227 protein-coding genes and 14 pseudogenes (2 of these 241 only partly in view) are annotated in these 226,460 nt (G+C 59.3%); 133 read left to right on the top strand and 108 right to left on the bottom strand.

Features of this window, described 5'->3' with window-relative positions:
* From SERRSCBI_RS13970 to SERRSCBI_RS24190, 24 genes and pseudogenes are all read right to left on the bottom strand, one after another.
* Positions 1–158 carry the start of a phage capsid scaffolding protein gene (locus tag SERRSCBI_RS13970; protein ID WP_042784821.1) on the bottom strand. The gene continues 730 nt to the left of window position 1, outside the view, so only the first 158 of its 888 coding nucleotides appear in the window; its start codon is at positions 156–158; its stop codon lies off the left edge, out of view.
* 13 nt (positions 159–171) lie between these two features.
* A complete protein-coding gene (locus tag SERRSCBI_RS13975) occupies positions 172–2,298 on the bottom strand; it encodes a portal protein (RefSeq protein ID WP_042784823.1) in 2,127 nt (708 codons plus the stop codon).
* A 2-nt stretch (positions 2,299–2,300) separates the two neighbouring features.
* Complete coding sequence (locus SERRSCBI_RS13980) at positions 2,301–3,761, bottom strand: terminase large subunit domain-containing protein (protein WP_042784824.1); 1,461 nt, start codon at positions 3,759–3,761, stop codon at positions 2,301–2,303.
* Entirely contained in the window at positions 3,712–4,233 is a 522-nt protein-coding gene (locus SERRSCBI_RS13985; protein ID WP_042784825.1) for a hypothetical protein, read from the bottom strand. Before SERRSCBI_RS13985 ends, SERRSCBI_RS13980 begins: the two co-directional genes overlap by 50 nt.
* A gap of 8 nt (positions 4,234–4,241) precedes the next feature.
* Positions 4,242–4,574, bottom strand: a complete 333-nt coding sequence (locus SERRSCBI_RS13990) for a hypothetical protein (RefSeq protein ID WP_042784826.1) — start codon at positions 4,572–4,574, stop codon at positions 4,242–4,244.
* Positions 4,574–4,723, bottom strand: coding sequence for a hypothetical protein (locus tag SERRSCBI_RS24935; protein WP_198036322.1), 150 nt, complete (start codon positions 4,721–4,723; stop codon positions 4,574–4,576). The genes SERRSCBI_RS13990 and SERRSCBI_RS24935 overlap by 1 nt, the downstream gene beginning before the upstream one ends.
* Positions 4,701–5,261, bottom strand: a complete 561-nt coding sequence (locus SERRSCBI_RS24175) for a hypothetical protein (protein WP_071883555.1) — start codon at positions 5,259–5,261, stop codon at positions 4,701–4,703. Before SERRSCBI_RS24175 ends, SERRSCBI_RS24935 begins: the two co-directional genes overlap by 23 nt.
* Before the next feature lies 1 nt (position 5,262).
* Positions 5,263–5,640 (bottom strand): DUF2560 family protein, encoded by a 378-nt coding sequence (locus SERRSCBI_RS25365; RefSeq protein WP_369795870.1) that lies wholly within the window; start codon positions 5,638–5,640, stop codon positions 5,263–5,265.
* Between the two features lie 52 nt (positions 5,641–5,692).
* Positions 5,693–6,139, bottom strand: a complete 447-nt coding sequence (locus SERRSCBI_RS24550; protein WP_042784827.1) for a lysis protein — start codon at positions 6,137–6,139, stop codon at positions 5,693–5,695.
* A complete protein-coding gene (locus SERRSCBI_RS14010; protein WP_042784828.1) occupies positions 6,136–6,570 on the bottom strand; it encodes a lysozyme in 435 nt (144 codons plus the stop codon). The genes SERRSCBI_RS24550 and SERRSCBI_RS14010 overlap by 4 nt, the downstream gene beginning before the upstream one ends.
* Entirely contained in the window at positions 6,554–6,886 is a 333-nt protein-coding gene (locus tag SERRSCBI_RS14015; protein ID WP_042784830.1) for a phage holin, lambda family, read from the bottom strand. The genes SERRSCBI_RS14010 and SERRSCBI_RS14015 overlap by 17 nt, the downstream gene beginning before the upstream one ends.
* Before the next feature lie 786 nt (positions 6,887–7,672).
* A complete protein-coding gene (locus SERRSCBI_RS14025) occupies positions 7,673–8,164 on the bottom strand; it encodes an antiterminator Q family protein (protein WP_042784833.1) in 492 nt (163 codons plus the stop codon).
* A 187-nt stretch (positions 8,165–8,351) separates the two neighbouring features.
* Positions 8,352–8,933, bottom strand: coding sequence for a recombination protein NinG (locus SERRSCBI_RS14030; RefSeq protein ID WP_042784834.1), 582 nt, complete (start codon positions 8,931–8,933; stop codon positions 8,352–8,354).
* Positions 8,926–9,105, bottom strand: a complete 180-nt coding sequence (locus tag SERRSCBI_RS14035; RefSeq protein ID WP_042784835.1) for a hypothetical protein — start codon at positions 9,103–9,105, stop codon at positions 8,926–8,928. The genes SERRSCBI_RS14030 and SERRSCBI_RS14035 overlap by 8 nt, the downstream gene beginning before the upstream one ends.
* A 172-nt stretch (positions 9,106–9,277) precedes the next feature.
* Positions 9,278–9,610 carry a DUF2591 family protein gene (locus SERRSCBI_RS14045; protein WP_042784838.1) on the bottom strand — a complete coding sequence of 111 codons (333 nt, stop codon included), beginning with the start codon at positions 9,608–9,610 and terminating at the stop codon, positions 9,278–9,280.
* On the bottom strand, positions 9,607–9,831 hold the full coding sequence (locus tag SERRSCBI_RS14050) for a hypothetical protein (RefSeq protein WP_042784839.1): 225 nt from the start codon (positions 9,829–9,831) through the stop codon (positions 9,607–9,609). The genes SERRSCBI_RS14045 and SERRSCBI_RS14050 overlap by 4 nt, the downstream gene beginning before the upstream one ends.
* Positions 9,828–9,998, bottom strand: a complete 171-nt coding sequence (locus SERRSCBI_RS24760; protein ID WP_156965105.1) for a NinE family protein — start codon at positions 9,996–9,998, stop codon at positions 9,828–9,830. The genes SERRSCBI_RS14050 and SERRSCBI_RS24760 overlap by 4 nt, the downstream gene beginning before the upstream one ends.
* Positions 9,995–10,432: a recombination protein NinB gene (locus SERRSCBI_RS14055; RefSeq protein ID WP_042784840.1), complete on the bottom strand. Its 438-nt coding sequence runs from the start codon at positions 10,430–10,432 to the stop codon at positions 9,995–9,997. The genes SERRSCBI_RS24760 and SERRSCBI_RS14055 overlap by 4 nt, the downstream gene beginning before the upstream one ends.
* A 190-nt stretch (positions 10,433–10,622) precedes the next feature.
* A complete protein-coding gene (locus SERRSCBI_RS24765; RefSeq protein ID WP_156965106.1) occupies positions 10,623–10,877 on the bottom strand; it encodes a hypothetical protein in 255 nt (84 codons plus the stop codon).
* A 23-nt stretch (positions 10,878–10,900) separates the two neighbouring features.
* Positions 10,901–12,238, bottom strand: a complete 1,338-nt coding sequence (locus SERRSCBI_RS14065) for a replicative DNA helicase (protein WP_042784841.1) — start codon at positions 12,236–12,238, stop codon at positions 10,901–10,903.
* Positions 12,238–13,129: pseudogene (locus tag SERRSCBI_RS24185) on the bottom strand (replication protein). The gene SERRSCBI_RS14065 and the pseudogene SERRSCBI_RS24185 overlap by 1 nt, the downstream one beginning before the upstream one ends.
* Positions 13,116–13,280: a hypothetical protein gene (locus SERRSCBI_RS24940; RefSeq protein WP_165877134.1), complete on the bottom strand. Its 165-nt coding sequence runs from the start codon at positions 13,278–13,280 to the stop codon at positions 13,116–13,118. The pseudogene SERRSCBI_RS24185 and the gene SERRSCBI_RS24940 overlap by 14 nt, the downstream one beginning before the upstream one ends.
* A 34-nt stretch (positions 13,281–13,314) precedes the next feature.
* The gene (locus SERRSCBI_RS14080) at positions 13,315–13,593 is read right to left on the bottom strand and encodes a CII family transcriptional regulator (protein ID WP_004940137.1); all 279 of its coding nucleotides are present in this window, start codon (positions 13,591–13,593) and stop codon (positions 13,315–13,317) included.
* Between the two features lie 109 nt (positions 13,594–13,702).
* Positions 13,703–13,933, bottom strand: a complete 231-nt coding sequence (locus SERRSCBI_RS24190; RefSeq protein ID WP_004940138.1) for a helix-turn-helix domain-containing protein — start codon at positions 13,931–13,933, stop codon at positions 13,703–13,705.
* Positions 13,934–13,972: 39 nt separating this feature from the next.
* On the opposite strand from SERRSCBI_RS24190, the gene SERRSCBI_RS14085 reads away from it, so the two are divergent.
* The 27 genes and pseudogenes from SERRSCBI_RS14085 (at position 13,973) to SERRSCBI_RS14190 (ending at position 25,660) form a co-directional block, all read left to right on the top strand.
* The gene (locus SERRSCBI_RS14085; RefSeq protein WP_084587967.1) at positions 13,973–14,662 is read left to right on the top strand and encodes a LexA family transcriptional regulator; all 690 of its coding nucleotides are present in this window, start codon (positions 13,973–13,975) and stop codon (positions 14,660–14,662) included.
* A 608-nt stretch (positions 14,663–15,270) separates the two neighbouring features.
* On the top strand, positions 15,271–15,519 hold the full coding sequence (locus tag SERRSCBI_RS24195; RefSeq protein WP_071883557.1) for a hypothetical protein: 249 nt from the start codon (positions 15,271–15,273) through the stop codon (positions 15,517–15,519).
* Positions 15,520–15,533: 14 nt separating this feature from the next.
* Positions 15,534–15,809, top strand: coding sequence for a hypothetical protein (locus SERRSCBI_RS24770; protein ID WP_156965107.1), 276 nt, complete (start codon positions 15,534–15,536; stop codon positions 15,807–15,809).
* Positions 15,810–16,039: 230 nt separating this feature from the next.
* On the top strand, positions 16,040–16,225 hold the full coding sequence (locus SERRSCBI_RS25370; protein WP_369795934.1) for a DUF551 domain-containing protein: 186 nt from the start codon (positions 16,040–16,042) through the stop codon (positions 16,223–16,225).
* Between the two features lie 152 nt (positions 16,226–16,377).
* The gene (locus SERRSCBI_RS24775; protein ID WP_020827381.1) at positions 16,378–16,512 is read left to right on the top strand and encodes a protease FtsH-inhibitory lysogeny factor CIII; all 135 of its coding nucleotides are present in this window, start codon (positions 16,378–16,380) and stop codon (positions 16,510–16,512) included.
* Positions 16,513–16,621: 109 nt separating this feature from the next.
* The gene (locus tag SERRSCBI_RS14090) at positions 16,622–16,822 is read left to right on the top strand and encodes a hypothetical protein (RefSeq protein WP_042784842.1); all 201 of its coding nucleotides are present in this window, start codon (positions 16,622–16,624) and stop codon (positions 16,820–16,822) included.
* On the top strand, positions 16,819–16,986 hold the full coding sequence (locus SERRSCBI_RS24780; protein WP_156965109.1) for a hypothetical protein: 168 nt from the start codon (positions 16,819–16,821) through the stop codon (positions 16,984–16,986). Before SERRSCBI_RS14090 ends, SERRSCBI_RS24780 begins: the two co-directional genes overlap by 4 nt.
* A gap of 9 nt (positions 16,987–16,995) precedes the next feature.
* Positions 16,996–17,277 (top strand): annotated as a pseudogene (locus SERRSCBI_RS14095) (ERF family protein); the annotation flags it as partial.
* A 27-nt stretch (positions 17,278–17,304) separates the two neighbouring features.
* Positions 17,305–18,508: pseudogene (locus SERRSCBI_RS14105) on the top strand (IS3 family transposase).
* A 6-nt stretch (positions 18,509–18,514) separates the two neighbouring features.
* A pseudogene (locus SERRSCBI_RS14110) lies at positions 18,515–18,868 on the top strand (ERF family protein); the annotation flags it as partial.
* Entirely contained in the window at positions 18,869–19,327 is a 459-nt protein-coding gene (gene ssb / locus SERRSCBI_RS14115) for a single-stranded DNA-binding protein (protein WP_042784847.1), read from the top strand.
* Between the two features lie 27 nt (positions 19,328–19,354).
* Positions 19,355–19,687: a hypothetical protein gene (locus tag SERRSCBI_RS14120; RefSeq protein ID WP_042784848.1), complete on the top strand. Its 333-nt coding sequence runs from the start codon at positions 19,355–19,357 to the stop codon at positions 19,685–19,687.
* A 184-nt stretch (positions 19,688–19,871) separates the two neighbouring features.
* On the top strand, positions 19,872–20,354 hold the full coding sequence (locus tag SERRSCBI_RS14125; protein WP_042784849.1) for a hypothetical protein: 483 nt from the start codon (positions 19,872–19,874) through the stop codon (positions 20,352–20,354).
* Complete coding sequence (locus SERRSCBI_RS14130) at positions 20,351–20,599, top strand: hypothetical protein (protein WP_042784850.1); 249 nt, start codon at positions 20,351–20,353, stop codon at positions 20,597–20,599. The genes SERRSCBI_RS14125 and SERRSCBI_RS14130 overlap by 4 nt, the downstream gene beginning before the upstream one ends.
* Positions 20,596–20,955 carry a hypothetical protein gene (locus SERRSCBI_RS14135; RefSeq protein WP_049866690.1) on the top strand — a complete coding sequence of 120 codons (360 nt, stop codon included), beginning with the start codon at positions 20,596–20,598 and terminating at the stop codon, positions 20,953–20,955. Before SERRSCBI_RS14130 ends, SERRSCBI_RS14135 begins: the two co-directional genes overlap by 4 nt.
* Positions 20,948–21,151: a hypothetical protein gene (locus SERRSCBI_RS24210; protein WP_042784851.1), complete on the top strand. Its 204-nt coding sequence runs from the start codon at positions 20,948–20,950 to the stop codon at positions 21,149–21,151. Before SERRSCBI_RS14135 ends, SERRSCBI_RS24210 begins: the two co-directional genes overlap by 8 nt.
* Positions 21,148–21,423: a hypothetical protein gene (locus SERRSCBI_RS14145; protein WP_042784852.1), complete on the top strand. Its 276-nt coding sequence runs from the start codon at positions 21,148–21,150 to the stop codon at positions 21,421–21,423. The genes SERRSCBI_RS24210 and SERRSCBI_RS14145 overlap by 4 nt, the downstream gene beginning before the upstream one ends.
* The gene (locus SERRSCBI_RS14150; RefSeq protein WP_042784853.1) at positions 21,413–21,979 is read left to right on the top strand and encodes a hypothetical protein; all 567 of its coding nucleotides are present in this window, start codon (positions 21,413–21,415) and stop codon (positions 21,977–21,979) included. The genes SERRSCBI_RS14145 and SERRSCBI_RS14150 overlap by 11 nt, the downstream gene beginning before the upstream one ends.
* Positions 21,980–22,234, top strand: a complete 255-nt coding sequence (locus SERRSCBI_RS14155; RefSeq protein WP_042784854.1) for a hypothetical protein — start codon at positions 21,980–21,982, stop codon at positions 22,232–22,234.
* Positions 22,235–22,507: 273 nt separating this feature from the next.
* Positions 22,508–22,657, top strand: a pseudogene (locus SERRSCBI_RS25375) (DUF551 domain-containing protein); the annotation flags it as partial.
* A gap of 216 nt (positions 22,658–22,873) precedes the next feature.
* Positions 22,874–23,134, top strand: coding sequence for a hypothetical protein (locus tag SERRSCBI_RS14165; RefSeq protein ID WP_004940162.1), 261 nt, complete (start codon positions 22,874–22,876; stop codon positions 23,132–23,134).
* Positions 23,135–23,143: 9 nt separating this feature from the next.
* Positions 23,144–23,398, top strand: coding sequence for a DNA polymerase III subunit theta (locus SERRSCBI_RS14170; protein ID WP_042784855.1), 255 nt, complete (start codon positions 23,144–23,146; stop codon positions 23,396–23,398).
* 70 nt (positions 23,399–23,468) lie between these two features.
* Positions 23,469–23,690: a hypothetical protein gene (locus SERRSCBI_RS14175; RefSeq protein WP_004940166.1), complete on the top strand. Its 222-nt coding sequence runs from the start codon at positions 23,469–23,471 to the stop codon at positions 23,688–23,690.
* A complete protein-coding gene (locus SERRSCBI_RS14180) occupies positions 23,683–23,892 on the top strand; it encodes a hypothetical protein (protein WP_042784856.1) in 210 nt (69 codons plus the stop codon). Before SERRSCBI_RS14175 ends, SERRSCBI_RS14180 begins: the two co-directional genes overlap by 8 nt.
* On the top strand, positions 23,889–24,080 hold the full coding sequence (locus tag SERRSCBI_RS14185) for a hypothetical protein (protein ID WP_042784857.1): 192 nt from the start codon (positions 23,889–23,891) through the stop codon (positions 24,078–24,080). Before SERRSCBI_RS14180 ends, SERRSCBI_RS14185 begins: the two co-directional genes overlap by 4 nt.
* A 16-nt stretch (positions 24,081–24,096) precedes the next feature.
* On the top strand, positions 24,097–24,345 hold the full coding sequence (locus SERRSCBI_RS24215; protein ID WP_071883560.1) for an excisionase family protein: 249 nt from the start codon (positions 24,097–24,099) through the stop codon (positions 24,343–24,345).
* 31 nt (positions 24,346–24,376) lie between these two features.
* A complete protein-coding gene (locus SERRSCBI_RS14190) occupies positions 24,377–25,660 on the top strand; it encodes a site-specific integrase (RefSeq protein ID WP_042784859.1) in 1,284 nt (427 codons plus the stop codon).
* A 32-nt stretch (positions 25,661–25,692) separates the two neighbouring features.
* Here the strand turns inward: SERRSCBI_RS14190 and fliE are convergent, their stop codons facing one another.
* The gene (fliE, locus tag SERRSCBI_RS14195; protein WP_033643509.1) at positions 25,693–26,007 is read right to left on the bottom strand and encodes a flagellar hook-basal body complex protein FliE; all 315 of its coding nucleotides are present in this window, start codon (positions 26,005–26,007) and stop codon (positions 25,693–25,695) included.
* Positions 26,008–26,322: 315 nt separating this feature from the next.
* Here fliE and fliF point away from each other — a divergent pair, with 315 nt between their 5' ends.
* The 16 genes and pseudogenes from fliF (at position 26,323) to SERRSCBI_RS14275 (ending at position 38,520) form a co-directional block, all read left to right on the top strand.
* The gene (gene fliF / locus SERRSCBI_RS14200; RefSeq protein WP_033650870.1) at positions 26,323–28,017 is read left to right on the top strand and encodes a flagellar basal-body MS-ring/collar protein FliF; all 1,695 of its coding nucleotides are present in this window, start codon (positions 26,323–26,325) and stop codon (positions 28,015–28,017) included.
* Positions 28,014–29,006, top strand: coding sequence for a flagellar motor switch protein FliG (gene fliG, locus SERRSCBI_RS14205; RefSeq protein ID WP_004934775.1), 993 nt, complete (start codon positions 28,014–28,016; stop codon positions 29,004–29,006). The genes fliF and fliG overlap by 4 nt, the downstream gene beginning before the upstream one ends.
* A pseudogene (fliH, locus tag SERRSCBI_RS24220) lies at positions 28,999–29,702 on the top strand (flagellar assembly protein FliH). The gene fliG and the pseudogene fliH overlap by 8 nt, the downstream one beginning before the upstream one ends.
* A complete protein-coding gene (fliI, locus tag SERRSCBI_RS14215) occupies positions 29,702–31,063 on the top strand; it encodes a flagellar protein export ATPase FliI (RefSeq protein WP_004934781.1) in 1,362 nt (453 codons plus the stop codon). The pseudogene fliH and the gene fliI overlap by 1 nt, the downstream one beginning before the upstream one ends.
* Before the next feature lie 20 nt (positions 31,064–31,083).
* On the top strand, positions 31,084–31,530 hold the full coding sequence (gene fliJ, locus SERRSCBI_RS14220; RefSeq protein ID WP_033643513.1) for a flagellar export protein FliJ: 447 nt from the start codon (positions 31,084–31,086) through the stop codon (positions 31,528–31,530).
* Positions 31,527–32,757: pseudogene (locus SERRSCBI_RS23795) on the top strand (flagellar hook-length control protein FliK). Before fliJ ends, SERRSCBI_RS23795 begins: the two are co-directional and overlap by 4 nt.
* 165 nt (positions 32,758–32,922) lie before the next feature.
* Positions 32,923–33,407, top strand: a pseudogene (gene fliL, locus SERRSCBI_RS14235) (flagellar basal body-associated protein FliL).
* 5 nt (positions 33,408–33,412) lie between these two features.
* Positions 33,413–34,417 (top strand): flagellar motor switch protein FliM, encoded by a 1,005-nt coding sequence (gene fliM, locus SERRSCBI_RS14240; RefSeq protein WP_004934798.1) that lies wholly within the window; start codon positions 33,413–33,415, stop codon positions 34,415–34,417.
* The gene (fliN, locus tag SERRSCBI_RS14245) at positions 34,410–34,826 is read left to right on the top strand and encodes a flagellar motor switch protein FliN (protein WP_004934799.1); all 417 of its coding nucleotides are present in this window, start codon (positions 34,410–34,412) and stop codon (positions 34,824–34,826) included. The genes fliM and fliN overlap by 8 nt, the downstream gene beginning before the upstream one ends.
* On the top strand, positions 34,826–35,230 hold the full coding sequence (fliO, locus tag SERRSCBI_RS14250; protein WP_033650868.1) for a flagellar biosynthetic protein FliO: 405 nt from the start codon (positions 34,826–34,828) through the stop codon (positions 35,228–35,230). Before fliN ends, fliO begins: the two co-directional genes overlap by 1 nt.
* Positions 35,227–35,988, top strand: coding sequence for a flagellar type III secretion system pore protein FliP (fliP, locus tag SERRSCBI_RS14255; protein ID WP_033632755.1), 762 nt, complete (start codon positions 35,227–35,229; stop codon positions 35,986–35,988). The genes fliO and fliP overlap by 4 nt, the downstream gene beginning before the upstream one ends.
* Before the next feature lie 21 nt (positions 35,989–36,009).
* The gene (gene fliQ / locus SERRSCBI_RS14260) at positions 36,010–36,279 is read left to right on the top strand and encodes a flagellar biosynthesis protein FliQ (RefSeq protein WP_004934803.1); all 270 of its coding nucleotides are present in this window, start codon (positions 36,010–36,012) and stop codon (positions 36,277–36,279) included.
* A 2-nt stretch (positions 36,280–36,281) separates the two neighbouring features.
* Positions 36,282–37,064 (top strand): flagellar biosynthetic protein FliR, encoded by a 783-nt coding sequence (fliR, locus tag SERRSCBI_RS14265; RefSeq protein ID WP_033632754.1) that lies wholly within the window; start codon positions 36,282–36,284, stop codon positions 37,062–37,064.
* A 355-nt stretch (positions 37,065–37,419) separates the two neighbouring features.
* Entirely contained in the window at positions 37,420–37,554 is a 135-nt protein-coding gene (sra, locus tag SERRSCBI_RS24945) for a stationary-phase-induced ribosome-associated protein (RefSeq protein ID WP_004934807.1), read from the top strand.
* Positions 37,555–37,912: 358 nt separating this feature from the next.
* Complete coding sequence (locus SERRSCBI_RS14270; RefSeq protein WP_038876860.1) at positions 37,913–38,179, top strand: hypothetical protein; 267 nt, start codon at positions 37,913–37,915, stop codon at positions 38,177–38,179.
* A gap of 14 nt (positions 38,180–38,193) precedes the next feature.
* Positions 38,194–38,520: a hypothetical protein gene (locus SERRSCBI_RS14275; RefSeq protein ID WP_042784863.1), complete on the top strand. Its 327-nt coding sequence runs from the start codon at positions 38,194–38,196 to the stop codon at positions 38,518–38,520.
* Between the two features lie 187 nt (positions 38,521–38,707).
* Here SERRSCBI_RS14275 and flgL read toward each other — a convergent pair whose 3' ends face one another.
* The 11 genes from flgL to flgB form a co-directional block, all read right to left on the bottom strand.
* Positions 38,708–39,667 (bottom strand): flagellar hook-associated protein FlgL, encoded by a 960-nt coding sequence (gene flgL, locus SERRSCBI_RS14280; RefSeq protein ID WP_042784866.1) that lies wholly within the window; start codon positions 39,665–39,667, stop codon positions 38,708–38,710.
* A 59-nt stretch (positions 39,668–39,726) separates the two neighbouring features.
* Positions 39,727–41,376 (bottom strand): flagellar hook-associated protein FlgK, encoded by a 1,650-nt coding sequence (flgK, locus tag SERRSCBI_RS14285; protein ID WP_033643519.1) that lies wholly within the window; start codon positions 41,374–41,376, stop codon positions 39,727–39,729.
* Positions 41,377–41,583: 207 nt separating this feature from the next.
* Complete coding sequence (gene flgJ / locus SERRSCBI_RS14290) at positions 41,584–42,528, bottom strand: flagellar assembly peptidoglycan hydrolase FlgJ (protein ID WP_033643520.1); 945 nt, start codon at positions 42,526–42,528, stop codon at positions 41,584–41,586.
* Positions 42,528–43,628, bottom strand: coding sequence for a flagellar basal body P-ring protein FlgI (locus tag SERRSCBI_RS14295; protein WP_004934816.1), 1,101 nt, complete (start codon positions 43,626–43,628; stop codon positions 42,528–42,530). The genes flgJ and SERRSCBI_RS14295 overlap by 1 nt, the downstream gene beginning before the upstream one ends.
* A gap of 10 nt (positions 43,629–43,638) precedes the next feature.
* The gene (gene flgH / locus SERRSCBI_RS14300) at positions 43,639–44,340 is read right to left on the bottom strand and encodes a flagellar basal body L-ring protein FlgH (protein ID WP_004934817.1); all 702 of its coding nucleotides are present in this window, start codon (positions 44,338–44,340) and stop codon (positions 43,639–43,641) included.
* An 83-nt stretch (positions 44,341–44,423) separates the two neighbouring features.
* The gene (flgG, locus tag SERRSCBI_RS14305; protein ID WP_004934819.1) at positions 44,424–45,206 is read right to left on the bottom strand and encodes a flagellar basal-body rod protein FlgG; all 783 of its coding nucleotides are present in this window, start codon (positions 45,204–45,206) and stop codon (positions 44,424–44,426) included.
* 18 nt (positions 45,207–45,224) lie between these two features.
* Complete coding sequence (locus tag SERRSCBI_RS14310; protein WP_033643521.1) at positions 45,225–45,980, bottom strand: flagellar basal body rod protein FlgF; 756 nt, start codon at positions 45,978–45,980, stop codon at positions 45,225–45,227.
* Positions 45,981–45,992: 12 nt separating this feature from the next.
* A complete protein-coding gene (gene flgE / locus SERRSCBI_RS14315; protein ID WP_033643522.1) occupies positions 45,993–47,216 on the bottom strand; it encodes a flagellar hook protein FlgE in 1,224 nt (407 codons plus the stop codon).
* A gap of 54 nt (positions 47,217–47,270) precedes the next feature.
* Positions 47,271–47,948, bottom strand: a complete 678-nt coding sequence (flgD, locus tag SERRSCBI_RS14320) for a flagellar hook assembly protein FlgD (RefSeq protein ID WP_033643523.1) — start codon at positions 47,946–47,948, stop codon at positions 47,271–47,273.
* 12 nt (positions 47,949–47,960) lie between these two features.
* Positions 47,961–48,365, bottom strand: a complete 405-nt coding sequence (flgC, locus tag SERRSCBI_RS14325; RefSeq protein WP_004934826.1) for a flagellar basal body rod protein FlgC — start codon at positions 48,363–48,365, stop codon at positions 47,961–47,963.
* A 5-nt stretch (positions 48,366–48,370) separates the two neighbouring features.
* Positions 48,371–48,784 (bottom strand): flagellar basal body rod protein FlgB, encoded by a 414-nt coding sequence (flgB, locus tag SERRSCBI_RS14330; protein ID WP_033643526.1) that lies wholly within the window; start codon positions 48,782–48,784, stop codon positions 48,371–48,373.
* A 160-nt stretch (positions 48,785–48,944) separates the two neighbouring features.
* On the opposite strand from flgB, the gene flgA reads away from it, so the two are divergent.
* From flgA to SERRSCBI_RS14355, 5 genes are all read left to right on the top strand, one after another.
* Positions 48,945–49,598 (top strand): flagellar basal body P-ring formation chaperone FlgA, encoded by a 654-nt coding sequence (flgA, locus tag SERRSCBI_RS14335; protein WP_033650864.1) that lies wholly within the window; start codon positions 48,945–48,947, stop codon positions 49,596–49,598.
* A gap of 129 nt (positions 49,599–49,727) precedes the next feature.
* Positions 49,728–50,039, top strand: a complete 312-nt coding sequence (gene flgM / locus SERRSCBI_RS14340; protein WP_004934832.1) for a flagellar biosynthesis anti-sigma factor FlgM — start codon at positions 49,728–49,730, stop codon at positions 50,037–50,039.
* 40 nt (positions 50,040–50,079) lie between these two features.
* Positions 50,080–50,514 (top strand): flagella synthesis protein FlgN, encoded by a 435-nt coding sequence (locus tag SERRSCBI_RS14345; protein WP_033650863.1) that lies wholly within the window; start codon positions 50,080–50,082, stop codon positions 50,512–50,514.
* Positions 50,515–50,744: 230 nt separating this feature from the next.
* Entirely contained in the window at positions 50,745–51,119 is a 375-nt protein-coding gene (locus SERRSCBI_RS14350) for a type II toxin-antitoxin system RelE/ParE family toxin (protein ID WP_042784868.1), read from the top strand.
* Complete coding sequence (locus SERRSCBI_RS14355) at positions 51,112–51,414, top strand: DNA-binding transcriptional regulator (RefSeq protein ID WP_015378258.1); 303 nt, start codon at positions 51,112–51,114, stop codon at positions 51,412–51,414. The genes SERRSCBI_RS14350 and SERRSCBI_RS14355 overlap by 8 nt, the downstream gene beginning before the upstream one ends.
* Before the next feature lie 2 nt (positions 51,415–51,416).
* On the opposite strand, the gene SERRSCBI_RS14360 is transcribed toward SERRSCBI_RS14355, so the two are convergent.
* The 16 genes from SERRSCBI_RS14360 to SERRSCBI_RS24785 form a co-directional block, all read right to left on the bottom strand.
* A complete protein-coding gene (locus SERRSCBI_RS14360; RefSeq protein WP_033643530.1) occupies positions 51,417–51,821 on the bottom strand; it encodes a flagellar protein FlhE in 405 nt (134 codons plus the stop codon).
* On the bottom strand, positions 51,821–53,899 hold the full coding sequence (flhA, locus tag SERRSCBI_RS14365; RefSeq protein ID WP_033643531.1) for a flagellar biosynthesis protein FlhA: 2,079 nt from the start codon (positions 53,897–53,899) through the stop codon (positions 51,821–51,823). The genes SERRSCBI_RS14360 and flhA overlap by 1 nt, the downstream gene beginning before the upstream one ends.
* A complete protein-coding gene (gene flhB, locus SERRSCBI_RS14370; protein ID WP_033640021.1) occupies positions 53,892–55,043 on the bottom strand; it encodes a flagellar biosynthesis protein FlhB in 1,152 nt (383 codons plus the stop codon). Before flhB ends, flhA begins: the two co-directional genes overlap by 8 nt.
* A gap of 165 nt (positions 55,044–55,208) precedes the next feature.
* On the bottom strand, positions 55,209–55,853 hold the full coding sequence (cheZ, locus tag SERRSCBI_RS14375) for a protein phosphatase CheZ (RefSeq protein WP_004934858.1): 645 nt from the start codon (positions 55,851–55,853) through the stop codon (positions 55,209–55,211).
* Positions 55,854–55,863: 10 nt separating this feature from the next.
* On the bottom strand, positions 55,864–56,253 hold the full coding sequence (cheY, locus tag SERRSCBI_RS14380) for a chemotaxis response regulator CheY (RefSeq protein WP_004934862.1): 390 nt from the start codon (positions 56,251–56,253) through the stop codon (positions 55,864–55,866).
* A gap of 102 nt (positions 56,254–56,355) precedes the next feature.
* Positions 56,356–57,405 (bottom strand): chemotaxis response regulator protein-glutamate methylesterase, encoded by a 1,050-nt coding sequence (locus SERRSCBI_RS14385; protein WP_042784870.1) that lies wholly within the window; start codon positions 57,403–57,405, stop codon positions 56,356–56,358.
* Positions 57,405–58,277 (bottom strand): protein-glutamate O-methyltransferase CheR, encoded by an 873-nt coding sequence (gene cheR / locus SERRSCBI_RS14390; protein WP_025159837.1) that lies wholly within the window; start codon positions 58,275–58,277, stop codon positions 57,405–57,407. Before cheR ends, SERRSCBI_RS14385 begins: the two co-directional genes overlap by 1 nt.
* Before the next feature lie 37 nt (positions 58,278–58,314).
* The gene (locus tag SERRSCBI_RS14395; protein ID WP_042784871.1) at positions 58,315–59,931 is read right to left on the bottom strand and encodes a methyl-accepting chemotaxis protein; all 1,617 of its coding nucleotides are present in this window, start codon (positions 59,929–59,931) and stop codon (positions 58,315–58,317) included.
* 75 nt (positions 59,932–60,006) lie between these two features.
* Entirely contained in the window at positions 60,007–61,677 is a 1,671-nt protein-coding gene (gene tsr, locus SERRSCBI_RS14400; protein WP_033643534.1) for a methyl-accepting chemotaxis protein, read from the bottom strand.
* 195 nt (positions 61,678–61,872) lie between these two features.
* Entirely contained in the window at positions 61,873–62,373 is a 501-nt protein-coding gene (gene cheW, locus SERRSCBI_RS14405) for a chemotaxis protein CheW (RefSeq protein WP_025303271.1), read from the bottom strand.
* 32 nt (positions 62,374–62,405) lie between these two features.
* Positions 62,406–64,421, bottom strand: coding sequence for a chemotaxis protein CheA (gene cheA / locus SERRSCBI_RS14410; RefSeq protein ID WP_042784873.1), 2,016 nt, complete (start codon positions 64,419–64,421; stop codon positions 62,406–62,408).
* On the bottom strand, positions 64,418–65,482 hold the full coding sequence (motB, locus tag SERRSCBI_RS14415) for a flagellar motor protein MotB (protein WP_033643536.1): 1,065 nt from the start codon (positions 65,480–65,482) through the stop codon (positions 64,418–64,420). Before motB ends, cheA begins: the two co-directional genes overlap by 4 nt.
* Positions 65,479–66,369, bottom strand: a complete 891-nt coding sequence (motA, locus tag SERRSCBI_RS14420) for a flagellar motor stator protein MotA (protein WP_015378266.1) — start codon at positions 66,367–66,369, stop codon at positions 65,479–65,481. Before motA ends, motB begins: the two co-directional genes overlap by 4 nt.
* A gap of 145 nt (positions 66,370–66,514) precedes the next feature.
* A complete protein-coding gene (gene flhC, locus SERRSCBI_RS14425; protein WP_198036324.1) occupies positions 66,515–67,099 on the bottom strand; it encodes a flagellar transcriptional regulator FlhC in 585 nt (194 codons plus the stop codon).
* Complete coding sequence (gene flhD / locus SERRSCBI_RS14430; RefSeq protein WP_033643537.1) at positions 67,099–67,449, bottom strand: flagellar transcriptional regulator FlhD; 351 nt, start codon at positions 67,447–67,449, stop codon at positions 67,099–67,101. The genes flhC and flhD overlap by 1 nt, the downstream gene beginning before the upstream one ends.
* A gap of 819 nt (positions 67,450–68,268) precedes the next feature.
* A complete protein-coding gene (locus SERRSCBI_RS24785) occupies positions 68,269–68,529 on the bottom strand; it encodes a hypothetical protein (protein WP_156965111.1) in 261 nt (86 codons plus the stop codon).
* Positions 68,530–68,808: 279 nt separating this feature from the next.
* Here SERRSCBI_RS24785 and ydgT point away from each other — a divergent pair, with 279 nt between their 5' ends.
* From ydgT to SERRSCBI_RS14445, 3 genes are all read left to right on the top strand, one after another.
* Complete coding sequence (gene ydgT, locus SERRSCBI_RS14435) at positions 68,809–69,024, top strand: transcription modulator YdgT (protein WP_004934895.1); 216 nt, start codon at positions 68,809–68,811, stop codon at positions 69,022–69,024.
* Between the two features lie 197 nt (positions 69,025–69,221).
* Positions 69,222–69,641, top strand: coding sequence for a universal stress protein UspC (uspC, locus tag SERRSCBI_RS14440; RefSeq protein WP_033650858.1), 420 nt, complete (start codon positions 69,222–69,224; stop codon positions 69,639–69,641).
* 85 nt (positions 69,642–69,726) lie between these two features.
* The gene (locus SERRSCBI_RS14445) at positions 69,727–70,758 is read left to right on the top strand and encodes an NADP-dependent oxidoreductase (protein ID WP_042784875.1); all 1,032 of its coding nucleotides are present in this window, start codon (positions 69,727–69,729) and stop codon (positions 70,756–70,758) included.
* Positions 70,759–70,793: 35 nt separating this feature from the next.
* Here SERRSCBI_RS14445 and pcp read toward each other — a convergent pair whose 3' ends face one another.
* Positions 70,794–71,441 carry a pyroglutamyl-peptidase I gene (gene pcp, locus SERRSCBI_RS14450; RefSeq protein WP_042785740.1) on the bottom strand — a complete coding sequence of 216 codons (648 nt, stop codon included), beginning with the start codon at positions 71,439–71,441 and terminating at the stop codon, positions 70,794–70,796.
* Between the two features lie 97 nt (positions 71,442–71,538).
* On the opposite strand from pcp, the gene SERRSCBI_RS14455 reads away from it, so the two are divergent.
* From SERRSCBI_RS14455 to SERRSCBI_RS14605, 32 genes are all read left to right on the top strand, one after another.
* Positions 71,539–72,471: a LysR family transcriptional regulator gene (locus SERRSCBI_RS14455; protein WP_042784876.1), complete on the top strand. Its 933-nt coding sequence runs from the start codon at positions 71,539–71,541 to the stop codon at positions 72,469–72,471.
* Between the two features lie 513 nt (positions 72,472–72,984).
* The gene (locus SERRSCBI_RS14460; protein ID WP_223524880.1) at positions 72,985–75,357 is read left to right on the top strand and encodes a type VI secretion system Vgr family protein; all 2,373 of its coding nucleotides are present in this window, start codon (positions 72,985–72,987) and stop codon (positions 75,355–75,357) included.
* 13 nt (positions 75,358–75,370) lie between these two features.
* Entirely contained in the window at positions 75,371–75,856 is a 486-nt protein-coding gene (locus SERRSCBI_RS14465; protein ID WP_042784878.1) for a hypothetical protein, read from the top strand.
* 197 nt (positions 75,857–76,053) lie between these two features.
* Positions 76,054–78,585: a DUF2169 domain-containing protein gene (locus tag SERRSCBI_RS14470; RefSeq protein WP_042784879.1), complete on the top strand. Its 2,532-nt coding sequence runs from the start codon at positions 76,054–76,056 to the stop codon at positions 78,583–78,585.
* Complete coding sequence (locus SERRSCBI_RS14475) at positions 78,582–79,649, top strand: pentapeptide repeat-containing protein (RefSeq protein ID WP_033650853.1); 1,068 nt, start codon at positions 78,582–78,584, stop codon at positions 79,647–79,649. Before SERRSCBI_RS14470 ends, SERRSCBI_RS14475 begins: the two co-directional genes overlap by 4 nt.
* 30 nt (positions 79,650–79,679) lie before the next feature.
* On the top strand, positions 79,680–80,315 hold the full coding sequence (locus SERRSCBI_RS14480) for a DUF3540 domain-containing protein (RefSeq protein WP_033650852.1): 636 nt from the start codon (positions 79,680–79,682) through the stop codon (positions 80,313–80,315).
* Between the two features lie 17 nt (positions 80,316–80,332).
* On the top strand, positions 80,333–80,725 hold the full coding sequence (locus SERRSCBI_RS14485) for a DUF4150 domain-containing protein (protein ID WP_033643549.1): 393 nt from the start codon (positions 80,333–80,335) through the stop codon (positions 80,723–80,725).
* Positions 80,726–80,773: 48 nt separating this feature from the next.
* Positions 80,774–81,274, top strand: a complete 501-nt coding sequence (gene tagV, locus SERRSCBI_RS14490; protein ID WP_033643550.1) for a type VI secretion system accessory protein TagV — start codon at positions 80,774–80,776, stop codon at positions 81,272–81,274.
* A gap of 29 nt (positions 81,275–81,303) precedes the next feature.
* Positions 81,304–81,834 (top strand): type VI secretion system lipoprotein TssJ, encoded by a 531-nt coding sequence (gene tssJ / locus SERRSCBI_RS14495; protein WP_033643551.1) that lies wholly within the window; start codon positions 81,304–81,306, stop codon positions 81,832–81,834.
* A 40-nt stretch (positions 81,835–81,874) separates the two neighbouring features.
* Positions 81,875–83,221, top strand: coding sequence for a type VI secretion system baseplate subunit TssK (gene tssK / locus SERRSCBI_RS14500; RefSeq protein ID WP_042785741.1), 1,347 nt, complete (start codon positions 81,875–81,877; stop codon positions 83,219–83,221).
* A 21-nt stretch (positions 83,222–83,242) separates the two neighbouring features.
* Entirely contained in the window at positions 83,243–84,445 is a 1,203-nt protein-coding gene (locus SERRSCBI_RS14505) for a DotU family type VI secretion system protein (protein WP_049272050.1), read from the top strand.
* On the top strand, positions 84,445–88,080 hold the full coding sequence (tssM, locus tag SERRSCBI_RS14510; RefSeq protein WP_033643552.1) for a type VI secretion system membrane subunit TssM: 3,636 nt from the start codon (positions 84,445–84,447) through the stop codon (positions 88,078–88,080). The genes SERRSCBI_RS14505 and tssM overlap by 1 nt, the downstream gene beginning before the upstream one ends.
* An 18-nt stretch (positions 88,081–88,098) precedes the next feature.
* Entirely contained in the window at positions 88,099–88,818 is a 720-nt protein-coding gene (tagF, locus tag SERRSCBI_RS14515; RefSeq protein WP_033643553.1) for a type VI secretion system-associated protein TagF, read from the top strand.
* Between the two features lie 23 nt (positions 88,819–88,841).
* Positions 88,842–89,873: a type VI secretion system protein TssA gene (gene tssA, locus SERRSCBI_RS14520; RefSeq protein WP_042784881.1), complete on the top strand. Its 1,032-nt coding sequence runs from the start codon at positions 88,842–88,844 to the stop codon at positions 89,871–89,873.
* A gap of 122 nt (positions 89,874–89,995) precedes the next feature.
* On the top strand, positions 89,996–90,532 hold the full coding sequence (gene tssB / locus SERRSCBI_RS14525; RefSeq protein WP_015378282.1) for a type VI secretion system contractile sheath small subunit: 537 nt from the start codon (positions 89,996–89,998) through the stop codon (positions 90,530–90,532).
* Positions 90,533–90,535: 3 nt separating this feature from the next.
* Entirely contained in the window at positions 90,536–92,041 is a 1,506-nt protein-coding gene (tssC, locus tag SERRSCBI_RS14530; protein WP_004934958.1) for a type VI secretion system contractile sheath large subunit, read from the top strand.
* Between the two features lie 304 nt (positions 92,042–92,345).
* Positions 92,346–92,828, top strand: a complete 483-nt coding sequence (locus tag SERRSCBI_RS14535) for a type VI secretion system tube protein Hcp (RefSeq protein ID WP_004934962.1) — start codon at positions 92,346–92,348, stop codon at positions 92,826–92,828.
* A 67-nt stretch (positions 92,829–92,895) separates the two neighbouring features.
* Complete coding sequence (locus tag SERRSCBI_RS24230) at positions 92,896–93,726, top strand: pesticin C-terminus-like muramidase (protein ID WP_227818391.1); 831 nt, start codon at positions 92,896–92,898, stop codon at positions 93,724–93,726.
* 13 nt (positions 93,727–93,739) lie between these two features.
* A complete protein-coding gene (locus SERRSCBI_RS24235; RefSeq protein ID WP_042784884.1) occupies positions 93,740–94,534 on the top strand; it encodes a lysozyme inhibitor LprI family protein in 795 nt (264 codons plus the stop codon).
* Between the two features lie 16 nt (positions 94,535–94,550).
* Positions 94,551–94,886, top strand: coding sequence for a T6SS amidase immunity protein Tai4 family protein (locus tag SERRSCBI_RS14550; protein ID WP_042784886.1), 336 nt, complete (start codon positions 94,551–94,553; stop codon positions 94,884–94,886).
* 69 nt (positions 94,887–94,955) lie between these two features.
* Complete coding sequence (locus SERRSCBI_RS24240; protein WP_227711491.1) at positions 94,956–95,291, top strand: T6SS amidase immunity protein Tai4 family protein; 336 nt, start codon at positions 94,956–94,958, stop codon at positions 95,289–95,291.
* A gap of 192 nt (positions 95,292–95,483) precedes the next feature.
* A complete protein-coding gene (locus SERRSCBI_RS14555) occupies positions 95,484–95,846 on the top strand; it encodes a hypothetical protein (RefSeq protein ID WP_042784887.1) in 363 nt (120 codons plus the stop codon).
* Between the two features lie 170 nt (positions 95,847–96,016).
* Entirely contained in the window at positions 96,017–97,744 is a 1,728-nt protein-coding gene (gene tagH / locus SERRSCBI_RS14560) for a type VI secretion system-associated FHA domain protein TagH (protein ID WP_042784888.1), read from the top strand.
* The gene (locus SERRSCBI_RS14565; RefSeq protein WP_033643559.1) at positions 97,744–98,517 is read left to right on the top strand and encodes a PP2C family serine/threonine-protein phosphatase; all 774 of its coding nucleotides are present in this window, start codon (positions 97,744–97,746) and stop codon (positions 98,515–98,517) included. The genes tagH and SERRSCBI_RS14565 overlap by 1 nt, the downstream gene beginning before the upstream one ends.
* Positions 98,518–98,546: 29 nt before the next feature.
* On the top strand, positions 98,547–99,533 hold the full coding sequence (locus tag SERRSCBI_RS14570) for a hypothetical protein (protein WP_042784890.1): 987 nt from the start codon (positions 98,547–98,549) through the stop codon (positions 99,531–99,533).
* Positions 99,534–99,548: 15 nt separating this feature from the next.
* Complete coding sequence (locus SERRSCBI_RS14575; protein ID WP_033643561.1) at positions 99,549–100,370, top strand: type VI secretion system accessory protein TagJ; 822 nt, start codon at positions 99,549–99,551, stop codon at positions 100,368–100,370.
* A 100-nt stretch (positions 100,371–100,470) separates the two neighbouring features.
* Positions 100,471–100,947 carry a type VI secretion system baseplate subunit TssE gene (locus SERRSCBI_RS14580; protein WP_228287358.1) on the top strand — a complete coding sequence of 159 codons (477 nt, stop codon included), beginning with the start codon at positions 100,471–100,473 and terminating at the stop codon, positions 100,945–100,947.
* Positions 100,948–100,951: 4 nt separating this feature from the next.
* The gene (gene tssF, locus SERRSCBI_RS14585) at positions 100,952–102,838 is read left to right on the top strand and encodes a type VI secretion system baseplate subunit TssF (protein ID WP_033643563.1); all 1,887 of its coding nucleotides are present in this window, start codon (positions 100,952–100,954) and stop codon (positions 102,836–102,838) included.
* A complete protein-coding gene (gene tssG / locus SERRSCBI_RS14590) occupies positions 102,835–103,905 on the top strand; it encodes a type VI secretion system baseplate subunit TssG (protein WP_021505743.1) in 1,071 nt (356 codons plus the stop codon). The genes tssF and tssG overlap by 4 nt, the downstream gene beginning before the upstream one ends.
* Positions 103,906–103,961: 56 nt before the next feature.
* Positions 103,962–106,616 carry a type VI secretion system ATPase TssH gene (gene tssH, locus SERRSCBI_RS14595; RefSeq protein ID WP_042784892.1) on the top strand — a complete coding sequence of 885 codons (2,655 nt, stop codon included), beginning with the start codon at positions 103,962–103,964 and terminating at the stop codon, positions 106,614–106,616.
* A 49-nt stretch (positions 106,617–106,665) separates the two neighbouring features.
* Positions 106,666–108,111, top strand: a complete 1,446-nt coding sequence (locus SERRSCBI_RS14600; RefSeq protein WP_042784894.1) for a serine/threonine-protein kinase — start codon at positions 106,666–106,668, stop codon at positions 108,109–108,111.
* 142 nt (positions 108,112–108,253) lie between these two features.
* On the top strand, positions 108,254–110,182 hold the full coding sequence (locus SERRSCBI_RS14605; protein ID WP_042784895.1) for a type VI secretion system Vgr family protein: 1,929 nt from the start codon (positions 108,254–108,256) through the stop codon (positions 110,180–110,182).
* 188 nt (positions 110,183–110,370) lie between these two features.
* Here SERRSCBI_RS14605 and sbmC read toward each other — a convergent pair whose 3' ends face one another.
* Together sbmC and kynA are read right to left on the bottom strand one after the other, a co-directional pair.
* Positions 110,371–110,838, bottom strand: coding sequence for a DNA gyrase inhibitor SbmC (gene sbmC / locus SERRSCBI_RS14610; protein WP_042784896.1), 468 nt, complete (start codon positions 110,836–110,838; stop codon positions 110,371–110,373).
* A gap of 23 nt (positions 110,839–110,861) precedes the next feature.
* The gene (kynA, locus tag SERRSCBI_RS14615) at positions 110,862–111,704 is read right to left on the bottom strand and encodes a tryptophan 2,3-dioxygenase (protein ID WP_033643569.1); all 843 of its coding nucleotides are present in this window, start codon (positions 111,702–111,704) and stop codon (positions 110,862–110,864) included.
* A 294-nt stretch (positions 111,705–111,998) separates the two neighbouring features.
* On the opposite strand from kynA, the gene SERRSCBI_RS14620 reads away from it, so the two are divergent.
* The 4 genes and pseudogenes from SERRSCBI_RS14620 to SERRSCBI_RS14640 all read left to right on the top strand — a co-directional run bounded on the left by SERRSCBI_RS14620 (position 111,999) and on the right by SERRSCBI_RS14640 (position 115,790).
* Positions 111,999–113,036 carry a LacI family DNA-binding transcriptional regulator gene (locus tag SERRSCBI_RS14620; RefSeq protein ID WP_042784897.1) on the top strand — a complete coding sequence of 346 codons (1,038 nt, stop codon included), beginning with the start codon at positions 111,999–112,001 and terminating at the stop codon, positions 113,034–113,036.
* A gap of 269 nt (positions 113,037–113,305) precedes the next feature.
* Positions 113,306–114,542: pseudogene (locus SERRSCBI_RS14630) on the top strand (MFS transporter).
* 21 nt (positions 114,543–114,563) lie between these two features.
* Entirely contained in the window at positions 114,564–115,328 is a 765-nt protein-coding gene (locus SERRSCBI_RS14635) for an SDR family NAD(P)-dependent oxidoreductase (RefSeq protein ID WP_042784898.1), read from the top strand.
* A 45-nt stretch (positions 115,329–115,373) separates the two neighbouring features.
* Positions 115,374–115,790 (top strand): RbsD/FucU domain-containing protein, encoded by a 417-nt coding sequence (locus SERRSCBI_RS14640; protein ID WP_033643572.1) that lies wholly within the window; start codon positions 115,374–115,376, stop codon positions 115,788–115,790.
* Positions 115,791–115,842: 52 nt separating this feature from the next.
* Here the strand turns inward: SERRSCBI_RS14640 and SERRSCBI_RS25295 are convergent, their stop codons facing one another.
* Entirely contained in the window at positions 115,843–117,192 is a 1,350-nt protein-coding gene (locus tag SERRSCBI_RS25295; protein ID WP_042784899.1) for a colicin-like pore-forming protein, read from the bottom strand.
* A 305-nt stretch (positions 117,193–117,497) separates the two neighbouring features.
* On the opposite strand from SERRSCBI_RS25295, the gene SERRSCBI_RS14650 reads away from it, so the two are divergent.
* Complete coding sequence (locus SERRSCBI_RS14650) at positions 117,498–118,577, top strand: hypothetical protein (RefSeq protein WP_042784900.1); 1,080 nt, start codon at positions 117,498–117,500, stop codon at positions 118,575–118,577.
* Here the strand turns inward: SERRSCBI_RS14650 and SERRSCBI_RS14655 are convergent, their stop codons facing one another.
* Entirely contained in the window at positions 118,578–119,015 is a 438-nt protein-coding gene (locus tag SERRSCBI_RS14655; protein WP_033643576.1) for a MarR family winged helix-turn-helix transcriptional regulator, read from the bottom strand.
* A 154-nt stretch (positions 119,016–119,169) separates the two neighbouring features.
* Between SERRSCBI_RS14655 and aceE the strand changes: the two genes are divergently transcribed.
* Positions 119,170–121,845, top strand: a complete 2,676-nt coding sequence (gene aceE / locus SERRSCBI_RS14660; RefSeq protein ID WP_042784902.1) for a pyruvate dehydrogenase (acetyl-transferring), homodimeric type — start codon at positions 119,170–119,172, stop codon at positions 121,843–121,845.
* 27 nt (positions 121,846–121,872) lie between these two features.
* Here aceE and umuC read toward each other — a convergent pair whose 3' ends face one another.
* Positions 121,873–123,189: a translesion error-prone DNA polymerase V subunit UmuC gene (gene umuC, locus SERRSCBI_RS14665; protein WP_042784903.1), complete on the bottom strand. Its 1,317-nt coding sequence runs from the start codon at positions 123,187–123,189 to the stop codon at positions 121,873–121,875.
* Between the two features lie 2 nt (positions 123,190–123,191).
* A complete protein-coding gene (umuD, locus tag SERRSCBI_RS14670) occupies positions 123,192–123,626 on the bottom strand; it encodes a translesion error-prone DNA polymerase V autoproteolytic subunit (protein ID WP_084587969.1) in 435 nt (144 codons plus the stop codon).
* Positions 123,627–123,920: 294 nt separating this feature from the next.
* Between umuD and fdhD the strand changes: the two genes are divergently transcribed.
* Genes fdhD through SERRSCBI_RS14685 form a run of 3 tightly spaced genes read left to right on the top strand, consistent with a single transcriptional unit; the run spans position 123,921 to position 126,736 of the window.
* Entirely contained in the window at positions 123,921–124,763 is an 843-nt protein-coding gene (fdhD, locus tag SERRSCBI_RS14675; RefSeq protein WP_042784906.1) for a formate dehydrogenase accessory sulfurtransferase FdhD, read from the top strand.
* A 58-nt stretch (positions 124,764–124,821) separates the two neighbouring features.
* Entirely contained in the window at positions 124,822–125,739 is a 918-nt protein-coding gene (locus SERRSCBI_RS14680) for a bestrophin family protein (RefSeq protein ID WP_033643582.1), read from the top strand.
* Between the two features lie 34 nt (positions 125,740–125,773).
* Positions 125,774–126,736 carry a Dyp-type peroxidase gene (locus SERRSCBI_RS14685; protein ID WP_033643584.1) on the top strand — a complete coding sequence of 321 codons (963 nt, stop codon included), beginning with the start codon at positions 125,774–125,776 and terminating at the stop codon, positions 126,734–126,736.
* A gap of 26 nt (positions 126,737–126,762) precedes the next feature.
* Here SERRSCBI_RS14685 and arsC read toward each other — a convergent pair whose 3' ends face one another.
* The 3 genes from arsC to SERRSCBI_RS14700 form a co-directional block, all read right to left on the bottom strand.
* Positions 126,763–127,194: a glutaredoxin-dependent arsenate reductase gene (gene arsC, locus SERRSCBI_RS14690; protein WP_042784907.1), complete on the bottom strand. Its 432-nt coding sequence runs from the start codon at positions 127,192–127,194 to the stop codon at positions 126,763–126,765.
* Positions 127,195–127,208: 14 nt separating this feature from the next.
* Positions 127,209–128,498 (bottom strand): arsenic transporter, encoded by a 1,290-nt coding sequence (locus SERRSCBI_RS14695; RefSeq protein WP_042784908.1) that lies wholly within the window; start codon positions 128,496–128,498, stop codon positions 127,209–127,211.
* Positions 128,499–128,567: 69 nt separating this feature from the next.
* On the bottom strand, positions 128,568–128,894 hold the full coding sequence (locus tag SERRSCBI_RS14700) for a metalloregulator ArsR/SmtB family transcription factor (protein ID WP_033650826.1): 327 nt from the start codon (positions 128,892–128,894) through the stop codon (positions 128,568–128,570).
* A 150-nt stretch (positions 128,895–129,044) separates the two neighbouring features.
* On the opposite strand from SERRSCBI_RS14700, the gene SERRSCBI_RS14705 reads away from it, so the two are divergent.
* The 4 genes from SERRSCBI_RS14705 to SERRSCBI_RS14720 all read left to right on the top strand — a co-directional run bounded on the left by SERRSCBI_RS14705 (position 129,045) and on the right by SERRSCBI_RS14720 (position 132,015).
* Positions 129,045–130,154 carry a YbdK family carboxylate-amine ligase gene (locus SERRSCBI_RS14705; protein ID WP_042784909.1) on the top strand — a complete coding sequence of 370 codons (1,110 nt, stop codon included), beginning with the start codon at positions 129,045–129,047 and terminating at the stop codon, positions 130,152–130,154.
* Between the two features lie 95 nt (positions 130,155–130,249).
* Positions 130,250–130,429, top strand: a complete 180-nt coding sequence (locus SERRSCBI_RS14710; RefSeq protein WP_004935085.1) for a hypothetical protein — start codon at positions 130,250–130,252, stop codon at positions 130,427–130,429.
* 213 nt (positions 130,430–130,642) lie between these two features.
* Positions 130,643–131,239, top strand: coding sequence for a hypothetical protein (locus tag SERRSCBI_RS14715; RefSeq protein ID WP_033650824.1), 597 nt, complete (start codon positions 130,643–130,645; stop codon positions 131,237–131,239).
* A gap of 2 nt (positions 131,240–131,241) precedes the next feature.
* A complete protein-coding gene (locus SERRSCBI_RS14720; RefSeq protein WP_033650823.1) occupies positions 131,242–132,015 on the top strand; it encodes a DUF3307 domain-containing protein in 774 nt (257 codons plus the stop codon).
* 48 nt (positions 132,016–132,063) lie between these two features.
* Here the strand turns inward: SERRSCBI_RS14720 and mgtA are convergent, their stop codons facing one another.
* A complete protein-coding gene (gene mgtA, locus SERRSCBI_RS14725) occupies positions 132,064–134,763 on the bottom strand; it encodes a magnesium-translocating P-type ATPase (RefSeq protein WP_042784911.1) in 2,700 nt (899 codons plus the stop codon).
* A gap of 243 nt (positions 134,764–135,006) precedes the next feature.
* The gene (locus tag SERRSCBI_RS14730) at positions 135,007–135,705 is read right to left on the bottom strand and encodes an MgtC family protein (RefSeq protein ID WP_025303346.1); all 699 of its coding nucleotides are present in this window, start codon (positions 135,703–135,705) and stop codon (positions 135,007–135,009) included.
* 501 nt (positions 135,706–136,206) lie between these two features.
* Between SERRSCBI_RS14730 and SERRSCBI_RS14735 the strand changes: the two genes are divergently transcribed.
* Positions 136,207–138,387, top strand: a complete 2,181-nt coding sequence (locus tag SERRSCBI_RS14735; RefSeq protein WP_042784912.1) for a glycoside hydrolase — start codon at positions 136,207–136,209, stop codon at positions 138,385–138,387.
* Positions 138,388–138,448: 61 nt separating this feature from the next.
* Complete coding sequence (locus SERRSCBI_RS14740; protein ID WP_042784914.1) at positions 138,449–139,834, top strand: CoA transferase; 1,386 nt, start codon at positions 138,449–138,451, stop codon at positions 139,832–139,834.
* Here the strand turns inward: SERRSCBI_RS14740 and SERRSCBI_RS14745 are convergent.
* The gene (locus SERRSCBI_RS14745; RefSeq protein WP_033650819.1) at positions 139,831–140,706 is read right to left on the bottom strand and encodes a LysR substrate-binding domain-containing protein; all 876 of its coding nucleotides are present in this window, start codon (positions 140,704–140,706) and stop codon (positions 139,831–139,833) included. The genes SERRSCBI_RS14740 and SERRSCBI_RS14745 overlap by 4 nt on opposite strands.
* Before the next feature lie 101 nt (positions 140,707–140,807).
* On the opposite strand from SERRSCBI_RS14745, the gene SERRSCBI_RS14750 reads away from it, so the two are divergent.
* Positions 140,808–142,223: a pyridoxal-dependent decarboxylase gene (locus tag SERRSCBI_RS14750; protein WP_042785742.1), complete on the top strand. Its 1,416-nt coding sequence runs from the start codon at positions 140,808–140,810 to the stop codon at positions 142,221–142,223.
* Positions 142,224–142,235: 12 nt separating this feature from the next.
* Here SERRSCBI_RS14750 and SERRSCBI_RS14755 read toward each other — a convergent pair whose 3' ends face one another.
* A complete protein-coding gene (locus SERRSCBI_RS14755) occupies positions 142,236–142,877 on the bottom strand; it encodes a GNAT family N-acetyltransferase (RefSeq protein ID WP_033643593.1) in 642 nt (213 codons plus the stop codon).
* 794 nt (positions 142,878–143,671) lie between these two features.
* Between SERRSCBI_RS14755 and rcsA the strand changes: the two genes are divergently transcribed.
* Positions 143,672–144,301 (top strand): transcriptional regulator RcsA, encoded by a 630-nt coding sequence (gene rcsA, locus SERRSCBI_RS14760; protein ID WP_019453510.1) that lies wholly within the window; start codon positions 143,672–143,674, stop codon positions 144,299–144,301.
* Positions 144,302–144,517: 216 nt separating this feature from the next.
* On the opposite strand, the gene dsrB is transcribed toward rcsA, so the two are convergent.
* The gene (dsrB, locus tag SERRSCBI_RS14765; protein ID WP_033643594.1) at positions 144,518–144,718 is read right to left on the bottom strand and encodes a protein DsrB; all 201 of its coding nucleotides are present in this window, start codon (positions 144,716–144,718) and stop codon (positions 144,518–144,520) included.
* Between the two features lie 319 nt (positions 144,719–145,037).
* Positions 145,038–145,250, bottom strand: a complete 213-nt coding sequence (gene cspE, locus SERRSCBI_RS14770) for a transcription antiterminator/RNA stability regulator CspE (protein ID WP_004935122.1) — start codon at positions 145,248–145,250, stop codon at positions 145,038–145,040.
* 375 nt (positions 145,251–145,625) lie between these two features.
* On the opposite strand from cspE, the gene SERRSCBI_RS14775 reads away from it, so the two are divergent.
* From SERRSCBI_RS14775 to SERRSCBI_RS14785, 3 genes and pseudogenes are all read left to right on the top strand, one after another.
* Positions 145,626–146,003 (top strand): hypothetical protein, encoded by a 378-nt coding sequence (locus tag SERRSCBI_RS14775; RefSeq protein WP_033643595.1) that lies wholly within the window; start codon positions 145,626–145,628, stop codon positions 146,001–146,003.
* A gap of 510 nt (positions 146,004–146,513) precedes the next feature.
* Positions 146,514–146,711: pseudogene (locus SERRSCBI_RS14780) on the top strand (hypothetical protein); the annotation flags it as partial.
* Positions 146,712–146,878: 167 nt separating this feature from the next.
* On the top strand, positions 146,879–147,886 hold the full coding sequence (locus SERRSCBI_RS14785; protein WP_033643596.1) for an NAD(P)H-quinone oxidoreductase: 1,008 nt from the start codon (positions 146,879–146,881) through the stop codon (positions 147,884–147,886).
* Between the two features lie 43 nt (positions 147,887–147,929).
* Here the strand turns inward: SERRSCBI_RS14785 and SERRSCBI_RS14790 are convergent, their stop codons facing one another.
* Complete coding sequence (locus tag SERRSCBI_RS14790; protein ID WP_042784915.1) at positions 147,930–148,982, bottom strand: SDR family oxidoreductase; 1,053 nt, start codon at positions 148,980–148,982, stop codon at positions 147,930–147,932.
* A gap of 110 nt (positions 148,983–149,092) precedes the next feature.
* Between SERRSCBI_RS14790 and SERRSCBI_RS14795 the strand changes: the two are divergent.
* Positions 149,093–150,030 (top strand): annotated as a pseudogene (locus SERRSCBI_RS14795) (LysR family transcriptional regulator).
* A gap of 3 nt (positions 150,031–150,033) precedes the next feature.
* Here SERRSCBI_RS14795 and SERRSCBI_RS14800 read toward each other — a convergent pair.
* From SERRSCBI_RS14800 to SERRSCBI_RS25265, 3 genes are all read right to left on the bottom strand, one after another.
* Entirely contained in the window at positions 150,034–150,423 is a 390-nt protein-coding gene (locus SERRSCBI_RS14800; protein WP_019453502.1) for a YidB family protein, read from the bottom strand.
* 95 nt (positions 150,424–150,518) lie between these two features.
* On the bottom strand, positions 150,519–150,767 hold the full coding sequence (locus tag SERRSCBI_RS14805) for a GlsB/YeaQ/YmgE family stress response membrane protein (RefSeq protein WP_004935146.1): 249 nt from the start codon (positions 150,765–150,767) through the stop codon (positions 150,519–150,521).
* 11 nt (positions 150,768–150,778) lie between these two features.
* Positions 150,779–150,979: a DUF883 family protein gene (locus SERRSCBI_RS25265; RefSeq protein ID WP_033643599.1), complete on the bottom strand. Its 201-nt coding sequence runs from the start codon at positions 150,977–150,979 to the stop codon at positions 150,779–150,781.
* Positions 150,980–151,607: 628 nt separating this feature from the next.
* Here SERRSCBI_RS25265 and SERRSCBI_RS14815 point away from each other — a divergent pair.
* Positions 151,608–152,527, top strand: a pseudogene (locus SERRSCBI_RS14815) (Kdo(2)-lipid IV(A) acyltransferase).
* Positions 152,528–152,703: 176 nt separating this feature from the next.
* Complete coding sequence (locus tag SERRSCBI_RS14820; protein ID WP_033650813.1) at positions 152,704–153,123, top strand: VOC family protein; 420 nt, start codon at positions 152,704–152,706, stop codon at positions 153,121–153,123.
* 15 nt (positions 153,124–153,138) lie between these two features.
* Here the strand turns inward: SERRSCBI_RS14820 and SERRSCBI_RS14825 are convergent, their stop codons facing one another.
* A complete protein-coding gene (locus SERRSCBI_RS14825) occupies positions 153,139–153,333 on the bottom strand; it encodes a hypothetical protein (RefSeq protein WP_033643602.1) in 195 nt (64 codons plus the stop codon).
* Between the two features lie 160 nt (positions 153,334–153,493).
* Here SERRSCBI_RS14825 and SERRSCBI_RS14830 point away from each other — a divergent pair, with 160 nt between their 5' ends.
* Together SERRSCBI_RS14830 and SERRSCBI_RS14835 are read left to right on the top strand one after the other, a co-directional pair.
* Complete coding sequence (locus SERRSCBI_RS14830; protein WP_042784917.1) at positions 153,494–155,047, top strand: sensor domain-containing diguanylate cyclase; 1,554 nt, start codon at positions 153,494–153,496, stop codon at positions 155,045–155,047.
* A gap of 494 nt (positions 155,048–155,541) precedes the next feature.
* Entirely contained in the window at positions 155,542–156,435 is an 894-nt protein-coding gene (locus tag SERRSCBI_RS14835; protein WP_042784919.1) for a Kdo hydroxylase family protein, read from the top strand.
* A 43-nt stretch (positions 156,436–156,478) separates the two neighbouring features.
* Here the strand turns inward: SERRSCBI_RS14835 and paaZ are convergent, their stop codons facing one another.
* Positions 156,479–158,545: a phenylacetic acid degradation bifunctional protein PaaZ gene (paaZ, locus tag SERRSCBI_RS14840; protein WP_042784920.1), complete on the bottom strand. Its 2,067-nt coding sequence runs from the start codon at positions 158,543–158,545 to the stop codon at positions 156,479–156,481.
* Between the two features lie 317 nt (positions 158,546–158,862).
* Between paaZ and paaA the strand changes: the two genes are divergently transcribed.
* The 13 genes from paaA to paaY all read left to right on the top strand — a co-directional run bounded on the left by paaA (position 158,863) and on the right by paaY (position 170,159).
* Positions 158,863–159,801 (top strand): 1,2-phenylacetyl-CoA epoxidase subunit PaaA, encoded by a 939-nt coding sequence (gene paaA, locus SERRSCBI_RS14845; RefSeq protein ID WP_042784922.1) that lies wholly within the window; start codon positions 158,863–158,865, stop codon positions 159,799–159,801.
* Between the two features lie 21 nt (positions 159,802–159,822).
* On the top strand, positions 159,823–160,110 hold the full coding sequence (gene paaB / locus SERRSCBI_RS14850; protein ID WP_004935173.1) for a 1,2-phenylacetyl-CoA epoxidase subunit PaaB: 288 nt from the start codon (positions 159,823–159,825) through the stop codon (positions 160,108–160,110).
* An 8-nt stretch (positions 160,111–160,118) separates the two neighbouring features.
* Positions 160,119–160,877: a 1,2-phenylacetyl-CoA epoxidase subunit PaaC gene (paaC, locus tag SERRSCBI_RS14855; protein WP_042784923.1), complete on the top strand. Its 759-nt coding sequence runs from the start codon at positions 160,119–160,121 to the stop codon at positions 160,875–160,877.
* 9 nt (positions 160,878–160,886) lie between these two features.
* Positions 160,887–161,384 (top strand): 1,2-phenylacetyl-CoA epoxidase subunit PaaD, encoded by a 498-nt coding sequence (gene paaD / locus SERRSCBI_RS14860; protein ID WP_042784925.1) that lies wholly within the window; start codon positions 160,887–160,889, stop codon positions 161,382–161,384.
* Between the two features lie 13 nt (positions 161,385–161,397).
* A complete protein-coding gene (paaE, locus tag SERRSCBI_RS14865; RefSeq protein ID WP_033643610.1) occupies positions 161,398–162,456 on the top strand; it encodes a 1,2-phenylacetyl-CoA epoxidase subunit PaaE in 1,059 nt (352 codons plus the stop codon).
* 8 nt (positions 162,457–162,464) lie between these two features.
* Positions 162,465–163,238: a 2,3-dehydroadipyl-CoA hydratase PaaF gene (paaF, locus tag SERRSCBI_RS14870; RefSeq protein WP_042784926.1), complete on the top strand. Its 774-nt coding sequence runs from the start codon at positions 162,465–162,467 to the stop codon at positions 163,236–163,238.
* 3 nt (positions 163,239–163,241) lie between these two features.
* On the top strand, positions 163,242–164,033 hold the full coding sequence (paaG, locus tag SERRSCBI_RS14875) for a 2-(1,2-epoxy-1,2-dihydrophenyl)acetyl-CoA isomerase PaaG (protein WP_033643612.1): 792 nt from the start codon (positions 163,242–163,244) through the stop codon (positions 164,031–164,033).
* Positions 164,034–164,035: 2 nt separating this feature from the next.
* Positions 164,036–165,571, top strand: coding sequence for a 3-hydroxyacyl-CoA dehydrogenase (locus tag SERRSCBI_RS14880; RefSeq protein ID WP_232230707.1), 1,536 nt, complete (start codon positions 164,036–164,038; stop codon positions 165,569–165,571).
* Positions 165,568–166,008 (top strand): hydroxyphenylacetyl-CoA thioesterase PaaI, encoded by a 441-nt coding sequence (gene paaI, locus SERRSCBI_RS14885; RefSeq protein ID WP_033650803.1) that lies wholly within the window; start codon positions 165,568–165,570, stop codon positions 166,006–166,008. The genes SERRSCBI_RS14880 and paaI overlap by 4 nt, the downstream gene beginning before the upstream one ends.
* Entirely contained in the window at positions 166,005–167,210 is a 1,206-nt protein-coding gene (pcaF, locus tag SERRSCBI_RS14890) for a 3-oxoadipyl-CoA thiolase (RefSeq protein ID WP_042784927.1), read from the top strand. Before paaI ends, pcaF begins: the two co-directional genes overlap by 4 nt.
* A gap of 15 nt (positions 167,211–167,225) precedes the next feature.
* Positions 167,226–168,533, top strand: a complete 1,308-nt coding sequence (paaK, locus tag SERRSCBI_RS14895; protein WP_016927188.1) for a phenylacetate--CoA ligase PaaK — start codon at positions 167,226–167,228, stop codon at positions 168,531–168,533.
* A gap of 78 nt (positions 168,534–168,611) precedes the next feature.
* On the top strand, positions 168,612–169,550 hold the full coding sequence (gene paaX, locus SERRSCBI_RS14900) for a phenylacetic acid degradation operon negative regulatory protein PaaX (RefSeq protein WP_042784929.1): 939 nt from the start codon (positions 168,612–168,614) through the stop codon (positions 169,548–169,550).
* 12 nt (positions 169,551–169,562) lie between these two features.
* Positions 169,563–170,159, top strand: a complete 597-nt coding sequence (gene paaY / locus SERRSCBI_RS14905; protein ID WP_033643617.1) for a phenylacetic acid degradation protein PaaY — start codon at positions 169,563–169,565, stop codon at positions 170,157–170,159.
* A gap of 36 nt (positions 170,160–170,195) precedes the next feature.
* On the opposite strand, the gene SERRSCBI_RS14910 is transcribed toward paaY, so the two are convergent.
* The 5 genes from SERRSCBI_RS14910 to SERRSCBI_RS14930 form a co-directional block, all read right to left on the bottom strand.
* Positions 170,196–171,593, bottom strand: coding sequence for an amino acid permease (locus tag SERRSCBI_RS14910; RefSeq protein ID WP_042784930.1), 1,398 nt, complete (start codon positions 171,591–171,593; stop codon positions 170,196–170,198).
* A gap of 20 nt (positions 171,594–171,613) precedes the next feature.
* Positions 171,614–172,801: an amino acid aminotransferase gene (locus tag SERRSCBI_RS14915; RefSeq protein ID WP_042784931.1), complete on the bottom strand. Its 1,188-nt coding sequence runs from the start codon at positions 172,799–172,801 to the stop codon at positions 171,614–171,616.
* 58 nt (positions 172,802–172,859) lie between these two features.
* Positions 172,860–173,231 (bottom strand): RidA family protein, encoded by a 372-nt coding sequence (locus tag SERRSCBI_RS14920; protein WP_033643621.1) that lies wholly within the window; start codon positions 173,229–173,231, stop codon positions 172,860–172,862.
* A 1-nt stretch (position 173,232) separates the two neighbouring features.
* Positions 173,233–174,030 (bottom strand): alpha/beta hydrolase, encoded by a 798-nt coding sequence (locus SERRSCBI_RS14925; protein WP_042784932.1) that lies wholly within the window; start codon positions 174,028–174,030, stop codon positions 173,233–173,235.
* Between the two features lie 147 nt (positions 174,031–174,177).
* Positions 174,178–175,089 carry a LysR family transcriptional regulator gene (locus SERRSCBI_RS14930; RefSeq protein ID WP_033643624.1) on the bottom strand — a complete coding sequence of 304 codons (912 nt, stop codon included), beginning with the start codon at positions 175,087–175,089 and terminating at the stop codon, positions 174,178–174,180.
* A 98-nt stretch (positions 175,090–175,187) separates the two neighbouring features.
* Between SERRSCBI_RS14930 and SERRSCBI_RS14935 the strand changes: the two genes are divergently transcribed.
* Together SERRSCBI_RS14935 and SERRSCBI_RS14940 are read left to right on the top strand one after the other, a co-directional pair.
* Positions 175,188–175,805, top strand: coding sequence for a glutathione S-transferase family protein (locus tag SERRSCBI_RS14935; protein WP_042784933.1), 618 nt, complete (start codon positions 175,188–175,190; stop codon positions 175,803–175,805).
* Between the two features lie 4 nt (positions 175,806–175,809).
* On the top strand, positions 175,810–176,724 hold the full coding sequence (locus SERRSCBI_RS14940; RefSeq protein WP_042784934.1) for a pyridoxamine 5'-phosphate oxidase family protein: 915 nt from the start codon (positions 175,810–175,812) through the stop codon (positions 176,722–176,724).
* Positions 176,725–176,761: 37 nt separating this feature from the next.
* Here the strand turns inward: SERRSCBI_RS14940 and SERRSCBI_RS14945 are convergent, their stop codons facing one another.
* Positions 176,762–176,977, bottom strand: coding sequence for a glycogen synthase (locus SERRSCBI_RS14945; RefSeq protein WP_042784935.1), 216 nt, complete (start codon positions 176,975–176,977; stop codon positions 176,762–176,764).
* Positions 176,978–177,188: 211 nt separating this feature from the next.
* Between SERRSCBI_RS14945 and gabD the strand changes: the two genes are divergently transcribed.
* From gabD to SERRSCBI_RS25380, 3 genes and pseudogenes are all read left to right on the top strand, one after another.
* Positions 177,189–178,664: an NADP-dependent succinate-semialdehyde dehydrogenase gene (gene gabD, locus SERRSCBI_RS14950; protein ID WP_042784936.1), complete on the top strand. Its 1,476-nt coding sequence runs from the start codon at positions 177,189–177,191 to the stop codon at positions 178,662–178,664.
* A 99-nt stretch (positions 178,665–178,763) separates the two neighbouring features.
* Positions 178,764–179,177, top strand: coding sequence for a GyrI-like domain-containing protein (locus SERRSCBI_RS14955; RefSeq protein ID WP_042784937.1), 414 nt, complete (start codon positions 178,764–178,766; stop codon positions 179,175–179,177).
* A gap of 22 nt (positions 179,178–179,199) precedes the next feature.
* A pseudogene (locus SERRSCBI_RS25380) lies at positions 179,200–179,569 on the top strand (glyoxalase superfamily protein).
* 6 nt (positions 179,570–179,575) lie between these two features.
* On the opposite strand, the gene SERRSCBI_RS14965 reads toward SERRSCBI_RS25380, so the two are convergent.
* Positions 179,576–179,971: a cupin domain-containing protein gene (locus SERRSCBI_RS14965; protein WP_025303382.1), complete on the bottom strand. Its 396-nt coding sequence runs from the start codon at positions 179,969–179,971 to the stop codon at positions 179,576–179,578.
* A 173-nt stretch (positions 179,972–180,144) separates the two neighbouring features.
* Between SERRSCBI_RS14965 and SERRSCBI_RS14970 the strand changes: the two genes are divergently transcribed.
* The gene (locus tag SERRSCBI_RS14970; RefSeq protein ID WP_042785744.1) at positions 180,145–181,038 is read left to right on the top strand and encodes a LysR family transcriptional regulator; all 894 of its coding nucleotides are present in this window, start codon (positions 180,145–180,147) and stop codon (positions 181,036–181,038) included.
* Here the strand turns inward: SERRSCBI_RS14970 and SERRSCBI_RS14975 are convergent.
* Both SERRSCBI_RS14975 and SERRSCBI_RS14980 read right to left on the bottom strand, forming a co-directional pair.
* Positions 181,035–182,024: an aldo/keto reductase gene (locus SERRSCBI_RS14975; RefSeq protein ID WP_042784938.1), complete on the bottom strand. Its 990-nt coding sequence runs from the start codon at positions 182,022–182,024 to the stop codon at positions 181,035–181,037. The two genes, SERRSCBI_RS14970 and SERRSCBI_RS14975, sit on opposite strands and share 4 nt — an antisense overlap.
* Before the next feature lie 130 nt (positions 182,025–182,154).
* A complete protein-coding gene (locus tag SERRSCBI_RS14980; RefSeq protein WP_042784939.1) occupies positions 182,155–192,171 on the bottom strand; it encodes a non-ribosomal peptide synthetase in 10,017 nt (3,338 codons plus the stop codon).
* A 525-nt stretch (positions 192,172–192,696) separates the two neighbouring features.
* Here SERRSCBI_RS14980 and pqqU point away from each other — a divergent pair.
* The 4 genes from pqqU to SERRSCBI_RS15000 all read left to right on the top strand — a co-directional run bounded on the left by pqqU (position 192,697) and on the right by SERRSCBI_RS15000 (position 197,934).
* Positions 192,697–194,826 (top strand): TonB-dependent receptor PqqU, encoded by a 2,130-nt coding sequence (pqqU, locus tag SERRSCBI_RS14985; protein ID WP_369795873.1) that lies wholly within the window; start codon positions 192,697–192,699, stop codon positions 194,824–194,826.
* A 147-nt stretch (positions 194,827–194,973) separates the two neighbouring features.
* Positions 194,974–197,346, top strand: coding sequence for a glucose/quinate/shikimate family membrane-bound PQQ-dependent dehydrogenase (locus SERRSCBI_RS14990; RefSeq protein ID WP_033650791.1), 2,373 nt, complete (start codon positions 194,974–194,976; stop codon positions 197,344–197,346).
* 226 nt (positions 197,347–197,572) lie between these two features.
* Positions 197,573–197,758 (top strand): hypothetical protein, encoded by a 186-nt coding sequence (locus SERRSCBI_RS24245; protein WP_033643635.1) that lies wholly within the window; start codon positions 197,573–197,575, stop codon positions 197,756–197,758.
* Positions 197,755–197,934 carry a hypothetical protein gene (locus tag SERRSCBI_RS15000; protein WP_015378373.1) on the top strand — a complete coding sequence of 60 codons (180 nt, stop codon included), beginning with the start codon at positions 197,755–197,757 and terminating at the stop codon, positions 197,932–197,934. The genes SERRSCBI_RS24245 and SERRSCBI_RS15000 overlap by 4 nt, the downstream gene beginning before the upstream one ends.
* 46 nt (positions 197,935–197,980) lie before the next feature.
* Here the strand turns inward: SERRSCBI_RS15000 and SERRSCBI_RS15005 are convergent, their stop codons facing one another.
* The 10 genes from SERRSCBI_RS15005 to SERRSCBI_RS15050 all read right to left on the bottom strand — a co-directional run bounded on the left by SERRSCBI_RS15005 (position 197,981) and on the right by SERRSCBI_RS15050 (position 206,340).
* Complete coding sequence (locus SERRSCBI_RS15005) at positions 197,981–198,586, bottom strand: LuxR C-terminal-related transcriptional regulator (RefSeq protein WP_033643636.1); 606 nt, start codon at positions 198,584–198,586, stop codon at positions 197,981–197,983.
* Between the two features lie 112 nt (positions 198,587–198,698).
* Positions 198,699–199,541, bottom strand: a complete 843-nt coding sequence (locus SERRSCBI_RS15010) for a hypothetical protein (protein WP_042784942.1) — start codon at positions 199,539–199,541, stop codon at positions 198,699–198,701.
* A 39-nt stretch (positions 199,542–199,580) separates the two neighbouring features.
* Positions 199,581–200,138 (bottom strand): fimbrial protein, encoded by a 558-nt coding sequence (locus SERRSCBI_RS15015; RefSeq protein WP_049866692.1) that lies wholly within the window; start codon positions 200,136–200,138, stop codon positions 199,581–199,583.
* Positions 200,135–200,626, bottom strand: a complete 492-nt coding sequence (locus SERRSCBI_RS15020) for a fimbrial protein (RefSeq protein ID WP_042784943.1) — start codon at positions 200,624–200,626, stop codon at positions 200,135–200,137. The genes SERRSCBI_RS15015 and SERRSCBI_RS15020 overlap by 4 nt, the downstream gene beginning before the upstream one ends.
* 15 nt (positions 200,627–200,641) lie before the next feature.
* Positions 200,642–201,133: a fimbrial protein gene (locus SERRSCBI_RS15025; RefSeq protein ID WP_071883564.1), complete on the bottom strand. Its 492-nt coding sequence runs from the start codon at positions 201,131–201,133 to the stop codon at positions 200,642–200,644.
* Between the two features lie 9 nt (positions 201,134–201,142).
* On the bottom strand, positions 201,143–201,712 hold the full coding sequence (locus tag SERRSCBI_RS15030) for a fimbrial protein (protein ID WP_042785747.1): 570 nt from the start codon (positions 201,710–201,712) through the stop codon (positions 201,143–201,145).
* A gap of 84 nt (positions 201,713–201,796) precedes the next feature.
* Entirely contained in the window at positions 201,797–202,555 is a 759-nt protein-coding gene (locus tag SERRSCBI_RS15035; protein ID WP_033643639.1) for a fimbria/pilus periplasmic chaperone, read from the bottom strand.
* Between the two features lie 33 nt (positions 202,556–202,588).
* Positions 202,589–205,129, bottom strand: coding sequence for an outer membrane usher protein (locus SERRSCBI_RS15040; RefSeq protein ID WP_042784944.1), 2,541 nt, complete (start codon positions 205,127–205,129; stop codon positions 202,589–202,591).
* Positions 205,130–205,185: 56 nt separating this feature from the next.
* Complete coding sequence (locus SERRSCBI_RS15045) at positions 205,186–205,677, bottom strand: fimbrial protein (RefSeq protein WP_232230709.1); 492 nt, start codon at positions 205,675–205,677, stop codon at positions 205,186–205,188.
* A gap of 138 nt (positions 205,678–205,815) precedes the next feature.
* Entirely contained in the window at positions 205,816–206,340 is a 525-nt protein-coding gene (locus SERRSCBI_RS15050; protein WP_033643642.1) for a fimbrial protein, read from the bottom strand.
* Positions 206,341–206,899: 559 nt separating this feature from the next.
* On the opposite strand from SERRSCBI_RS15050, the gene SERRSCBI_RS24790 reads away from it, so the two are divergent.
* The gene (locus tag SERRSCBI_RS24790) at positions 206,900–207,103 is read left to right on the top strand and encodes a hypothetical protein (protein ID WP_129992881.1); all 204 of its coding nucleotides are present in this window, start codon (positions 206,900–206,902) and stop codon (positions 207,101–207,103) included.
* Positions 207,104–207,114: 11 nt separating this feature from the next.
* Positions 207,115–207,378, top strand: coding sequence for a FaeA/PapI family transcriptional regulator (locus SERRSCBI_RS15055; protein ID WP_042784947.1), 264 nt, complete (start codon positions 207,115–207,117; stop codon positions 207,376–207,378).
* A 58-nt stretch (positions 207,379–207,436) separates the two neighbouring features.
* On the opposite strand, the gene SERRSCBI_RS15060 is transcribed toward SERRSCBI_RS15055, so the two are convergent.
* From SERRSCBI_RS15060 to SERRSCBI_RS15130, 15 genes and pseudogenes are all read right to left on the bottom strand, one after another.
* Positions 207,437–208,870, bottom strand: a complete 1,434-nt coding sequence (locus SERRSCBI_RS15060) for an EmmdR/YeeO family multidrug/toxin efflux MATE transporter (protein WP_033643643.1) — start codon at positions 208,868–208,870, stop codon at positions 207,437–207,439.
* A 114-nt stretch (positions 208,871–208,984) separates the two neighbouring features.
* Positions 208,985–209,383, bottom strand: a complete 399-nt coding sequence (gene gspS / locus SERRSCBI_RS15065; RefSeq protein ID WP_033643644.1) for a type II secretion system pilot lipoprotein GspS — start codon at positions 209,381–209,383, stop codon at positions 208,985–208,987.
* 86 nt (positions 209,384–209,469) lie between these two features.
* Positions 209,470–209,670, bottom strand: a complete 201-nt coding sequence (locus SERRSCBI_RS15070; protein ID WP_015378375.1) for a hypothetical protein — start codon at positions 209,668–209,670, stop codon at positions 209,470–209,472.
* A gap of 115 nt (positions 209,671–209,785) precedes the next feature.
* Entirely contained in the window at positions 209,786–211,921 is a 2,136-nt protein-coding gene (locus SERRSCBI_RS15075) for a peptidase domain-containing ABC transporter (RefSeq protein WP_004935271.1), read from the bottom strand.
* Positions 211,908–213,203 (bottom strand): HlyD family secretion protein, encoded by a 1,296-nt coding sequence (locus tag SERRSCBI_RS15080; RefSeq protein ID WP_004935276.1) that lies wholly within the window; start codon positions 213,201–213,203, stop codon positions 211,908–211,910. Before SERRSCBI_RS15080 ends, SERRSCBI_RS15075 begins: the two co-directional genes overlap by 14 nt.
* 73 nt (positions 213,204–213,276) lie before the next feature.
* Complete coding sequence (locus SERRSCBI_RS15085; protein ID WP_004935280.1) at positions 213,277–213,636, bottom strand: hypothetical protein; 360 nt, start codon at positions 213,634–213,636, stop codon at positions 213,277–213,279.
* A gap of 137 nt (positions 213,637–213,773) precedes the next feature.
* A complete protein-coding gene (locus SERRSCBI_RS15090; RefSeq protein ID WP_042784949.1) occupies positions 213,774–214,715 on the bottom strand; it encodes a fimbrial protein in 942 nt (313 codons plus the stop codon).
* 42 nt (positions 214,716–214,757) lie between these two features.
* Entirely contained in the window at positions 214,758–217,334 is a 2,577-nt protein-coding gene (locus tag SERRSCBI_RS15095; RefSeq protein ID WP_042784951.1) for a fimbria/pilus outer membrane usher protein, read from the bottom strand.
* A 54-nt stretch (positions 217,335–217,388) separates the two neighbouring features.
* Positions 217,389–218,073: pseudogene (locus SERRSCBI_RS15100) on the bottom strand (molecular chaperone).
* Positions 218,074–218,129: 56 nt separating this feature from the next.
* Positions 218,130–218,669 carry a fimbrial protein gene (locus SERRSCBI_RS15105; RefSeq protein WP_004935293.1) on the bottom strand — a complete coding sequence of 180 codons (540 nt, stop codon included), beginning with the start codon at positions 218,667–218,669 and terminating at the stop codon, positions 218,130–218,132.
* 641 nt (positions 218,670–219,310) lie between these two features.
* Positions 219,311–220,819 carry a PhoPQ-activated protein PqaA family protein gene (locus tag SERRSCBI_RS15110; RefSeq protein WP_042784952.1) on the bottom strand — a complete coding sequence of 503 codons (1,509 nt, stop codon included), beginning with the start codon at positions 220,817–220,819 and terminating at the stop codon, positions 219,311–219,313.
* A gap of 69 nt (positions 220,820–220,888) precedes the next feature.
* Positions 220,889–221,287 carry a hypothetical protein gene (locus tag SERRSCBI_RS15115; RefSeq protein ID WP_042784953.1) on the bottom strand — a complete coding sequence of 133 codons (399 nt, stop codon included), beginning with the start codon at positions 221,285–221,287 and terminating at the stop codon, positions 220,889–220,891.
* Between the two features lie 84 nt (positions 221,288–221,371).
* Entirely contained in the window at positions 221,372–221,605 is a 234-nt protein-coding gene (locus SERRSCBI_RS15120; protein WP_004935304.1) for a hypothetical protein, read from the bottom strand.
* A 132-nt stretch (positions 221,606–221,737) separates the two neighbouring features.
* Complete coding sequence (locus tag SERRSCBI_RS15125) at positions 221,738–222,565, bottom strand: Cof-type HAD-IIB family hydrolase (protein ID WP_033643650.1); 828 nt, start codon at positions 222,563–222,565, stop codon at positions 221,738–221,740.
* Between the two features lies 1 nt (position 222,566).
* A protein-coding gene (locus SERRSCBI_RS15130; protein ID WP_042784955.1) for a non-ribosomal peptide synthetase crosses the window boundary here: on the bottom strand, positions 222,567–226,460 show its 3' portion. The gene runs 1,893 nt beyond the window's last position; only the last 3,894 of its 5,787 coding nucleotides appear in the window; its start codon lies off the right edge, out of view; the stop codon is at positions 222,567–222,569.

Below are 226,460 nucleotides of genomic sequence, written 5' to 3' on the forward strand. Positions count from 1 at the left end.
TCGGGCTGTTCACTTTCGGCCTTTTTCTCTTTCTGCTCAGGTTCTTCCTGTGATTTCTCATCAGGATTTTCCTTTGCTTCAGTGACTACTTCTTCGGCTTCTTCCTGTTTTTCAGACAGGTCAATAACCTGACCGTCGATGATCAGTTCGCTTTCCATTGATTACTCCTGGTTAACTCGGCATTGAGTCTGCCGGTGACTGTGGTGATGTGGGGATTTGTTCTTGCTGGGATTTAAGGAGGTCGTTCAGGAGCTGAATTGCATCCATAACCCCTTTCTTGTTGATGTTCTGTGCCTGGGAAAGCTTGTAGACAACGTTAGCCTGACTTTCCTGAGCATCCTGCTGAGCTGTGAACGCCTTAATGACGGTTTCACGTGTCGCGTTATCAGCCTTCTTGTTCTCGGCCTCAGCTGCAACCATTTGAGCCTGAGCCAGAACCATTTCAGGGTTAGGTTGGCTCTGAGCTGCCATCTGCGCCTGCTGGACGATCTGCTGCTCTTCCTGATTTCGCGGCTTAGCAACCCCAGAGGTCAGAAGCTGCTTGCGGTTGAACTCTTTGAAGTCTTCCAGTCCTTCGCCGTCCAGGTTATCCATGATGATTCCTTGGATGGCTGGTCGAAGCGGATCGGTTGGCAACATGGAGTTGAGGACGTTGGTCAGCACAGACACCGTAGCATCGCGTCTTGCCGTATAGCTTGGGCCAACATCAACAGTGACGTCATAGCGGCCAGTTGATAGGTCGTTCAGCGCAACTACTCGGCCGGTCTGCCGGTCAACAACCTGCGCATTCATCAACGCGATGTCGTCAGTTCCGTCTTCGTTAACCACGCGAACTTCACGCTCTGAGCCGTAAACCTCTCGAGCCATAGACAGCCATACTTCACCGGCGCGCTTCAGGCTCTTAGCCATGTTGTCCAGGTAGATGAACGATGCCATGTCGGCGCGGTTCATCAGGTTGTTAACGGTTTCCTGAGCTACGTTGCTCGGCATCTGCTGCATTGCCTGACTGCCGCCGGTCACTTCCTGGATGTCAGCGCTGGTCTGCTGCAATAGCGCTGCCAATGCCTGGTTCATCACTGCTGGCTGCGTATATCCTGCTGGCGTAGCCCCTGCGATGATGTTCCCTGCCTTATCCTTTACCTCGCGCAGAGGAAGGAACGCTGGCCGCTTCTTGTTGCGCGCTTCCCAGTGTTTTTCGAGCCCTCTGATTTGCTCCATGCCGACGATAGGAATCTGCCCTGGGTCTTGAGCTGCGGTGTCGGCCAACATCGAAACCTGAAGATTGTAGAGTCGTTGTGGGTCCATCGCTTTGGCAATGTGACCTTCGACGCGCTCAATATCGTCGATAAACCAACGCTTGCCATATACCGGAATAAGCGGGATATGCTCACCAGGAATGCGGCGAGGCTTCTCAAGGAAGTTCTGTCCATCAACCACTGACACATAGACGCGACGTCGCTTCACGGAACGGCGCGCAACCTCTACGAATCCAGCCTCAGCTAGCTCATCCTCGATATCTTCGATTTGGTCGCTATCGTAGGTGGCGATTTCTCCAGTCAGCGGCTGCTGGTAGCTAATGACATCAACCGATTCCTTGCGCACCTCGTAATACTTGGCGATGTAAACCACTTCTGGCTGAAACCAGTCATAGTTCCATAGCGACGCCGTAGAAATATCGAGGGATGCAGGCGGGGTCTTGCCATATTCCGCCTCGTACTTCTCAGGCGAAAGCGAGTACATGCAGAACGCCCAAAGCGCATCTGACTTGTCGTACTTCTTCGCATCAGGGTCAAACCAAACTGAGCGAGATGGGTCGTATATCGGCTCAATAGCAATGCGCTGGCGATCGTCCATCGGGTCGTATTCATTGACCAGCATCGATGTCAGGCGGAAGCAGCCAAAACCACCGGTAGCTGCATCATCAAATGCGTTGTCACACGCCTCACCGCCATCGGTCTCTTCATAATCTGCTCGAAATAGGCCATTCAACTTGTTGGCCAGCTCTTCGCTTGCCTCGCGATCGCCAGGGCGAAACTTCACCGTGATGCGGTTGTTCCGATACTCGGCAATGATGCGGTTAAGCTCAGTGGCCACTTTGTTGATTTCGAACTTCGGATATTTCTCAAACTGGTCGTCAAGCTTGGTTCCCGCTGCTGTTGCTCCTTCCCATTGACCGCCAGGGACACGAGCGAATCGCGTAGCTTCGATGCACTTTTCGCGCACGTCTTGCTGCGGCGTATAGGCGCGGTCAAACCTGAGCATGACGCGCTCATGTTTTTTCTCTAATGTCTCTGCCATGTTTACCAACCGGAGGATGAGGGAACGTAGACATCCTCTTCAACTGGAGGATTCTTTATGTCTGCATAACGAATTGCATAGCGACGCATCATGTAGGCGTAACGGACAGCATCAAGGATGTCGTCGCGCACCTTCACAATCTTTCCTTTCTCGTCGCGGTGATAGAAGTTGTACTCTTCGAAGAAGTCACGGAGGCCAGAGAATACCCTGAATTTACCTCTGCGCATTAGGTCGTATAGCTCGAATAAGCCAGGCTCTACAGATCTGCTGCCATCTTCCCACTGCGCGTGCTCAGGCAGCATCTGGAATCCAGCTTCTTCATAATATGACTTCTGCTGAAGGCCAGAACCCTTCTCCGTCTGAAGCCCATCTGGAGGCCATGCGGTTGGCACGTTATCAGCCCAAGACTTCACTGCGCTGAACGCCTCTGCTGGAGAAACCTGACGCGCCTTGTATGCCCGGGTGAGGTAGAATGATTCGTTCTCAATATCCCATGCCAACTGGACATGCGCCTGCGGGTGATCCCAACCAAAGTCCATGCCATTGATGACAAGCCAGTGATCTGGGATAGGGAAAGGGTCGCACTTTACAAAATCTTCGCCGAGGTCATAGATTCGCCCATGCCCAAGCATTGGGATACCCTTGGTGCGCATATCCCTTTGATGCGGCGGGTACGACTCAAGCAGGTCTTTCTTCACTTTCTCGCTTAAGTGCGGCGCATCATCCCAGCCAACGTTCATGCAGTGCTGGCCAGATGACGGGTTATCCATGAAGGCAATAACCAAATCAGTACGTCCATTCTCCGGCGTAAACGTCAGAATTCCACGCCCGCCATTACCTTTGTCGCCGGTAGCAGTACGAGTAAGCACCTGCGGATAGATCGTCGCGTCTTTTGGCTCTTCGTCGATATGGAACCAGTCAACGGCATCGCCCATCAGAGCATGCTGGCCTTGTGAGTACGACCAGAACTGAATTTTTGATAGCTGCCCAGACTTGTGCCGTATGTATGCAGAACGAACGGCATTAGGCGTACCCTGCATCGGCTCTGTATCGACAATCAGCTCGCCGGGGATCAAGCCACCATCCCATCCGCTATCAGTACGTCGCCCTAGGATAGGCGTTTGCAGCAGGTCTCGGCATTTTTCACCCGAGTAACCAAGGCACCATATCAGCGGGGCATGATCGAATTTGTGCCCATCCCACCCTTCAGGGTAATCACCCATTGCGTGGATAGCATCAATACCAGTGCCGGTATCGGTCTTGCCAGTACGGTTAGCGGCGATCAGCGCAACCTGGGTGAACTTAGATGTTGCGGCAATGAATTTCTTTTGCCACGGATAACGCGACTTGTAGAAGCGTTTGTAGCGATAAACGTTCTCGCGGCGCTGTTTTTCTTCGATTAACTGGATTAGCTCAATCTTCTGGCTCTTCGTCATTCCGTTCAGCAGAGGCAGCTTGTCCATTCATTAGCTCCCTTATTCGCTTATCAATATCATCGTCTGAACGGTCAGCCATTGTGATCGTCTGGTCATGCTGGATTCTTTCACCGTATTTCTTTGGCATGATCTTCGACAGATACCATTTGCGCGTATCTATGCGCAGCCTTGAACGCTGCACATGCTCGCCATTAAGTTGGTATCCGATCGCGTTGCCTTCCTTATCGAGCTTTTCCATCCAGTCGTTACTGCCATCATCAGCAATATCGAACAGCTCTTCGGCAATAGCCTCTGCGCCTTCCTCCTTCGCTCGCACGTATTGGGCGCGAAACTCAGGGATTCGGCTAATCCATCTCAGCACGGTTTGCTTGCATGGCATCCCATCATCACGACAGACGGAGCGAAGCGATTCGCCCTCCGCCAGTCTTAGGCAGATGCTTTCCGCTAACTCTTCTGTGTAATCTGATGGGCGACCGCCTTTGTTTATTTCATCGCCCATAAATCACCTTATGGCTTGGTGAATGCCTGGGCGTACTCAACCATACGGCCAGGGGTTAACTGGATAACGCTCATGTCACCCAATGGCAGGAAGCCAGCGGTGATCTTCGCGTTGCACTTAATGGTAAATTCAGCACGGTCAGAGCTAACTACGATGTCGTAGTCAGTTGCTGTGGTGCCACCGGCGGCGACAACCTGGAAATACTCTGTCTTGGTAGGAGTGGCATGAACGCCAACCAAACCGCCTTGAGGGAAGCGTGATGCTGCAATATGCGACTTCACCACTGGAATCAGGTTTGCTACCGAACCGGCGGTCGCTGTCTGCATGGATGTGATTGCCATTACTTAGCCCCTTTCTTTGGTTTCTTCTTGCCTTTACCGGCCTTGCTCATAGCAATGGCGATAGCCTGGTCTTGTGGCTTGCCTGCTTTAACTTCGGTAGCGATATTCGCGCTGATGACCTTTTTGCTACGACCTTTGCGCATTGGCATATTCGCTTATCCTTTTTATGTGGTTCAGGAAAACATCTAAAGCGAGGTTATTTTTCATCATATTGCAGATGCCGCAGCATGTGACAATATTCCCAACTTCGTATCCTTTTGAGCTGTCTACTCTGTCAATTCCACAGTATTTGAAGCCGGTTTTTGCCTTACCGTTATAGGTTTGTGGATTTATACTTCCGCAATATGTACAAGCACCAACCGCAGTTTCGTAGAACTGATCTTTCCCAATCTTAAATTCTATTCCTCTGTTTTTTGCTCCATGCCTATAAGAGATAAAAAGACTATTCTTTGCCGCCTCTCCGTCAGGCATGCGCCTAGATTCGATTCGTCTTTTTTCTCCAATATGGCCACACGAAATCGTTGTCCCTGCAGTCAGATTTGCTGTTGAGACAATCTTTTCCACTCCGCATGAGCATACGACTGACCACATAGCTCTTTTCTGGCCTGAAGGCTGAGTATGTGAGTGACTAAATCCAATGACAGTTAGCTCTCCATACTTTTTGCCGACCAAATCAAGCCTTTTCATGTCATGTTCCGGTAAAAAGTCCGAGCGCTTCTTCCGCCATCTTGATGGCCTTGTCTACTCGACCGACGACGCCTGGCTCTGTTTGCACGCGCGTATAGGCATCTTTGAAAAGCTCGTACTTGAGCTTGTTTCCGCCGATGAAGGTAATTGCCTTCTCACCTGCAGCGGTGTCGCTCTGAACCAGTTTGAACACTTCGAGGTTCATTGCCTGCTCTTCGGTCATTTCTGTAATTGCCATGATTGGCTCCAGTTGTTGGTTAAAGCCATTATCGAAGCCCCTCAATGAAGAGCTTCTGTAATCGCGTTGCCCCTCAGATATTCGCAGCATCAGCCACACCTCGCGGAGTTGCCTCGCCACTTCCGTCTTTCTGGCTGCCAAGACGTGATCACCTCCTGCTAGGTAACACAGTCTTATTCCTTGTCGGGGGAATTCATTTCGCTAAGCAAACCTGATTGATGTAATCCTGCAATCCGGCGATCTGCTTGTTGGCTATTTCGATTCGCTCTCTGAGGGTGAAATAATCCCGTTGAGCGGAGTCAGTAAGTCTGGGGCTGGCTGCATCATCCATGCCGGAGGGCTTGGAGGGTTGGCACGAGGCGGAGACGCGCAGCTTGCGAGCACCATTGGCAACATCACGCTGCAAATCAGTAATCTTGCTTTTCGCATCTTCAAGTTCCTGCGTTCTCTGCAGATCGATATCTGCTACTGCTTTCTGTGTTTTGTTCTGCCACTCCAGCTGGCTAGATAGCTGCTGCTTTTCTTTCTGCAGTGCTTCTTTGTCATGTCGCAGCGCTTGGTTGCTAATGGCGAAGTAAGTCAGGAGCCCAAGCACTAATGCGACGATTGCAGCTTGCCAGTGTTTCAGTGGCCAAGTCATGACAGAAACAGCGCACGTTCCCGCTGCCTGCGAGGAAGAAGAATATCCGGGTCGTTTCCTGCTCGTTTCCATGCCAAGAACTGATCTGCAGCGCCAGCATAATCGCCAGCCTTGAGTTTTCTGAGCAGTGTTGAACCGTTGAATGCTGCTGCGCCGATGTTGAACACCAGACTGCAAAGAGCATCGTATTGATTCTGGTTCAGCGTGACATTCGCCGAATTGATAGCTCGCTCAGTCCACTGCAGGTCAAAGCGCAGCAGGTCGGATGATTTCTCTTTCGAGATGGTCATGCCCATTGCAACAGGCTTGCCATCAACCAACCCAGCATGACCGACGCCAATCGTGGGGATCCCACGAGTATCTTTGTAAGCTGAGAGCTTTTCACCCTCTTGGCGCTTCAAGAAGTCGATACCGTTATTGCTGATTTTCATCACTAGCACCTACTCGCTTGCTGATAGCGCTGATGGCAATATTGCGGAGCTTTTCAACACCGATGAAGCCAACCATGCCACCAATGAAAGGAGACATGCTTACCGGCAATCCGAACACGTCCAGAGCACTGGAGATGCAAAGAGAAAGGGCGCCACATAGGACACCCTCAATCCAGCGATTCTTTCGCTCTACACCATCGTAAATTAATCGGCCATAGCAAATTAACCCAGCCATCATTGAGCCAAGAATTTGCGGCCATGCGTTTTTAAGGCCGTTCAGAACGTCGACCCAGAATCCTGCATCGCGTTCATTCATTTGACGATCCTGCATACTCTAGCCCCTACACTCTCCCCGCCGAGCGAGTCAACGAATGCACGGTCGTTATCACAGAGAACGCGGAGAGCGCCAATTTGAGCGCCCCATGCATCCTTCTTCCACAGCTCAACGGTGGAGATAACTTCATCATCGGTCTTTGCGCTTGCGAGGCCATATGAAACGACAGATCGCGGGTACGCGTAGGCCGCCGAGTTAATCCTCGAATTAACCTCTGCAGCGAGATAAGAAAGGAGAATTAAGCCCAGCAACCAAGGAGACGAACTCACGAAACCAGCCCGGACGAGCTCAGGTAATTTGAGCATGGTGGGTTCCTTACATTGCTATGCTGTAGTCAAAGGTTCAGCCCGCAGCCGTAGACGATCAGCTACTAAGAGGATGCCATGGAGTGTGTCGCTGTTGGCTGGGTCTGAAATACAAAAAGCCCCGCACTAAGGCGAGGCTAAAATGTTGTGTGGTGGCCGGTGCTGATCTCCGGCTTTTCTCGCTTTGTGTCTCACGATGGATTTACGCCCCGGAAGCGTATCGAGAATTGGGGATTCACAGGAATCAACTGCACCCATAAACCATTGCGCATCAGCCTGCGCATTCACCACAACGGAAAGAGCACTGAGAGGGTTACGCTGCCTCGAACGCATCTACGCTGCCTGTTCCATCAATGCTCTTACCTGTTGCGATCAAAAAAAGCCGCCGCAGCAACTTAAGAGTCACTAACGGCAGCTTATGTCACTATTATGGGTAAATAGGTAAAGCAAAGTCAAGCATTATCTATGCAACATGCTTAATTTTCTCTACACGTTTGCGATTGTTGAACGCATTTACCATCGGAGCGTAGAGCATATACAAGCTCGCCTTGAGGATTTCAGCCACTTCTTTCCTGCATGTTTCCTCTGACGGCTTGCGCCACCCTTCCCCTAATCGACCTCGGTTAATCTTGCGGGGCTTTGCAGTCGCGTGATAGTAAGATGCAATGGCTCGCTTTGATGAACCATGAGCGTAGTAGCTGAGCAGGATGCCAAAGGCTTTCTTGTCGATAAACATTACGGAATCTACGACCTGAGAAATCAACATTCCATCATCGTCATTGCACATCGGCCTGCTTGGATTCTTGCTTGGCTCTACGCTTTCCATGAACTTGGCGATCATGTTGCTCATGCGTCGCTCGAGTCGGCCGGAGTAAACCCATGCGCCCCACAGCTCAAGCCATCCGTTTACCCACTGGTGCTGATCATCATCCAACTCAAATTTGCTGATGTTCATGATATGCCCTCCGTCTTAACCGTTCCGTGACGGTCTTGTTTTGTGGTGAACAACGTATGCATGCCTCGCCGGTCGATTACCCTAACGACCATGTTTCCACTCGGACGTTGAACCACTCCATGACATCTGCCGGTGAGCGCGCGGAGAAATCTCGCTTCTTCGATTGCTGCAGGTATGCTTGTGAACATCAGGCTGCCTCCTGGAGTTTTTTCAGCCCCCGCAATTTCGCTCTGTAACGCGCTCTAATCGTGTCTAGCTCTTCGCGGGTGTATCGGTGTGGGTTATTGTCGTTTTCAAGCGCCATGACTCGCTCGGCGCCGATTTTCGTGATGAGATTGATTCGGTATTGAGTGATTGCACCGGAGTGATGGACATTGCAGGATGCGCACTGCAGATGGCAGTTATCTTCGTTGAACCTGAGCTGACCGGCCGCCGCTGTCGTTCTGAAGTGACCAGCGTGATATTCCGTTGCCGTTGTACTGCCGCAGCTAATGCAGCCACTTCCCTCATCCCTGGCTCGTATGTAGTCGTTGAAGGCTCGCTGTGTCATTGCTATCCAATGACTCAACGGCTTCGCGTCAGCCTTGCGCTTGTTCCACTCACGGCGTGCAGATGCCTCAGATTGCTTTTGCTTGCGCTCTGATTGCTGCTTTGCGTGTTGGATTGCACAGGATGGACTACAGACGATTTGAAAGGTATTGCGAGGGGTAAACTTGGTTTTGCATTGTCGGCAGGTCTTAGGCTTCGGCGGCTTGATGCCTTTAGCCATCATCATCCTCCGCGTTTCCGATAACCTCATCAGCCTGACGGTCTATCTCGTCGTTGCACTGTTGGCAGATGTAGCATTCATCCTCTGCCAGCGCCGACAAGCAACTGCAGCAGATATCTGTGCCGTACTTCTTCGGCACTTTCATAATTTCCGGGATGGTTATGGAATTCATCGCACGCACCTCATCAGCAGAAACAGAACGGCATTACCCGGCCATGCGAGGCTGAGTAGCAACATCTTTGTGGTTGATAGGGTTGGCTCGTATTTGCAGAAGAACTCGAAGCTGCGGCCAGCGATGAAGCAGTAAGCGCAGGCGGCTATGATTGCTACCGTGATGAGGATTATCATTTTTCGGCATCCTTCATCATGAGGAAGACAATCGCGACGGCTCGCAGCGGGTTTCTGTGCGTAGCGCTCGCTCCCGATTCATGGCTCGCTTGCCATACCGTTTTTCCTGACGGTGACAGGCCGATTTTGTGTTTCTTCATGACATGGAATAGCTCTTCCGAGCGCCGAAGCGGGAAGAATCCAGTGGTCTGTACTGTGTTAAACCAATTCCACGAAAGCTGTGCGCCAGTCTTGTCGATTGGATTGATGACTGCGCTGTATTTTGGCTTTAGGTAATAAGCCAGTCTTACGCTTATTTCTCCGTCACTCATCTTGCTGTAATCAGTCATTTTGCCACCTGCCATTTTTCTTTTGTGGTGTATTGAATCAGACCTTTCTTGCGCAGAGACTGTAACCTTCCATCGATGATGCGGAATGCCTTCCGTCCGCTCAACTCATGCAATCTTTGAGCTTCGTCATAAACACCTCCCCCATCAATTTGCGAAAACGTTCGTGATCCGGTTTTAATTTTTTCAACAATCATGCTATCGAGCTTGCTGTAATCAATCATGGCTTTCTCCTGGCGCGACGACGCAGCCACATGCTATCGGCTAAGGTCGCGGTATAATTGAATGTCTGGGTTAACTCGGGTTTGGTGTGGGGCTTTCTGGTCTTGCGGTGGTCAGTCTTGAATATCAGGTTATCCATTATGATTTGCGTTGGACTTCGCTTTGTCATGCGGCTCTGTCTCCATATCGATTAGCCCACTCGATAGCGAGCCGGGATTCATCGCTGAACTTGACGCCATGCTCAGCACCAAACGCGTTGATTAACTCGATGAGGTCGCGCATTTCGCCGACTGTCATCTTGCTTGTTGATTGCCCTAGAACGACGAATCCGCCGTCTATGCCAGGAACCGTTTCTTGCTTCTTCAGCGCAGCAGTGAAAACACACTTCCAGCTTTCAGAGCCCATCTTTCTGCCATACCAAATGACCTGCTCGGAGATGTCGCGCAGGGTTGCCCAGAGCTTTGCATTCTGGTCTAGGCTTCTGGTTGGCTCTTGGATGGTTACTGCGAGGGGTTTATCTGGATTTAGTGGGAGGCTGTCGATGAAGTTTTTCAGGTTCTGGAGTATCTGTGGGCTTATTAGGTAGAAGACCTGTTTAGCCATTATCTCCCCCGATTCTCTTTGTATAGTGAATCGCAAATCAACTTGTACTCGCGGTCGAAGAAATTAAAGTTCTGATTGTACTTGCTGCCTAATGCACTAATTTTTGTCGTTGCCATCGCGGTTGCTGCATTTACCAATGCAACCTGAAGTTCTACGGGAAGTTCAGGAAATTTTGGTTCGTTACTCATCATCATTCCCCTTTGATTGATAGGCCGATAGAATTGAGTAAACCCTCAACCTGCTTTTGTGAATACGCCGGATAGCTGTGGTCGGCATAAACACATGATGGCCTTGGAAGTTCAACCACGATGTTTGCTCGGCTGGCCTGCCATGCTAGCCATGACGCATGGTATATGGTCTCTTTTTGGCTTTTTGGTTGTGAGTAAAAACACATAGCCATTTTGTTATTCCACCACTGTTCAAACTCTTCGCGTAGATTATCCATGGTTATCTCCTTTGCTTGGCAGGTCAGCGCCAGCCAGATGCTTCTTTGGTTTGTTGTTCGTTCTGCGCATAACGCATCGCAGCTTCTTCCTGGTCAATGTTGACGAAGTGACCATTCTTCCAGCCCATGTAAAATGTCTTAGGCTGGCCGGAGCGATATTTCCCGATGATGATTTCCGCAATGCCTTTCATGTTGCTGTGCTCATCGTATACTTCGTCGCGGTAGGGAAAGATAATCACGTCTGCATCCTGCTCAATTGAGCTTGAGTCCTTTAGGTCTGCCATGCTTGGCCGTTTGTCTGCCCGGTTTTCTGGACCGCGGTTAAGCTGCGCCAAGAGGATTACGGGAACCTTGCTACGCAGACAGAACTGCTTCAGCTTGCGCGTCATTTCCCCGATGGCGATGTCGTTGCGCTCTGCTTTTGGCTTTGTGATAAGCCCGAGATAATCGATAGCGAGGAAGCTTAATCCGCCGTCCATGTTCATCCGCTCTGCGTGGGCAATAGCAGCGTCAACGGTAAAGGCGCCATCAATGACGTAGTTGTTTTCGTTCATCAGTGTGCCGGTTGCGCCGGTGAGCTTCGTGTATTGCTCTTGAATCATGTTCAGCGGATTGCGTAGCGTGCTGATAGATAATCCTGCGCGATCCGCGACATGACGCTCTACCACCTGCATGTCAGACATCTCCATCGACACCAGCAAGCCCTTACCCTTCTGCCGACCAATCGAATTAGCAATGTTGATTGCTAGCTCCGTCTTGCCCATGCCAGGGCGGCCAGCGATGATGATTAAGTCTGTGCGGTCGAATCCGCCATACTCATCATCCAGCGGGTCGATTCCCGTTTTCAGGTACATCCCGGAATCAGCGCCCTGCATTCGCTTTTCAAGCACGTCCATGTAGTCAGGCAGCAAATCACCGATGCGGCGAGGAAGCTTGTCGTTGGTCTCGAATTGCACCTTTGACAGGACGCTAGCCACTTCTGCGGTTCGCTCGTTGATATCATGAGCTCCGACGCTTTGCAGAATTGAGATTGCTTGCTGCAGATCGCTAATGCCTTTACGGATCATCCAGCATTGACGGACGCGTTTTGCCCATGCTCGGATGTTGGCTGCAGACTTACAGCGCGCCGCCACGCTCAGCACCAAATCTTTGCTTGAATCTGAAAGGCTATCTTGAACGGTGAATTGGTCGATTGGTTCGGCCTGATTCAGGAGGGTGACGATTACTTGATACATCTGGCGTAGGTGGAAATTTTCAAAGGCTTCTGCAGGTAACTTCCCGGCGACTTCCCGGCAGTCGATATGGTCGCCCTTGATCATCATTGAGCCGACCAACTGCTCTTCAAACTCGTAGCTTTCCATCAGTCCTCCCGGGAAAGAATTTCGTCAATCTTCTCTTGGCGAAGTGCGGTCTCAATGCCGTATCGCTTGCCTTCTGGATTGTCGCCACAAGCCCACTTCGTTGGCGTGTAGCCATGGGCGAGATAGCCATTCAGGAACGTGTTGATCTCTGTTGGCTGGCTGCCAATCTCCTTGCACTGCTTCAGGTAGGACTGCCAGAGGCGCTTCAATCCACTCTCGACTGTGGTCGATACATTGCGAATTTTTTGGGAGCCCATGCTTATCGGCTTTGCAGTTCCAGGTGTCGCGCAGTCTTTCACGATCGAAAGCTGGCATTGCAGAGCGAGGATTTGTCCCCTTAGCGCGCGGATTGGTGCCCTTCTGCCGTGGGGTTAATTTTTCTTCCAATGACAACCCCACTGCGTGGGTTTGGGGAATGTTTCTTTCTTTCTTTTGAATAGTTTCTTTTGTGTTTAGCTGAGTTGGCGAATGCTTGTTAGCTGACTTGGCTAAACTTTTATTAGCCGACTTGGCTAATGTTTCGCTGCCTTGGCTAATATCGCAATTCCAGTCAGAAACTACCTTATTTATCCCGATTTGCGTTCCGCTGGTTACGATGATGTTCATCATGATCATCTCGTTTTTTGCAGTGCAAACATGGGTGTGATGGATGCCGGTCATGCTGGAAATTTGTGTGTTTGTGATCCGGTCTGTTTTCTTTCCGAATCCATATGTCTTACGGATAATCGCAAACGCAATCTTGAGCTGGCGAGCGGTTAAATTAGCTCTCAGGATGGCTTCTAGCAGCTCGTTAGCTATGCGGGTATACCCATCATCGGTATCAGCCACGCGTTGCTCCATGACCTCTTGATGAGGTTTACGGTAGTCGGATAATTTTCTAACGACGCCCATTCTTCTTCACCCCTGCCAGTGCAATCCGATATTCACCAATGAACCGAGCAGCAAAGCTCCGGTTATTGGCGGCTGCAACAACGATTCCTTCCGGTGAATCAGGATGCCGTCGTTCCTCTTCTGTCTTGTAAATTCGGCGATTTTTTGCCATAATTTCCTCCAGTGGTTTTCTCCAAACATCACTATCACGCCTCGAAAGCTGCAACTTCCGGGGCGTTTTCTTTTGGTGACAGATATCCAGCCAGGCGCTTAGCCAACTCCGCCATTTCTTCGTCTTCCATACCCCACTCCAGAACGGCCAATAACATCGCCATGCGAGGGATAAGAGACTCTTTCCAGCGTGTGATTTGAGATGGGTTAACACCTACTGCAGCTGCAATACTTGTTACGCCTTTCAGCGCTATCTTGTTGAGCAATGAGCTTTCAATGCGACGGGCGTCATTGCGTGTTTTTGCAGTGTCCATACGTAATACTTCCTTTGTTGATAAATGATTAATCGCGACTAAGCTCGGCTTAGTCTTCAAATGCTCCACACTGGCGGAGCTGGTCAGGGATGTTAAAGAGCGGTGGGGCTTATGCAGCTTCTACAGGTCTTGGAAAAAGCTGCGGTAAATCTGGGCGAATCTCGTAGGCCTTAACTTCACCTTTGGTAGCCGTAACGATCGCCGTTACGTTTTCAGGAGAAACTCGCTTTTTGTTATGTAACCAGCACCATACATTCGGCTGACTTACTCCAACGGAGTCTGCGAGTTTTTTCTGACTACCAAGTAATGAGATGGCCTTGTTGATAGCTTCATTGACCATGTTTTATATCCTTGGGTTTACTCACCAAGAATAATAACCATGAGTTTAGAAAAATGCAATACCCAAGGATATTTGACGATGGATAACCGTGGTTATATGTTCGAGCGCATGAACATAGATACCCTTTCAGAACGATTAAAACTGGCAATGGAGGAAGGTGGCTTTACGCAAGCGTCGCTTGCAGAGGCTGCTGGAATCGCTCAGCCTAGTGTTTGGAAAATCGTCACAGGCAAAACTAAAACATCATCCAGAGTTGTTGAGCTGGCCACGGCTTTAGGCGTTCGCCCTGAGTGGCTAGCTAACGGCATTGGACCAATGCGGGATGGCAAGTCTTCGGCAAGTGATGGGCAGGATATCGATCCAACCACCAAGCTTCCTGGTGTGTTTGTTGTCCCATTCTTTGATGGAGAGCAGAAGACAAACAATGTTGCAATAGTTCCTGACAGCATTAAATCGAAAAACTGCCGGGCTTATAGACTTAGCCATGACACTGGATTCCCAGAGATGCCTAAGTCTTCGGTGATCGTGATAGATACCGATGAAAAGCCCGGCAACAACGATTTTGTTTACGCAACTACTGGTAATTCTCAAGCGGTATACCGGTATATGCTGGGAGATAACGACGGATACTTAGTCCCAAGCAACGATAGGCTTCCTGTCATTCCTATCGGAGACAAGGCCAAAATCATTGGCGTCGTTGTATACATATCAAGAACCATTAAACGGTAAATCTCTAACTTCTTCCCATGGCTTCGTGTTTCAAACGGAGCCTGCTCATACCTCCCAGGCTCCAATCTGATGAAAGTCGCACTCATGCGACACCTCACATTAATCATCTGTTATAGATATATTTTTTACATATCACTGTATATATTCACAGTAAATATACTCTATACCTCGCGAAGAAAAGATCAACCTTCCATACAAAACTTTTAGCTAAACGCTAAATCATTACCAAAGTGATTTTATTTTCTCATGGATATCATGATTTTATACCCATTTTGTAATTTATTATACCCAAGGGCATTGACCGCAAATAACCATGGGTATAATATTCATCTCAACAGCAGGACGCTGACCAGCCAAACGGAAGCTTGGCACCGCTCTTTAACAATCATGGGAATTTCTCCTGCCAGTGTAGGAGACCAAAGCTAAGTGGCTTTGGGGTGTGGTGAATGCGCAGGCTGATGCGCGACCGATGTATAAACAGCGCTCATGGCAAGCCGTAACCAACCGGCGCCTCAAGACAGAGTCAGTGGTAGTGCGGGCGCTCTAATCACTATGCCGGAGATCAGCACCGGCCATCACACCACCAAAGCCACTTACTGGAGGTAGTTATGACAACAATCATCGTTAAGCCAGCGAAAGAAAACAGCAAGACACGTCGCTATCGCCAGCGTGGTGAAGTGATGGCAAAGCGCCGCGAAGATGCGGATACAGCGAAGAAGCTAAGCAAAGCCTGGGCGAAGTTAACCCGGGTTGAGTTACCGGCACAGAAGCCTGTTTATAGCGGCTCATGCTGCTTGCCAGAAGTGGCGATGTTCGCAGCTGGTCATCGCAAATCAAACAAAATCACAGCGCGTTAACCGCAGAGGGTTACATGATGGATATTTCAGTTTGGATTTCTCCTTTAAAAACAGACTCTAAAGGTCGTAAGTTTGCTGTATCTCACCGTCATGTAGAAGTTATGCGAAAACCAGAAGGAACCAAAAACGATGCGTGCATTGAATGCACAGAGCGACATACTTATGACAGCTACTACGTATACAAGCTTTGCGAAAACTATCAGCGCGGAAAGATGGTCAATTCATGGCGCTTCGTTAAATGCTACGAACGCAAAGAAGACGCACTTAATCACTTGAACAAAATCAAATAACTTCCAGTAACACAACCCCCGTCTTTGCGAGCGATTGATTCGGCAAAACTACTACAGCAGGTGGTTACATACTGAAAATAGATAAAAACAATTACAGCCGCCTAGCGGCTTTTTTTACGCCTAAAAGTCGAGGTAAGCATGAGCTTCAGAGGAAAGGTTTGGTTTTGGATGTTGGTTTCATGCGCCCTCTTCTGGTGTGGCGTGGTTATTGGATTGATGAGGGTTATGTGATGAGTGAATGGATTAAGTGCAGCGATCAGATGCCGGATTTATGTTCCGATGTAATTGTTAGTGACGGTTGTGATATTGGGGTCATGTGGTTTGGCTCGAATGGATGGGACTCTTGGCATCCGGGCAATTCTGTACCAAATCATGTAACCCACTGGATGCCACTACCTGAACCACCAACTGACTGACCATCACAAAGCTCATATCCGTGTGGGCTTGATGATGTTTAGAGAAGCCTCGACACCCTTTAGGCCGCCATTGTGCGGCCATTTTTTTACCCATCGCTAAGCCAATTTACGAGTTGGTTCAGCAATGAATACCTATCAATCAGGAGTTACCCATGCAGCAACTTGCTTACGCTGGGTGCCCGCTCATGGGCGCTCAATCTGAAACTTTACTCGAAATCATCACCCGCCGGATGCGCTGCATTGGCCGGTGGTTGAAAGACACACTTAATCAAAGGGGCGAGCCATGAACAAACCATTCAACACCGCTCAGTTCACCGCCAGAGCCGCCATAAAGCTTCGCAGTCCTGCATTGTGGGCAATGGCTATGGTTCAGCTTAAACAAGCCTGGAGGTCGAAATGAAGATGACATTCGTATGCACCGAGTATCACGCCAAGGCCGGACAGCGACAAGGTGAGGTTCGCATTGAGGCGGACGGCGTCGCTTTGTTCGGTCATGTCGATGAGAAGCAGATTATGCCTCAGCTCGATATCAAAGCTGTGTTCGAGTGGCTCGCAGAGAATGGATATACGGTCACAGAAAACAAGGCGGTTGCATGATCAGCGTAGTGCTTGATAGCGATGAGAAATCTATCTCTCACATGACGTCAGAACTGGAGAGACAACTCACCGAATCACAGGCGCAGACCGACACTCGCTGGAACGGTTCGGATCGTCAAAGCCCATCCGTTACTTGGGATGAATTCGCAGGAAACTTTACCTAAGGGGTCATCATGATCGCCGTTTATAAGGCCATCGCAGGGGTGGCAAAAGATTTATCAGAAGTAGGGATAGCCAAGGATAGTCAGAACAAGCAGCAAGGGTTTTCATTCAGAGGAATTGATGCCGTTTATAACGCCCTATCTCCGGCGCTCGTAAAAAATGGGCTGGTCATCCTTCCTCGCATCACAGAGCGAACGATAACGGAACGAACCACAAAAACAGGCGGAGTGCTGTTCTATGTGGTTGTTAAGGCTGAGTTCGATTTTGTCGCAACCGAAGATGTAGTGGCACACTGATACTGGCCACCTGATCGGAAGGTGATATTCTCACTTCCCCAACACCACAGGTGAACCAATGGCAAAACATTTCACGGCAGAATTTAAGCTCGAAGCAGCAAAACTGGTTGTCGACCACGGCTATACCTACGTTAAGGCCGCAGAGGCAGTTAATGTCAGCCATTCGGCTATTACCCGCTGGGTTAATAAACTGAAACTCGAGCGTCAGGGGAAAACGCCTGCCGGGCTTCCTCTGACGCCAGAACAGATTGAGCTGCGTGAGGCGAAGAAGAAAATTCAACGCCTTGAAATGGAAAATGAAATCCTAAAAAAGGCTACGGCGCTCTTAATGTCGGACGCACTCAACGGTTCACGGTAGTCGACAGGCTGAGAGCGCGATATCCGGTCGCTGTGTTGTGCCAGACTTTTGAAGTCCATCGCAGCAGCTACAGGCACTGGCAGACTTCGGGCAGTGAGCCCCGATGGTGAGCGAGTAGCTAAGCGCAGCCAGGTCATGGAAGCCTGGAACGCCAGCGGCGGCTCTGCCGGCGCTCGAAGCATCGCGACTATCGTCACCAGGAACTCGGGTGTCAAAATGGGCCGCTGGCTGGCCGGTAAGCTGATGAAAGAGCTGGATATCGCCAGCTGCCAGGTACCGGCCCACAAATACAAACGCGGCGGCAACGAACACGTTGAGATACCAAACTTTCTCGACCGCCAGTTCGCGGTCACCGCGCCGGACCAGGTCTGGTGCGGTGATGTGACCTACATCTGGACGGGTAAATGCTGGGCTTATCTGGCGGTGGTGCTGGACCTGTTCGCCCGTAAACCGGTGGGCTGGGCGATGTCGACGTCGCCGGACTCGGCACTGACGGTCAAAGCGTTGCAGATGGCCTGGGAGCTGCGCGGTCGTCCCGTGGGCGTGATGTTCCACAGTGACCAGGGCAGTCACTATACCAGTCGCCAGTACCGGCAGGCGCTGTGGCGCTGCCAGATAAAGCAGAGCATGAGTCGTCGGGGTAACTGTTGGGATAACGCACCAATGGAGCGGTTCTTCCGGAGCCTGAAGACCGAATGGGTACCGACGAAGGGCTACAACAGCTTCAACGAGGCTCAACGCGCGATAATCTGCTATATCACGGGCTATTACAGCGCTGTGCGGCCTCACTGGTACAACGGCGGCTTGACGCCAAATGAATCGGAGCGACTGTACTACATACAGTCTAATGCAGTGGCCAGTATTAGTTGACCACTACAAGACGGCAGTAAGCACACGGTCGAAACCTATGGCGAAGCTATGGACAGCGGTGACAAGGCAACGAACAAAGCGATGTCTATTGCATACAAATATGCGGCATTCCAGGCGTTCTGTATCCCAACCGAAGAGACGGCCATTGATGCTGACGCTGAGGTTCACAGCGTTGCTTCAGCGACCGCAGACCAGATTTTGGCGGAGTTTACCAACTATGCAGGCTCTGAAAATGATGCCAAAACGCTGCAGTCGAAATATGCGGAAGCTTGGTCTCGCCTAAATGGTCATCCAGATCACCAAGCTAAGTGCAAAGACGTTACCGGAATTCGACTCAAAGAACTGAAACAGGCGGCATAAATGGCTAGCAAAGGCATCAACAAAGCAATCATCATCGGCAACCTTGGTAAAGACCCAGAGGTTCGCTACACGCAAAATGGTGGCGCAATCGCCAACCTGACGATTGCCACCTCTGAATCGTGGCGTGATAAACAATCTGGCGAGCAAAAGGAAAAGACTGAATGGCACCGCGTGGTGCTGTTTGGAAAGCTGGCCGAGGTAGCCGGTGAGTATCTTCGAAAAGGCTCGCAGGTTTATATCGAAGGCAAAATGACAACACGAAAGTGGGAAGATCAGGCTGGAGTTGAGCGATATACGACTGAGATTCACGTCAACGTCGGCGGCGTGATGCAGATGATTGGCAGCAAGCAAGAGTCATCGCAATCCGGAAATCAGCAGTCACCACCTAAGCAGCAAAATAAACCCCAACCGTCGAATGAGCCACCAATGGACTTCGACGACTCAGACATTCCCTTCTAGGCAAATAAAAGCCGCAGGTAACCACTCATGAAAGATCAATACGCGGAAATAGTCGCGGGATGCCTTGCGGCTTTTGACGCCCTAAAGCGCGGAGAAACTCATGAGCGCGCCAACAAAATGATGATCAATACAGCCGCGAAAAACGCGGCTTTTTTATTGCCTGAATGTCGGCCTGCCAGTGAGAAAACGAAGATGGATAAAAACACCAAACCCATATCGGTAGTTCGCATCGTCGGAAGCTGCTGGGAGTTTCCAGATGGCCAGAGAATTCCTGATTTTCTTAAGGCTGACAAAAAGGCCAAATCGCTCGGAATGGTGCTTGAGCGTCGGCAGAAATGGCGCTTTAGCGAAACTGAATAGGAAGCATCATGTTCGGATTATTTCTTCTCATCTGCTCAGCGGGTGCGGATTCGTGCAGCTATGAATCAGCTGGCTATGTCTACCCAGATTACCAGAACTGTACTGCTGACATCGCCGCGCAAAAACTCCCCTCTTCTTACGAATGCCTGCCAGTTGATGCTGTGGTGCGGGCTAAGGATGACCTATGAACGAGCCAAAAATTTATTCCTTCGATAGCTCGCTGCTGCCTGATGCCAACCCTAAAGACGGATTCTGCGTCGATTTAGTTCGTGTTGGTGATTATGCGGCGCTGAAGGCTGAGCGCGATGCGCTGGCTGTGGAGAATGCGGCGCTGAAGTCATCGGTTGACCTTATCGCCTCCGCCTATACCGAAGGTGAGCCTGCAGGGTTTGAAATCGACAGAGCGCGCCATATCGAAACCCCGGCCACTGACGCAGCACTTGCAGCTATCCAGGCGCAGGCCAAGTCTGAAGCTATTGAGCAGATGGCCATTCAATTAGAGCAACTTCCCGATGAAGCGCTTGAATTTCTTAGCGACGTGGCGGAGTTCGAGACTTATCAAGAAGAACGCCATACGTTCGTTTCGATTAGCAACCCGAGAGCGGTAGCAAATGCTGTTATTTCTTTGGTTAAAGAACAGTCCACCGAGCTGCGGGAGGCCAAATGAAAGGCGACCTGTTGAATATGGAGTTTATCAATTCGCCGCCCGGCCCACTTTGGGGTAGCGAGAACGGCAAGGATCGGTGGTGGCCAATACACGATATCGATGTCCAAACCGGGATGTTGCGAATCGATGTATGTGGGTTGCTGGAGGTTAAACACATCCTCGACTTCTATGTGATTCGCGATGATGCACAGACACTACATGCCCCTGATGATTTCTATATCGAGCGTGATGAGGAGGCCAAATGAAAGAGCGCCCAGTGATGCCAGCAAATGAACTGAAGCCACTTTCAGATTGGCTGCTAAGTGGAGAGTACCTGCCAGAGTTTATGCGCGACTTCCATAACCAAAAAGATGTGTTCAAGGCAATGCATCACGTCATCGTAAACGCCGACCAAAACGGCAACGCGCGCGATGGTCATATCTACGTTGTTGATACCTTCCTTTGGTACATGGCTCGCTGCGGTTACACCCTGCAGAGAAGCCGTAAACAGGTCGAATTTCGCAGTATGGAAGATGATATCAGCAAGATGAGAAGTGTTATTCATGAAGCTTTTACAAAAGTGATGTCTGGTGACAGAGCTAGGGAGGTGGAGCGTGGCTAAGAGAACTGATGACAACTTTCAGATTGGCGAAACGTGGCAATCACCTCGCGGAACTCTCTACAAGGTAATGGCCGTTGATGGAAATCAGGCAACGCTGCGCCTTGGTTCGTTTGGTGATGGACGAATCGTTCGTCGCTGGGTTTATCAAAATTACGGATGGAAGCTGTGGGCCGAGGCCCAGGAGAAAGCATTATGAGCAAGCTGACAAAGATTTTCGTTACCAAATACGCGCTAACAGTCGGGCCGCAGGTAGTGATGGCTGAAGTCAAATATGAAGGTGGTTCTGCGTTTTGGTGGGTAGGCGGTTATCACCATAGCGCACACGGAAAAGACTTCTGGCTTACCAAGGAAGAGGCGCTGGCCGACTGCGAGCGTCGCCGCAAAGCCAAGCTGGCATCGATCGACAAGCAAGCCAAAAAGATCCAGGCGATGACATTCACTATCAAGGAGCTGGCAGATGGACAATAAGCTGAGCGAACTGAGCAAGCCGGTGGGATATTTCATCGAGTGGCAAGATGAAGAGACTGGCGAAAAAGAATGGTGCGAATGCAGTAAGCAAAACGGTGAGCCACTCTACTCGCAAGAGTACGTCTCCGCCCTGCTGGCAGAGCTGGAAGACGAGCGCGCCAGTCGGGAGCAGTGGCAGCAGAACTGCACACGAACGGAAGAGCGCATCGCCGAGCTGGAATCCGAGATGAAGGTTTGGGAGTCGGCAGCGACAAAGCATCTGGCACGGGCAGAGGAAGCAGAACAGCGCATAGCAGAGTTGTCCGAGCTGGAAGCTCACAACGAATGCCTAATCAAGAAGAATGCCGACTTGACGCAGCTGAATATCAAACTTGGTGAGCGGCTGGCTACGCCGGTGCGGTTGCTGGGCGAGATGCTACTTCACGATTGGGAACACAGCGTTGAACGGCAGGCGACTTTCCAGCACAGGAAAATAGCGTGGGATGCCAGATTGGCGGAAGACAAGAAGGCAATCCTGGCCGCTGGCTTCACTTTCACCGTAGAGGGGGATGAGTAGATGGCAAAACTGAACAAGAAAGAGCGCGCCTGGCTCGACGAGCTGCAAGAAGTGCTTAACCGCTGCCCATCCGAGCGTCTGGGCTTCTTCACCATCGGCGATAATGACGTTTTTGTGTATGACAAGCGCCTGGATAAGCAGATGGATGAATTACAGGAAAGTGGCAGCAGGGATTTCGGCCAGATCGTTAACGATCTTGATGCGGGTTTCGGGGCGCTGGCATTTCCATCCAGCGTTCACTCTACAGCAGGTTAAGGGGGATGCATGACACTAACGACTGAGCAGTTGAGAGCGCGCGCTAAGTTCTGGCGCGAAAAGGCAGTAGAGGCGAAGTGGGAATCGGTGAGCATCGCTCAGGACATGCTGCTGAACGCCGACGCATTTGACGAGCTGGCGGCTAACCGGGAGGCGCAGCCGGTGATGTGGGTTATGAGCGATGACCTAACGGACGAAAAAATCATATCGACCCCGGCATATCCCAACAGAGTAGAGGCTGAGGAGAGGACGATAGGGGAACTAACTCCGCTCTACACCGCCCCGCCAGCGCCAGCAGTGCCGGATGAGGCGACGGCGGAAAATGTAGAGGAGTTATCCGGTTATGTTTCTACCTACAAAATGACCGATAGTGAGCGAGATATCGCCGCCGAGGTTTGGAACGCCTGCCGCGCCGCAATGCTGGCTCAACCTGTAAGTCAGCGTTACACGTTGCCGGAAGGATTCAAACTCATGCCGCTGGAAATTACCGACGAAATCGCCGAAGCCATCGCCATGGAAGCTCATTGCTGTGGTGGGATTGCCCTATGCATCTATGAAGCTGCGCCGGAGGGTAGGAATTGACTCACAGATAACCATAATTATACTGTATACATGAACAGTATTTTTATGGTGTGAGTTATGACAACGAAAAACGACAGCGGCTATCAGGTCGTTTACCGCGGCGAGACGCTGGAGTATCCCAAAGAAGGCGGATGGGTGTTCTTTCAGCGACTGAAGGAATACGGCGGAGGATACTGGCTAGGACGCACCTATCACGATCGTTTCGTTCTGGAGTATGATCGGCCCACTTCACTACATGACGGCATCAAATTTATCCTCGAGATGCGCGCTGCAGAGCTAAACTTTGCAACGTTCGATGATGACTTTGAGCTGATATAGGATTGGGCGATGTCATACAACATAGCGGATAAATCACCGGAAGAGCGTGAGAAGGTTAACGTGGACTTAGCTGCTTCAGGCGTAGCTTACAAAGAGCGCATGAATATGCCGATTGTGCCTGCGCAAGTTGAAGAAGAGCAGCCAGCGCATCTGCGCGAATACTTCCGTGAGCGACTTCAGCATTATCGTGGCCAGAGCCACAAATTCCCAGGGGCGAATGACCCGCGCTATCAGCAGATGGCAGAGGCCAACGGCAAGAAGTAAATCCAACCAACTGACATGAACCCGCTACGGCGGGTTTTTTGTTGCCTTATCTCCAGGCGGAGTAACCACTATGGACACTATCAGCGTCAGGATTCCCCGCGCCTATTTCACTGACGGGCGCGTTAGCACGGATGCATTGCAGCAGAAACTTCATCAAGCACTGTGGGAGCGTACCGGCGTGATGCCTGCTCCAGTTCGGGTCTTCTTGCATGAAGGGCAAGCAATCATGGCATCCGGCTGTGGCGCTGATGATGTCGAGAGCATTTTAGGATTAGGAGTTAAACATGGCTGACATCATCGACAACGCACAAGAACAAGAAGAGCTGATTATCCTCGCCGCATTATCCAACCGCCCTAAACCGTCAATGGTGTTTACTGGCCGCTGTTATTGGTGTGGAGAGACTATCAACAAAGGTAATTTCTGCCTTGGCGATAGCTGCGCTGAAGACTACGAACGCCGGATAAAAGCAGACAGGCAACGAGGTGTCGCATGAGAACAAAACAAAGCGCCCTACTCATATTTGATGGCCGCATGATCACCATCTATCTCGGCGCGGCTGATGATGAAGAGTATGCCGGTAAGATGGCGATTCTCGAGCAGATCGTTAAGCCAGGCGTGAAGTTGATCGCCGAGCAGTCATCTCACGAATATAACACCCCTGCCAATATCACCATTCAATAATATTTCAGGAATAACCATGAGCGAAGTAATCAATCTGATGCCAAACAAATGGGTGTCTGAATCAGTTCTTATGGCTGTTACCGGACTGAAACATAACACTATAAAAACAGCAAGAGAAACCTCATGGATGGAGGGCAAGGAGTATCGGCACGTCGCACCAGATAGCCAGCCACGCGACAACAGCCCATGCTTCTATAACCGAGAAGAAGTAGATCGCTGGATAGAGAGGCAGCCTCCGGCGACCAAGAGACGTAAATCTGCTTAAATAGACATCCGACAACAGAAAGGAGAATTCTATGGCTGCATATCCAACTGGCGTAGAGAACCACGGAGGGTTCTTGCGCATTTGGTTCATGTATAAAGGCGAGCGAGTTAGGGAGGCGCTTGGGGTTCCTGACACGGCAAAAAATAGGAGGATAGCGGGTGATCTAAGAGCGGCGATTTGTTACGACATAAAGACGGGGCGATTTGACTATGCAGATAGGTTCCCTAACTCGCGTAACCTGGCGAAGTTTGGGATAGAAAGGAATGAAATAACCTTAAATCAGCTTGCTGAAAAGTGGCTATCTATTAAGGAGATGGAATTAGCTACAAGCACAAAGGGTAAGTATGAGTCGAAGATAGCAAATACTCTGCCATTCATCGGTGTCAATAGGCTGGCATCATCAGTCAGGCAAGAAGATATCTTGGTCGCCAGGAAAGAGATGCTTACCGGATTTCAAGCTATTGGGCATGGGCATAAGAGTGCCAAGAGAGGCCGGTCGGCGTCGACAGTTAACGGCTATATCGGTTGCCTTGTATCAATGTTCCGCTTTGCACTTGCCAATGGATATGTTTCTTCTGATCCAACCGCTAACATTTCACCGTTAACAAAGTCGAAGCCGCTACCTGACCCGCTTTCACGCGAAGAATTTCTGCGCATGATGGATGCGATAAATATTCGCCAGACTCGTAACCTTTGGTCAGTAGCTGTATACACTGGTCTTCGCCATGGCGAACTATGCGCGCTCAGTTGGGAGGATATAGATCTTCATGTAGGAAGTATCACCGTTCGCAGAAACCTCATAAAGAATGGTCAGTTCAAGCTTCCTAAGACGGCAGCAGGAACAGATCGCGTTGTTCAACTTGTTCAGCCAGCAATCGACGCTCTACGCGATCAGGCTGAAATAACTCGTCTTGGCAGAGCACATGACATCACCGTTTCCCTTCGCGAATACGGTAAAACGGTCAGCCACAAATGCACGTTTGTTTTTAACCCAAGCATGACAGCAACAAATGGCAGGAGCGGACATCATTATTCAGAAGGTACAATCGGCCAAAGCTGGGACTCTGCATTACGTCGAGCTGGTATCAGGCATAGAAAGGCCTACCAATCACGGCACACTTACGCTTGTTGGTCGCTATCTGCTGGCGCAAACCCAAACTTCATTGCTCAGCAAATGGGGCATGCATCCGCGCAGATGGTTTACCAGGTTTACGGGTCATGGATGGCTGAAAACAACCATGACCAAATCAACCTATTGAACCAGAAATTAACGGAGTTTGCCCCATCAGTGCCCCACGCCGCCATTAACGAGTGACATTCTTCTTTTAAATCAACGAACTTGATCAATCACACCGGCATATTCATGATGTCCTGGTAGGCCGCCACCAGCTTGTTGCGCACCTGGACGCCCAGTTGCAAAGACACCGACGATTTCTGCAGATCGACCATCACATCATTCAGGCTGATGCCCGGCACGCCCAGCTCAAAGTCCTGCGCCTGTTTGCGCGCCGTCTGCTGGGTGTCGCTGATCTTGCCGAGCGCCGCGGTCAGTTCGCTGGCGAAGCTGACGCCCTGCGGCGCCGCATTTTGCCCCATCTTGCCGGCCTGAACCGCCATGGTCTGCATCTGCTGCAGTACCCCTTCAATGCCCTGAATCGCCATCTGGTCCTCAATCCTCTCGTCTCGCCGGGTGACGTTTTCACCCTGTACTTCTCCAATGATGCACACCCTAGCACAGCGTTTTCGGACCTAAAGCGGTTAATTAACTGCAAAAAACCCGGCTTATCGGGCAATCGGAATTGTCTGATAAGGCGAATAATGGCCTGCCCAGAAATGGGAGCGCCGCTATTTAGAAGATATGTGTATCAGGGAGTCTGTTTTGTCACACAACGCTAACCATACCGTTCATCAGCCTGGCAGGGAGCTGCTCAGCGGCCCGTACGGGATCGTGAGCGCCATTGAAGGACGAGACCTAAAATGAGTGCTTCGATAACCGCCGGCGAAAGCCGCGACAACGGCCTGCAGGCCATCTGGAACCGTCTGCGCGCCAACCCGAAAATTCCGTTGCTGGTCGCCGCTTCCGCCGCGATCGCGATCGTCGTCGCACTGCTGTTGTGGGTGAAAAGCCCCGACTACCGCGTGCTGTACAGCAATCTGAACGACCGCGACGGTGGCGCCATCGTCACCCAGCTGACGCAGATGAATATCCCTTATCGCTTCGCCGAGAATGGCGCAGCGCTGCTGATCCCGGCGGAAAAGGTGCATGAAACCCGTTTGCGCCTCGCGCAGCAGGGGCTGCCGAAAGGCGGCGCCGTCGGCTTCGAACTGTTGGATCAGGAAAAATTCGGCATCAGCCAGTTCAGCGAGCAGATTAACTATCAGCGCGCCCTCGAGGGCGAGCTGTCGCGCACTATCGAGTCGCTGGGGCCGGTGCAAAACGCCCGCGTTCACCTGGCGCTGCCTAAACCTTCGCTGTTCGTGCGCGAACAAAAATCCCCTTCCGCCTCGGTAACGCTGACCCTGCAACCCGGCCGTGCGCTGGACGACGGCCAGATCAACGCCATCGTTTATATGGTGTCGAGCAGCGTCGCCGGTCTGCCGCCGGGCAACGTGACCGTGGTCGATCAGGCCGGCCGCCTGCTGACCCAGTCCGACGGCACCGGGCGCGATCTCAATGCTTCGCAGCTGAAATACGCCAACGAAGTCGAAAACGGCTTCCAGCGCCGCATCGAAGCGATCCTCGCCCCGGTGGTCGGCAGCGCCAACGTGCGTGCGCAGGTCACGGCGCAGATCGACTTCGCCACGCGCGAACAAACCGATGAACAGTACCAACCTAACCAACAGCCGGATAAAGCCGCCATCCGCTCACAGCAAACCAGCCTGAGCGAGCAGATCGGCGGGCCGCAGGTCGGCGGTGTGCCGGGCGCACTGTCCAACCAACCGAGCGCTCCGCCTACGGCGCCGATTGAAACCGCCAAGCCGGCGGCGGGCAATAACGCCAACGCCACCGCGCAAAACGCCGCGACCACCCGCAGCGCGGCGGCCAGCGGCGTGCCGCAAAATACCCGTCGCGACGCGACCACCAACTACGAGCTCGATCGCACTATCCGCCATACCCAGCAAAAAGCCGGCACCGTGCAGCGTCTGTCGGTCGCCGTGGTGGTCAACTACCTCGGCGCGGATAAAGACGGCAAACCGCAGCCGATGAGCAAAGAACAGCTGGCGCAGATCGAAGCGCTGGTGCGTGAAGCGATGGGCTACTCCAGTAGCCGTGGCGATACCCTGAACGTGGTCAACACGCCGTTTACCGACGCTCAGGTGACCGGTGGCGAACTGCCGTTCTGGCAAAGCCAGTCGTTTATCGATCGCCTGATCGACGCGGGCCGCTATCTGCTGGTGCTGCTGGTTGCCTGGCTGCTGTGGCGCAAACTGGTGCGGCCGCAGCTGCAACAGCGCCAGGCGGCGCAACAGGCCGCCATCGCCGCCGCCAACGCGCCTGCCGCCAAAGCGGTCGATAGCAGCAAACCGAGCAACGAGGAGCTGGCGCAGCGTCGTAAATCGCAGCAGCGCGTCAGCGCAGAAGTCCAGAGCCAGCGGATCCGCGATCTGGCTGACAAAGACCCGCGCGTGGTCGCTCTGGTAATCCGCCAATGGATGAGTAACGAGATATGAGCCTGACCGGAACCGACAAAAGCGCCATCTTGCTGATGACGCTGGGTGAAGATCGCGCGGCGGAGGTGTTCAAGCACCTCTCCTCGCGCGAAGTACAGCTGCTGAGCGGCACCATGGCCGGCATGAGCCAGGTGTCGCACAAACAGCTCGGCGAAATACTGACCGAGTTTGAAGACGACGCCGAGCAATACGCGGCGCTGAGCGTCAACGCCAGCGACTATCTGCGTTCGGTGCTGGTCAAGGCGCTGGGCGAAGAGCGCGCCGCCAGCCTGTTGGAAGACATTCTCGAATCGCGCGAGACCACCACCGGCATGGAAACGCTCAACTTTATGGAGCCGCAGAGCGCCGCCGACCTGATCCGCGACGAACACCCGCAGATCATCGCCACCATTCTGGTGCACCTCAAACGCGGCCAGGCGGCGGATATTCTGGCCCTGTTCGACGAACGCCTGCGCAACGACGTGATGCTGCGTATCGCCACCTTCGGCGGCGTGCAGCCGGCGGCGTTGGCGGAGCTGACCGAGGTGCTGAACAACCTGCTCGACGGTCAGAACCTCAAACGCAGCAAAATGGGCGGGGTGCGCACCGCCGCCGAGATCATCAACCTGATGAAAACCCAGCAGGAAGAAGCGGTCATCGACGCGATGCGCGAATACGACGGCGAGCTGGCGCAGAAGATCATCGACGAGATGTTCCTGTTCGAAAACCTGGTGGAAGTCGACGATCGCAGCATCCAGCGCCTGCTGCAAGAAGTGGAAGGCGAGTCGCTGCTGATCGCGCTGAAAGGCGCCGAACAGCCGCTGCGCGAGAAGTTCCTCAAGAACATGTCGCAACGCGCCGCCGACATCCTGCGCGACGATCTGGCCAACCGTGGCCCGGTGCGCATGTCGCAGGTGGAGAACGAGCAGAAAGCCATCCTGTTGGTGGTGAGACGCCTGGCGGAAACCGGCGAAATGATCATCGGCGGCGGCGAGGACACCTATGTCTGATCGCATTAACACCCTGCCCTGGCAGCCCTGGTCGCTCAACGATTTGGGCGAACAGAAACCGGCGTTCGAACTGCCGCCGCTGCCGGATCTCGAACACAGCGATCCGTCGCCGGACGCGCAGGCCGAATTGCAACAGCAGTTGGCGACGCTGCGGCTGCAGGCCGAGCAACAGGGCCAGCAATTGGGCTATGCCGACGGCCAGCAAAAAGGCTATGAGGCCGGCTTTCAGTCCGGTCTGGAAGAAGGCCGTCAGCAAGGGCTGCTGGAAGCGCAGCAGCAGCAACAGCCGCTGACCGCCCACTGGCAGCAGTTGGTCACCGAATTCCAGCACACGTTGGACGCGCTCGACAGCGTGATCGCTTCCCGGTTGATGCAGCTGGCGTTGACCGCCGCCAAACAGGTGCTGGGCCAGCCGCCGGTGTGCGACGGCACCGCCCTGCTCGCGCAAATCCAACAGCTGATCCAGCAGGAGCCGATGTTCAACGGCAAACCGCAGCTGCGGGTCCACCCGGACGACTACCCCGCGTCGAGCAGCAACTGGGGGTTACCCTCAGCCTGCACGGCTGGCGCCTGCTGGCGGACGGCGAACTGCACCCGGGCGGCTGCAAGGTCAGCGCCGAAGAAGGCGATCTCGACGCCAGCCTGGCGACGCGCTGGCATGAACTGTGTCGCCTGGCGGCACCGGGAGAAGTCTGATGACCGCGCGTCTCGGCCGCTGGCTGAGCTCTCTGGATACGTTGGAAAAACGTATCGCCCGCGCGCCGACGGTGCGCCGCTACGGCCGCCTGACCCGCGCCACCGGGCTGGTGCTGGAGGCCACCGGGCTGCAGCTGCCGCTCGGGGCGACCTGCCTCATCGAACGGCACGACGCCGGTGAAGTGCAGGAAGTGGAAAGCGAAGTGGTCGGCTTCAACGGCCAGCGGCTGTTCCTGATGCCGCTGGAAGAAGTGGAAGGCATCGTGCCGGGCGCGCGGGTTTACGCCCGCATCGCGCCGGAAGGCCAAAGCGCCGGCAAGCAGTTGCCGCTCGGCCCGGCGCTGCTGGGGCGCGTGCTGGACGGCAGCGCCAAACCGCTCGACGGTCTGCCGTCGCCGGAAACCGGTTACCGCGCGCCGCTGATCACCGCGCCGTTCAACCCGTTGCAGCGCACGCCGATCGAGCAGGTGCTGGACGTGGGAGTGCGCACCATCAACGGTCTGCTGACCGTCGGTCGCGGCCAGCGCATGGGCCTGTTCGCCGGTTCCGGCGTCGGCAAGAGCGTGCTGCTCGGCATGATGGCCCGTTATACCCAGGCGGATGTGATCGTCGTTGGCCTGATCGGCGAGCGTGGCCGCGAGGTCAAAGACTTTATCGAGAACATTCTCGGCGCCGAAGGCCGGGCGCGCTCGGTGGTGATCGCCGCGCCGGCGGACGTGTCGCCGCTGCTGCGCATGCAGGGGGCGGCCTACGCCACCCGCATCGCCGAGGATTTCCGCGATCGCGGGCAGCACGTGTTGCTGATCATGGATTCCCTCACCCGCTACGCCATGGCGCAGCGTGAGATAGCCCTGGCTATCGGCGAACCGCCGGCGACCAAAGGTTATCCGCCTTCGGTCTTCGCCAAGCTGCCTGCGCTGGTGGAACGCGCAGGCAACGGCATCAGCGGCGGCGGTTCCATCACCGCCTTCTACACCGTGTTGACCGAGGGGGACGATCAGCAAGACCCGATCGCCGACTCGGCGCGCGCCATCCTCGATGGCCACGTGGTGCTGTCCCGACGCCTGGCGGAGGCCGGCCACTACCCGGCTATCGACATCGAAGCGTCAATCAGCCGCGCCATGACGTCGCTGATCGACGAGGAGCATTATCGCCGGGTTCGCACCTTCAAACAGATGCTGGCCAGCTATCAGCGCAACCGCGATCTGATCAGCGTCGGCGCCTACGCGGCCGGCAGCGATCCGTTGCTGGACAAAGCGATGACGCTGTACCCGCAGATGGAGGCGTACCTGCAACAGGGCATCTTTGAACGCAGCGGCTATGATGAAGCCTGTCAACAGCTGCAGCAGTTGATTGTTTAACGTCACAGAGGCGCAGAGCGATGAAATCACAGTCACCCCTGATTACCCTGCGCGATCTGGCGCAGGACGCGGTGGAACAAGCCGCGCAACAGCTGGGCCAGGTTCGGCAGGCGCAGCAGGCGGCGGAGCAACAGCTGTCAATGCTGCTCAACTATCAGGACGAATACCGCCAGAAGCTGAATCATACGCTCTGCGACGGCATGGACAGCTCACGCTGGCAAAACTACCAGCAGTTTATCGGCACGCTGGAACAGGCCATCGACCAGCACCGCCAGCAGCTGCTGCAGTGGGGGCAGAAAGTGGATCATGCGGTGAAGCAATGGCAAGACAAACAACAGCGGTTGAACGCTTTCGAGACCCTGCATACCCGCGCCTTAAATGCGGAGCAGCAGCAGGAGAATAAACGGGATCAAAAACTGATGGATGAGTTCGCTCAACGCAGTGCACAAAGGAATATCAACCCATGAATCTGAACGCCCTGCCCGGCCTGGCCTTACCCGGCGATGCCGGCGGCCTGGCCGAACTGACGTCGGCGCTGGATGAGAGTCAACTGTCGACGGCATTCGCCCAGCTGCTCGGCGCGCGTTTCGCGCCCGCCGCCGATGGCAAACAGCCGCCGGTCGCGCTGAGCGCGGACGATGAACGCGCCCCGGCCCTGAGCCGCAACCAGCTCAATCAACTGCTGGCCGCCTTCGGCGAGCGCGGCGGCCTGCTGCAGAACCCGGCAATCTCAGCCGATGCGCTTTCATCTGAACGCCCCGAGGCCGATGCGCCCGTCGCCGGCGATAAACCGGCGCAGCCGCCGATCGCCGCGGCCAAAGAGCTGGATGCCGCGACGCTGCAGGCGCTGTACGCCATGCTGCCGGCCGCGATCGTCGCCCAGACTCAACCGGCCGACGGCCAGCGGCCGCTGCCGGTGGAAAACGCTGACGATGCGACTGCGCTGCAGCCCGGCAACGGCCTGCTGAACATCGCGGCGGCCGGTGATAACACCGCCGCGCGCTCGTCGGCGTCAGCCGCCACGACGGTGACAAACGCTAAAAACCCTGCCCCGGACGGCGATAGCGCCACGGCGGCGCTCCCGCAGCCGACCAGCGGCGAGCGCGCCAGTGCCGCTCAACCGCTGCCGGCGAGCGATACGCAGCAGCCGACGACGCTCAATCACGCCGTCGCCCTGGCCGCCGCCAGCCCCACGCAAAACGGCCGCCCCGGCCGGCGCGCTGGTGACGGCGCCGCCCGCGCCGCAGTTAAACGCGCAGCTGGGCAGCCCGGAATGGCAGCAGGCGTTGAACCAACAGGTGCTGATGTTCCACCGCAACGGCCAGCAAAGCGCCGAGCTGCGCCTGCACCCGCAGGAGCTGGGCGCCTTGCAGATCACGTTGAAACTGGACGATCAGCAGGCACAATTACACATTGCCTCCGCCCACGGTCAGGTGCGCGCGGCGGTGGAAGCGGCGATGCCGCAGCTGCGTCACGCGCTGGCCGAGAGCGGCATCAACCTGGGACAGAGCAGCGTGGGCGGCGAGTCCACCCCGCAATGGCAACAGGCGCAGCAGCAGGCTTCCAATGGCCAGGGGCGTTCCAGCTATGCTGAACACGCTGGCGGCGAGGCTGCGGCCGCCGACGGCGTCAGCGCGCCGGTGGCGTTGCAGCGCATGGCCAGCGCGGTCAACGGCGTCGATATTTTCGCCTGAGCCGCCGCAAACGCCCAAGCTGGCACCCATTTGCGCGTCTATTCAGGCTATTGCACGCCGCGATAGACGCGATAATACCTTTACATGTCATGCGTGCGGCTTTGCCGCGCGCTATGCCCGCCGCCACGCAGGCCGCGGGTGGAACAACAGGAATTAGATTTGGCTATGTCTCAGAACTCCCTTCCGGCAGCACCGAAACGCCCCTTCTGGTCATCCTGCTGGTATTGATCAGCGTCGTCGCCTGTGGCGCCGCGGGCTACAGCTGGTGGCTGCTGCAACAGCATAAAAACGGCGCCGAACCGGCCGCCGTCAAACAGCAACCGCCGGCCGCGCCGGTGTTCATGCCGCTCGACACCTTTACCGTCAACCTGGTGACGCCGGACAACAACCCGGATCGCGTGCTGTATATTGGCCTCACGCTGCGCCTGCCGGACGAAAGTACCCGCCGTCAGCTGAACGATTTTCTGCCGGAGGTGCGCAGCCGCTTGCTGATGCTGCTTTCCCGTCAGGAAGCGAGTCAGTTGGCCAATGAACAAGGGAAGCAACAGCTGGTGGCGCAGATAAAGGACGTGCTCAGCCCGCCGCTGGTTAAGGGACAACCGAAGCAGGTGGTCAGCGACGTGCTGTTCACCGCCTTCATACTGCGGTAATCACTATGGGCGATAGCATTCTTTCACAGGCAGAGATCGACGCCTTGCTCAACGGCGACAGCGCGGGTGATGAACCCGAAGCGGTGGTCGGCAAAGAGAGCGAGGTCAAGCCTTACGATCCGAACACCCAGCGCCGCGTGGTGCGCGAGCGACTGCACGCGCTGGAAATCATCAACGAACGTTTTGCCCGGCAGTTCCGCATGGGGTTGTTCAACCTGCTGCGCCGCAGCCCGGACATTACCGTCGGCCCGATCAAAATCCAGCCGTATCACGAGTTCGCCCGCAACCTGCCGGTGCCGACCAACCTGAACCTGGTGCATCTGAATCCGCTGCGCGGCACTGCCCTGTTCGTGTTCGCGCCGAGCCTGGTGTTCATCGCCGTCGATAACCTGTTCGGCGGCGACGGCCGCTTCCCGACCAAGGTCGAAGGCCGCGAGTTCACCCCGACCGAACAGCGGGTGATCAAGCGCATGCTGCGCCTGGCGCTGGACGCCTACGGCGACGCCTGGAGCGCCATCTACAAGATCGACGTGGAGTACGTGCGCGCCGAAATGCAGGTGAAGTTCACCAACATCACCACCTCGCCGAACGACATCGTGGTCACCACGCCGTTCCAGGTGGAGATCGGCGCGCTGACCGGCGAGTTCAACATCTGCATTCCATTCGCGATGATCGAACCGCTGCGCGAACTGTTGACCAACCCGCCGCTGGAAAATTCGCGGCAGGAAGACAGCCACTGGCGCGAAACGCTGGTGAAGCAGGTGCAGCACTCCGAACTGGAGCTGATCGCCAACTTCGTCGATATCCCGATGCGGCTGTCGAAAGTCCTGAAGCTGCAACCGGGCGATGTATTACCGATAGACAAGCCGGAACGCCTGATCGCCCATGTGGACGGCGTACCGGTTCTGACCAGCCAATACGGCACGTTAAACGGGCAATACGCCCTGCGTGTTGAACATTTGATTAACCCTATTTTGAATGCTCTGAGTGAGGAACAGCCCAATGAGTGATCCTAAGCAACCGTCTGGCGAAGGAAAGGAATCCGTAGACGATCTGTGGGCTGATGCGTTTAACGAGCAGCAGTCTTCAGAGAAATCCGGCGCGAGCACCGAAGGGGTGTTCAAGTCGCTGGAAGCTCAGGATGCGCTCGGCAGCCTGCAGGATATCGACCTGATCCTGGATATTCCGGTCAAGCTGACCGTGGAACTGGGGCGCACCAAGATGACCATTAAAGAGCTGCTGCGCCTGTCGCAAGGCTCGGTGGTGGCGCTGGACGGCCTGGCCGGCGAACCGCTGGATATCCTGATCAACGGTTACCTGATCGCGCAAGGTGAAGTGGTGGTGGTGGCCGACAAGTTCGGCGTGCGCATCACCGACATCATCACCCCATCCGAACGCATGCGTCGACTGAGCCGCTGATGACCGCCGCGGCGCCCGTTACCGTCCAAAGCACCCAACCGCCCGCCGCGCCGGCCCTGCCGGCCGGTTCGGTGTTGATGCAGGTCAGCAGCGCACTCGGCGGCATTCTGCTGCTGATCCTGCTGGCCGGTTGGCTGTTCCGTCGGCTGGGTTTCGCCCCGCAGGCGCGCAACAACAAACTGCTTAACCTGCGCGCCAGTTGCCAGGTCGGGCAGCGCGAGCGCGTGGTGGTGGTGGAAGTCGATGACACCTTGTTGGTATTGGGCGTCACCGCCCAGCAGATCACCCCGCTGCACACCCTGCCCGCTCCGCCGAAAGACGCAGGCGAGGCCGACGCGGCGACACCGGCGGACTTCCGCCAACTGATGCAAAAAGTTCTGAAACGCCCGGAAAAATCGGCATGACCTCGACTCTTCATACCCTCGTCCGCCGCCCGGCGGTTTGGCTCCCTGCCGCCCTGCTGTTCATCAGCCCGGCGGCTTTCGCGCAACTGCCGGGGCTGATCAGCCAGCCGCTGGCCAACGGCGGCCAGAGCTGGTCGCTGCCGGTGCAGACGCTGGTGCTGTTGACCTCGCTGACCTTCCTGCCGGCCATGCTGCTGATGATGACCAGCTTCACCCGCATCATCATCGTGCTCGGCCTGCTGCGCAACGCGCTGGGCACGCCGTCGGCGCCGCCGAACCAGGTGATGCTGGGGCTGGCGCTGTTCCTGACCTTCTTCATCATGTCGCCGGTGTTCGACAAGGTTTATCAGGATGCCTATCTGCCGTTCAGCCAGGACAAAATCGGGCTGGAAGTCGCGCTGGATAAAGGCGCGCAGCCGCTGCGCGAATTCATGCTGCGGCAAACGCGCGAAACCGATCTCGCGCTGTACGCCAGACTGGCCAATCAGCCGCCGCTGGCCGGCCCGGAAGCGGTGCCGATGCGCATCCTGCTGCCCGCCTACGTCACCAGCGAACTGAAAACCGCCTTCCAGATCGGCTTTACGGTGTTCATTCCGTTCCTGATTATCGATCTGGTGGTCGCCAGCGTGCTGATGGCGCTGGGGATGATGATGGTGCCGCCCGCCACCATCTCGCTGCCGTTCAAGCTGATGCTGTTCGTGCTGGTCGATGGCTGGCAGCTGCTGCTCGGCTCGCTGGCGCAGAGCTTCTATTCGTAACCCCTGACCGGAGAAAGCGAGATGACACCTGAATCGGTTATGGCGCTCGGCACCGAGGCGATGAAAGTCGCGCTGGCGCTGGCCGCCCCGCTGCTGCTGGCGGCGCTGATCAGCGGCCTGGTCGTCAGCCTGCTGCAGGCCGCCACCCAGATCAACGAAATGACGCTGTCGTTCATCCCTAAAATTCTGGCGGTGGTGGCCACCATCATCATCGCCGGTCCCTGGATGTTGAATCTGTTGCTGGACTACATGCGCACCCTGTTCAGCAACCTGCCTACCCTGATCGGCTGACCGTGCTCACCTTCGACAGCGCCCAGCTCACCGTCTGGCTCAGCCACTACTTTTGGCCGCTGCTGCGCATTCTGGCGCTGATAAGCACCGCGCCGATATTCAGCGAAAAGCAAATCAGCAAAAAGGTCAAAATCGGCCTTGGCGGGCTGATCGTCATCCTGATTGCGCCGACGCTGCCCGCCAGCAATATTCCCATCTTCTCCGCCGCCGGCCTGTGGCTGGCGATTCAGCAGATTCTGATCGGCGTGGCGCTCGGATTGACCATGCAGTTCGCCTTCGCGGCGGTGCGCCTGGCGGGGGAAGTGATCGGCATGCAGATGGGACTGTCGTTCGCCACTTTCTTCGATCCCAGCGGCGGCCCGAACATGCCGGTGCTGGCGCGCCTGCTCAACCTGCTGGCGATGTTGCTGTTCCTCAGCTTTGACGGCCATCTGTGGCTGATTTCGCTGCTGGCGGACAGCTTCCATACCCTGCCGATCCAAACGCAGCCGCTGAACGGCAACGGCTTCCTGGTGTTGACTCAGGTCGGCTCGCTGATCTTCATCAACGGCATGATGCTGGCATTGCCGCTGATCTGCCTGCTGTTGACGCTCAACATGGCGCTCGGCCTGCTCAACCGCATGACGCCGCAGCTGTCGGTCTTCGTGATCGGTTTCCCGGTCACCATGACCTTCGGCATCATGACGCTGGGCATGATGATGCCGATGTTGGCGCCGTTCTGTGAGCACCTGTTCGGTGAAATCTTCGATCGACTGGCGGCGGTGATCGGCGGCATGACCTTCTGAGCCCCTGCGGCCCCTTCCTTTCCCCCTCTTCCGCCTGAGACAAAATGGCAATAAAAACGCTTTCTTGGGACAAAAGCCTGAGAAACGTCTTTTATCCGGATTAAGGTCCAAATGTCTCCGGCGGCTTGAATAAATAAAACCCCGACCTAAAATAGACCCGGTAGAAAAAATATCGCCCGCACCCCGTCAGTCGCCCGCGGCGATAATATAAACTTATTGGTTAGAGAAAAATAAAATAACGCAGCCGCGCAGAGTTAAATGCGCGGCAGATAACTTACCCCCTGAATAAATGCGTCCGGCAGCCTGCCGGCTGCAGGGCGCAGCATCGACCTTTGCTAACTACAGGAGCGAGATCATGATTAAAGCGAAAAGCAACCGCAAAGCACGCCGGTTATTCGGTATGGCCCACTGGAAAAGCAACAAATTTAAAGTTGCCATCAGCGAAACGGCCGCCGGTGAAAAATGGAAAGTGGTGAAGAAAAAGAAATAATCCCGTACGGTTTTTAGCAAAACATTCCGGGTTGCGCCCGTATCCGGCCTCTGCTGCGCCATTCGACGCAGCACCGGGACGGCAACCCGGCTCCTGCCGTAACCGGCATTAATCACCCGTCGGCAAGCCATGTCGACATCCTGTACATTTCATTGTCAGGAATGAAATAATGCAGCGCGTCGCCCTCGCTGACACGCTAAATTTAAAGATAATGCATTAATAATTTGCTTTACTCACATCTCTTATTTATTCACTGACAAGAAAAATCGATTTCCCACCTTATTCCCCCAGCGTTATATTGGAAGAAACCTTGCAGACAGCACACTGCAAGTCTCGCCCAAATATAATCGGTGTAAATATGAAGATAAAATTCCAGCTGAGTGATTTATTCATCAGCGGCATCGCCCTTTTGATCATGAGCACTATTTTAAATACGCTGGGCTTTTCCTGGGGGTTATTTGTTCTTCCGCCTGGCGTCGATAGTTTCGTCATCATCCCGTTTACTTTATTTGGCTCATTGAAGTTGGCCGAGTGCCTCTATACGCCAATACGGTGGCTGTTCAATGAGAGCCGCAAGCCTCAAATCGAAAACAACAACCCTAAAAATAACGCCAAGTCGCGTTAACAGGAGATCGACCTATGTTGAGAGAACTGGCCAGCGAAGAAATGCAACGGATGGGCGGCGCCGGCGACGGCAATAACGGCGGCGACCGAGATCGCGACTATGGCCGAAGCTCCTACGGCGCGCAGGCGAACGGCTTCCAGCCTAATTGGGCGGCTAAAGGCTATGGGCTATTTCAGGATCCTTGTACCGGCTCGGTGGTTACCGGTGCCATTGCCATGGCCGGCGCCTTGGCCAGCCGTAACGGCAGTGCGATTGGCACTACGGCGGCCTCAGCCTTCGTCAACATAGGCAGTCAATGCACTAAAGGGTCCGGCAACGATCGCGGCGTGCCTTTCCGCTAAGGCTTAAGGTGAATGGGGAACACGCAGACAAAAAAAGGCGCGTCACTCAGTCAGTAGTGGGAGAACGAGCGACGCGCCAAACGAGTGCGCCCGGTTTCAAGAAGCCTCCCTCCCCGCGGGGCGGAGAAGGCGTTTTCTAAGCGCACTAAAGGGAAACCCGTCGCGGTCAGGCAACGGGGTATTGCTCTTAACGATTCATCTGGAACAACGACATGCCCTGCATATCGCTGAAGGTTTTGTACGACGCCTGCAGCGCCGCCTGCTGCATGAAGTAGGACGAGATAGACTCGGCCAGGTCGGCATCCGTCAGCGCGCTCATCTGGATCTGATTGGTCATGTCACGCTCTTTACCGATGCTGTCCAACTGGTCCATCTCCTGCAGCTGGCTGCCCAGCTCGGCGCGCACGCTCAGCACGTTGTTGTAGGAGTTGTCCAGACCTCGGTTGGCTTTCGCCAGCGCATCGTTCACCTGCTGCTTGGTGGCCTCGTCGGTGCCCTGCAGCGGGGTTTTCAGCGCGTTCAGAGCAATATCGATGCTCTCGAATACGTTGCTGACCGGCGCGCTGCCGTCCGGCTCGGGCTTCGGATTGCTGGTCAATGACATGAACACCGCGTTGCCGGTATGGCCGATGGTCATGGTGCGGTTAGCGTCCACTTTCTGCTCAACCGTCTTGTCGCCGCCCTGGTAACTGACGGTGCCGCCGTTGTCGACGAACGGCGCCTTGTCGTTCACATACCCGCCGAACATATAGCGGCCATTGCCGTCGGTGCTGTTGGCCTGGTTCAGCAGCTGATCTTTCAACCCCTGCAGCTGGGTGGCCAGCGACTGGCGATCGTTATCGCTTTCGGTGCCGCCGGCGTTGACGATCAACGCCTTCATGTCCGCGATGGTGGAGGTCGCGCCGGCCAATACCGTTTCTTCCATCGACACGTTCTGACGGGCGAAGGTGCGCGCCAGCGTGTATTGACTGTTTTCCGCCTGCGACTGCGACAGCATCACCGCGCGCGACGCCGCCAGCGGATCGTCGGACGGGTTGATCACTCGCTTGCCGGAGGAAAGCTGCTCGGCGGCCTTCATGAACAGCGACTGGTTGCCCGTGATGCCGTTCATGTTTTGTTGGTACATCATGCCGGTACTCATGCGCATGCTGTGGGTTCCTTACTCTGAGCGACCGGCGCCGTTATCGGCGCCGATTAACAATGAAATCAACGAATGTTCAGCAGCGCGTCGAACAGCGAGCTGGCGGTCTGAATCACCTGCGCGTTAGCCATGTAGTACTGCTGGAAACGCAGCAGTTCACCGTACTCTTCGTCAAGGTTGACGCCGGACATCGACTGCTGTTGCGCGCCCAGCTGGGTGACGATTTTGGCCTGCGACGTGGCGATGGCCTTGGCGGCGGCGGTCTGGTTGCCGACGCCGCTGACGATGCCGGCGTAAGCGCCGCTCAGGGTCGCTTTGCCGTCCACCAGGTTTTTGGTTTGCAGATCCAGCAGTTTCTTGGCGTTCTCGTTATCGCCGCGGCCGCTGTCGTCTTTACCGGCGGCGGCGATCTTGGACGAATCGGTGATGGCCACTTTCAGGTTGCCCGCCACGTCGCTGACCGGTTTCACGGTGAAACTGTCTTTGGCCTGCGCATTGCCGTCGATGCTCACTTCCAACCCGTCGAAGTTCAGCGTCGGTTTACCGTCGGCGCTGGTGCCCGGCGTCGCGTTGACTTTCACGTTGTCCGGCAGGCGGCTGACCTGCCAGTTGCTGCCGTCGAACTCGACGCGATAATCGTTGGCCTTCACCTTGCCGGTATCGGTGTAAGAGACCGACAGCGACGCGTCGCCGGTGTTGCGGGTGTTATCCACCACCCGGCCGCCGCTGAAGCTGAAGAAGTCGCCGCCCGCGTCACCGTTCAGATCGAAGCCGGCGCGATGCTGTTGGTTAAAGCTGTCCGCCATCGCCAGCGCCAACTGGCCCAGCTGATTGCGCACGCCGTCCAGCGTTTCGCTGCGGAATTTCAGCACGCCGCTCAACGTGCCGCTGGTGATCTGGCCTTCCGGCACTTCGCTGGCGCCGTTGCCGCGGTTATAGCCGATGGTCAGACGGGAAGGATCGCTGCTGGAAGGCACGGCTTCCACCTGATACGTATTGCTGCCCTGCACCAGGGTTAAACCGTTGGCGAAGGAAACGGTATAGGCGTCGCCGTCCTGTTGCGTGACCTGTACGCCCACCAGCTGGTTCAATTCGGTGACCAGCTGATCGCGCTGATCCAGCAACGCATTCGGTTCGCCGCCGGCGCTGCCGCGCAAACGGGTGATCTCGTCGTTCAGCTTGGCGATCTGTTGGCCGTAGCTGTTGATCTGCTGCGCCGTATCGCTGATCTGCTGATTGACGCCGTTGTCCATGTCGCGCAGGAATTTGTCGGTGTTGTTGAACTGGTTCACCAGGCCGTTGGCCTTGCCCAGCACCGTCTGGCGCGCGGCGTCGTCACCGGCGTTGCTCACCAGGTTCTGCAGGTTGGTAAAGAAATCCTGCATGTTGGTCGACAGCGGGTTGGTCTTGCTCGCCAACAGGTTGTCGATCTGCGAAATCTTCTCGTAATAGGCGTTTTGCGCCCCGAACGCGCTTTGCGCGCCGCGCAGCTGGTTGGTGATGAACTGGTTGTACTCGCGGTTAACGCTGGTGACGGTCACGCCGTTGCCGATAAAGCCGCTCATGGTGGCCATGCCGCCGTTCTGCGCCAGAATCGCGGTCTGACGGTTGTAGCCCGCCACGTTGTAGTTGGAGATGTTGTTGCTGACGGTACTGAGCGCCACCTGAGCCGCATTCAGCCCGCTCATCGCGGTATTGATTAAGCTATTGGACATCGGAATTCCTTATGCTGCGGCGCCGGTGGCCCACAGGGTTCTTAATTGAGCTGCTGAGCCTGTTCGCTCAGCCTGTTTCGGTTATCGGCAAAAATGAGAAGAACTTGAGGAAAAAAAGCGGCAATGCGGTCAGCATCCAGCGATGCCTCCATTGCCGCCTACCCCCTAAATAATTGGCGCCGCAGCGGCGTCAAGAATGACGGGGATTTAGAACAAATCTTTCAGATCGTGGGTGTAAGCTTTCACCGCCTGTTCCCCCGCGCTCTTCATCTGCTGAATCACGCTGACCAACTTGCTGGCGTACTGCGGATCGGTGGCGTACCCGGCGCGCTGCAGCGCATGCGCCGCCTGCTCCGGGCTGCGCGCGGCGGCCACGTCGGCGTAGCGCGGGTTGTTGGTCAGCAGTTTGACGTAATCGGCGATCGCTTCGACGTACGACCCGTAAACGCGGAACTTCGCCTTCACCTTCTTCGCCGCGCCCTGTTCGAACTCGGTGGTGGTGATCTCCGTCACCGGCCCGCTCCAGCTGCCGCCGGCCTTGATGCCGAACAGGTTGTAGCTCGGCGTGCCGTCTGAGGTTGGGATCTCGCGCTGCCCCCAGCCGGATTCCAGCGCCGCCTGCGCGACGATCAGCTGATGCGGAATGCCGCTCTGCTGGCTGGCGACCTTCGCCGGTATCGACAGACGAGCGACGAAGTTGCCGTTGTTGAGCGACAGCGGCGCGGCGGCCGGCGGGGCTTTCGGCATCGCCCGGCGCACCATCTGCTCCAGCGCCTGGTTCGGCAGCGTTTGCAGCACCTCGTTGTCCAGCGCCATCGGCGACATGCCCGCGGTTTCGCTCGGCACCGCGTTGGCGTTGCTCATCTGCTTGACCATCATGTCGGCCAGCCCCAGCCCTTTTTGCGACATCTGCTGGGCGATTTGCTGATCGTACATCGAGGTATAGAGCCGCGTTTGATCGCTGCTCAACACCCCGTCCTGCGGCAAGGCGGAACGCATGCTTTTCAGCATCATCTGCACGAACATGCCTTCCACCTGCTGGGCCACCTGCTTGAGGTTGCCCTGCGGGTCGGCCGCCGCGTCGCGCTTCAGGCCGTTCAGCGCCTGGGCGTCATAGGCCGCGCCCGACATCGCCATCAGATCGCCCGCCATCAGATGATTTCCAGCTTGGCGCGCAGGCAGCCGGCGCTCTGCATCGCCTGCAGGATCGACATCAGATCGATCGGCGTGGCGCCCAGCGCGTTCAGCGCGCGAATGACGTTGTTCAGGTTGGCGCTGGCGTTCACCTTCTGCAGCGACCCGCCCTGCTGTTGCACCGAAATCTGGGTGTTTGGCGTCACCACCGTTTGGCCGCCGCCGAACGGCGTCGTCGGTTGGCTGACGGTGTTCTGCCGATCGACCACCACCGACAGGTTGCCCTGGGCGACGGCGCAGGAATCGAGGATCACATCGCGGTTCATCACCACCGACCCGGTGCGCGAGTTGATGATCACTTTGGCGTCCATCGCGCCGACGTTGACGGTGATGTTTTGAATCTCCGCCAGGAAGCGCACCTGAGAGCTGTTGCCCTGCGGCACCAGCACCTGGATCGTACGGGCGTCGAGCGGCGTCGCGGTGCCGCCGCCGCGTTGGCGGTTGATGGCGTCGCTGATCTGCTGCGCCAGCGTGAAGTCTTCGTCGTTCAGCTGCAGGTTGAGTACGCCGCCGCTGCCGAAGGTGGTCGGCAGTTCGCGCTCGATGGTGGCGCCGTTGCTGATGCGCCCGCCCGCCAGCTGGTTGACCTGCACGCTGCTGCCGCCGGCCGCCGCGCCCGCGCCGCCGACCAGCACGTTGCCCTGCGCCAGCGCATAGACCTGGTTATCCACGCCTTTCAGCGGCGTCATCAGCAAGGTGCCGCCGCGCAGGCTCTTGGCGTTGCCCATTGATGAGACCACCACGTCGATATTCTGCCCGGCGCGCGAGAACGGCGGCAGTTTGGCGGTCACCATCACCGCCGCCACGTTTTTCAGCTGCATGTTGGTGCCCGGCGGCACGGTGATGCCCAGCTGCGACAGCATGTTGCTCAGGCTTTGAGTGGTGAACGGCGTCTGCATGGTCTGGTCGCCGGAGCCGTCCAGCCCCACCACCAGGCCGTAGCCGATCAGGGCGTTGTCTCGCACGCCCTGCACCGTCACCAGATCGCGGATGCGCTCCGCCGCCGCCGGCAAGCACACCAGCCCGACGCACAGCGCGATAAACCATTTTTTCAGCATCAGTCAATCCTTAGAACGGTGAAACATTTAAGAAGAAGCGCTGCAGCCAGCCCATGGTCTGCGCTTCGTTGATATAGCCATTGCCGACGTATTCGATCCGCGCGTCCGCCACCTGCGTCGAGGTGACCGAGTTGTTGCCGCTGATGGTGCGCGGGTTGACGACGCCGGAGAAACGAATGAATTCGGTGCCCTGGTTGATGGCGATCTGCTTTTCCCCCACCACGTGCAGGTTGCCGTTGGCCAGCACCTGGTTGACCGTCACCGTAATGGTGCCGTTGAAGGTGTTGTTGGCGTTGGCGCCGCCCTTGCCGCCGAAGGTGCTGTCGCCGGAAATGTCCATATCGGCGCGCGCATTGCCCAACAGGCCGTCAAGGTAACGCGGCGAGGTGGCGACGCCGAACTTGCTGGCGCCGTTGCGGCTGGCATTGGCGGAGGAGCTCTTGCTGGCGCTGACGTTTTCCTGCAGCACGATGGTCAGGGTGTCGCCGACGTTGCGCGGACGGCGGTCTTCGAACAGCGGCTGATAGCCGTAGTTCATCGGCTGCACCGTCTGGAAGATCGAGCCGTTCGGCATCGGCGCGCTGGCCGGCGCGGGCTGCGCCGTGGTCGCACCGTCCACCAGCGGTTTATGCGGAATATAAGCGCAGCCGCTCAGCGTCAGCATCACCATTCCCGCCAGCCAGCGTTGTCCCTGCCGCGGCAGGATTGCCATCGAATATGTGGTTACCACGGGTATCGCCTTTGTTTCACGAAAGAGAATGACGGGCGCGGCAAGCCGGGCCCGTCAATGACAGATTACAGTTGCGTCAGCTTTTGCAGCATCTGATCGGAAGTCGATACCGCTTTGCTGTTGATCTCGTAAGCGCGCTGAGTCTGGATCATGTTGACCAGCTCTTCCGCCACGTTAACGTTGGAGGTCTCCACGTAGCCCTGATACAGCAGACCGGCGCCGTTCAGCCCCGGCGTGCTCTCGTTCGGCGCGCCCGAGCTTTCGGTTTCCTGATACAGGTTCTCGCCCACGCTCTCCAGACCGCTGTCGTTGACAAAGGTCGTCAGCGTCAGTTGACCCACCTGCTGGGCGGCGGTTTGCCCCTGCTGGGTGACGCTGACGATGCCGTCGCGGCCGACGGTGATGGACAGCGCGTTAGCCGGAATGGTGATCGCCGGCTGCACCTGGAAACCGCTGGAAGTGACCAACTGGCCGTTCTGATCGATCTGGAACGAGCCGTCGCGCGTGTAGGCCTGGGTGCCGTCCGGCAACATCACCTGGAAGAACCCCTGCCCCTTGATGGCGACGTCTTTGCTGTTATTGGTCTGCGACAGGTTGCCCTGGCTGTGCAGCCGCTCGGTCGCCACCGGACGCACGCCGGTGCCGATCTGCAGACCGGAAGGCAGCGTGGTCTGCTCGGAGGACTGCGCCCCCGGCTGACGCATGGTCTGGTACAGCAGATCTTCAAATACCGCACGCTGGCGTTTGAAGCCGTTGGTGCTGACGTTCGCCAGGTTGTTGGCGATCACGTCCATGTTGGTCTGCTGCGCGTCCAGACCGGTTTTGGCAATCCATAAGGATGGAATCATCGGTTATTTCCTTGCTGCTTAGCTCACTGAGAGCAGTGAGTTGGCACGCTGTTCGTTTTCATCCACGCTGTGGATGACCTTCATTTGCATTTCAAAACGGCGGGCGTTGGCGATCATGTCGACCATGGTCTCCATCGGCTTGACGTTGCTGCCTTCCAGCACCCCGGGCATCACCCGCACCTGCGGATCGTTTTGCAACTGATTGCCGCGCAGCTGTTGGGTTTCCGGCGTCAGGCGGAACAGCCCGTCGTCACCGCGCATCACTTCGCGCGCGTCGGCTTTCACCAGCTTCAGGCGGCCGATCTGCGCGATGGTGTTCGGCGGATCGCCGGCGTTCAGCGCCGAAATGGTGCCGTCGGCGGCGATGGTGATCTCCGCCGAGGGCGGCACCTCGATCGGCCCCCCGTCGCCCATCACCGGCAGCCCCTGCACCGTCAACTGCCCGGTGGAGGAGATCTGGATGTTGCCGTTGCGGGTATAGGCTTCACCGCCGCCCGGCAGGCTCACCGCCAGGAAACCGTCCTGCTGCAGCGCCACATCCAGCGGGCGCGCCGTATAGTTCAGCGCCCCCTGGCTCATGTCGGCGCCCGGCGTCGACGCGGCCACCAATGTGCGCGTCGCCAGGCTCGGCCCGTCAACCGGCACCGCGCGCAGCGCGGCGAGCTGGGCGCGAAAGCCCGGCGTCGACGCGTTGGCCAGGTTGTTGGCGGTAATGGACTGCTGCTCCAGCGTTTGGCGAGCCGCGCCCATCGCGGTATAAATCGCGTGATCCATAACTCGACCCTATTAGCGCAGGCTAACCAACGTCTGCAGAATGGAGTCCTGCGTCTTGATGGTCTGGGCGTTGGACTGATAGTTACGCTGTGCGACGATCATGTTCACCAGCTCCTGGCTCAGATCGACGTTGGAAGACTCCAGCGCGCCGCTGGTCAGCTTGCCTAAGCCGCCGCCGCCCGCAAGACCGACGCGCGGCTGACCGGACGCGCCGGTTTCCTGCCAAACGTTATCACCCTGCGACGCCAGCCCTTCCGGGTTGGAGAAGTTAGCCATGACGATCTGGCCCAACAGCTGGGTCTGCTGGTTGGAATAGACGCCCACGATGGTGCCGTCGTTGTTGATCTGATAGCCCGTGTATTCACCGGCGGCATAACCGTCCTGCGATACCTTGCTCACCGAGTCGCTGCTCACGTTCTGCTGCATGCTGCCGGCGAAGCTCAGGGTGAAGTTTTGCGCCGGCGCGCCGTCTTTGGCGGTCATCGGGATCACCATGCTGAACTCGCCCGGCGCGCCGTTGGTGCTGGTGGTTTTCACCAGGGTACCGCTGGTGCTGAACTCCATGGTGCCGGCGTTCACTGGCGCTGCGCTGCCGTCCTGGGTGTAGACCTGCCATTTATTGTCTTCGGTCTTCACGAAGTAAGCGTTGATGTTGTGCGCGTTACCCAGCGAGTCGTAGGCGGTGATGGTATTGGTATAGTTGTAGCTGTCCTGTTTGGTCGGATCGAAGGTCTTGTTTTCCGGCACCTTATGGGTCGACATCAGGTTGGCGACCATCTGGCCGGAAGTGGACGCTTTCGCGTTCATCATGCCTTCAGGAATGCTCAGCGGCACCGGGTTGGCGCCCTGCTGAATGGTCGGCGGGGAGCCGGCCGCCGGATAGCCGGTCAGCTGCAGACCCTGCATGTTGGTCAGATTGCGGTTCTCGTCCAGCTTGAACTGGCCGTTGCGGGTATAGAAGATGCCGCCGTCTTTATCCTGCATGCGGAAAAAGCCGTTGCCGTTGATGGCCACATCCAATGAACGGCTGGTGCCGGTGGTGGTGCCGCCCTTGAAGTTCTGGGTGATGCCGGACACTTTGACGCCCAGACCGACCTGTGAACCGGCGAACATGTCGGCAAAGGAGACGCTGCCGGATTTGAAGCCCGCCGTCGCGGAGTTGGCGATGTTGTTACCGATCACGTCCAGGTTGGTTGCTGCCGCGTTCAAGCCGCTGACTGCCTGAGAAAAAGCCATGTTATTCTCCGAATAGTGGTCAGGCTATCGTCCGATTGAGCCTGATGCTTAGGGTTATAAGATCTGTCGCACGTCTTCCAGGGTGGCGTTGCCCGCCAGGCCGAGATCCAGCTTGGCGCCGTTGCCGTCGCGGATCACGCCGTTCACCAGGCCGAAGTGCAGGCTGCGCGCCACCAACTGCTCGCCGTTGCCTTTGGCGTTAATCGCCACTTTGTAGGCGCCGTCGGGCGCGGTGGAGCCGTCATCCAGCGAACCGTCCCAGGTGAAGGCATGCACGCCGGCGGTCAGACCGCCGATTTCGATGGTGCGCACCACCTGCCCGCTGGCGTTGGTGATGGTGGCGGTTACCTGATCGGCGGCGCGCTCCAGTTCCACGCCGAACGGCGTGGTGCTGACTTTGCCGTCCTTGCTGCCGACCAGAATGTTGCTGCCCGGCACCATCACGCCGTGGCCGATCAGCGCGGTGGCCTGCAGCGACTGATTGCTGTTGATCTGACCGGAGATCGACCCCAGCGTGGTGTTGAGTTTTTCGATGCCCTGAACGGTGTTGATCTGCGCCAGCTGCGAGGTCAGTTCGTTGTTCTGCATCGGATTGGTCGGGTCCTGGTTTTTCAACTGCGCCACCAGCAGCGTCAGGAAGCTGTTGTGCAGATCCTGGCTGTTGGTATTTTTGCTGTTGTTACCGATGACGGTATTGTCCAACGACTCGTTCGTGGTTGGGGCGATAGCCATGGGAACCTCCGGTTACTGACCCAGCGTCAGGGTTTTCATCATCATCGACTTGGTGGTGTTGAGCACCTCGACGTTGGCCTGATAGCTGCGGGAAGCGGAGATGGTGTTGACCATTTCCCCCACTACGTCGACGTTCGGCATGCGCACATACCCCTTGGCGTCCGCCAGCGGGTTGCCCGGCTGATACACCAGACGCTCGGGCGCCGGATCGTCCACCACCTGGGCAACGCGCACGCCGCCGGTCGGCTGTCCCGGCGCCGCTGCGACCTGGAACACCACCTGCTTGGCGCGGTAAGGTTCGCCGTCCGGGCCGGTCACACTGTCGGCGTTGGCCATGTTGCTGGCGCTGACGTTCATGCGCTGGGATTGCGCCGATAACGCCGAGCCGGAGATATCAAAAATATTCAGTAAAGACATGCGCCTTATCCTTGTTGCAGTACGGACATCATCCCTTTGATCTGACCGTTGAGCAGCGTCAGGTCGGTCTGATATTTCAGGCTGTTATCGGCAAAGTTGGTGCGTTCGCGATCCATGTCCACCGTGTTGCCGTCCATCGACGGCTGATCCGGCACCCGGAACAGCAGATCGAGCTGCGGCGGCTGCAGGGTCTGCGCCGGGATATGGCGCGCCGCCGTCAGGTTGAGCGCCATGCCGTTGCCGCTGACGCGCCCCTGCTCCATCACTTTGTTCAATTGGCTGGCGAAATCGATATCCCGCGCCTGATAACCCGGTGTGTCTGCGTTGGCGATGTTGGCGGCCAGAATTTCCTGCCGCTGGGCGCGCAAGTTCAGCGCCTCTTGGCCAAAGCGCAGAGCCGCGTCCAGTTTGTCGAGCATGCTCCCTCCGCGAGGTTAGAATTTGGAGTCGACAGCATAAACGCCCCCCGCGCTACCCTATCGCGGGAATAAACGCAAAATGGGGCGCTATTTATCTGCTTAGCCTGCGCGCGCTGCGGGTACACTTACGCGTATCCCGATGAAGCTTGAGAAGATGACGATGAAAGGTAAAATGCTGCTGCTTATCGGCCTGCTGTGCAGTCTGAACGCGCGTGCCGACGATCTGGCGACGCAAATCGAAAGCTTCATCCAAGGCAAGTTCAGCGGCGAACCGGTGCAGGTAAAAGTGCGGGTGCGCACGCCGCCGAACCAATGGCCCGCTTGCGAACTGCCGCAGCTGTCGCTGCCGCCCAACGCGCGGATCGGCGGCAACGTCAGCATTTCGGCGCGCTGTGGCCAAGAGCGGCGTTTTATCCAGACGCAGGTGCAGGTGTTCGGCCGCTATCTCGTTTCGGCGCGCGGCATCACCGCCGGCAGCCGGTTGACGGCGGCGGACCTGACGTTGAAAGAAGGTCGGCTCGATACCCTGCCGCCGCGCGCGCTGACCGAAGCGGGCAAAGCATTAGGCGCCGTCAGCCTGCGCAACATCAGCCCCGGCCAGCCGCTGACCCTCGCCATGCTGCGCCGGGCCTGGATTATCAAGGCCGGGCAACCGGTGCAGGTCAATGCACAGGGCGAAGGATTCAGCATTAGCGGCGCGGGCAAGGCGATGAACAACGCCGCCGCCGAAGACAGCGTGCGCGTGCGCATGGCGTCCGGGCAAATCGTCAGCGGCGTGGTCGGGGACGACGGCGCGATTCGCATTACGTTATAAAAAAGTAAAGGTTCCGCAAACCTTGCCGATAAGACAAATCAAGCAGCATTTTATTGGCCATCAGGGCCGCAACACTTTCATTGCAGCGTCGTCGCCCGAGTGCGGTCACGGCGTAAACGGAGATGGACCATGAGTATCGATCGCACCCAGCGGTTACAGCCGGTTTCCACTGTGCAACCGCGTGAAACCCCGGCCGACAACCCGCTCCAGCCGCGTAAGGCCGCCGTGGCCGAAACCGCCGTCAGCGGTACGCAGGTCAAACTGAGCGAGGCGCAGGCGCGCCTGATGCAGCCGGGCACCCAGGATATCGATATGGGCCGGGTCGAGGCCATCAAGCAGGCGATCCGCAACGGTGAACTGAAGATGGACGCCGGCAAAATCGCCGACGCACTGCTGCAAGACGCGCAGAGCGATGTTCAATGGATCGCCGGACGCGACTGACAACGCGGCGGCGGGTAGCGGTAAAGGATAAGTCATCACTATGGAAAAGCTGGCACAACTGCTGGACAAACTGTTGGAAACGCTGCAGGCGCTCAATGGCGTGCTGGAAGAAGAGCACGATCTGTTATGCTCCGGCCAGCTGCCGGGCGTGGCCTTGCAGCGCGTAACCGATGCCAAAAGCCAACTGCTGGCGACGGTCGCCTACCTCGAGCAACAGCGCCTGGGGCAGGAAAAAACCTGCGGGCAACGCGCGCCCTATGCCAGCCACGCCCCCCTGGCCGACCGTTGGCAGCGCGTTCAATTGCTAAGCCAAACGCTGCGCGAAAAGAACCAGCACAACGGCCTGCTGCTCAATCAGCAGATCGACCATAACGCTCAGGCGCTGGCCATCCTCAGCAAAAACAACAAATCGCTGTATGGCCCGGACGGCCAGTCGCACGCCGGCAGCCTGCTCGGCAGAAAAATCGGCGTCTGACCTGACTCATTTCGCCCGGTGAGCCTATCACCGGGCATGCGTTAACCGGCTTCTGTGCATCCCGTCGCATTTTCTCCCTATCACTCTTTGAATTCACTTAAGACTTTGCGCCAGGCTGCGCATGGCGTGAATTTAGCTGTTTCTTTCCCTTTGGCCGCTTGTCACCCTGTGGTTATTTTTAAACCACTTGAAATATACCCTTGACGGGTATAGATTCGCAGGGAGAGCGAATGGCCGACATTTATCTCACCAAAACCTTTCAGGGTTTTGCCGCACGCGAGCGCATCAGTGATGCCACGATAGTGAAAGCGGCGCGAGAGATGCAACATCAGCTGTACGACGCCAATCTTGGCGGTTGCGTATACAAAAAGCGCATCGCTCGGGCTGGTGCGGGCAAACGTGGCGGCTATCGGGTACTGATCGTTTTTCGCGATGAAGACCGCCTGTTTTTTATGCGCGGCTTTGCCAAAAGCGAGAGAGAAAACATCAGTACGGATGAGTTACAGGGATTGAAACATCTGGCTGCGCTGTATCTGGATTATTCGCCATTCAGACTCTACCAGCTGGTCAACAACAGGGAGTTACGGAGGCTAAGCGATGAGTAAAATTCTTGCCGAGATCCACCAGGAAGTTCAGGGCCTGCACCGCGCCGGTTTCGTCGACGACGTGACCATGCGCACTTTCGACATGCTGTGCCTGAGGCCGGTGAAGCAGTTCGGGCCGGCCGAGATCCGCGCGTTGCGCGAACGGGAAAACGTCAGTCAGCCGGTGTTTGCGCTGTATCTCAACGTCAGCAAAAAGGCGGTGCAGAAATGGGAGCGCGGCGAAGCACAGCCGAACTCCGCCGCGATGAAACTGCTGACGCTGGTGGAACGCAACGGCCTGCAAATTCTGGCCTGATCTTACTGATAATTGACGATCACCTGATTGCCAATCACTCGCAGCGGCGGATTCAGCCCGCCTTGCGACTGCACGTAATAGACAAAACGCAATTCCGCATTGGCCGGCTCGCCCTGCAGACCGATGCTGCTGCCGCTGCCGCCGCCGAGCGGAATGCAGCGGTTTACCGTGCAAAGCTGGGCCTGCAGCCCCACGGGCTCCGGCCCCAGCAAACGGTAGCGCCAGCTGACGCTGGTGATGCGCGCATTGGCATCCGGCAGCGCGTTCGGCGGCCGCAAACCGGCGGATTCATCGCGCATCCCGCCCTGTTCCAGCGTGACCCCCGCCCCTTCAGCCACCCAGGAGCCGGACACCGCGCCGGCGGCTAGCGGCGCCAGCAAACACAACAAGGACAGACAGCGTTTCATCAGGCGGCTCCAATGGTCGAGGTCATGCGAATCTGGCGATCGTCGTTGATCTCCAGGTTGGACAGCACCACGAGCTGCGGCAGGCTGCGACGCAGGAAGCGCGCCAGTAAAGGACGCAGCGCATGGTTAACCAACAGCACCGGTGGCGCGCTGAGCATCTCTTGCCGTTGCAGCGCCTGACGCGCCTGCTCCAGCAGACGGTCAGCCAGCCCCGGCTCCAGACCGCCGCCGCCCTGCAACGCCTGCAGCAACAGGCGCTCCAGCTGGGTATCCAAGCCGATAACCTGAATCTCGCCGTTGCCCGGGAACCACTGCTGCGTGATCGCCCGGCCCAGCGCCACCCGCACCACGGTGGTCAATTCGTAAGGATCGCTCTGCGCCGGGGCATGTTCCGCCAGCGTTTCGACGATGGTGCGCATATCGCGGATGGACACGCGCTCGGCCAGCAGATTTTGCAGCACCTTGTGCAGCGTCGTCAGTGACACCACGCCCGGCACGAAGTCTTCGGTCAGCTTCGGCATCTCCTGCGACACGCGATCCAACAGCTGTTGGGTCTCCTGGCGGCCGAACAGCTCGCTGGCGAACTGGCCAATCAGATGATTGAGGTGCGTCGCCACCACGGTGCTGGCTTCCACCACGGTAAAGCCCTGGATTTGCGCCTGTTCGCGCAAGGCGCTGTCTATCCACACCGCTTCCAGCCCGAAGGCGGGATCGACGGTTTTGTCTCCCGCCAGCTCGCCCACGGCATTGCCGGGGTTGATCGCCAGCCAGCGGCCCGGCTGCGCTTCACCGCTGCCGATCTCGACGCCTTTCATCAGGATGCGATAGCTGGCTGGCGGCAGTTCCAGGTTGTCGCGAATGTGCACCACCGGCGGCAGATAACCCATGTCCTGGGCGAATTTCTTGCGGATCCCGCGGATACGCCCAAGCAGCTCGCCGTTCTGTTGAAAATCGACCATCGGAATCAACCGGTAGCCCACTTCCATCCCCAGCGGATCTTCCAACTGCACGTCGGCCCAGCTGGCCTCGGCGGCCTGCGGATTCTCCGGCATCACCGGATCTTCCACCGTTTTCGGCGCCTGTTGTTCACGGCCGCGCAGCCACCAGGCGAGGCCCAGCAGAGCCGCGGTAAACAGCAGGAACACCAGGTTCGGCATGCCCGGCACCAGGCCCAGCAGGCCCAGCACCCCGGCACTCAGCAGCATCACGCGCGGATTGTTGAACAGCTGGCCCACCATCTGCTCGCCGACATCCTGATCGGTCGCGACGCGAGTGACGATGACACCGGCGGCGGTGGAGATCACCAATGCCGGGATCTGCGCCACCAGGCCGTCACCGATGGTCAGCAGCGTATAGCTTTCCGCCGCCGCCCCCAGTTCCATGCCGTGTTGCACCACGCCGACCAGCAGGCCGCCGACCACGTTCAGCACCATGATCATCAGGCCGGCGATGGCGTCGCCGCGCACGAATTTACTGGCGCCGTCCATCGAGCCGTAAAAATCGGCCTCCTGGGTCACTTCGGCGCGGCGTTTCTTCGCTTCGTCTTCACCAATCAATCCGGCGTTCAAATCGGCGTCGATCGCCATTTGTTTGCCCGGCATGCCGTCCAGCACGAAGCGCGCGCCCACTTCGGCGATACGCCCTGCACCTTTGGTAATTACCATAAAGTTGATCAGCACCAGGATGATGAACACCACGATGCCGATGGCGAAGTTGCCGCCCACCAGGAAGTGGCCGAAGGCTTCCACCACTCGCCCGGCGGCGGCGGAACCGGTGTGGCCTTCCAGCAAGATGATGCGCGTCGAGGCGACGTTGAGCGACAAACGCAGCAATGTGGAGAACAGCAGGATGGTCGGGAAAGCGGCGAACTCGAGCGTACGCTGGGTGAACATCGCCACCAGCAGCACCATGATCGACAGCGCGATGTTGAAGGTAAACAGCAGGTCGAGGATAAACGCCGGCAGCGGCAACACCATCATCGACAAAATCAGCAGGATCAGCACCGGGCCGGCCAGCACCTGCCACTGCGTATCTTTAAAATTGCCCGGCAAACGAAGCAGGGAGGCCAAATTAGCCATCAGAGTCACTCTCTCTCGCAAAATCCAGTGCTTCCGGCACCGGTAAACGTTCAGGTTTTTTCGGGATCAGGCCGCCCTCGCGCCGCCAGCGGCGCAGTTGGTACACCCAGGCCAGCACTTCGGCGACCGCGGCATACAGGGTGGCCGGAATGTGTTGTCCAATCTCGCTGTGCCGATACAGCGCGCGCGCCAGCGGCGGCGCCTCCAGCATCGGAATGCGGTGCTCCGCGCCGAGCTCGCGAATGCGCAAGGCGATTTCGCCGGCCCCCTTGGCCAGCACCTTCGGCGCACTCATTTTCTTGTCGTTGTACTGCAACGCGACGGCGTAGTGCGTCGGGTTGGTGACGATCACGTCCGCCTTAGGCACATCGGCCATCATGCGGCGCCGGGCGATCGCCCGCTGCTGCTGGCGAATGCGCCCCTTGACGTGCGGGTCCCCTTCCTGGTCTTTGAATTCGTCGCGAATATCCTGCTTGGTCATCTTCAGCTTTTTGAAGTGGCTCCACAGCTGATAGAACACGTCGAACGCCACCATCGGCGTCAGCCCCAGCACCACCAGAAAACCGCAGAACAGGATCATCTGCAGCGCATTGCCCAGCGCATCGAGCGGCTGCTGGGTCATCAGATGCAGCATCGCCGCCCAGTTGTGCCACAGATAAAGACCGGTGACCCAGCCGACCAACGTCGCTTTCAGGATCCCTTTCAGCAGCTCGGCCAACACCTGGCTGGAAAAGATGCGTTTCAACCCGGACAGGGGGTTTAGCCGCTTCATATCGAACTTGATCGACTTGCCGCTGAACAAGATGCCCCCCAACAGCATTGGCGCGGCGAGCGCTACCAGCACCAGCCCCGCCATGATCGGCAGCAGCGCCAGCACCGCCTGACGCAGCAACATGCCCAGTTGGCGAAGCATCTGCTTGTCGTTACTGACCATGCCGTGGTCAAAGTTCAGCCCTTGCGTGAGCATCGCCGCCAGCTGTTGCGCCATGTTGCTGCCGGACATCAGGATGATCGCCAGGCCCGAGAGCAGCATCAGTACCGAGGTCAGCTCGCGGGAGCGCGGGATCTGGCCGTCTTCACGCGCCTTCTCCAGCCTGTGGGGCGTGGGGGCCTCGCTTTTTTCCAGATCGCTGTCTTCAGCCACGAAACGCCGTTCCTGTGTCGGGAGGGTAAAGAATGGCGGTCAGCATGCCAAAAAATTGGCGATGTCATTGGCGGAACAACGGGGAAAAAGGCGGGTTATTTAGGGGATGAGACGAAAACTGCGTGGCTTGTTGTCGGGGCGCGCCGTCGCGCGCCCCGAAAGGCTTCAGAAACCGAGGCTGTCGAGCAGATCGTCGACCTGCGCCTGGTTGGCGATCACGCCGACGCCGTTCTGGTCGAGCTGCGGGCCGTTCAGCAGGCTGTCGTTCGGCCGTTTTTCCTTCACCGGCTGTTCCGGCATGTTTTCCATCAGCACCATCAGCAGCTGCTTTTCGATCTCCTGCACCACGTCCATCATGCGCTTGATCACCTGACCGGTCAGATCCTGGAAGTCCTGCGCCATCATGATTTCCAGCAGCTGAGCGTTGGTGAAGGCCGTATGGCCCGGCACCTGATCCAGATACTGACGCGTGTCGTTGACCAGAGAACGCGCGTCGTCCAGTTCGATGGGATTGGCGAACCACTCGTCCCAGCGCCCTTTCAACGCGTTGGCGCCGGACTCCAGCTCCGCCTGGCGCGGTTGCGCCGCCTCCACGCAGTTCAACGCCCGTTCCGCCGCCTGCGCCGTCATGGTTACGACATAGTCAAGACGGTCGCGCGCATCCGGGATCGCCTCTGCCGCTTGGGCAATCGCCTGATCGAGCCCCAGTTCGCGCATGCTGTCGCGCAGCATTCGGGTCAGTTGGCCGATGCGGGAGATGATCTCTCCCGCGGTCGCTGCATCGCTGGCAGGCATTGGAATGTCTCTCATCGCCCTCTCCTTACATGCCCAATTTTTCAAAAATCTTGTTGAGCTTTTCTTCCAGCGTCGCCGCCGTAAAAGGTTTCACTACATAACCGCTGGCGCCGGCCTGCGCCGCCGCGATGATATTTTCTTTCTTGGCTTCCGCCGTCACCATCAGCACCGGCATCGCGGCCAGCGCGCTATCGGCGCGGATGGTCTGTAACAGTTCGAGCCCGTCCATGTTCGGCATGTTCCAGTCGGACACCACGAAGTCGAAACCGCCGGCGCGCAGCTTGTTCAGCGCATCCGCGCCGTCTTCAGCTTCTTCGACGTTGTTGAAGCCCAGCTCTTTCAGCAAATTTCTGACGATGCGGCGCATGGTGGAGAAGTCGTCCACAACCAGAAATCTGAGGTTCTTGTCTGCCATTGTTACTCCTGAAATAGTTAACCGTTTAATGATGCAAAACCGCAGGCCGCCGCGCGGCGACCGTAGGTCATATCGCCGCCGGGCAAACCCTGCGGACTGAAATCAAATGCGCAATGCCTGGCCGCCGGAAATCTGCGCCAGCATGCGCTGGCTCATCCTGTCCAACTCGACCACTTCGCTGACGCCGCCGCCGGCGATCGCCTCGCGCGGCATGCCGAACACCACACAGCTCGCCTCGTTCTGCGCCAGGGTATAGGCCCCGGCGCGGTGCATCTCCATCATCCCCGCCGCCCCGTCGTTCCCCATGCCGGTGAGGATCACCCCCACCGCATTGCGGCCGGCATATTGCGCTACCGAGCGGAACAGCACGTCGACCGACGGACGATGGCGGTTGACCGCCGGGCCGTCATGCAGCTTCACCTGATAGTTGGCGCCGCTGCGCGCCAGCTCCAGGTGGCGATCCCCCGGGGCGATGTAAGCGTGGCCCGGCAGTACGCGCTCGCCGTCCTCCGCTTCTTTCACCGTGATCTGGCACAGCTTGTTCAGCCGTTCGGCGAACGAACGGGTGAACCCCGGCGGCATGTGCTGGGTGATCAGCAGCGCCGGACTGGTGGCCGGCAGCGGCTGCAACACCTGGCGGATCGCTTCGGTGCCGCCGGTGGAAGCGCCGATGGCGATCAATTTTTCACTGCTCAGCAGCGGCGCATGGCTGAGGATCGCCGGCGCCGGGCTGCTGGAACGCTGCGGCAGGCGCGCTCTGGCGGCGGTGCGGATCTTCTCGGCGATCAGTTCGCTGTAGGCCAACATGCCCTCGCGAATGCCGAGCTGCGGTTTGGTGACGAAATCCACCGCGCCCAGCTCCAGCGCTCGCAGCGTGATCTCCGAGCCTTTACCGGTCAGCGACGAAACCATCACTACCGGCATCGGCCGCAGGCGCATCAGCTTCTCGAGGAAATCCAGCCCGTCCATGCGTGGCATCTCGACGTCCAGCGTCAGCACCTGAGGATTAAATTTTTTGATCAGATCGCGCGCCACCAGCGGATCCGGAGCGGTCGCCACCATTTCCATGTCGGGGTGGCCGTTCACGATTTCCGTCATCAGCTGACGCATCAGTGCCGAATCGTCTACGCATAACACTCTGATTTTACTCATTACCTCTCCTTGGTCAGCCCATACACGGTCTGCCCACGCAAGTAGAAATCCCGGCTGATCTGGCTGAAGTTCTCGGAGTGGCCGGCGAACATCAGCCCCCCCGGCTTAAGCAAGGGAACGAAGCGGCGCAGGATGCGCTCCTGCGTCGCCTTATCGAAATAGATCATGACGTTGCGGCAAAAAATGGCGTCAAATTGCCCCGGCAGCGCCCATTCCGGCGCCAGCAGGTTCAACGGCTGGAAGTTCACCCGCGCCGCCAGTTCCGGCCGCACGCGCACCAGCCCCTGATGCGGCCCGGTACCACGCAAAAAATAGCGCTGCATTTGGGTCGGCGTCAGGGTGCGCAGATCTTCCTGGCGGTAAACGCCCGCTTCCGCTTTTTCCAACACCTGCGTGTCGATGTCGCTGGCCCAGACCTGGCAACTGCCGGCCCGCTGCCCCAGGGCATCGCTCAGCGTGATGGCGATCGAATACGGCTCTTCGCCGGTCGAGGCCGCAGTGCTCCAGACGCTGTAGCCGTTCGGCCGCGAACGCGCATGCTCCGCCAGGATCGGGAAGTGATGCGCCTCGCGGAAAAATGCCGTCAGGTTGGTGGTCAATGCGTTGATGAACGCCTGCCACTCCGCGCTGTTCGGATCGCTTTCCAACAGCGCCAAATAGTCGCCGAAATCGTGCAATCCCAGCAGCCGCAACCGGCGCACCAGGCGGTTGTAAACCATCTCGCGCTTATGCTCCGCCAGCACGATGCCGGCGCGTTGATAAATCAACTGGCTGATACGGCGAAAATGCACGTCCGACAGCGGCAGGCGCTGCACCATTTGCGTCAACATCGACGCAGTATCCCGGTTAGAAGTAGACGGCGCCTGTTTCATGCCGCCTCACCGGAGAAAAACGTGCTGTTTATGCGGTTTAACAATCTTGGGCTTCCTTTACCACGGGTGAAACTGCGTTGTTGCTGTTACCTGGCGCGACGACGTTATCGTCCGCCAGACGGAATACCGCGACCGCGTCGGCCAGGGTAATGGCCTGCTCTTCCAGCGCGGTGGCGGCAGAAGCGGATTCTTCCACTAGCGCGGCGTTCTGCTGGGTAACCTGGTCCATCTGGGTCACCGCCTGCGTCACCTGTTCGATGCCGCGGCTTTGTTCATCCGAAGCCGACGCGATCTCGCCCATGATGTCGGTCACGCGAGTCACCGAACGCACAATGTCCTGCATGGTGGCGCCGGAGTTTTCCACCAGCACCGAGCCGTGTTTGACGCGGCTGACCGATTCGTCGATCAGCACCTTGATCTCTTTCGCCGCCTGCGCGCTGCGGCTCGCCAGGTTGCGCACTTCACCGGCCACCACGGCGAAACCCCGCCCCTGTTCGCCGGCGCGCGCCGCTTCCACCGCCGCATTGAGCGCCAGAATGTTGGTCTGGAAGGCGATGCCGTCGATCACGCTGGTGATGGCGCCGATTTTCTGCGAACTGTTGGCGATATCGTGCATGGTGGTGACCACGTCACCGGCCAGTTCGCCGCCCTTGGCCGCGGTGGCCGAGGCATCACGCGCCAGCTGAGACGCCTGCCGCGCATTGTCGGCGTTCTGTTTCACCGTCGCGGTCAGCTGTTCCATGCTGGCGGCGGTTTCTTCCAGCGACGCGGCCTGCTGCTCGGTGCGGGAAGAGAGATCGTTGTTGCCTTCGGCGATCTCCTGCAGGCCGATCAGAATCGACTCCGCCCCGTCGCGCACCGCGCCGACGGTGCCGATCAGCGACTGCTGCATGCGTTGCAGGCTGGCGAACAGCATGCTGATTTCATTACGGCCGTACACCTGAATCGGCGTCGCCAGATCGCCGGCGGCGATGCGTTCAAAGTGGCTGCGGATTTGGTTCAGCGGCTGTATCAGCATGGTGCGCAACCACCACATGGCGCTGCCGGTCACCACGATCAGCATCAATACCGCCCCCGCCAGCATCAGGCCCGCCAGCGTGAAGGAGAACTGATTAGCGTCTCTGGCCTCGCTGATGTCACCGTTCACCAACTGCAGGTACTGCACGAAGTCGGCCTCGAACAGGTCCTGGGTTTTCTGCGTCGGCTGATCCATAAACGCCTGCAGCTCGCCCTTTTCCAGGAAGCCGATCAGCTCGCGCAGCGCGCCGCGCAGCCGCTCGTAGCTGGCCTTGGTGGTGGCCGTCTGCTGGTTCTGCTGTTCACTGCTGCGTTCAACCGCCATAAACTGATTGAAATAGAGATCGGCCTTCTGCAGCGAACTGCGGGCGTTGCTCATCAGCTCGTTCACCTGCTCCTGCGGCAGTTTCAGCGCCGCGCGGGTGCCGGCGCGGTTCAGCGTATTGCGCGCCTGCAACAGCGACACCCAGCTCAGGCTGAGCGAATCGCGCTGCTGGCTGCCGAGGGTGATGATGTCGAGGTTGTGGTTATCGGAGCGAAACGCGGAATACGACAGGCCGCTGCTGGCCAACTGCAGAACGCAGAAGGTCATCAACAACAGGAATAAGCTGGTAGAGATACGGATTCGGTTAAACACTTGAACCTCCTTGCAGCCGGCCGGCGACCGGCCTACGTAGGGAAAAGGGCCTCTGCGAGAGAGGCCCGATACCGGTCAGAACGTTTCCCAGTTATCCTGCAGATCGCTGGCGTTCATTTTCTTATGATTGATTACCGGTGTTACCGTCGCCTTGCTGGTGACAGGCGCTTTAAATTCTTCCTGGCCTTCCTGCCTCAGACGGAATACCGCTACCGACTGGGTCAGCATGCTGGCCTGTTCTTCCAGCGCCGCCGCCGCCGAGGCGGATTCTTCCACCAACGAGGCGTTCTGCTGGGTGACGCGGTCCATTTCCGCCACCGCCTGGCCAACCTGATCGATGCCGCGACTCTGCTCGTCCGACGCCGAGGCGATTTCGCCCATGATGTCGGTCACGCGGGTAACGGCGTTGACGATGTCGCCCATGGTTTCCCCGGCGCTCTCGACCAGCACGGAACCCATATCGACGCGGCTGACCGAATCTTCGATCAGGCCTTTGATCTCTTTCGCCGCCTGTGCGCTGCGCTGCGCCAGGTTACGCACTTCACCGGCCACCACCGCGAAGCCACGGCCCTGTTCGCCGGCGCGCGCCGCTTCCACCGCGGCGTTCAGCGCCAGGATGTTGGTCTGGAAGGCAATGCCGTCGATCACGCCGGTGATATCGGCGATCTTCTGCGAGCTGCCGGCGATGTCATGCATGGTCTGCACCACGTTAGCCACGACCTTGCCGCCTTTCTGCGCGGTTTCAGAGGCGCTCAGCGCCAGTTGCGAAGCCTGACGCGCGTTTTCGGCGTTCTGTTTCACCGTCGCGGTCAGCTGTTCCATGCTGGCGGCGGTCTCTTCCAGCGATGCGGCCTGCTGCTCGGTGCGGGAAGAGAGATCGTTGTTACCCGCGGCGATTTCGGACGCGCCGCTGTAGATGGCGTCTGCGCCCTGGCGCACGCCGCTGACGGTTTCAATCAGTTCGCCTTGCATGTGTTTCAGGCTGGCCGCCAGCACGCCCATTTCGTTGCGGCTGTTGACGACGATCTGCTGAGTCAGGTCGCCGGCGGCGATCTGTTTGATGTGCTCGATCATGCGGTTCAGCGGGCGTACCAGGATGTGATGGATACCAGTCCAGACCAGTACGATCACCGCCAGCACCACCACCAGGATCACGATCAGCGTCCAGATGGCCGAGTTGTAGGAGCTGTTGCTGCCGTCGACCGCGATTTGGTACAGCTTGCCGTTTTGCTCCAGGTAAACGTTGTAGCTCTGCTCAAAGTTATCCTGGTAACTCTGCGTAGGTTGATCGAAGAACGCGTTGATTTTGCCTTCGCCCAGCAGTTGGATCAGCTCGGAGAGCGCGCCGTACAGCACATCGTACTGATGCTTGAGGCGTTCCGCCGCCTGAGGATCCTGACGCGGGTCCTGAGGGATTTTCTCGTACGCGGCGTAGTGTCTTTCCGCTTCGCCCAGCTCTTCCTTCGCCTTGGCCAGCAGTTCATCAATGGTGGCGCCGCTGCCGATCTTGTTGGTATCCATCATGTAGCGAATACCGGCACGGTTCAGGGAGTTGCGCGCCTGCAGCAGGTCAACGCGGCTTTCGCTCAGCTGCAGCTGCTGCTGACGAATAGTTTGCAGGACGGTAAAGTTTTCCTTATCGCTTTTCAGCGAGGAGAAAAAGAGTCCGCCCGAAATCAACTGCAAGGCGCCAAACAGCACCAACACCAGCAACAGGCTGGTGACCACCTTCATACGATTTAACATGATTTCCCTTGTTGAAGCCCGCGCAGACAGGCTCTGATGACGTTGAATGTGAGAGTTATCGGCGCAGCGCGGCAAAACTTTATGCGGGAAAGTAACTATTTTTAGTGGGGGTTCCGGGCGCGGCGGGCGGCATCGCGACAGGTCAGGGAACGTGAAGGTTGAAGGGGGCAGCGCCCTGCCCCCTTGAGTCTTGGATCAGACGCTTTTCGCCACGCTGTCGACCAGCGACATCTCTTCGCTGCTCAGCAGCTTTTCGATATCCACCAGGATCAACATGCGCTCGCCCAGCGAACCGAGGCCGGTGAGGTATTCGGTCGCCAGGGTCACCGCGAACTCCGGCGCCGGACGGATCTGCTCGGCGGTCAATGACAGCACGTCGGAGACGCCGTCAACCACGATGCCCACCACGCGCTGGCCAAAGTTCAACACGATCACCACGGTGTTCTCATCATAGGAAACACTCTGCTGGGAGAATTTCACCCGCAGATCGATGATGGGAACAATCACGCCGCGCAGGTTGGTGACGCCCTTGATGAACGCCGGGGTGTTGGCGATGCGGGTCACCTGATCGTAGCCGCGAATTTCCTGCACCTTGAGGATGTCGATGCCGTACTCCTCGTTGCCCAGGGTAAAAATCAGAAACTCTTGCCCTACCGTTTCGCCAGCCAATTTGCTGACGGCTGCCAATCCTGCCATATCATTCACCTTTTAAATCAATAAACTCATTATTATGCGGCGGCGTCCGTCAGACGCTTTTCACGGTTCAAGGTTTGCAACGCCGAGACATCGACGATCAAGGCCACGCTGCCGTCGCCCAAAATGGTCGCGGCGGAAATGCCCGGCACTTTGCGGTAGTTGCTTTCCAGATTCTTCACCACCACCTGATGCTGGCCAATCAGCTGATCCACCAGCAACGCATAGCGGCGGCCGGCGCTTTGCAGGATGACGACGATGCCCTGGGTGGCGTCGGTTTTGGCGCCTTCCACTTCGAATACCCGATACAGTTCCACCAGCGGCAGGTATTCGCCGCGCACCTGCAGCACGCGTTCGCCGCCGGCCAGCGGGTGCAAGTCTTCCGCCTGCGGCTGCAGCGATTCCATCACCGCGTTCAGCGGCAGAATAAAGACTTCGTCGTTCACTTTGACCGACATGCCGTCGAGGATCGCCAGCGTCAACGGCAGCAGGATGCGGATGGTGGTGCCTTTACCGGCCTGCGAACGGATCTCGACGTGGCCGCCCATCTCCTGAATATTTCTTTTCACCACGTCCATGCCGACGCCGCGGCCGGAAACGTCGGTCACCTGCTCGGCGGTGGAGAAGCCCGGCGCGAAGATCAGCATGCCGACCTCTTCATCGCTCATGCTGTCGCTCACCGCCAGCCCTTGCGAAGCGGCCTTGGCGAGAATTTTTTCGCGGTTCAGACCGGCGCCGTCGTCGATGACCTCAATACAGATGTTGCCACCCTGGTGTTCGGCCGACAGCACCAGATTGCCCACCGCCGATTTACCGGCGGCGATGCGGGTGGCCGGCTCTTCGATACCGTGATCGAGGCTGTTGCGCACCAGGTGCGTCAACGGGTCGATAATCCGTTCGATCAGGCTCTTGTCCAGTTCGGTCGAGCTGCCCTGCAGCGTCAGCTCCACCTGTTTGTTCAGCTTGCCGGCCAGATCGCGCACCAGACGCGGGTAGCGGCTGAAGACGTATTCCATCGGCATCATGCGGATCGACATCACCGACTCCTGAAGATCGCGTGCGTTACGCTCCAGCTGGCTCATGCTGTTCAGCAGATCGCCGTGGTTCACCGGATCCAGCGTGCCGGAACGTTGCGCCAGCATCGACTGGGTGATCACCAGCTCGCCCACCAGGTTGATCAGTTGGTCCACCTTTTCCACCGCTACGCGAATGCTGGTGGATTCGCTCGCCTTGGCGCGCGCTTTTGGCGCTTCCGCCGCTGCGGCGGCCGGTTTGGCGGCAGGCGACACGGCGCTGGCGACCGGCGCCGGTTCCGGCACGGCGACCGCTTCCGGTAAGCTCGCTTCCACGGTGGCCGGTTCGCTCTGCGTCGGCGTCGAGAAGCTGATTTGTTCCGGTTCCAGCACGAAGCACAGCACGGCGCTGATGTCGTCTTCGCTGGCGGAGGTGAGCAACGTCACGTCCAGACTGTGTTCCGTCTGATGCGGGTCTTTAACCTCGCCGAGGTTGCCCAACTCTTCCAACATCAGGGGGATTTCACTGGCTTTCAGCCCGTTCAGGCTGATGCGCATGCCGCCTTCAATCGCCGCCGGCGCGGCCGATGGCTGAGCGACCGGCTGCTGAACGGCGGGTTGAGCCGCAGGCGCCTCCTGCTGCTGTTGCGCTTCCAACGCCAGCTGACGCAGCGCCTGGCAAATGTATTCAAAGCTTTCAGCGTCAGGCTGTTGCGAGGTTTTATAGGCGTCCAGTTGCTCCTGCATAATGTCTTTGGTTTCCAGAAACAGGTTGATAATCTCGGTGCTCAGGCTCATTTCCTGGCGTCTTGCACCGTCCAGCAGGTTCTCCAGCAGGTGGGTGGTTTCCTGCAGCACCGAAAAACCAAAGGTCGCCGCGCCGCCCTTGATCGAATGCGCCGCGCGGAAGATGGCGTTCAACGGCTCGATATCGGGGGCCAGCGGATCCAGCTCCAGCAGGTGTTGCTCCATGTCGGCCAGCAACTCGTCCGCCTCATCAAAGAAGGTCTGATAAAAATCGCTAATGTCCATGCTCACGGGGTCACCTCTGGCTGTGAGTCGCGGTTAGTCGGTGCGGGTGCGGCCGCCGGTGGTTCCGGCGCCTGGTCGGCCGGGGCTATCGCCGGGGACGCCTGCGGGGGAGCGTTCGGCGTTGGCGCCGCGGGTTCCGGGGCTGTCGTCGAGGATTCCGGCGTTTGGCTGGCCGGCGCGGTCGCCGACGGCGCCAGCTGCTTCAGGCTGTCCGGCTGGGCAATATCCAGCGCGTTGCTTTCGGCATTTTCGTGCTCGATGCCCTCTTGCGTTTGCTTGTTCAACACCAGTACGGTGATGCGGCGGTTAATCGCATCATCGGCGCCATGCTGTTTCAGGCTCATGGTGGCCGCCATGCCTACCACCCGCAGCACTTTGCCTTCCGCCAGGCCGCCGGCGATCAGCTCGCGACGCGACGCGTTGGCGCGATCGGCCGACAGTTCCCAGTTGCTGTAGCCGCGTTCGCCGGTGGCGTAAGGGATGTCATCGGTGTGGCCGGACAGGCTGATTTTGTTCGGCAAGTCGTTAAGGATCGGCGCTATCGCCCGCAGAATATCGCGCATGTAGCTCTCGACCTGCGCGCTGCCGGTTTTGAACATCGGCCGGTTCTGGCTATCGATAATCTGGATGCGCAGCCCTTCGTCCATCATGTTGATCAACAGATGTGGACGCAGCGCCTTCAGGCGCGGATCGGACTCAATCAACTCATCCAGCTTTTCGCGCAGCTTGTTCAGGCGCAGCTCTTCGGCGCGCGAGTCCGGCGAATCGACCTGTTTTTTCACCAGGCCATGCTGTTGCGTTGGATCGTCGCCGCCGCCTGGAATGGGGCTGCTTTCGGAACTGCTCTTGTCGCCGCTGGTCAGGGCAACCTTGAGCGGCGTGCGGAAGTATTCGGCGATTTGCGTCAGCTCCTGCGGGCTGGCGATCGCCAGCAGCCACATCACCAGGAAGAACGCCATCATCGCCGTCATAAAGTCGGCATAAGCGATCTTCCAGGAGCCGCCGTGATGGGCGGCATGATGCGACTTGCGCTTTCTGACCAAAACGACCGGATGATTCTGTTTCATGCTTCTTCTTCTTCCGTCGCCTGCTGCGCCGGCGCTTTCACGCGGCGCACGTGTTCTTCCAGCTCAACGAAAGAAGGACGTTCGGTGGTATACAGCGTTTTACGGCCGAACTCGACCGCGATCTGCGGCGCGTAACCGTTCAGGCTCGACAACAGCGTGACTTTGATGCACTGCATCATCTTGACGTTTTCGGCGCTCTTCTGACGCAGCAACGTCGCCAGCGGCGAGATGAAGCCGTAGGCCAACAAAATGCCGAGGAAAGTACCGACCATGGCGTTAGCGATCAGCGCGCCCAGTTCAGCGGCCGGACGGTCAGCCGAAGCCAGGGCGTGCACCACCCCCATCACCGCCGCGACGATGCCGAACGCCGGCAAGGAGTCGCCCACCATCGCCAGACTGCCGGCGGGCACTTCGCTTTCCTGCTCGTAGGTTTCGATCTCTTCGTCCATCAGCGCTTCGATCTCGAACGCATTCATATTGCCGCTCACCATCAGTCGTAAATAGTCGGTAATGAACTCCACCAGGGTGTTATCGGCAAGGATGCGCGGATAATTAGAGAAAATTTCACTTTCTTGCGGATTATCGATATCGAACTCGAGCGACAGCATGCCCTGCTGACGCGATTTGGCCAGCAGACGGAACAGCAACGCCATCAGATCCATATACAGATCTTTGTTGTATTTGGAACGGCGCATCAGGCGCGGCAGGGCGCGCAGCGTCGCTTTGATCGCCTTGCCGTTGTTGCCGACGATGAAAGCGCCGACCCCCGCCCCGCCGATAATCAGAAACTCCGCCGGCTGATATAACGCACCGAGATGACCGCCCACGATCAGGTAGCCGCCAAACACCGCACCCAATACCACGAGATAACCCAAAATAACTAGCACACGCATTCCTTAAATTAACAATGTGGATGGAAGGTGGGGCAAACGCGCCCTGGCGTGACAGACCAGGCTGCATGTCTGGGGGCGGCATGCCGCCCCTGCGTATCACACGTCGGTATTCATTGCCGAGAGCCGGCAACGTGGCGGCTCAAATGGCGCGTTTGACCTGCTCGTCCAGCAGTTGAGGAATAATATCGGCCAGTTGCGGCGAAAGTTTACGTCTTTTTACGGCGCGGGATGGGGGTTGGCATAAACTGCAGATGAAACCGTTCAGCGGCTGGTGCGCGTGGGTGATAAATGCGCCGCCGCAGCAGCCGCAGGCGGAGAGCTGCAACATGCCGCTGTCGACGAAGCGCACCAGCGTCCAGGCGCGGGTCAACGCCAGCAACGGCGCCTCGCCGGCCTGCTGCGGGCACTGCTCCAGGTAGAGGCGATAGGCTTTGATCACCGCTTCCACCCCGCTGCACTGTCCGCTTTTCATCAGAAACAGGTAGGCGTTATAAAACATCGAGGAATGAATATTCTGTTCCCAGGTCATAAACCAGTCGGTTGAGAACGGCAACATTCCTTTTGGCGGCGGGCTGCCACGCAACTCCTTGTAAAGTTTAATCAAGCGCCCGCGGCTGAGCTGGGTTTCACTCTCCAGCATCTGCAAACGGGCCCCCAGCGAAATCAGCTCCATGGCGAGCTGAATGTCCTTGGCTTCTTGAACAATGCTTTTCTCAACCATCATCAGGCTCTTTTCTTCGTCGGGCTAGCGTCTTTACTCGATAGCTCTTGCAGTAAATGGCTTGATAGCAAAATGCCGGTATGGATTTGTTGCAGATCGTCGACGCGCGACTCTTTGGTCAGGCGTTCGATGGTCTGGTGATCGTTAAAGCGGAAGTGGCAAACCAGCTGGTTGGTCTCGGCCAGTTTGACCATTTGCGGCAAAGTCAGCTGCGCCAACGCATCGGCCATGGTCTCATCAATACCAAGGCGGAACATCGCGGACGCTTTTTCATCGTTGATCAAACGCTGTGCTAAAAGTAAATATGACAAATTGATGTCATAAATATGCTTAAGTAATTCAGACGTACCCATATTCCCCATCCCGACAGACTATGTTTAAAAACATACGCTGGGTGATAAATTTTATCGCCCGTGACCTGGGTTGTTTCCCAAAGTTGGCAAATTAATCTCTCAAAAACGACTGCTATAATTTTCGCCAATCGCTAAATTCGACCACTGTTCAGTATTTGCTACGAGCGTAAACCAACGTGTATGGATGTACAGCATTCTGCTTCGATAGTGTTTAGTCACCATGAAACTATTTTTACAAATTTAATAAGATTATTCCTAAAGCAGCGCAACTCTACCCCCGAACCATTAGCACACACAATGTAAGTGAGAGGCAATTTTAAATACAATGTGACATAGATCACAAAAATAAAAAATAAATTAAGCCAAATACCCCTAAATTCGCACATTTTATGACCCGCATTTTGCTCACAAAATCGCCTTAGGTAAAAAAACGTCTTAAAAACAATGTTTATCAGCCAAAAAATTATCTTTTTTAGATCAATTCGAACAAAACCATCACCAAACCAAAATAACAGAACAAAAATCTGCATATAGGCAACAATCTTAGTATAAATAACCATTTGAGCCGCTAAAAAATATCCGAGGTGAAAAATAACCAATGTAAACTATAAGGTTATTAGCTATCGGATTTGACTTAAACCCTCCGCAGAGGGTTGTTCTAATTTTCAACATCAGGTGATTATGGCTTATCAATGATTCGCTGGCGTAGTGAACAAGCCAATAGACGTAACGATATGTTTCCGTATTAGCGCGGCGCAAGAATGGTTTTTTAACGTTAAATTACCCCAAAACGACATATCGGCAGCACATCCTAAAGCTTTAGCGTTTTTTTATTTTCTTTTTTGCCGGCGCATTAATTACCACGCCGTTCCAGACGTTATTAAAATTCCCGCGCCCCATCGTTTCATTGCAATAAAATAAAACGCAGTTTTGTTTTACTTGCCATAATCGCGCAGGCCAAACAGGCGCAGTTTCAATGCCGACAGCGGCAACATACATCGCCTCGTGCTGCGACCGCCCTCCGGACAGGTGAAAAAAACGCCGCCAAAGGAGAGCGAGCACGGCTTCGCGCGCTTGCACGCAGCGGAAACGTCGACGCTTAAGCTCCTCGTTCGTGACGCATCGCCCTGAGACTTTCCCTATTTCTTCATTTATCAGCAGGATGAGATTGCTGATGCCGCACTTGCATATTATGATTTATCCCAGCGCCGCCACGGGCGGCGTCACATTATTACCCAGTGCAATTTATTCACTTGAAATGATTTTTGTCAGGTCGTACATCGCTGCCTCGACGGCGTCGCCGTGAGCCGCTATGTGTTATTCACCCGGCTTTAACTATTAACAGGCTATATTTTAATCATGACCGATACGCTCGAATATCTGCTGACATTCCGTAAATGCTCCTCTTTGGACAGCCTGGAGAAGGTGTACGACAAACTGAACTATTCCATTGAAAACGATACAGAAATGAGCAATATGTACCGCGCTGCCGACCACCGTCGCGCCGAGCTGGTTGCCGGTAAATTGTTCGATCTGGGCAAGGTGCCGAAAACGCTGTGGGCGCAGGTGCTTTAATTCAGTGAAATTACGTGCGGCAACGGTTTTATCTTTTATTGCTATATAACCGGAGCAAACTCAGCTTTTATTGCCGCGCGTGATGCGAAACACATTTATTCCCCCCGCCAGGTTCTACCCTTTATCCGAGCGCAGCATTTCATCCAAGGCCCCGACGCGGCAGCCTGAAACACGACGGATGCAACAAGGAGTGGAATATGGGGTATCAAAACGTTCTGGTTACCGTCGCCGTCGCGCCTGACAGCCATCGCCTGGTGGAAAAGGCCGTCTCTATCGTCCGCCCCTACGGCGGCAACATCACCCTGTTAAGCACCCTCGCCAATCCGGAAATGTACAATAATTTCGCCGGGCCGATGCTGGCCGATTTGCGCACGCTGATGGAAGAGGAAACCCGGCTGTTTATGGAGGAACTGCGCCAACGCGCCGGCTACCCGATCGCCGATACCCTTATCGTGCATGGCGAGCTTGGCGACAGCCTGGAATTCGCCAGCCGCCGTCAGCCGTTCGACCTGCTGCTCTGCGGCAATCACCGCGACAGCATGATGAACAAAGTCTCCTGTTCCGCCGCCCGCTTCATCAACATCAGCCATATCGACGTGCTGATCGTTCCGCTCTGAGGCTAAGCACATTCGGTAACGTTGCCTTGGCGCCCCTGGACTAGGCTTAACGAACCTTGTTTGTCGCAACACAAAGGAGCTTTCGATGTCCCCTTCTCAACAGAACCGCCGCTTTCTGCTGGCCTCGCGCCCGCACGGCGAACCGACGGCGGCGAATTTCTGCCTCGACACGGTCGCCGTGCCACAACCCGAGGCCGGCCAGCTGCTGCTGCGTACCGTATATCTGTCGTTAGATCCTTATATGCGCGGACGCATGAGCGATGCTACCTCCTACGCGCCGCCGGTGGAGATCGGTCAGGTCATGGTGGGCGGAACGGTCTCTCGCGTGGCGGCCTCACAGCATCCCGATTTCAACGTCGGCGATTGGGTGTTGGGCTATGACGGTTGGCAGGATTACGCGCTGTCCGACGGCAGCGGCCTGCGCAATCTCGGCCCACACTTGCCGCACCCTTCCCGCTTGCTCGGCGTGCTGGGCATGCCCGGTTTTACCGCTTACATGGGGTTGCTCGACATCGGCCAACCGCAGGCGGGTGAAACGCTGGTGGTCGCCGCCGCCAGCGGCGCGGTCGGTTCAGTGGTCGGCCAAATCGGCAAACTGAAAGGCTGCCGCGTCGTCGGCGTTGCCGGCGGTGCGGACAAATGCCGCTATGTGGTGGAAGAGTTGGGTTTCGACGCCTGTATCGATCACCGCGCCCCCGACTTTGCCGAACAGCTGGCCGCCGCCTGTCCGCAGGGCATCGACATCTATTATGAGAACGTCGGCGGCGCCGTATTCGACGCCGTGTTGCCGCTGTTGAACGCCAAAGCGCGCATTCCGGTCTGCGGCATCATCGCCCATTACAATGCCACCGGGTTACCCGCCGGGCCGGACCGCTTACCGTTGCTGGAAGGGCTGATCTTGCGTAAACGTATCCGTATGCAGGGCTTTATCATCTTCGACGATTACGGTTCACGCTTTGATGAATTCCTGCAACAGATGAGCAGTTGGGTCGAGCAAGGAAAGATCAAGTTCCGCGAGGACATCGTCGATGGGCTGGAGCAGGCGCCGCAGGCCTTTATCGGCCTGCTGCAGGGCAAAAACTTCGGCAAACTGGTGATCCGCGTCGCTGACGAATAACGCGCATCAGGGCGTGGCGCGCCACGCCCTGCTTGTCAATGCACGGCACCGTCGCCGAATTGCACATCCTCCTCTACCGTGAGCGTCACCTGCACGAGAGTGCGCACCGCTTCCACCATCGTCGCCAGCGCCATACTCGGCTTGCCCGGATGCACCGCCGCCAGTTCATGGCTGTACGGAATGTGCACGAATCCGCCCCTGGCCCGCGAATGCTGAGTCTCCAGATAGTGACGCAGACCATAAAAAATATGGTTGCAGTTATAGGTGCCCGCCGTGTAAGAAACGCCCGCCGGGATCCCCTGCCGGCGCAGTTGCTGCACCGCGGCCTTGACGGGCAGCGTACTGAAATAGCCCACCGGCCCGCCGGCAACCACCGGCACGTCAATCGGCTGTTTACCGGCATTGTCGGGAATGCGGGCATCGATCAAATTGATGGCTACCCGTTCCAGGGATATTTCGGCTCGGCCGCCGGCCAGCCCCAGACAGATCACCGCCCGCGGCTGCAATGCCTCAATCGCCGCGATCAGCTGCTGGTTGGCCACGCCCAATACGCACGGCAACTCGAGCACCGCGATCTCCGCGCCGGCGATACGCTCTCCGGCCAATGCCTGCGCGACCTGCCAGGAAGGGTTCACCGCGTCACCGTCGAACGGCTCAATGCCGGTGATTAACACTTTGTTCATCATTTCCCCTGATTGAAGGCTAAATACGTGTGCTACCAGCCTAGGGAACGCTGTAAGATTCTGGAAATGGATTATCTGTATATAGAGTATTCATAAAATGAATTTAGCCAACGTCGATCTCAATTTACTGGTGGTGTTTGAAGCGCTGTATCAGACTCGTAACGTCACCGCCGCAGGCCGGCGTCTTAACCGCGCGCAACCTTCCGTCAGCAATGCATTGGCGCGACTGCGCATTCTGCTCAACGATCCGCTGTTTGTCCGCAGCGGCGGCGGCATGGCGCCCACGCCGCGCGCCCACCAGCTTATGCCGCAGATACAGCGGGTGCTTGAGCAAATCCATCTGGCGTTGGCCCCACCGGCCCGTTTCGATCCGGCCACCGCCGGGCAGCGGCGTTTTACGCTGGCCGCCGGCGACTATGCGGATATCTTGCTGCTGCCCGCCATCATCAGCCGTTTGCGCCAGGCGGCACCCGGCATCGATATTCGCGTTTCGCGTCTGGATCGCCGCAATATTTACCGTCAGTTGGATAGCGGGGAGGTGGATGTCGCGCTGGGAGGGCATCTTTCCGGGGCAGATAGTCACTATGTGCGCACGTTGTTTGAAGAGCATCTGGTCTGTATCGCCAGCCGTTCACACCCGCAATTGGCGGATGGCCGCTGGGATCTGGCCCGCTACCTCAGCTTGCCGCACGGGCTGTACGCGCCGGCTGACGACGGCTCCGCCAGAGGCTTGGTCGACCGCCGCCTGGCGGAAATCGGCGGCCAGCGGCGCGTCGCCGTGACCTTTTCACACATTGTCGCCCTGCCGGCGGTGGTCGCCGACAGCGATCTGATCGCCACCCTGGCCGCCAGCGTGGCCCGGCGTTTTTCCGATCCGCAACGCGTACGCATTCTCCCGCTGCCTGAGGAGTTGGCCATCGCGCCTTTCCCCATTGAGCTGATCGCCGGCCGACAGGCGCAACGCGACCCGGCCTTAATCTGGCTCTGTGACCTGATAAGCCGACTTTCCCTCGATCCCCTTCCGCGCTAACCGCATCAATTGCTGCTTTATCAACCATTCAGACTCACCGTCGGAGGCCCGTACCGCGGGCTTTTCACGCCGGCCAAATAGGAATCATCCGAATTAACATTCGGTGAATTTATATATTTGATCATCTTTAACTAACGAATGGTAAGGATAAAAAATACTCAGTGACTTTTTTCACGGAAAAAAAGAGTTGTTTTATAAACACGTTGACTTAAGTGTTACAGATTTATTATTTGGTATTACCATTTTCCCAATAATTTGGGATAAAAAAAGATCTGGTCGTATCTATATGTTTTAGATAATAAAAAACCAGATCGTGAGCGAGTTAACGAATTGAGCATTGATCCACAAGGCTATTTTGCAAATGCAGAGCTCTATTGTAGACTGCACAAATCGTGCCTTTGTGTAAACTTTGTTAAATCTTTCGTCAGCCCCTGTCTCAATTCGTGACAGATACGCCATCGGGATCGCGCGTCAAATCTCGTGCGGTAGCTATGCCTAAACCGGGGATATAGTATGGATCGCCTTATCATTGCGCACACGCCTTTGCCCGCCCATCAGCTGTTGTTCAGAAGCCTTTCCGGTGAGGAAAGACTGGCCGGGCTGTTCGAGTTCGACGTCGAGCTGCTCAGCCCTGACAATCGCCTCGATCTGAAATCGCTGCTGGGACAAAAAATCACGCTGGAGCTGCGGGGCAACCCGATGGCCCCGCGTTATCTCAACGGCAATATCACGCGTATGACCCTCTCCGGACGAGAAGCCGGCGGCAACCGCTACTATATCTACCGCGCCGTGCTGCGCCCCACGCTGTGGTACCTGACGCAAAACCGCGATTTTCGCATCTATCAGGAAAAGACCGTTCCCGACATCCTGACCCAGGTGCTGGGGCAGTATCAGGTGAAGATCGATAACCGTCTGAGTTACGACTACCGCATCTGGGGGTACTGCGTGCAGTACCAGGAGAGCGATTTCGATTTCATCAGTCGTCTGATGGAACATGAAGGCATCTATTACTATTTCACGCACCAGCAGGACGGCCATACGCTGGTGCTGGCCGACGCGCCGGCGGCGCATCAGGAACTCGCCGGCTATGCCAGCATCCCCTATCAGCTCGCGGAAGGCGGTCTGGTGGAAAACAAGGACAGCATCAACAGCTGGAGCGTCTCGGACGCCATCACGCCCAGCCTGTATAGCCTGGATGACTACGATTTTCGTAAACCGCGCGCACGGTTGCTGGAGGCCCGGCAGAATCCCGCCTCGTTCGCACAGGACAAAGCCGAGGTGTTCGACTGGCCCGGGCGTTATACCGATCACGCCCACGGCCAGTTTTATGTCAAGGTGCGCCAACAGGAGTTCGAAGCGCAGCATGAGCAGATGAGCGGGGAAGGCAGTTCGCAGGGCATTGCGCCCGGCTACCGTTTTCAGCTGATCCAGGCGCCGCGCATGGAAGACAACCGCGCCTATCTGGTGGTCAGCGCGCGTTACTTCATGCAGGAAAACAGCTACGCCAGCAACGATAACGACGTTGGCGAGCAACATACCGAATTTCAGGTGGTGCCGGCGGACATCAACTGGCGCCCGGCGCGCACCACACCCTGGCCGAAAACCCATGGCCCGCAAACCGCCGAAGTGGTTGGCCCGGAAGGCGAAAGCATCTGGACCGATAAATATGGCCGGGTGAAACTCAAGTTCCGTTGGGATCGCCACGGCAGCGGCAATGAAACCAGCTCCTGCTGGGTGCGCGTCTCCAGCGCCTGGGCCGGCTGGAAATACGGCGGGATCCAAATCCCGCGCGTGGGTGAGGAAGTGGTGGTCGACTTTATCAACGGCGATCCGGATCGCCCCATCATCACCGGCCGCGTTTACAACGAAGACAGCATGCCGCCCTGGGATCTGCCCGGCGACGCCACCAAAATGGGCTTTATGAGCCGCAGCAAAGGCGGCGGCGTCGACAACGCCAGCTTCCTGTTCCTGGAAGACTCGCCCGGCAACGAATCTTTCGACATGCACGCCGAACGCAACATGAACATGACGGTGGAAAACGACAAGAACGTCAATATTGACGGCAGTCGTTTCACCCGCATCGGCAAGACCCAAGACCATCAGGTTATCGGCAATGCAACTTTCCTTTTTGGATCAATGCGTAACACCACCGTGACAGGACCTGAAACCGCCACTTTTAACAGTGGGCAACAGGTGGGGATCAAAGCCGGGCGTAAATTCACCATTCACGACGGCGGCGATAACGTCAACATCACCGGCGATCAAACCATTCTGCTGAAGGGCAATCGACACCATACGATTGAAAACAAGCAGACCCAACTGATTAAGCAAGGCCAAGACACCACCATCGAGCAATATGGCCAGTCCACGAAAATCGAAACCGGCGATAAGAAGCTGGAGATTACCAGCGGAAACCAGAGCACCAAATTGGCGGGCGGCAACAAGAGCCTCGATATCACCGGCAACCTGACCTCCACCGTCAGCGGCGAAGAAACGCGCTCTCAGAATAAATTAACCGTCACCACCGCCACAGACTACGTGCAGAAAGCATCGAAGATTAAGATCGCCACTGTCGATGGCGAAGGCCCCAGTGGATCGGATATTTACATCCACGGCAACAAGGTGACGGTAAAAAGCGACAGCGAGCACATTATCATCCGCCCCAAGAACATGACCTGGACCAAGTGGTTGGATGTCGGCATCAAGACTGGCGCGGCATTCTCCATTACCGGCGGGCTGACCGTCGATGTTAAAACCGCAGCAGTAGTGAAGTTCGAACCTCAGTTCATCTTGTATAAGAAAGGTCCGGAAGCCGATTTCAACGATCTGAAAATGACTTATTGTTCCATTAGGCTCGCGATTGCGATCCTGACATCTATTTCATAAGGAAAGCGTCACGATGGGTTCGTTTATTGACTTTGCGACACAGGACAGTCTCTGGGGTAAAATCGTCTTTACCCTGTTCGGCATTTTGGTGGGTGGCGTGCTGATCGCCGCGATTTGCAAAAATATTTTGCCGGCAAATAAACCTCTGTCTTTCCCTGCACGTCTGCTCATCTTTGTCGTGCTGATGCTAGCGCTCCTTAAATACAACCAGTACGTGATGTCGGCGGTGAATTACCCTGCAGAGTTGATCGGTTTCCTAATCCTTCCCGGTTTCCTGATGGTGTACTTGGGCGTCACCACTCCCGGCGGCGCGCTGTCCCTGATGGGAGAGCTTGGATGCTTCGCTTTGCTCGCCGCGTTGCTGGTGTTGGCATCCGCCGCAGTAGGTTTCTTCGCCCCCTATCACCTGGAGAGCGCGCTGCAATTTGCAGCCAAGGCAATCGCTGCCGCGCTGTCCGTAGCGACAGTCCTGCTGGTTCGCAAAGGGCTATCTATATAACTATTTATAATCACTTGCATTTTTATCTTACTCGTCGTTTTTATTTGGGGAGCGTTACCTTCCCCTGAATCCAACCGCGGGTGAATATTTTCATCTGATGTGACTTTGCCTGATATCCAATAAAGCGAAAAACGGGATTGTTTTTGTGCGGCGCAACATGTTGCCCGCAGGTATCTACCGGAAGCCTTGCACACACAATGAAAGTCGTAAAACCTTTGCGTCTGAGCACGCTTCATCGCCCCTACCGTTGGCAGGGGGAAAATTATCTGGGCGTTTCCGTTTTGGCGTTAGCCGACATGGGGGCGTCCCCACGTCTGCGCCCCGAGCCTGAACTATGGCAACTCGCCAGCGAAGAGCTGACCTTGAGCGGCGGCGTGCTCGATCTCGCCTTTCCTAAAGCCTGTGCAGAATTTCTTGCCACCGGCTACGCCTATACCCATCATCAAGCTGATAAAACCGCTTGTGCGGTTAAAATCCAGTTGGATACGCTGGAGAAAACGCTGGTGGTCTTCGGCGATCGTCACTGGATCAATGATCGCCCCTCATCCCCACTCCCCTTTGATGAAATGCGTCTGGATTGGAGCCGCGCTTTCGGCGGCCCGCAATGGGTTGAAAACCCGCACGGCCTTGGCGCTAACCCAGAAACACTTCCACGGGGTTCTCGCTGTCCCCTCCCCAATATCGAACCGCTGCACAATCGACTGAGCTCGCCGCGCCAGACTGCGCTCCCCGTCAGCTTTGACGCGTTGGACATCAATTGGCCACGCCGTTTCAGCCGCATCGGCAAAAAATACGACGCCAACTGGCTGCAAAATGAGTTCCCAGGGCTGGCCAGCGATACTGATTGGCGCCTGTTTAATATGGCGGATCACGATCAGCAATGGCCGCAGCGTGATGCACTTCCGAGCGGCGCCACCTATCGTATTTGGAACATGCATCCGCAGATCCCCTGCCAACAAGGACAGCTACCAACGTGGATAGCCCGCTGCTTTATCAACCGGCTGCGACACGGCGAACCCGAGATCGAAGAAATCGCCATGCGGCACACGACAGTCTGGTTCTTTCCGCATCGCCAACAGATGTTGTTGATTTATCACGGCAGCGTACGTATTGACGAAGACGACGCCGCTGACGTTTTGCACCTTATGCCGGCGTTAGAACTGTCCGGTGCCGCTCGCTCAGCCAATCATTATCGCAAGGTATTGCGCCAACGCAGCGATACCGAGAAAGGCGGTTTATTCGCCTTTCGCGAAAAAGAGCTGGTGCCTGAATCGGCCATCGGCCCCTGGTTGGATACGAAGCAAACGACAGAAGAAAGCCCGGCGGTGCGCAACCTCACTCGTTATCAGCAGCACCTGCAACAACACTATCGCGATCGCCGACTCTCGGAAGGTCAGGACATCGATGAAGCACTTCCCCCGACGGAACGCCCCGCATTGGATGAGTTGCCCGACTATGTCGAGCGTCTTGAACAGGAGGCTGAGCAAAGACAACAGGCTCTGTATGACGAACTGCGGGCCCAGGGGGTTGATCCGCAAAGCGTCGTCGAGGCGCCGCCGTCAAGCAGCGGGCATGAAAATTTCCAGCAGATGCGGGATCTGCTCTACCAACATAGCGATCCCGCCGATCGTCGCCGCCTGGAAGAACAGGAACAAGCGCTGTATCAGGCCTACCTGATGACCGCACAATCACAAGGCCCTGCGCTGCGGCTGAGTGGCGACTTAGCGACGATCATACGTAACCGCGCGATGGCCACCCAACGCGGCGATAAAAACTTTAGCGGTATCGATCTGACCGGCGCCGATCTTTCCGGTTTGGATCTCACCGGTGCAGACTTCAGCCGTTGTCTGCTGGAAAACGCCAATTTCAGCGGTTGCCGTCTCGACCATGCTAATTTTGAACAAGCGATGTTGGCGCGTGCAGACTTCACCGGCGCCCGCCTGCAAGGGGCTAACCTGAATCACGCCTCCCTGGCGTTGGCTCACTGTGAGAACGCTGACTTTTCTCATGCAACCCTGGTGGAAACCAATATTCAGGAAACGCTGTTCAAAAACTGCAATTTCACGGGAAGCAGACTGGAGCAGTTGGCGGGATACCGCACTTTTATGACGCAATGCAATTTCTCCCAGGCCACGCTCTGCGTCATCACGATGATGGCTTTGACATTGAGCCAGCTGAAATTTCATCAAGCCAAGCTGGAGAAAGTGACGTTCATTCGCTGCCAACTCGAAGGGTTCGACTTCAGTCATGCTCGGCTTGATACCTGTTCGTTGGTCGAAACCCGTGCGGAAGGCTGCTCATTTCAGGGGGCCAGACTGCAAACATGCTCTTTTGTCGCACAGAGCGCGATGCCCAGAGCGAACTTCAGCGAAGCGACGCTCAAGCAATGCAATTTGCGTCAGTTACCGCTGCATCAGGCCTGTTTTCGTCTTGCACGGATTGATAACAGCGACTTCTCCGGGGCCCAGCTCACTGCCGCCAACCTGCAGAAAGCGAACGGCAATGGCAGCTTGTTCATCCGCTGCGACTTCAGCAACGCCGATCTGACTAACGCCAGTTTTGTCAGTGCAGTGATGCAAAAAAGCCTGTTCAGCGGCGCCGATTTACGCGGCGCTAATTTGTTCCGCGCCGACCTGTCGCAATCGCGGATTGACGGCTCAACAAAAATTGATGGTGCTTATACCCGACAAACAAAAACGCTGCCTCGCACCGTTCAGGAGAAATTATGACGCTTGAAGCAGAAAGCGTTCGGCAGCAAATAGAGCGCGGTGAACCTCTGCAGGAATGTGACATCAGCCATTTGGATCTGCGCGGTTGGGACCTGTCCGGCGTAATTTTTTCACGAGTCAATCTGCAAGGTATAGATTTCAGCGGATGCAATCTGCAGGAGACCACCTTCAGTGAATGCTGTCTGGATCGGTGCTGTTTCGCCCGGCAAACCTTGCATCAGACCACCTTCAATCAGTGCGCCCTGGCGGGGGCCGACTTCACAGAGTGCCGGCTGGAACAAAGCATTTTCAATGAATGTCGGCTTAACGATGCCAGTTTCAAGCAGGCCGTGCTCGACCAAACGCAATTTATGCGCTGCCCACTCGAATGCGGTGATTTTGGCGCGTCAATCCAGGATCGCGTGACCTTTTACGAAACGGCATTACAGCAGGTTAACCTGGCTCAAAGTCAGTTGTCACTTGTCACCTTCTTTCGTCTTGACCTTCGTAGTACTGATTTAAAAGGCTGTTCGTTCGACCGCGTCACGTTTTTCGAATGCGACCATCGCGGCAAAAGTTACGCCGGGCAGCGCCTGATCGCCTGCCAGTTTACCGATAACCAATTGGACGACGTCGACTTCAGCCAGGCGACGCTGCGCCAAAGCAACTTCAAGGGCGCTTCGCTGCGGCGCGCCAACCTGACGGGCGTGCAGGCGCAGCAGTCGCTGTGGCTGGAGGCCAACCTGACTCAGGCGCAGTGCCGCAGCGGGCAATTCGATCAGGCGATTTTCAGCGAAGCGACGCTGGACGCCGCCAACTTCAACCAGGCGCGTCTGTATCAGGGCGTGTTCCAGCACAGTCGCGCGGCGCGCTGTGATTTCAGCGACAGCGACCTGACCTACGCCGATTTTTGTTATGCCGACATCGGCGCCGCCGATTTCCGGCGTGCGCGCTTCATGCGTACCCGCATGCACCGCGCCCACCAGCAGCAAACGCGCTGGGGCGACCGCAGCGGCATTCTCGAGCGCGACGAAGAGCTGTACGCCGCCGAAATCTGGAGCGCACAGCGCCAGAGCCGCATTTGAACGTATTGACCACTTCACGAGGGGATCACCATGAGCGTTGTCAACACTACTCGCGCCGTCAACATCGCGCCGCCCCAGCAGGCCGCCGGCCAGGTCGTCAACCTGTTGCCGGACGGCAGCCTGGTGGTGGAATGTGAAGGCCGCGGCTGGCATTGCCGCCGTGCGGCCAGCTGCCTGCTGACGCCGGCCCTCGGCGATAGCGTGCTGGTCGCCGGTTGCGGCCACCAGCTGTGGGCGATCGCCGTCCTCGAGCGCGCGGAACCGCAAAACGCGGCGCGGCTGAGCGTCGAAGGCGATCTGCACATTGAAACGCTGCACGGCTCGCTGTCGCTGCACGGCGCGCAGGCGCTGAACCTGAGCGGCGACGCCATGACCCTGCAAGCGAACAGCGGCGACTGCCACGTCGACAAGATGAAATACAGCGGCGAAGAGCTCTCGGCTTTCGTCAGCATCAGCCGCCTGGTCGGCAAACGCTGCGAGTCACTGTGGCATTCGGTCAGCCAGATCAGCCACTCGCTGTTTCGCAAAGTGCGCCAGACCGAGCACGTGCGCGCCGGGCAGCTGGATTATCAGGCGGAAGATTACGCCCGTATTCATGCTCGCAACACGCTGATTACCTCGAAAGACATCACCAAGCTGGATTCGGAACAGATCCACGTCGGATAACCTTGCGGAGGCCTTTTATGTTTGCCAACAGCCAAATGATCGGCGTGGACCTGGCGTTTCCCGACGTCTGTCTGACGCCAAGCCCGGCGCCGGTGCCCATTCCCTACCCGGATATCGCCCTGGCGCCGACCGCCATCCCGAACGCGTTCAACATTCTGTTCGTCGGCACCCCGGCGCACAACATGGCGACGGTGACGCCACTGACCAACGGCGACAACCCCGGCGTGGCCACCGGCGTCGCTTCCGGCACGGTGATGGGGCCGTCCCGCCACCTGACCGGCGCCTTTACCGTGCTGCTCAAAGGCACCCCGGCCACCCGGCTGACCAGCCTCAGCCTGCAGAACTCCACCAACGCGCTCGGCATGCGCATCGTGCCGAGCCAATTAAAAGTGTTGCTGCTTGCGCCCTGATGACGGCGCTTTATTACACAGCCATTCAATCAAGAAAAAGAGGACATTGTGAAAACACGGATTACCCTGACGTTGTTGACCGCCCTGACGCTTGCCGGTTGCTCCACCCCACCGCCACCGCCGCCGGCGCTCAATAACGACGCCATCGTCAGCAGTGAAGTCAACGGCGTCACGCTAAAGCACCGCGCCGCGGTGAGCGCGCCGAAACAGTTCAAACCGATCGGTGAGGAGTACCGCAGCCTGTACGCCGCCAGCATCATGAGCAGCCCGAATTATACCGGCACCGCCGTCGGCAGCCTGGACAACGCCGCCGCGTTCTACGCGCTGGGCGAAGTGGAAAACAACTGGCTGGCGATCTCCGCCATCCGCGGCGGCGATCTGGTGGGGTATATCCAGGCCAACGCCGGCGTGCCGGAAGCGCGCTACAAAGCGACGCTGCGCAAAGATCTGCCGCGCCGCGCGCGCGCCGCCAAGCAGGACTGCGTTAAAGTCGGCGGCGACAGCAAGGCGTGCAAAAACGCCGGCTCAGCCACCTGGATCCTCCAGTAGTCAGCACGCCTGCGGGCGACGAGATTCCCATGACGACGACCCCTATCGCTTCCCGCTGGTGCGGGATGCTGTTTCTGCTGCTGGGCGCGCTGGCGCTCGGCGGCTGCATGTCTTCCGCGAAAAGCGTGCCGGCGCGTTACAGCCTGGTCTTCGACGCTGACCGCCAGGTCAACGCCGCCGCCGGCGCGCAACCGGCGCCGATCAAAATTCGCGTGCTGCTGCTGCGCTCGGATGCGGAATTCATGGAAGCCGACTTTTTCAGTCTGCAAAACGACGCCAAAAGCGTGCTCGGCAACAGTCTGCTGGACAGCGATCAGTTCTTCCTGACGCCGGGCCAGACCGGCAAAAAGCTCGGTGGGCAAAGCACATTGGACGCACGTTACATCGGCGTGATCGCCGAATATCAAAATCTGGACGGCAAGACCTGGCGCATTTCACTGCCGCTGCCGGAACCCACCGAAACCAATTTCTACAAGGTATGGCAATTCTCGCCGGATGAGCTGGAAGCGCATATCGTCGCGGGCGTGAGTGGCCTGCGCCCCGTAAAAAAGGTCGACTGACCTACCGCTGCGCTGAAGCGAAGTAACTATAGGTGTGATGATGAAAGATGCTCATAAGGTTGTCTGGACTGAGGGGATGTTTTTGCGCCCTCACCATTTCCAGCAGGCGGAAAACTATCTCGAAGGCTATATGCGCAACTGGGGCCAGGCCCACAGCGGCTGTTTCTGGGGCTTTCTCACCCTGGATCTGGACCAAACGCTGCTGCGCCAGGGCAAGATCGCGCTCAACGCCGCCAGCGGCATCATGCCCGACGGCACGCCGTTTCGCTTCTCCGGCGCCCAGCAGGCGCCCGCGCCGCTGGCCATCGCCGACAACAAGACCGGTGAAAACGTGGTGCTGGCTCTGCCGACCTATCGCGCGGGGCGTGAAGACGTGATCTTTCAGGAAAGCCCGGAAGCGCTGGCGCGCTATCTGGCTTACGAGACCGAAGTCGACGATCTCAACGCCGTCTCGGTGGGCAGCGCGGCCTTGCAATTCGGTCGCCTGCGCCTGCGGCTGATGCTGGAGAGCGAGCTGAACGCCGAATGGACGGCGCTCAGCGTCACCCGCGTGCTGGAAAAGCGCAGCGACAACAGCCTGCGTCTCGATACGGCGCAAATCCCGCCGATGCTGAACTGTCAGGGCAACCCGGTACTGAAGACCTTCATCAACGATCTGCAGGGGCTGCTGCAACAGCGCAGCCAGCAGATGAGTCAACGCCTGCTGCAACCGGGCCGCGGCGGCAGTTCCGAAATGGTCGATTTCATGCTGCTGCAGCTGATCAACCGCCATCTCGGTCAGGTGAGCCATGCCTACCACCTCGACCATCTGCACCCGGAGCGCCTGTTCGCCGATTGGCTGCAGTTCGCCACCGAACTCGCCAGCTTCTCGGCGCAGCGCACCCCGGAAGGCCGCCTGCCGGTGTATGACCACGACAACCTGGCGCTGTGCTTCGGCAAGCTGATGCTGTTGCTGCGTCAGGGCCTGTCGGTGGTGCTGGAGGACAACGCCATTCAGCTGACGCTGGTCGAGCGCTCCCACGGCCTGAACGTCGCCACCGTGCAAGACGCCAAAATGATGCGCGACTTCGGCTTCGTGCTGGCGGTGCGCGCCGACGTGGCCGCCGAGGTGTTGCTGACCCACTTCCCGGCGCAGATGAAGATCGCCCCGGTCACGCGCATCCGCGATCTGGTGCAGCTGCAGCTGCCGGGCATCGGTCTGCGCACCATGCCCGTCGCGCCGCGTCAGATCCCTTATCACGCCGGCTACACCTATTTCGAGCTGGAAAAAGGCGGCGACCTGTGGAAACAGATGGAAAAATCCAGCGCCTTCGCCCTGCACCTGGCCGGCGAATTTCCGGGGCTGGACATGGAATTTTGGGCGATTCGCAGCCATACGGACCGGTAACCTATGACTCAGGAAAATAGCATGGCGCCGGCGGCCAACCCGCTGGTGGACGCCGCCAACCCGCTGCTGAACGCCATTTCGCAGATCCGCCAATCGGCCACGCACGCCAACCCGGCGCAGCTGCGCCAACAGCTGATCGACGAAATGCGCCGCTTCGAGATCCGCGGCCAACGCGCCAACCTGCCGTACGAAGTGATCATCGGCGCGCGTTATTGTCTGTGCACCGCGCTGGATGAAGCGGCGGCGCTGACCCCGTGGGGCAGCAACAGCGTGTGGTCCGGCAGCGGGCTGCTGGTGACCTTCCATAACGAAACCTGGGGCGGCGAGAAGTTCTTCCAGCTGCTGGCCAAGCTGTCGCAGAGCCCGCGCGAGCACATCAATCTGCTGGAGCTGATCAATTATTGCCTGCTGCTGGGCTTTGAAGGCCGCTACCGGGTGATGGAAAACGGCCGCTCGCAGTTGGAAACCATGAAGCAGCGCCTGCTGCAGCTGATTCGGTCGGTGCGCGGCGGCTACGCCCCGCCCCTGTCGCCTCATGCGCTGGATCTGCCGGTACAACAGAAACTGTGGCGTCCGCTGGTGCCGCTGTGGGCCTGCGTGGCGCTGACCGGCTTCCTGGCTTCGCTGCTGTTTATCGCCCTCAACTGGCGGCTGGGCGACAACACCAGCCCGGTGCTGGCGGCGATTTACCAAACCAACCTGCCGCAGGTCGCGATCGGTAATCCGGCGCCGGCCGCGCCGCCGACGCTGAGCCTGAAAAGTTTCCTGCGCAAAGAGATCGCCGAAGGATTGGTGGTGGTGCGCGACGAAGCGCAGCAAAGCGTGGTGATCCTCAAAGGCGACGGGCTGTTCGACTCCGCCGCCACCACGGTGCGTGCCAACTATATTCCGGTCATCGACCGCATCGCCGCCGCCATGAACGGCGTCAGCGGCAAAATCCTGGTCACCGGCTACAGCGACAACGTGCCGATCCGCAGCGCCCGCTTCGCCTCCAACTGGGAGCTGTCGCTGGCGCGCGCCGAAGCGGTCAGCGCCCGCTTGCAAAAACACCTCGCCAACCCGCAGCGGGTCAAGGCCGAGGGGCGCGGCGAGAGCAACCCCGTCGCGCCGAACGATAACAAAGTGAACCGCGCGTTGAACCGCCGGGTAGAAATTACGCTGTTGGTCGCCCCGGAAAACACCCAGGCGGAAATCAACGGCTTGCCGCAAGGAACCGGAAAGTAATGCTCAGTACGTTATTCTCCATCATCACCAGCCGCCTGCTGTGGGGCTTTGTCGGCATCACCGCGCTGGCGTTCATCATCTGGACGATCGGCCCGCTGGTCGCCATCGGTGACTATCGCCCGCTGGAGCCGGAACTCAACCGCCAGATCGCCATCGGCGCTATCTACCTGATTTGGTTCCTGTGCCGCCTGATCCCGCGCCTCTACAGCGCCTGGTTCAACAGCCGCCTGCTGAGCAATCTGCGCGCCGCCGAAGCGGTGCCGGCGGAAGACGGCAAGCCCGAGATCAAACCAGACGATCCGCTGGCCCAGCGTTTCGACGAAGCGGCGCAGCTGTTGAAAAAGGCGCGCTTCGCCCCGGGCCAGGGCGACGGCAAACATCGCTGGATGACCCGCTTCAGCCGCCAATATCTGTATCAGCTGCCGTGGTATGTGATCATCGGCGCGCCCGGCGCCGGTAAAACTACCGCGCTGGTCAACTCCGGCCTGCATTTTCCGCTGGCGGATCGCTTCGGCAAGTCCGCGCTGCGCGGCGTGGGCGGCACCCGCAACTGCGACTGGTGGTTTACCAACGACGCGGTGCTGCTCGACACCGCCGGCCGCTACACCACCCAGGAAAGCCAGCGCGAAGAAGACGCCGGCGAATGGCAAAGCTTCGTCGCGCTGCTGAAAAAATATCGCACCCGCCAGCCGATCAACGGCGTGATGGTCACCATCAGCGTCGCCGATCTGCTGAGCGACAGCGCGGAAGCGCGCGCCGCGCAGGCTAGCGCGCTGCGCAAACGCCTGATAGAACTGCACGAACAGCTGGGCATTCACTTCCCGGTCTATGTGCTGGTGACCAAAACCGACCTGCTCAACGGCTTTATGGCCTATTTCGGCAGCTTCGACAAAGCGCAGCGCGACCAGATCTGGGGATTCACCTTCCCTTACGAGCGCTCGCGGCAGCCGGACTTCAACCTGAACGCCGCCTTCGAACAACAATACGCCCTGCTGCAACAACGGCTGGATGCGGCGCTGCCGGATACGCTGCTGATGGAGCACGACGCGCGCCAACGCGCCGAAAGCTACCTGTTCCCGCAGGAGTTCGCCGCGCTGCGCCCGCTGCTCGGCCAATATCTGGAACAGGTGTTCGCCACCTCCAGTTTTGAAACCCGCTTTACCCCGCGCGGCATCTACTTCACCAGCGGCACTCAGGAAGGCCTGCCGTTTGACCGGGTGATGGGCGAACTGAACCGCTACCTGCAGCTGCCGCCGGCCAATTCAGGGGCGCAGGCCAACGCGGCCTGGGACAGCGTGGGCCAGGAAACGCCGATCCCGGCAGCCAAAGGCCAGAGCTTCTTCCTGAAAGAGACGCTGGAATCGGTGGTCTTCCAGGAGTCCGGGCTGGCGGGCAGCAACCGCTGGTGGGAATACCGCAACCGCGCCCTGCACTGGGCGGGGTACATCGCGCTGGCGGTGATCCTGGCGGTGCTGGCGATGTTGTGGTTCACCAGCTACGGCAACAACAAGGCCTATCTGGCGGAAGTGGCCGCCAAGGTGCCCGGCGTCGAGCGCCAGGGGCAAAGCCTGACCCAGTTGGGCAACGGCGATATGTTCTCGCTGCTGCCGTTCCTCAACAGCCTGCTGCATCTGCCGGACAGCCAGAACTTTTCGCTGGACGATCCGCCGTTCACCTATCGCATGGGATTGTTCCGCGGCGATCAGGTCGGCGACGCCGGCAATGCCCTGTACCAAAAAGCGCTGAAAGAACTGCTGCTGCCGCAGGTGGCGCAACAGATCGCCGCCACGCTGCGCAACGATAACCACGGCGACGCGGACTTCAGCTATGAAGCGCTGAAGGCCTACCAGATGCTGTATCTGCCGAAGCAGTACGACGGCAAATTCCTGCGCGCCTGGGTGATGCTCAACCTGCAGCGCAACCTGCCGCAGGGCAGCACCCAAAAACAGCTGCAGCAGATCGAATGGCACCTGAGCCAACTGCTGGATACGCAGATCCAGGCCTCGCCTTACGCCAAAGACGAGCCGTTGGTGGCGCAGGCGCAGGCCGCGCTCAATCGGGCGCCGCTGTCGCAACGCGTCTACGGCCGCCTTAAGCGTCTGCTGCTGAAACAGACCGACATCAAGCCGGTCAGCCTGGTCGATTTGGCCGGTCCGCAGACCGAACTGGCGTTCAGCCGCAAAAGCGGCAAACCGGTGACCGACGGCGTGCCGGGCCTGTTCACCTCACAGGGGTATTGGAAAGCGTTCAACGACAACATCGATCCGGTGACCGATACCCTGCGCAAGGAAGACGTCTGGGTGTTGAACAGCCAGACGCCGGAGCAGAAAAGCGCCGATCTGACCAAGACCATCCGCCAGCTGTACATGCAGGACTTTATCAGCGCCTGGGATGAGCTGCTGGGCGATATCCAACTGGCCAACATCGGCAACCTGACCCAACGCATCAGCAGCGCGCGCCTGCTGTCCGGCAATCCGTCGCCGATGCGCAATCTGCTGGTTAACGTCAGCAAAAACGTCACCCTGCGCGACGAGAAAAGCGACGCCGATTCCCGCTCGCTGCTGGCCAAAACCGAAGACAAGCTGAATCAAAACGCCAACCGCACGCTGGAGGCGCTGTTCACCAACCGGCCGGCCAACGCCGACGGCGACGTGTCGGCCCAGCCGGAACAGCTGGTGATGGCGCACTTCGCGCCGCTGCTTGAGCTGGCGCAAAGCCAGGGCGAAGGCAATAAGGCGATCCCTTTCGACAGCGTGCTGAAACAGGTCGATGAGCTGTACAGCTACCTGACGGCGGTGCAAGGCGCGGCCAACAGCGGCATGTCGGCGCCGCCGAGCGACATCATCCCGCGCCTGCAGGCCGAATCCGGCCGCTTGCCGGTGCCGTTCAAACAAATGCTGCTGTCGCTGGCGATCGGCGCCAGCAGCGACACCCAGCGCAAAGAGATGGAGAACGTGAAAAAGCGCATCAGCTTCGAGGTCGGCAGCTTCTGCCGCCAGGCGATCGCCGGGCGTTATCCGTTGGTGGCCCGGGCGCGCCAGGAAGTGACGCCGGACGATTTGGCGCGCATGTTCGCGCCGAACAGCGGGCTGATGGACAGCTTCTTCCGCGACAACCTGCAGGGCAAGGTCGATACCACCCGCGCCAACTGGCGTTTCACGCCCGGCGTGGACGGCAAGACGCTGCCCGGCGGCGAAGGCATCCTGCGGTCGTTCCAGCAGGCGCAGCGCATCCGCGACGCCTTTTTCGCCAACGGTACGGCGACGCCCTCTTACCGCGTGACCGTGCGGCCGGTGCGGATGGATAACGACATCCTCAACCTGACGCTGGATATCGACGGGCAGCTGTTCAAATACAGCCACGGCCCGCAGGTGCCGCTGGTGGTCAGCTGGCCGGGCACCCGCAATACCAACCAGGTGCATCTGCAGCTGGCGCTGGCCAACGGCACCACCGCCAGTCTGGTGACCAGCGGGCCGTGGGCGCTGAACCGCCTGGTGGATATGGCGCAGTCTTCGGGCACCGGCGGCCTCGGCCGTCAGGCGACGTTCAATCTCGACGGCCACCGCGTCACGTTGGAGTTCACGCCCAACAGCATTCGCAATCCGTTCCAACTGCCGGCCTTCTCGTGCCCGTAGCCCCGAAAGGACATGACCATGAGCACTGATTCAAGCGCCCCGACGAGCATCGGCTGGTACGGCAAACTTCCTTCCGCCGGTGACTTCCTGCAACGCCGTTTGCCTGACCCGGTGGTCAACAACTGGGCCCACTGGTTCCATAACGGGCTGGTGAATTTGCAGCGCGATGCGCAGGGGCCAAACGATCACCCGTTCAGCAACGCGCCGGTGTGGAACTTCGTGATCCCCGCCACGCTCGGCAGCCAGTACGTGCAGATGGGCTGCCTGTTGCCGGCGCGCGACCGCGTCGGGCGGCGTTACCCCATCTGCGCGCTGCGCCTGTTCAGCCAACAGGATTGGCGCCCGCAACAGCTGAACATGGCGGCGAGCTGGTACCAACAGCTCGGCCATACCCTGCTGAACGGCGTGCGCAACGGCTTCTCCGCCGAACAGATCGACCGCACGCTGCAGGCGATCCCGGCGTTGCCCAGCCCGCCGGCGGAAGCGGACTCCGAGATCTTGTCGATTATCGGTTTCCAGCATCCGGACGTACCGGGCCTCGGCTGGCAGCAGGCCGCCGACTGTTTCGATCCGGCGCAGTACACCAGCTTTTGGTGGACCAATCAGGCCGACGGGCACCCGCTCTACACCCACGTGCACAGCGGCAACCTCACCGTGCAGCTGTTTTCATTGCTGTTCGAACCCAACGGCTGGGCGCGCCCCGGCCGCGGCGGCCAGTACCCGCAAATGTTTGATTAACATCGCTCGTTGAAGGAAATCTTATGGCTATCGACACCGATACCCTGCTGGCCCCGGTTGACGCGGACACGCCCTGCGGCGACAACCTGGAATACGACGCCGACTTTCTGGCCATGGCGCGCGCCGCCACCGGCAAAGCCGAACAGCAATTCGGCAGCACCATCATTCCGGAAGAGGCGCCGGATTGGGTGCAGGTCGAGCGTCTCGCAAGCTCGCTGCTGGCGCGCACCAAAGACCTGCGCGTCATGCTGTATCTCACCCGCGCCTGGACCCAACTGCGCGGATTGCCGGGCTATGCCGACGGGCTGACGCTGATCCACCAGGCGATACTCCGCTACTGGGATGCCCTGCAGCCGCCGCTGGAGTTCGACGGTGAGGCCGACCCGCTGTTTCGCATCAACGCGCTGGCCGACCTTGGCGACAAGGCCGCGCTGGCCGCCAGCGTGCGCGCCGCGCCGCTGCTGAAAAGCGCCGCCGGTGAAATCTCGCTGCGCGATGCCGGCGCCCTGCTCGACGGCAGCAAGCAAGAGTGCCCCAACTTTCCCGGCGGCCGCGCACGGCTGCAGGATGAGCTGGCGCAACAGGATCGCCCCGAAGGCGCGCTGGTGATGCATATCGCCAACACCCTGGCCGCCATTCGCAGCGAAGTCACCCGCCATCTGGGTGAAAGCGCGCTGCCGGAAATGAGTGCGCTGACCAAGGTCTTTTCGCTGGTGGCGCTTGCCGGCCAGAGCGAGGCCCCGGCCGCCACCGAAGCGGACGCCACACAGGAAAGCGCCGCTGAGCAGCCACCGGCCGCCGTGCAGAGCGCCTCTGCCCCACTCAACTGGCGCAGCGCGCAGATCCAGTCGCGCGACGACGCCCAGCTGATGCTGGACAAGGTGAAAAACTATTTTCGTCTTCATGAGCCAAGCCACCCGGCGCCGCTGATGATCGATCGGGTACAGCGACTGATTACGCTGGACTTTATGCAAATCGTCCGCGATTTGGCGCCCGATGGGCTTAACCAACTGGAGACCATTCTCGGTCGCCCCGACAACGAGGAGAACAGCTAGCCGCCGACTTTTGTTCTCTTGACGACACCCGATACCGTCTGCCCCTGCGCAGACCCGAATCAGAACCTGACTCTCCCAGCCGGACGAGGCGCGTTCCCAATCGCCATTAGATGGAGTAAATCATGTCAAACTCGAAATCCCGCAGCGGGCAGAAATTCATCGCCCGCAACCGCGCGCCGCGCGTACAGATTGAATACGATGTCGAAATTTATGGCGCAGAGCGCAAAATCCAGCTGCCGTTCGTGATGGGCGTGATGGCGGATCTGGTGGGGAAAGCGGTCGATCCGCAAGCCAGCGTGGAGGAGCGCAAGTTCATGGAAATCGACGTCGACAACTTCGACGAGCGCATGAAATCGCTGAAGCCGCGCGTCGCTTATCAGGTTGACAATACCCTGACCGGCGAAGGCAAGCTGAACATCGATCTGACCTTCGAAAGCATGGAAGACTTCTCCCCCGCCGCTATCGCCCGCAAGGTCGACGCGCTGGACAATCTGCTGGACGCCCGCACCCAGCTTTCCAACCTGCTGTCCTACATGGACGGTAAAAACGGCGCCGAGGAGCTGATCTCCAAGATCCTGCAAAACCCGGCGCTGCTGAAATCCCTGACCGACGCGCCGAAGCCGGCGGTTAACGATGACAACAACGAGCGTGAGGATTAATCGATGAGCAACTCGCCTCAGCAACAAAATGCGTTGCAAACCACCGAGACTTTTTCCAGCGATGAGTTCAGCGCGCTGTTGAACAAAGAGTTCCGGCCGAAGACCGATCAGGCCAAAGAAGCGGTCGAGAACGCGGTGAAAACTCTGGCGCAGCAGGCGCTGGAAAATACCGTCACCGTTTCTTCCGACGCCTACCGCACCATCCAGGCGCTGATCGCGGAAATCGACGAAAAGCTGTCGCAGCAGATCAACCAGATCATTCACCACGACGATTTCCAGAAGCTGGAAGGCGCGTGGCACGGCCTGCACTACCTGGTCAACAACTCTGAAACCGACGAGATGCTGAAGATCCGTTTCATGAGCATTTCCAAGCAGGAGCTGGGCCGCACGCTGAAGCGTTATAAAGGCGTGGGCTGGGATCAGAGCCCGATCTTCAAGAAAATCTACGAAGAAGAGTATGGCCAGTTCGGCGGCGAGCCCTTCGGCTGCCTGGTGGGCGACTACTACTTCGATCACAGCCCGCAGGACGTGGAGCTGCTGGGTGAAATGGCCAAGATCGGCGCCGCCTCACACTGCCCGTTCATCGCCGGCACCGCGCCAAGCGTGATGCAAATGGAGTCCTGGCAGGAGCTCTCCAACCCGCGCGATCTGACCAAGATTTTCCAGAACACCGAATACGCCGCCTGGCGCAGCCTGCGCGAATCGGAAGACGCGCGCTACCTGGGCCTGGTGATGCCGCGCTTCCTGGCGCGCCTGCCGTATGGCATCCGCACCAATCCGGTGGACGAGTTTGACTTCGAAGAAGATACCGACGGCGCGACCCACGGCAACTACACCTGGACCAACGCCGCCTACGCCATGGCCGCCAACATCAACCGTTCGTTCAAAGAGTTCGGTTGGTGCACCGCCATTCGCGGGGTGGAATCCGGCGGCGCGGTGGAGAACCTGCCGTGCCATACCTTCCCGAGCGACGACGGCGGCGTGGACATGAAGTGCCCGACCGAGATCGCCATCAGCGATCGTCGCGAAGCCGAGCTGGCCAAAAACGGCTTTATGCCGCTGGTGCACCGCAAAAACTCCGACTTCGCCGCCTTTATCGGCGCGCAGTCGCTGCAGAAGCCGGCGGAATACTACGACGCCGACGCCTCCGCCAACGCCCAGCTTTCCGCGCGCCTGCCATACCTGTTCGCCTGCTGCCGCTTCGCGCACTATCTGAAGTGCATCGTGCGCGACAAAATTGGCTCCTTCCGCGAGCGCGACGATATGGAGCGCTGGCTGAATGACTGGATCATGAACTACGTGGACGGCGATCCGGCCAACTCATCGCAGGAAACCAAGTCGCGCAAACCGCTGGCCGCGGCGGAAGTGCAGGTGGAAGAGATCGAAGACAACCCGGGCTACTACAGCGCCAAGTTCTTCCTGCGCCCGCACTACCAGCTGGAAGGCCTGACCGTCTCCCTGCGCCTGGTGTCGAAGCTGCCTTCGCTGAAGCAAAACGACGCGTCCTGATGGGCTGGAGTCAGGCCGCGATCGCGCGGCCTGGCTGATGTATCAACCTCATCGTCAGCCTATCGCAGAAAACCCGGATCGCATGTGGAACCAAGATAACGCGAAATAATTAAGCATTGAGCCATTAGCACTTAATAGTGGCTCGGTAACCCGTACCGATAGTTTTCGGTATTTAAGAAGGTGCATGGCACAAGGATATAAATTGGTAATGCATTACCACACTTGCAATTCCTGCTGCTATTACCTGAGTTTTTCAACGTAACGTTAATACTACTGTTAACCCTTAATAAAGAGTGAAGAAACTATGGCTATTGATATGTTCCTGAAAGTTGAAGGTGCCAGCGGCGAATCCAAAGATTCGAATCACAAAGGCTGGACCGACATTACTTCTTTCTCCTGGGGCGCTTCTCAACCGGGCAATATGGGCGTTGGCGGCGGCGGTGGCGCCGGCAAAGTGTGCTTCAACGATCTGCACGTCAACGCGCTGATCGACAAGTCAACCCCGGCCTTGCTGAAACACTGCTCAAGCGGCAAACACCTGACCAAGATTGAGCTGTCGGTTTGCAAGGCGGGCGGCACCCAGGTTGAATACGCAAAAATCACCCTGGAAGACGTGCTGGTCACCGCCGTGCAGTACACCGGTGCAGGCGGCGAAGACACCGTGGGCGTCACCTACTCCTTCCAGGCGGCGAAAGTGAAACAGCAGTACTGGGAGCAGAGCGACAAAGGCGGCAAAGGCGCCGAAAGCAGCGCAGGTTGGAACATCAAGGAAAACCGCGAAGCTTAATTGTTATACAACCTCCCCGTTATGGGGAGGTTGGTTTGGCAAGCGATGTATTTTAGATAAGGAAATCATGATGAAAGCGATTAGAAAAGGTGACAGAGGAAATCACGTAAAATCATTGCAAGAATTGCTTAATAAACAGGGGGCTATTCTTAACTCTGATGGCATATTCGGCCTAAAGACTGAATTAGCAGTAAAAAAAGTGCAACGTAAAAAAGGTCTGCATGTTGACGGCATCGCTGGTCGAAAAACATTCTTAGCCCTGGGTTCACACGTCGAAACTCGAGCACCACAACCTCCTATCGGTGGTAGTGCAGGTCGTCAAGGTCCCGGAGCTATGGGCATTTCACAAAGCGGTTTAAGGTTTATCTTTAATATTGAAGCATGGCGCGGAGTAAGTAACCACCTACATTGGCCTGGCGGTGCAAGCGGGGTCACTCTGGGGCCGGGTTATGATATGAAAGCTCGCTCTATAGAATCAATAAAAAATACCATGATCGCGATTGGATTAGACAGCGCAACTGCAGATAAAATCAGTGCAGCCGCCGGGCTACATCATCAGCAAGCTAAAGACTTCGCGAAAGAAAATCACAATTTAGTGGTTTTAACCGACACACAGGAAACGGAACTACTTAAATTTATAGTACCTGCCTATGAAAGAGCTGTTAGGAATAAAATTCTTGTTCCACTCACACAACAAGAGTTTGATGCGTTAGTCTCCTTTGCTTATAATCCAGGTGGTCGACTCAACAACGTCGCAGCATTCATTAATCAGAGCAAAATATCTGATGCAATGACAGAAATAAAACGTGCCATTACCTCAGGTGGAAAAGTGATGAAAGGGCTGATAAACAGAAGAAATTACGAAGTCGAGCTCTATTTAAATGGAAACTATCGCTAAGGAATTCGCCACAATGAAATTATCTGCATTTTTAATTAGTAGCGTATTTTTCTCACTTACTGCATGTGCAGCAGAAAAAAACGTTAATGCCCCAACATCATCAACTATTGATGGCTTATGGCAAGTGACTCAGGTCAACATAGACAATGAGACTACCCGCACGCTTAGCTATCAACTTAACGACCCTCGATTACTAGGAAGAGTAATCAATATTTCCACTAAATCAATAGAAAACAATCTGCCGGAAAAAGACGTCTGCACAGCGCCAACCTTAAGTATTGAGAGAAGCACGCTAAATCAATTCATCGGTAAGTCGATGGGCGGAGATAAAAGCATCTCGGCTAAAAACTATGCATTGAAAGAAAACGGCCAAGCAGAAGTCTCTCTTTTCAAGATCGCTTGTCACTCCGGATCATTCGGCCCATCCGATAATGGTGCAGGCTCCAGCTTTGCCGCTCTCAATCCAAAAAAAATGCTGGTTAATTGGTACGATGGTTCGCTACTGCAATTAGAACGGTTACCGAAAGATCCTAAACCTGCAGCGTCTTTCGACTGTGCCAAATCTACAAGCGTTGTTGAAAAAACTATCTGCTCAGACTTCAATTTATCCGCCTATGACAAAAGCGTTTCCCAAGCTTGGCTGTTGGCAAAAAAGCAGGCGACCGATGTAGGGGATAAAAAACTGGCGGCTTCTTTAAACAGCACGCAAAGATCTTGGTTACTGCAAAGGGATAAATGCCGAGATGACAAAGATTGCCTGGCCGATACGATGCAAAAACGAATCGATGCACTTACGTCACACGATTAAAACTGCGTTCCTACTCATGTTGGCGGTATTGAATACTGAAGCTTCCGCCAACGAAAAGTACTCCTCTGCCGAGTACCTCAAAAACTACGCGCTTAGCGTTTGTATCGCCAAGGGGTACTCAGCAAAAGAAGTCAAAAACGATGCCGCCGCCGCTGCTCGGGGTTATATGGAGTTCGGCGATTATTCTCTGGAGGCGCATACCGCCGTCAGGGCGCTGGCAAAAGAATTTCTGGCAAAGCCCTATGACAGTATGTCAGGGGAGCCGATGACGATGGCAAAGTGCATCGATCTTGTACATAGCCAAGCGTTGCAAGCCATCATCAAGAAGAACCAAGGGAAAGACGACAACTGATATCGGAGTTGCTCAAACGACGGCTCATATCAAAGGTTATCTCGGATGAGAAGATACACGTACTTTTTAATGTCTCTGCTGCTCGGAAGCCATGTAGCCCTTGCTGAAAACTCACTCAATATTTTATCGCAAGAGGCACTATATAAAAATTGGTTAGTCAGCCGCTGCATTGGGAAGTCCACTGACTCAGAAAAAACCAAGCAAGACGCCTTCCGTTCCGCTTCCGCCTATTTAGAATTGAGTAAACTGCCGATGGATGCATTCGAACAAGGCGAAAAGCTGGCTGAACAGTACGCCAATAAAAATAGCCAAGGCTCAGTTAAAGGAAGTTATCATATTTTAGATTGCCTTTCACTGCAGAACGCCAGTGAAGCTGAAGCCATTTTTAAACGTTACTCAAAGTAATAGCCGCAGTGATAGAATTCATTTTTTTGCAGCCATCAGCCTCAAATTAATTACATTTTTATCACTTATAATTTATTACTTGAAAATATACCAGCACCATTAATCATCAGTCATTGGAAAAATATCCCTTGACTTTCTATTACTCAGTACAAACCATATGGAATTTTAGAGCATTGGGATAAGGAAAAAACAGTGATCGATGACGTCACGCTTTCCACCTACTCTTACTCATTTGTGTTTTTATACTTTTTCCTGTCAGTCTTAGTATTTGTCGGGCTTTATCACCTAAAACAAAAAACCAACAATAGAAAATCCTATTCCCTTTTTGTGATAGCTACCACAGTAAATTTATTTGCAAGCATCATCCAAGGTTTAGTATTTAACTATGGTTCTGAGATACTGGATCCAATTCTCAATATAAAATTTCAAGACTATGATGAGGTGTGGTACGCCAGTATTATATTCGCCCTTACTTACCTGTCTCAATTACCAACTAACCTCTATTACAAAAGAAAGACTAAGAATAATGCGAATAATAGCAAAGACATCACCTGACATATACAGCCTCACGTCACTAAATTGAAGCTTGCGAACATATAATGCGTTAGCCAAAGAATTTAGTCACTCACATTCAAAGCTCTCTCTTAGGAAAGAAATCAAGTCAAACTCATCCAGTTATCGAGTTTCACTGTCTGGCCATAAGATCTAATCAGCAGGAATGCCTTATGCGATTTTCCATTGTAAAAAATAAAAGCGGCCAGGTTCCGCCGCAAAGCAGTTGCGATTTTCTGCCGCCGGGCGGCACCATCGGCCGCAGCGTGGACAACAACCTGGTGCTGCCGGACGAAGAGCGCGCCATTTCCCGTCTGCAGGCGATCGTGCACATTTCCTCTGACGGCGAATGCCGCATCACCAATCGCGGCAACGTCACCCGCGTGCTGCTGAACGATATTCCGCTGGAACGAGGCCGCCAGGTTGAACTGCAGGATGGCGACGTACTCGGCATCGACGATTACCAGATTGAAGTCAGCGCACTGCAACAGCACGCCGCGCCGCAGGCTCAACCGGTGGCCAAGGCCGTTGCCGCTGCTGCGGCCTCTGCAGCCGCCGCCAAAGAAAAATCCGCCGCGCCGATCCCCAACGAAATCTGGGACAGCCTGGTGGAAGAATTTACGCCGAACGCGCCGGCCGCCGTCACACCGCCGCCGATCGCCAATCCGGACAATCATCCGCTGCTGGATACCCCCGCTCGCGAGCTGAACCCGGCCGATCCGCTGGCGCAGCTGGCGGGCGATGTCGATCTGCGCCAATTGCAGCAACAGCAAACCGATCCGGCCGCCCTATTCAACACCGACTCCACTTTTGAGCGTGAGCATATCCTGGCCGACACCACCCCCAGCGCGCTGCTGGCGGAGCAGGCTGCGCCACCGCGCCCGGCTCCCCCCGTCCAGAATGCGCAGCAACCGGAACAAGAGCTGGATCCGCTGGCGCTGTTCGGCGGTTCATCCGCGCCCGCTTCGCCAGAGACGTTAAACAGCAACGACCCGCTGGGGCTGTTGATGGGCGGCGCCGTGCCGCTGGCTCAGCCGGAGGAACCGGCACAACCGCCGTCCCCACCACCGGCGCCGATCGCCGCACAACCGCAAGCGCCGCGCCCTCAACCGACGCCGCCGCCGGTGCAGAGACCCGAGCCGCAGCCCCAACCCGCACCGCAGTTCAGCCAGCAGGAACCGCCTGCGCAACCTCCGCGCCCGCGCCAGGGCAACCGCTTGGGCATCGATCCGGTCGCCTACCAGTCCGCCCAGCGGCAGCACGCCGCCGCGCCGAATGGCGACACCTTGGAGGGGCCGCTGCTGACGGCGCTGTTGCAAGGCATCGGTCTCGACGATCTGCAGCCGCAGCCGCATTTCGACGAACAACAGATCCGCCAGGCCGGCCGCCTGCTGAGCCTGTTCTCGCAAGGCACCGTCGCCCTGCTCTCATCCCGCTCGATCCTCAAGCGCGGCGTGAAGGCCGAGATGACCATGATCCTCGACGAGGCCAACAACCCGTTCAAACTGCTGCCTTCGGGGAAAACAGTGCTGATGCAGATGTTCGGCAGCCAGATGCCGGGCTTTATGCCGCCGGAACAGGCGGTGCGCGACGCGCTGATCGATCTGCAGGCGCACCAGCTGGGGATGATCGCCGGCATTCGCGCCATCATCGCCGCCATGCTGCAGTCCTTCAACCCGGAGCGCCTCGAAGAGGAAGCACGCAAGGAAGGCGTGGCGCCGCGTCTGTCGCTGCCCGCCAACCGCAAGGCCGCGCTGTGGGACTACTTTGTGAAGAACTATCAGCAAACCTCCGGCGAAATCGAGGACGATTTCCACACCCTGTTCGGCGAAGCCTTCCTGCACGCCTATGACGTTGAAGTGAATCAATACAAAGACTCACAGACCAAACCGGACGCGTAATGAATATCACCATAGCCTCTACCTCCAACCAGGGCGGCCGCGCCTCCAACCAGGATCAGACCGGCGAGGTGCTCGGCAACCGCGCCGCCTGCTTCGTGGTGTGCGACGGCATCGCCGGCTTTCCGGGCGGCGATATCGCCGCCAAACTGGCGCGCGACACCATTTTGCAAAACTTCGACGGCGAAAAGCACCTGAACGCCCAGAGCATTCGTCAGCACATTACGCGCGCCAATGCCGCCATCCACCAGCAGCAGCGGCAGTCGGACGAATACAGCAAGATGGGCACCACGCTGGTCAGTCTGTTTATCGATCGCGATTACCAGCTGGCCTACTGGGCGCACGCCGGCGACAGCCGCCTGTACCTGTTCCGCCGCGGCTACCTGCATGCCGTCACCACCGACCACAGCCTGATCCAACAGATGCAGGACGCCGGTTATCAGACCAACGGCATCAACAGCAACCTGCTGTATTTCGCGCTGGGGCTCAACGAAGAGCGCGACGCCACCTACAGCGACGTGCTGCAGCTGGAAGACGGCGACGTTTTCCTGCTGTGCACCGACGGCTTCTGGCACAGCTTCAGCCAGGCCGAACTGGAACAGTCGCTGCACATGGTCAACTCCCCCAGCGAGTGGATCGCCCTGATGCAGCAGGCATGGAAGAAAAACAATAACAGCGATAACTACAGCGCTATCGCCGTCTGGATTGGCTCACCGCAGGAAACCACCCTGCTGCATTCGCTGGCGGATGCGGAACGGTTTCTCATCCGCGACTGAGTCGGCGCACATTCACAGCAAGGTTCACTATGAAATACTGGATGCCGGGGCTCGTCGCCCTGATGGCGGTACCGACCGCGCAGGCGATGAACTATCGCCTGGTTTACTCCCCCAGCCAGAAGCTGGAAGTGTTTATCGATGACGTCAAGAACAGCAATCCGGAAAGCTGGTGCGGCAAAAGCATCCCGCTGCGCATCGTCTCGGCGCAAGGCAAAGATCCGGCCGTGTTGAACGACTTTCTGCCCCGCGTCGGCAGTCTGCTGGAAAAGCAGTGCCCAAAAGCCGGTCATCTGCCCTGGACGCTGACCGACAAGCGCGGTGAGAAGCTGGCGACCGGCGAAGCCGCCAAAGCGCGCGGCTGGAAACCGGTGGTCAAACAAGAGACCGCCGAGCAGCCGCAAACCCCGCCGCCGCCGACCATTCCTGCGGCAGTGGCCGTCACCTCTGCGCAGGCGGACACCGCGCCGCCACAGCGTTTCAGCCTGCCGCAGGGCTGCCACTTCCGCACCTTCTGGGGTGACGAAGCCACCGGCGGCGCGCTGTTCATTCCCGCCGGCGACGCGCTGCGCTGCGGCGAGGACGGCTGGCTGCAAGGCAGCGGCGCGGTCACGCTGCAACACGGCGGGCAAACCCTCTCGCCGACGCTGTGGTTCCTGCAAGGTTACCCGCTGGCGAAGATCAACGGCGGCGATCGCGCGCTGACCGTCGTCAGCGCCAACGCCCAACGGCTCATTTTAGGCGGCAACCCGCAGGCGCCGGGCAGCTTCCTGCTGCTGACCTTCGAACCGCAGTTGCACGCCTGGGCGTTCAACGGTGAAGCGATCGTTGAAATGCCGCGTGTCGACGCCGCCGACGAGACCAAGATCACACAGCGCGTGCAGCAGGCGCAAACCGCCTGGCAGCCGCTGCTGAGCGCCTCCGCCACGCTGACCTTCAAGCTGGTGGAACAGTTGGCCGCAGACCGGGTCGATCCCGCCAGCGGCAGCTACCTGTCGGTTAACGGCGCCACTCACTGATTATAAGGAAAGCCTGTGAAATCATTAGCAAGCATGCTGCAAGGCCAGTCGATCGCCGCGGCCATCACCGCCGTCGAGAACGATATCAAGGCAAAACCGGCGGATGCCGACCTGCGCGCCGCGCTGGTGCAACTGCTGTGTCTGAGCGGCAACTGGACGCGCGCCAACGCGCAGTTGAAATCCTGGCAGGCGCTGAAACCGATCGCCCAACCAACCACCTTGCTGCTGATGCAGTCGGTCAACGCCGAGCTGCAACGCCAGGCAGTATTCGCCGGCACGGCCGCGCCGACGCTGCTGCGGCAGGCGCATCCCTGGCTAAAACTGATGGTGCAGGCGCTGCATCAGGATGCGCAAGGGGCGGCCGAGCAGGCCCAGACGCTGCGCGATGAGGCGCTGGAGGCCGCCCCGGCCGGCGCCGGGCGGTTAATGTTGGCCGAAGGCGACCAAGAGCGGCAGCTGAGTTTCGACTGGCTGACCGACGGTGACGGCCGCCTCGGGCCGGTGTGCGAGCTGGCGCTCAACGGCGTTTACTACTGGGTGCCGTTTGCCGACATCGCCGCGATCCAGTTCCAGGCGCCACAGAGCGCCATCGATCTGGTGTGGAGCCATGCGCTGGTGCGCCTGACCGATGGCCGCGAACAGGTATGCCAACTGCCCGCCCGTTACCCGCTGCCCGAAGGCAGCGACGACGCGCTGCTGCTCGGCAAACGCACCGAATGGCAACCGCTGGGCGACGGCGCCCACTATGCGGGGCTGGGCCTGAAGACCTGGCTCAGCGAAAGCGACGAATTCCCGCTGCACAGCCTGCGGCAGTTGAGCTTCGACGCGAGCGCCTGACCATGAACGACAAGCGCCCCCCCACTATGACGGCGGCGATCTGCGCCGCCAGGGCTATCGCTCTCGTCAGGACAGCGAACGCCTGACTTCACGCGACAAAATGCAGCCGGTGCTGCTCGATATGCTGACCGACGACGAACCGCAGAAAAAGCAGGAGGCGCAGGTGCGCAACCTGGTGTCGCACAGCGAGCTGCGCCGCCGGGTATTGCGCGATTTGCAGTGGCTGTTCAACTGCGTCAACAGCGAATCCAATCTGGATCTCGGCGATTTTCCGCAGGTGCGGCGTTCCACCCTGAATTACGGCATCGCCTCGCTGGCGGGCAAGCGCATGTCGGACATCGAATGGCTGGACATTCAGCGCGCGCTGACCGATTCCATCCTCCATTTCGAGCCGCGCATTCTGCCCGACGGGTTGCAGGTGCGCTGCATTTCGGACACCGGCTCGCTGGATCTGCACAACGTGCTGTCGATCGAAATCAAGGGCCGCCTGTGGTGCGTGCCCTATCCGCTGGAGTTTCTGTTCCGTACCGACGTGGATCTGGAAAACGGCCACTTCGATCTGAAAGACATAGGGTAAGGCGATGGACAGTAAACTGTTAGATTATTACAACCGCGAGCTGGCCTATCTGCGTGAGATGGGCGCCGAGTTCGCCGAACAGTATCCGAAGGTCGCGGGCCGTCTCGGCATGCGCGGCATCGACGTGGCGGACCCTTATATCGAGCGTCTGATGGAGGGCTTCGCCTTCCTCACCTCGCGCGTGCAGCTGAAAATGGACGCCGAGTTCCCGCGCTTTTCTCAGCGCTTGCTGGAGATCATCTACCCCAACTACCTGTCGCCGACGCCGTCGATGGCGATCGCCGAGCTGCAGCCGGACAGCAGTAAAGGCGATATCAGCAACGGCTTCGTGGTGCCGCGCGGCACCATGATGGACAGCCAGACGCTGAAGAAAAGCGGCATTACCTGCAGTTACACCACGGCGCATGACGTCACGCTGCAGCCGGTGCGCATCGCCGGCGTCGAGCTGGGCGGCATTCCGGCCGATATTCCGCTGGCCTCGCTGGGGCTGCAGCACAGCGGCTGCGTCAGCGCGCTGCGCATTCGGCTCGAGTGCTACGAAAGCGTGACGCTCAACAACCTGCAGCTGGACCAATTGATGTTTTACCTGGCCGGGCCGGACATGCAGGCGCAGCAGCTGCTGGAGTTGCTGATGCAGCACAGCGTCGGGCTTGTCTGCCAAACGGTGGAGGCTCAGCCGCAGCGGCGGGCGCTGGCGTTGGACGGGCTGCGACAGGAAGGCTTTGCCGCCGATCAGGCGCTGCTGCCCAACGATCTGCGCAACTTCGAAGGCTACCGGCTGCTGCAAGAATATTTCGCCTTCCCGGCGCGCTTCCAGTTCTTCAGCGTCAACGGCCTGCGCCCGCTGTTGCAAAGCGTGCGCGAAGGGAAAAAGGCGCTGCGCCAGTTCGAAATCGTGGTGCTGCTCGATAGGCACGACGCCGCGCTGGAACGAGTGGTCGACGTTGCCCATTTGGCGCTGCACTGCACGCCGGTGATCAACCTGTTTCCGAAAGTGGCCGAACGCATCGCGATCAACGAAAAGAACCACGAATACCATCTGGTGGTCGACAATATCCGGCCGCTGGATTACGAAGTGTTTTCGGTGCAGCGGCTCGGCGGCAGCGCCAGCGAAAAACGCTACGAGCAAGAGTTTCGGCCGTTTTACAGCACCCTGAGCGCGGACGATGGCAACTATGGCGCCTACTTCTCGCTGCGGCGCGAACAGCGCACGCTGTCGGAGCACGCCCGCCGCTACGGCACCCGCACCGGCTATGCCGGTTCGGAAGTGTTCGTATCGCTGGTGGACGAACGGCAGTCGCCGTGGCACAGCGATCTGAAATACCTCACCGCCGACGTGCTGTGCACCAGCCGCGACCTGCCGTTGATGCTGTTGCAGCAGGATCAGGGCAATTTCGTGATGCCCGATTCAATCCCGATCAAGCAGGTCTCGCTGCGCAAAGGCCCTACACCGCCTCGTCCGGCGCTGGCCGAAGGGATGATCACCTGGCGGTTGATCAGTCAGCTGCAGCTGAATTACCTCAGCATGATGGACGGCGATCCGGAACAGGGCGCCGCCAGCCTGCGCCAGCTGCTGGGGCTGTACGGCAACCTGAGCGAGCCGGCGATCGCCAAACAGATCCAGGGCGTGCGCCACTGCAACCTGCGGCCGGTCTATCGGCGAGTGCCTGAACCCGGCCCCATCGTGTTCGCGCGCGGTATCGCCATCGATCTGACGGTCGATGAGCAGGCGTTCTCCGGCAACAGTCCTTACCTGCTCGGCAGCGTGCTGGAGCGCCTGTTCTCGCGCCTGGTGGCGATGAACACCTTCACCGAGATGACGCTCTCCAGCCAGCAGCGCGGCGAGATCGCCCACTGGCAGGCGCGCATGGGCAAAAGGACGCTGATATGAGCGCGGAGATGATCGCCACCGAACTGGCGCCGCCGCAGATCAACGCGCTGTATCGCCTGCCGGACGACTTCTGGCCGCGGCTGCGCAGCGCACCTTACAAGCACGATCTGTTTCAACTGCTGCGGCGCATCGACGCCCAGGGCGGCCAGCCCTACCTGCTGGGGCGCGCGCCGCTGCCGCGCCACGAGATGCTGCGCCTGGGCCAGGAACCTTCGCTGTCGTTCGCGCCCTCCACGCTGGCGCAGGTGACGCCGCGCGCCAACAGCCCGCTGCACGACGTTTCGATCTTCAGCTTCGGCCTGTTCGGCCCCAACGGACCGCTGCCGCTGCACCTGACCGAATACGTGCGCGAACGGGTGTACCACCATCAGGACACCACCCTGCTGGCGTTCACCAATCTGTTCCATCACCGGCTGACGCTGCTGTTTTACCGCGCCTGGGCCGACGCGCAGCCGACGGTGTCGCTGGATCGCCCGGACAACCGGCGCTTCGACGAGTACCTGTCGAGCCTGATCGGCATCGGCCAGCCGGCGCAGCAAGAGCGCGACAGCATCAACGCCCACGCTAAACATTTTATGGCCGGTCATCTGATTCGCCACAGCCGCGATCCGGAAGGCCTGAGCAAAATTTTGCAGCAGTATTTCAAGGTGCCGGTGCGCATCGTCGAAAACGTGCCGCACTGGCTGCGGGTGGAGCCGCGCGAGCAGGCGCGGCTCAAGGCCGGACGCGGCGCGCCGCGGCTCGGCGAGTCGGCCTTTCTCGGCATCGCGGTGCGGGATATCCAGCACAAATTCCGCATCGAGCTGGGGCCGATGCCGCAGCAGGACTATGACCGCTTTCTGCCCGGCGCCGATCTGTGCCGGCAACTGCGCGACTGGGTGCGCCAATACCTGGGCATCGAGTTCGTCTGGGAAGTGCGCCTGATCCTGGCGAAGGAACAGGCGCACGGCATCCAGCTCGGCGGCGCGCAGCGATTGGGCCTGAGCAGTTGGCTGGCCGACCATCGGCGACAGCGCGATCTCGACGATCTGATCTTCAGCCCTGAACCGCTGGAAAACCCGTTCTGACCCTATTTCGGCCGACGCCCGGCGGCGTCAGGCCACTCTGAGACCTGAGGAAAACCATGTCTGAAATCAGCCGCTCGGTATTATTCGGCAAACTGGATAGCCTGTTATTCACCTCTCTGGAAAGTGCGACGGCGTTTTGCAAGCTGCGCGGTAACCCCTACGTCGAATTGGCGCACTGGCTGCATCAGCTGATGCAATCGCCGGACGGCGATCTGCAGCAGATCGTTCGCCACTTCGCGCTGGACGAGGCGCAGCTGGCGCGCGACATCGTCGAGGCGCTCGATCGCCTGCCGCGCGGCGCCAGCGCCATCTCCGATCTGTCCGAGCACATCGACAGCGCGGTAGAACGCGCCTGGGTCTATGGCTCATTGAAGTTCGGCGCAGCGCGCATCCGCGGCGGCCACCTGCTGCTCGGCATTCTGAAAACCTACAGCCTGCGCCACCTGCTGAAGGCCATTTCCCCGCAGTTCGAGCGCATCAACGCCGATCTGCTGATGGAACAGTTCGCCGCCATTACCGCTCACTCGGCGGAAAACGCCCAGGATGCGGCGGCGCAAAGCGGCGCCGAGCCCCTGCCCGGCGCGGCGCGCAGCGGTGAAAGCGTGCTGGCGCAGTATGCCCAGGATCTGACTGCCAGAGCGCGCAACGGCGAGATCGACCCGGTGGCCGGCCGCGATGAAGAGATCCGGCAAATCGTCGATATTCTGATGCGCCGCCGCCAGAACAACCCGCTGCTGACCGGCGAGGCCGGCGTCGGCAAAACCGCCGTGGTGGAAGGCCTGGCGCTGCGCATCGTGGCCGGCGACGTGCCGCCGCAGCTGCGCGACGTGAAGCTGTGCCTGCTGGACATCGGCATGCTGCAGGCCGGCGCCGGCGTCAAGGGCGAGTTTGAAAAACGGCTGCAGGCGGTGATCGACGAAGTGCAATCCAGCCCGACGCCGATCATCCTGTTTATCGACGAAATTCACACCCTGATCGGCGCCGGCGGCGCCCAGGGCACCGGCGACGCCGCCAACCTGCTGAAACCGGCATTGGCGCGCGGCCAACTGCGCACCATCGGCGCCACCACCTGGTCGGAATACAAGAAATACATCGAGAAGGATCCCGCGCTCACCCGCCGTTTCCAGGTGGTGCAGGTGCACGAACCGAGCGAAGACAAAGCGCTGCTGATGCTGCGCAGCACCGTCAGCCCGCTGGAGCAACACCACCGCGTGCTGCTGCTGGATGAAGCGGTGGACGCCGCGGTGCGGCTGTCCCATCGCTATATTCCGGCCCGCCAGTTGCCGGACAAGGCGGTGGCGCTGCTGGATACCGCCTGCGCGCGCGTGGCGGTCAGCCAACATGCCGAGCCCGCCCAGGTCGAAGACTGCCGCCACCGCATCGATGCGCTGCAGATAGAGTTGGATATCGCCCGTCGCGAGACCAAGGTCGGCATCGGCGATCCCCTGCGCCCGCAGGAGATTGAAGCCCAATTGACCGCGCTGCGCCAGGAACTCGAACAGTTGACCGAGCGTTGGCAGCAGGAGCTGGCGCTGATCCAGCAGATCATCACGCTGCGCGCCCAACTGCACGCCCAAGAAGAGGCGAGCACCGACGAAGAGACGCAAACGCGCCCTGATGCCGACGCGCTGCGCGCCCAATTGGGCGAACTGCAGCAGCAGCTGAGCGCGCTGCAGGGCGAAGCGCCGCTGATCTTCGCCGCCGTCGACGCCAACATCGTGGCGGCGGTGGTGGCCGACTGGACCGGCATCCCGCTGGGCCGCATGGTGAAAAACGAGATTGAAGCGGTGCTGCAGCTCTCCGACACCCTGAATCAGCGCGTCATCGGCCAACGCCATGCGCTGGATCTGATCGCCCGCCGGGTGCGCACCTCACGAGCGCGGCTGGACGATCCGAACAAACCGGTCGGGGTATTCCTGCTGGCCGGGCCCTCCGGCGTCGGCAAAACCGAAACCGCGCTGGCGCTGGCGGAAACCCTGTACGGCGGCGAGCAGAACGTCATCACCATCAACATGAGCGAATTCCAGGAGTCGCACACCGTTTCGACGCTGAAAGGCGCGCCGCCCGGCTATGTCGGCTACGGCGAGGGCGGCGTGTTGACCGAGGCGGTTCGCCGCCGTCCTTACAGCGTGGTGCTGTTGGACGAGATCGAAAAGGCGCATCCGGACGTACATGAAATCTTCTTCCAGGTGTTCGACAAGGGCTGGATGGAGGACGGCGAAGGCCGTCATATCGATTTCCGCAACACCATCATCATCCTGACCTCCAACGTCGGCACCGATCTGATCGCCGGGTTGTGCAGCGATCCGGAGCTGCTGCCGGAGCCGGAGGCGCTGAGCGGCGCGCTGCGCCAACCGCTGCTGTCGGTGTTCCCGGCCGCCTTGCTCGGCCGCCTGCTGGTGGTGCCGTATTACCCGCTGACCGACGCCACGCTGGGCAACATCGTGCGCCTGCAATTGGGCCGCATTCAGCGTCGCCTGGCGGAGAATCACGACATCGTCTGCACCTTCGACGACGCGGTCATCGAGCAGATCGTCAGCCGCTGCACCGAGGTGGAGTCCGGCGGCCGCATGGTCGACGCCATCCTGACCAACACCCTGCTGCCGCAGATCAGCCACACCCTGCTGACCGGCAGCGCCAACGACCAGCGCTATCGCCAGCTGCATATCGCGCTGCAGAACAACGAATTCATTTGTCAATTTCAGGCATAACGCCGCGGCCGCCGAGACGGCGGCCCTTTGAACACAGAGAGTCATCACTATGTCGGGAACCGGGATAACCAAACCGAATTCGAACAGCCTGCCGAGCGGCTATCGATTCAATGAATTCGAGATCCAGGAAGCGATCGGCGAAGGCGGCTTCGGCATCGTCTACCGCGCCTACGATCACCAACTGGAACGCACCATCGCCATCAAGGAGTACATGCCAACCTCGCTGGCGAAACGCAACGACGATCTCAGCATCGGGCTGCGCGGCGAACGCTTCGGCAAAACTTTCCAGGCCGGGCTGAACAGCTTTATTCAGGAGGCGCGTCTGCTGGCGCGCTTCTCGCATCCCGGTCTGCTGCACGTGTTGCGCTTCTGGGAAGAGAACGGCACCGCCTATATGGGCACCCAGTTTTACAGCGGCACCACGCTGAAAAACCTGCAGGCGCAGCAGCCGGAGAAAATCGACGAGGCGTGGATCCGTCGGCTGCTGCCGCCGCTGTTCAGCGCCATCAACACCATCCATCAGGAAGGCTATCTGCACCGCGACATTTCGCTGGATAACATCCAGATCCAGGAGAGCCAGCTGCCGGTGCTGCTGGACTTCGGGTCGGCACGCAAAGAGATCGGCAACCTGTCGGACGAAACGGAGATCATGCTCAAACCGGGCTTCGCGCCGATCGAGCAGTACACCGAGAACAGCGACGGCGAACAAGGGCCGTGGACCGATATCTACGCGCTCGGCGCCGTGCTGCACACGCTGATCGTCGGTTCGCCGCCGCCGGTCAGCGTGGTGCGCAGCATCGAAGACAGCTACCAGCCGCTGACCGAGCGCCGCCCCGCTGGCTACTCGCCGGAGCTGCTGCGCACCGTCGATCGCGCGCTGGCGCTGAAGCCGGAAGACCGCCCGCAGACCATCGACGAAATGGCCGAGCTGTTGCATCTGCCGATCGCCGATGAAAACGAAATCATCAGCACCCCGGCCGCCGCGCCGGAGAACTTGCTGGTCGCCGCTAACCCGGCCGCCGCTGCGGCCGCAGCCGGCACCGTTACCGCGCGCGGCACCCAATTCTCGCGCCCGATGATGGCCGGCGCCGGCGTCGCCGCGCTGCTGGTGATCGGCGCGATCGCCTGGCTGAGCGGCGGCAAGGACGATGCCCAGGCCGTCGCTCAAAACAGCGAGACGTCACCGGCGCAGAAAACCCTGACGCAGCAGCCGAGCGCGCCGCAAACCGCGCAGCCTGCGGCGGCGGAACCTGAAAAAGCGGCGCCGCCGGCGCAACCGGTGGCGTTGGTGTACTTCAAACTGCAACCGGGTGAGCAGGTCAGCCTCGACGGCAAGCCGCAGCAGGTGACGCCGGGCGAAAACGGCTTCGCCAGCCTGAACCTGGCGCCGGGCCGCTATCAGCTGGAGATCCGTCACAACGATCGGCTCCGCCGCCAGCAGCTCAGCATCGACACCGCCGGCACCTGGCTGGTCAACCCGGCCACTGCCGGCTAATCCCGTTCTGAAACTCCGCCTCGGCGGGGTTTCCCCTATTTCATGAGACTGACGAGCAACTGCCCCCCTCATTGGCCGCGCGGCAAGGCCGCTGCAACGCCGGAGTATGCAGGGCATGACGTCAATCACAGAGGACGTTCTCATGTTGGATCGCATTATTGCGCACACGCCGCTGGGCCAGGAGCAACTGCTGTTTCGCTCGCTGGACGGTATCGAAGCGCTTTCCACTCCTTTCGACTTCTCTATTGAATTGCTGAGCACCGACGCGCGCCTCGATCGTAAAGCGCTGCTCGGCCAACCGCTGACGCTGGAAATTCCGACCCAGGGCTTTCTCAGCGCCCCGCGTTACCTGAACGGTAAGATCACCGCCATCGCCGTCAGCAGCGAAGAGATCGGCGGCACGCGCTACGCGGTGTACAACCTGCACGTGCAGCCGGATCTGTGGCCGATGACCAAAGACCGCAATTTCCGCATCTTCCAGGAACAGACGGTGCCGCAGATCGTCAAGACCCTGCTGGCGGAGCACAACGTGCAGTTGGAAGATCAGCTGACCGGCGACTATCGTCTGTGGGGCTACTGCGTGCAGTACAACGAAAGCAGCTTCAACTTCATCAGCCGCCTGATGGAGCAGGAGGGCATCTATTACTATTTCAAACACGAAATGGGCAAACACACGCTGGTGCTCGGGGACGCCCCCCACCATCACCAGCCCTATCCCGGCTATGAGATGATCCCCTACCACCTGACGCCGTCGGGCGGCAGCACCAGCGAGGAAGGCATCAGCCAGTGGACGTTGTCCGATCGCGTCACGCCGGGCATCTACAGCCTGGACGACTACGATTTCCGCAAACCGAACGCCTGGCTGTTCCAGGCGCGGCAAAACCCGGTCTCGCCGACGCCGGGGCAAATCGACGTTTACGACTGGCCGGGCCGCTATACCGAGCATCAGCAGGGGGAGTTCTACGCCCGCGTGCGCCAGGAAGCCTGGCAGGCCGAACATCAGCAGATCCGAGGCACCGCCACCGCCATGGGCATTGCCCCCGGCAGTACCTTCACGCTGTATAACGCCCCGCATGCCGACGACAATCGCGAATATCTGACGCTGCAGGCCAGCTACCATCTGAAAGAGAATCGCTACGCCAGCGGCGACGATCAGAGCAGCGAACACCGCATCGACTTCATCGTCCTGCCGGCGGACGTGCCCTGGCACCCGCCGCAGCAGGCCACCTGGCCGAAAACCCACGGACCGCAGACCGCCCGGGTGGTCGGCCCGGCCGGCGAATCGATTTGGACCGACAAATACGGCCGTATCAAGGTGAAGTTCCACTGGGATCGCTTCGGGCCGAAAGACGACGGCAGCTCCTGCTGGGTGCGCGTCTCCAGCGCCTGGGCCGGCCAAGGCTACGGCGGCGTGCAGATCCCGCGCGTGAACGACGAAGTGGTGGTGGACTTTATCAACGGCGATCCGGATCGGCCGATCGTCACCGGGCGCGTCTATAACGAAGCCAGCATGCCGCCGTGGGCGCTGCCGGCCGCCGCCACCCAGATGGGCTTTATGAGCCGCACCAAGGACGGCACCGCCGACAACGCCAACGCCCTGCGTTTCGAAGACAAGGCCGGCGCCGAACAGGTGTGGATCCAGGCGGAGCGCAACATGGACACCCAGGTGAAAAACGATGAAAGCCACACCATCGCTAACGACCACACGCATCTGGTGGGCGGTAACCAGATCAAACGGGTGGTGCTCAATCAGGCGACCGGCGTCAAAGGTGAATCCTCCGCGCTGACCGGCAAAACGCGCAGCGACGCCGTGGTCAATGCCTTTACCCTCGGCTCCGGCGAATCGCTGCGGCTCGAGTGCGGCGAAAGCGTGATCGAACTGCTGGCGGACGGCCAAATCAACATCACCGGCACCAGTTTCAATATCACGGTGAAAGAGGATGGCGCGATCAACACCGGCGGCCAGCTGGATCTCAACCAGCCTGGCGGCGCCGCACGCACCGCCGCACCGGGCGGTGGCCATCAGGCGGCAATCCAGAGCGCCGTCGATCAGCTGTTCCCTAAAGAGTAGGTAATTGGTACGCCGGGAAAGCCGGTTAACGCCGCCCCTCGGGCGGCAGTACCGGCAAAAACGCCGTCCGCTGTCCCCCCTTTTGGCAAGGAGATGAATAGGCTGGCGGCAAAATCACTGACGTTAAGCCAACACAACGGGCTGAATCTGTACCGCCCATCGATTCAGCCTTCTTTATCATTTCCCCTTCACCACTTTTTCACCGTCTGGTAAATATCGAGGTCGAAATAGCCGTCGGCTTCGCAGTCGTTGAGATAGTGTTCATAGCTCACCCCCTCAACCGGCTGATAGCCGCTGGCCGGCAGCAGCTTCTGATAGAACTCGCCCCATACCCGCTCGAAGTCGCCATCGCTGATGCGCACGTGGTAAACCGCGTACTGCCCGGCGGGCAGCGTCTGCACGGTCACGCCCTCGCTGCCCGTCGGCAGCGCGAAATCGTCCGCCACGCTCATCACCACGTCGGCGCGCAGCTTTTCCGGCGCCACTTCTGCCGGATCGTCCCAGTACAACACCAGCCATTTGCCGAACGGCACATCGTGGCGCTGCCGCCATGCCAGCAGTTGCTGCGAGCCCTGCGGGATGGTCTGTGGATACGGCCCCACCACTCTTACCCCCACCACCTTCTCCGCCGCTTTATCGATAATCCTCACGCTCATCGCCCTTATCCTCTCTCTTTATCTCAGGCGCCGATTTCGGTACGCACGTCCAGCAGTTCGGGGAAAAAGGTCAGGTCCAACGCCTTTTTCAGGAAGCTGACGCCGCTGGAACCGCCGGTGCCCGACTTAAAGCCGATGATCCGCTCCACCGTTTTCATATGGCGGAAACGCCACAGATGGAAACTCTCTTCGATATCCACCAACTTCTCCGCCATTTCATACGCTTCCCAATAGGTCTGCGGGTTGTCGTAGATCACTTTGAACGCCGGCAGCAGATCCGGGTTGCGCTGATAGGGCTGCGTCCAGTCGCGCTTGAGGCACTCCTGCGGGATCGGCAAACCGTGGCGCGCCAGGTACAGCAAGTATTCGTCGTACAGGCTCGGCGCTTCGAGGATCGCCTTCAGCGCCGCGTGTTTTTCCGCATCGCTGCTGAACACCGCCAGCATGGCGGCGTTCTTGTTGCCGAGCAGAAACTCGATCGACCGGTATTGATGCGACTGGAAGCCCGAGGAACTGCCCAACACATCGCGAAACTCAACGTATTCCGACGGCGTCAGCGTTTCCAGCACCGCCCACTGTTCGAACAGCAGCCGCTGGATCTGTTTGACGCGCGCGAGAATTTTAAAACAGTGGCTGAGTTTGTCCTGCTGCACCAGCCGCAGCGCCGCCTGTAGCTCGTGCAGCATCAGCTTCATCCACAGTTCGGAGGTTTGGTGCTGTATCACGAACAGCATTTCGTCATGATGCGGCGGGTTGGAGAGCGGGTGCTGGCAGTCCAGCAGTTGGTCCAGGCACAGGTAGTCGCCATAGCTCATGCGTTTGGAAAAATCGGTGACAATCGCGCTTTCTAATTCCCGTTTGTTCATCTGTGATCTCCGTTGCGCCCAGCACCCCATCGGCCTGGAACGTGCCGCAAAGAGAAAACAATAGTACAGAACCCGCCGCCCCGAAGGGCGATAAACGAGAGATGCTTCGCAGATCTCACTCATCCGCGTCACCCCATGGCCGCCGCCCTTTGCTGTTTAGTAAACAACCAGCCCTGCGCCTGACGACTCTCACAAATGCGCGATCCCGTGCGGGTTTAGCCCCGGTTGCGGCTTGCCTGCGCCCGCCTTCCCTTATAGATTGCAGGCTAACGGCAGGCAGCAAGGGATCGGCAAATGGCAAATATTCGTGATGTCGCGCGGTTGGCCGGCGTGTCCATCAGCAGCGTGTCGAACCTGCTGAATAATCGCAGCCACCAGATGAGCGCACAGACCCGTCAGCGCATCGAACAGGCGATGGACACCCTGGGCTATCGTCCGGCGCGCACCGCAGTGAACCTCGCGCCACAGGCGAAGATCATCGGCCTGCTGCTGCCGTCGATCGTTAACCCGAGTTTTTCGGCGCTGGCGCACGCCGTCGACAGCGCGGCGCGCGCTCACCGCTACCGCGTCTTGCTCGGCAACGCCTACCGGCAGGAACAGGAGGAAGCCGCGTTTATCGACGATATGTTTCTGCATGGCGTGCGCGGCATCATCGTGGCGGCGAGCGACATCCGCCAGACCCATTTTGTCCGGGCGGCCGAGCGGGGCATGAAGATCGTCAGCTATGACAGCCCGTTCGCCGAACCGATGGCCGCCGACAGCCGGTTGTTCGACAGCGTGTCGATGGACAATCTCGCCGCCGGGCGTCTGGCCGCGCAGCACCTGCTCGAACGCGGCTGCCGACATATCGTGTTCGCCACCGAAGCGGCGCTGACCGTGGGGCGCAGCCACAAGATCGACGGTTTTCTGAGTGCGCTGGGGCACAACTTGAGCGAACGCCAACGGGTGATCGAAGGCAAAGCCACCAGCGCCTACGGCGACACGGAGATGTTCGAATTGGGGCTGACGCTGGCATCCCGCATCCTCGCGCTGACGCCGCGCCCGGACGGCATCGTGGCGATTAACGATGCGCTGGGCATCGGGCTGATGGTGGGGCTGCGCGCCGCCGGCATCCAGGTGCCAGCAGAGATTTCGGTGGTCGGCATCGACAATATCGCGCTTGCCGGCCTGGCCGAACCGGGGTTGACGTCGATCGGCCCGCCGCTGGCCGAGATGGCGCAGCTGATGGTCGAACGCCTGATCGACCGCATCAACAATGATTCGCAACCGCCCGGCGAGTTTCTCTTCCCGCCGACGGTCATCAGCCGGCGTTCCGTCAAAACCGCCGGTTAATACGGTAAAAACGGCTTACCCAGACGATACGCAGCCGGCATCGTCCGGATCGGCGCAGCCAAAATCAGAAAAAACAGCGTCGTCGCAATAAATAAACGGCGCGACGCTTTATGCACGCAACGTCGTTATTCAGCACGCCGCTCATGACTTTGGGCCGGGCCGCTATTATTCCGATTAACCACATGGGAAAAACCATGATGAAAAAAACAATGCCAAAGGATATTGAACGCAGTGCCATCAGGAAATTGACGCTGCATATTGTCCCCCTCATGATCTTGTTGTATTTCCTGGCCTTTCTCGACCGCAACAATATGGCCTACGCCGCCAAAGCGTTGGAAGATAATCTGGGATTGACCGCCTCGGCTTTCGGCTTCGCTTCCGGAATTTTCTTTATCGGCTATTTCCTGTTTGAAATACCCAGCAACGCCGGCACCATTAAATTCGGCCCGCGCATCTGGTTCGCCAGAATATTAATTTCCTGGGGCATCTTCGCAACCCTGCTCGGTTTTGTGCGCACGCCGCTGGAGCTGTATATTTGCCGTTTTATGCTGGGCGTGTGCGAGGCCGGTTTCTTTCCCTCGGTGGTGTATTATTTCACGGTCTTCTTCCCGGAAAAATACCGCACCAAAATTCTCGGCATGTTCATCATCGTCCAGCCGCTGTCCAACGCGGTCGGCTCGCCGATTTCCGGCTTTATTCTCAATATTCAGCATGACTGGTTCGGCTTCGCCCCCTGGCAGCTGCTGTTCATCCTCGAAGGGCTGCCGCCGATCGTCATCGGCCTGCTGATCCCCTTCCTGATCAAGAACTCGCCCAAGGACGTCGGTTATCTGAACGTGGAGGAAAAAGCCTGGCTGATGAGCAACGCCGGCCGCTCCAAATCCGGCTCAAAAATCACGCTGGGCGACTTCCTCAAGGGCATTAAAAACAGAAAGTACCTGCTCTACGCGCTGCTCAACTTCGGCATGGTATGCGGCATTTACGGCTTCGGCACCTGGCTGCCGTCGATCATCAGCGCCATTTCCGGCAGCGATATCTTTCGCGTCAGCCTGCTGGCGCTCATTCCCTACGGCCTGGCCGCGCTGCTGGTGTATCCGTGGAGCCTGTGGGCCAGCAAAACCAAAAAAGCTCGGCGTGTTCGCCGGCCTCAGCATGGTGATCGCCGCCATCGGCCTGATGGGCGCGGTGACATTTTTTAAATACGACCCGTTCGTCGCGCTGTCATTCCTGTGCATCGCCGCCATCGGCATCTATACCGCCGTGCCGCCGTTCTTATCCATGCCCGCCAATATCTCCACCGGCGCGGCCGCGGCCGCCGGGCTGGCGGTAGTGAGCTGCATCGGCAATATCGGCGGTTTCGTCGCCCCCTATGCGGTGGGCGTGCTGAACGATCTGACCGGCAGCAGCGCGCCGGGGCTGTTTTTCCTGGCCTCGTGCCTGCTGGCGACCGGTTTGATCTGCATTTTCTACTGCGCCAAACAGCGTGAAGGCGTCATCAATTCTTAACGAACCAATAAGGAGTCAATCATGGGCGATCTTGCGGGCAAAAAGGTCTTTATCACCGGGGCGGAACAGGGCATCGGCCGCGCCACCGCAGAGCGGCTGATCAAGGCCGGGTGCGACATCTATTTTCACTACCACAGCGACGAAAGCGGCCCCAAGGCGCTGGTGGCGCTGGCCCATTCACTCGGACAAAAGGCCGCCTACGGCTACGCCGATCTCATCGACACCGACGAAACGCTGCGCTGCGTCTCGGCCGGCGCCGAGTTTCTCGGCGGCATCGATATTCTGATCAATAACGTCGGCGGCATCGTCGGGCGCAAATGGCTGGGCGAGATCGATCGCGCCTTCTGGCAAACCGTGATCGACGTAAACATGACCACCATGCTGAACGTGACCCAGAGCGCGCTGCCGCACCTGAAGGCGGCGCCGAACGGCGCCAGCATCATCAACCTGGCCTCGCTGGCAGGCCGCGCCGGCGGGCACGCCGGCTCGCTGGTCTATTCCGCCACCAAGGGCGCGGTGCTCACCTGGACGCGCTCGCTGGCGGCGGAGCTGGGCGAGCACGGCATCCGGGTGAACGCGGTGGCGCCCGGCCTGATCCTCGGCACCCGCTTTCATAATCGCCACACCACCCAGGCATCGGCGGAGGAAACTGTTCGCGCCATCCCGCTGGGCCGCGCAGGCACGCCGGACGACGTGGCCCGCGCCATCGCTTTCCTGGCGGCGGAATACGACGGCTTCATCTCCGGCGCCACTCTCGACATCAACGGCGGCATCTTCCGCATGTAGTTCAGCTGCGGGCGGCACGGCCGCCCCCTATTCAGGAATCGCTTTATGATCAAATCCGCCATCACTCACCCGCCGCTGCTCGCCGCGCTGGCGCAATGCGGGCATAAAACCCAGGTGCTGATCGCCGACGGCAATTACGCCTGCGTGACGCACGCGCCGAAAGACGCCACCGTGGTCTATCTGAACCTGGCGCCCGGCACGCTCGCCGCCCCGCCAATCCTGGAAAAACTGCTGGCCTGCATCAACGTGGAAAGCGCGGCGCTGATGGCCTGCCCGCCGGACTTCACCAACACTATCGAAGCCGAATACCGGCAACTGCTGCCAGAACATTGCCCGATCGAGCACCTGCCGCGCGAGGCGTTTTACGCCGCGGTCAAATCGGATCGGACGCTGCTGGTGATCGCCTCCGGCGAACGGCGCCGCTTCGCCAATCTGCTGCTGACGGTGGCGCCGGTGGTGTGAAAGAGGTAGGGGGTGTGAAGGATAAAATGAGGGGGCCAGCCCCCTCATGCCGTTACAGGTCAGCGACCCACTTCTCCAGTTCCCCCGCACGTTCCGCATCGATATAGCTGGTGGCCCAGCCAAACAGGTAAGCGAAGGCGAAAATGCCCACCGTCGACGACACCAGCGTCGGCGCGAAAAACGCGGCGATAGCGGAGAGCGTATACCCTGCGCCGATCGACAACCCGAGCGCTTCGAGCTGGTTGCGGAACGCTTTCCAGTTGCCGGTTGAGAAACCTTCAATCGCGGCGTTTACCAGATCCGCGCCCTTGATCGCCCAGTCCACCCCGGTGAAGACCTTGCCCAATACCCGCGCATTGCGGGCATACTGTTCCGCATCGATCATTTTCAGCCAGGCGACAATCGCCGCTTTGTCCTGCGCCTTGAGCTTTTTGTTCAAGCCCTTCGTCAATTGCTCGTAGGTTTTCTCCGCATCTTGCACGTTGCGGATATATTTTCCTTGAATTCCCGCCTCCAAATCCTTGGCGAGTTTGGCGTATTTCGCGCCGATCTTTTCCGCGATATCTTTATTGATACCTGCGGCCAGGCTGACGCCATCCTTGATGGCTTTTAATTCCGCATTTTGATATTCGACGAATTCCTTAACGATCGTTTTTACCGAGCCGGGTGATTTTACCGGCTTGCCGTTGGCATATTTCACCTCCATGGCATTCAGGTTATCCCCTCTCACCACGGCGATAAACGCGGGCCGGTTCTTATTGGCCTTATAGTAGAGGCTGTAGGTCGCCACTCCGTCTTGCTTTTCCACCTTCAAATGATGAAAACCGTAGTAACTCCCGGTGGTGCGGGTCGTCGAGAATTCGCCGGTTTTGCCGTTGCCATGCCAGCCGCTGACGGGCCGATCGCGATGCGAGTCTGTCACGAAACTGCCTAACGAAGAGGCGCCGATCTGCCCGGCATTCAGGCCATTGTTGCCGCCTTTGCCAGGGGGTGAGGATTTGCGCGCATGGCCGGTTTCGATATCCCCGATCGCCACTGTCACCCCCTTGGCGTTGACCCCCATCACCAGCCCCCCCAGGCCAATGTGCTTCGCCTGCTCGGCCGTCAAACCGGTGGCGGAAAGGCTCAGCGTGCCGGATGGGCTGACGCTTTCAATATGCAATTTCGCATCCGGGTTAATTCTGCGCGCCGCCTTAATCACCGCCTCCAGCTTCATGCGCAGCGCCGGATCGTTTTGGATCGCCGCTATCTGTTGCTGTTCCGGGCTGTTGCCAACGCCGGCGCCGCCGCGATCGCGATCGCCGGAATGGCCTTTATCGCCGCCCCCCGGCTCAGGGCCCGTACCGCGTTCAGAACTCCAGTTAGTCCCATCTCCTTTACCACCATAATTAAATCCAGGCATATGCTTTCATCCTTATTTCGTTTTATTTTTAAGATGCCGATATTCTCGTTTAACGCGGATTGACACGCGCATTATCCCTATCGGCAAACCGTTTTTAGCTGCCCGTCATTTATAAAAAACCGCAGAAATAAGGACAACGGATGGCGGCTGTCTGGTCGGTGAAACAAATAGGATCGCGTCTGCATAACCTGAATATATCGCCGCGGGTCACGCCTGGATGGCTGCGACCTGTTCAGAAGTCATTGGCACACGCTATGAATTGCAATTACAATCATCGTAATTGCAACTTAAAGGGAATGCTCCGCATGTCGCTTCAACGTATAACAATGCCTGCCGCCTCCGCCAGGACCAGAACCCTGGCCGAAGCTTGTATCCGCAAGATGGCCTCCGTCAGCCAGAACGCCGGCGCGGCGCTTCCCTCTTCCACCGCCTGGACGGCGGAAGCCTTGAGCGAACTAAACGCCAGTGGCAACATCTGGCTCATCGACGGCAGAAGGCGCGCCGAACCGCCGAGCTCCCGCTACGCCACCGCCTGGCCGCTCTGGTTTGGCCATCAATCAGAACGTTATGAGAAACCGTTGTTTTACGTCGTCAACACCCCTTCGGTGGACATGCTCCGCGGGCTTGAGCCGGAAACCAATCGCAAGGGGATTTTCATCAGCGATGCGGATACCGGCAGTACCGACTTGCCGAAAGGCGTGCAGGCCTGGTTCCCGCTCCAGCTCACCGCCATGCCGGACTGGCTGCCTTTCGATCCGGCCAATGCCCGGGAAACCGGCGCGATACTCCATCACGCCCTGCACGCGCTCTATCTGGAGGGAACGAGAAAGATGGTGTATCTCGCGACCAACGCAGACAATGACGCCCCCGCTTCCGGTGAGCCGTTTGTCGCAGAGCAGGCGTTCAAGGGGATGTATCGTGTCGCGACGGCGGCGGACTCGCCGTTGCAGGTTCGCCTGTGCGGCGCAGGCAGAGCGCTCGCCCGCGTTCAGCAGGCGGCTGAGGTGTTGAAAAATTGGGGCATCGCGGCCGAAATCTGGAGCTGCCCCAGCTACACGCGGTTGGCGCAGGATGCCGAACTCGCCGACATGCAGCGCCAGGACAGCGGCGGCGAATGCCATCTGAAAACGTGTCTGGGCGCCGGGAATGCCCCCGTCGTCGCCGTCACCGACTATTCGCATCTGCTCGCCAATCAGCTCAAGCGGTTCATTCCCGCACGCTTTGCCGCGGTGGGTTCGGATTCTCGCACCCGGGGCGAAATTCACTATCCACAGGCGGAATGGATTGCGCTATGCGCCCTCAAACTGCTGGCCGACGAGCAGAAAATTCCCTCGACGCTGATCGCCGATGCGCTGCGCGTTCTGCACATCACGCCCGATGCCTGATCACGCTCTGGCCAGCTGCATCGCGTTGTCCAACGCGTCGGAGAAGCGTGCGATCTCTTCTTCGCTGAACTGATTGAGAAAGTGGGTTTTGACCACCGCGCGGTAGATCTCCCACATTTTTTTCCGCAGGGCCTTGCCTTCCTCGGTGATGGTGGCGAAGGAGGCCCGACGGTCGTCATCCGAACGAAAACGCGTGACCAGCCGCTCTTTTTCCAGGCGATCCATCAGGCGGGTCAGGTTATAACGCTCAATCACCAACACGTCCGCCAGTTCATGCATGCGGCGCGTGCCGTTTTCCCCGCTTTCCAATCCCCATAACACGTCATACCAGGCGTACGCCGGCAGCCCCGCCTCCGACAATTGCGTTTCTATCTTTTTGATGATTGCCCGGTGCGCGCGCACGAAGGAGAACCACAGGTCGGGTTGTTTATCTGTCATGTCAGTTTTCTCGTCAAAAGCGGTGAGTTGCAATTGCAATTGTAAAGGGATAGAGTGGCTTTCGCCATTATTGCATTTACAACTCTTGCATATGCAATTCAATAAATTCCTGTATCGCTCAGCGCCTTATCAGGTAAGTACATTTGGAGCTTTTATGAACCAACCCGCGGTAAAAGCAGATCTTGACCCACAAGAGACGGCTGAATGGCTTGAGGCATTTGAAGGCGTCGCCGACATCGACGGCCGTGAACGCGCGCATTTTTTGTTGGAAAGAATGGCCGAAGCCGATCAGCGAAAACACGGCGATTTCTTCAGCATGGTCACCACGCCGTACGTGAATACGATCCCGGTCTATAAGCAGCCGACGTATCCCGGCGATCTGGCCGCGGAAGCGCGCATCAATGCGTTTATTCGCTGGAACGCCATGGCGATGGTGCTGCGCGCCGGCAAACATTCCAACGTCGGTGGACACATCGCCACCTACCAGTCGGCCGCGGTGCTTTACGACGTGGGATTCACGCACTTTTTCCGCGGACGCACCGATGAGTTTGCCGGTGACATGGTGTATATCCAGGGTCACTCCGCCCCCGGCATTTACGGCCGCGCCTATCTCGAAGGACGCATCGACGAGGAGCAGCTCGACAACTTTCGCCGCGAATCCGCGCGCCGCGGCCTTTCTTCCTATCCGCACCCCAGGCTGATGCCGGATTTCTGGCAATATCCCACCGTTTCGATGGGGCTGGGGCCGCTGACCGCCGCCTATCAGGCACGCTATATGCGTTATCTGGAATACCGCGGGTTGAAACCGCATCAGGGGAGAAAGGTGTGGGCGTTTCTCGGCGACGGCGAGATGGATCAACCGGAATCGCTGGCGGCAATTGCGCTGGGCGGGCGAGAAAAGCTCGATAACCTGATCTTCGTCGTGAACTGCAATCTGCAGCGGCTGGATGGTCCCGTGCGCGGCAACGGCAAGATCATTCAGGAACTGGAAGGCACCTTCAAAGCCGCCGGCTGGCAGGTGATCAAGGTGATCTGGGGCAGCGGCTGGGACAAACTCCTGCAAAAAGATCGCTCCGGGCTGCTGATGCAGCGCATGATGGAGTGCGTCGACGGCGATTACCAGACCTTCAAGTCGCAAAGCGGCGCCTATGTGCGGGAGCATTTCTTCGGCAAGTACCCGGAGTTGCTCGCGCTGGTCGCCGATCTGAGCGACGATGAGATCTGGGCGCTGCACCGCGGCGGCCACGATCCGCAAAAGGTGTACGCCGCCTACCATCAGGCGATGCATACCCCGGGCAGGCCGACGGTGGTATTGGCCAAAACGGTCAAAGGGTTCGGCATGGGAGAAGCCGGTGAAGGGCAGAACATCAACCATCAGCTGAAAAAAATGAGCCAGGATGCGGTGAAAGCCTTCCGCGATCGTTTGGGGCTGACGCTCCCCGATGCGCAGCTGGAAGCGATCCCTTATCTGAAGCCCGAGCCCGACAGCGCGGCGGCGAAGTACATCACCGCAACGCGCACCGCGCTGGGCGGCTACATCCCCGCCCGCTTCGGCCAATCCGCCCCGCTGGCGATACCGGCGTTATCGCGCTTCGACAGTCTCCTTAAGGGCAGCGGCGAGCGCAACATGTCAACCACCATGGCCTTCGTCAATATCCTCGGCGCGCTGCTCAAAGACCCCAACATCGGCAAACTGATCGTGCCCATCGTGCCGGACGAGTCGCGCACGTTCGGCATGGAAGGCCTGTTCCGCCAGATTGGCATCCATTCCTGGCTCGGCCAGCTGTATACCCCGCAGGATGCAGGGCAGCTCAGCTACTATAAAGAGGCCAAATACGGCCAGATTTTGCAGGAAGGCATCAACGAATCCGGCGCGATATCGACCTGGATCGCCGCCGGCACCGCCTACAGCAACCACGATGTCGCGACGATCCCGTTCTATATCTTCTACTCCATGTTCGGGCTGCAGCGGGTGGGCGATCTCGCCTGGGCGGCGGCCGACGCGCGCACCAAGGGTTTCCTGCTCGGCGCCACCTCCGGCAGAACCACCCTGATGGGCGAAGGCTTGCAGCATGACGACGGCCACAGCCACGTGCTGTCTTCCGTGATCCCCAGCTGCGTCTCCTACGATCCGACCTATGCCTATGAACTCGCGGTGATTGTTCAGAGCGGCATGCGCAGGATGTTCGTTGAGCAAGAGGATATTTACTACTACATCACCTTGCTCAATGAGGGATACCCGCAGCCGCCGATGCCGGCGGGCGTAGAGGACGGGATTATCCAGGGGGCGTATTTGCTCAAACAGAGCGCAGCGACAACCCAAGAGAGCCCGCGTGCTCAGTTGGTCGCCAGCGGCGCCATCATGCGCGAGGCGCTGGCGGCGGCGGAGCTGTTGGCCGTGGACTTTGGCGTCGCCAGCGATATCTGGAGCGCCACCAGCCTGAGCGAGCTGCGCCGCAACGGCATGGCGGCCGAACGCTGGAACCTGCTGCATCCGGAAGATCCGCCGAAAGTCCCTTATATACAAAGCCTGCTGGCGGCGCATCCCGGCCCGGTGGTGGTAGCGACGGACTATATGAAGATCGTCGGCGATCAGATCAAACCGTTCTTGCCCGACCGCACCTTTATCGCCTTGGGCACCGACGGCTTTGGCCGCTCGGACACCCGCGAGGCGCTGCGTGAGTTCTTCGAGGTCAACCGCCATTTCATCGCGCTCGCCGCGTTGAAACTGCTGGCAGACGAAGGCCGTATCGCCCGCAGCGAGGTCAACCGCGCCATGGCGCTGTACGGCATCGCCCCCGATAAGCCGGATCCGGCTGCGGTGAAGTAACACTCAGCCTACCCACGCCGCCGGTTGTCACCCGCGGCGTTTTTCTTCCTTCGATTCGGCAGCGCGCGGCGCCCGCTCCCCCAGCCGCACCACGGGAATGTCCGCCAGCCGGGTGGTGTAGGCCGGCGACAGCATGTCGCGCTTCATTTGCCACGGTTTGACGATCCCCTGCCCGGCGAACCATACGCGCCCGCGCCCTTCCTGATTCAGGCGATCGAGGGTCGCCATCAGGCGCTCGCTGTTGCGGCGCGGCGGGCAGTCGTCGAACAGATCGATCTGCGCCATGGCGGCGGCGCTGAAATCTCCCAGCACCACGCCGCCCTTCAGGTAACGTCGCCCCTCCTGCCAGATGCTTTCCAGCGCACGTACCGCCATGGCGATGATGTCGCGGCTGTCGTTACTCGGGGTTTGCAGCCGGGCGGTGCCCATATTGCTGTAATACCCTTCGCCCGCCGAATGCGGGCTGGTTTTGATAAACACCGACACGTTGCGGCAATAGCGCTTTTCCTGTCGCAGCTTTTCGGCGGCGCGTTCGGCATAGCTGCAGATCGCCTCGCGCATGTGCGGGTAGTGCGTCAACCGCTGGCCGAACGAGCGGGAACAGATGATCTGCTCTTTCGCCGCCGCCTCATCCTCCCATTGCAGGCATGACTCGCCGCGCAGCTCACGTATCGTGCGCTCCAGCACCACGCTGAAGGTTTTACGCGCCAGCCGGGTATCGCAGTCCGCCAGCTGCAGCGCGGTGTGAATGCCCATCGCCTGCAGCTGGCGCGTCAGGCGGCGGCCCACGCCCCACACTTCTTCCACCGGGAGCAACGCCAGCAGTTTGCGCTGGCGCGCCGGATCGGATAAATCCACCACGCCGCCGGTGCCGCGCCATTTCTTGGCCGCGAAGTTGGCCAGCTTGGCCAGCGTTTTGCTCGGCGCAATGCCAACCCCGACCGTCAAATGCAGCTCGCGCCGGATGCGATCGCGCACCCGCTGGCCGAACGGTTCCAGCGCCTCGCAGCGCGCCACGCCGTCCAGCCGCAGAAAGGCTTCGTCCAGTGAATAGATCTCCACCGCCGGCGCCATCTCCTCCAGCGTGTCCATCACCCGGCGGGACATATCGGCGTACAGCGCGTAGTTGGAGGAGAACACCGCGACGTTGCGACGGCGCATCTCCTCTTTGATCTTGAAATAAGGCGCGCCCATCGGCACGCCCAGCGCCTTCGCCTCGGCGCTGCGGGCGATCACGCAGCCGTCGTTGTTGGACAACACAATCACCGGCCGCCCCCGCAGGTCGGGCCGAAAGATGGTCTCGCAGGAAGCGTAGAAGCTGTTGACGTCTACCAGGGCAAACATGGTTACAGCGCCGCGTAGACGATAAAGGTCACCACGCCGAAAATCTCCAGCTGCGCTTCGTCGTCGAACACGATGGGCGCATAGGCGGGATTCATCGGCAACAGCTGCACGTCGGGGTGGCGCTGCAGCTTTTTGACGGTGAATTCGCCGTCCACCGCAGCGATCACGATATTGCCATGCTCCGGCGTCAGGGCGCTGTCGACAATCAGCAGATCGCCGTCCCGAATATTGCCGTCGATCATCGATTCGCCGCTGGCGCGCACGAAATAGGTGGCGTTGGGGTGCCGCACCAGCAGTTTGCCGATATCCAGCCGGCTCTCGACATAGTCCTGCGCCGGGGAGGGAAAACCGCAGGCCACGCGATCGGCAAACAGCGGTAACGTTAGGGGCTCACCTGGTGAAAAAGCATACAACCTTAAAGTACTCAGCATAATCATAACCAAACTGTATATTTATACAGTAAGGCATAAACAAAACGCGAACGCGTACAACCCCTATCCCCCTGCGGATCGCGCTTTGCCGCGTAATATAATAATTTTCTGAGCGATTTTTTTTTACGCCTGCTAACGGTTTCACGCTGCCTTGCACACACGTTATCCACTAAAACTGTGGATAACCTGCAGGGCGTGATTCCCTACGCGAGCGGGATCAGAATCCTGTATAATGTCCACACCTGCTCAATAAGCATTCATCCCCGTCGGCGCCTCGTCACCGGCGGTCACGAGAACGTTATGAACAAGCACCTACTCCTCGCAGAAACCGACGACATCGAACAGGCCTGCCTGTCTCGCCATGCGGTCTGGCAGCGCACCGATCTGGCTCAGGCGCAGCAGGATTGGCTGGCGGAAGAAGTGCCGGTCGCCCTGGTGTACAACGGCATTTCCCACGTGGTGATGATGGCGACGCCAAAAGATCTGGCGGCCTTCGCCATCGGTTTTTCGCTGTCCGAAGGCATCATCGCCTCCCCCGACGATATCTACGACATCCGTCAACAACCGGCCTGCAACGGCATTGAAGTGCATGTAGAGCTCTCGAGCCGCCGCTTTATGCAGCTGAAAGAGAAGCGCCGCAGCCTGGCCGGCCGCACCGGCTGCGGCGTCTGCGGGGTCGAGCAGCTGCAGGAGGTTGCTCAGCCCATCGCACCGCTGCCCTTCACCCAACGTTTCGATTTGGCCCAGCTCGACCGGGCGTTGGCTCAACTGCAGGAAGTGCAAACGGTGGGAAAACTGACCGGCTGCACCCATGCGGCGGCCTGGATCCAGCCGGACGGCGCGCTCAGCGGCGGATGTGAAGACGTCGGCCGCCATGTGGCGCTCGACAAACTGCTGGGTTACCGCAGCCAACAGGCCTGGTCGCAAGGGGCGGCGCTGGTCTCGAGCCGCGCCAGCTATGAAATGGTGCAAAAGTCCGCCATGTGCGGCGTCGAGATCCTGTTCGCCGTCTCCGCCGCCACCCGTCTGGCGGTGGAAGTGGCCGAGCGCAGCAACCTGACGCTGGTGGGCTTCAGCAAACCGGGGCGCGCCACCGTCTATACGCACCCGCAACGGCTCTGGCAATCGACAACGGCGGCATAGCGCCGCCGGATAAGAATCGACTATTCTCAATAGCAGGACACCAGGAAGCACCCACGTTATGATAATTCGCCCGCACCAGAACTGGTTTTTTCGCCTGTTCGCCTGGCACGGTTCCGTGCTGTCAAAAATTACCTTTCGCCTGTCGCTGAACGTGCTGATGTCGATAGTGGCGGTGATCAGCTACCAATGGTACGAACAGCTCGGCGTGCATTTGACCATCGCGCCGTTCAGCCTGTTGGGCATCGCCATCGCCATTTTTCTTGGCTTTCGCAATAACGCCGGCTACAGCCGCTTTGTCGAAGCGCGCAACCTGTGGGGCTCGCTGCTGATTACCGAACGCACCCTGCTGCGCCAGATCAAAAGCCTGCTGCCGGACGAACCGGCGGTGCAGCAAAAGGTCGCCAAGCTGCTGATCGCCTTTAGCTGGAGCCTGAAGCATCAGCTGCGCGGCACCGACCCCACCGCCGATCTGTACCACAATCTCACCGGCAACGAGCTGGCCGAGGTGATCGCCAGCCCGATGCCGACCAACCGCATCCTGCTGATGCTGGGCCAGGAAATCGGCAAATTGCGCCGTCAGGGCCTGCTGAGCGACATCACCTTCGGGCTGATCGACGATAAGCTGAGCGAACTGTCTCACACCCTCGGCGGCTGCGAACGGCTCGCCAGCACCCCGGTGCCGTTCGCCTATACCCTGATCCTGCAGCGCACCGTTTACCTGTTCTGCAGCCTGTTGCCTTTTGCCCTGGTGACCGATCTGCATTACATGACACCGTTTGTTTCGGTGTTCATTTCCTATACCTTCTTATCCTGGGACTCACTGGCCGAAGAGCTGGAGGATCCGTTCGGCGTGTCGGCCAACCATCTGCCGTTAAACGCCATTTGCAACACCATCGAGCGCAACCTGCTGGAAATGAACGACCAAAGCCCGCTGCCACCGCCGATGAAACCCGACGAGCACTTTAATTTGATCTGATCTATTTCACCCGAACACACTGGAGCCGAATGCAATGAATGCAAATAACACCCCGCCGCAAGCCGTATTCACGCCGGTCACGCGCCATGCCATTTTCATCGTCGCCACCCTGTCGCCCGTTCCTGCCCATCTGGCGGCGGTGCGCGCCTGGTGCGGCGATATCGCCGCCGTGGTACGTTCGGTCGGCAAACGCGCGCCGGCGGGCAATCTCACCTGCGTCTGCGGCTTCGGCTCCGAGGCCTGGGATACGCTGTTCGGCGCGCCGCGCCCTCGCCAGCTGCATCCGTTCAGCCCGATCGGCAGCGGGGAGCGCGTTGCGGTCGCCACGCCTGGCGACATCCTGCTGCACATCCGCGCCGATGAAATGGATCTGTGTTTTGAACTGGCCTCTCAGTTGACCGCCAAGCTCGGCGACGCCGTGACGGTGATCGAGGAGGTGCACGGCTTCCGTTATTTCGATCAGCGCGCCATGATCGGCTTCGTCGACGGTACGGAGAACCCGGAGGGGCACGAAGCCTTCGACTACACGGTGATCGGCGACGAAGACGCGGCGTTCAGCGGCGGCAGCTATGTGCTGGTGCAGAAATACCTGCACGACATGCAGGGTTGGAATTCGCTCAGCGTGGAAACGCAGGAGAAGATCATCGGCCGCCATAAACAGTCCAACATCGAGCTGGATGAAGCGGTCAAACCGTCGTCGTCGCACAGTTCGTTGACCACCATCACCGACGAGCAAGGCAACGAGGTGAAAATTCTGCGCGACAACATGCCGTTCGGCCGCCCCGGCCTGCGCGAGTTCGGCACCTACTTTATCGGCTATGCGCGCTCCCCGCAGCCGATCGAGCAGATGCTGGAAAACATGTTTATCGGCCGCCCGGCCGGCAACTACGATCGGCTGCTCGATTTTAGCCACGCGGTGACCGGCACCCTGTTCTTCGTGCCTTCCGCCCCGCTGCTGGAAGCGCTGGCCGATCGCAGCGGCGCCGAACTGCACTGATTGGATGAAATGCGGGGCCGCAGCGATTAGCCGTTGGTTATCCTGTGGCCCTGCGCATCAATCACCGGCTCCCCGTCCTCTTTGCTGAAGGCGCCGCGCTGCGGATCCGGCAGAATCTCCAACACCACCTCCGACGGACGGCACAAACGCGTGCCGAGCGGGGTCACCACAATGGGGCGGTTGATCAGGATCGGCTGTTGCAGCATGAAATCGATCAGTTGATCATCGCGCCAGCCGGCGTCGTCCAGCTTCAGCTCGGCGTAAGGCTCGATGTTTTTGCGCAGCAACGCGCGCGGCGTCATGCCCATTTCGGCCAGCAACGCAATCAATCGTTCGCGGCTTGGCGGCGTTTCCAGATACAAAACCACCTCTGGCTCAACGCCGCTGTTGCGGATCAACGCCAACGTATTGCGCGACGTGCCGCAGGCCGGGTTATGGTAAATCTTGATGTCGCTCATGACGGTTTCTCCGGTCAGGGCAAAACGGACAAACGCAATGCCAGCGCGGCCAGGGTGACAAACAAAATCGGTAACGTCATCACCAGCCCCACGCGGAAATAATAGCCCCAGGTAATGACGATGTTCTTTTGTGCCAACACATGCAGCCACAGTAACGTCGCCAGGCTGCCAATCGGGGTAATTTTGGGGCCGAGATCGCTGCCGATAACGTTAGCGTAAATCATCGCCTGTTTGATGACGCCTTCCGCACTGCTGCCGTCGATAGACAACGCCCCCACCAATACCGTCGGCATGTTATTCATGATGGAAGAGAGAAATGCGCTCAGGAAACCGGTGCCAAACGTCGCCGCCCACAGCCCCTGCCGTGCCAACGCGTCCAGCACACCGGAAAGCCAATCGGTCAAACCGGCGTTGCGCAACCCGTAGATCACCAGATACATGCCCAGTGAGAAAATGACGATCTGCCAGGGCGCCCCGCGCAACACTTTACCGGTATCGATCGCTCGCCCGCGTTTCGCCACCGCCAGCAAAACCAGGGCGCCGCAAGCGGCGACCAAACTGACGGGCACGCCGAGCGGCTCCAGGGCGAAAAAACCCATCAACAACAGCGCCAATACGGCCCAGCCGGTCCGAAACGTCGTGCGATCGCGGATCGCTTCCCGTGGCACCGGTAAACGCGTCAATGCGTAGCGCTGCGGAATATCCTTGCGGAAGAACAGATGCAACATCACCAGCGTCGCCGCGACGGCGGCAAGGTTGACCGGCACCATCACCGCCGCATACTCCGTAAAGCCCAGCCGGAAGAAATCCGCTGAAACGATATTTACCAGGTTGGACACCACCAGCGGCAGGCTGGCAGTATCGGCGATAAAGCCCGCCGCCATGACGAAAGCCAGCACGGCAGCAGGACGAAAACCGAGCGCCGACAGCATGGCGATCACGATCGGCGTCAGAATCAACGCGGCGCCGTCGTTCGCGAACAACGCTGCCACTACAGCCCCTAGCAGCAACATGTAGGTAAACAGCCATCGACCTTTGCCGTTGCCCCAACGTGCGACATGCAAGGCGGTCCAGGTGAAGAAGCCGCTTTCATCCAGCAGCAGGCTAATGATGATGACGGCGATGAAGGTCGCGGTCGCATTCCAGACTATCTGCCACACCACGGGAATATCACCGACGTGCACCACGCCGCTCACTAATGCCAATCCCGCCCCGATCGACGCACTCCAACCGATGCCCAGCCCTTTCGGTTGCCAAATCACCAAAATCAACGTCAGAATAAAGATTGTCCCTGCCACTATCATCGCCGCCTCGCTGCTTCTTCAAGTTTACATATATGTTTTTTCGGATATGTTAAGGCAAATTTTTTATCGTTACGGGCAACCTTTCGCCGCGCGTTGCGCCAATTCCATCATCTGTTCTGATCGGCACTGATAAGCCTGCTCAATAATAGCCGCCGCCCAGGCCGGCATATGCGGCGACAGGCGATAATGTATCCACTTGCCATCGCGCCGATCGAGCAACAGCCCGCTTTCACGCAGCATCGCCAGATGTCTTGATATTTTTGGCTGCGGTAGCGCCAGTGCGCCCGACAGCTCGCACACGCACAGCTCGCCGGCGTGGCGCAGCACCAGCACCAGCGTCAGACGCGTCTCATCCGACAAGTTTTTAAACAGCTTCAGCGGCGTCAATGACGTCATGTCGCACTCCCGTTAACCTTTATCTGCTCCACAAATCGCTCGTGAAAATATCACCTTCATATTCGAAAAAGCAAATATAAAACGCAAGGCGTTATCCCCAGCCCAACAACTTATACTTATCTTACGCTGTTTTTATGGGAAGGAGGCGCCATGCCGCTCACATTCAAACCGTCGGAAAGACTCTCCATCGGCACCGAAATAGAGCTGCAGCTGGTCGATGACGAGCACTACGATCTTACGGATCGGGCTGACCGGGTGGTCAGCGCGGTCGGCGACCGCCGACGCGTCAAACATGAGCTCACCAAGTCGATGGTGGAACTGAACAGCTCGGTGCACCGCGATCTCGATGCGCTGCACGCCGAGCTGCGCGCCCTGACCGATACCGTCCGGCGTAGCGCACGGCGCCTGGGCTGTGACGTCTGCGGCGGCGGCCGCCACCTGAGCAACGACTGGCGCAAGCAGGTCATCAGCGACAACGCGCGCTACAGGCAGCTGGCCAGCCGTTTTGGCTATCTCTCCAAGCTGGCCTGCGTATTCGGCCAACACATCCACCTCGGCGTCAACGACGGAGACGAGGCGATGTACCTGTGCCATGCGCTGACGCCCTATTTTCCGCAGCTGATCGCGCTCAGCGCTTCGTCACCGCTGTACCAGGGCGTCGATACGCGCTTTGCCAGCTCCCGTTTCAGCGCACAGAATTCTTTCCCCAATTACGGGTGCCTGGAACACATCTACAGCTGGCGCGAATTCAACGCCTACTATGACCGGCTGCATGCCGCCGGCGTCATCGACAGCGTCAAGGATATTTACTGGGATGCGCGGCCGAAACCGGAGCTGGGCACGGTAGAGATCCGCATCTGCGATACGCCGCTGCGCCTCGCGCACGCCACGCTGCTGGTCGGCTACTGCCGTATGCTGGCCGATTTTCTGTTGCAACACCGCACGCCGATCGCGCCGGAGTACGATGCCTTCACCAACTACAACAAGATCAACGCCTATCGCAGCGGTTTCGCCGCCGAATACGTCGATCCCGCCACGCTGCGCCGCTGCAGCCTGACCGCACATATCCTGCACACCCTCGACTCGCTGAGCGGCTTCGCCGAGCGGCAGGAGGATCGGGCCGTGCTGCAGGCGGTCGAGCGCCATGTGCGCCGGGGCATCAGCGATGCGGAGCATATCCGCCAGATGTTGCACAACGGCCTGCCGCAAACCCAGGTCATCAAACGCCTGTGCGATGAGCTGTTGCAACCGGCAAGTTAAGTTTCGGCTATCGATTCCATACGCCAAAGCGGCTGTTCATTATGTGCTCTTTCGCTACAATCGTGAGCACTGACATTCACCGTATCGAGGACACTATGTACAATTTCTCCCGCTATCAGGCAAAAGAACTGGCGCTGGCTTACATGAGCGGCAAAAAGCACGATCTGTCGCCGCAGGAGTTTTTGCAGCAGCTGAAAAGCAGCGAAAGATCGTTTGAGCACCTGCTGAAACACGGCAGTGAAATGCCGCGTGACGTGCTGGTCAAAAGCTTCTGAACGGCCGGTCGCCGGCCTCTTTCCGTCTACGCCGCCGGTGGCGGGCCTGACAGGTCCGCGCATTCCCGGACGTCTCTCTCCCTTTCTCTTCGCCCCCGACGTTTCGCCTCCACCGACCAACACCCGGAAAATTCGCCTTTAGAGACGAATTATTGACATATTCGTATTCAGGTGCGAATTTATAGTCATCCCCCATCCACAACGGATCACGCCATGCCGACGCCAATCAGCGTAATCAGCGGCGATCTGGTCGATTCTCGCCGGTCAGACACCGTCAACTACCTCAACGGGCTGCACAGCCTGCTCGATAGGCTGCAGCACGACGGGCGGCTGCGCCAGGTGGAAATCTTTCGCGGCGATGCCTTCCAGGCGCAGGCCGCGCCGGAGGACGGGCTGTTGCTGGCGGTGTATGTTCGCACTGCGCTGCGGGCGATGGGCGCCGCGCACTGGGATGCGCGCATCGCCGTCGGGCTGGGTAGCCAACGGCCCGACGCCGCCGGTTACGGTAGCGCCTTTATCAACTCCGGCAGCGCGCTGGACGCCATGACGAAAAATTGCCGCCTGGCTCTGAAAACCGACAACGATCGGACAAACGCCATTGTCAGCGATCTGCTGCCGATGTTAGATCATGTCATTGGCCGCTTGTCGCAGACCGAAGCGCGCATCGTCCAGGCGAGAATGTTCGCCGACAGCGGCGCGGCCGTAGCCGAGCAGCTGCAAAAAGCCGCTTCCACGGTCTCCGCCACGCTCAAACGCGCGGCCTATGAGGAGATCATGCGGTTTATTCACGCCATTAACAGGATCGTCTGACTATGGATCTGACCTATGCGCCTTTACTGGCCTGGCTGTTGATCGTCCATCTGCTGGCGGATTTTCCGCTGCAGCCGCTGAGTTGGGTGGAAGATAAAATCCAACATCGCGCGCGTTCGCGTTTTCTGCTGTTGCACGCGTTGCTGCATGGGGTGCTGGCCGCCTGGGTGGTGGCCGGTTTCGGCCTGCTGCACGGCGGACTGTCTTCACTGCAGGTGCTGGTCAGCCTGCTGGTTATCGCCGTCAGCCACTACCTGATCGATTTGCTGAAAGTCACCGCCATGATCCGCCTGAGCCCGGCCCGCAGCTTTCTGCTCGATCAGGGATTGCATCTGGCGGTGATCGCCTTGCTGTGGCTGGGGCTGACGCCGAATGCCGGTGAACTGCTCGCGGCGTTGGGACGGCAACTGGGGAGTTGGCAAACCGGCCTGGTGCTGGTGGCCTACAGCCTGATTTATCTGCCGATGAGCCTGCTGATTGGGCAACTGCTGGCGCGCTGGACGCCGCAAATGCCGCCTTCGGCCAAGGCCGACAACGATTCGCTGCTGCGCGCGGGCAAACAGATTGGCTATCTGGAAAGAACGCTGATCCTGACCTTTGTGCTGCTGGGGCAAATTCCGGCGATCGGTTTTTTGCTGGCGGCCAAATCTATCTTCCGTTTCGGCGATCTGCGCCAAAGTGACGATAAGATGCGTACCGAGTATGTGCTGCTCGGCACGCTGTTTTCCTTCACGCTGACCATCATGCTCGGCCTGCTGGTCAACAAACTGCTGTAGCGGTGCGGGGGCGAAGAATTTCGCCCCCGAAGTGAACGCCGAGGCGGCTTAGAGCCACTCGCCGAAGCGGCGGATATAGAAACGCTTCATCAACTGTGCGACCACGCAGTAGCTGACCAGCGTAGCGGCCAACCACGGGAAGTATTCCCACGGCAGCGGCTGCAAGCCAACCAGGGCGCCGAGCGGCGAGAACGGAATGTAGATGCCGAGCGCCATCACCAACCCGGTGGTCAGCAAGACCGGCAACGCCGCCGTGCTCTGAATGAACGGGATCTTCTGGGTGCGCAACATATGCACCACCAGCGTTTGCGACAGCAGCCCCTCAATGAACCAGCCGGACTGGAACAGCGCCTGGTGTTCCACGCTGTTGGCGGCGAACACGTACCACATCAGCGCATACGTCGTGATATCGAAGATTGACGAGGTCGGCCCAATCCACAGCATAAAGCGCCCGATGTTTTTGGAGTCCCACTTGCGCGGTTTGCGCAGAAACTCTTTGTCCATCTTGTCCCACGGCAGCGACAGCTGAGAAATGTCGTACATCAGGTTCTGAATCAACAGGTGGATCGCCAGCATCGGCAGGAACGGGATGAAGGCGCTGGCCACCAGCACCGAGAACACGTTGCCGAAGTTGGAGCTGGCGGTCATGTTCAGGTACTTGATGATATTGCCGAAAGTCTCGCGCCCTTTGATTACCCCCTCTTCCAGCACCATCAGGTTCTTTTCCAACAGGATGATGTCCGCCGACTCCTTGGCGATATCGGTACCGGTGTCGACCGAGATGCCGACGTCGGCGTCGCGCAGCGCCGGCGCATCGTTGATGCCGTCGCCGAGGAAGCCGACGGTATGGCCGTTGGCCTGCAGCATTTTCAGCACCCGCGATTTTTGCAACGGCGTCAGCTTGGTGAAGACCGTGCGCTGTTCCACTTCGCGCGCCAGTTCTTCGTCATCCATCTGTTCAATCCGCAGCCCGGAGAGCGGCTCGCCCGGCTCCAGCCCGACGTCGCGGCAAATCTTGCAGGTGATCACCGGATTGTCGCCGGTCAGCACCTTCACCGTCACGCCATTTTCCTGCAGCGCGGCGATCGCCTGCTGAGCGCTCTCCTTCGGCGGATCGAGGAAGGTCAGCAGCCCTTGCACCACCATATCGCGTTCGTCGGCCACGCTCAGCGCTTCGGCCGGGCGCTGCGCATCCAGCTCGCGCGTCGCCAGCACCAGCACGCGGAAACCGTCTTCGTTATATTCTCGGGCCAGCGCCTGCAACGCCGCACGGCGCGCGTCGTCCAGCACCAGCGTCTGATCGCCTTCACGCACGTGGGTGGCGATCTCCAGCATCTCCTCCACCGCGCCCTTACAGATCAGCTGCTGGCGGCCATTCTCATCCGCCACCACGATCGACAAACGGCGGCGCACGAAATCGAACGGCAGCTCATCCACCTTGCTGAAACGCCCCAGGGCTTCAATCCCCGGTTTGCCGCGGCCAAAGCGGATCACCGCCTGATCCATCAGGTTCTTCATGCCGCTCTGATGGAAGCTGTTCAACCAGGCCAGGTGCAACACCTCGTTATCTCTGGCGCCGTTGACGTCGATGTGGTGCTCGAGAATGATGCGGTCCTGGGTCAGCGTGCCGGTCTTGTCGGTGCAAAGCACGTCCATGGCGCCAAAGTTCTGAATGGCGTTCAGACGCTTCACCACCACCTTGCGACGCGACATGGCGATCGCCCCTTTCGCCAGGTTGGAGCTGACGATCATCGGCAGCATTTCCGGCGTCAGGCCGACCGCCACCGCCAGCGCGAACAGCGCCGCTTCGCTCCAGTCGCCTTTGGTGAAGCCGTTGATCAGCAACACCACCGGCACCATCACCAGCATGAAGCGAATCAACAGCCAGCTGACGCTGTTCACCCCGCGATCGAACGCAGTCTGCGCCCGTGTCCCGACGATCGACTTGGCCAACGAGCCGAAGTAGGTGCGCCCGCCGGTCGCCACCACCACCGCCGTAGCGGTACCGCTGGCGACGTTGGTGCCCATCAGACAGATGTTGGAGAGCTCAAGCAGCGCGTTCTCGCTGGACACTTCCCCTTCGCTCGACTTCTGCGCCACGTTGCCCATCGCATCGTATTTCTCGATAGGGATCGCCTCGCCGGTCAAAATCGCCTGGCTGATGAACAGATCGCGCGAGGCGATAAGACGCACGTCGGCCGGCACCATGTCACCGGCGGAGAGCTGGATGATATCACCCGGCACCAGTTCGCGGATCGGCACTTCCAGCGTCAGCGGATGCGCGCTGTAGCTGCTGCGGCGCAGCACCGTGGCGGTAGTGCGCACCATCGATTTCAGCGCTTCCGCCGCTTTGTTGGTGCGGTATTCCTGCCAGAAACGCAGCAGCCCGCTCAGCGTGACCATGGTCAGAATGATAATGACGCCGGTGAGTTCAGTTTCTTCACCGCTCTGGAACGGCAGCCAATAATCGGTAAAGAAACTGATCGCAGCCAGCACCATCAGCACGAAGATAAACGGGTTGTTGAAGGCCTTGATCAGCTGGATCAGGGCATGCGGCGCCTTGTCATGGGCGACCTGGTTGGCGCCGAACTGCTCCAGCCGCTCATCGGCGTCGTCCTGGGTCAAGCCGTTGCGGTTGCACTTCAGGTTCGCCAGCGTTTGAGCGATGCTGTTGGTGGCCTCTTGCGCAATGGCGTAGGTCACCGCGTCTTTATCACGGCGACGTGTTCTTTCATTAATCTGAGTCATAACGCTATTCTCTTATTTTAGTTCTGCGCACAGCGAAGCCCCGCCCGATAAACAGGTGACTATGCGCAGCTTGGAATTTTTTATTAGCGTGACTAAATGGCGGAATTACCCTGTCAGCCACGCTGGAATCATTTCCCTTCCGGGGTCATCGTCCATAACGCCTCCTTAATGTTCAGCGTTATTCAAGGCGTGCATGAATAAACCTGAACATATAATCAAGTTAATCAATATTTATATCATTAATCAGACCGGTAATTCGGACGCGACGCGCCAGCGAACGGCGCTCACGCTTTTTTCCAGACTGACGCGGCAGACAATGCCTTCGATTTCTTTTTGCGCGGCTGGCGTAGCGGTAATTTCCGCGCACACTTCCAATTGTCCCGGGCTCGAAATATCGGCGCTGCGCAAGGATTGCAGCCGCAAGGCGACGCCGTTCAGCGCCTGCAGGATCAGGGTGCGCACCAGAATTTCGTCCTGCTCGCCGCAGGTCACCTGAATGCGATAGCACAGTTCCAGATCGGTCGCCTGCTGATGCGGCTGCAGATTGATGCGCTGCGCGGCTTCGCGCAGCAGGATATTGGCGCACAGGATCACCAGCGTAGCGACCACCGCATCCCAATGCTGGCCCAGGCCGCACAGTACGCCGATCCCCGCCGAACACCACAGCGTGGCGGCGGTGTTGAGGCCGCGAATATTAAGCCCTTCACGCATGATCACGCCGGCGCCGAGGAAGCCGATACCGGAGACGATCTGCGCCGCCACGCGGCCGGCGCTGGCCGGATCGGTGGACATGGAGCTGAGAATAAAGACCGCCGCGCCGGTCGCCACCAGCGCATTGGTGCGCAGGCCGGCCATGCGTTGGCGCCACTGGCGTTCGGCGCCAATGACCGCGCCCAGGCACATCGCCAGCAATAAATTCAAAACGAAAGGAGTCATAGCCATGACTGTCCCCTTAATTAACCGCAGGAGATAAAATCATGTGCTGTTTAGCACACGCGAAATCGCGCTGAAAATAAATCAGCGAATCAGCGTGCTGTGCCTGGAGGGAAAAGGCTGTGGCTGCAGAATACCATAATAACGTCCAACTCAATTCACCTGAAACCGTCAGGCATCAGGAAACGTTTCTTATTCGGGTATGCACAGCTCAGAAATAACTGGAGAGGGGTGCTGCCCGCCGATAACGGCAAGCAACAAATCAGAAGAGAATTGGTCAGCTTGCCTTATTTGTTTTATTACAACTACAACTGTCCAATTGGGTTTCTCCACTGAAATTTTGGCTGAGTATAGTGACGTCGGGTAATGAAGTAAAGGCTAATTTATTAAACGAAAAATAAACTGGAATACGGCGTTTATATTTCGATGTCACAAATAGAAGATGGCGACATTGGGCGACAGTGCGCTTATCGGTAAACTGCCCTCTTTCATCTTCCAAGGACGCCCCTGATGAAACAACGGTTTTCCCCGCTCGCGCTGGCGCTGCTCATCAGTTTTCCCGCCGATGCCTTACTGCTGCAGCAAGGCGACGTGCAATTTGAACTCGACCCTGCCACGCTGCATATCGCCGCAGGCCCGGTGCCGATCAATCTGGCGCAGCCTGCGCAGCAGGTAACGGATCTTACCGCAACGCCACGACGCGCCAGCTGGCGATGGCCGCAACGCGCAATCAACGTCAGCGCCCGTCTGGAAGGCGGCGATCTGCGCCTGAGCTTCAGCAGCGATCGGCCGCAAACCCTGAACTGGTATCATATGCCGCAGGGGGAAACGCTGCTGTTGCCGATCGGCGAAGGCAGCCGCATCCCGCTGGATAACGCGGTCTGGCGTCATTACCTGACGACGGAAATGACGCCGCTGGATACCAACTGGGATCTGAAACTGCCGCTGTGGAGCCTGCAACACCAGGGTAAGGTCTACAGCTGGCTGATGTTGACGCCGTTCAGTAACCAGATAGCCTTCGCCACCGCGCAGGAAAAGCTGGCGATGCGCGCCAGCCACCAATTCAATCGCTTCAATCAACAACAGGCATTCGAGGTGCTGCTGCACGTCGGCGACGCCCCGCTGTCCGGCGCCCGCCGTTACCGCGACTATCTGCAACAAAACGGCCGGTTCAGCAGCCTGCGCGAGAAGATCAAGCAGGCGCCCGAAGGCGAAAAGCTGATCGGCGCTACCCATATCTATCTGTGGGGCGACCAATTGCTGGCGGCGGAAGATGTCAAGGATTGGCCGGGATTACTGCACTACTTCGCCTCTCCCGCCGCCGAAGCGCTGCGGCAGAAGATGGACGCCGAGAGCAGAAGCTTGCTGCTGCGGCTGGCGGGAAAAACGCCGGAGGGCTGGCAACAACAGCCCCTGATCGACGGCATCAACCGGGCGTTGACGGCGCAGTTCGCGCTTGGCGCGACGCCGGATGACGCCGACTTTCTGCAGGCGCAACAGCGCCAGGCCGCCGCAGTGCGGGCGCTGGCGCAACGGGAGCTGGGACGCTGGTTAACCCCAGCGGACGGTTGGGGGCAAGGGTTGGCCAAACCGTTGATCGACGCGCTGCGCCAGGCCGGTTTGCCGCGCCTGTGGTTGGGCACCGATAACTGGACCGCCGCCTTCCTGCACCCGCAAGCGGTAGCCGCCGCCAAAGCGGCCGGTTATCTGATCGCCAGCTACGACTCCTACGATACCGCCATCGCGCGCGGCGTCAACGACAGCTGGCTCACTGCGCAGTTGCCGACGACGCTGCGGGAATCCTGCGCCATCGTGCGCGCAGACGGCAGCAGGAAACCCGGCTTCGGTAAACAGGGTTATTACCTCAATCCAGGCTGTGTCCTGCCCTATTCTCAACAGCGCATGCGCGAACTGGTGCAATTGGCCGGGTTGAACAGCCTGTTTCTCGATGTGGACGGCACCGGCATGGTGTCCGACGACTATCAGCCCGACCACCCAACCGGCGCGGCGCAGATGGCCGAAGCCCGCAACGCCCGGCTCGCCTGGTTCAGCGCCACCCTTAAGTTACCGCTGGGCTCAGAGGATGGCAACGCAGTGACCGCGCGCAGCCTGATGTTCGCCCACGGCATGGAAACCTGGGGATTCGGCTGGGGAGATAAACAGATGAATCAGGATAAATCCTCGCCCTATTATCTCGGCGCTTGGTGGCCCAACGCCCAACCGGCGTTTTTCTTCCGCCCCGCCAAAGTGAAACAGCCCTACCGTACCGTCGAATTCGATCCGCGTTACCGCCTGCCGCTGTATCAGGCCGTTTTCCACGATGCTATCGTCAGCAGCCACCACTGGAATTACGACAATCTGAAGTTCAGCGACGTTCAGCCCCCCCGCAGCCTGCTCAGCCAGCTGTACAACACCGCGCCGATGTTCCACCTGAGCCGCACCACTCTGGCGGCGCGCTTACCGGCGATAAAACGCGCCGATGCCGCCTTCCGGCCGCTGCATCAGGCCTTGTGGGATAAAGCGTTAACCGACTTCCGCTGGCTCGATCGGGACGGCTGGGTGCAACAGACGACGTTCAGCGACGGATCGACCCTGACCGCCAATTTCAGCGCGCAACCTTTCGGCGGCGTGGCGCCCCACAGCGTACGCGCCAAACTGGCCGACGGCCGCACTCTCGACGTCGCACCTTAGCAAGGCCGCCGACAGTGGGCTACGCTAGGCTATATTTCCGTTTACCCACAAGGAACGGCCGATGACTCCCCTGATCCACACTCTGCTCGACGAGATTTGGCAAAGCCTCGGGCAATGCCCTGCCCCCGCCGATCGCCTCACCGTAAGCGGCACCGGCGCATTGCCTTCGGCTTTTCCCGTGACCGAATTGGCCACCGCCGCCTGGAGCGCTGCAGGTTTAGCCTGCGCCGAGCTGCTGCGGCGCGAGGGCGCCGCCGCGCAGCAGGTTTGGGTCGATCAACGCCTGGCCTCGCTTTGGTTCGGCTGGACGCTGCGCCCGCTGGGTTGGACGCTGCCCGCCGCCTGGGACGCGCTGGCCGGCGACTACGCCACGGCGGACGGCTGGATACGCCTGCATACCAATGCGCCACACCATCGGCGAGCGGTGGAACAGGTGCTGGGCCCGGCATCGAAGAAAGGCGCGCTGGCGGAACGTGTGCTGGCCTGGAAAAAAAGCGAGCTGGAGGAAGCGGTGATCGCGGCCGGCGGCTGCGCAGCCCAAATGCGTTCGGCGGCCGCGTGGCGACAACATATTCAGGGTAAAAGCGTGGCGCTCGAACCGCTGATCCACACCGCATTGCAGCCGGAAGCGCCATCGCCCGGCTGGACGCTGCCCGTCGCCCGGCCGCTGCACGGCGTGCGGGTACTGGACCTGACGCGCATTCTTGCCGGGCCGATCGCCACGCGTTTTCTCGCCGGCTTGGGCGCCGACGTGCTGCGTATCGACCCTTACGGGTGGGATGAGCCCGGGGTCGAACACGAAGTGATGTTGGGCAAGCGCAGCGCGCGCCTCAATCTGACCAATGCGCGCGATCGCCATACGTTTGAGCACCTGCTGAGAAACGCCGACGTGATCGTGCACGGCTACCGCGCCGGCGCGCTGGAGAAACTGGGCTATGGCGCGGAGGAAAGGCACGCGCTGGCGCCGGGCCTGATCGACGTCTGCCTGAATGCCTACGGCTGGAGCGGGCCGTGGCGCACCCGGCGCGGTTTCGACAGTCTGGTGCAGATGAGCTGCGGGCTGGCGGAGGCGGGCATGGTTTGGCGCAGCGCCAGTTTGCCGGTGCCGCTGCCGGTACAGGCGCTGGATCACGCCACCGGCTATTTGATGGCGGCGGCGGTGCTGACCGGTATGACGCAGCGCCTGTACCGCGGCACCGGCTATCGCGCGCGCTTGTCGCTGGCGCGGACGGCGCAGCTGCTGCTGGCGCATCCCTACCCGACGCATTATCGGCCGGAACCGCTGACACCGGCCGGAAGCGCCGACGAGAACCCTGAAACGGAACTGACTTACTGGGGGGCCGCGCAACGCCTGCGCGCGCCGTTGAGTCTGCAGGGCACGGCGCTGCAATGGGCGCTGCCGGCGACCACGCTCGGCACCTCGCAACCGGAATGGCTACGCCGCTAAATCGCCGCCAACTGCTGCTGAAGCCACTGCAGCAAGCGGGTGACCGCCGGCGTCAACCCGGCGGTCTGCGGCCATGCCAGATAAACGTCGTCATCGCTCAGGCGACAGGGCGCGGCCAAGGCCACCAGCCTCCCCGCGTCGAGGGCATCCTGCACCAGCAGCTTTTTCGCCAACGCGATGCCAAACCCTTGCTCCGCTGCGCGAATCAATAATCCGGCATCGTTGAACAACGCCTGTTGCCGCCCGCATAACGGGCGCCCCTGCGCGTTGAACCAGTCGCGCCAGGGACTGACGTCGTGCTCGAGCAACGGAATATCGCCACCGTTCTCGAAAGCCGCCCCCCATTCTCGCGCCATATCCGGCGAAGCGACAGGCAACACGTCCCCCGAGGCGATGCGCTGCGCCTGCAGCCCCGCCCATTGACCGCTGCCGATGCGGATCGCCGCATCGAACCCCCGCTGCGACAGATCCTGCAGCGCCAGCGACGCATCGATATCCAGCGCAATATCGGCACAGGCCTCATGAAAAGCCGACAGACGCGGCAGCAGCCAGTAATGGGCAAAAGACGGCAACACGCTGATGCGCAGCGTCTGGCTTGCCGCCGCTCGCCGGGCGCGGGCGACGCCCTGCTGCAGCGCCTGCAGCGCCGGCTCTACCGCCGCCAGCAACTCTCGCCCGGCGGCATTCAGGCGCACGCCGCGCCCGCGCCGTTCAAACAGCGGATAGCCGACCGCCTGCTCCAGCAGCTGAATTTGCTGGCTGACCGCGCCGTGCGTCAAATGCACCTGTTGCGCCGCAGCGCGCAAATTTTCCAACCTGGCGGCGATAGCAAAGGTCGGCAAGACATGCAAGGGAATGCGTTCACTCATTATTGGTTAACCAGGCTATCCAAAAAGGTTATTTTTTATCGATTTTGACCGGCAGGCAAATGTTCTATGTTTACCCCATCATCCCTGACGCTTTCGGAGCCGCCATGCACCCACGTTTACAACAGGACCTCGCACAGTTTCCGCAGATCCTCGATCACACCCGCCAACTGGCGGAAGATTTCCTGGCTGGGCTGCAGCAACGCTCGGTCTGCCCACCGCTCGAGCATCAGCAGCTGCAACCGGGCGACGATCGGCTCGACGAAAACGGCGAAGGCGCCCTGGCGGCGCTGGAGCGCTTTTGGCAACGTTATCAGGCCGGCATTTCCGCCAGCGCCGGCCCGCGTTATTTCGGCTTCGTCACCGGCGGCGGCACCCCGGCGGCGGTCGCAGCGGACTGGCTGGTTAGCGTGACAGACCAAAATAGCCTGCTCAGCCATGATACCATCGCAGCCACGATCGAGCTGGCGGCCGTGACGCAATTGAAATCCCTGCTGGGCCTGCCGGAAACGTTCAGCGGCAGCCTGGTCAGCGGCGCGACCATGGCTAATTTCACCGGGCTGGCCATTGGTCGGCAGTGGCTGGGGCAACAGCGCGGCGTGGATATCGCCCAACAAGGCCTGACGGCGCTGGGCCCGATCCGGGTTCTGGGAGCCAATCCGCATTCCAGCAGCGTGAAGGCGCTCAGCATGCTCGGTATCGGCCGCGAGGCGTTGACGATCGTCGCCAGCCTGCCGGAGTCTGAAGCCATGGATATGGCGGCGCTGGAGCGGCAGCTGGCCGCCGGCGCTGGCCAGCCAACGTTGGTACTGGCCAGTGCCGGCACGGTCAATACCGTCGCTTTCGACGATCTGCCGCAACTGCTGGCGCTGCGAGAGCGTTATCCATTTTGGCTGCATGTCGATGCGGCATTCGGCGGCGTGGCGGCCTGCTCGCCGCTCTACGCCCCAAGGCTCGAGGGCTGGCAGCATGCCGATTCCATCACCGTCGATGCGCACAAATGGCTGAACGTGCCTTATGACAGCGCGATCCAATTTACCCGCCATCTGGATCTGCAGATGCAGGTATTTCAGAACCATTCGGCCTACCTGGAAGCACCGACGCTGCGGCCAGACAACTATCTGCATCTGACGCCGGAAAATTCGCGCCGCTTCCGCGCCCTGCCGCTTTGGCTGACGCTGAAAGCCTATGGCCGCAGCGGCATACGAGATATCGTCGAGCGCAATGTCGAACTGGCGCAGGCGCTGGGAGCGGCGTTAGCGGCCGAGGACGGTTTTCATCTGTTGGCGCCCGTGAATATGAACGTGGTGTGCTTTGCCCTCAGTCATCCACAGGGCGACAGCGAAGCGGCGCGCGATCGCTTTCTCGAACGCCTTAGCCGGCATGGGGTGGCGCGTTGCACCCCTACGCGTTATAACGGCCAGCCGGGGATCCGCGCCGCGCTGGTCAACTGGATGACGGAGGAACAGGACATTCGCCTGACGCTGGACTCGCTGCGCCATTGCCTGGCGGAGACGGCCTAAACGCCTGGCGCGTCACCCGGGCTGGAAGGCCTGCAAACGCCGTTCTTGCCGCCCGTCGTCGCCGATGTTATCCGGTGACAGCCAGGCGGCAAACGCCGAGCGCAACGCCGGCCATTCTCCATCGATGATCGACAGCCAGTCGGTGTCGCGCGTGCGTCCTTTGACGACGACCGCCTGACGGAACGTGCCCTCATAGCGAAAGCCAAAACGCTCGGCGGCCTGACGCGAAGGCAGATTGAGGCTATCGCATTTCCATTCGCAGCGCCGGTAACCCAGATCGTCAAACAAATGGCGCAGCATCAGGAAAATGGCCTCGCTGCCGAGCGCACTGCGCTTCATCAGCGGGGACCAGTTGATGGTGCCCAGTTCAGCCGCACCGTTGGCGGGATCGATGCGCAAAAAAGCGCAGGTTCCTACCGCGCGCCCGTTCGCCTGATCGATCACCACCATCGTGCGCCTGTCGGCGCTGGACGCCAGGGCCTGCAGGTAATGCTGAAAATCCTCGCGCGTCTGCGGCCGCGCCCAAAACAGATAGGTCCAGTCGCGGTCGTCCTCGGCGGTTTGATAAGCCTGATAAAGCTCGTCGCCCCAGCGTTCGAGGTTCAGCGGTTCCAGGCGGCAAAACCGCCCTGACAGTAACGCTTGCCCGGGCATGCCTGCCGGCTGCCAATGAGGGAGGGCATCGCCTATCGGCTGCCCATATTGATTTTGTCTCACCGCGACATCCTGTTTTTGAAAGGTGCAAGAGCAAATTAAAACCGGCGCGGGTCAGAAACAACTCCGACCTGCCGCCGCCCCTGCCGACCGGCTGGCAAGACGATAGTTTAGAAAAATCACTCAATCACCGATAAACATTCACACAAATAATTTCATATGAAATAAATATCCACATAACCTATTGTAAAATGGTGATTTATGGCAACAATTAAGCTACACATTCCAGCAATAATGTTAACTTTTGTTTGTTGTTATGATAAAAACAGAAGCGCTTATCATTAGCGAAAGGTGCCAAGACAATCATAAGACAATGATTTTTATGATTAAAAACAGAAGAACTCAGGAGTGAGTGCTTTTTGAGCACTTAAAAAGCACGCTAAAAGACTTCAAAAAAAAGACACATGAATTTTTTTTAAGACTTTTCCTAGCAAACTAAAATTTTGTTTCGTGACATGATGAACAGATTATCAGCAGACAATGCCGGCAGGCGCGGGCGCCAAGCGCGAATCAGGCCCATCATGCCGACGCCGGGCGAGTAGCGGATCGCTCTGACTTAAGCCAAACTTATAGATTCATGCGATTAATAAGTTTAGTATGAAAATATCATTGAGTGCCGTCGTGTTTATTGATAGAACACTCGCTACACTGAATTATTGTTCCATTTTGCCTTTCGGCTTTTTAGGCTTTTTCTCATATTACCGCAGTAAAACGGATTTAAGTGGGGGTGCGATATGCCAACGATTATCATGGATTCATGTAGCTATACCAGATTGGGGTTAACCGACTATCTGACTTCGCATGGCGTGAAGAAGCGCCATATTAATGCCATCGAGGACATTGACAGCCTGCATGAAAAATGCAGTAAGTTGAATCCTAGCCTGGTGTTTATTAACGAGGACTGCTTCATCCATGAAGCAAACGCCACGGAGCGAATAAAACGGGTGATTTCACTGCACCCGGATACGTTATTCTTCATCTTCATGGCTATTACCAATGTACATTTCGACGATTATTTATATGTTCGCAAGAACGTCATCATATCGTCAAAATCCATCAAACCAGAGACTATGAATCAGCTACTTAGTCATTATCTCGAGAAAAAATCCCTACGGGTGGAGAAATCTTCTCTGGATCAAACGCCGGTGACGCTGAGCCAAACTGAATCGAACATGTTACGCATGTGGATGTCAGGGCAAGGCACCATCCAGATATCAGACCAGATGCAAATAAAGGCCAAAACGGTCTCTTCCCACAAGGGAAACATCAAGCGGAAAATAAAAACGCACAACAAGCAGATCATTTACCACGTTGTCCGTTTGACCGACACATTGACTAGTGGAATATTCGTCAATAGCCGCTGAACCGTAGAGAACGCCCCCACTTTGTTTACCCATCGTTAATTTCCGGTGATAACGTAATCCGGTTCTCAAACGCTGGGATAACCAAAAGAATACCTGCTGCGTTATCCCCCGCTGGCGCAACGGGTATTTTTATGTCGTCGATAAAAAAATTCTTACCGTATTGAAATAATCTCAAAATAGACAGTTTCGTTAGCAAATTAATGAGATTGTTCGAAGTTACTGCCCGGGCGCGCCGCAAGGCTCCACAAAAGTGCCGTCACGGCTGTCGATTTCATTAAAAAACCACACGCCCGCCGGGTAGTCCTCAAGAGACACCAGATACATGGTACCTTCGTTGAAGACCTCTACGGCCAGAATGACGCCTTCGCGCCGTGGGCCACCATCTGTTTTTACCGTCACTCGATCGTTAACCTGCATACCCTTCCCCATTCTTTGCGATTGGCATCAGTGTATTACAAAACCCCGGGTGAAGGACACCGCCCCAGCCCTGCCGGTCTCTGCTATCAGCGTAGCAGCCGCCTGGATTTTCACTTTCTTAACGGTTTGACCGCAGAATCTTAAGCCGGCCTCGCGTAACCTGTCTTCAGGCGTTTCCCCCCAGAGAAGCGCTTGCAAATGAAGAAGTAACAAGGAACTTTTGCCCGCAGACTTGCGGGCTTTTTTTTATGCGCCGTCAAATTGCAGGCATAAAAAAACCCGCCTCGGCGGGTTTTATTCAATCAGCGGTAGACGCCAATTAGATAGCGGTAACGTTAGCCGCAGATGGACCTTTCGCACCGTTCTCGATAGAGAACTGTACGTTCTGGCCTTCAGCCAGGGTCTTGAAGCCTTGATCCTGGATAGCAGAGAAGTGTACGAATACGTCTTTGCTGCCGTCTGCTGGGGTGATGAAACCAAAACCTTTAGCTTCGTTGAACCACTTCACTTGACCTTTGATCATGTTGGACATGTCTAATTTCCTTCAATAATAATGTTAGCCGCCATGGGCGAGATAGCCGGTCATCAGTTACTTATGGAGGCACTGGAAAGGAAATTCGTCAGAGAAGGGCTATCCGGGATAACGCTTTAAATTTGAACTACTTTACTCAAAATGTCGTGCATAAATAGGTCTGTACCACAGGCCGACATCATTAACTCACGAGCGAGCGGCAATAGCAACCTTTTTCGCCGTGCAGGGGCGTTAATCTCGGCTAAACGCACAGGATTTGACCCCGTCTGCCTACGGGATCGCCAGCTGAATCCCCATTACGCCGCAGGCAAATGATAGTAATTCTCGTTTTACTGTTTTATAGTTGCCCGGCGTAATCATCCAGGGAGATCCACCATGCCGAGATGGCTCACATTACCGGCCGCCAGCGCCGCCGCCCTGCTGGCCTTTGCCGCTTACAGCGCCCCGCTTGGCGCGCTGGAGCTGAATTATCAAGCCCCCGATCCCAGCGTCGCCCCCGCGCCCAAGCCGCCGACGTCGCCTGGGCCCGCGCCCAAGGCCGAGAAACCGCCGATCACCTGGGCAGAGGCGCGAGATAAAAACGGTTTTCGCGTCGACATCGAGTGCGATCATCCGGGCTGCAGCAAGCCGCGCACCAAACCTTATCCCGCGTATGACGGCCCGGTGAAGAAAACCGATCGCCGCCGCCAATCCGATCCTTATTCCACCAACCAGGATCCCGATTACAACATTCAGTTAGGCTATGAGTGGTAATGACGCTTTCGGAGAATACCTATACCTCACGCAATCACGGCCGCTTAGAATGGCGTCAGTTCACCACTCCTCCTGGTGTTGAACATGACAAGCTGTGTTGCAAATCTTTATGCGCCTCCCTATAGGCGCTTTTTTTTTTGCCCTTCTCGCATCACGCCTTCCCGATTACAGATTGGTCTCATTGCCCTGCAAAGTGATGAATGTCACAAATACGCCTCCTTGCCATTCTTATTCGGAGGTGATGTTCATGGCCACAGGATCTCTTGCCCTCCTGGCCGTCTTGGCCGGCATTGCGGGCTATGCGCTCTATAAACACTTCAAATCTCAGAAGAAAAGCGCATTCGTTCGCCCGCACGATCGGTAATCGACAACGCATTTTCACCGCAAAGGCGCGGCACGCCGCACGCCGCGCCTGCGGTTATCGTCATCCTTTCATCACAAAACTGTCACAATATGGCCATATGATGATTAGCGATTATCCGTTCTGGCTTAACACCAAGGATTTCGCCCATGACCATAATTAAAGCTGCAAACCACCAGGAAGCAGAAAAGCTCATCCGCGCCGGCACAGCCAAGAAAATCGAACTGGCTTACGACATCGGCAGCGACGATTTCTTCCAGCTTGCCAGCCTGTGGTGCGATAAAGGCGCCAAGATCTCCAAAGGAAAAGAACACTTTATCGTTTCATTGAAAGGGTTCCGCATCCCCCTAACGATTGATGCCCAGCCGCCCATCGCGGCGGCGTCTCCTCCTCTTCCTCGCAAAACCGCTCTATTCGACCACGCGCACCTCATTCGATTTCGCTAAGCTAACAGCAGACTTTATTGTGGACGCGCCACCTGATAACCGCGTCCGCCACGATGAGGAGAGTAACCATGTCAACGAATGCACCGCTGCCCGACACGATGAAAGCGATTGAGATCAGCCAACCCGGCGCCCCCGAGGTTCTGGTCGTCGCCGAACGTCCGGTGCCGGTTCCGCAAGCGGGCCAACTTCTGGTGAAAATCGCCGCCGCCGGCGTTAACCGCCCCGACGTGCTGCAACGTCAGGGGAACTATGCGCCACCGCCCGGCGCCTCGGATATTCCCGGCCTCGAAATTGCCGGCGAAGTGGTGGCCATCGGTGAAGGCGTGACCCGCTTCGCGATCGGCGATCGGGTTTGCGCCCTCATCGCCGGCGGTGGCTATGCGCAATACTGCGCCGTGCATGAAAGCAATGCGCTGCCGGTTCCGGCGGGCCTGAGCCTGACCGAGGCCGCCGCGCTGCCGGAAACCTTCTTTACCGTCTGGGTCAACGTGTTCCAGCGCGGTCACCTCAAAGCCGGCGAGACCGTGTTGATCCACGGCGGCACCTCGGGTATCGGCACGGTCGCCACCATGCTGGCGAAAGCCTTCTGCGCCCAGGTGATCACCACCGTCGGTTCAGAAGAGAAGCGTCAGGCGAGCCTGGCGCTGGGCGCCGACGTGGCGATTAATTACCGCAACGAAGACTTTGTCGCCCGCACCAAAGACGCCACTAACGGCAAAGGCGCCGACGTGATCGTCGATCTGATCGCCGGCGACTATGTGGCCAAGAACTATCAGGCCGCAGCGATGGAAGGCCGTATCGTGCAAATCGGCACGCAAAACGGCGTGGTAAAAGAGCTCAACCTGATGCCGCTGCTCTTGAAACGCTTGACCCATACCGGTTCGACGCTGCGTTCGCGCAGCGTCGCGGACAAAGCGCAGATTGCCGCCGAGCTGCACGAGAAAGTTTGGCCGCTGCTGGAGCGCGGCGTGCTGAAACCGCAAATCTTTAAAACCTTCCCGCTTGAAGAGGCGGCCGCTGCGCATGCGCTGATGGAATCCAGCGAGCACATCGGCAAAATCATGCTGACGTTCTGAGACCTTTCCCCGCAGCGGGGCTGCGGGGACATTTATGCCGCATTCAGGGAATGATGCGGCGACGACGGAATGCATCGAACAGCGAGAAAAACATGGCTTCGGTTTCGACAAACTGATGGAAACCGAAACGCCGCTCCTTGCTGCCGTCCGCGAACATGTCGTAGTCCCAGGAAAAGACGAAATCGGCGAAACGCCAGCCGGCCACCGCCCGGTAATCGGGCTCGGTCAAGGAGTGCCGTTGCGCCAGCTCACGCCACAGCGGCGCTTTGTCCACCATCATGTTTTCCAGCGTCATCGGCAACGGCGGCGCACATTCCAGCCCGAAGTACGCGGCGATTTTCGGCCACATTTCGCTCCAGCGAAACAGATCGCCGTTGTTGATGTTAAACGCCTGATTGGCTGCCGCAGGTTCGGTCGCCGCCCAGAGCGTGGCGCGCGCCAGCAGTCCGGCGTCGGTCATTTCCAACAGGCTGTGGTAAGCGCCCGGCTTCCCGGGAAAGCGCAGCGGCAGCCCGAGCGCTTTACTGATCGAGGCGTAAACCGCGATGCTTAACGCCAGATTCATCGGGTTGCCGAGCGAGAAGCCCCCCACGACGCTCGGGCGAATGGCGCTCCAACGCCAGCGCTTGCCTGTTTGGCGCTGCTCCAGATACTGCTGCTGCGCCGCGTTAAACTCCGGCGGCATATGCCCGGTATCGCTTTCACGCGCCGGCGTTTTAAACGGCCCCAAATGCGCGCCATAAACTTTATAGCCCTGCATCAGGCTGATATGTTCCAACGCCGGCGCAATCGGCTCCAGCCCTTCGACAACGTGTTGCAACATTTGCAGGTTCGGCGCCACCAGCCCCGCCCAATCCGGAGCATCTTGATAGGCGGCATAGAAAACGTGGCTAATCGCGCTCAGCGGCCGCAGCGCGTCCCGCGTCGCCACCGCATCCAGCAGGTCAACCTGCAGGTGGCGCACCCCAGGCGCCGATTCGCCGCCCCGGCGCGAGACGCCCACCACTTGCCAACCTTGGTCAATCAGCTCCTCAATCAATCGGCGCCCAATCACGCCATTGGCGCCGATCACCAGCGCCTGTCGCTTTGCGTTCATTTTGTCACCCCTCGGATTATCGATACCCTGAGTGTTATTGATTAGCGATGCTTGCGGTAGATGAGGGTTTCCACTAACACTAATAAGAAATATCTATAGGCAAAATCGACATGGATAAGCTGAACGCAATGAAAACCTTTATGCGGGTGGCGGAGCTGGGCAGCCTGTCTGCCGCCGCGCGCGATCTGCGTTTGACGCAGCCGGCGGTCAGTCAGCAAATCGCCGGTCTGGAACAGCAGTTGGGGGCGCAGCTGCTGTTTCGCAGCACGCGTGCGGTCACCCTGACGGAGGCCGGCAATGATTACTATCAGCGCCTCAAACCGATTATGGCGGCGGTCGACGAAGCGGAAGAGGCGTTGCACGGCCAGCACCACCAGCTGCAGGGCAATTTGCGCCTGCATGCGCCGACCGGATTCGGACAACGGCATATCACCCCTTTGGCCATCGCGTTCCAAAAACGTCATCCGGATCTCACCATCGAGCTGCTGCTGGACGATCGCCGCGCCGACGTCATCGGCGAAGGCATAGACGTGGCGCTGCGCTTCGGCGAATTGCATGCGCCCGGCATGGTGGCGAAACGGTTGGGTGAGCTGCAACGCCTGCTGGTCGCGTCGCCGGCCTATCTGGCCAGGCATGGCGCCCCTCGTTCGCCGGCGGATCTGGTGAAACATGCGCACATTCGCTACAGCGGCCTAAACGATGGCGATACGCTCACCCTGCTCGGCCCCACGGCGCCGAGATGGTCGCGCTGCGGCCCACGTTTCGCGCCAACAATACCTTATCGCTGCTGGCGGCCATCGAGGCCGGGGCCGGGGCCGGCATCGGTGGCGCTCAGCGGCCGCTGATCGGCGAACAGCTGGCGACGGGCGCGCTGGTTCCCGTCTTGCCGGAATACCGCTACCCGCCCATGGCGCTGCATGCGGTCTATCCCGCTTTACGTTTTATTCCGCAGAAAGTGCGCGCCTGGGTGGCGCATTTGCAACAGGCGTTGACGGCGATCGAGGGAATTAGCGGAGTGAATGCCCCCGGCCAGACGCCGGGAGCATAATCATTATTTGAACAGTTTGCCGACCATGTCGCCCAGTTCATTGCTGTCTTGCTGCACTTCACCGTTTGGCGAAGCGGCATCCGCTACCGTCGGCAAGAACTGTGCAATGGTGCTGGACGCCTGGGCCGGATCGACGCCCAGCTTTTCAGCCAGTTGATTGATCGCATCGCTGCCCAACGCCTGCTGCACATGATCGCCGGTAATCGGCTGGTTTTCGCCGTTACCGAGCCAGGAACCGACGATATCGCCGAACTGCCCCTGGCGGAACTTGTCTAAAATGGCCTGCAGGCCGCCTTGTTGCTCGACCCACTGCATAATGGCGATGTAGTCGATGCCTTTGCCGTTGGCGCCGCCGCCCAGAATGTTACCCAATACGCTATCGAACAGACCCATGATATTCCCCTTTCAGCCGCTGCGGCCCGCGCCGCACAGCCGGATTGATTTCACGAAAAAGGGCCGCCGCGGCGACCCTGTTGAGCAACGGCTGCTTAGCCTTTGATCTTCCTGTAGACAAAAAGCACCACCAGGGCACCGATGACCGCCACCACGAAGCTGCCCAGGTTAAAACCGTCAACGCGTCCCATACCGAAGAAGGTGCTGATATAGCCGCCGACGACGGCGCCCACGATCCCCAGTATAACGGTAACAATAAAGCCGCCGCCGTCTTTGCCCGGCATAATCCATTTAGCCAGGATACCGGCGATTAAACCAAAAATGATCCAGGAAATGATGCCCATTTTTACTCTCCCTATTGCCTTTTGCCTAACAGAAATCCTATTACCAGGCCCACGACGGCGCCGGCGCCTACCCCTGCCCAAGGGTTATCCTTGATGCAGGCACATGATTGCTCGAGCGCTGCCTTTACGCCGCTGCGCACTTCGCAGGCGGTGGTTTTAACGTAGTCGCTCGGTTGCTCAACACCGCTTAGATCGTCATTTTCATATGACATGTCAAATCCTTACAGACCCGCCCTCTGAGAACTTCGTCACCTGTTTCACGTCCGGCGCCGCCCGTTCCGCGATCTTGCTCTGGACACTCTGCCCACAGCCGTTCAAGACGGGGCGTACGGCGACAAACGCACAACATCACACTATGACTATAGTAAAAAATCAGCGGTTTACCCATTTCCGTCCGTCTGAATTTCACCGCTTCAAAAGCGATCGCATTTCATCCCATTGTCATCTGGGCAGGCTAAACTTTAAACACAGCCTCCTGGAGGAAACGCCGATGTTCAATGCCCCTTTTGTCCTGATCCTCGCGCTGCTGTATGCGCTGGCTGCCGTTTGGGACGGTTCCGCCGCGTTACTGTTTCTCTAAGGTTACATAGCGGTTGTCACTTTTGCGATGCGCTGAATTGTGTCCTTATTTTTCAATGTCGCCAGCCGGTTGAAATAGCGGTGAATATCCGCCCTTCCCTCGGTAAAAATCTCATTTCGTTCCGTTTTCCGTCTGCGCTTAAATAAAGCGTAAAAAAAAGCATGAATGGAAAACCCGGTCTCACAAAAAATGCTCTATCATTTCGCACATAACAATTTGGGTTAAGGTCCCATTGCGAAATTAAAGGAAGAACAGAAAAAATGATTTCAAACCAACGCTTTGAGCGCGAATTCTTGCGCCCTCGTTATTGGTTGCTATGGATAGGGCTGGGAATACTCTATCTATTGGTGTTATTGCCCTACCCGCTCATTTATCGGCTTGGACACGGCCTTGGCAGAATCGCCATGCCCCTGATGAAACGCCGGGTAAAAATAGCGCGCCGTAATTTAGAACTCTGTTTCCCTGAGATGCCCGCCGCCGAACGAGAGGCGCTGATTGTCAAAAATTTTGAGTCCGTCGGCATGGGCCTGTTCGAAGTCGGCATGGCCTGGTTCTGGCCTGACTGGCGCATCGCCCGTTGGTTTAAGGTGAGCGGCATGGAAAACATGCAGTTGGCGCGTCAGGACGGGAAAGGCGTGCTGCTGATCGGCCTGCATTTCCTCACTCTGGAGCTGGGCGCGCGCATCTTCGGCATGCAAAACCCCGGCATCGGCGTACACCGCCCGCACAATAACAAGCTGATGGAATGGGTGCAGACCTGGGGCCGGCTGCGCTCGAATAAATTCATGATCGATCGTAAAGATATCAAAGGCATGATCCGCAACCTGAAGCAGGGTGAAATCCTGTGGTACGCGCCGGACCACGATTACGGCCCGCAAAGCAGCGTGTTCGCACCGTTCTTCGCCGTGGAAAACGCCGCCACGACGACCGGCACCTATATCCTGGCGCGTATGGGGCGGCCGTCGATCGTGCCATTCGTGCCGCGCCGCCTGCCGAATGCCCGCGGCTACGAGCTGATCGTGCAGCCGCCGCTGACGGACTTCCCGCTGGACGATGAAACGCGCGCGGCGGCCATGATGAACCGCGTGGTGGAAGAACAGGTGCTGCTGGCGCCCGATCAATACATGTGGTTGCACCGCCGCTTTAAAACCCGCCCCCCGGCGAACCTTCGCTGTATTAATCGCCTTCGTGCCTTCGCCCGCCCTGCCGGCGGCGAAGGCGCTCACCTCGCACGAGCATTCTACGTCAGGGGGACTACACTAATAAGTCACCGACGGCAATTATTGCCGCCAGCAATCATTTCTTCCCGCCCGAGGGCCGGTCGTTGCTTGTCGGGCCACAACCGAGGTCAATGTCATGCTGGTACAACCCTATTTGTTCTTCAGCGGTAACTGTGAGCAAGCGATTAACTTCTATGTACTGCAGTTGAATGCCAAAATTGAAATGGTCATGCGCTTTAAAGACATGCCCGAAGAAGCCCGCCAAGGCGGGCCGCAGGACGTCAATCCTGAAGCGATCATGCATGCGCGTCTGCTGATTGGCGACGGCGTGCTGATGGCCTCCGACGGCTGTCCGCAGGATGACAGCGGCGGCGCTTCCCATAAAGGCTTCTCACTGTCGCTGAACCCCAGCGACGCGGAACAAGGACGCAAACTGTTCGATAATCTGGCGCAGGGCGGCCAGGTGACGATGCCTTATCAAGCCACCTTCTGGGCCAAAGGCTTCGGCATGCTGACCGACAAATTCGGCGTCAACTGGATGATCAACGTCGAATAACCCCGCATGGCGCCGCTAGCTGTAGCGGTGCCAGTCATACGCCGCTTTGGCGAACAGCGCGAACAACACCGTCAACAGCGCCAGCCCCAACCGCCAGTAAGGCGACCGTCGCCGCCGCCAGGCGAAGAACATCATCACCGCCAGCGCCCCCAGCGTGAGGGGGTAATACACCGCCAGCGTCAGTAAAGCGATAATGATGTAATCCGACATGGCTCTTTTACTCCTTCGCGTTCACACCGCCGCAAATGCGGGGTGCGAGGTGCCTTTCTCCCTATCGCCACGTTAAGGGCTAGAGGTCTGGCGCATTTATGCATAAAATATAAGATTGCTCTTAACTCAAATTGAATAGTAATCAAACAACAAGGGTGACATGACTCAGCAGCAACCCATACAGGATGCCGTGCCGCCGCGCAGCGTTAAAAGCTCCCCATTATTATTTCAGGCCGGCGTGTTTGTCATCATCGTTGCCGCCACGCTGATCCTCTTTAACAGCTGGCAAATCTGGAACGCGCACCAGCGGGATCTGCGCAGCGCCGAGCATGAATCCGCCAACCTCACCCGTTCACTGGCGCAGCATGCCGACGATACCTTCATGCAGGTAGACGGCAATCTGCTCGATCTGACCGAACGTCTCCAGAACGACGGACTGGGGCCCTCGCAATTGACCCGGCTGCAACGGGTGATGCAAACCCAGGTCGGCAACCTGCCGCAGCTGCACGGGATGTTTATCTACGATGCGAGCGGCCGCTGGCTGGCGACCTCCTCGGGCAAATTCATCAAGAACGCCAACAACGCCGATCGCGATTACTTCAAATATCACCAAAACCGCGATGGCGGCGGTCTGTACATCGGCGAGGTGATCCGCAGCCGCACCACCGGCGATCTGATCATCCCCGTTTCGCGGCGCTTCAACAACCCGGACGGCAGCTTTGGCGGCGTGGTGCTGGCGACGCTGTACGTCGATTATTTTCGCCAGTTTTACGACAGTTTCGCCCTCAACACCGACGCCTCGCTAAATCTGCTGCTGGCGGACGGCACCATCCTCTACCGCCGCCCTTACTCGGCGGCCTCGATCGGTAAAAATATCGCCAAGGGCGTGTTGTTCAGCGAAATATTGCCGCATTCGGAATTCGGTAACGCCACCATCACCTCCCTGTACGACAAAGTGGAGCGCATCTACGGCTATTCGCGGGTCAACCGCTTTCCGCTGGTGATCGCCGCAGGGCTGTCGAAACGCGACGCGCTGGCGGACTGGCGCACCGACGCCGGCCTGTTCGCCGCCGGCGGCCTCTCTCTGCTGATGATCCTGCTGGCGATGGGCGCGGTGCTGCTGCGGCAAATCAAGCACAGCATGCAAACCGAAGCCGAGCTGATGCGTACCCGCGATCAGCTGACCAGCATCAACCAGATGCTGGAAGAACTGGCGCTGCTGGACAGCCTGACCGGCCTGGCCAACCGCCGCCAGTTTGATATCGCGCTGAAGAACGAGCTGGCGCGCGCCTCGCGCAACTACCGCAGCGTGGCGCTGCTGATGCTGGATATCGACTACTTCAAGCAGTACAACGACAGCTACGGCCACGTCGCCGGCGACCAGTGCCTGCAGCAGATCGGCCAGACGCTGAAAGGGTTGGCGTGCCGCAGCAACGATATTCTGGCGCGCTACGGCGGTGAAGAGATGGGGATTATCCTGCCGGATACCGACGTGCAGGGCGCGCTGATTTTCGCCGAACGCGTCATCCAGGCGGTGCGCGATCTGAAGATCCCGCATCAGGGCAACCCGCACGGCATCGTCACCATCAGCATCGGCATCTGCGCCAAAGTGCCGCATATGTATAACGATACGCCGATCAGCTTTATCAATGAGGCGGACAGCGCGCTGTATCAGGCCAAGAAAAAAGGCAAAAACTGCATTTACGGCGCTTAATCACTCATCGGGCCACCAAAATTGGGCGGCCCGATTTATTCCCACGACAAAAATGAAATAATTTCCCGCCGAAACATTATTTCCCCAATTTGCCCCGCTCTCGGAATGAAATAACGCCAATAAATAAGCAGCATATTTATTTCCATTACAATTCAATAAGATAAAAAATGCGCTATTCAGCGAACAATTCGTGCCATTTTTGATTATTCGTGCCCACGCCGAACCTCGTTTAGCCTCCGTTTACTTTTCATTGGCATTGCCGGTGATACCCTTAGCAGGACTATTCTATATATCAGGAAGCCATCGCACGCTTCGGCGCACTGCGCCCTGCTGATACATCCATAATAGAACCCATAAATTTCACGTTGCATTTGGGCGACCGACGCAAAGACTTTTGGCGTCGCTCCAGCCAGCCACGGCGCAAGCCAGTGCAGCCAACCACGCGGCAACCTGAAAGGCGGGAATAAAGCGATATAGATTTGCGAGGAGATCTCATGCCTACTGGCGATATTATGCGTGAACAGGCCGTCCTGACGCTGCCGTTGCGACAATGGGCGGCAGCGGAAGCATCCAGCGCGGTCAGCGAACTGGAACAGGGCAAGGTGCTGTTTCTGCCCGAACTGGCCTTCACCCTGTCTGAGCAGGAAATGCCGCTGCTGGATCCGGCGCTGGTCGATCCGAAGCGCAAAAACATCAGCTATCAACCGCTGTCCGGCAAGCTGACCGGCGTCGCCGTCGCGGAGCGCCGGCAGCAGGTTCAGCAACTGCTGGAACGTTATTACCAATCTTGCCGCCAGCTGATCGCCGGGCTGTTGCCCGAGTATCGGGAGGCGCTGCACCATCCGACCGGCAGCCTGCGTTTGCATCCGGTTTCGGCCTGGCGCGCAAGCAGCTCCTGGCGCAAAGACGACAGCCGGCTGCACGTCGATGCTTTCCCGTCGCGCCCGAACTACGGTGAACGTATTCTGCGCATTTTCACCAACATCAATCCGCACGGTGAACATCGCCAATGGCGCGTCGGCGAACCGTTCCCTGAGCTGGCGCAACGCTTTATGCCGCATCTGGCGCGCTACTCCGCCTTCAGCAGCTGGCTGCAGCACCGGGTACGCATCACCAAAACCCGCCGCAGCCATTATGACCACCTGATGCTGCAGTTGCATGACGCCATGAAGGCCGATGGCGATTATCAACAACAGGGGCCGCAGCTGGCGCTGGCGTTTCCGCCGGGCAGCAGCTGGATTTGCTTCTCGGATCAAACGCCGCACGCCGCGATGGGCGGCCAGTTTATGCTGGAACAGACCTTCTTGCTGCCGGTGAACAAGATGCAGGATCCGCAGCGCTCGCCGCTGAAAGTGCTGGAACAGCTGCGCGGTCAGCCGCTGATCTGAATAGATTGCCGCCGCCGGCAGCTCCGGCGGCGGCAAGCGCGCATCACGCCTCGAAGTCCCCCTGTTGGCGCGCCACCAACGTCAGGATACTGTACAGCGCCACCGGCTGCTGTTCCTGATTCAATACTTGCACATCCCACACCACCACGCCGTGCGGCCGATCTTCGGCGGTTTTCTGCGGCTTGCGGATCTTCTTCTTGCAGGTCAACCGCACCTGAATGGTGTCGCCGATCTTCACCGGTTCGATAAAGCGCAGATTCTCCATGCCGTAGTTGGCGATCACCGGCCCGACGGCGGCATCGACAAACAGCCCGGCCGCGGCGGACACCACAAAGTAACCGTGCGCCACCCGCTCGCCGAACAGCGAATCGGCGGCGCCGATCTTGTCCATGTGCGCGTAGAAATGATCGCCGCTCAGGCAGGCGAAGTTGACGATATCCGCTTCGGTCACGGTACGGCGCGCGGTCAACAGGCTGTCGCCCAGCTGCAGCTGCTCGAAGTATTTCCGGAACGGATGTACCGGGTGCTCGGCGACCGGCGCGCCGCGCACCCATTCGCCGCCGATGGCCGCCAGCATTGCCGGGCTGCCCTGGATCGCCGTGCGCTGCATATAGTGCTTCACCGCACGCAATCCGCCCAGCTCTTCACCGCCGCCGGCGCGCCCCGGGCCGCCATGCACCAGCATCGGCAGCGGCGAACCGTGGCCGGTAGATTCTGTCGCCGCCTGTTCATCCAGAATCAACATGCGGCCGTGGGCGCACGCCGTCGCGCGAATGAAGCGCTTGGCCAATGCCGGATCGGCGGTCACCAGCGAGCCCGCCAGGCTGCCCTGCCCCAGCAACGCCAACGCGATCGCCTGCTCGGTATCCGCATACGGCATCAGCGTCGCCACCGGGCCGAAGGCCTCAGTGCCGTGCACCGCCTGATGGGTGAACGGATCGGCGCAATACAGCAAGGTCGGCGGATAAAACGCCCCGCCGCGCGCGCCGTCGCCCAGGATTTCCAGCTTATCCAGCGCCGCGCCGCACAGCGGCTCGCAGCCGTTGCGCAGCAGAAACTCCACCTTGCTTTGCACATCATCACGCTGCTCGTGGCTGACCAACGCCCCCATGCGCACCTGCTCCAGCTGCGGGTCGCCCACCGTCACCCCAGCCAGGCGCTGCAACAAGGCCTGACGCACCGCAACCACCTGCGCCGCCGGCACGATGATGCGGCGGATCGCCGTGCATTTCTGCCCCGCCTTGGCGGTCATTTCACGGCACACCTCTTTGATAAACAGCGCAAACTCCGGCATCTCCGGCGTTACGTCTTCCGCCAGCACGCAGCAGTTGAGCGAATCCGCCTCCATGGTGAAGGCGATCGATTTCTCCAACAGCCGCGGGTGCGCGCGCAGCCGCTGCCCGGTCTGCGCCGAACCGGTGAACGTCACCGCATCCTGATAATCCAGGTGCGCAAACATGTCGCCGACGCCACCGCATACCAACTGCAGCGCCCCTTCCGGCACCAGCCCGCTGTCGACGATCAGCCTGACCATCGCCTGCGTCAGCTGCGCGGTGGCGGTGGCCGGCTTGATGATGGCCGGCATGCCCGCCAGCCAGGTCGGCGCCAGTTTTTCCAGCATGCCCCAGCAAGGGAAGTTGAAGGCGTTGATATGCAGCGCCACGCCCGGGCGCGAGGTCAATACGTGGCGAGCGGCGAACTGCGCCTGTTTCGACAACGGGATCAGCTCATCCTCCGGCCACAGGGTATCATCCGGCAGATCGCGGCCGGCCATGCCGGCATAGGCGAACAGCGTGGCGATGCCGCCTTCGATATCGACCCAGCCGTCGCTGCGCGTCGCCCCGGTTTGATAGGAAATCTGATACAGCGCCTCTTTGTGCGCCAGCAGGTGTTTCGCCACCGCTTTCAGCATCTGGGCGCGCTGCTGGAACGTCATTTGCGCCAGCGCCGGCCCCCCGTGGCGGCGGGCATAGCTCAGGCTCGCCGCTAACGGCAGGCCGTCGGAGCAGACCTGGTACAGCGCCTCGCCGGTCACGGCGTGGCGGATCTCGCGGCTCTCTCCCTGCCCATACACCCAGGCGCCAGAAAGATAACTGTGTAACTGCTGCATGTGCCCTCCAAAATTCATAAATTTTCACCCTACAGCTTAATTACGTATCACATAAATGCCAGTTTACGCCAAACTCAATTTTAACAAAAAGAGAACAAGAAGCGCGTTCAAGCCGCTTTCCCTGTCGTTAACACAGAGTTGTTGACTTTATTTATCAAGTAAAATCAACAGTATAATCAATTCACTTGTGAGTGCGCTCGCAAAACCACATGAATCTCGTTTGATCTTTTTGTTATCAGTTTGTAGCCTTATGGTTAGTTAAAGTGATTCACATTTTTATATTCAATGTGAAAAATACGAATCACCAAGAGGCAAGCATGACAACTGAAGCACAGTATCAGCAGCATTTCGACGCCAAGATCGCGGCGGATATCGCTATCGAAGCCAAAGACTGGATGCCGGACGCTTACCGTCAGAACCTGATTCGGCAGATTGGCCAACACGCCCATTCGGAAGTCATCGGCATGCTGCCGGAAGCCAACTGGTTGACGCGCGCCCCCACGCTGCGCCGCAAAGCGGTGCTGCTGGCCAAAGTGCAGGATGAGGCCGGCCACGGCCTGTACCTCTACAGCGCCGCCGAAACCCTCGGCTGTTCGCGCCAGGACATCTACCAAAAGATGCTCGACGGCAAAATGAAGTACTCCTCGATCTTCAATTACCCCACGCTCAACTGGGCGGATATCGGCGTGATCGGCTGGCTGGTCGACGGCGCCGCCATCGTCAACCAGGTGGCGCTGTGCCGCGCGTCCTTCGGCCCCTACGCGCGGGCGATGGTGAAAATCTGCAAAGAGGAAAGCTTCCACCAGCGCCAGGGCTACGAGGCGGTGATGGCGATGGCCCACGGCAGCGATGCGCAGCGCGCGATGTTGCAGGACGCCATCGATCGCTTCTGGTGGCCGGTGCTGATGATGTTCGGCCCGAGCGACGCCGACTCCCCTCACAGCGCCCAGAGCATGGCCTGGAAAATCAAACGCCACAGCAACGATGAACTGCGGCAAAAGTTCGTCGACAACACCGTGCCGCAACTTGAGGCGCTGGGCATGACGGCGCCGGACCCGAGTCTTACCTGGGACGAGGCCGCCGGCCACTATCGCTTCGGCGAGATCGACTGGAGCGAACTGCATGAAGTGATCAAAGGACGCGGCCAATGCAACCACGAACGCCTGCAGGCCAAACGCCGCGCCTGGGAAGACGGCGCCTGGGTACGCGACGGCGCCATGGCCCACGCCGCGAAAAACGCCGCTTCCGCCGCATAGCCAACATAAGGAACCGAGATCATGAGCCACGTTGAATGGCCGCTGTATGAAGTGTTTATCCGCAGCAAACAAGGGTTGGCGCATCGCCACGTCGGCAGCCTGCACGCCGCAGACGACCAAATGGCGCTGGAAAACGCCCGCGACGCCTACACGCGCCGCAACGAAGGCTGCTCGATCTGGGTGGTGCAATCGCGCCATCTGATCGCCTCGCAGCCGGAAGATCGCGGCGCGTTCTTCGATCCGTCCGAAGACAAGATCTACCGTCATCCGACGTTTTACACCATTCCCGACGGCATCAAGAACATGTAGAGGCGACCATGACGGTTAACGATCCGCGCATCAGCTATTTGCTCCGCCAGGGCGACACGCCTTTGATCCTCGCCCAGCGCCTGTGCGCCTGGTGCGGCCACGCGCCCGAGCTGGAAATCGATCTGGCGTTGGCCAACATCGGTCTCGATCTGCTCGGCCAGGCGCGCCACTTCCTGGGCTACGCCGCCGAACTGGCCGGCCCGCCCTGCAGCGAAGACAGCCTGGCCTTCGGCCGTGACGAGCGCCAGTTCCATAACCTGCTGCTGGCGGAACAGCCGAACGGCGGTTTCAACGACACGTTGGTGCGCCAGTTCCTGCTCGACGCCTACCACGTGCAGCTGCACCAGGCGCTAAGCCGCAGCCGCGATGCGCAGATCGCCGCCATCGCCGCCAAATCGTTGAAGGAAGCCGATTACCACCTGCGTTTCAGCCGCGGCTGGATGATCCGCCTCGGTGACGGTAACGATATCAGCCACCGCAAGATCCAACTGTCGCTGGATAACCTGTGGCGTTTCACCGCCGAACTGTTCCATGCCGACGCGCTGGAGCTGACGTTGGCAGAACAAGGCATCGCCGTCGATCCGCGCGAGCTGCAGGCCCCCTGGCAGGCGCTGGTGGTGGAGACGCTGCGCCAGGCGACCTTGACGCTGCCTGCCGAGCAGGCGTTCCGTCAGGGCGGCAAGCAAGGTCAGCACAGTGAACACCTCGGCCCGCTGCTGGCGGAGATGCAGTTCCTGCAGCGCGCCTATCCAAACAGTCAGTGGTAGGAGGCCGCGATGAACGTCACTCGTTTGCAACCCGCCGAAATCCCGCAGATTTGGCACTGCCTGCAGCAGATCAGCGATCCCGAACTGCCGGTGCTGTCGATCACCGATTTGGGCATGGTGCGCGACGTGGTGCGCGACGACAGCGGCTGGCGCGTGACCTTCACCCCAACCTATTCCGGCTGCCCGGCCACCGAATTTTTGCTCAACGCCATCGAGCAGCGGCTGACGGCCGCCGGATTCAGCCCGGTGCGGGTGGACATTCGCCTCAGCCCGGCCTGGACCACCGACTGGATGAACGCCGACGCCCGCGAGCGGCTGCGGCAATACGGCGTAGCGCCCCCGCAGGGCCACACCTGCGATCGGCCGCACGCCCACGGCCCGGTCGCCTGCCCGCGCTGCGGCAGCACCCACAGCGAGAAGATCAGCGAGTTCGGCTCCACCGCCTGTAAAGCGCTGTACCGCTGCTGCGACTGCCGGGAACCGTTCGACTACTTCAAATGCATATAGGAGCGCTGACACCATGACGGTCTTTCATCGCCTGAACGTCGCCGCCATCGAGCGCGAAACGCCGGACGCCGTAGCCATCACCCTGCGGGTGCCCGAAGAGCTGCAAAACCAATACCGCTACACCCCCGGCCAGCACCTGACGCTCAAAGCGCGGGTCAACGGCGAAGAGCTGCGGCGTTGCTATTCCATCTGCAGTTCACCGCAGGAAGGCCTGCTGCAGATCGGCGTAAAAGCGATTGATCAGGGCCGTTTCTCCGGCTTCGTCAACCGTATGCTGAAAGTCGGCGATGCGCTGGAAGTGATGGTGCCGCAGGGGCGCTTCGGCTATCAGCCGCAGGCGGAACGCCGCGGCAATTACCTGGCGATCGCCGCCGGCTCCGGCATCACGCCGATGCTGTCGATCATCAAAGCGACGCTGCAGCTCGAACCGGGCAGCAGTTTTACCCTGATCTACGGCAACCGCAACAGCCGTTCGATGATGTTCAAAGAAGCGCTGTCGGATCTGAAAAACCGCTACCCGCAGCGTTTTCAGCCGCTGTACCTGTTCAGCCAGGAGAGCCTCGACAGCCCGCTGCTCAGCGGCCGCATCGATCGTGAACGCCTGACGGCGATCGGCGGCGCGCTGCTGGATTTCCGCGACTATGACCACGCCTTCATCTGCGGGCCGGAATCGATGATGGACGACGCGCAGACCGTGCTGGAACAGGCCGGCGTCCCGGCCAACCATATCCACAGCGAACGTTTCAACACTAGCGGCCTGGTCGCCCGACCGCGCCACAGCGGCGATCGCAACGCCGCCAGGGTGACAATCCTGCTCGACGGCCGCCGGTTGGATATCGAGCTCGGCGAACAGGACGACAGCATTCTCGACGCTGCGCTGCGCCAGGGCGCCGACCTGCCCTACGCCTGCAAAGGCGGCGTATGCGCCACCTGCAAATGCCGTCTGAAGGCCGGCCAGGTGGAGATGGGCGTCAACTACAGCCTGGAGCCGGATCAGTTGGCGGCGGGCTATGTATTGAGCTGCCAGTCGTGGCCGAAAGGCGACGGCGTGGTATTGGACTTCGACGTCTAGGAGCCGCGATGGATACCCCCTTTATTTTGCGCCAGCAGCAGCACCGCGTGGTCACGCTGACGCTGCACCGCCCGGAGGTGCGCAATGCCCTGAGCACCCCTTGCCTGGAACAGCTGGTGTTTCTGCTGGAGCAGGCCGATGCCGACAGCGGCGTGGGTGCCGTGGTGATCGCCGGCGCGGCGCGTTTCTTCGCCGCCGGGGCCGATCTGCACGAGCTGCAACGGCAGGATCTGCCGGCCGCGCTGGCGGATCGCCGTCCGCAGCTGTGGCAGCGGCTGTCGCAGTTCAGCAAGCCGCTGCTGGCGGCGGTGAACGGCTATGCCCTGGGCGCCGGCTGCGAGTTGGCGCTGGCCTGCGACATCGTTATCGGCGGCGAAAGCGCCCGCTTCGGCCTGCCGGAGATCACCCTCGGCCTGATGCCGGGGGCCGGAGGCACCCAGCGCCTGATCCGCTGCGTCGGCAAGTCGCGCGCCAGCCAGATGGTGCTGACCGGCGAAGCCATCGACGCCCGCACCGCGCTGCAGGCTGGCCTTATCAGCGAAGTGTGCGTCGATGCCCTGACGCTGGAGCGCACGCAGCAGATTGCCGATCGCATCAGCCGTCAGGCGCCGCTGGCGCTGCGCGCCGCCAAGCAGGCGCTGAAACAGGCCGAGGAAACCGGCCTTAGCCAAGGGCTGGCGATGGAGCGTCAGCAGTTCGTCACCCTGGCCGCCACCGACGATCGCCGCGAAGGCATCGCCGCCTTTTTCGAAAAACGTACGCCAAACTATCAGGGGCGCTGATTTATGGATAACGCATTGATTCTCAGTCATCTCGACGCCGGCGTGTTGACGCTGACCCTCAACCGGCCGGACCGGCTCAACAGCTTTAACGACGAAATGCATCGCCAACTGAGCGAAGCGCTGACGCAAGCCGAACGCGACGACAACGTGCGCTGCCTGCTGATCGCCGGCGCCGGCCGCGGTTTCTGCGCCGGGCAGGATCTCAACGATCGCAACGTCAGCGCCGATCAACAGGCGCCGGACCTCGGCCTGTCGGTCGAACGTTTCTACAACCCCCTGATCCGCCGCCTGACCGCCCTGCCCAAACCGGTGGTGTGCGCGGTCAACGGCGTGGCGGCCGGCGCCGGCGCCGCGCTGGCTCTGGCGTGCGACATCGTCATCGCCGCCGACAATGCCGGCTTTATTCAGTCATTCTGCCGCCTGGGGCTGGTGCCGGATTCCGGCGGCAGCTGGTTCCTGCCGCGGCTGGCCGGCCACGCCCGCGCGATGGGCATGGCCATGCTGGGCGACAAAATCAGCGCCCAACAGGCGCTGGAGTGGGGCATGATCTGGCAGGTGGTGCCGGCGGATGAATTGGCCGACCGCACGCAAACGCTGGCGCGCCATCTGGCCACCCAGCCGACTTACGGTCTGGGGCTAATCAAGAAAGCCATCTACAGTTCGGCCACCAACAGCCTCGATCAACAACTCGATCTGGAGCGCGATCTGCAGCGATTGGGCGGCCGCAGCGACGACTACCGCGAAGGCGTCAGCGCGTTCTTCGCCAAACGCACGCCAAACTTCAGCGGGAAATAGCCATGAACGCGTCCCTTCTTAACGGCCAGGTGGCGGTGATCGGCGCCGGCACCATGGGCATCGGCATTGCGCAGGTGGCCGCCGCCGCCGGTCACCCGGTGCGTCTGTTCGATATCGCCCCCGCCGCCGCCCAGCGCGCGATCGACGAACTCGCTCGCCGCCTGCGGCAGCGGGTCGACGGCGGCAAGGCCGACGCAAACACCACCGAGGCGCTGCTGGCGCGTCTCGAACGCGCCGATTCGCTCGAGCAACTGGCCGACAGCGCGCTGGTGATTGAAGCGGTGGCGGAAAATCTGGCGATCAAGCAGAGCCTGTTCCGCGATCTGGAAGCGGTCTGCTCGCCCACGGCGCTGTTCGCCAGCAATACTTCCTCGCTGTCGATCACCGCCATCGCCGGCGCCTTGCAACACCCGCAGCGCATGGCCGGGCTGCACTTCTTCAACCCGGCACCGCTGATGAAGCTGGTGGAGATCGTCAGCGGTCTGGAGACCGGGGCCGAGACCCTCGCCGCGCTGCAAGCCCTGGCGCAGCGCTGGGGTAAGCAGAGCGTCGTGTGCCGCTCGACGCCGGGATTCATCGTCAACCGCGTGGCGCGGCCGTTCTACGCCGAAACCCTGCGCGCGCTGGAAGAACGGGTGGCCGACGCCACCACCCTGGATGCGGTAATGCGCGACGCCGGCGGTTTCGCCATGGGCCCGCTGCAGTTGACCGATCTGATCGGCCAGGACGTCAATTACGCCGTGACCGACTCGGTGTATCAGGCCTTCTACCAGGATCCGCGCTTCACCCCCTCGCTGGTGCAGCAGGAGCTGGTGGCCGCCGGGCGCCTCGGCCGCAAATCCGGCCGCGGCTTCTACCGCTACGACGCGCAACGCCCCACCGCAGAGATGATCGCCTTTGCGCCACCGGCGCAGGCCGCGCTGCCGCAGCGCGTTACGCTGCACGGCGACTGGTCTTCGCTGGCCGATTTGGCGCAGCTGTTAAGCGAAAATGCGGGGGCGATCAAACAACCTGGCCAGACCAGCCCGCACGTCACGATCGACGACGTTACACTGATGTTAACCAATGGTAAAACCGCCGGCCAACTGGCCGACGAACGTGGAACGCCCGTGGTGCTGTTCGATCTCTGTGCCGACTATGCGCATGCCTCCGCCATCGCCATCAGCTGCGCGGCGCAAAACGGCGCGCAACACAATGCCAAAGCGATCCGTCTGCTGCAGTCCCTCGGCAAACGCGTCATCCCGTTGCCGGATTACCCCGGGCCTGCTGACGATGCGCACCCTGGCCATGCTGGCCAACGAAGCGCTCGACGTGGTGAACAAAAGGCGTCGCCGGGCGCCGAGGATACCGATCTGGCGATGCTGCGCGGGGTCAATTATCCGCGCGGCACGCTCGCCTGGGGCGCCGCGCTCGGCTGGCGCCACATCCTGACGACGCTGGAAAACCTGCAACGCTATTACGGCGAGGCACGCTATCGCCCGATGCCGCTGCTGCGCCGCTACGCTTCCCCCGCCGCTTTCCCAGGAGCCGAACAATGAACGCCAATACGCCGCGCGCGCTGGCTCAGCGCTGCGCCGAACAGATGTTCCAGCAAGATACCTGCGCTCAGGCGATGGGGATGCACATCGATGCCGTCGACGTCGGGTACGCGCAGGTCAGCATGACCGTCGGCCCGCAGATGCTCAATGGCCACCAGACTTGCCATGGCGGCCAGCTGTTCAGCCTGGCGGATACCGCCTTCGCCTACGCCTGCAACAGCCAGGGGCTGGCGGCGGTGGCTTCCGGCTGCAGCATCGACTTCGTCCGCCCGGCGCTGGCCGGCGATCGCCTCACCGCCAGCGCGCAGATGCGCCATCAGGGCAAAGCCACCGGGCTGTATGACGTCGAAATCGTCAATCAACAGGGCAAAACCGTCGCCTGGTTTCGCGGCCGCGCGCACCGCCTCGGCCACAGCATTTTAGGAGATCGGGCATGAATCAGGCATTTATCTGCGACGGCGTGCGCACCCCGATCGGCCGCTATGGCGGCGCGCTGGCCCAGGTGAGGGCCGACGATCTCGCCGCCCTGCCGCTGCGCGTGCTGCTGGAGCGCCATCCCCAGGTGGACTGGGCACAGCTGGACGACGTGATCCTCGGCTGCGCCAACCAGGCCGGGGAAGACAACCGCAACCTGGCGCGCATGGCGCTGCTGCTGGCCGGGCTGCCGGTCGGCGTTTCCGGCACCACGGTGAACCGCCTGTGCGGTTCGGGTCTGGACGCGCTGGCGATGGCGGCGCGCAGCATCAAAGCCGGCGACGCCGGGCTGATGCTGGCCGGCGGCGCGGAATCGATGACCCGAGCGCCGCTGGTGATGGGCAAGGCCGACAGCGCCTTCAGCCGCCAGACGCAGCTGTACGACACCACCCTCGGCTGGCGCTTCGTCAACCCGCGCATGCAGGCCGAGTTCGGCACCGATTCGATGCCGGAGACCGCCGAAAACGTCGCGGCGCAGTTCAACATCAGCCGCGCCGATCAGGACGCCTTTGCGCTGCGCAGCCAGCAGCGCGCCGCCCGGGCGCAGGCGCTGGGATACCTGGCGCAGGAGATAGCGCCGGTCAGCCTCACCGGTAAAAAAGGCGCAGTCACCCTGTTCAGCCAGGATGAACACCCGCGCGCCGACACCACCTTCGATCAGCTGCAGGCGCTGAAAACCCCGTTCCGTCAGCCCGGCAGCGTCACCGCCGGCAACGCCTCGGGGCTGAACGACGGCGCGGCCGCGCTGATCGTCGCCTCCGAAGCGATGGCGGCGCGCCAGGGCCTGACGCCGCGCGCGCGCATCCTTGCCACCGCCACCTGCGGCGTGGAGCCGCGGCTGATGGGCATCGGCCCGCTGCCGGCCACCCGCAAGGTGCTGGAGATCGCCGGGCTGAGCCTGGCGCAGATGGACGTCATCGAACTGAACGAAGCGTTCGCCGCCCAGGCGTTGGCGGTGATGCGCCAGCTTGGCCTGCCGGACGATGCCCCGCAGGTCAACCCCAACGGCGGCGCGATCGCTCTGGGGCACCCGCTGGGCATGAGCGGCGCGCGCCTGGCGCTGGCCGCCCTGTTTGAACTGGAACGGCGAGCCGGCCGCTACGCTCTGTGCACCATGTGCATCGGCGTGGGCCAAGGCATCGCCATGATCATTGAGCGTGTCTGACCCCTGAGGCTAACCATGACAATAAATCCACAGCCCCTCGAAACGATCGAATTCGCCTCGCGTGATGAGATTGAAGCGTTGCAGTTGGCGCGTTTGAAGTGGACGCTGCACCACGCCTACGACAATGTGCCGATGTACAAGCGCAAGTTCGATCAGGCGGGCGTACACCCGGACGATCTTAAGCAGCTGAGCGATCTGGCGCGCTTCCCCTACACCACCAAGCAGGATCTGCGCGACAACTACCCGTTCGACACCTTCGCGGTGCCGATGGAACAGGTGGTGCGCATCCACGCCTCCTCGGGCACCACCGGCCGCCCGACGGTGGTGGGCTACACCCAGCGCGACATCGATAACTGGGCCGATATCGTCGCCCGCTGCCTGCGCGCTGGCGGCGCCACCGCCAAAGACAAGGTGCACGTCGCCTACGGTTACGGCCTGTTTACCGGCGGCCTGGGGGCGCACTACGGCGCGGAGCGGCTCGGCGCCACGGTGATCCCGATGTCCGGCGGCCAGACGGAACGCCAGGCGCAGCTGATCCTCGATTTCAAACCCGACATCATCATGGTGACGCCGTCCTACTGCCTGACGCTGATCGATGAACTGGAGCGCAAAATGGGCGGCGACGCGCGCGGCTGCTCGCTGCGGCTCGGCGTGTTCGGCGCCGAACCCTGGACCGAAGCCCTGCGCCACGAAATCGAAACCCGCATGGGCATCAAGGCGCTGGATATTTACGGCCTGTCGGAGGTGATGGGGCCGGGCGTGGCGATGGAATGTCTGGAAAGCGGCGGCGGCCCCACCATTTGGGAAGACCACTTCCTGCCGGAGATCATCTGCCCGGAGACCGGCATCGCCCTGCCGGACGGCGAGCACGGCGAACTGGTGTTCACCACCCTGACCAAAGAGGCGCTGCCGGTGATCCGCTACCGCACCCGCGATCTCACCCGGCTGCTGCCGGGCGACGCGCGCCAGATGCGCCGCATGGGCAAGATCACCGGCCGCTCCGACGACATGCTGATCATCCGCGGCGTCAACGTCTTCCCGTCGCAGGTGGAAGAACAGATCATGCAGTTCGAGCAGCTGTCGCCGCACTATCAACTGCAGGTCAGCCGCAGCGGGCATCTGGACACGCTGGCGGTGCGCGTCGAGCTGAAAGAATCGGCGCTCAGCCTCAGCCATCAGCAGCGTTGCGATATCTGCCACCAGCTGCGCCACCACATCAAATCGATCGTGGGCGTCAGCACCGACGTCAGCATCGCCAACTGCGGCGATATTCCGCGCTCGGAAGGCAAGGCGCAGCGCGTGGTCGATCTGCGGCCGCGCTGAGACGCACGGCGTCACGGATGACGCCGCCCCAAATTATGGTAATGTTGTGGCTCATCGAAGGCTAACCCATGGAAAAATATGGAACATAAACTGGATGAGTTCATTCGCCATGCCGTCGACGCGCAGCCGATCAGCGGCACGTCGCTGATCATTTCGCTGTACGGCGACGCGCTCAGCCACCGCGGCGGCGAAGTGTGGCTCGGCAGCCTGAGCGCGCTGCTGGAGGCCTTCGGTTTCGGCGATCGCTTCGTGCGCACCTCGGTGTTCCGCCTGCAGAAAGAGGGGTGGCTGGCGGTGGAGAAAATCGGCCGCCGCAGCTTCTACCGCGTGACCGAGCAGGGAATGCGCCAGTTCCGCCACGCCGAATCGAAGATCTATCTGCGCGAGCAGCCCGCCTGGGACGGCAAATGGGAGCTGTTGCTGCTGGAATGCGCCGAAAAAAACGCGCGCGCGCGGCTGAAAAAAGAGCTGGGCTGGCTCGGGTTCGGGCAGATCGCCAACAACCTGATGGCCGCCCCCACCCATGCGCAAACCGACGTGACGGCGCTGCTCGGCGAATTGAACGCCAGCGAGCAGGTGATCTACTTCCGCGCCGATTACCCCTACAACCGCTCCGAGCAAACGCTGCAGAAACTGGTGGCCGACTGCTGGTCATTGAGCGAGGTGGCGGCCGGTTATCATGAGTTTATCGTCTCTTTCCGGCCGCTGATGGCGCTGCTGCGCGAAGTCGACCCGGCGGCGCTGACGCCGCTGCGCTGTTTCCAGATTAAGCTATTATTGATTCACTTCTTCCGTCGCGTGGTGTTGAAAGATCCGCTGCTGCCGGACGCGCTGCTGCCCGCCCAGTGGGAGGGCCAGATCGCCCGCAATCTGTGCATCAATCTCTATCAGCAGGTCGATCGCGCCGCGACGGACTACGTCAGCGCGCTGGCGGAGACCACCATCGGCGCCCTGCCCGCGCCGGCCGCCGGCTACTATCGGCGCTTCGGCGGCCTACCGCGCGACCCTACATATTAAGGAACTCACGCTATGCCTGTGTATCAGATTGACGGCCTGACGCCGGTCGTTGACCCCAGCAGTTACGTGCACCCGACGGCGGTGCTGATTGGCGACGTGATCGTCGGCAAACACGTGTATATCGGCCCGAACGCCAGCCTGCGCGGCGATTTTGGCCGCCTGGTGATCTGCGACGGCGCCAACATTCAGGACAACTGCGTGATGCACGGCTTCCCGCAGCAGGACACGGTGGTGGAAGAAGACGGCCATATCGGCCACGGCGCCATCCTGCACGGCTGCCGCATTCGCCGCAACGCGATGGTGGGCATGAACGCGGTGGTGATGGACGGTGCGGAGATCGGCGAGAACACCATCGTCGGCGCGATGGCGTTCGTCAAAGCCGCGGCGGTGATCGAAGCCAACAAGCTGGTGGTCGGCAGCCCGGCGCGCGTGCTGCGCGATCTGACCGAACAGGAGCTGGCCTGGAAGATCGCCGGCACCCGCGAGTATCAGGATTTGGTGCAGCGCTGCAAATCCTCGCTGCACGAAGTGGCGCCGCTGACCGAAATCGAACCGGGCCGCCGGCGCCTGAGCTTCGGCGACCACCTGATCCCGAAAAGCCAGCTTTAGTCTCAGGGGCTGAAGGCGCGCCTCAGTCCCCTCTCATTACTCCACTTCCGGCGCCTTGAACGGCGACGGCGTAGCCGCGCGGCGGCTCTGGAAGTGATAAGCCGCCACCAGCAGCAAAGTGAACGGAATACCGAACCACAGCGTCATGCGGAAGAATTCGGTAAACGCCGTCGAGATCATCAACGCCGCCATCAGCCCGGCGCCGAGCAAGGTGGTATAGGGAAAGCCCCACATGCGAAATTTCAGGTGGGTCTGCCGATGCCGGCGGCGGAAGAACAGGTGGGTGACGAAAATCATCAGCCAGGTAAAGCAGGCGCCATACACCGAGATAGACATCATGGCGGCGAACGAGGTTTCCGGCGCCACCAGGCTCAGCACGATAGACACCACGATACCGATGCACGACATCGCCAGCGCATTGACCGGAATACCGCGCCGGCTGACGCGCCCCAACGCCGCCGGCGCCTGCCCGGCGCGCGACAGCGAGAACATCATGCGAGTGGTGATATACAGCTGGCTGTTCATTGCCGACAGCGCCGCTACCAGCACGATAAAGTTGAAAATACCGGCGGCGGCGGGCAGATGGATCACGTTCATCGCCATCAGGAACGGGCTTTCGCCGGTGCCGGACTGGCGCCAGGGCACGATGGCCAGCATCAGGGCGATCGACAGCATGTAGAAGATGAACAGCCGCACGATGGTGCCCTTGAACGCCGCCTTCACCGCAATCACCGGATTCTTCGCCTCGCCGGCGGCCACCGCGATCATTTCAATGCTCAGGTAGCTGAAGATGGACACGATCACCGCGAACCACATGCCCTTGACGCCAAACGGCATAAAGCCGCCGGCGGTCAGGTTGCGCAGGCCGTAGGCCGGGTTGCCCGAGAACGCCAGAATGCCGATGCCGATCAGAATAAACGCCACGATCGCCGTCACTTTGACGGTGGACAGCGCGTATTCCACCTGGCCGAACGATTTCACGCCGATCACGTTAACAACGATCACCGCCGCCGAGAACAGCAGCACCCACGGCCAGGTCGGCGTCGCCGGGAACCAGAACTGCATGTACATGCCGATGGCGGTGACTTCGGTGCCCACCGCCAGCACCACGCAAGACCAGTAAGAGTAACGCACCAGAAAACCGAACAGCGGGCCGAGATAGAATTCGGCGTAGTCGCCGAACGAGCCGGGCGTCGGGTGTTCGGAGGTCATTTCCGCCAGGCTGCCCATCAGCAGCAGCGCAATGACGCCACCGATCAGGTAGCTCAGCAATACCGACGGCCCCGCCATCTGAATGGCGTAGGCGCTGCCGAGAAACAGCCCGGTGCCGATGGCGCCGCCGATCGCCAGCATCGACATCTGCCCGGCGGTAAGATGCTTGTTCAACCCGCCCTGGCGGCGGGCGATATGCTCAAAATCATTCATCTGTGGCATGGCTGTGCTCCCGGGCGGAGTTAGGCGGTACGGGTGACGTCGAGGATCGCGGCGGTCACATAGTCGATGTTGCCGGGGTTAAGCCCCGGCAGACACATGCGGCCGGGCGAGACCAGATAGATGGCGTAGCGCTGCCGCAGGGTCTGCAGCTGAGCTTCGTTCAGGCCGGTATAGCTGAACATGCCGCGCTGCTCGCGAATGCGCCGGTGCTCCAGCGAAGAGCCGCCCTGCGCCAGCCCGGCGGCCAGCTGTTCACGCATTTGCTTGATGCGTGAGCGCATTTCCGCCAGCTCATCGCGCCAAAGCTCGCCGAGTTCGGCGTCGCCAAGCAGGGTTTCCACGATCTGGCTGCCGTGCGTCGGCGGGCAGGAGTAGCTGCGACGGATCAGCGTTTTTAACGCCCCTTTGACGTTGGCGGCATTTTCCGCGTCGGCGCAGCGCACCGACAGCGCGCCCAGACGCTGGCCGTACAGCGCGACGTTTTTGGAAAACGAATTGCAGACCAAAAACGGCAGATCGGTTTTCAGCGCTTCGCGCAATGCAAAGCAGTCTTCCTCCAGCCCGTCGCCGAAGCCCTGATAGGCGATGTCGAACAGCGGCAGCAGGCTGCGTCGTTGCAGCACGGCGAGCGTGGCGCGCCACTGCTCCGCCGTCAGATCGGTGCCGGTTGGGTTGTGGCAACAAGGGTGCAGCAAGACCACGCTGCCCGGCGGCAGGCTGTCCAGCGCGTCGAGCATGGCGGCGAAACGCAGGCCGCCCGCCGCTTCATCAAAGTAGGGATAGGTATTCACCCGCAGCCCGGCGCCTTCGAAAATCGCCCAATGATTGGCCCAGGTAGGATCGGACACCCAGATTTCACCGCGCGCCAGAAAGTGGCGCAAAAAATCCGCCGCCAGCTTCAACGCGCCGGAGCCGCCGACGGTCTGCACCGTGGCGATCTCGGCCGCCTGTTGCTCACCGAACAGCAGCGCCTGCACCTGGCGGGCGAACTGCGGCGAACCTTCGATCGGCGGATAACCGTGCGGGCGGCGCAGCGCCAGCAACCGCTGCTCGGCCGCCTCAACCGCGCGCATCAGCGGAATATTCCCCTGCCGATCGTAATACAGCCCAATGCCTAAATTCACTTTTTGTGGATTGGGATCCTGCAAATAGGCTTCCATCAGCGACATAATAGGATCGGCGGCGGAAGGTGCAATCTGTTTAAACATGACGCATCCTTAACTCGTTATTGAATTAATATGAAGACAGGCTTAAGGAGAAATTAAATCAGGCGATGGCGCTGACGGTAATTTCTATTTTCATTCCGGGCACCACCAATTTCTCGACGATAACCGTGGAGCGATTGGGATAAGGATAATTAAAGTATTTCCGGTAAATATCATCGAGCCATTTAACGTCGTTAACGTCGGTAAGATACACGATCACCTGCAGCACCTTATCGCTGTGGCTGCCCGCCGCCTTCAGCGTCTGCGCCAGGTTATCGAAGGTCAGCGCAATCTGTCGCTCCGGCGCGCCGGTGTCGATGCTGCCGTCCGCCCGCACCGGGCCGTGGGCGGTAAACAGCATGCCGCCGCCCCGGGTGGCCCAGGAAAAAGGCTGGCCGATATCCGGCAGCCCGGTCTCTACAATCTCGCGCATGTCAGTGGTTCCCGTGGTGGTCAAGTTGGCGAAGCAGCGCGCCGTCGGCGGCGAACAACGCATCCAGGATGGTGAAATGGTTGGCGCCTGGCACCGCGACCAGTTCAGCCGGCAGCCCGCGTTGGCGCAGCGCCGCATGATAGTGTTGCGACTGACCTCTCAGTTCCGGCAGCTCCAATGCGCCGTAATACAGCGTAAGCGGCTTGCCGCGCGTCGGCAGGCGGCGCGCCGGGCTGAGCGTTTCAATTTGCCGCGTGGTCAACTGCAGCGCCCGATTGACATAGCTTTGTTGCAGCGGCGCCAGCTCGAACAGGCCGCTGATGGGAAAGACGGCATCCACCAACGCATGCTGCTGCCAGAGCGCCGCCAACTGCCCGCCGGCGGAATGGCCGCACAGATAAACCGGATGGGCGTAGTGCGGCGGCAGGCGGCGCTGAATGGCATCCAGTGCCATTCCGATCTGTCGGCATATTTCGTCGAGATCCACCGCCGGTGCGAGCGCATATTCCACCAACACCACGTCAAAACCCAACGCCAGCGGCCCGGCGGCGATAAAGGCGAAATCCGCCTTATCGCAAAATTGCCAATAGCCGCCGTGAATAAAAATTAACGTCCCCTGATGCTGCTTTGCAGAATAGAGCCAATCAAATTTTTCACGTTCCCCGTTGCCATAAGCAATATTATTTTCATGGCGCGTCTGTTTATAAACAGCCGCGCTGCGGGTTTGAAATGAAGTCAAAATAGCCGCTTCATTATCCACCGTGGCGCCGTTGTCATAACTCCCCGCAAGTGGTTTCATATATTAAACTTCGTTTATTATTTAAGATGTGAATTAACTATTAGCACCGACAAAATTATTGTCAAGACGGGCGCATCAGCAATGCGCGCCCGGTAAAATAAAACCTGATGAATAATGAAAAAGTTTAACCCATGAAACTTTTTGCGTTTATTTCCCCCGCCCGTCCAGCTGAATTTGCGGCAAGGCGCTGAGCCGTTCAAATGCATAATCCCAAAAGGCGCGCACCTTCAGCGGCATGTGCTGCGCCTGCTGCGCCACCAGCTGTACCGGCATCGGCAACGGCTCATGATCCGTCAACAGCCGCACCAGCGTGCCGGCGGCCAAATCGTCCGCCACCTGATACGAGAGCAACCGGGCGACGCCCTTGCCGGCGCGCACCGCCAGCAGTTGCGCTTCCACGTCGTTGAGCAACAGCCGGGGCGTCAATCGCACGCGCTCGCCGTTTTCCTGCGGGCCGAAGCGCCATTCGCGCAGCGACGGCCGCTGGGTGCCGACGATGGTGGCGTGCTCCGCCAGCTGCGCCGGCGATCGCGGTTCACCGCAGCGCGCCAGGTAATCCGGGCTGGCGACCGTCACCCGGCTGACCTGCCCCAGGCGCCGCGCCACGCGGGAAGAGTCCTGGAGATGACCGATGCGCACCGCGATATCCAACCCTTCGTCAATCAGATCGAGATTGCGATCGTTCAATACCATTTCGATCTGCATCTGCGGGTAATCATCGAGAAATGCCATCACCACCGGCGCCACGTACCGGCGGCCGAACTGCACCGGCGAGGTAACGCGCAGCAAGCCGCTCAGCTGCGCTTCGGCGGTATCCTGTACCACCGCCTGATAATCCTGCAGCAGCCGTTGCGCGCGCTCCAACAGCCGCGCGCCCGCTTCGGTGGGCGCCAGCCGCCGGGTCGTGCGCTCCACCAATCGGGTGCCGAAACGCTGTTCCAGCGCGGCGATGGCCCGGGTGATCGCCGGCGCCGAACGCCGCAGTTTGCGCCCGGCCGCCGCCAGGCTGCCTTGCTGCACCACCGCCACGAAAATCGCCAACTCGTCTAACCGATCCATAGATTCTTCCGAAAAGTGAAATTATCAATTTCCACATTGCCTGATTTCGCTCGTTCAACGCAAGAGTATGCTGACAAAAAGCACTGAGGAGAAACGCCATGTCCACCATCACACTCTACGGCACCCCGCTTTCCGGCCACGTTCATCGCGTGGCGTTGCTGCTGCGCATGCTGGCGCTGCCCTATGCATGGGTCGAAGCCTCGGCGGACGTACGGCAGAGCGCAGCCTTCCGCCGGCTCAACCCGTTCGGCCAGATCCCGGTCTTGCAGGATGGCGATCTGACGCTGGCCGACAGCAACGCCATTCTGGTCTATCTGGTGAAGCGCTATGCGCCGGGCAGCCACTGGCTGCCGGAACAGCCGGCCGCGGCGGCGCGAGTGCAGACCTGGCTTTCCAAAGCCGCCGGTGAAGTCCGGTACGGCCCGGCGGCCTGCCGACTGATCGCCCAATTCGCCGTGCCGGAGGACTATCAGGCGGCGCGGGCGGTCAGCGATCGTTTCCTGCCGCAGATGGAACAGCATCTGAGCGAGCGGGACTACCTGGCCACCGAACACCCCACCATCGCCGATCTGGCCTGCCACAGCTACGTGGCGGTCGCGGCTGAAGGCGGCATTTCGCTGTCGCCTTACCCTGCGATACGTCGCTGGGCGGCGCGCATCGCTGTACTGCCCGGCTACTTTGCCATGCCGGCCCTGCCGGAACCGGCGGGGAGCTGACGCCATGATCCCGCAACTGTTCCATCCCGATGAGCTGCGCGCACAGACGCTGGCCGGGTTTGGCGGCGTAGGCGGCGGCATCTACCCCGCGATGCCGGATCAGCACCGCGCGTTTTTCGCCGCGCTGCCCTACCTGTTTGTCGCCACGCTGGATGAACAAGGCTGGCCCATCGCCACCCTGTTCACCGGCCCGCCCGGATTTTTACGCACGCCGGACGACACGCATTTACGCATCAGCGCGCCGCGCCGCAGCGACGATCCCGCCCAGGCGCTGTTGCTGCCGGGCAAACCGGTCGGTGCGCTGGGGCTGGATTTCAGCAACCGGCGGCGCAACCGCGCCAACGGCGCCATCGGCCGCACCGACAAAAACCGGGTGGAAATTCTCGTTCAGCAAAGCTTCGGCAACTGCCCGCAGTACATTCAGCGCCGCGAACTCTACCCGGTGGACAGCCGGCCGCAGCCGGTTGAGCATTTGGCCGTGCTGGATGCGGCGGCGCAGGCGCTGATCCGCGCCGCGGACACCTGCTTCGTCGCCAGCTGCGCACACCTGGCACTGGCGCAGGGCGGCGTGGATATTTCCCATCGAGGCGGCCGCCCCGGCTTTATCCATCTGGAAGGCGACACGCTGTGGATGCCGGACTTTCGCGGCAACCGCTACATGAACACGTTGGGCAATCTGCTGGCCGAACCGCGGGCGGCGCTGCTGTTCATCGATTTCGATCGCGGCGACGTGCTGCATCTGCAGGGGGAAACGCAAATCCTCTGGCAGGCTGACGGCCATCCCTGCGTCGAAGGGGCGGAACGCTATTGGCGATTTGACGTGCGCCGCGCCTGGCGTTTTGCGGCGGCGCTGCCGTGGCGAGGGCGCAATCTGGAGTATTCGCCTGCGACGCTGGCGACCGGGGTGTGGCACCGCTGAAATGAAAAGCCCCGCGGCGGCGGGGCTGGATCGGAAATTACAGGCTGTGTTCGGCCGCCGATGCGGCCTGATAAAGCTGACGAAAATAATTCAACCGCGCAAAGAACAGGCGGCTTTGCTGCTCCGACATATTGCCGGCCACCTGCCCGGCGTCAATCTGCCGCCCTTGCCATTCCATCAGGGCGATGCTCGACGCCAAAAAATCCATTTCGCTGCCGTAGGCCGCGAAATGTCTGTCTACTGATTTCATCATTCGCACACTCCTTTTAATCACATCGAAAAGGGTCATATGCCTGCTCTTTCAGTATCGACCCGACGGCGGATATTTTTTGTACAGAAGATGCGCAGTGAGAAAACGGCCATCTTGTCGTCGCGTTGGCAAACGGCGGCGGCAAAGTTTGCTAGGGTAAAGGGTAGCCGTATGGAATAGACCACTCCGTTGAACTCAGCAAAGGAAGAGACTCATGAGCATCAGTATCCGCGCCACCCTCAAGGATCCCACGCTGTTCCGCGAGGCCAATTACATCGACGGGCAATGGTTGCCGGCCCAGGAAGGCCGCACGATCGCCATTCATAACCCCGCCAACGGCGAGCGGATCGGCCACGTGCCGGCCTTCGGCGCCGAAGAAACCGCTCGCGCCATCGCCGCCGCCAAAAAAGCGCTGCCCGCCTGGCGCGCGCTGACCGCCAAAGAGCGCGCCGGCAAGCTGCGGCGGCTGTTTGAGCTGATGATGGAAAATCAGGAAGATCTGGCGCGCATCATGACGGCGGAACAGGGCAAACCGTTGGCCGAAAGCCGCGGTGAAATCGCCTATGCCGCCTCCTTTATCGAATGGTTCGCCGAGGAAGGCAAGCGGGTGTATGGCGACACCATTCCACAGCCGCAGGCCGGTCGCCGCATCATCGTGCAAAAAGAGCCGATCGGCGTGTTCGCCGCCATCACCCCGTGGAACTTCCCGGCGGCGATGATCACCCGTAAAGCCGGCCCCGGCTGGGCCGCCGGCTGCACCGGGGTGATCCGCCCCGCCAGCCAAACGCCGTTCTCGGCGCTGGCGATCGCCGTGCTGGCGGAGCGCGCCGGGTTGCCCGCCGGGGTGTGCAACGTGATAACAGGCCCCAGCAAAGGCATCGGCGGCGAACTCACCGCCAACCCGGACGTGCGCAAACTCTCCTTCACCGGCAGCACCGAAGTGGGGGCGCAGCTGCTGTCCCAGTGTGCGCCCACCATCAAGAAAACCAGCATGGAGCTGGGCGGCAACGCGCCGTTTATCGTGTTTGACGACGCCGATCTGGATGCCGCCGTGGCCGGCGCGGTCGCCTCGAAATACCGCAACGCCGGCCAGACCTGCGTCTGCACCAACCGTTTTCTGGTGCAAGACGGCGTATACGATGCCTTCGCCGCCAAACTGAAAGCCGCCGTCGCCAAGCTGAAAGTCGGCAACGGCCTGGATGACGGCGTCACCATAGGCCCGTTGATTAACCCGGATGCGGTGGAGAAAGTGCGCGAGCATATCGCCGACGCCGTCGAGCACGGCGCTTCGGTGCTGCTGGGCGGCAAGCCTGACGCGCTGGGCGGCAATTTCTTCAGCCCGACCATCCTGACCGACGTGCCGCGCACGGCGAAAATCTTCCGCGAGGAGACGTTCGGCCCGGTGGCGCCCCTGATCCGCTTCAGCCAGGAAGCCGACGCCGTCGAACTGGCCAACGACACGCCGTTCGGCCTGGCCGCTTACTTCTACAGCCGCGACATCGGCCGGGTGATGCGCGTGGCCGAAGCGCTGGAGTACGGTATTGTCGGCATCAACGCAGGGCTGATCTCCACCGAAGTGGCGCCGTTCGGCGGCATGAAACACTCCGGTTTGGGCCGTGAAGGCTCAAAATACGGCATCGAAGACTATCTCGAAATCAAATACCTGTGCCTCGGCGGTTTGGATGCCTGATGTGAGGGGCACCCGCGCCTGCGGGGGCCCTGTCTGGCGGTTTTGGGCAGCCTTTGCTACCTTTAGGCCTCTTTTCAGCGGTTAAAAGGAATTGCCTCTATGCAGCCCTTCACGGTACACCTGCCCGGTTTTTACGTCGCCGGCCAGACAATCAGAACCACCAATCAGGACGAAACCCAGCCCGAGACGGCTAAAATCCCGGCGCTGTGGTCAGACTTTTTCGCCACCTCGCCCGCCATGCCGGTTTACGGGGTCTACTCCAACTACGCCTCCGATGCCAGCGGGCCGTTTGATGTCACCGCCGGCAGTGAGGCACAGAGCGGTTTGCACATCCAACCTGGCCGCTATCTGGTGTTCCAGGCCCGAGGCACCATGCCGGCGGCGGTCATCGAAGGCTGGCAAACCATCTGGGGCTACTTCGAGCAACACCCGGAAATCGAACGTCGCTTCCTGACCGACTTCGAAGCCTATACCGGCCCCGACGCGGTCGATATCCATATCGGCTGCCGCTAACGCGACAGTGAGGTCAACAATGATGACGCTCTCCCCCGCCATTCCGATTTTGCGTATCTTTTCAGTCGACAAGGCCAAAGAGTTTTATCTGGATTTTCTCGGTTTCACGCTGGCGTGGGAGCACCGTTTCAGCGAAGACCTGCCGCTGTACATGCAGGTGACCCGCGCCGGGCTGACGCTGCACCTGAGCGAACACTACGGCGACAGCACGCCCGGTGCCGCCATTTTTCATCCCGGTGCACGATATCGACGCGCTGCACCGGGAGCTCACGGCCAAAAACTACCGCTATGCCCGGCCGGGGCTGGAGGTTGTCGACTGGGGCAAAGAGCTCAACCTCACCGATCCGTTCGGCAACCGGCTGCGGTTTTGCGAACAGAGCCCCTCGGCCTGATCGGCGTTATGGCCGATATTCCGCCTCGCTGACCGGCTCCAGCCAGGTCACCGGGCTGCCGTCCACCGCTTCGGCGATGGCGATATGGGTCATGGCGGTGTCCGGTGTCGCACCGTGCCAGTGTTTGACGTCGGCCGGTATCCAAACGATATCGCCGGGGTGCATCTCCTGCGTCTTCTCGCCCCACATCTGGATCCACCCGCGCCCCTGAGTGACGATCAGCGTCTGGCCGAGCGGATGCGTATGCCATGCCGTGCGGGCGCCGGGTTCGAAGGTGACGGTCGCGCCGCCCACCCTAGCCGGCGCATCACCGGCGAACGGCGCGTCGATGCGTACCTGCCCGGTAAAGTAATCCGCCGAACCGCGCTGTGATGGGATAGAACCGCTGCGTTGTATTTTCATCTGTCGTGTCCTCCGCGCCGGATCTCACAGCCGGCGCTGATAATCATGAGTGAGTGATGTCAAGATAGCGCCATGCTTTTCCGGCGACTAGCGGGTAGAATGCGCAAGGAGCTATGAGCTCAATTCATAAATCTACGCGCGACAGTGCGCTCACCCTCCTCTTCGGTGCCGATATGTTGAAAGAAAACTTTAACGATCTGATCGCTTTCCTGATGGTGGCCAGGGAGCGCAGCTTCACCAAAGCGGCGGCACAGCTTGGGGTTTCCCAATCGGCGCTCAGCCACGCTATTCGCGGCCTGGAAGAACGCCTGGCGCTGCGTTTGCTCACGCGCACCACTCGCAGCGTCGCCCCCACCGAGGCCGGTGAGCGGTTGCTCAACAGCATTGGTCCACGCTTTGCGGAGATAGAAAACGAGCTGAACGCGCTGGGTGAAATGCGCGATCGGCCCGCCGGCAACATCCGCATCACCGCCGGCGAACACGCGGTGGATGCGGTGCTATGGCCGGTGCTGCGCACTTTTCTCGTCGATTACCCGGATATCAACGTGGAAATCACCGTCGACAACAGCCTGACCGACATCGTCGCCGGGCGATTCGACGCCGGCATTCGGCTGGGGGAACAGGTAGCGAAGGACATGGTCGCGGTGCGCATCGGGCCGGATATGCGCATGGTGCCCGTCGCCTCCCCTGACTATTTCGCCCGTTACGGCCTCCCCGCTACGCCGCAAGCGCTGCAAAACCATCGCTGCATCAACATGCGCCTGCCCACCCTCGGCGGGCTGTACGCCTGGGAATTTGCCCGCGATGGCCGGGAGATCAAAGTGCGGGTGGAGGGGCAACTGACCTTCAACAGCCTGCGCCAGCGAATCGACGCCGCGCAGCTCGGCCTCGGAATCGCCTTTGTGCCGGAAGATACCGTCGCCGAGCCGCTGGCCGACGGGCGGTTGCAGATGGCGCTGGACGACTGGTGTCCGCCGTTTCCCGGTTATTACCTCTATTATCCAAGCCGCAGGCAACACACCACCGCCTTTGCGCTGCTGATTGAGGCGCTGCGGCGCGGGGCTTAACGCCCGACGTTTTTCTGCAGATGCGCCGGGTAGCGATCGCCAATCACGTCGATAGCGGAGAGCGCACGCTCAATCTCACCCAGTTCGTCCGCCGCCAACGTGACCGCCGCCGCCGCGAGGTTTTCTTCCAGCCGGTGACGCTTGGTGGTTCCCGGGATCGGCACGATCCACGGCTGCTGCGCCAGCAGCCAGGCCAGAGCGATCTGCGCCGGCGTCACGGCCTTGCGCTGCGCTATCTGCCCCAGCACATCCACCAGCGCCTGGTTGGCCCGGCGCGCTTCGGCGCTGAAGCGCGGCACCACGTTGCGAAAATCGCCGCTGTCAAAGGTGGTGTCCTCGGTAATGGCGCCGGTGAGAAAGCCCTTGCCGAGCGGGCTGAACGGCACCAGACCGATGCCCAGCTCTGCCAGCGTCGGCAAGATTTCACGCTCCGGCTCGCGCCACCACAGCGAATATTCGCTTTGCAGCGTCGTGACCGGCTGCACCGCGTGAGCTCGCCGAATGGTTTGCGCGCCGGCTTCCGACAGGCCGAAATACTTTACTTTCCCTTCGCGAATCAGTTGCTGCACCGTACCGGCCACCTCCTCGATAGGCACCTCGGGATCGACGCGGTGCTGATACAGCAAATCGATCGTCTCTATCCGCAGGCGCTTCAACGAGCCTTCCACCGCCTGGCGAATATGCTCCGGACGGCTGTTCAACACCTGTTGCCCCGCCGGCTGCGGCAGATCGAAACCGAACTTGGTGGCGATGACGACCCGATCGCGCACCGGCGCCAGCGCTTCGCCCAACAATTCCTCGTTCGTGAACGGACCATAAATCTCGGCGGTATCGAAGAGCGTCACGCCCTCGTCAACCGCGGCGCGGATCAGTTCGATCGCCTGCCGTTTGTCGGTGGCCGGGCCGTAGCCAAAACTCAGCCCCATGCAGCCCAACCCCAACGCAGATACTTCCAGCCCTTCGCACCCCAACTTGCGTGTTTGCATCTTCACTCTCCCACTGATTGATACCGGCCCCGCCTGACGCGGAGCCGTTCCGGTGTGATGACTGTAAAACGCGACTACCGCCATGACTATGGGGCGAAATACGCTTGGGCTTATGAGCCTGGCTCATGAATCAGATCCCTTCATTGAGTACGTTGCCGATCGCCTCCTCACACTGCAAGATATTATGGTGGTGACAAGCCAGCGGGATAATCTTGAGCTGCGCGCAAACCGCGCCCAGCCCATTATCTTCCAGCGCCAGCAGCGGCGCCGTGACCGCTTCCGGCAACTGCGGGTTACCCTCCATCGCCTTGAACAGCGTCACTTTCGTGGTCTGCAATCGGCGGCTCAGCCTTCCCTCTGACAGCCGCCGCTCCGCCTGCCCGGCGGCCATGGCGCGTGTCGCCGCCTCCCCCTCGATGCCCAGCGCAGGCAGCAGTTGCTCCAGCGGCAGCTCCGCCGTGGTCTGCCGATAGAAGCTGTCCAGCAGATACAGCCGCACGTTACGGCAGCCGCGCGCCTCCAGGCGAGCGGCGATCTCCAGCGCGATGATGCCCCCCAGCGACCACCCGAGAATGCGCACCGGCCCGGCGTCTTGCAGCAGGCCGGCGGCAATCATGTCGTTCAAATACCGTTCGGCCAGCTCGCCGAGCGAGTCGATGGTCGGTTGATGGTAAAGATTATGGTTATCGACGCCATAGCAATTGAGTCGCCCTTGCAACGGCTGAGCGAAAGCATGAAACGCCTCCGCGCCCACCAGCGCCGGGTGGATCATCCACACAGTGGGCACGCCGTCTGTCCGGCGGTTAAGCGGCATGACCAAACGGCGCTCGTTGGCGGCCAGCAGATTTTTCAGGGTGCGGCTTTGCAACAGCTGCACCACCGGCACCGGCGCGGCCATCAGCGCCCCCATGCCGACGCACAGGGAGATCGCCTTGATCGAGGTGCCGCCCAGCAGGAAGAAATCGTCCGTCATGCCGACCTGCTCGCACTGCAGCGCCTCCTGCCACAATGCGCACAACTGCCGCTCCAGCGCGTTCGCGGGAGCGACATAGGCCTGCGGCTCATTCGCCGCCGGCGCCGGCAACGCCTTGCGATCCAGCTTGCCGCTGGAGTTGTACGGCAACGCTTCCAGCCGCACCAGCGCCGCAGGCAGCATGTATAGCGGCAATTGCCCGCTCATAAAGGCCAGCAGCGCCGACTCCTCCAGCGGCGCCTCACTGACGTAATACAGCGCCAGACGCTGCCGATGCGCCTCTGACAGCACCACGGCGCAGCAGGATTTGATCGCGCCGAACGCCAGCGCACATTGCTCGACCTCCCCCAGCTCGACGCGGTAGCCATTGATTTTCACCTGAAAATCCATACGGCCGAGGAACTCCAGATTGCCGTCCGGCAAATAGCGCCCGGCATCGCCGGTGCGATAAAGCCGCTCCCCCAGTTCCGGATGGTAGATGAATTTTTCCTCGGTCAGCGACGGATTGCGGTAATAGCCGCGCGCCACGCCGGCCCCACCGATGTACTGCTCCCCCGGTAAGCAGGGCGGCAACACGCGCAGATGGCGATCCAGCACATAGAAACGCTGATGGGCCATCGCCCGGCCATAAGGCACGCTGGGCGCCAGGATCGGCGTTTCCGGAATGTCGTACAAAATCGACCAAATGGAGCTTTCGGTCGCGCCCCCGGCGCTGACGACCCGGCACCCTGGCCGCCATTGGCGAATGCGCGCCGGCAGTGAACGCGAGATCACCTCGCCCACCAGCACCACATTGCGCAAATGCGGCCACTGCGCCTGCGACGCGTCGGACTCCAACTGCTCCACCAGTAGCGTCATCACCGAAGGCGCGGAATTCCAGAAGGTCACCCCCTGAGTCATCAACAACCGATGCCACGCCTCCGTCTGATAGCGTTCGGTTTCGGACGGCATCACGATGGCGCCGCCCACCGACAGCAGGCCGAAAATATCGAACACCGAAATGTCGAAGCTCAGCGCGCTGAGCGCCAACCCGCGATCGTCCGCGCCGAGTTCCAGCTGGTGCAAGGTATCGATGATGCTGTTCACCGCGCCGCGATGTTCTATCGCCACCCCTTTCGGCGTGCCGGTAGAACCGGAGGTGAAAATTACATAGGCCAGCGCGGAAGGCGCCGGCAAGACCGGCTCACCCGGCGCCGCCGGCGGTAACGCGTTGACCGCACCTTGCGGATCGATCGTCAACAGTCTGGCGTTACCGTGGGCCGCCCACGCCCGGCTGCTGAGGATAATCCGGGTCTGCGACTGCGCGACGATATCCAGGCGGCGGCGTTCCGGCCAGGCGCCGTCCAGCGGCAAATAGGCCTTGCCGGCCATCAGGATCGCCAGCACCGCAATGATTTGCGCCCGCCCTTTGTCCACCATCACCGCGATGGTGTCGGCGCGCATATCCGCATGCTCGCGCAGCTGCAACGACAGCGCCAACGCACGCCGATACAGCTCACCGTAGTTCAGCTCACCCCATTCATCGACGATCGCCACCCGCTGCGGATCGCGCTCGGCCTGACGGATAAAATCATGATGGATGGCGCGTTCGAAATCGTAGGCCGGCGGACAGGATTGACGGAAGGCGCGCTGCCGCGCCGTTTCACTCGCCGATACCAGCGCCAACTGACTGACGCGCTGCTCCCCGTGATTGACGATCTGCGTGAGGATCGTCAGATAATACTCACCCAACAGCGCCAGCGTGGCCGGTGCAAACAGGGCGGTGGCATAGTTGAAGATCGCCCTGCCGCCTTGCGGCGCCGACTGTATGCTCAGCGTCAAATCGAATTTGGCCGCCTGATAGTGTGTCAACAGATCCTGCGGCGCCAGCCAGGCTGGCGCTTCACCCGCCTCTTCCAGCGCGAACAGCGTCTGAAACAGCGGATGGCGCGACAGATCGCGCGGCACCTGCAGTAGCTCAATCAACTGATCCAACGGTAAATTCTGATGCCGCTGCGCCTGCAGCACGCCATCAAAGACCCGATGCACATAATCGTTCAGCGACGCCGCATCGTCTATTTGCGAGCGCAACGGCAGCGTATTGACGAAGAATCCGATCGCCGAGCGGATCTCCGCCACCGGCCGGTTAGCGACCGGCGTGCCGACCAGAATGTCTTGCTGGCCGCTGAAGTAACCGAGCAGCAGATTAAAGGCCGCAAGATACAGCGCAAACGGCGTGACGCCTTGCCGCCGGGCGAACTGCGCCGCCTGCATCGTCAGGGCCTCCGGCAGCGCGATGACGTGATTGGCGCCGCGATGATCGAAGCGCGCCGGCCGCACGAAATCGAGCGGCATCTCCAGCGCCTGCCACCCATCCAGCGCTTGTCGCCAATACGCTTTCGCCTCATCCGCCAACGCGGAGTCCAGCCAGCGCCGCTGCCAGACGGCATAGTCGCCATATTGCAACGGCAACGCCGCCAGCTCAGCCTCCCGCCCTTGCCGCTGCGCCTGATACAGCGCATCCAACTCCTGCAGCAGCACCGGCTGCGACCAGCCGTCAAACGCCAGGTGGTGCACCAGGATCAGGCTGTAAGTCACCCGCCCGCCATCAGGCTGCACCACCTGGTAAACGCTCGCTCTGATCGGCAACTCCGCCTCCAAGGCAAACGGCCGATCGATATCCTGCCGCAGTCTGTCCGGCCAGCGCGCCGCCTCCAGCGCCACGCGCTCCAGCGAAAGCGTTTGTTCACAGGCCCGGGCGACGGCAATTTGGGACGGCTTCTGGGCAATCAGGCTGTGCAACACCTGATGCCGGGCGACGACCGCCTGCAGACTGCGCTCGTAAGCCGTCAGACAGACCTCCTCGCCGAGACGGAACAGCATCGGCACATGATAAAGATTGCCGCCGCCGTTCAGGTTCTCGATAAACCACAGCTGCAGCTGTGAGGCGGAGAGCGGATACTCGCGTTGCCGCAGCGGCGGGATCGACATCGGCGCGGCGCCCTCCCCCTGCCGCAGCAACGCACGGCACAATGAACGGATCGTCGGGAACCGGCCCAGCTCGCTCAACGTCACCTCGCTCCCCAACCGCTGACCGATCTGGTAACAGGCCTGGATCGCCAGAAGGGAATTGCCGCCCAGCGAGAAAAAATTGTCCTCCACGCCGATATCCTGCCGCTGCAACAGATCGCGCCACACCGCCAGGCAAGCGTTCTCCCGCTCGTTCTGCGCCGCGACAAACTCGCGCGCCGTCCTTTTCGGCGGCGGCAACGCCTGTCGGGCTATCTTGCCGTTTTCGGTCAGCGGCAGCTGTGCCAGCTGCATCAGCGCCTGCGGCACCATGTAAGGAGGCAGTTGGCTGCTCAAATGCTGCGCCAAATCCTGCGGGGCGATCGCCTCATCGGCAACGAAGTAAGCGGCCAGACAGGGCTGAGGGTCGGTGACGAGCACGCAACAACAGGCGGTCACCCCCGGATAGGCAAGCGCGGCATGCTCTATTTCACCCAGCTCGATGCGGTAGCCGTTCAGCTTGACCTGCTGATCGAGACGCCCCAGGAACTCCACATTGCCGTCCTCGAGCCACCGGCCCGCGTCGCCGGTGCGATACACCCGCTCCTGCAGCTCCTCATGCCAGAAGAAACTCTCGGCGGTGCGTTGCGGATCGCCGTAATACCCGCGCGCCAACCCTTCACCGGCCAGATAGATCTCCCCGCGCACGCCCGGCGCCGCGGGCCGTCGTCCGGCATCCAGAATGTAGCAACGCTGGTGCGGCAACGGTTTACCGTAAGGGATGCTGACCGAGCGAATTTTCTCGCCTCGCGGCACCTCATACAGCATGGTGAAGATCGCCGCCTCCGTAGCGCCGCCGGCGCTGCAGAAGCGGACGTGCGGCGCCCAGGCCAGGCAGCGTTCCGGCAGCGAGGTGGCGATCCAGTCGCCCCCCACCATCACCGCCCGCAGCGCCGGCGCAGGCCCGGCCGCCAGCCCCGTGCCGTTTACATAGTCCAGCAACAGCTCCATCAGGGCCGGTGCGCTCAACCATTGCGTCACTCGATGTGTCATCATCAGCTGATACCAGGCTTGCGGATTGACCCGATCTCGCTCGGCCGGCATCACAACCGCGCCGCCCGCGCTCAACGGGCTGAAAATATCGAAGATCGCCAGATCGAAGCTCAACGCGCTCAGCGCCAGGCTGCGATCCCGCTCGTTGAACCCGAAATACCGCCGAACGCCTTCCAGCATGTTCACCGCGCTGCGATGTTCGATCGCCACGCCCTTGGGCGTGCCGGTCGAGCCCGAAGTGAAAATGATATAGGCCAGGCTGTCAGGACTGGCCTCCACCGCCGGCAGACGCCTCTCCGGCAGCGGCAACTGCGCCGCCAGCCCGCCGGCATTCAGTTCGACCAGGTTGATTTCGTCGCAGGCCCAGGGCACATCGCTGAGCAACGTATTGATGCCGGCCTGCGCCATCACCTTCAGCCGCCGCTGCGGCGGCCATGTCGCCTCCATCGGCAAAAACGCCTTGCCGCACATCAGCGCCGCCAACAGGGCGATCGGCTGCCGGCGCCCCTTGTCGGCGACGACGGCGATGGCGTCGCCGGTCATCTTGCCCTGCACACGCAGTTGAGTGGCCAGCGTTAACGCCGCCTCGTGCAGTTCGCCGTACGTCATTTCCCCCTGCGCGTCGATCACCGCGACGGCCTGCGGATTGCGCTGCGCATGCCGCACGAAATCCTGTTGCAGGCAGCGTTCAAACGCATAGCTAAAGGCCGGCGCCGCAGGCAGCGCCGGGCTCTGCGGCTGCAGACGAATATTTTCCAGCGGCCAGTCATCGTGGCGCGCCATCTGTTGCAATAGGGCGAGATAGTAGCCGGCCAACCGATCCATCGACGCTTTGCTGAACAGCGCCGACGCGAAGTTGAAGCGCGCGCGCATCTGCTCCCCCTGCGGCGTCAGCGTGAGCGTCAGATCGAACTTGGCAGTGCGCTCATCCGCGCTCAGATCGACCACCGACAGCCAGTCCGGACGCGCCGGTGCGCCGCTCTCGCCCTCCAGCGCGAACATGACCTGGAACAGCGGATGCCGCGAAAAGTCGCGCGGCAGCGCCAGAGCGTCCACCAGCGCCTCCAGCGACAGCGTCTGATGCTGCTGCGTCCGCAGCGTCGTGGCCGCAACCTCTCGCACAAACTCGGCAACGCCCTGACGGGGGTCGATCTGCCGGCGTAAAGGCAGCGTATTGACAAAGAACCCGATCAGATTCCCCAGCTCAGGGCGATTGCGGTTCGCCAGCGGCGTACCCACCATGACATCGTTCTGACCGCTGTAGCGGGCAAGCAACAGCATGAACCCCGCCAGCATCACGGCATGCAGCGTCACGCCCTCTCGGCGCGCCAACGCCTCCAGCGCCTTCACCAGCGCCGCCGGCAGCGGCACTTCGCTGTTGTCGCCGCGTACGTCGAAGACCGCCGGCCGCAAAAAATCCACCGGCAGCGAGAGCGGCTGCCAGCCCGCCAGCTCTCGTTGCCAAAAGGCCAATTCGTCGGCCCGGCGCTGCACATTTTCCGGCGCGTGTTGCCAGCAGGCATAGTCGAGGTATTGCAGCGCCGGCTCTGTCGCCTTACGCCACGTTCCCCGATAGCGCGCGTCCAGCTCCTGCAGCAGCACCTCAAGCGACCAACCGTCAAAGACGATGTGATGGAACACCAACAGACAAACGGCCGTTTCCCCGCCCGCCGCATCGCGGTAACGATAGCGCGTGGCGCGCAGCGGCAGCTCGCGCGTCAAATCCATCGGCCGGCTGCAGGCCTGCGCCAGCGCCATGTCAAACTCAGCGCTGCTCACCGTCAGCAAAGGCACCGGCAGCACGGCGTCGCTGACCCACTGGCTGGCTTCGCCCCGCTCATTCTGGCGAATCAGGCTACGCAGGATCTGGTGGCGCTCGACGATCGCCTGCAGACAGTCCGCAAAACGTTGGTCATCGATGTCCGGCGCCAGCCGCAGCAGCACCGGCGACAGATAGTGCGTGGCGTCCGCCGACAGTTGCTGAACAAACCACAATCGCGACTGCTGAAGCGACAGCGGCCCCTCCCGCAGCTCGCCGGGGAGGATGGGCGGCTCATCCGACGGCGCCTGCCGTTGAGCGGCGATATGCTCGCTCAGCGCGGCCACCGTCGGATGCTGATTCAACGTCAGCACCGAGATCTTCGCCCCCGGCAATTTATTCACTTCGTGACACAGCCTGATGGCCATAATGGAGTTGCCGCCGAGGCGGAAGAAGTTGTCGTCCATGCCGACATGGCCGCCCAGCAGCCGATTGAACAGTGTAGAAAGCTGAGTCTCCAGCGGCGTGCCCGGTTGGCGAAACGCCGTTTGCCGCTCGACCGGCAGTGGTTCCGGCAATGCCCGGTAATCGACCTTGCGGCTCACCGTCAGCGGCAGCGCCGACAGCGCCGACAGCGCCGACGGCAACATATAATGCGGCAGCTGCGCCGCCAGGCGTTGCAAGAGGTCGCCGGCCTGCGGCGTCGCGCCGGGCTTCGGCACATACCAGGCCGCCAGTTGGTCCGTCGTGCCGGGGCGCAGGGTCACCACCGCCTCGGCCACCTCGGGCAGCGCGCGCAGCTGCATTTCGATCTCGCCCAACTCGATGCGATAGCCGTTGATCTTGATCTGCTGGTCGTGTCGTCCGAGATAGTCCAGGCTGCCGTCGGCCAAGCGCCGTACCCGGTCGCCGGTGCGGTACAGGCGCCGGTAAGGCTCGCGCAGTTCAAAAGGATTGGCGACGAATGCGGCTTCCGTCAGCGCCGGCAGGTTCAGGTATCCGCGCGCCAGGCCGGCGCCGGCCAGACACAGCTCGCCCTCCGCCCCCAGCGGCATTAGATTGTCATGCTCGTCAACCACATAACAACGCATATTGGCGATGGCGTGGCCGATATTGCGCGCGCCGTTGCGGCGATAGATATTCAGACTGGCGCTGACCGAAGCCTCGGTCGGGCCGTACAGATTGGCAACCTGCATGCCGCAGGCCAGGTAATGGTCGAGCGCCTCCTGCGCGGTCGCCTCGCCGCCGGTCGCGAGATAGCGCACCGAAGCCGGCAGGTCTGGCAAGGTGCCAAGCAGCGCCGGCGGCAGGAAACAGGCTTCGATGCCCCAGGCCGCCATTTGGCCGCACAACAGCGCCGGATCGCGCCGCTGCGCCTCGCCCGCGATGAACAGCCGGTGGCCGTTGCTCAGGGCCATGAACACTTCAAACACGTGCGCGTCAAAGGCCAGCGACGCGAACTGCAGGCAGTTGAGCGCGCCCGATTCATTGCGCAGCAAACGCTGCGTATGGCCCCGCACCATGTTGGCCGCGCCCCGGTGTTCACACAGCGTGCCTTTCGGCCGCCCGCTGGTGCCGGAGGTGTAAATCACGTAGGCCAATTGCCGGGCTTCGACATTCGGCAGGCTCGCGGCATCCGCATCGGCAAGCGATTCATCCGCCGCCAGGCAAACGCCGTCCGGCGCCAGACGCCGCGCCTCCCCTTGCAATGCGCTTTCCGTCAGGACGATGGGGCTGTTCACCTCTTGCAGAATATATTCCAGGCGCTGCGCCGGCGCCGCGGGATCCAGCGGCACATAGGCACCGCCCGCCTTCATGATGGCCAGCATCGCCACCACCGCTTCCGCGCTGCGCTGCAGATACAGCGGGATCAGCGTCTCTGGCGGCATGGCGGCGCCGCGCAACCGGCGATATTCTTCCCTCAGCCGTATTGCCAGGCGATCGCTGCGCTGTGCCAGTTGGCGGTAGCTGAGCGAACCGTTGGCATCGGTTACGGCGATGCGTTCCGGATGACGGCGCACCTGGCGAGCCACGCCGTCGAGCAGTGTCGCTCCTAGGTCGGCCGTGTCCGGCTCGCTCTCCCAGGCGTCGCGGCAGCGTAAAACCTGCTGCGCCGTGAGCTGCGGCCACGCGGCTATCGGCGCGTCCGGTTCGGCTAGCGCACGCTGCAATAGCCCGAGATACTGATCCGCCATCTCCGCCATTTGCGTGGCGTCGAACAGATCGGGCCGATAACGCAGGCGAAACTCAAAGGCCTGCTCGGTCGGCTGATACTCCAGCAGCAGTTCCGAACCGGCCAGATCGACGTTGTAACGGTGATTGACGCCGATGCGGCAACCGTCAAGCGCCAGCGGCGCATCTTTCAGGTAAGCCTGAGTGAAATTGACGTTCAGCTCGCGCACCGGGCTGAGGTTCAGCATGTCATAAACCGGCAATTGGCTGTGCCGCAGCTTGCCCGTCGCCTTGAGCGCTTTGCTGTAGGCCAGCGTCGCGCGGTACAGCTGGTTGAACGTGGCTTGCGGGGCGAGCGTTAAGGGAAACACCGCGGTGTTGACCTGGGCGCCGAAGAACAGCGGCTCGCCGCCGTCCGGCGCGACGGGATAACCGATATGCACCGTGTCCTGCGCGGATTGCCGGGCGATCAGCAACGCCCACAGCGTTTTGAATATCAGGAATGGGTTGGCATACCTGACGCCGGATTTCAGCGCCTGCCACTCGGCGAACGGCAACGTAAAGCGCACTTCGCCGGCGCCGGGTGCTTCGGGGGCTTCACCGGGGAGATAAGGCAACGCTACGCGCGGGGCGCATTCGGCCAACCGGTCGCCCCAGAATGACGCGGAAGCGAAGTCCTGCTTCAACGCCGCGATATCCGCCTCATAGCGCCGGTACAATCGACAAATGTCCGTTTCATCCGCCTGCGGCGGCGCCACGGCAGCCCCGCGATTGTAATAGGCGGAAACGGCGTTGTAGAACTCCTGGCCGGACAGGCCGTCGATCAGGATGTGATGAACGACAATGATCAAATTATAGCGCTGCGGCGCCAGCTCAATCAGGTAGAAGCGGCACAGCGGCCCCTCCCGGAGATCGAACGGCGTATTGATTAATTTGCCGACATCGCAATCGGCATCAAGCGTTTCCAACGCAATTTTCTTCTCCGTCTTTACCCAGCGTAATTGCGGCGAGCTGTCGTCGAGGACATGGTGAAACAGAATATAGTCCCGGCACACCCCGTCGACCGCCGCGCGCAGTCGATCGACGTCCAGCGCCCCCTCAATGGTCTGATCCAGCACCAGGTTGTACTCGCAGGAGTGTGGATTAAGGACGTATTCATTCCAAAACGTGTGGGTATAGGGTGAAGCGATGATCGCGCCCATGAATCAATTCCCTTTTAATATATTCCAATAATATATGAATAGATATTTATGCATGGCATAAATAACGTGATGGTTATGCGATTGAGCTGTTAGGCGAAAACTTAAAAAACATAAGAGCGAATATTATTTTATTTTTATAAAAATAAAGCTACAAAAACACAAATAAACTAAAACCAATAAAAACAATGACATAAAAAATAATTTATCATTTAAAAATGAATCCCGGCTTTTCATTCATAAATAAAATAACTATTGTAAATAAATTAAAATCAAGGATGGGAATATATTTAATATAAATAAATCTAATTTAAAGGTATCGCGGAAAAATCGATAAAAAAGAGAATCTTCTTAAATTAAAACACGCATCTTTCAGTTGCGCTATTCCAAAGCGTACGGTGTCGGAATATCCTATACTCGTTGCAGGATGCAGTTTCCCTCCCATTGAATGCCAGTACAGGGAGTCACAAATGGCTATTTTCGCCCACTTGCGGGCAATTTTTTCAGCATTATTGGCAGAATTATCTGATGAATAAAAAACGTCCCGTCTTGACCCCGGCAACCCTGTTATTGCTGCAGCCGGTCTGCATCGGTTCGGCCCTGGCGGCGGATCAGAAAGACAGCGATACGCTGGTGGTAATGGCGCAACCCATCGGATTGACCGAGCTGGGATCGCCGGTGTCCGTCAGCGTGATCGACGGCCAGGACCTGCGCAACGCCGCACCGCAGATTAACCTGTCGGAAAACCTTGGCAGCGTGCCGGGTCTGCAGCTTCAAAACCGGCAAAACTATGCGCAGGATCTGCAGCTGTCGATACGCGGATTCGGCAGCCGATCGATGTTCGGCGTGCGCGGGGTGCGCATGTACGTCGACGGCATCCCCGCCACCATGCCCGACGGCCAGGGACAAACCTCCAACATCGACATCAACTCCGTCGAGCGCATCGAGGTGCTGCGCGGCCCCTATTCCGCGCTGTACGGCAACGCTTCGGGCGGGGTGATCAACGTTGACACCCAGACCGGCGCCCAGCCGCCAACGCTGGAGGCCGGCAGCTATTTCGGCAGCGACAACACCTGGCGCTACGGGGTGAAAGCGACCGGCGCCACCGGCGACGGCACCCAGGCCGGCGACGTCAACTACACTATCTCCGGCACCCGCTTCACCACTCAGGGCTATCGCGATCACAGCGCCGCGCGGAAAAACCTCGGCAACGGCAAGCTCGGCGTGCGGTTGGACGACGTCAGTACCCTGACGCTGATGTTCAACAGCGTCTCCATTGACGCCGGCGATCCGGGCGGCCTGACCGAAGCGGAATGGAAGGAAAACCCGCGCCAGGCGCCGCGCGCGGATCAATACAACACCCGCAAGTCGCTCGATCAGACCCAGGCCGGTCTGCGCTATCAGCGCCAGATGAGCGAGCGCGACGAACTGACGCTGACCGCCTACCACGGCGAGCGCCACACCACGCAGTACCAATCCATTCCACGCGGGCCGCAGCTCAACCCTACCCACGCCGGCGGGGTGATCGTGCTGGAAAGAAAATATCAGGGCATTGACACTCGCTGGAAGCATGAGGATACTCTCGCCTCGTTACCGGTAACACTGATCGGCGGTCTGGATTATGAAACCATGACCGAACGCCGGCAGGGGTTTGAAAACTTTATTCTGCGAGACGGCACAGTGGACTACGGCGAGAAAGGCGACCAGCGGCGCAACGAGAAAAACCGCATCTGGAACCTGGATCCTTACCTGCAAACCTCCTGGCAACTGACGCCGCACTGGACGCTGGACGCCGGCCTGCGCTACAGCACGGTCAGCTTCGACTCGACCGACTACTACATCACGCCGCGCAACGGCGACGACAGCGGCAGCAAACGCTACCACCAGTGGCTGCCGATGGGCTCGCTCAACTATAAAATCAATCCGGCGTGGAACGTTTATCTCTCCGCAGGCCGCGGCTTTGAAACCCCGACCATCAACGAACTCTCCTATCGCCCCGACGGCCAGGCCGGCCTGAACATCGGCCTGCAGCCGTCCACCAGCGACACCGTCGAACTGGGCAGCAAACTGCGCCTCGGCAACGGCCTGGTGAGCGCCGCCCTGTTCCAGACCGATACCGACAACGAGCTGGTGGTGGCGGAAAGCAGCGGTGGGCGCACCAGCTACGCCAACGCCGGCAAAACCCGGCGGCGCGGCCTGGAACTGGCGCTGGATCAAGAGTTCGCGCTGGACTGGCGCCTGCATATGGCCTGGACGCTGCTGGACGCCACCTACCGCAGCGAAATGTGCGGTAAATCCGGCTGTACCCCCGCCGGCAATCGCCTGCCGGGCATCGCCCGCAACATGGGCTACGCCTCGCTGGCCTATGCCCCGCCGGAAGGCTGGCACGCCGGCGCGGAACTGCGCTACATGAGCGACATTCAGGCCAATGACGCCAACAGCGCGCAGGCTCCCTCTTACACCGTGGCCGGCGTAAACGCCGGTTATCGCTTTACCTGGAACCGCTGGGCGCTGGACGTGTTCAGCCGGGTGGACAATGTTTTCGATCGCCGATACGTCGGTTCGGTGATCGTCAACGAAGGCAACGGCCGCTACTTCGAGCCGGCGCCGGGGCGCAACTGGGGTGGCGGCGCCACCTTGTCTTATCGCTTTGAATAAGGCAAAGCACCTTAAGGTTAAAAAACGGGATGGGTTTTACGTCACCCTAGCGGCTTCTCGCTGAAATAATAGGGAGAAACCGCGTGTTTTTTCCGATTTGGCTTAATCTCTAAATCGGGGACTTTCATTTTTGGTAAGGGTATTGCTATGCAAAATAAAGCGTCACTATCGCCGCTTATCGTCATAACGGCGCTGTTTGCCGCGCTGAGCGGGCTTTATCTGCTCGGCGGCGGCATCTGGCTGGCCAAGTTGGGCGGTTCGCTGTATTACATCATCGCCGGGCTGGTGCTGCTGGCGACTTCCTGGCTGCTGTTCCGCCGCCGCGCCACCGCGCTGCTGCTGTACGCGGTATTCCTGCTGGGCACCACGATTTGGGCCCTGTGGGAAGTGGGCCCGGACTTCTGGGCGCTGACGCCGCGCCTGGACGTCACCTTCTTCTTCGGCCTGTGGCTGGTGTTGCCGTTTATCTACCGCAAGCTGGTGGCCAACGGCAAATTCGCCTACGGCGCGCTGAGCGCGGCGCTGGCGATCACCGTCATCGCGCTGGCCTATGCCGTGTTCAACGATCCGCAAGAGATTAACGGCACCCTCGACGCCGCCCAGGTACAACCGAAAGACGCCACCGGCGCCGACTGGCCGGCCTATGGCCGCACCCAGGAAGGCACCCGTTACTCGCCGCTGAGCCAGATCAACGACAAAAACGTTGGCCAGCTGCAAGAGGTTTGGCGTTTCCAGACCGGCGATCTGAAGACCGCCAACGATCCGGGTGAGATCACCAACGAAGTCACGCCGATCAAGATCCGCGATACCCTTTACATGTGTACGCCGCACCAGAAGCTGTTCGCGCTGGATGCCGCCACCGGTAAAGAAAAATGGAAGTTTGATCCGCAGCTGAAATACAACCCAACCTTCCAGCACATCACCTGTCGCGGCGTGTCTTACCACGAAACCGCCGCAGCCGCAGGCGCCGCCGGCGACGCCGCTCCGGCGATGTGCGCACGCCGCATCATTCTGCCGGTCAACGACGGCCGTCTGTTCGCACTGGACGCCGAAACCGGCAAACCCTGCCCGGACTTCGCCAACAACGGTGAGCTGAACCTGCAGAGCAATATGCCGTATGCGACGCCGGGCCACTACGAGCCGACCTCGCCGCCGGTGATCACCGATAAAGTGATCGTCGTCGCCGGTGCCGTGACCGACAACTACTCCAACCGCGAGCCTTCCGGCGTGATCCGCGGCTTCGACGTCAACAGCGGCAAGCTGCTGTGGGCCTTCGATCCGGGCGCGAAAGATCCGAACGCCATCCCGGCGGACGAGCACCACTTCGTGCCGAACTCGCCGAACTCCTGGGCGCCTGCCGCCTATGACGCCAAGCTGGATATCGTTTACCTGCCGATGGGCGTTTCCACTCCGGACATCTGGGGCGGCGATCGCACCCCGGAAATGGAACGCTACGCCAGCGGCCTGTTGGCGCTGAACGCCTCCACCGGCAAACTGGCCTGGTTCTATCAGACGGTCCACCATGACCTGTGGGATATGGACGTGCCGGCGCAGCCGACCCTGGCGGACATTACCGACAAGAGCGGTAAAAAAGTGCCGGTCATCTATGTGCCGACCAAAACCGGCAACATCTTCGTGCTGAACCGTACCAACGGCGAACTGGTGGTGCCGGCACCGGAGAAACCGGTACCGCAAGGCCCGGCCAAGGGCGATCGCCTGTCACCGACCCAGCCGTTCTCCGAGTTGACCTTCCGTCCTGAGAAGAAACTGACCGGCGCCGACATGTGGGGCGCGACCATCTATGATCAGCTGGTCTGCCGCGTGATGTTCCACAGCCTGCGTTATGAAGGCACCTTCACCCCGCCTTCCGAGCAAGGCACGCTGGTGTTCCCGGGTAACCTGGGCATGTTCGAATGGGGCGGCCTGGCCGTCGATACCGATCGCGAAATCGCCATCGCCAACCCGATCGCGCTGCCGTTCGTCTCCAAACTGATCCCGCGCGGCCCAGGCAACCCGATTGAGCCGCCGGAAGGCGACAAAGGCGGCAGCGGCACCGAGTCCGGCGTACAGCCGCAGTATGGCGTGCCGTTCGGCGTCACCCTGAACCCGTTCCTGTCGCCGTTCGGCCTGCCGTGCAAACAGCCGGCCTGGGGTTACATTTCCGCCGTGGATCTGAAAACCAACGACATCGTGTGGAAAAAACGCATCGGCACCGTGCGCGACAGCTCACCGTTGCCGCTGCCGTTCAAAATGGGCATGCCGATGCTGGGCGGCCCGGTGACCACCGCCGGTAACGTGTTCTTCATCGGCGCCACCGCGGACAACTACCTGCGCGCCTTCAGCGTGACCAACGGTGAAAAACTGTGGGAAGCGCGCTTGCCGGCCGGCGGCCAGGCGACGCCGATGACCTATGAGGTCAACGGCAAGCAGTACGTGCTGATCTACGCCGGCGGCCACGGTTCCTTCGGCACCAAGCTGGGCGACTACGTGGTCGCTTACGCCCTGCCCGATCAGAAGTAACCACCGCCGTTAGTACCCCGCAAAGCACGCCGCAAGGCGTGCTTTTTCTTTTCCCGCCCCGCCGGCTGCCCCCTCGCAATACCCTTAATTTTTTCATCTCCATTATTGATAATGGTTATCATTCGCAATATTATACCTCTGCGGCCCCGGCAGCGGCTGCGATCCTCTCCAGCTTAATGGGCAATACAACGATCGGCCGCCTTTGGGCGGCCCTATTCGGAGGCGCATGGTCGACCATACTCGGAAGCATCGAAAGAAGATTTTGCAAGCGGCGGTGAAAACGCGACGCGCCGGCCTGACGTTCGCGCCGGCATCGCCAGCCACTTCGCCCTTTATCGGCCAGCACCGCCAGACGCAAGCCGTACTGATACACCTGATCGGCCATGATGACGCCCAGGAGGAACATGAATGAACCTGCAGCCCTTTACCGCCATGCTGATGTTCGCCTATGTGCTGCTGATGGTGCCGCTGCTCTACGTCATCGACAGCCGCCTGAGCGCCAGCAAACTGGTGCGCAAAGCCACGCAAAACCTCATCATCATCGCCTTGACGCTGTTGTTCTTCAGCGCGATGACGCTGCTGTATTGACGCTTCCTGCCCCTCAGGCGCCAAATTGAGCGCCTGAGCCGCCCTCTCATCCGCGCGCCCGCTCTACGGTTTTCAACCCGCCCAACCGCAACCAATGGTAGAGATCCGCATTGCGTTTAAATCCCAGTTTTCGCATCGCCGCCTGTTTGTGATTGCTGACGGTTTTCACGCTCAGATGCAGGTTGCGCGCGATGGCGGTCTGCGGCAATTCACAGGCCAGGTAGCGCATGACATCCTGCTCACGGCGGGTAATGCGCTGCCGTTCACACCAATAGCACCGGTGCTCTGCGTCGCGGTTCGTCCGCGCCGCCAATGCCCGCTCCAGCTGGCTTAATACGCTGTCCGGCGAGTCGTTGCGGAAAATAACGCCCGCCTCACTGATGCAACGCGGGTTATCGCGCCAGCGGGTATCGCCGGGTTCACGCAGCGCAAAGTTGAGCGGTTGGCCGCCGCTCACTGAACGCAGGCAGAAACGCGCCTGCCAATCACGCTCTACGGACTGGAACACCACATCCGCCCGATGCGCCTGTGTGGCGTCGAGCACCTGAACCCGCATGCCGCGGCGCGCAAAATACGCCAGCAGCAGCTGCTGCAATCCTTCAATAAAGAAACGGTCATTATCGATAAACGCCAGAGTGATGGTAGTTTCCATCGGCACGCTCCCTTTGAAATCATCCTTCCCGGTCGCCGCCGAGCGCGATTCCCCCCCTGATGGCGGGTGACTCAACGGCATAATGCAACGGCGCGCGGCGCGGGTAATGCGGCTACGGCAACGCCAGAATGGCGACCGATTGCCCCGAGTAATTGCCAGCCTTGATCGTTCCCGTCACGCCAAGGGTGGAAGTGATCGGCACCGTGACCCCGCGCGTATCCGCGGTGAACTGATAACCCAGGTTGCCTAGGGCGCCGTTGATGCGCAGCGTGCTGTAGACGCCGGAATTCCCCAGATCCAGGCGGCCATTGCTGCCGACGCGGATATACATGACGATGTTCATCTTCTGCGAGCACACTACGCGCAGGCTGCCGCGCGCCGTATTGCCTACCAGGTCGGTATCCGGCAACACGCCGTGGTTCAGATCGAGCTGTTGCTCATCGATGCCGCAGACCCCGACCGGCGGCGGCGCGATGCCGCAGACGCTGCTCGGCATCAACCGTGCGCTGTTGCCTTCAACGGCGGAGGAGGACGAGGTGGTATAAAACAGCCCGACACACTCCTGAGTGATGGCATCCCCCACATGAGAAGTCGCACCGACGATCGGCAACGGATAAATGCTCTGGTAGAAGCGGCTGAGTTCCCCCATCGTCCGTAGTTGGGTAATCTGCGGGTAGCGCCCCGACCCGACGATAGAGGCCGAAGGCGTCACGCCCGTGCTGCCGCCCGTATTGGCGCTGGTGTGGCGGTGGTTGATCCCCACAGCGCACATGCTTTGCTGGTAGCAAGGATTAGGCGATGAGTCATCCTTATCCCAGCTCTCAAGCACATACTCATAAGCCGCATTGCTGGGAGAGCCGGTACTCTTGGTCACATAGGAATAAATTTGCGCCGAGCACAGCCCCGGCAGCAGGCCGAGCAGTAAATACATCCCTCTGAAGTGAAAACGCTGCATCGCGTCATATCCTTATTCTGTTTTGCCGAAGCCCGGCGCTCATTGGTAGTCCAGGCTGAACGTCGCAATGGCGCTGAAAGCACCGCGACCGATGGTTCGCTTTGCCAGCGCTTCCGGTTCGCCGCGCACATAGGCCTGCACGCCAATCACCGTGCCGCCGTCCTGCAACGGGTACTTGCCGCCTGCGCTGTTGAGCGGTAAAGGCTGCCCCTGCAGCGTCTCCATGCCGATGGCGATCCCGCGCGCCTGGCTGCTCGCCGCCAAAGCCAAAAGCCCCGGCAGCTGCGCATTCTCCGTGCCTTTGAAGGTGATCGACACCGTCTTGCCCAGGCTGAGATCGCACTCCGCCAGCCGCAACTCGAACGGTTGCCCCTGCGTGCGCTGGTTCAGATACAGGTACTTGTCGACCAGCGTGCCGAAATCCAGCGCGATGCTCTCGTCGCCCGGCTGAATGACGCAAGGTTCCGCCACCAGCGCCCCGCGCATGCGCAGATTGTCCGCGGCTTGCGCTGCGCCGTTCACGCCCAGCGCCAACAGCAACAGGCCGATAACGCCCCAGCCGCCTTGTGTTGTTTTCACGCTCGCCTCCTCCTTCATTGATAGTCGGCCCGCAGCGTCGCCGTGGCCTCGAACGCGCCTTCCGTCAGGGTTTCGCCCGATTTGCCGACCGGCACCGCTTCCAGCACCGGCGGTTTGGCCGGATCGATAGGCAGCGCGCTGCCCACTTTGAACGGCTGTGCGTTCTGGTAAATGCGGATGCCGAGATAGCGCCGGTTGGTTTGCACCGCCGCTTCGTCAAACGTTGCGGCGTTGCCGGTCAGGCTCAGCAACATGTCCCATTTGCCGATCCCCGGCTCGCAGCGAATGCGGTAGCCGATGCTTTGCCGATAGTTCGCACCATCGACCTTGTTAATGCCGACACGATCGCCGAAGTTCACGTCAATGATCCCGTCATCGTTGATGGTGCAGGGCGGCGGCTCGATCAACGTGCCGCGAAACTGCATGTCGACCGTTTTCTCCGCCCAGGCGAGATGGCACGCCATCCCGGCGCACAGCAGCACGCTCGCCGTAAAACGTTGTTTCATGCTCTCGCTCCCGCGTTACTGATAATCCACCTTCATGGTGGCGCCCGCGGTGAATTCACCCGCCGCCAGCCTGGCGGTGACCGATTTCACCGGTACCGCCTCAAGCGTCGGCGCGGCCGGATAGGTAAAGCTCAACCACTGGTTGATCGGCCAACGGCGGCCGCCGTTCAGCAAGGCAATGCCCAAGCCGTCTTTGCTGGTGCGCAGCAGTTGGCCGTCGAAGCCGCTCGCCGCCCCCTGCACCTGCAGTTTGAGCCCGTTGCTGCTCTGCCCGCTGCACGTCAGCGTGTAACTCACCGCCCGCCGATAGTTGGCGCCATCAATGCGGGTGGTCATCACTTCATCGCCAAAGTCCACCTCGATCGGGCGTCCGCCGTTGATGATGCAGGGGGGAGAAAGCACGGTGACCCGTACGTTCACCGTGGTCGCCTGCGCCGGCAGTTGGCCCAGCGCCAGCACTCCCGCCAGCCAGAAGGGCACCCGGCCGCGTTTTATCCTCGGTACCATCGCCTCGCCTCAGTCATAATTCAGCCTAAAATCCACCGTCGCCCGATACGCGCCGGCCATCAGCGGCGCCGCGGTTCGCTCCGGCGCCACGCTGTAGCTCAACGCCTCTTGCCCTGGCGTCAGCAGCAGCGGCTCGCCGCGGCTGCCCAACCGAACGTCGCGACCGCGGCCGTCCAGCAGGCGCAACCCCAGCCCTGAAGTGCCCTGCGCTTTCACCAGCTGCGGATTGTCGCTGTCCGCCGTCGAACCGAAGCTGACCGTCACTGCCGGTTGATTCGGCGCCCAGACCAACGCGCCGGTACGCGCATCTCGCTGGCCCCCCGGGGTGCGCAGGCAATCCTGCAAACGCAGCTCGAACGCCACCGGCTGCCCGCGATCGCCGGCCTGACGCAAGCGCGCGGTGCCGGTCTCACCCAGCCAGATGTCCTGCCGCGCGCTGCTCATCTCCAGCCGGCAGGCGCTTTCCGTCAGCGCGCCATATACCTGCAGTACGCCATTGGCGCCCTCCACCTGCCAGTTGTCCACCACGTCGGCCTTCGCCGGCGGCATCGCTATCACACCCAGGCTGAGCGCCAGCATCAACGCGCTCCCGCCGGCCTTTTTCCGTTCTCGTTTCATCCTTTCCCCCTGAATGGCTCTCCCGTCGGCACCGCCTGCGGCGGGTTATGACGCCGTCCGTTTCTCCGGCACCACCTTGCAGCTCACGCCGCTGCAGCTGAAGCTCAGCTGCGGCCGGCCGCCGTAATCGTTGATGTAGGTCAGCACCGGGCTACCGCCCAGCCCCGCTGCGCCCACGGTCAGGCGCGCCTGGCTCTTCGGTGCGATCATGAAAGGCTCAAATCCCTTTACGCCCTCCCCCCCTTTTTTGCTGCCCGCATCGACAATCGTGATGTAGTACGGCGTCGGGTTATTGACCTGATAGCTCTCCCCTTGCCGCGTCAACGTCAGCTGTTCTTGCCATGGCGTCGCCATATCGGTGCGGTTCGGCACGATCGCCGCCGGGCGATAGAACAGCTTGATGCGCGTCTGCAGCGCGATCTGCAACGTATTGGGCTTGTTGCTCTTCGGCGGTATCTCGCGCAGGTTGAAGTAGTACAACGTCTCCCGATCCTGCGGCAGCTGTTTGGCTGCCGGCAGCGCCTGAATCTTGATCTGGCTCGGCTTGCCCGGCTCGATGCGCTGCACCGGCGGCAACACCACCAGCGGGCTCTGGATTTTGTTGCCCTGCTCGTCCTCCAGCCAGCCCTGCGCCAGGTACGGCAGCTGCTTGTTCTGGTTGCTGAGATTCAGGCTGACCGAGTTCTGGCCACCGTCGAAGATCACCCGGGTGCGATCGAGCGCGATTGCCGCCTGCGCGTGCTGCGCCGCCGTGGCGCCCAACAGCGCGAGCGCCGCGGCGGTTTTAAGAGAAAAAGTTTGCATGTTGTCGATAACTCCAAATTCAGGGTGATGGGTTTATTCAACCGGGGCCGATGGCGCCGCGGCGATCGGCCGACACGGCAGCAGCAGCGTACGCGTCAGCATGTCGGCCGGCAGCGTTACGGGCAGCTGCACCTGACACTGTGCCGCGCCGCTCCAGTGCAGCGTCATGATCTCCCCGGCGTTGATGCCGCTCAGGTACACGCTGCCGCCATCGTTGACGATGCCGGTTTCTTGTTTGCGGGCGTTCAGCACCGTGGCGCCGAACGGCGGTGTACTGCCGTCCGCCAGTTTGACGATCGCCATCGCTTTTTCGCCCGCGATAACGTCAAACTGACGGTAGCCAATCGCCCCTTCGGTCAGGGTGGCCTGCACCACCGAACGGGTGGCTTCGGCGTTGTCGCCCAGTTTGTCCAGATCGATGCTGGCCTTGTTGCGGTAGTAGCTATTGACGTCCGCCACCACCGCCTTGCCGAAGCGGTTGGTGCTGACGGTGCTGCCGTAGCCGCGCACCGGCACACCGGCCACGCCGTTGGTGTCCACCAACAGGCGCGTACCGCCGATCATGCCGACGCGGTGCAACGCGCCGCCTTCCGGCGTCAGCGTCATGCCGCCCTGCGCGGACAGCCCCACGGCGCTGTAGCGCCCTTCCTGATAGCTGGCGTTGGCGCTCAAGCGCGCCGCATCGCCCTCGTGGTTGTAGTAGCCGCTCAGGTTAGCGCCGCGGCGGGCGCTGCCGGCGCTCAGTTGGTAGTTGTTGTGTTCATCGATTCGCTGGTAGTACCCCACCCGGTTCGTGGTGTCGTTGCGGTTCACCGTGCTGTTGTAGCTGAGCGTGGCGCCGTTGCCCCACGGCATCGACAGCGACAGGTACATGCCGTCATCGTTGGTATCGTTGTAACGGTTGCGATAAGCCGACAACGACAGGTTCAGGTTTTTTATTTTGCCGAGATCGAAATAGCGCGACAGCGTCAGGTTGTAACGGTCGTTGGACTGGCGATCCCAATAGGTCTGGTGGCTGTAGTTGAGATAGCTGCTCAGGCCCCAGTCGCGGAACTGTTTGTTGAAGGTGATGGTGTACATCTCCTTGTTGTTGCCGACCCGGCTGCCGTAATAACGCGCGTCGAGATATTCGCTCATGCTCATGAAGTCCTCTTCCGAGAAGCGATAACCGGCAAAGGTGACCTGGCTGTCCAGTTCATCGAACGTCTTCGAATAGCTCACCCGATAAGAGCCGCCGCTGAGCGTCTCCTCCCGCTGCGGCAACCGCGCCCGCGATTGGGTGGCGTCGAACGAGAGCGCGCCGAACATCATCAGATCGCGGCCTATCCCCAGCGACAGCGCGTTATAGTCGCCGCCCAGCAGTGCGCCGCCATACAGCGACCAACCGTTGCTGACGCCCCAGGAGAACTCTCCGGTGCCGAACAGCGGCCCGCGCGAATGGTGCTGCCAATCCGACGGTTTACCGGCGGCCAGCTTGAAGCGCCACGATCCGGGCCGCGTCAGGTACGGAATGCTGGCGGTGTTAACCTTGAACGCCTGTACGCTGCCGTCCTGCTCCTCGACCCGCACATCCAGTTCGCCGGTGATGGCATCGTTGATGTCCTGAATGCGAAACGGCCCCGCCGCCACCTGGGTTTCATAGATCACCCGCCCCTGCTGGCTGATCGTCACCTTGGCGTTGGTCTTGGCGATCCCGACCACCTCAGGCGCATAGCCGCGCAGGTTCGGCGGCAGCATGTTGTCGTCCGATACCAGGCTCGCGCCGGAAAAACGGAAGCTGTCGAAAATCCCCGAGTCCAGATAGTCTTCACCCAGCGTCAGGCGCGAGCGCAGCGCAGAAATGGCCCGATAGGCGTAGTAACGGCTCCAGTCCAGGCGTTTGTCGGTGGATTGCCCGCTGCCGGTCTGGTGATTGATCTGCCCCTGCCAGTCGGCACGCAGACGCCAGGCGCCCAGGTTGGCGCCGGCGGTGCCGTTGCCACTGACGCTGTACCCGCGCGTGCCGCCCTGCTGCTGCTGCCGACTCTGGGCGTTGACGTTGTAATCGAACAGCAAGCCCGGGATGCCTTCATCCCATCGCGACGGCGGATCCCAGTCGTCGGAGCTGTATTCCAGATAAGCCTGCGGGACGCTCAGATACAGCGAGCCCGTCGCCAGATCGCCACGCGACACCATGCCTTTCAGGCTGGACTCATCCAGACATTCCCCCTGATGCCACCAGGTCAGCGCTTGCAATGCCGACGGCTTCAACCCCAACTGCTCGACCAGCGCTTTGCCCACGCAGGCGCGGCTGCCGTCAGGATCGTTGTCCGGCGGATAAAAAGGGATCTTCTGTTCGGGCAACTCGCTTTTATTGAGATGGACCACCATGCCGTAACTTCCCGGCATAATGTATCCGCTGCGGGAAAATTGGCTTAGGTCGATATTTTTGCGATCGTTCACGTCCAAAATGTCGGCATTAAATTGAATACCGTCTTCGGCATATACCCACGTTGATGAACTTCCCAGCGCCAGCGTGATACATAACCCCAGTACCTGAAAACGAAATAGCTTCCCAGCAGGCGACAACATCATATCCCTAACCTTATATCGTATAATTCTGGCGTTGCGGCTTGCCGCAATAACAGCGCTCAGTAATAATCCAGCTTGAACCGCACGGCGGAAAAATAGTCCCCCGCACGCATCGGTTGATTATTGGCAACCAATTTAATGGAGTAATTAAGCGACATGCTGCCTGGCGTTATATCCCCCAGCGGCAACGGACGACCGGGCGCGGCGATATTCCCCATATCATCGGATATTTGCAGCGCGATGCCTTTCGCCTCACCGTGCACGCCGAATAAGTCGCCATCGGCATCGCCATCGAAAACCACCTGAAACTGTCGCCAGTCCGGCAAATTCGGTTTCGGGCGTTCAAGCGTGCAGTTGATTAATTCGATGGTGAACGGATGCGTATTGCCTAAGCCATCACGCATGATATTTCCCGTCGGCATCACGGCCATATCGATAGTCTGCTCGCGGCTGCCGGCGGCAATAGCGCAAGCGGTATCAATAATGGCTCCTTGCATATTTACGCGTCCCCAGCCCTGAGAACCGGATGCCGCCGGCGCGGCCGGGCTCATCAGCGTAGCCGTCAATATGCAAGGAGACACTAAAGGGTGAATAAACCGGCGCATTGAACCTCCTGACACAGACCTTCCGTCTGAGAAAAAGCATGCGGGGAAGCCCCGCATGCAAAATGTCACGCCAATGGCGCAGGCTTACTGGTATGCCAGCTTGAAATCGGCAACGGCGGTGAAATCACCCGGAACGACGGTGGCGGAAGCGCCGTCACCCTGCAGGTAAGCCGCGAAGCGCAGCGTGTTGGTGCCGGTGCCCAGGTTCTGTGGGGCCGTTGCGGTGCCCAGTTTGATCGGGTTGCTGGCGGTGTCGGTGATGGCGATGCTGGCGCCGCTGGCGGTCCCGACGATGCCCAGCAGATCCTTATTGGCGGTAGAGGCTTTGCCTTCGAAGGTGGTGGTGACGGTTTTCAGCGTCGAGTTGTCGCACTGTTCCAGTTTGATATCGAACTGACGCGGCGCTGATTTACCGCCATTTTTCAACGCAACGTTGGATACCTGGCCCATATCCACGGTCTGGTCCACGGTCTCAGGAGAAATGGAGCAAGGCGCATCAATAATGGAACCGGTAAACGTCACTTTGCCATGCCCTTGGTCGGCGGCATGCGCCAGAGAAGAAACGCCAAACGCCAGAACTGCTGTCAGCATGATTTTGTTCAGTTTCATAATTCACTTATTCCTTTAATTTATGTAAAAAGCGCAGGATCGCTCCCGTTCCTTTAACGGTTATTTATACAATCCAGAATGAAAACGGTATTACCCGCAGCCAAAGCAAACCCTCACGATAATTAAATCGCTACCTTTATTTCATCATCACCCATTTTAGGTATTCAACGAAAACCACACTGATGAGAAAGAAAACAACCGAACCAGTAAATTCCCGCAAGATTTTAACTCTTGCCATGGGAATTACACTAAGATTCAACTTACCGTTTGTTTTGGCCCAAATATTGTTACAAAAATCGTTGTAATTTGAAAAGTCATTCAAAGCAAAAGTAATAAATACGAGATATAAGCCCAAAAACCACAAGACAACTATATTTTTTCGAGACAACAGATCGTAAAATTAATAACGATAGTCGATTATCTCGTAAAATATATACCACACGACATTATTGATCGCCTTTTTCCTATTTGCGGTATAATGATTTGGAAAAGAAAAGGGAGGCTTATCAATTCGGTCTGGTAAAAACCAGCACCGGGCAGTAAACCATGGAGAAAAACGATGAAGTACAGCCATTACGCACAGCAGGCTGAAAATTTGGCCACCTCATTACCGCTCCCGATCCGTGAACGCCGCTGGTTTATTGCAGTGGAAATATCGGGTTCAGGCAAGTGTTCGCTACCGGTTCAGGAAGAGTATTGCCGGGACAGGGCATTATTTTCCGGGCGACGCTTATCGTTATATCAAAATTCGGCTGAAGTTTAAGGGAGGCTGACATGATAAAACGCACGTCAAAACAACAAGAATTACAAAACCTGCAGCAGCATTTATTAACGACGCTGCACCGCCTCTGCCCTTCGGCCAACGGCACGGCGCCTCCCCCTCCCGGCGAGTGGCCCACGACCCGCCAGTTGGCGGAGTCTAACGACATCACGATCTATCAGGCGCGCAATCTGCTGTTGAATCTGGTCGGCCGAGGTAAGGTGTTGGTCACACCGGGGCCGGTCAAGAAGTCATTGCGTTGGTACCCTTCCCTCTGAATAGAGGTTCTTCCTGCCGGTGCCTCTCAGGCCGCCGGCAGGCTGCGCGCAGGCGAGCTTATTCGGCGTCCGAGCGCCTGGCCCGCGGATATTTCCACAGCCAGCGCCCGCTGACCATGCGCCAGTAGAATAAGGCGCCGCGCACCGCCCAATCGAGGAACATCCCCAACCAGACGCCCACCACGCCCATGCCCAGTTCGATGCCCAACGCGTAGCCGGCCACCACGCGGCACCCCCACATGCCGAGCATCGTCACCCACATGGCGAAGCGGGCGTCGCGCGCGCCTTTCAACCCGGCGGGCAAGACCCAGGAAGCGGCCCAGATCGGCATAAAGGCGGCGTTGAGCCAGATCAGGGTTTTCACCACCGTTTTCACATCATCCTGCGAGGTATAAAACGCGGCGAAAACCCCGGCCAGCGGCGCGGTGCCCCAGGCGATGGCGGTCAGCCCAAGGGTCGACAGCCAGAAAATATGGCGCAGCTGCCGCTCCGCCTGGCCGATCTCGCCTTTGCCGAGCCGCCGGCCGACGATAATGGTCGAGGCCGATCCCAACGCGTTGCCCGGCAGGTTGATCAACGAAGCGATGGAGAAAGCGATAAAGTTGCCGGCGATCACGTTGGTGCCCATGCCGGCGACAAACATCTGCGTCAACAGCTTGCCGCCGTTAAACAGTACCGACTCGACGCTGGCGGGAATGCCGATCCCCAGCACTTCCCACAGGATGCTCATTTTGAGCGGCGTGAAATAGCTTTTCAACGTGATGTGCAGCGCCGGATTAAAGCCGATCGCCAGCACGTAGAGGATGGCGATGGCGCCGATATAGCGGGAAATCGTCAGCCCCAGCCCGGCGCCAACGAACCCCAGGCCATGCCAGCCCAGCATGCCGTAAATCAGGATGCTGCTGATGATGATATTGAGGATATTCATGCCGCCATTGATAAGCAGCGGGATCTTGGTGTTGCCCGCGCCGCGCAGGGCGCCGCTGCCGATCAACGCAATCGCCGCCGCCGGGTAGCTCCACACCGTGGTTTGCAGGTAAGAGAGCGCCAGCGCTTTCACCTCCGGCGAGGCCGCGCCGGCGATCACATCAATGATAGGCTCGCCCGCCAGGTGAATGCCCGCCGCCAACAGCAGCGCCACGCCGGTCATCAGCACCAGCGACTGACGCGCCGCCGCTCGCGCCCGCCGGCGATCGCGCTTGCCGAGGCTGAAGGCCACCACCACGGTGGTGCCGAGATCCACCGCGGCGAAAAAGGCGATGATCACCATGTTGAAACTGTCCGCCAGCCCCACCCCAGCCATCGCCTCTTTGCCGAGCCAGCTCACCAGAAAGGTGCTCAGCACCCCCATCAGCAGGACACAGGCGTTCTCCAGAAAGATGGGCACCGCCAGTGGCGTGATCTCGCGCCAGAACAGCACGCGGTAGCTTTTCCGTTTGGCGTACCAGCGCGTATTTTCCACGCGCTGACGCAGTGCGGCATACAGGTTCAAGATGGGCTCGATGGGTAAAAGTGAAACATCATTTCAAATGATGATCGATAAATCGTTATCCTGCAAAGAATTTTGGGGCGCCCATAAAGCGCGCCCGAAAGGCATGCCGGCGCGCTACTCCATGTAATCTTCCTGATCGGCCTGCGCCGCCGCGATAAAGCGGGCGGTGCTGCGGCTGAGCGCAGCGCATTTTTCCGTCAGCAGCTGATTGTCCTGTTGCAGGGTCAGGTAACGCGCCTGGGTAAGCGCCGGCAACTGCCGATACCCTGCCGCCTGCGTGTCCCAGCCGCGGCGCTGCGCCGCGCGCATTGCGGTACGCTGCAGCTTCACATCGTCCGGTATCTCGCTGCGCCCGCAGTCCACGCGCAGGAAGTGTCCGCCGGCCAGCATCGAAGCGATGTGATCCAGCTGCGCCTGCAGCGGCGGCGCCGGTTTATGCGCCGTCTGCTGACAACCGGCGAGCAGCAGCAATGCCAGCGCGCCGCAAAGAGACGTGCGAAACAGAGTCAACATGGGGGCTCCGGGAAAACCTGTGGGTGATGAGATGATCTTAGGTGAGCGGACGTCGGGCGGCAAGGCGAGCAGCACGCGCGGCCCGCTTAACGTCGGCCGCTGCTGACCTTGGTGGCGCGGGCGGGGTTGCCGGCGACGAATTCCAGCGTGGGGGAATAGTAAAACGGCAACCAGGCGTTATAGCCGCTCTCCCACTCCCATTTGACCGGGCAAGGCCACAGCATGTCTTCATGCAGGATGTAATAGATCCACCGCCCGGGCGGGCGGCGCGGTTTGCGCGTTTTCATAGCGGGTTCGACGGCCTGATGGAATGCGATAGGGTCAACTGCTGCATTTTACCGCGATTTTCGCCGTGGGGACAGCCTGCATTGCCGGCTTCGCCCCGGCGCCGGCAAGCGCCCTTTATTCACCGCCGCCTGCCGGCGCGCCGCTCTCGGCCCCCAGCACCACTACCCTGTCGGCCGAGTCGATGGTCGACTTTCTGTGGGCGACGATCACGCGCGTAATATTCAGCGAAGATATCGCCCGGTTGATCGCCGACTCATTCTCAACGTCCAGATGGCTGGTCGCTTCATCCATAAACAGCACGCTCGGGCGGCGATAGAGGGCGCGCGCGATAAACAGACGTTGCTTTTGCCCGCCGGAGATGCCGTTGCCCAACTCGCCGATCAGGGTTTCGTAGCCCATCGGCATCTGCATGATTTCATCGTGGATATTGCTGTGTATCGCGCAGGCCATGATCAGCTCTTTATTGGCATTGACCTCAAACCCGCTGATGTTTTCCGCAATGGACCCGGAGAACAGCCGGTCGTCCTGCAGCACGCAGGCGATCGCGTTACGGTAGTTATTCACCCCGACTTTATGGATATCCATCGCGTCGGCCAAAACCTGGCCGGAAGTGGGGCTGAGCAAACCGCACATCACCTTCAGCAAGGTGGTCTTGCCCGCGCCGGAGGCGCCCACGACGGCCACGCTTTCGCCGGCCGCAATACGCATGTTCAGGTCTTTGAAGATCGGCCGCGACAGCGCGTCATATTGATACGTAAGATTTTTTACCTCAATGGCAATCCCCGTGCCCGAGGGGAAAACCTGTCGCGGCGCGGACTCCGTCTCCGCATCGGTAAAGACGATGTCGGATATCCTCTCATTGTGCAGCGACAGCATGCGCAAGCCGATCGCCAGGTCGATCAGGCTCGAGGCCCGCTGAGAGAACTGGCCGCGATAGGCATTGAACGCCATGAACATGCCGAGCGTCATGGAATTGTCGATGACCATCATGGCGCCAAGCCACAGGATCGCCACCTGATCGAGCGTTGTGATAAAGGTATTGATCCCGCCGAACATCATATTGAATCGGGTGATTTTGATATTGGTATTGGCGGCGTCGACGTTCAGATTGAGCCAATAGCTGGAGCGCGTTTCCTTGATGCCCAGCGCCTTGACGGTCGAGATGCCGTACAGCGTCTCCATGAAATGCGAGTTGGCCTTGGCCGCCTTGACGATCTGCTCCTCCGAGAATTGACGGTAGGTTCTGTAAGTCATCATCCTGATGAGGATGTAGATCAGAGTGAAGCCCGCCACGACCCAGACCAGCCAGCCGCCGTAGACCATCATCATCGCGAACAGCCCGACCGTCATGATGCCGTCGATGATCCCGCTGACGATATTATTGGTAAAGGTGGTTCTGATCGCATCCAGCGAGGAAAAGCGCGATTGAATGTCCCCCAGGTGCCGTTTCTCGAAAAAATCCAGCGGCAGCTTCATCAGGTGTTCAAACAGCGTCGTCTTCCACTGAATATCGGTCAGCGTCCCGAGCACGATGGAGATCCAGGCCCTGGCGATACTGACCACCGCGCGGAACAAGGTGAAGAAGATCAGCCCCAAACAGATGACCGTCAGCAGGCTGTAGTCATGCGCCTGAATGACATGGTCGGTCACCAGTTGCGTTCCCACCGGCAGCAGCAGGTTGACCGATTCGATGACTATCGATAACGCAAAGATCTTGAGCAGCGTCCCCGGCAGGCCCTCGATGTTTTTCATCAAATCCAGCAGGCGCAAACGGGTCTTGAGGGTCTCTTTTTGAAAGGCCCTGTCGGGCCACAGCTCCAACGCGATGCCGGTAAAGTGATTCGACATCTCCTGCAGCCCGATCACTCTGCGCCCGAAGGCCGGATCGTGAATGACAAAACCGGCGCGCTGCACCTTAACCAACACCACGAAGTGATTCATATTCCAGTGCAGTATGCAGGGCGTTTTCAGCTGATTGATTTCGTCGATGTCCAAGGACAAGGCGCGCGTCTTCAGCTGGATTTGCGACGCGATTTGAGAGATCGTCCCCAGGGTCGCACCCTGGGTGGAAATGCCGAATCGCTGCCGCAGGCTCAGCATATCCACATTAAACCCGTAATAGGAGGCGATCATGGCGAGGCACGCCAGGCCGCATTCCGATGACTCCGACTGCAAGATGCTCGGCACCCGCTTGCGCAGTGAGAATGTTAACTTCTCGTTGATCCGTTCAAAGAGATTATTGTCCTTCATCGACTCGCCCCACGACGCTGTTTTTTATGTCATACAAAGGCGCGATCGCCCACTGATAAAGCGGTTTCTTATCCAGGAAGACGATGACCCTGGCCTGCAGCCCGCTGCTGATTTCGAGATATTTGCCTTTATCGCTGAATTGCGTGTCGCTGATGGACGCCAGCACTTTGTAGTAGGCGTTCCTTTCCCGTTTATTTCCGCTGCTGTATTCCGACATTTCCTGCGGGGAGGCGGGGACCGACGAGATGGATTCTATTTTTCCCGGAAACTGACCGAATTTATCCGACGGGAAGGCTTCATAGCGAATGTTGATGCCATCGCCGATTTTCACGTAGGGCAAACTGTTATTCGGCAGCCATAAAACCAGATAATATTTGATGTTATCAATCGGTTTGATTTGCGCCAGACTGCTGCCGCTCTCGACCACCTGCCCGGCGGTCACGCTCAGCGACTCGATTTTCCCCTTGAGCGGCGCTTTGATAATGACCTGGCCGCCGGCATTGGACTCCGCCAGCTGGCGTTGTAAATCACTGCGTTGCGATTCGCTTTGCGATATCTGATTGTCGTAATCGGCGGCGCGAATCAGCAAATCGCTGCGCAACTGCGACAGTTGAATATTTTGCTGGATCTTTTGGCTGTAGAGCGCCTGATACGAGCTTTGCTGTTGTTGAAAGAGCGAGCGCTGATAATTTAACTGATCTTTGGTGATCAGGCCTTTCGTCAAATAGTGTTCGTAATTTTTCAGGCTATCGCGCATTTTATCCATCCCCTCTTTGGCGCTGAGGTTCAGTTTCTCGGTTTCTTTATAGGCGTTTTCATAGCTATTGATCTGTTTGCGCAAATTATCCAGCATGGCGGTTTTATTTTTATTCAGCTTGCTGATTATCGAATCCAGATTGCTAATCTGTTTGCTTATTTCGCTGGCCGCGATATGGCTGACATTGCCGGACGTGGTGCTTCTCGAGACATCAATCACATACAGCGGCTCGTCCTTTTCCACGACGTCACCGGCTTTATGGAATGCCTGGCTCACGTAGCCGTATTGGGAGGAAAACACATTGGTGGAATGCGGGATGCTGATCACCTCGCCTTCAACATCGACCCGGCGCGTGTACTCGCAAAAATAGAGTGCGCCCGCCAGGATCAGAATAAAAGTGAAACAGGTGGCGGCAATCACATGGCTCGACGCGCCGGAAATTAACAGCGCCCTGCCGGTCCATCTTTGACGTTGATAATTGACCGCCTCCTGGCGGAAAATATTCCTGCTCTTATTATCACTCATAGGAAGAACCTGCGCTTGCCTGACCGGGAGACAGCCGCAGCGAGAACGCTGCGGCTTTGGACCGCGTATGGATTTAGCTGATGGTGCCGTTAATCAGCCCATCGAGGCCTTTTTTGGAGTATTCCAGCGTGGTGTCCCAGCCAATAACGGCTGCGGCCACGCCGCTGGCTACGCCGCCCAGGATGCCGCCGGCGACCATACCGACGCCCTGGCCAATCGAGCCGACGCCCAGCAGGCCGCCGCCGTCGCCACCGTGCTTACCGCCGATGACGGCGCCCGCCATACTGCCCACGGAGGCGCCCAGAGCGATGGATGAAACGGCTTCCGCGGCATTGGAGACGGCGCTGCCAATCAGCCCCGACAGTCCATTGCTCATATCCCAGGAATAAGCGCCTGACACTTCATTCATTTCGATAACAGACAGTTCTTTCATTGGTTAATCTCCATATTTAAACGGACAAACACTGCCATACATGCGTGTTGTCATTGCATTGGCATCGGCCTGCAGCGCCTGATGCCACCAATAATGTCGCGCGAACAGACGACATTATATTTTTAATAGGGGTCTCTTTAATTCTGCGTAATGGTGAATGTCATCACCGCGTCGGCCTGTCCGGGGCTAATGGCTCCCGTTTGCTTATAGCGCGCCATCAAGGGGATCCTGATCTCTTTTTCAGCCGCGGTGTGGTAATTGATCGGTCTGGAAAACGTTAATGGATTACGGTTCTCATCCAACACTTCCACGGCGACGCCCTTCGCCGCATCGGCGCCGTCGGCGATATCAATCATTCCCACGCCTGGCGAATTTCCGGCCGCCTCGAACGTGACCTGAACCGGAATATTGTCCTCCTGACATTGCAGAACCACGGAAAAATTGCGTTCGGAAGACGCCGCCGTGCTGCCGACGCCGTTAAACTCGCTGCGTTTAGGGCTGCCCAGATTTACCGTTTGATTTTTATAGTTCAAATCAACCAGGCAACTTTTCTGAATGACCTTCATGCCGGAAATACTGATATCCAAAATGGAGGTCGAATCCAGATAATATCTGGCGATAATTTTCCCGCCCATATCGCCGCCGGTTTTGATCGGGCCGGTTTTAATAAACGTCAGCCGAACATCGTTTCGATTGATCCACGGCGTCAGCAAGTTGGGCGAAATCGCCGTGTTGACGGGCACGTTCTTATTGCTCTGCCATAAGTCTGAAATCGTCACCCCCACGCCCTCGATGCCCGTTTCAAATACGCCGGGCAGCACGCTCGGCGTCAGCGGCGACATGGAGCGATAGGCGACCGAACCGGAACAAAGAAAAGAAAACGTCGTGCCGTTAATGCTGTTCTCCGTTCGAACAGCCAACTGCTCGCCGACTTCAATGCGCGGATCCACGGCCAGCGTCAGCAATCCCATACGGGCGGTTTTCGCGTTGGTGGTACAGGTGCCGGCATAAACCGCCGTCGTGAGCGTCGCCAGCCACACCAGGGCGCCGTAACCGAATATCCTGAGAAAAACGTTCATTTTCACTCTCACTTAAAAGTCATGATGGAAATAGAGCGAGATCTATTGGCAAACGCCGTTTAGGGTTTGGAGACCCGCTGACGGCGGCTCCGCCGGCAACTGGTAACGGATGCGGCATTGGTTCTCGCCATTCCTGCCCCACTGCGCGATGAGCAGGCCCTTTTCCGCCATGCCGCTCAGATAGACCACGCCGTCGCCGCCGACCAGGAACGGCTGAGCCGCCCCCTCGGCAAGACGCAGGCTGGCGCCCAGCGGCAGGGGTGCCCCCTGCGAGTCCGTCACCTTCATCAAAATCCGTCTGCCGACGTTGGCTTTGAAATTCGCCCGGCTCACCGCGCCGCGAGTCGGCGTGACCGACTGGTTCGTCAACTCGAGATCGACATCATCCGGCAAGCTGTCGACATCGAGGCGAATCGAATTGTTGCGATAAGGCGTGGCGTAAGGAACGATCGCGTAGCCGCGCCAGTCGGTTTTCACCCCGACCTGATTGCCGACCGCCACATCGCTCGCGCCGGCCGCCTGTACCAGGGCGACGGTTTCGCCGAACGGTTGACCGAAGGTCACGCCGTCTTCATGGGCGATCACCCCGCCCTTCACCCCGTAGTTGACGCGCTGTTGACTGCGATCGTAGGCGTAGCCCGCCGTGAGTTCGCCGTACGTCGCGCGCCAGTCGGCGTTGGCGTTGCCGCTGTTGCCCTGACCCTGGCTGCCATACCCTTCCTGTACGCTCCAGCTGAGGTTGCCGCCGGCCAGCGCCGTGCCGTTGAGGCCCGCCGTATGGCTGGTATTGCCTTTTTTGCTGGTGTTGAGGTTGTAGGTGGCGTAGGTGTTGCTCAGCCATTTCTCTAATGGCACGCTGATGTTGAAAGCGAAGATCTGATCGCGATCGTAAATGCGCCCGCGGTTCGAATCGCCGTAAATAGCCTGTGAATTCCGGCTGTAGCTGTAGTTAAAACCGTAGCTGATGCCATTCCAGCTATTGTTGTAACCCGCGCTCAGCGACTGCATATTGCGCTCGGAGCCCCAATAGTCTTCGGAGACCGCGCTGAGTGAAAGCGACCCCGCCCCTTCCCATAAATTCTGGTTCAGCGTGATTTCGCCGCGATTTTTGCGGCGGTCTATCGGGGCGTAACGGTTGCCGCTGCGATAGGTGTCCAGCACTTCCTGCAGCCCATAGTAGCCGCTGGTCGAATAGCGGTAGCCGGCGATGGCGAAGTTCGTCCCCGTCTCGACGATATTTTTGCTGTACCGCACGCGCCATGACTGACCATCGCTTTTCGGTTGATGCTCCTGCTTTGCCCACGCCTGGGTGACGTCGGCCGACAGAGCGCCGAACTCGCCCAGGTTCTTGCCCAGACCCAATGCCAGCGATTGATACGGCCCGGCGAATTGGCCGCCGCCATACAGGGTGAAACCGGCGGGCAAGCCATAAATCAGGCTGGCCTGCGAGAAGATCTTTTTATCCACGCTGTGATCGTAAGTGCGGTATTGCCCCGAGGTCAGCGCATATTTCAGCCGCCCTTCGCGTTGCAGCACCGGCAGGCTGGCGAAGGGAACGGTCAGGTGCTGTTCGCTGCCGTCCGCCTCCTTGATAGTCACCTCCAAATCGCCGCTGCCGCCGGTCGGGTACATGTCCGAAATTTCAAACGCGCCCGGCGCAACATAACTCTGGTAGATGACATAGCCGTTTTGGCGAATGACCACTTGCGCATTGCTGCGCGCGATGCCGCGCACCACCGGCGCATAACCTCGCAGGCTTTCCGGCAACATGTCGTCATCGGAAGCCAGCTGCGCGCCGCGAAACGATACGCTGTCAAACACATCGGACGGGCTGCTGCTTTCGCCGAGCGTCAGCAAGCTTTTCAGGCGGATGATATTGCGCTGGGCGTAGGTATAGACGGAGTCCCAACGATCCTCCGACGCTCGCCCGCCGCCGGCGCTGTTGTAGCTCCAGGTGGTGTAGTTCCGCACTCGCCAGGCACCCAGGTTGAAGCCCGGCCGCAGGTTGAGGTAATAACTGCTTGCGCTCTGGGTGAATCGATCGCGCCCCTTGCTGTTGCTGCCGGTGAAGCCATAGTTCAGCAGCATCGCCGGCAGGCCTTCATCCCATTGTTCCGGCGGAACGTATCCGCGCACCTTATTTTCCAACGCCGCCTGGGGGATACTCAGCATCAGGCGTTGGCGGTTAAATTGAAATTGCGCCGAGGCCTGCGGGATCGCGGCCAAATTCGCGCAGCGATCGGCACCGGCCAAACCGGGAAACAGCTCAACTTTCACCCCAAGCCGTTTCAGATCTTCCCGCGTCAGACAAGGCTGCAGATCGGCCTTCTCGTCGCTGCCGGCCCGCAGAGCGAACGACACCTCGCGCGTTTCCAGCAGCATGTCGTTCACCCAAATATCGACCCGATACGTGCCGGGAACCTGCTGGCCATTTTCAAAAATCGACAGATCGACGTGCTGCTGACCTGAGCGCCCGGTTTCCAGCAACGCCGGATTAAAATAGTCACGAGAGAAGGCGGGATTAGCCATGTTGCCGCATACCGCCGTTGTTGCCGTGAATAAGGCTATGCGTTTCAGCCAAGCATCCCGCTTCGCTAATATACGCTTTTGAGTTATCATTCATTAGCTCCATTATTGAAATGTTTTATCCCTCTGTCTGCCTTCCCTTACAGATTAAATACCTGACTGATGTTCTTTCCCTGTGCCGCCATAATCATTAATTAATTTCCAGCTTACCGACGTTGCGCCCGCCACGGGCAATGCAAACATTTCGCTGCTCATCGGCGCGATATACGTCACCTCTTTCATTTCCCGCCCCCCGATGCGGACATAATGAAAGTTCATATAATAAGGCGTTGGGTTGGTGAGTTTTAATTCTGAACCGACACGCTGCCATTTCAGCTGCTGCGTCACTTCTTCGGGCACTTGGCGGAGCAGCGGCGCCGGCCGATAAATCAATTTAATGCGGGTCTTGACCGCTATTTGCAGCGTATTCGATTTACCCGCCTGGGTTGTTGAAGGAATGGATTTAATATTCATCCAATACAAGCTTTCTTTATCTTTTGGTAAGTCATCGCCCACTTTCACGATGCGCAGCATATTTTCCTGGTTGCCGTCCAGCCGAAATAAAGGCGGCGTAACGATAAACGCGATTTTATCCACCCCGCTTTGTTGATTCTCCAGCCAGGACTGAATCAAATACGGTTCTTTATCCGGATTCTCCACGCTGATTGACGCTTCTTTTTTTTTCGCCGTTGAATATCACCCGCGTCCCGCCAATCACCACGCCGGCGTGAACCGTAGACGCAAACAATAAAATAATGAAAGCCGCTAAGGCGCCGTAGCGATTAAAACGCATAATATTATCTCCGAGGCAATACAGCCCGCTGTGAACCAGCGGGCAAGAAAATATTATCAGTTATAATTCAGCGTAAAGGTGGCGACGCTATTGGCTTTACCGGCGGTAACATCTGCCTGCGTGGAAATATAGCGGGCGGTAAAATCGAGGTTATTTTTCACGCCGCTGCCGGAAGCCAACGGATAAGCCGTCGACGCCGTGTAAAGCGGCAGAACACTGTTAGAAATATCAGACAGTTGGATACCGACGCCGGTAGCGACATCCGTTTCCTGGGTCAGCTGCAATACGTTGCTGTCGCCGTTATCGGCCGCGCCGTCGAACTTAACGGTGGCGCTTTTTACCGTATCCGGACAATCGGTGACTTCCAGCGTGAATTTTGTCGCGCTGGACGTTGATCCCTTGCCACCCGCAAATGCCGTTCGGGCCACATCACCCAAAACAACATTTAATGGATTACTCAAGTCATTCGTGACCTTGCACGCAGCATCGACAATATTCCCGGTAAAATTAACCTGACCATCTGCTGCCAGAGCAGGTAAAGCGCTTGAACACGCTGCCGCGACAAATGCCAACATAATCACTTTTTTTTCCATCATGGGTACTTCTCCTTTTGATTAGACAGACTTCAAAATATCCCCGCCACGGAGAACCCGGACAGGGAGAATAGGAGCTCCGCTCCTTTCACAGTTAATTATGCTTAGCTTTCCCCCTTTAGCAATACATAAAATCAATGTAAAGATGAGAAAAGATAATTACCCCAAATAGAATTAGCATCATTCTTTAATTTTTATTTTGAAAAAACCGCCAAATCGGCGTTTCTTGATTCAATCCTCTGGCCGCCAGGGAATTTATTCTCGCGCTATTCGAAGGCGCTTTCGCCAGATCCTCCTCATTTCCCCCTCAGCCGGAAAATCGGGCGACATCGCCGTAAAATGAAAGCCGGGCGATAAAACTCGCCCTGAAATAAATGACATTTATATTACGAAAGGCATCACGACGCGGCGGCAGCGAGAGGAGCAGAAGAATAGGAAAAGCATGGCGATAACGGTTTATCGAACAGGAGGGAGAATAAAGCATTCGCCGTTATTGAAACCGGCGCGGTCATGTGACAACGAGAAAATGGCGTTACGCAGAAATATTCTGTCTGACGCCGTTCACTATTTCGAAAACAAGGCAACAATGCGCTCTGTCGCGCAGAATAACGCATTGCCGCCTTATTGTTTTTCGGCGCCGCTAATTAATCGTCATGGCGATAATCTTCCCCCAGCCCTCTGCCGGGTAGGGTTTCACACGCCAGACCATCGCCCGCGGGAACGGCGGACGGATAGTTATCGTCAGGCGTGATAAAGACCGGCGTGGTCGCGATAAACCCATCGTTGAACACCGCCTCGATAAAGGTGGCCTCCCAGCCTTGCGCCGGGGCGGCCAGACGAAACTCGCCGCGATCGGCCTCCGCTGTAGCCAACGGCTCCGGGGTAAAGCGTACGCCGCACGAATAACGAAAATCTCGGGCCGTGCGGTTGTGCGCGCTCCAACGCCGCACGGTGGCCGGCGGTTCGGAAAAACGCAGCGTGCGCACCGCAGCATCCGCGGCGCTGCCTTGCACCTCGATCGTCGGCAACGCGATATCGCGCTGGCGGCGCTTGATCATCGCCAGTATGGCGCGTTCGGCGGCCGGCCGGCTTGCCGCGCGATCCCCGTCGGCAATCGCGCGCAGCGAAGCCTCACCCGGTGAGGCGCTGAAATAGAATCGCGTGCTGTCCGGCGGATAACGTTCGTCGCCGCTGGCGATGATGACATATTTCGCCGCCGCTGGCCGCTCTCCCGCCGTCGGCGGCGGATAAGCGGTGGGATCCGCTATTTGCATCAGTTTGTCGAACGCCGGCGTCTCTATGCGCCGATCGATGCCGAGTTGGTAATAAGGATGAAACGCCAACGGCCAACGGCCGCCATACGTACGATAGGTATGCTTCAAGACCTGCCGCGCCGCGACCCCATCCGGGAACATGGCGACGACGGCATCGATGCGCTCATCCGACAATGACGCCAGCCACGCCGCGGTTGCGCCGCTCGCCGCGCCCGCCACGATGAATTTATCTATCCCCCATCGGCTCAATTCGCGCTGCGCCAGCGTCATGGTTTGCGACAAGGCCGCCGTCATGGGGATCGCCAGCGGCATCATCAAGTATTCATCCGCATCGTCCAGGAACAATCGCCAGCCTCGGGCCTGGCTGTCCTCCCCCGCACGACGCCGCCCCTCATTTTGATATTCCAGGTACGGATAAGGCAGCCGGTTGACGACAATCACGATGGTGTGACTTTCCGCCGCCAAGGCCGCCGGCGTAGCGACGGAAAACGCCGCATTTTGCTTGCCTGGCCCGCTCGCCCCTGCGGCGGCGCAAGCGCAGTCATCGCTCATCAGCACCAACGCTTTACGGGCAAGCGCCCCGTTGGGGATATAAATATCCACATCGTGCCACCATTGCGTCGGCCGGATGGCGTCTTGCGGCGACCAGGATTGCGACATCAACCGATAATGGCGTATCGACACGTCATGGCCGTTATCCACGCCCTTTAACGAATATGACAGAGGCAATATGGCCAACTGATTGTTATAACAAGGAATAACGGTGTGCAAGGCGGGATGTTCGTCCGCAAAGCAGCGGTCTTCCTCTGCCGCCATGGCCTGCCGGCCGCCGATTAAGGCCAGGCAAATCAGCGCGATGTATCCGATGCGTTTCAGCATTTTTTCCTCCCCCTTTGTCCGTGGCAAATCCCTTTTACGCCGCCTGGCGGCAGGAAACCTTCCGCGCGCCTAGAGCACCTGATGAAAGCGTATCGGATAGCCAAAGCTGTCCTTTTCGAACGCCACGTCTCTGTCGTTCTCGCCCAGCAATAGGCTGTAAACGCCGTTTTCCTCATAACGGCTCATGGCGATATACAGCACCACCTCCCGATGGTCAGCGATCGTAAACTGTTTGCGCCTGGCGTTGATTTCCAGGGTAAACGCCACCACAGGATTGTTGTTCAGAAATACCGAGGTCTGCTGCATGGAGACGATCCTGCCCTGCGCTTTCTCGGTCACCTGAAAGGGCGTGGCGTCATTGGGGGCGCGTATATCCACCTTCTTTTGGATATAAATAAAGTTAAACACCGCCAACGCCACCGCCACGAACAGATTGATGACCATGATCAAGATGATTTTATTCGCCATGAACTCTCCCTTTGCCGTTCTTCCGGCTCCCGACATGAGCGAGGTAAAAGTGCCCTTGCGGGCACTTTTCATTAAGGGCCGGGCTTATGACGATTTACGGCCAAACAGCTGCGAGAAGGCGCTAATCCCGGCATCGATGACGGCGCCAATGCCCTCACCGAGTTTGGCGCCGGCGCCCGCCGCATCCGCGTGGATCCCGAATAGACCGGTACCGGCATCTACGATGGCGCCAATGCCATTGCCCAGGATTTTGCCGGCATCGGAAGCGATGCCTGCGCCGGAAACCGCCATGACTTCTGCTTCAGTCAGTTCTTTCATACTGTCTCCTTTGTATTTATCGACATGTTTAGTAATGAAAAAATAGAAACCCTCACTGTTTGTTCACCTCCTTGTTATCTGCCCACGAAAGACCCTGTTGCCAATGCGTTCACCCGCGCGGCGGTGACAATGTCAGAACAGGCCGAACTCACGGCAGAGATAATCGGCGACGCCATTGCGGCTGTTGGGCAGCGCAATCGGGTTAAACGGCAGCGCGCGCTTCAATTCGCCCATGGCATTGCCCATCACCACCCCCGTTCCGGCCCAGCGCAGCATGTCCAAATCGTTCATCGCATCGCCGAAAGAGAGGCAATCGCGCATCGCTATCTGTTTGGCGCTCAGATAGTCGGCCACGCTTCTGGCCTTGGAAATATGCTTATCCATGATGTCTATCGTTTCCGCAGAGGACTTACAGATGGACAGCGTTTTTCCGAAAGCCTGACTGACCTCGTCGTAAAACCGCTCGATCAGCGCCGCTTCACCCTGCAGCAGCACTTTCAGGATCGGTTGCCGTTTCATCGCCTCCGGCTCGACATAGCGGCAAGCGACGCCCGAGGTTTTGATATAGTCGGCAAAATGCGGATTCTCTTCGGCCATCATCCATCCTTCCTGGGTGAACAACGTCACGTGGAGCGGACAGGCGAAGAGGTAATCCATCAACATCATTTGGCTGTCGCGAGGCAGGAAATAGCGTTTATCCGCCACCGGCCGCCCCTCGATATTGACCATCGCGCCATTGCAGGAGACGATCGCCGGCGAGAACCCCAAGCCATCCACAATCCCGCGCGCATCCGCATCGCAACGGCCTGTCGCGATGACGATTTCCAGCCCGCGGGCATGCAGGATATTGAGTGTTTCCACCGTCAGATCAGACAGATTCCCGGCAGGATCCAGCAAGGTTCCGTCAAGATCGCTCACGATCGCCCGGTATTTTATTTTGCCGTCGATAGCAAGCCACATATCACGCCTCCTCCGCCTGGATAATCCCGTCTTCGGCGCGGATTTCGCTGTCGGGCGGAAGGTGGGCGATCGCGATCGCAATGGCCTGAAAACGGCGTCCTACCGCAACGATGGTCTCCTGAGCTATCTCATGAGAATCATAAAACAGTGAAATGGCGAGCCGTTCCGCTTCGGGGAACAAGCACAGCACCGTCTGGTGGTTACTGCCGCTGACGATATCCGTCACCCGGAACGTAAACGGCAAGCGCGGATCCTTCTGCGGTTGCGGCATGTTTTCAAACACAAACAGGCTGCCGAACGGCGAAGTGGGCACCCATTGTTCGTCGTAGCGGTTCAGTTCGGAAAAGGCGTACTTCTGCCTCAGCGTCTGGGAATCCGCGATATCGGCCAGCAACGCATAAATGGGCCGGCGGCGAATCGCCTGCAGGCGCAGCACCGGGCTGGCGACACACAGGCCAAACAGCGTCTGCACCTGCTCAATGTCCGCCGGGCGCTCGCTCATGGTCGTACCGATCGCGATATCGTCACAGGCCAGCGCTTCGGCCAGCGCCAGCATCCAGGCCAGCTGCGTCAGTTGATTGACCGTGATCCCCTGGCGCCGGCAAAACGCGGTGAGGCTTGCCACCTGTTCCGCGGTGAATTCCGCGCCATATTGCCGCATGCGTCGCCCCTGCGGCGCGGCATCCGGCGAAGCGCTCAACGGCAAACGTTGGTTGACCGGCGCTCCGCGCAAATAGTCCGCCCAGAACGCCTGCGCTTCGGGATCGTCGCCGTGCGCGCGCACATAAGCGGCGAACGGCTCAAATCGGTTAATTTCCAGCGCCGGCGCGCGCCCTTCCAGCAAGGTGAGGTAGTCGTTGAACCAGTGTTCGAACAGAACGCCGAGGGACCAACCGTCGAACAAGATATGGTTAAAGGTCTGCACCAGATAGTGCTCATCGGCGTTCAACTTGATCAGGCGCCAGCGGATCAACGGCGGCGCATCCAGCTCAAACGAGGTTTCTCGTTCCCGGGCCAACAGCGCCTCCATCCTTTCTTCCAGCGAGGACGGCGGCGCATCGGTCCAATCCTCGATCGCGATCGGCGCCTGCAGCGTCTCGCAGATGAAGACGTTGGGCCGCCCACGGCGGGTTTGATCGCCAAACCCGGCGCGCAGCATTTCAAATCGCTGCAGCGCCAGCGACCAGGCCTGGTTCAACACCTCCGGCTGCAGCGGGCCGGCCACCTCATAAACGGCCTGATCGATCTGATACTCGCGGTTAAGCCGGTTGAAATACATCAGTTCCCGCTGCGTAACCGTAGCCTCGAAAACGGCGGCGATGCGATGACGTTGCTGCCAGTGGTCCAACTCGGCGAGGCTGACGTCGGCATGGGGGAAGTCCCCCGGGCTGGCGAGGCGAACGCCCTGGCTCGCCTCGTGGCAACAGTGTTCGACCAGCGCCGACACGCTCGCCCTATAGTGCGAACCGATCCGGGCCAGCGTCGCCTGCGGCAATAAGCCCGACATCACGATGCTCAGCCGGTCGCCGTGCACGTAGAGCACCAGATCCAGCACATTGTCGCTCGCCGGCAGCGCGCCGTTTTCCAGATCCGCCGTTTGGTCGATCAAGGCCCACAAGGCGTCGTCAGTCTGTTCGTTAAAGACGCCGAGATAGTTGAATGAAATGGCCGGCAAGCGGTGGCGCCGCAGACAGGCTATCGCTTCGTCGTCCGACGCTGAACCGTATTTCAGCGCCGAATAGCCGATGCCGTGATCCGGCATCTTTCTTAATGTGTCCTTGATGGCGCGCAGCGTGTGTTTTGGGCTCTGATGCGCGGTGATGCGCAAAGGCAGTAAGGCGGTGAACCAGCCGACGGTGTCGTCGAGCTGGATCTTATCGTCATTGATATCGCGGCCATGGTGTTCGAGCGTCAGGTAACTGTCCGCACGGCCATGCCAGGCCTGCAGCACCGGCGCCAGCGCCGCCAGCAACACCTCGCGGGTCGAGGTGCGGTAGGCCTGATGACAGGTGTCCATCAACAGCGTCGTCAACGCCGCGTCGCACTCTAAGCGGCAAAACGCCGGACTCTGCGCCCCCTCGCTGAGCGTGGCGTAATCGGGTTGCCCGGCGATCATCGCCAACCAGTAAGCGCATTGGTCATGCCGGCTCGCCGCGTAGTGCCTTAACGTCTCGCCCCACTGCCGGTAGCTGGTGCCTTTCGCCGACAGCGATTCCCCCTGATGCAATCGTCGCATGTCTCTGACAATGATGCGCCAGGACACCACGTCGATGATCAGATGATGGAATGCGCAGAACATCAACGCGTAGCCGGGCGCGCTGCTGTCGAAAATGTAGACGAAGCGGCACAGCGGCCCTTCTACCGGATCAAACCCCGATTGCCATTGATGCAGAAGTTCGGCGCGGCTTTGGCGACAAAGCGCCAGGTCATAGTATCCCCATGAAGGGCCGCCGTCGGCCACCGACAGATAGCGCTGCGCGACCAGCGCGCCGGCATCGTCGGCGCTAAACCGCGCGCGCAGCATGTCATGGCGCGACGCCAGCCCGTTGACCAGATCGGCCACGCGCTCGGCGGACATCGGCGGCACCCGCACCAAAAAAGTCTGGTTGAAGAAAGCGCGATGTTGCGGCGGCTGCTCGTTGTACCAGCGCTGAATCGGCAGCAATTCGAATTCGCCCTGCAGCTCGCCCTGTTCATTGAGCGGCGCAATCGCGTCCCGTTGCTGCAAGATGCGCTTGGCCAGCGCCCGCGCATTCCGGGTTTCGAACACCGCACGCGAGTTGCTGTGATAGCCCGACTTGCTCAATTCGCTGGTGAACACGATGCTTTGGATCGAATCGCCGCCCAGACGAAAGAAGTCGTCATCCACCCCAACCCGTTCAACGCCGAGGATCTCCGCCCACAGGGCGCAAATCAACGCCTCCAGCGCATTCTGCGGCGCGGCATATCGCTCGTTTTGCGCGAATTGCGGAGCGGGCAGCGCCGTGCGATCCAGCTTGCCGTTCACCGTCAGCGGTATCTCGTCGAGCGCGACATAGCTGGACGGCACCATGTAATCCGGCAGTATCCGCTCCAGCCGGGCGCGCAAATCGGCAGGATCCAGCGGCTCGCCCCGCGCCATCAGCACATAAGCGGCAAGGCGCTTGCTATCGCGATGGACGACATCCACCACGACGCATTTCTCGACGCCCTCCAGCGCATTGATCGTATTTTCTATTTCGCTGAGTTCAATTCTGAAACCGCGAATTTTTACCTGGCAATCGTTTCTGCCGAGATACTCCAGATTGCCGTCGCGCAACTCTCGCACCCGATCGCCGCTTTTATACAAGCGTCGCCCGTTCAACGTAATGAAACGCTCTTGCGTCTGCTGCGGCTGGTTGAGATAGCCGCGCGCCAGCGCGTCTCCGCCGATATACAGCTCGCCGGCCAGCCCTGGCGGCAACGGCTGCAGCCAGCGATCCAGCACATGAAGTTCGCGCCCCGGTATGGCTCGCCCAATCGGGATGCTGCTGCGGGTTTCATCCGCCGCGATGGCGTACATCGTGGTGAACGTGGTGCATTCCGTCGGGCCATAGCCATTGATGACCTGCTGCGGGCGGTTGGCTTGCCGCACCAGGCGCTGCATCAGCGTGGCGGTCAGCGCCTCCCCGCCCACCAGCAGACAGCGCAGCCCGGCGAACAGGTCGGGGTGACTGAGGTAAAGATGATCGAACAGGCTGCGCGTCGCCCACAGAATCGATACCTGCTGCCGACGCAGCAAGGCTTCCAGCTGCGGCACATCGCCGGCGATATCCTCCGTGTCGCGCACGACGACCAATTTGGCGCCGTTGAGCAATGCGCCCCACACCTCGAACGTCGCCGCATCGAACGCCGGACTCGAGAGGAAGAGCAGCAC

Source organism: Serratia sp. SCBI, from assembly GCF_000747565.1.
In the GTDB taxonomy this organism is placed as follows: domain Bacteria; phylum Pseudomonadota; class Gammaproteobacteria; order Enterobacterales; family Enterobacteriaceae; genus Serratia; species Serratia ureilytica.

Bases quoted from the DNA above. Each gene is read 5' to 3' on its own strand.
- SERRSCBI_RS14275 (WP_042784863.1), top strand. From the start codon at position 38,194: ATGTTGAGAGAACTGGCCAGCGAAGAAATGCAACGGATGGGCGGCGCC.
- SERRSCBI_RS14270 (WP_038876860.1), top strand. From the start codon at position 37,913: ATGAAGATAAAATTCCAGCTGAGTGATTTATTCATCAGCGGCATCGCC.
- SERRSCBI_RS24760 (WP_156965105.1), bottom strand. From the start codon at position 9,998: ATGACAAAGCGAAGTCCAACGCAAATCATAATGGATAACCTGATATTC.
- aceE (WP_042784902.1), top strand. From the start codon at position 119,170: ATGAACCAACCCGCGGTAAAAGCAGATCTTGACCCACAAGAGACGGCT.
- cheZ (WP_004934858.1), bottom strand. From the start codon at position 55,853: ATGAGAGACATTCCAATGCCTGCCAGCGATGCAGCGACCGCGGGAGAG.
- SERRSCBI_RS14730 (WP_025303346.1), bottom strand. From the start codon at position 135,705: ATGGCTATGACTCCTTTCGTTTTGAATTTATTGCTGGCGATGTGCCTG.
- SERRSCBI_RS14475 (WP_033650853.1), top strand. From the start codon at position 78,582: ATGACGCTTGAAGCAGAAAGCGTTCGGCAGCAAATAGAGCGCGGTGAA.
- SERRSCBI_RS25265 (WP_033643599.1), bottom strand. From the start codon at position 150,979: ATGTCATATGAAAATGACGATCTAAGCGGTGTTGAGCAACCGAGCGAC.
- SERRSCBI_RS14455 (WP_042784876.1), top strand. From the start codon at position 71,539: ATGAATTTAGCCAACGTCGATCTCAATTTACTGGTGGTGTTTGAAGCG.
- flgD (WP_033643523.1), bottom strand. From the start codon at position 47,948: ATGGCTATCGCCCCAACCACGAACGAGTCGTTGGACAATACCGTCATC.
- SERRSCBI_RS24765 (WP_156965106.1), bottom strand. From the start codon at position 10,877: ATGGATAATCTACGCGAAGAGTTTGAACAGTGGTGGAATAACAAAATG.
- paaD (WP_042784925.1), top strand. From the start codon at position 160,887: ATGAACGTCACTCGTTTGCAACCCGCCGAAATCCCGCAGATTTGGCAC.
- umuC (WP_042784903.1), bottom strand. From the start codon at position 123,189: ATGTTTGCCCTGGTAGACGTCAACAGCTTCTACGCTTCCTGCGAGACC.
- flgM (WP_004934832.1), top strand. From the start codon at position 49,728: ATGAGTATCGATCGCACCCAGCGGTTACAGCCGGTTTCCACTGTGCAA.
- SERRSCBI_RS15005 (WP_033643636.1), bottom strand. From the start codon at position 198,586: ATGGAAACTACCATCACTCTGGCGTTTATCGATAATGACCGTTTCTTT.
- SERRSCBI_RS14820 (WP_033650813.1), top strand. From the start codon at position 152,704: ATGCTGGTACAACCCTATTTGTTCTTCAGCGGTAACTGTGAGCAAGCG.
- SERRSCBI_RS14135 (WP_049866690.1), top strand. From the start codon at position 20,596: ATGAAAGAGCGCCCAGTGATGCCAGCAAATGAACTGAAGCCACTTTCA.
- cspE (WP_004935122.1), bottom strand. From the start codon at position 145,250: ATGTCCAACATGATCAAAGGTCAAGTGAAGTGGTTCAACGAAGCTAAA.
- paaA (WP_042784922.1), top strand. From the start codon at position 158,863: ATGACAACTGAAGCACAGTATCAGCAGCATTTCGACGCCAAGATCGCG.
- ydgT (WP_004934895.1), top strand. From the start codon at position 68,809: ATGACCGATACGCTCGAATATCTGCTGACATTCCGTAAATGCTCCTCT.
- SERRSCBI_RS14055 (WP_042784840.1), bottom strand. From the start codon at position 10,432: ATGGCTAAACAGGTCTTCTACCTAATAAGCCCACAGATACTCCAGAAC.
- tssG (WP_021505743.1), top strand. From the start codon at position 102,835: ATGAGCGCGGAGATGATCGCCACCGAACTGGCGCCGCCGCAGATCAAC.
- fliM (WP_004934798.1), top strand. From the start codon at position 33,413: ATGGGCGATAGCATTCTTTCACAGGCAGAGATCGACGCCTTGCTCAAC.
- SERRSCBI_RS14655 (WP_033643576.1), bottom strand. From the start codon at position 119,015: ATGACAGATAAACAACCCGACCTGTGGTTCTCCTTCGTGCGCGCGCAC.
- SERRSCBI_RS24215 (WP_071883560.1), top strand. From the start codon at position 24,097: ATGAGCGAAGTAATCAATCTGATGCCAAACAAATGGGTGTCTGAATCA.
- SERRSCBI_RS14570 (WP_042784890.1), top strand. From the start codon at position 98,547: ATGAAATACTGGATGCCGGGGCTCGTCGCCCTGATGGCGGTACCGACC.
- pcaF (WP_042784927.1), top strand. From the start codon at position 166,005: ATGAATCAGGCATTTATCTGCGACGGCGTGCGCACCCCGATCGGCCGC.
- fdhD (WP_042784906.1), top strand. From the start codon at position 123,921: ATGAACAAGCACCTACTCCTCGCAGAAACCGACGACATCGAACAGGCC.
- SERRSCBI_RS14470 (WP_042784879.1), top strand. From the start codon at position 76,054: ATGAAAGTCGTAAAACCTTTGCGTCTGAGCACGCTTCATCGCCCCTAC.
- SERRSCBI_RS14735 (WP_042784912.1), top strand. From the start codon at position 136,207: ATGAAACAACGGTTTTCCCCGCTCGCGCTGGCGCTGCTCATCAGTTTT.
- flgC (WP_004934826.1), bottom strand. From the start codon at position 48,365: ATGTCTTTACTGAATATTTTTGATATCTCCGGCTCGGCGTTATCGGCG.
- SERRSCBI_RS14080 (WP_004940137.1), bottom strand. From the start codon at position 13,593: ATGGACACTGCAAAAACACGCAATGACGCCCGTCGCATTGAAAGCTCA.
- cheW (WP_025303271.1), bottom strand. From the start codon at position 62,373: ATGGCAGGATTGGCAGCCGTCAGCAAATTGGCTGGCGAAACGGTAGGG.
- flhA (WP_033643531.1), bottom strand. From the start codon at position 53,899: ATGGCTAATTTGGCCTCCCTGCTTCGTTTGCCGGGCAATTTTAAAGAT.
- SERRSCBI_RS15075 (WP_004935271.1), bottom strand. From the start codon at position 211,921: ATGAAGGACAATAATCTCTTTGAACGGATCAACGAGAAGTTAACATTC.
- SERRSCBI_RS14085 (WP_084587967.1), top strand. From the start codon at position 13,973: ATGAGTTTAGAAAAATGCAATACCCAAGGATATTTGACGATGGATAAC.
- cheY (WP_004934862.1), bottom strand. From the start codon at position 56,253: ATGGCAGACAAGAACCTCAGATTTCTGGTTGTGGACGACTTCTCCACC.
- flgL (WP_042784866.1), bottom strand. From the start codon at position 39,667: ATGCGCATGAGTACCGGCATGATGTACCAACAAAACATGAACGGCATC.
- tagH (WP_042784888.1), top strand. From the start codon at position 96,017: ATGCGATTTTCCATTGTAAAAAATAAAAGCGGCCAGGTTCCGCCGCAA.
- flgA (WP_033650864.1), top strand. From the start codon at position 48,945: ATGAAAGGTAAAATGCTGCTGCTTATCGGCCTGCTGTGCAGTCTGAAC.
- SERRSCBI_RS13990 (WP_042784826.1), bottom strand. From the start codon at position 4,574: ATGGCAATCACATCCATGCAGACAGCGACCGCCGGTTCGGTAGCAAAC.
- SERRSCBI_RS14805 (WP_004935146.1), bottom strand. From the start codon at position 150,767: ATGGGCATCATTTCCTGGATCATTTTTGGTTTAATCGCCGGTATCCTG.
- SERRSCBI_RS14310 (WP_033643521.1), bottom strand. From the start codon at position 45,980: ATGGATCACGCGATTTATACCGCGATGGGCGCGGCTCGCCAAACGCTG.
- SERRSCBI_RS14145 (WP_042784852.1), top strand. From the start codon at position 21,148: ATGAGCAAGCTGACAAAGATTTTCGTTACCAAATACGCGCTAACAGTC.
- ssb (WP_042784847.1), top strand. From the start codon at position 18,869: ATGGCTAGCAAAGGCATCAACAAAGCAATCATCATCGGCAACCTTGGT.
- SERRSCBI_RS14705 (WP_042784909.1), top strand. From the start codon at position 129,045: ATGCCGCTCACATTCAAACCGTCGGAAAGACTCTCCATCGGCACCGAA.
- paaI (WP_033650803.1), top strand. From the start codon at position 165,568: ATGAACGCCAATACGCCGCGCGCGCTGGCTCAGCGCTGCGCCGAACAG.
- arsC (WP_042784907.1), bottom strand. From the start codon at position 127,194: ATGAGCGACATCAAGATTTACCATAACCCGGCCTGCGGCACGTCGCGC.
- SERRSCBI_RS15025 (WP_071883564.1), bottom strand. From the start codon at position 201,133: ATGGTACCGAGGATAAAACGCGGCCGGGTGCCCTTCTGGCTGGCGGGA.
- paaG (WP_033643612.1), top strand. From the start codon at position 163,242: ATGGATAACGCATTGATTCTCAGTCATCTCGACGCCGGCGTGTTGACG.
- SERRSCBI_RS14130 (WP_042784850.1), top strand. From the start codon at position 20,351: ATGAAAGGCGACCTGTTGAATATGGAGTTTATCAATTCGCCGCCCGGC.
- SERRSCBI_RS24240 (WP_227711491.1), top strand. From the start codon at position 94,956: ATGTCTCTGCTGCTCGGAAGCCATGTAGCCCTTGCTGAAAACTCACTC.
- SERRSCBI_RS14175 (WP_004940166.1), top strand. From the start codon at position 23,469: ATGGACACTATCAGCGTCAGGATTCCCCGCGCCTATTTCACTGACGGG.
- uspC (WP_033650858.1), top strand. From the start codon at position 69,222: ATGGGGTATCAAAACGTTCTGGTTACCGTCGCCGTCGCGCCTGACAGC.
- sbmC (WP_042784896.1), bottom strand. From the start codon at position 110,838: ATGAGCGTGAGGATTATCGATAAAGCGGCGGAGAAGGTGGTGGGGGTA.
- SERRSCBI_RS15000 (WP_015378373.1), top strand. From the start codon at position 197,755: ATGAACCTGCAGCCCTTTACCGCCATGCTGATGTTCGCCTATGTGCTG.
- pqqU (WP_369795873.1), top strand. From the start codon at position 192,697: ATGAATAAAAAACGTCCCGTCTTGACCCCGGCAACCCTGTTATTGCTG.
- SERRSCBI_RS14785 (WP_033643596.1), top strand. From the start codon at position 146,879: ATGTCAACGAATGCACCGCTGCCCGACACGATGAAAGCGATTGAGATC.
- tssB (WP_015378282.1), top strand. From the start codon at position 89,996: ATGTCAAACTCGAAATCCCGCAGCGGGCAGAAATTCATCGCCCGCAAC.
- SERRSCBI_RS15050 (WP_033643642.1), bottom strand. From the start codon at position 206,340: ATGAAACTGAACAAAATCATGCTGACAGCAGTTCTGGCGTTTGGCGTT.
- SERRSCBI_RS14180 (WP_042784856.1), top strand. From the start codon at position 23,683: ATGGCTGACATCATCGACAACGCACAAGAACAAGAAGAGCTGATTATC.
- SERRSCBI_RS14640 (WP_033643572.1), top strand. From the start codon at position 115,374: ATGATCAAATCCGCCATCACTCACCCGCCGCTGCTCGCCGCGCTGGCG.
- SERRSCBI_RS15040 (WP_042784944.1), bottom strand. From the start codon at position 205,129: ATGATGTTGTCGCCTGCTGGGAAGCTATTTCGTTTTCAGGTACTGGGG.
- SERRSCBI_RS14050 (WP_042784839.1), bottom strand. From the start codon at position 9,831: ATGATTGATTACAGCAAGCTCGATAGCATGATTGTTGAAAAAATTAAA.
- SERRSCBI_RS14920 (WP_033643621.1), bottom strand. From the start codon at position 173,231: ATGCGCGAGATTGTAGAGACCGGGCTGCCGGATATCGGCCAGCCTTTT.
- SERRSCBI_RS13980 (WP_042784824.1), bottom strand. From the start codon at position 3,761: ATGGACAAGCTGCCTCTGCTGAACGGAATGACGAAGAGCCAGAAGATT.
- SERRSCBI_RS15010 (WP_042784942.1), bottom strand. From the start codon at position 199,541: ATGCAGCGTTTTCACTTCAGAGGGATGTATTTACTGCTCGGCCTGCTG.
- fliQ (WP_004934803.1), top strand. From the start codon at position 36,010: ATGACACCTGAATCGGTTATGGCGCTCGGCACCGAGGCGATGAAAGTC.
- SERRSCBI_RS14650 (WP_042784900.1), top strand. From the start codon at position 117,498: ATGTCGCTTCAACGTATAACAATGCCTGCCGCCTCCGCCAGGACCAGA.
- SERRSCBI_RS24940 (WP_165877134.1), bottom strand. From the start codon at position 13,280: ATGGCAAAAAATCGCCGAATTTACAAGACAGAAGAGGAACGACGGCAT.
- SERRSCBI_RS14740 (WP_042784914.1), top strand. From the start codon at position 138,449: ATGACTCCCCTGATCCACACTCTGCTCGACGAGATTTGGCAAAGCCTC.
- tssM (WP_033643552.1), top strand. From the start codon at position 84,445: ATGCTCAGTACGTTATTCTCCATCATCACCAGCCGCCTGCTGTGGGGC.
- gabD (WP_042784936.1), top strand. From the start codon at position 177,189: ATGAGCATCAGTATCCGCGCCACCCTCAAGGATCCCACGCTGTTCCGC.
- SERRSCBI_RS14915 (WP_042784931.1), bottom strand. From the start codon at position 172,801: ATGTTTAAACAGATTGCACCTTCCGCCGCCGATCCTATTATGTCGCTG.
- SERRSCBI_RS14695 (WP_042784908.1), bottom strand. From the start codon at position 128,498: ATGATAGTGGCAGGGACAATCTTTATTCTGACGTTGATTTTGGTGATT.
- motB (WP_033643536.1), bottom strand. From the start codon at position 65,482: ATGAAACAGAATCATCCGGTCGTTTTGGTCAGAAAGCGCAAGTCGCAT.
- SERRSCBI_RS24245 (WP_033643635.1), top strand. From the start codon at position 197,573: ATGGTCGACCATACTCGGAAGCATCGAAAGAAGATTTTGCAAGCGGCG.
- SERRSCBI_RS14015 (WP_042784830.1), bottom strand. From the start codon at position 6,886: ATGAATGAACGCGATGCAGGATTCTGGGTCGACGTTCTGAACGGCCTT.
- fliG (WP_004934775.1), top strand. From the start codon at position 28,014: ATGAGCCTGACCGGAACCGACAAAAGCGCCATCTTGCTGATGACGCTG.
- SERRSCBI_RS14830 (WP_042784917.1), top strand. From the start codon at position 153,494: ATGACTCAGCAGCAACCCATACAGGATGCCGTGCCGCCGCGCAGCGTT.
- pcp (WP_042785740.1), bottom strand. From the start codon at position 71,441: ATGAACAAAGTGTTAATCACCGGCATTGAGCCGTTCGACGGTGACGCG.
- SERRSCBI_RS14600 (WP_042784894.1), top strand. From the start codon at position 106,666: ATGTCGGGAACCGGGATAACCAAACCGAATTCGAACAGCCTGCCGAGC.
- sra (WP_004934807.1), top strand. From the start codon at position 37,420: ATGATTAAAGCGAAAAGCAACCGCAAAGCACGCCGGTTATTCGGTATG.
- SERRSCBI_RS14360 (WP_033643530.1), bottom strand. From the start codon at position 51,821: ATGAAACGCTGTCTGTCCTTGTTGTGTTTGCTGGCGCCGCTAGCCGCC.
- flhD (WP_033643537.1), bottom strand. From the start codon at position 67,449: ATGGGTACGTCTGAATTACTTAAGCATATTTATGACATCAATTTGTCA.
- SERRSCBI_RS14620 (WP_042784897.1), top strand. From the start codon at position 111,999: ATGGCAAATATTCGTGATGTCGCGCGGTTGGCCGGCGTGTCCATCAGC.
- SERRSCBI_RS14710 (WP_004935085.1), top strand. From the start codon at position 130,250: ATGTACAATTTCTCCCGCTATCAGGCAAAAGAACTGGCGCTGGCTTAC.
- tsr (WP_033643534.1), bottom strand. From the start codon at position 61,677: ATGTTAAATCGTATGAAGGTGGTCACCAGCCTGTTGCTGGTGTTGGTG.
- SERRSCBI_RS15030 (WP_042785747.1), bottom strand. From the start codon at position 201,712: ATGCTGGCGCTCAGCCTGGGTGTGATAGCGATGCCGCCGGCGAAGGCC.
- fliI (WP_004934781.1), top strand. From the start codon at position 29,702: ATGACCGCGCGTCTCGGCCGCTGGCTGAGCTCTCTGGATACGTTGGAA.
- SERRSCBI_RS14350 (WP_042784868.1), top strand. From the start codon at position 50,745: ATGGCCGACATTTATCTCACCAAAACCTTTCAGGGTTTTGCCGCACGC.
- SERRSCBI_RS14505 (WP_049272050.1), top strand. From the start codon at position 83,243: ATGGCGCCGGCGGCCAACCCGCTGGTGGACGCCGCCAACCCGCTGCTG.
- SERRSCBI_RS15085 (WP_004935280.1), bottom strand. From the start codon at position 213,636: ATGAAAGAACTGTCTGTTATCGAAATGAATGAAGTGTCAGGCGCTTAT.
- SERRSCBI_RS14755 (WP_033643593.1), bottom strand. From the start codon at position 142,877: ATGCCCGGGCAAGCGTTACTGTCAGGGCGGTTTTGCCGCCTGGAACCG.
- SERRSCBI_RS14170 (WP_042784855.1), top strand. From the start codon at position 23,144: ATGTCATACAACATAGCGGATAAATCACCGGAAGAGCGTGAGAAGGTT.
- SERRSCBI_RS15090 (WP_042784949.1), bottom strand. From the start codon at position 214,715: ATGAACGTTTTTCTCAGGATATTCGGTTACGGCGCCCTGGTGTGGCTG.
- tssF (WP_033643563.1), top strand. From the start codon at position 100,952: ATGGACAGTAAACTGTTAGATTATTACAACCGCGAGCTGGCCTATCTG.
- SERRSCBI_RS14150 (WP_042784853.1), top strand. From the start codon at position 21,413: ATGGACAATAAGCTGAGCGAACTGAGCAAGCCGGTGGGATATTTCATC.
- SERRSCBI_RS14295 (WP_004934816.1), bottom strand. From the start codon at position 43,628: ATGCTGAAAAAATGGTTTATCGCGCTGTGCGTCGGGCTGGTGTGCTTG.
- SERRSCBI_RS14030 (WP_042784834.1), bottom strand. From the start codon at position 8,933: ATGGCTAAAGGCATCAAGCCGCCGAAGCCTAAGACCTGCCGACAATGC.
- fliE (WP_033643509.1), bottom strand. From the start codon at position 26,007: ATGGCGATTCAGGGCATTGAAGGGGTACTGCAGCAGATGCAGACCATG.
- SERRSCBI_RS15070 (WP_015378375.1), bottom strand. From the start codon at position 209,670: ATGAAAACGCGCAAACCGCGCCGCCCGCCCGGGCGGTGGATCTATTAC.
- SERRSCBI_RS15095 (WP_042784951.1), bottom strand. From the start codon at position 217,334: ATGATAACTCAAAAGCGTATATTAGCGAAGCGGGATGCTTGGCTGAAA.
- SERRSCBI_RS15045 (WP_232230709.1), bottom strand. From the start codon at position 205,677: ATGAGCCCGGCCGCGCCGGCGGCATCCGGTTCTCAGGGCTGGGGACGC.
- SERRSCBI_RS24790 (WP_129992881.1), top strand. From the start codon at position 206,900: ATGAAGTACAGCCATTACGCACAGCAGGCTGAAAATTTGGCCACCTCA.
- SERRSCBI_RS14605 (WP_042784895.1), top strand. From the start codon at position 108,254: ATGTTGGATCGCATTATTGCGCACACGCCGCTGGGCCAGGAGCAACTG.
- umuD (WP_084587969.1), bottom strand. From the start codon at position 123,626: ATGATTATGCTGAGTACTTTAAGGTTGTATGCTTTTTCACCAGGTGAG.
- SERRSCBI_RS14930 (WP_033643624.1), bottom strand. From the start codon at position 175,089: ATGGATCGGTTAGACGAGTTGGCGATTTTCGTGGCGGTGGTGCAGCAA.
- SERRSCBI_RS14065 (WP_042784841.1), bottom strand. From the start codon at position 12,238: ATGGAAAGCTACGAGTTTGAAGAGCAGTTGGTCGGCTCAATGATGATC.
- SERRSCBI_RS14680 (WP_033643582.1), top strand. From the start codon at position 124,822: ATGATAATTCGCCCGCACCAGAACTGGTTTTTTCGCCTGTTCGCCTGG.
- SERRSCBI_RS14835 (WP_042784919.1), top strand. From the start codon at position 155,542: ATGCCTACTGGCGATATTATGCGTGAACAGGCCGTCCTGACGCTGCCG.
- SERRSCBI_RS24550 (WP_042784827.1), bottom strand. From the start codon at position 6,139: ATGACTTGGCCACTGAAACACTGGCAAGCTGCAATCGTCGCATTAGTG.
- SERRSCBI_RS14910 (WP_042784930.1), bottom strand. From the start codon at position 171,593: ATGCCACAGATGAATGATTTTGAGCATATCGCCCGCCGCCAGGGCGGG.
- tssH (WP_042784892.1), top strand. From the start codon at position 103,962: ATGTCTGAAATCAGCCGCTCGGTATTATTCGGCAAACTGGATAGCCTG.
- SERRSCBI_RS14825 (WP_033643602.1), bottom strand. From the start codon at position 153,333: ATGTCGGATTACATCATTATCGCTTTACTGACGCTGGCGGTGTATTAC.
- SERRSCBI_RS14010 (WP_042784828.1), bottom strand. From the start codon at position 6,570: ATGAAAATCAGCAATAACGGTATCGACTTCTTGAAGCGCCAAGAGGGT.
- SERRSCBI_RS24935 (WP_198036322.1), bottom strand. From the start codon at position 4,723: ATGCCAATGCGCAAAGGTCGTAGCAAAAAGGTCATCAGCGCGAATATC.
- SERRSCBI_RS14635 (WP_042784898.1), top strand. From the start codon at position 114,564: ATGGGCGATCTTGCGGGCAAAAAGGTCTTTATCACCGGGGCGGAACAG.
- SERRSCBI_RS24230 (WP_227818391.1), top strand. From the start codon at position 92,896: ATGATGAAAGCGATTAGAAAAGGTGACAGAGGAAATCACGTAAAATCA.
- SERRSCBI_RS14965 (WP_025303382.1), bottom strand. From the start codon at position 179,971: ATGAAAATACAACGCAGCGGTTCTATCCCATCACAGCGCGGTTCGGCG.
- SERRSCBI_RS14975 (WP_042784938.1), bottom strand. From the start codon at position 182,024: ATGCAAACACGCAAGTTGGGGTGCGAAGGGCTGGAAGTATCTGCGTTG.
- SERRSCBI_RS24195 (WP_071883557.1), top strand. From the start codon at position 15,271: ATGACAACAATCATCGTTAAGCCAGCGAAAGAAAACAGCAAGACACGT.
- paaC (WP_042784923.1), top strand. From the start codon at position 160,119: ATGACGGTTAACGATCCGCGCATCAGCTATTTGCTCCGCCAGGGCGAC.
- flgJ (WP_033643520.1), bottom strand. From the start codon at position 42,528: ATGGCGGGCGATCTGATGGCGATGTCGGGCGCGGCCTATGACGCCCAG.
- SERRSCBI_RS14925 (WP_042784932.1), bottom strand. From the start codon at position 174,030: ATGAAACCACTTGCGGGGAGTTATGACAACGGCGCCACGGTGGATAAT.
- SERRSCBI_RS14485 (WP_033643549.1), top strand. From the start codon at position 80,333: ATGTTTGCCAACAGCCAAATGATCGGCGTGGACCTGGCGTTTCCCGAC.
- SERRSCBI_RS14715 (WP_033650824.1), top strand. From the start codon at position 130,643: ATGCCGACGCCAATCAGCGTAATCAGCGGCGATCTGGTCGATTCTCGC.
- SERRSCBI_RS14155 (WP_042784854.1), top strand. From the start codon at position 21,980: ATGGCAAAACTGAACAAGAAAGAGCGCGCCTGGCTCGACGAGCTGCAA.
- SERRSCBI_RS15055 (WP_042784947.1), top strand. From the start codon at position 207,115: ATGATAAAACGCACGTCAAAACAACAAGAATTACAAAACCTGCAGCAG.
- paaY (WP_033643617.1), top strand. From the start codon at position 169,563: ATGCCTGTGTATCAGATTGACGGCCTGACGCCGGTCGTTGACCCCAGC.
- paaK (WP_016927188.1), top strand. From the start codon at position 167,226: ATGACAATAAATCCACAGCCCCTCGAAACGATCGAATTCGCCTCGCGT.
- SERRSCBI_RS14185 (WP_042784857.1), top strand. From the start codon at position 23,889: ATGAGAACAAAACAAAGCGCCCTACTCATATTTGATGGCCGCATGATC.
- SERRSCBI_RS14125 (WP_042784849.1), top strand. From the start codon at position 19,872: ATGAACGAGCCAAAAATTTATTCCTTCGATAGCTCGCTGCTGCCTGAT.
- SERRSCBI_RS15080 (WP_004935276.1), bottom strand. From the start codon at position 213,203: ATGAGTGATAATAAGAGCAGGAATATTTTCCGCCAGGAGGCGGTCAAT.
- SERRSCBI_RS25295 (WP_042784899.1), bottom strand. From the start codon at position 117,192: ATGCCTGGATTTAATTATGGTGGTAAAGGAGATGGGACTAACTGGAGT.
- SERRSCBI_RS15115 (WP_042784953.1), bottom strand. From the start codon at position 221,287: ATGGCGAATAAAATCATCTTGATCATGGTCATCAATCTGTTCGTGGCG.
- SERRSCBI_RS15120 (WP_004935304.1), bottom strand. From the start codon at position 221,605: ATGAAAGAACTGACTGAAGCAGAAGTCATGGCGGTTTCCGGCGCAGGC.
- SERRSCBI_RS14025 (WP_042784833.1), bottom strand. From the start codon at position 8,164: ATGAACATCAGCAAATTTGAGTTGGATGATGATCAGCACCAGTGGGTA.
- SERRSCBI_RS14945 (WP_042784935.1), bottom strand. From the start codon at position 176,977: ATGATGAAATCAGTAGACAGACATTTCGCGGCCTACGGCAGCGAAATG.
- SERRSCBI_RS15105 (WP_004935293.1), bottom strand. From the start codon at position 218,669: ATGATGGAAAAAAAAGTGATTATGTTGGCATTTGTCGCGGCAGCGTGT.
- cheR (WP_025159837.1), bottom strand. From the start codon at position 58,277: ATGAAACAGGCGCCGTCTACTTCTAACCGGGATACTGCGTCGATGTTG.
- flgB (WP_033643526.1), bottom strand. From the start codon at position 48,784: ATGCTCGACAAACTGGACGCGGCTCTGCGCTTTGGCCAAGAGGCGCTG.
- SERRSCBI_RS15035 (WP_033643639.1), bottom strand. From the start codon at position 202,555: ATGCAAACTTTTTCTCTTAAAACCGCCGCGGCGCTCGCGCTGTTGGGC.
- gspS (WP_033643644.1), bottom strand. From the start codon at position 209,383: ATGTTGACTCTGTTTCGCACGTCTCTTTGCGGCGCGCTGGCATTGCTG.
- fliF (WP_033650870.1), top strand. From the start codon at position 26,323: ATGAGTGCTTCGATAACCGCCGGCGAAAGCCGCGACAACGGCCTGCAG.
- SERRSCBI_RS14970 (WP_042785744.1), top strand. From the start codon at position 180,145: ATGTTGAAAGAAAACTTTAACGATCTGATCGCTTTCCTGATGGTGGCC.
- SERRSCBI_RS14550 (WP_042784886.1), top strand. From the start codon at position 94,551: ATGTTGGCGGTATTGAATACTGAAGCTTCCGCCAACGAAAAGTACTCC.
- flhC (WP_198036324.1), bottom strand. From the start codon at position 67,099: ATGATGGTTGAGAAAAGCATTGTTCAAGAAGCCAAGGACATTCAGCTC.
- SERRSCBI_RS13975 (WP_042784823.1), bottom strand. From the start codon at position 2,298: ATGGCAGAGACATTAGAGAAAAAACATGAGCGCGTCATGCTCAGGTTT.
- SERRSCBI_RS15020 (WP_042784943.1), bottom strand. From the start codon at position 200,626: ATGAAACAACGTTTTACGGCGAGCGTGCTGCTGTGCGCCGGGATGGCG.
- fliO (WP_033650868.1), top strand. From the start codon at position 34,826: ATGACCGCCGCGGCGCCCGTTACCGTCCAAAGCACCCAACCGCCCGCC.
- paaF (WP_042784926.1), top strand. From the start codon at position 162,465: ATGGATACCCCCTTTATTTTGCGCCAGCAGCAGCACCGCGTGGTCACG.
- SERRSCBI_RS14990 (WP_033650791.1), top strand. From the start codon at position 194,974: ATGCAAAATAAAGCGTCACTATCGCCGCTTATCGTCATAACGGCGCTG.
- SERRSCBI_RS15125 (WP_033643650.1), bottom strand. From the start codon at position 222,565: ATGTGGCTTGCTATCGACGGCAAAATAAAATACCGGGCGATCGTGAGC.
- flgE (WP_033643522.1), bottom strand. From the start codon at position 47,216: ATGGCTTTTTCTCAGGCAGTCAGCGGCTTGAACGCGGCAGCAACCAAC.
- SERRSCBI_RS14460 (WP_223524880.1), top strand. From the start codon at position 72,985: ATGGATCGCCTTATCATTGCGCACACGCCTTTGCCCGCCCATCAGCTG.
- SERRSCBI_RS14750 (WP_042785742.1), top strand. From the start codon at position 140,808: ATGCACCCACGTTTACAACAGGACCTCGCACAGTTTCCGCAGATCCTC.
- tagF (WP_033643553.1), top strand. From the start codon at position 88,099: ATGAGCACTGATTCAAGCGCCCCGACGAGCATCGGCTGGTACGGCAAA.
- SERRSCBI_RS14790 (WP_042784915.1), bottom strand. From the start codon at position 148,982: ATGAACGCAAAGCGACAGGCGCTGGTGATCGGCGCCAATGGCGTGATT.
- SERRSCBI_RS14955 (WP_042784937.1), top strand. From the start codon at position 178,764: ATGCAGCCCTTCACGGTACACCTGCCCGGTTTTTACGTCGCCGGCCAG.
- SERRSCBI_RS25370 (WP_369795934.1), top strand. From the start codon at position 16,040: ATGAGTGAATGGATTAAGTGCAGCGATCAGATGCCGGATTTATGTTCC.
- paaB (WP_004935173.1), top strand. From the start codon at position 159,823: ATGAGCCACGTTGAATGGCCGCTGTATGAAGTGTTTATCCGCAGCAAA.
- flgK (WP_033643519.1), bottom strand. From the start codon at position 41,376: ATGTCCAATAGCTTAATCAATACCGCGATGAGCGGGCTGAATGCGGCT.
- SERRSCBI_RS14800 (WP_019453502.1), bottom strand. From the start codon at position 150,423: ATGGGTCTGTTCGATAGCGTATTGGGTAACATTCTGGGCGGCGGCGCC.
- SERRSCBI_RS14190 (WP_042784859.1), top strand. From the start codon at position 24,377: ATGGCTGCATATCCAACTGGCGTAGAGAACCACGGAGGGTTCTTGCGC.
- SERRSCBI_RS13985 (WP_042784825.1), bottom strand. From the start codon at position 4,233: ATGGGCGATGAAATAAACAAAGGCGGTCGCCCATCAGATTACACAGAA.
- SERRSCBI_RS14535 (WP_004934962.1), top strand. From the start codon at position 92,346: ATGGCTATTGATATGTTCCTGAAAGTTGAAGGTGCCAGCGGCGAATCC.
- SERRSCBI_RS24770 (WP_156965107.1), top strand. From the start codon at position 15,534: ATGATGGATATTTCAGTTTGGATTTCTCCTTTAAAAACAGACTCTAAA.
- SERRSCBI_RS15110 (WP_042784952.1), bottom strand. From the start codon at position 220,819: ATGCTGAAACGCATCGGATACATCGCGCTGATTTGCCTGGCCTTAATC.
- SERRSCBI_RS24235 (WP_042784884.1), top strand. From the start codon at position 93,740: ATGAAATTATCTGCATTTTTAATTAGTAGCGTATTTTTCTCACTTACT.
- fliP (WP_033632755.1), top strand. From the start codon at position 35,227: ATGACCTCGACTCTTCATACCCTCGTCCGCCGCCCGGCGGTTTGGCTC.
- SERRSCBI_RS14355 (WP_015378258.1), top strand. From the start codon at position 51,112: ATGAGTAAAATTCTTGCCGAGATCCACCAGGAAGTTCAGGGCCTGCAC.
- fliN (WP_004934799.1), top strand. From the start codon at position 34,410: ATGAGTGATCCTAAGCAACCGTCTGGCGAAGGAAAGGAATCCGTAGAC.
- SERRSCBI_RS15015 (WP_049866692.1), bottom strand. From the start codon at position 200,138: ATGAAGGAGGAGGCGAGCGTGAAAACAACACAAGGCGGCTGGGGCGTT.
- SERRSCBI_RS14445 (WP_042784875.1), top strand. From the start codon at position 69,727: ATGTCCCCTTCTCAACAGAACCGCCGCTTTCTGCTGGCCTCGCGCCCG.
- SERRSCBI_RS14940 (WP_042784934.1), top strand. From the start codon at position 175,810: ATGATCCCGCAACTGTTCCATCCCGATGAGCTGCGCGCACAGACGCTG.
- SERRSCBI_RS14165 (WP_004940162.1), top strand. From the start codon at position 22,874: ATGACAACGAAAAACGACAGCGGCTATCAGGTCGTTTACCGCGGCGAG.
- SERRSCBI_RS14465 (WP_042784878.1), top strand. From the start codon at position 75,371: ATGGGTTCGTTTATTGACTTTGCGACACAGGACAGTCTCTGGGGTAAA.
- SERRSCBI_RS24190 (WP_004940138.1), bottom strand. From the start codon at position 13,933: ATGGTCAATGAAGCTATCAACAAGGCCATCTCATTACTTGGTAGTCAG.
- flgH (WP_004934817.1), bottom strand. From the start codon at position 44,340: ATGGCAATCCTGCCGCGGCAGGGACAACGCTGGCTGGCGGGAATGGTG.
- SERRSCBI_RS24775 (WP_020827381.1), top strand. From the start codon at position 16,378: ATGCAGCAACTTGCTTACGCTGGGTGCCCGCTCATGGGCGCTCAATCT.
- paaZ (WP_042784920.1), bottom strand. From the start codon at position 158,545: ATGCAGCAGTTACACAGTTATCTTTCTGGCGCCTGGGTGTATGGGCAG.
- tssA (WP_042784881.1), top strand. From the start codon at position 88,842: ATGGCTATCGACACCGATACCCTGCTGGCCCCGGTTGACGCGGACACG.
- rcsA (WP_019453510.1), top strand. From the start codon at position 143,672: ATGCCAACGATTATCATGGATTCATGTAGCTATACCAGATTGGGGTTA.
- SERRSCBI_RS14700 (WP_033650826.1), bottom strand. From the start codon at position 128,894: ATGACGTCATTGACGCCGCTGAAGCTGTTTAAAAACTTGTCGGATGAG.
- SERRSCBI_RS14120 (WP_042784848.1), top strand. From the start codon at position 19,355: ATGAAAGATCAATACGCGGAAATAGTCGCGGGATGCCTTGCGGCTTTT.
- SERRSCBI_RS14565 (WP_033643559.1), top strand. From the start codon at position 97,744: ATGAATATCACCATAGCCTCTACCTCCAACCAGGGCGGCCGCGCCTCC.
- tssK (WP_042785741.1), top strand. From the start codon at position 81,875: ATGAAAGATGCTCATAAGGTTGTCTGGACTGAGGGGATGTTTTTGCGC.
- kynA (WP_033643569.1), bottom strand. From the start codon at position 111,704: ATGAACAAACGGGAATTAGAAAGCGCGATTGTCACCGATTTTTCCAAA.
- SERRSCBI_RS14685 (WP_033643584.1), top strand. From the start codon at position 125,774: ATGAATGCAAATAACACCCCGCCGCAAGCCGTATTCACGCCGGTCACG.
- tssC (WP_004934958.1), top strand. From the start codon at position 90,536: ATGAGCAACTCGCCTCAGCAACAAAATGCGTTGCAAACCACCGAGACT.
- flgG (WP_004934819.1), bottom strand. From the start codon at position 45,206: ATGATTCCATCCTTATGGATTGCCAAAACCGGTCTGGACGCGCAGCAG.
- SERRSCBI_RS24175 (WP_071883555.1), bottom strand. From the start codon at position 5,261: ATGAAAAGGCTTGATTTGGTCGGCAAAAAGTATGGAGAGCTAACTGTC.
- SERRSCBI_RS14775 (WP_033643595.1), top strand. From the start codon at position 145,626: ATGCCGAGATGGCTCACATTACCGGCCGCCAGCGCCGCCGCCCTGCTG.
- SERRSCBI_RS14480 (WP_033650852.1), top strand. From the start codon at position 79,680: ATGAGCGTTGTCAACACTACTCGCGCCGTCAACATCGCGCCGCCCCAG.
- SERRSCBI_RS14720 (WP_033650823.1), top strand. From the start codon at position 131,242: ATGGATCTGACCTATGCGCCTTTACTGGCCTGGCTGTTGATCGTCCAT.
- mgtA (WP_042784911.1), bottom strand. From the start codon at position 134,763: ATGACTCAGATTAATGAAAGAACACGTCGCCGTGATAAAGACGCGGTG.
- SERRSCBI_RS14935 (WP_042784933.1), top strand. From the start codon at position 175,188: ATGTCCACCATCACACTCTACGGCACCCCGCTTTCCGGCCACGTTCAT.
- SERRSCBI_RS14385 (WP_042784870.1), bottom strand. From the start codon at position 57,405: ATGAGTAAAATCAGAGTGTTATGCGTAGACGATTCGGCACTGATGCGT.
- SERRSCBI_RS14580 (WP_228287358.1), top strand. From the start codon at position 100,471: ATGCAGCCGGTGCTGCTCGATATGCTGACCGACGACGAACCGCAGAAA.
- SERRSCBI_RS14880 (WP_232230707.1), top strand. From the start codon at position 164,036: ATGAACGCGTCCCTTCTTAACGGCCAGGTGGCGGTGATCGGCGCCGGC.
- paaE (WP_033643610.1), top strand. From the start codon at position 161,398: ATGACGGTCTTTCATCGCCTGAACGTCGCCGCCATCGAGCGCGAAACG.
- tssJ (WP_033643551.1), top strand. From the start codon at position 81,304: ATGACGACGACCCCTATCGCTTCCCGCTGGTGCGGGATGCTGTTTCTG.
- fliJ (WP_033643513.1), top strand. From the start codon at position 31,084: ATGAAATCACAGTCACCCCTGATTACCCTGCGCGATCTGGCGCAGGAC.
- SERRSCBI_RS14035 (WP_042784835.1), bottom strand. From the start codon at position 9,105: ATGAATTCCATAACCATCCCGGAAATTATGAAAGTGCCGAAGAAGTAC.
- SERRSCBI_RS14045 (WP_042784838.1), bottom strand. From the start codon at position 9,610: ATGACTGATTACAGCAAGATGAGTGACGGAGAAATAAGCGTAAGACTG.
- SERRSCBI_RS14090 (WP_042784842.1), top strand. From the start codon at position 16,622: ATGAAGATGACATTCGTATGCACCGAGTATCACGCCAAGGCCGGACAG.
- paaX (WP_042784929.1), top strand. From the start codon at position 168,612: ATGGAACATAAACTGGATGAGTTCATTCGCCATGCCGTCGACGCGCAG.
- SERRSCBI_RS24780 (WP_156965109.1), top strand. From the start codon at position 16,819: ATGATCAGCGTAGTGCTTGATAGCGATGAGAAATCTATCTCTCACATG.
- dsrB (WP_033643594.1), bottom strand. From the start codon at position 144,718: ATGCAGGTTAACGATCGAGTGACGGTAAAAACAGATGGTGGCCCACGG.
- SERRSCBI_RS14345 (WP_033650863.1), top strand. From the start codon at position 50,080: ATGGAAAAGCTGGCACAACTGCTGGACAAACTGTTGGAAACGCTGCAG.
- SERRSCBI_RS14980 (WP_042784939.1), bottom strand. From the start codon at position 192,171: ATGGGCGCGATCATCGCTTCACCCTATACCCACACGTTTTGGAATGAA.